The following is a 230,686-nucleotide window of genomic DNA, read 5'->3' on the forward strand; positions in this document are numbered from 1 at the left end:
CGCTCAGGCGTTTGCAATGGCCCTAATATGGCACCCTTCATGGGCCAGCCGGCAATCGTCCATTTAAAACGTTCATTAACCGGTTTTTTCTTGTCGGCTTCTATTAAGCGGGTGGCATTGTCCATCATATCTTCACGGTATTTTTTAAATACGGCACTTGCAGGCATGGTATAACCCAGATCGCAATGTGTTTTAAACACTACCCAGATATCGGTTACTACAGGCGCTTTTTTTCCGGGAAGCAAATTTGATACCGGTTGCGGAAGCGGTATAGGTGAGACGGTTTTGTTATAGTTTTGAGAAAATGCGGGTAAAGCCGCTGTTAAGAGCAAGGCAGCAACAGCGCATTTAATAACCAGCTTAGCCATGGCATTCTCATGCCCCAACTCCGCAGATTGCATATAATTACGAAAATGCGCTACCTGTTTTTCTATATAGGCAGTTGCAGCAGTCATCTTTTTTGTAGTCATAAATTTTCTTTAACGAATGTTTTATAATAATGGGTTTATTTCAATTTTAAACTGACCTTTCAATTCTTTTGTACCCTTTGTCCAAAAAATATTGAAAATGCTTATGAATGCAGACTACTGGTAGCCTAGTATTCACAAAGAGATTATCTTCAACAAACAAGGGACCTGATTGTAAACCGGTCATTATATATTTATTTTTTTACTGCCGATCATTTAGATACCTGTTAGGAGATAAAAATATATTCTAGATTATAAAGCATATAGGGTTCACTCCCTAGTAATGTGCACAAAAAACTGATTCACAATTTTAAAGCTAGAAATGTTGAATAAATGAGTAACACCCAGGCTTAATGCCCAGGTGTTTAAAATACTAATTATTAAATGTTTTAAAATTTATATCCCAAGGTTTCAAGCAAACCTCGACGAAAATTATTTAAGCTCAATAATCTCTTCAATAACCCGGGCGCCTGTTCCACCAATACCATACCTTATTTTAAGGATTTTGGTAGCCGGATCATAGGTGTTGTTACAAGCTGTAGAATTTACCCAAATAGGTGTAGCGGTGTCATAAGGTGCTGGCAAGCCCGAACTATACATCACAAACGGCCCATTTGGAGACCCTGTAGCTGCGGATATGGTTACCGTATTATCAGCGTTTATAACAATTAAGGCTTTGGTGCCGTCCGTTAAATCACCTACAGGGATAATTATACCGCCAGTTATGCCATTTGTACCATTTGGAACGTAAGTTTTATTAAGACCAATTACTTTCTTAGTGGAAGTAGAATAAAAGTAACCTGACATAGCAGCAGGGTAATAGCTCCCCTTAGTTAAATCTACCGGGCTTGGGGCCGCCGATACCACATCGTAAGCAGTAGCTTCTGGCGCATAGATAGAACGATAGGTAATTGCCGTTCCTAGTTTATAGTTGGACAATGTGGTTATTGATTGCGAGGGAGCAAGGCTGGTCGTATCCGCTCCTTTTAAATTAATATATTTCAATTCAATAAACTGCTCGGTTGATAAAGCAGGGCCCCAGGTAATTACAGCCTTATTTAAAGCACTAAAATTAAGTGTGGCTATCGATCTGTTAACCCTTGGTGCTGTGCTCAGATAATTGTCGCCAAACATCGTTCCAGATACATTAGTTACTATAGATTTGTTGCCTTTATTGTTATAGGTGTATACCTCGAAATTATTCTGGCCTTCGTTTAAATGATCGGTAATAAACACATTTACAATATCCCCATTACTTCTTACCACCGGGGTTTCCAAAGAATCGGCCCTACTGTTCCAATAGGTTTTTATTTTTGTTATGGCAGGGTCTGGGCCCAATGCCACCCGTAACAGCACCCGCTTATATCCCGCCTGGGCAAGCACTACGGTTGGCTTTCCAGGATAGCTAATTTCCCCATTCTTTGTAAATTCTTTAAACGCATCTTCTTTTGAACAAGATAGTATACATAACCCTGTTATAAGGAGAAAAGGATAAATCAAATATTTTATTTTTTCCATGACTTAATTCATTAATTAATTATAATTCTATTAATTCGGGTTACCCCACAAGGCCAGCTCATAAAAACAGCAATAGGTTCCGTTAGACCAATTGGCTAAGGTTCTAAACCTAATGTAGCGCACTTTTGGTGCATCTAAGGGTATCAAAACGGTTTCGCCTGCTTTGGCTGCATCACTGTCTGCCGTACTTAATTGCCCAATTGGTAAGCCCGAAGGCTTAATTTGCTCATAATCAACTAACTTAGTCCAACCATCATAACTTCCGTCTGGATTTGGCGCATTCGAACCCCATATCTCAATTTTTCTTGGCGCGTGTATTGCATAATACCCTCCTCCATCTGGTCTCATCCACCAGGCCAGGCGGCTTAATTTAGCGGTTACACCCATATCAAAAGTAAACTGTTGAGGCATTCTTGCCGCATCGTTGCTATGGTACCATCCGCCGGTCACACTCCCATCAAAAACACCATTTAGCGTTCCGCTGTAGGCTAAACCTGGATCTGAAGGCCAGGCCAATCCTTTCATTTTTGTTCGGTCTAACCTTTCTTCGTATATAGGGGTAAGGGTTGTTTTTAAGGTATCAGAAATATTGCCCCACCTGTCTCGCACGTAAATACCGAACTTTGTTTCCTCTGCTTTCAGGTCTCTTGTATAAAACACACCTTTCTTTAAGGTCGTATAATTGGTGTTAACGGGCGCATATTCGCCCAGTTTATTAGGGGCGATCACCACAATGGCCACATCAGCCTCGGTAGCGTTTTCAAAACTCACATCAATACCGCCAAAATTCGAGATTACACCCAGGCTATTACGGATTATTTTATAAGGTGGCATTAATGGATTAACGGTAATTGATGTCGGTTGAGATGTATTTCCGCCTTTGTCTATCGCATATAACTTTACTTCATACGGGTCGGTGTCTGCAAAGCCAACAACAGTTATCGTGTTGTTGTAGTAACTTACCTTGGTCTCTCTTTCAATACCTTGTTTGGTTTTATACACTGCTTTTACATACAGTACATCAGGGTCTGAAGGCAGAATGTACTTTATGGTGGCTGCCCCACTAAGGTTGGTTACGGTTAGTCCTGTTACCGGGCCGGGTGCAACCCCGTCATTTACCGAGGTGGCTATTTCTGATTCTTTACAGGCTTGTGTAGCAAGTACAACTAACATCCCCAGGCAGAATCTATTTATTAATCTTTTCATTTTACTTAAGTTTAATATGTTTAAATAATCCATGAATTATAAAAATTACCAGCCCAGATTTTGCACTAATTTTGGGTTCACCTGTAAATTATTTTCTCTTATTGGCCAAAAATAATCTCTTGGGCTAACAAAGGTTTGATTAAATAACAATACCCTGGTATTATATTCCTGAGCATTTTTATTAAGATCAGCCAAACTAGTGGTAGCGCCTCCTTCTACGCTAACATTCCAGCCATATACTGGTGCATTCAGCGCGCTACCCGCTTTCTTCCACCTTCTCAAATCCCAGAAACGACTGCCTTCAAATGCCAGTTCGATCGCACGTTCTTGCTGTATGATCTCTCTTAAGCCAGCTTGATTGGTATATTTACCTGGGTTTGTAGAGAAATTGGTCCATGAAGTTTCTACCGTTGGCAAACTTGCACGGTCTCTAATCTTGTTAAGATAGATTAATGGAGTTGCCAGATCGCCCGTTTCGTTTAAGGCCTCCGCATAGAGCAGGTAAAGATCCGCAAGCCTCATTATCGGCCATGGATAATTTTCTGTGGTGACCCCTCCGGTAGCACCAATTACCAAATTCATATTGATTAGCTTTTTGGTATAGTAACCGCTTATTGAATAGATTATATTTTGTTTCTTTCCTGAAATTGCATTTGTTTTGGCATAAATCGGTATCGGTGGTTTTTGATTACTTTGCATATACATTTTTGCACCATCAAACATCACGTCGGCATAAAAACGAGGCTCTCTGTTAAAATGTAATCCTACCGTTAGATAACCGTTCACCATCGCCGAATCCTGAGTGGTAACGGCCTTCAGCGTATAACGATTATCATAATCCCAGGTGCGGTCTTCGTTAATCGGCACACCATTTTTGGTATAAAACATTTCTGCCATTTTTAGTGTAGGCGCCAATTGCCCACTTAAACCATTATCGAACTGAGGGGCTACAAATAAGTTTGGACAGGCGTTCATTTGAATCTCACGGGTACTCCCCACAACATTACTAAATAACAATTCCTTGTTCCATTTTTCGCACACCGCATTCCTAATGCTCATTTCAATTCTTGTGGCTTTATCTGCTACTTGAAGACCGGTAGGTACAAATTGGTATAAAGCCACTCCCGAAGCTTCTGCAGCATCGATGGCCGCCTTACAGGCATTCGCAGCCCGCTGCCATTTTTTTGCATCATAAGTAGGGTTAAACAAGGCTTGCCCGTCCTTATTTCTTAAACCGCTGAAATCTGGATTTCCATTAAATAACGGACTGGCAGCTGTTACCAGCAACCGGGCTTTAATGGCCAGGGCAGCAGGTTTGGTAATCCTTCCCATTTCGGTAGCTGCTGCCTGAATCTTATCTGGCAATCCTACTCCTGCCCCTCCCGATGTGGCCTCATCCAATAAATTTGAAATGTAATTGACTACAGAATCCACCGGTTGGCGGCTTACTCTTACCTCCTCCACATTTGCGTCGATTGCTATATTTTTATCAACGATGGGAATTGGCCCATACATTCTAAGCAAGTACCAATGCAGATACGCTTTGAGAAACTTTACCTCAGCAATCCAGCGTTCTTTTTCATAAGGCGCTAAATCGATTGGCTTATCAACATTTTCTAAGAAAATATTACAGTTACGAATGCCTAACCATAGCGATTTTCCTCCACCAGATCCGTCCCAATAATTCATGGACGGGCTGATCTTACTTTGCAGGCCCTTTGAAATATTAAACGGTTCAAGCGTAGTGATCTGAGCGAAAGGAGCAGTAATCGGATTAATCCAAAACTCGTCACCTGTATTCATACCAGGATTAGTATTTATACTTGCTTCATTTGGCAAAGCACTGTAGCAGGTAAACAGAAATTTTTCTGCCTCACTCCGGTTTACAAAAGCATTATCCAGGGTAGGTAAATTGTCTGGCACAATGTCCAGAAAGCCTTTTTTACAGGATGGCATAACGAGCGTTAGTACCATGGCCGATAAAATAAAATATGTATTTTTAAATAGTTTCATATCTTCTTCTTAAAAAATTTAGAAATTAACGTTAATTCCAAAATTGTAAACCTTTTGAAGCGGATAACCTAATCCGTTACCTCCTTGTTCAGGATCCCACATTTTGAAACTGCTCTTAACAAATAGATTTGTACCATTGGCATAAATCCTCACAGAACCGATACCTAATCTCTCAATTGTTTTCCCTGAAAGATTATAACCCAGTTCTACCGATTTAACCCTTAAAAATGAGCCGTTTCGCATCCACCAGTTAGATTTTTGTGTATTGTTTGGGTTAACAGAAGAACTTAAACGTGGCCAGAATGCCTGCATATTTCTGTTGTCTTCAGACCAATAGCTATCAGCAATACTTTTTAAAAGCCCATTCTGAAGATTCGCAACGCCTCCTCCGTCAGGTGCGTGTATTGCAAACGGTGTAATTTTGACAGGGTCAATCCAAAATGAAGAGCGGGTAGAGCCTTGGAAGAATACACCGATATCGAATTTTTTATAACCACCGGCTAGCTGAAAACCATATATAATCTCAGGAGATGTCGGCAAACCTAAAGGAACTATATCTAGTCCGCTAATGACGCCATCACCGTTCACATCTCTATATTTGATATCACCACCCCTAACAGGCTCATTACCAAAAGATTGCAACGGAGAGTTTCTTACCTCTTCGTCATCAACAAATAACCTTTCAGCTATATATCCATAATTCTGTCCAAGTGAGTTACCAACTTTAGAGAGGTAGGTTAAAGCACCGTAATCAGGTTCTTCATTAACCAGCAATTTACTGGTGGCATAGGTAAAGGTTCCCCTCGCCTGAAGCGAAAATGCTCCAAAAGTCTTATTGTAATCCATTGAAACATCAATACCTTCTGATTCGGCCTCGCCTACGTTGGTCTGTACACCGGCAGCAAGCCCCATGGTTGTTGGAATGCTGCTCCTGGCCATTAAAATATTGCTTCGGTGTGACTTGTAAGCCTCAATAACAAAATTTAAGCTGTTAAACAAACTCAAATCCAGCCCTAAATTCAGGGTTCTTGATTCTTCCCAAGTAATATTATCATTTGGATACCTACTGATCGCAACACCAGGTCTGGAATATGCGCCATCAGTACCAAAGCTTACTGGAATACCACTATTTAAGTTCACATTAGCCAAATAGAAGAAACGATCTTCTGCCCTTCCAATCGCGTCGTTACCAACCATACCATAAGTAGCCCTAAGTTTTAGGTTAGAAATGGCAGCCCGTAGCGGCTCAAAAAACTTCTCATTAGATGCGACCCAGGCTACACCAACCGAAGGGAAAAAACCATATCGGTTTTTTTCAGCAAAACGTTCAGAGCCATTAGAGGCAAAGTTTGCTTCAAAAAGGTACCTGGTGTCATAACCATAGGTAACCTTACCCGCAAGACTTTGGTTCCTGGCAGGAAGAGCAGCCTGAAGGTCGTTGGCGTTAGCTGTTACATAGTTGCTCAGCGTGGTAATCAGGGATCCGCCTACCGAATGTTTTTCCTTAAAGGTCCTATTGTAGTTTACTACAGCCTCCATATAGGTTTTCGTGTTCGCGGTACGCGTACCCGGCACATAATTTAGGTATTCGGTAGGTCCATTTAGTTCATTTAACAAGCTGATGTTATAATTTTGTCCACTGGCATCTGTTGGCGTTGCGCCATAATAGTATGGATTAAACCTCCTGCTAAAATCGAAATAAGAATACCTTTGGGTATAGCCCATCACTCTGGCGGTAAGACCTGGAGTAATAAATTTAAAATCCTGCTTTACTTCCAATTGTACATTTAAAGTTGAAGTATTGTATTGCTGGAAACCCGAAACCATATTGGCATAGGGATTAAGATAGAAAGTATTCAGACTATTACCAATCAAGGCATTTCCGAACAATGGATGTTTCTCAAATGGCGATGCCGATGCTGGGTAAACAGCCGGAAACAATACCGGATTGGACGAGATGGCTTGACCAAAAATACCGCCTCCACCACCTATCGGCCCTTGATAATCGTCAAAAGTACCAGAAGTTCTTATCGTCCCATCAGTGGTTGGTGTTAATTTAACAGTCACGTTTGAACGTACCTGGGTGGTCTTTAATGAGATATTGTTACCGTATTCATTGAGTGCTTCGGTTTTTAACACCCCGTTATCGATATTATGCGTAGCGGCAATGTAATACTGGGCAGCCTTACCCCCTCCGGTCATATTAAAGTTAAAACGCTGATTCATCGTATAGTCCTTTATCAAAGCATCCATCCAATCGTTATTTGGATATAAGTACGGGTTCATGCCCGCAGCTGTACGATCTATCTTGGTTTTAGAATACGGTTCCGGACTGGATTTGAAGCCAGGCAGGGTTCGGGTTAATACCGCCTCGTTTGCTAACTTCATATAGGTAATGTTGTCTGCAAGTTTGAAATTCTGCGTATTACCGGAAATAGAATTTTCCGCCCTGAAAGAAAATTTTGTTTTGCCGTCAATACCGGATTTGGTCGAAATCAGGATCACCCCATTTGCGGCCCTGGAACCATATAATGCTGCAGCAGATGCATCTTTTAACACCGAAAAGCCTGCAATATCATCTGGCTGCATCCTTGCCAGGTCAGTAGGCGTAGACTCCATTCCATCGATCAGGATAAGCGGGTCAATCTTACCTGATCCAAAAGAGGCAACCCCGCGGATGAAGAACTGCGCATTATCGGCGCCCGGCTCTCCACTCCTCTGGTAGGCAATTACTCCCGGCAGTTTGCCCGCTAACATAGTGGTCAGGTTACTAGTGGGCCCTTTTAATTCTTTAGGGTTAATAGTGGTAACAGAACCCACAAGGGTCCCCTTCTTTTGTGTTCCGAAGGCCACAACAGCAACCTCATCCAGGGAGTTGTCATCTTCTTCCAGCTCTACATTAATGGTCTTGCGGCCTGCAATATTTATTTCTTTTTTCTTATACCCGACAAATGAAAAAACGAGGGTTCCTCCTCCACTGGTTAATTTAACAGTATATTTTCCTTCTTTATCGGTAACACTGCCATTAGTGCTTCCCTTTACCGTGACGCTTACTCCGGGCAATGGGCCACCTTTTACATCGGTTACCTGACCGGTGACCGAGTTGTTTGATTGAGCGACTGATTCAAAAGCCGTAGCCATTAACAGGAGCAGATAGCAGAGGTATTTCATGCTTCCCCATGTAAAAATTCTTCGATACATAATAGTTTTAGTTTGATATTCGGTTTGTTTGGTCAAATAGCAATCAGATAATCCTAACCAATTGTAATTTGTACATACATATATACATGAAATATTTTAAAAATCATCTTTTTTATTTTTTTTTCAAATAACAAAAGCACTATAAAATAGGTAATTACAACAAAAATGTCTGACGAAAAAGACAATAAATGTTCGTACATTATTTAACCCTAAAAGAATAAATCTAAAAAGCACATCACTAAATGCTTTTACCTAGAACAATTGAAGGAAACCTGTGAAAATTACAGAAGAAAAAAATAGAAAATTAAGTTCAGACAAGACTGGCTATAAACGGCAAAACCAGATTACCAATTTTTCAATTCCAAAAAAATACACAAAAACACAAAAGGTTTGAATAAATTAAATACCTGAGTTCGATTATTAAATCTCACTTTGTGACGTTTTAATCAAGTTTTCTGTTAAGGCGGTCGTCACCCTGAATTTATTTCAGGGTCTTTCACGCTAAAAAGATGCTGAAATAAATTCAGCAGGACGATAAAGCGGGATTAGACGTACATAAGATGTGATTTTCAGCAAATAATTATCGAACTCAGGTTAAATGGTATTTCGATGTACTCTAAAGCATTGTTACATCGTAAATAATCACTTTTTTTGTTGCTTTCTATCTGCAAAACCCAATCATTTCGCCTGTTTAAGTAATGTGAGTTCGGTTTAAGCAGAAGTTCTGCACTATTTGTTCCAAACTTAATGTTAAGCGTAGTTTTTCTAGGGAAGAATGCATAAGCTGACTTAAAGAGAAACCGCCAGCAGCATACTCATTGGCATACCAGCTGATAACACCCGATTTCCAGGGGGACTGGCCAGGTGCTTCAAACGATTCCTGATAGACGAGCTGATTTTCCTATCGGGTTTAGTACCTCCACATCTTCGAACCGGCTTTTTTTAAAATATTGGGGCAGATGAAAATTGGGATCAGCGTTATGAATTTCGCTCCAGGCCAGGTAATGAGGCTCTGGTAAATCATCACCGCACTTGAAAAAATTGAGATAGCAATCCATCCCTTCAAAATCTTCTATTACATGAAATTCAAATACTGTGGCCGGAATGGCTATGGTGAGTTCCCATTCAAATAACTGGTCGTTGTGGTTAAATTTCACCTCAGTCTGGGTACTGATTAGGGCCAGTAACTGTGGATCGAGAAAATGCCTACCTATTTTACTGGCACCATACTGTCCCAGCACGGTACCCGTGCAATTAAACTCCAGGTTATAGTAATCCGGAACGTCACCAAAACCGATAAAAAATTCTACACAACTATCTTTATACACGGGTTCGTTAATCTGGCTATAAAGGGCGGCTATATGTTTTTCTCTTACATAATACTTTAGAAAAATCCTGTCACGACTATGCCCGATAGCAAAACGTACCAAGGGAGGTTCTGCCACATCCCGCCAAAGCGAATACCGGATGGCCTCTTTAATAAGCGCATCCAAACTTTTGCCAATTAAAGAAAGTTCCTCAATCCCGGGTGTATAGGCTATTAAAGGGATGATTAGGTTATCTGTTATGCTCACCTTGCGTATAGTTATTTACCGAATTTCTGTCTTTCAGGTTGAACGCGCTGTCTGGCAGTTTGCACCTGGTTAATCTGCTTAAGCCTATTAAAGGCAAACCTGATTAACAATACCATCATGGCATAAAAGAATGCTAAGCTTGGTTCATTATCGAATGTGTTGTTCAGGAAAAGAAATGCCGATCCACCGATCCCGCACATCCAAAAAAGAATAAAATTTCTCATATCTACACTTGGTTTAAATTTGGTTTTACTGTAATTTTTAAATAGACTACTGTCATCAAATTTAAGTAGCGAACCAGGCTATTAAGGGGTAAAGATCAGTTTATATAGGGGGGAAGAATTGTCTAAACAGCAGCAATTATTGCTTGCACATTTTGAAATAGGGGCAGGGCAATAAATGACGATACTACTATTTTCTTCATTTGGCTGTTAAACTATTTCTCCTTTAATAAAAAACTAGCCGGCGCATAAGCACCTAAATTAAATGATAATTTATTATCCAGGATAGAAATTGGCTGTCCCTTGTTTTCTCCTCTCAGATTAACCGGTTGCGCAAGCGTATACTTAGCGTCTTTAGGCAGGGTAACTTCAAGTTTACCCGTTGTCCCCCCCTGCTCCCAAACACGTAAAATTGTGCCTTCCCCATCTGGATTAGCACCAAATGCGGAAACAGCCACGCCTTTGCGTGAAAGCGATATACCACTTTGTGTAACCGGTAACTTACCTGTTTTTAGCTTTGAAAGCCCCACCTGCAATGGCACTTGTTTCTCTACAGCAGGCGTATAAAGCGAACTTTCACTATTGAAATTGGTAAATGACCATAAACGTACACGGACACTCATTCGCTGTCCATTACCAATCCATGCTGGGAAATTTGTACGCCAATGGTTGTTATAAAGATTGATATAGGCATACGGTTTTTTTGCTTCATATCGTTTATCAAATTTATATTCACCAGGTTCGCCCAAACTTACCAAAGGTGCATCTGGCGAGCTAATGCCTACACCATTTCCAGTTGCACTATCATAAATAGCTACACCATTATTAACCCACCAAAGGTGATAATTCGCATTGTCTATCGTCATATCCTTAACCGGATCTACATCTGCACCTAAACGGCCCAGACGAAACTTAGGGTTATCTACTTTAAAAGGAAGACACATCCATGCGGTTTCTGGCCATGAATCAGGTTGTTTCTGCCAACTCAATTCCAAATCGGCTGTCGGGGTATATCCAGAAAGGATTAACGAGATAGAAACTTTTTGAGACTGACCAGGCCCGGATATAGTTCCCATTAGCACGGCTTTTACATCAATTGCCGATTGCTCTACCGTTAAAGTCATATCTGCTGGAAGTGCCGAACTATAAACCGCATCTTTTGGCATATCATACGCAACAAAAGTAAACCGGTGTGCCATATATTTTGGATACAGCGATTTGTCGATCCAATTAGACAACTCTTGATACCCAAATCTTTCGTAAAAATATTGACCAAAACCCTGAGGGGCATCGACATCAACGAGTTCTCTCCCTGATCTTTTGTCAATTAAACTGGTAATTCTACCTCTCTTTGCGTCGATAACCGCTTTAAAGAAAGGACTTTCGATAAGGCCCGATTTTAGGTCGGTCGACATTTTTGGACCCTCAACTTTTTCGTTGGAAACGATGTATGTACGGTAACCCATCGGCGGGATATCCTTTACCACTAAACGGGACATGGGGGCTCCATCTTCGATGGCCGGATATTCGTGGTTAACCAAAATAGCTGAGCCTCCATCAAGGGGTTTCAAGGAAACAAAATTATTCCCAAATATTAACCGCGTATCAACTTCGATTTCGCCATCACGTTTCCAGGGCAATGGGTTATAAACCACTAAACGATTTTCAGTAGTTTTAACATTGTCGGCCAGTGATTGCACGACATCACGATAAGGCTGAACTACTAATCGCTCAACATTGTCAATATAATTTGCTTTATCTTTCCACGAATCTTCCATCAATTTGAATTGAGGTGGCAAGCCCTGAGCCCATAAATCGTCCCATGCTTTTCCGTAAGGTGTTTTAATATAGTGCTGATTAGCTAAGCCCCATGTATGTTCGCTATACATTAAGCTCTGCTCATACGCTTCAGCAAGCTTATCTTTTTGACTTGGAATGTGGATACCCCAAATTCTTCCGAGTGTAGAAAGCTCATCCAGTGCTTGAATGGATGGCCTTACATTTTGGGCAAGTTTTGTAGCCTCAGGCATGCCCATTGTACCATGAATCCACACATCTCCCATATCACTACGCACAACAGGCAGTTTGCTTAAATCTTCTTTCAATATCGTTGTTGCAAAGTCATCCATTGTTCCAACTTTTGCATTTATTCCCTGCGCTTTAAAATAAGCCAGGTCTTTCGCAATCGTTTCTGGAGCTGGTGGTCCTTGATTGTCGCCGGTCATACTAATATACATCCATGTTTTATGAGGCCAGTTGGCAGGAGGGAGCATATCTGTTCCGTATCCATTATTATAGAGTGTCAGCAGTCGAGATTTATCAGGCCCTTCCCACCAAAAGAAAAGTGGTAGTCCATAATCGATATTTACAGCTGGTCCGCCCATATGATAAAATTTAACACCAGCATTGGTAAGCAACGTTGGAATAAACCAAGAATAGCCCGGTACATCGCTCATTTTAGCACTGATAGAAAGTGGACGCTTATACTTGCGTGCTAAATTTGAAGAGATAGAAAGCCCTCGAACCAAATCTTCTGGAGCCGAACTTTCTATATGCATTGAAAAAGGAAGTGCATGAACAGCTAGGTTACCATCAGCAATTGCTTTCTCAATTTTCGCCTTGCGATCTGGGGCTTGCCCATCCCAAAGAATTTGTTTCATTGGCCAGCCCGAAACCGTCCAAACAAACTGTTTATCTTTAGGTTGCATCCTATTTTTATCGATGGCATCAAGTACTTTATCGGCCATTGAAGTACGATAGTCATGTACAACCTGTTGCACGGTTTCGGAATAACCTATATCAAAATGTGTTTTATAAACAATGATAACGTTTTCGATTACTGGCTTTTTGAGGTTTATTTTTCCAATTTCAATTCTCTTTTTCTTTTCAGTATCCGGAAGCGTTGATTTCGGATCGTAATTCTGGGCTTTTGCACCAAGCACTCCTGCTAAAGAAAAAAAGAGTAGTGTAAGGGATTTCTTAAATCGTATCATCTGTATAATCTATTTTAACGGTAATGAAGCTATCATGCGTTGTAATGAAGTTCATCCATACAAACCGGCTACGCCATTGCACGTACTTTCTATCTGCTGATGTTGCAGGAATTTGTAGCAGCAAATTTGGACCGATTGCCTGATCAAGTCTTTCTGCTATTACCAATTATCTTTTATAAGTTATTTTTTCGCGCTCATTTTACCCCATGAAGCATTGGGTTTGGCTCCTAACCATAATTCTAGCACCCCTCCCTTGGCAAAATCAGCATGGGAAAAAGTAAAGGCATCGTGTTTTTTTCCGTTCAGGGAAGCTTTTTTTATGTAGTAATTCTCTTTTGAATTGTTATTCGTTTTAATAATGAATTCCTTTCCTGGATAGTAATTAGGATTGAGCTTAATGGTCACTTCATCAAATACCGGACTTGTAATATCATATACCGGATCAATTGAACAAGTTCCGTTAATATTAAATAAGCCGATGGCCATTAAGACACTAACTCCTCCCATTTGCCCCTGATCTTCGTCATGCCCGCCATATCCCTTATCAGGGGTAACGCCACCATAGGCCTGCTCACTTACTTTCCGTACCCAATACTGGCTCAAATCCGGGCGGCCTGCATAATTAAAGACATGTGCGTTCGAACAACCCGGTTGATTGGCATAACTTACATATCCTGCCCCGTATCCAAATACGAAATCCTGACTTTGTGCTTTTTCGAATGCAAAGTTCAACTTTTTACATAACGTATCCACTCCTCCCATCAACTTTGCCAATTGATCAATTCCATGAGAAACAGACCACGTTGCCTGCCAGGCATTGGCCTCAACCCAACCTTTTCCGCTTAAAGGGTCTCGATGTGTCCACTCTCCTTCTTTATTTTTCGGAAAGATCAGTTTTTGCGCAGGGTCGAAAAGTTTTGTCCAGCCCTGAGAACGGTTGAAGAAATAATTATAATCTTTCTCATTCCCCATTTTTTTTGCCATCTGTGCCAAAGCCCAATCCTGAAAAGTTATTTCAAGCGTAATTCCGGCATTTGATGGGTAATATCCGTTCTTGATGTAAAAATCCATTTCTTTATCACCCCCCATCATTCCTCCTATTTCGTGATTTTGTTTCATCATTTGATAAGCCGTTAAAGGACTTTTCTTTGTTAAAATACCTTTCTGATAGGCAGAGGTGATCAGGTTTGTTGCCGGACACCCTGTCATAATATAGGAATAGCCTCCTGCATTCGGCCCCCGTGGAAGTAACCTACCGTTTTCGGCATATTGCACCAAACATGCAGAAAAGTCATCGGCTACTTCTGGCCAGGCTAATCCCCACAATACATTCAAATTCCATTGCGTTAACCAAAATGCATCAGAATTGTACATATGAAACTTCACTTTACCATCCTTATCTTTTGGCAATGCCCGTACTTTAAAATTCAAATTCACCGTAGCATTTCCTACTCGTTGCCCCTCTGTATTATCAGGATAATCACCTGATACATCATCCAGCTTATGACGGCCGAGCAAGGCATGCCACAGGTCTGTGTATAATTTTGTTTTTTGATTAGCACTACCGCCTTTTACAGCAATCCGCCCTAACATTTCGTTCCACTCCTTTTGAGAATTTTCACGAAGTTTATCAAAACTCCAATGGTTGCTTTCTGATGTTAAATTCTTCCGTGCATTTTCAATACTTGTATAAGAAACCGCAACTTTTAACTGAATAGATTCTCCGGCTTTTACATTATACTGAGCGGATACTCCAGTAGTAGCTGCATCAAAATAGCTCATTCCACTATTTCGAGCTGTTTTTTCCGGACTACCTTTCAATGTTCTTATATCTGATAATTCATGCTTTCCATCCCAGCTGTTTAGCTTTGCAAACGGTTTTTCGAAGTCTATTGCAAAATAAATCCGAACGTTTTCTGGTCCTCCCCACAACCTTCCAGTTGTATTAACCGAGCCTTCGATACGAGTATTGCTTATTTTTTCTACCCGTGCATCAGTCATTGTCGTTTCGCCCAAATAGCCACCCAAGTTCACTAAAATATTGGTTAGCTCATCTTTTGTATACGTATAACGATAAAAACTTACCCTGTCGCCCGCCGTTTGCTCTACCCACATATCGTAATCATCGAGATATAGACGATGATAACCTGGCTGAACGATTTCACTTTCATGAGAAAACTTTGATTTCCAGCCTTGCTCTCCTTTATTGGGGGCAATTGTACCTGTTGTTGGCATCAGCGTAATCCCAGAAAGCATCCAGCAATGAATTTGAGGAAATCCCAGTATTTCTGTTGAATTGTAATTATACCCGCCACCAAATTGATTTTTATTGCGGGTTAATGGTGCCGCACTGATCATCCCAAAGGGCTGGCTTCCCGTTACAAAGTAAAAATAACGTCCTCTAGTGGTCTCAATATAGGGATCAACCCAAGAAACTGGATCGGCACACTGTACTTTGGAAGGAAAAACCTCAATCTCCGACAAGCCTAAATGAGCTCCATCGCCATCTGTTGTTTCAAAACGTACCCAACTGATTGTTCGCTCGGTAAAATCAATTACCTTCGGTGCACCATTATTCGCTAATGCAAAAACAGGTATCCTGGTTCCGTCACTAAAAATTAAAATACCCCCACCAGTATGCGCAGCCAGTGTTGCCCGATCATACAGAATAATTTTGTTGATGACCTGTGGTCTTTCCCAATCCAATTGTATCCAGGGATAATCAATACCTCCCCAAAATACCACCTCGCTTTTTGATGCCCATTCACCAACACCGTCGGTCCTAATAATTCCATCAATAACATTAGTTGCCCTGTTCTTTGTATCAAGTTCAGAGGAAGCAGTCACTTTTGCCTTGCTCGCAATACTCCCTGGCCCTGCATACATTGATAGCGCACAAAGCATCAGTAAACAAAATGTGCCAATCTGTATTTTTTTCATAACGGTATTTTCTTGAGTCATTACATCAAAATAAAACTCACCGGTGCATATGCATTCAGTGAAAAAGTCAATTTATTGTTAGAAATAGTAAATTGTTTCCCTGTTACCTCACCTCGAAGGTTAACTGTGATTGCTTTAGTATAAACTGTTCCTTTAGGTAATGTAACCGTGACATTTCCTGAAACACCTCCTTGCTCCCACAAACGCAGCAGGGTTGACTTTGAATTGGTTTTATCTGATGCAAAAACAGGATTATCAGGACTATCATGGCGAAAGGCAGTAACCTGTATCCCCTTTCTTGAAATAGAAACCCCGGCTTGTTCAATAGGAAGATTACCTGCCTTACCTTCGGCTTCAGCGATCAATAAAGGAGTACGGGCCTCGAGAGAGGGTGTAACCAAGCCCGATTCTACCGTACTGTTTTTATCAAACGTCCAAATTCTAACTTTTGAACTCCAAGTCCCAGGATACCAATAACGATAATTTGTATTCCATTGATTATTGTAAAGATTAAGATAGATGATCGGTCTTTTAGGCACAAAATCTAATGAAAACTGCCAGATCCCTGGTCTGTCCAAACTCACAAGGGAATGATCAAAAGGCGAAAAAGCAATACCGGATCCATCTTTATCAGTCATCGTAACTCCGGTTCCCACAGCATATATATCTTTATCAGATCCTTCTATAATATCTTTGGAAGGATCCATCATCCCCAGAGAACGGCCTACCGTAAATTTAGGCGAATTGACTTTAAATGGAAAACAGAACCAGTCTGCTTCTGGCCAATTATCTTTTGCTTTGTCCTTGATGGTAATTTCCATATCTAAAAATGGCCTGTCGTCTTGCAGGCTTACCCTTAAAGAAGAAGCAGGAAAATGATTCGCTGTATCTGCTGGCATGTCTATGATGGCAATTTGCTGATAGCCATCTCGAGTAATTTTTAAGTTGCCATTTTTGGATAATGCCGCCCGGTATGGAACCTCTTTTTCAGAAATCATTCCCGGCTTGTACAAGCCAGGATGCTTCCATACCCCTTTTGTATTGAAAATATCCACTGCTCGACCCTGTTGATAGTCGATTACATACTTTTCGGTTTGTTCTAAAGTAAAACGCTCATTCATATACTGACCAAGGCCTTGTTCGGCCATACTGTCCACCCATTCTCTTCCTGTGCGTTTGTCAATCAATGAGGAAATAATACCACGGGCAGGATCAAATTTAACCGTAAAGTACTTATTTTCTATTGAATTGCTACTTGAGCTCGTTAAAGTGTTTCCTATCAAATCTTTTTCTGTAAAGGTTTTATAACCACTAGCTGGGATATCCTTAGCATAGAGAAATTGGTGTCTGTCCCCTAATTCCACCCATTCAGATCTGCTATATGGAAGCGGATTATACACTACAAAACGTTTGCCTTCTAGATTTACACTTTTAGCAAGAACAGTCAGATTCGTTGCCAACAAGGGTTTTATAATATTCTCGGTTGCGCGGATATAATCGGTCTTGTCTTCCCACGATGCTTCCAGATTTTTATACTTTTCGGGTGACAGTGCTTTAAATGCTTTCCCATATTTATCGACGGAAGCCGAGCCACCCCAGGTATGTTCGGCATAAAGCAAAACATTTTCATAGGCTTTCGAAATATCCTTGGTGATATCCGCAACCGCTATATTCCAATTTTTGAGTTGCGTATTTAGCCCTTCCAGCGCCGGAATAAATGGGTTAATATTTCGGGAAATTTTCATTCCACCAGGGTCGCTCATATTGCCGTGTATCCATGTATCAGGAGCTTCGGCTTTTATGACAGGCAATTTAGGATTTGTAGGTAAAATGGCATCCGCAAAATCTTCCAAGCGTCCAACCCTTACCTTTACTCCTGGCATCTTTTTGGCCGCTTCATCAAATAATGCTTTTACTTCGCTGGCCTTAGGAGGGCCAGAATTGTCCATGGTAACAAAAATAGCAGGCCATACTTTATAAGGCCAGTCAGCAGGAGGAATCAAGTTCCTACCAACTCCCTTATCGCCAATAGACCATTGTACAGGCCAACCTAACCCTGTTGTTGTTCCGTAATCAGGTGTATAATATGTCAAAATACGGCTTCCATCGGGGCCTTCCCACCAAAAAAGGGAAGGATATTTCACACCACCACTAGGCCAATTACCGCCTATGTGCATAAATTTCACGCCTCCTTTTGCCAGTCCGGTAGCCAAAACGCCTGCCTGAGAAGGCACATCAGTCATTTTTGCGCCTCGGGGTAACGGTAGACCGTATTTTCTGGAAACGAAGGATGAAGGTTCAAAAGCTCTTGCAACATCTTCAGGGAATAGAATTTGCGACTGTACGGAGAAAGGCATCGCGTGGCTTACAAAACGTCCGGTTTTAAAAGCTTCTTCCAGTCGCTTACGGCGTTCGGGAGTTTGACCAGGCCAATCTTCGAGTACCTTAGCCATTACCCAGGCGGGTGCCGTCCATGCAAATTGTTGCTCTTTTGGTAAATCCTTGGTTTTATCCATTAAATCCAAGGCTTTGTCTATCATATCTGTACGGTAATACTGTACAATATCTTTTACCCGATGGGTATAACCAATATCAAAATGCGTTTTGAATATGACAATGATCTCTTTGACCTTCGGATTTATATAAGTGGCATCTGGTTGCTTACTCTGTCCAAAAACCGTTGTGCTGATAAACAAAAAGAAAATTAATTTTAGCTCTTTCATAATGCTATTTTAGATTGTTACAAGTTTTTCAGTAAGGCTTATAAATGATTAAGGATGACAAATATGTTGTATTGTATAAACATATAGCTAAAATAGCATTTTTACAAATCAATTACCTTCTATGAAGGCATATTATGTATCTACATGAAACAATATCAGATATTGCTTCATACCCGCTGAAGATCTATTTTGAAAAATTTGAATACAATTGCCAAAATATGTCCATATAAATTAACTTATGTGCAAAAATGCTTAACATTGCGAATAATATTTAGATAATGAAGTACGCTATAGATCATAATAGCCTGATCCCATTACATGCGCAGGCAGAAATGCTGCTGAGAAAACTGACCGAGGAGGAAGAATACAAAAATGGAAAAACCCTGCCCAATGAAATTGAACTGGCGAAAATGCTTGCAATTTCACGAAGTACACTCAGACAGGCAATAGGGAAACTGGTCTTTGAGGGGATTTTGGTACGAAAAAAAAGAATGGGTACTAAAGTTGCAAATTCTATTGTTAGCTCCAAATCAAATAACTGGTTAAGCTTCTCACAGGAAATGGCGTTAAGGGGAATTCCCATCCGGAATTTTGAACTTCACATTACCTGGACTAACCCTGATGAGGTGATAGCCAACTTTTTCGACATCAAAACCGATCAGAAAGTATTAAAAATGGAAAAGGTCCGCGGAAGGCCGGAAGAACCTTTTGTATATTTCGTATCTTATTTTCATCCCCGCGTCGGATTAACTGGCGACGAGGACTTTAAAGCCCCCCTTTATGAAATGCTGGAAAAAGATCACCTGATAGTTGCTACGCTTTCTAAAGAGGAGATCAGTGCGAGATCTGCTGATGCATTTATTGCTCAAAAGTTAAAAGTAGCCATTGGTAGCCCTATTCTTTCCCGTAAAAGATTTGTATTTGATCAGGGAGGAAGGCCCATTGAATATAATATAGGTCATTATAAGGCCGATAGTTTTGTTTATACCACAGAAAGCTCACGATAACAAACTGAGATAATCCACTTAAAAACATAGAGCGGATTCACTGTTAAACCCGCTCTATGTAATCTTTGTACCATTAGCCTAAATCCAGACAATTATCGGTTTAGATTGCTTTACCCAGCATATTGTTTTTAGAGTTGTTGCTGCTAGGGTTAAGCGCAAGAATCATTGGTGCTCTACCAGTTTCCTTAACTCGGTACCGGCAAGCAAAAATGCACCTACCCCATAAACGGCAGTCATGTTTTCGGTTACTTTCTGTGGATCGCCACCTACAGGCTGCACCCATCCCAGCTTGCCGTTTGGAAACACTGATTTCACCATTGAGTGCCAACCTTTTTCAACTATCGGTTGATATTTAACCTTATCCAAATAACCATGATTGATACCCCATGCCAAAGCGTAGGTATAAAAGCCCGTACAACTCATTTCAGGGCTTGGGTAACTGTCCGGATCCAATAAGCTGGCATGCCAAAAACCTTTTTCATCCTGCAGGACAGCTATTTTTTCTGCCATTTCTACGAATAATTTTTCATAGAACTTCTTGTTTTTGAAATCGGCCGGAAGCTCCTGGATAATGATGGGCAAGCCAGCCAGAACCCAACCGTTTCCCCGGCCCCAAAATACCGGCTGACCGTTTTTTTCTTTCTTTTTAAAATAGGAATCGTCCCTGAAAAACAAATGATTTTCTTTGCTGTAGAGATACTTATAGCTAAGCCGGTACTCCTTGTCCATAAATTTAAGGTATTCTTCTTTGCCGGTAATATTTGCCATTTTTGCCCATACGGTCGGCCCCATAAACAGGGCGTCACACCAGCTCCATCGCTCAGTACCATAATTGCCCGGTTCGAAAGTATATTTCAGATTCCGCTTTGAAGGATGTTTCAAAATGAAATCGAAATAACGTCCCATTGGAGTGTACATTTTTTTATCTTTATAAATACGGAACATTTCGGTATACATCATACCAACCGCATAATCGTCAGCGTGGTAGCGCAGACTCAGGTCCGCTTCCAGTTTTTGTGTCCATTTTAATTTCGTACCTACCGATTTAAGCCAGTTAAAACATGCTGTATCATTTGTTGATTTCGCATATTCAACCATCCCGGCATAAAGCGCACCAAATGTCCAATCGGCAGCTTCCCTTCCCTGGGTTTCTTTCATCTGCCAATGCGCAACACGGGTCATTATTTCATTGATGGACTGTTTTGTTAAGTCTGGAGAAGGTTGTTCGACTTCCCCGTTAATCGCCTGTGGATCTAAAAACTGGCACCAGGCATTACCGTTTAAATGAGCCGCACTGAAATCCAGTGGTTTGCGGGCAAACGCATTTGTCACCGCGAACAAAGCAAAAATTATTAAGGCATTTTTTTTCATCAGCATTTATTTTTTTTAAATATTTTTTATTTTTTCCTCAAGCAACTAATAATCAACTATTTAAGTTCATATAATTACCACCCTGTTCATTGGCTGAAGACCGATCGCGATCACCCACTTTTCATCCTTTCCTGTATTCAGCCAGCATCTGTGCAAAAAGAGGACTATTTTGCCTGCACAGCTATTGTTAGCTGACGATCAGATATCAGTTCGCCATTTTTCCATTCATGTTCTTTATCGATCGAGTTTAACACCAGCATGTCTGTGAAACGTGAACGTTCGACCTGTTTTGCTCCTTTATAGGAGATAACCGCTGGTCTGTCCATTTCAAAAAGCATATTATCTACTGAAGCTGCTGCTGCACTGAGTGAATATTCTAAACCGCTAGCTGCTTTGGCTACAAAAGACTTATCTCCGATCCTAAGATTTCTTTTCCCTGTTTCGTACACCCAGTTGGTATTATTTAAAATGCCAAAACTCAATGTCTCAATAGCACTTGTATTACACGGCTTTAGTGCAGTAAGCACTTCCTTTATTGTAAGGCTTCCATTGGCATTTGTTTCGCAGCTAATATCACTTTGGATCAGATCACCGTGGCGCAGTACCATTTTTACCGAAAAACCATTTTTGTTCGGCTTCACCTCTATTTGCTTTAAAGTAACTGCCAGTGTAGAATCTTTATCTTTCGAATTTTTTACAACTACTCTGCCTATGCCATTTCTCTGGTCTGGAGAAATAACATGGTCTTTAGCCATTGGCATCATCTGTATCATAATCATTTCGCCCCACGAAACGGTCTGAATGGATTTACTGTCCCGACGTAGAATTATTTTTCCATCCTGAAGATAATTTATCCCGGCGACAGGAGTCGTTTCAACCAGCTCTTTTTTTGCAAAATGCAGAACAAGCCACGCCTGTGTCAGCCAATATCCCAGATGTGGTTGTGAAGATGGAAAAAAATTCTCTCCAGGTGCATAAATCGCTCCATCTGGATTCCGGGCCTGCATTTTTTCTGCAGTGGCAATACCATCATGCAGGTGGTACAATGCCTCAGGGTCGTTAAAACGGGCCACAGCAGTTGCATGACAAGTTATCCAGTCTGCATTTCTAAAAAGTGCCCAGTCCTGACCATTGGGGTAGCAATAACCACCATCAGGTAACAAAAATCTTTTCTGCATATCGTAAACATGATTAAGATTGTACAAAAATGCTTCATATGTTTTTCGTCCGGTCAAAAGGAAATCCAGATCATTGCCAGCATTCATAATCCAGGCGCCCATATAATCGGGGTGAACAATATCATGGTTCTCCAGGCTGAAATCATTGTAAATATTGGCCCCTGTAAATTGCTGAGAAATGGGAATATTGTCGACAAGATTTGCCGAAGCAGCATCAGATTGCCGCAAATATGATGAAAGGCTCCACTTTTTCACAGCCGATTCCCATTGCAGGCGGCGCGGATCATCGGGCATCAATAAAATTGCTGCTGAAAGCACCTGGCTATTCCATGCATTTTCTTCGGATTTGCTATCTAATTTGATCTGGTGCGGCGGGACTGTTTTCTCTATTCTATCCGCTTCATGTGCCACGACGCGGCAGACTCCTTTCTTTATATCCACAGGGAGCCCACTCCAGCTCCACCATGCCGCATTGCCCAATGTAGCTGCCCAATGTGCCGATTGCCATGCATCGCCCCATGATTTCCCGTCATCTGTTTTAAGATCACCAGTAAGATGTGTCCGCGCTAGGTAGCGGAGCAGAGGGATCAGTTCTTTGGACAGTAGCAGCTCCCGGGAAGTCCCCACCACTTTTGCATCAAAATCACCAAACCTGTAAAGAAATGCCAGGTCGGCAGCAAAAGTAGTATTAGGCCTGATGTGATGTTCTCCTGATCCACTTTTTGTAATCAGTAACATGGATGGATCATTTTTCCATGGATAAAGCAATCCCCGTAAATGATGGGCCTGTCCTTCAATTAATCTGTATATCCGTTCCTGTTCTTTTCTATATAGTTTGCTATCGGGAAGCTTGATGCTCATTGCACTTTGATCATTTTCATTTACCCCGCCATTCTGCTGTATATTCTGGCTTTGTACGTGAGATATGGAGATAAAACCTAAAAAGATTATGAGGACAAATAACTTAGTCCCAGATTGGATTTTATCTAAAATTATCCTGAAAAAAGTTGCAGGTGTAAACTTGATTTTGTGCATTTTAATAATATTATTGTTTTGTAAAAGTTGAATCATTTATAATATTTATATTTATTAGGTCCTTCGAACTGGTTATCTGTAAAAAACAATGAGATTTGTTAAAAACATTTGAGCATTACCATATATCTTCTCCTTTCTATTTTAAATCCTTTTTTGGAAAATTGCAGAATGCAGCATAGCTCAGTTTAGATTACAGGACTTTATATCGTAATAACCCAAATATAATAATTATGTACATACATATATCCAAACATTATCAACAAGCCTTCAATACTGGTGGTCGGCAACTTTAAAACGTCATCCAGGTTTAGGTGATAAATACCGAAATGCCACCAAACCGTATCAATATCCGCATTGCCTTTTTAACTTAATAATAAGGTATACAGTCATAAACTATGGAAACAGCAGTCGTTCAGGAAACTTGCAGATGTACTCACTCTGGTTATTGAGATCGAAGCTATCTTGATCGGAAAAAAGATATCCGGGCCTCTCTGTCCTTGGCCTTCATATTATTTCAGTTTAATATTCAGCAAGATTCAGATTGGTCTATTACCAGGATATGCTTAATTTTGAATAATGACCAATCAAGAAATAAATTATTATAGAATTGAAAAAGCTATTGGTTATTTAACTGAAAATTTTAGAGAGCAGCCTAGCCTGGAAGAAATTGCAGAGAAAGTGAATATGAGCCCCTTTCACTTTCAACGAATTTTTACGGATTGGGTAGGCATTAGCCCAAAGAAATTCATACAGCATCTTACTTTAGACTATCTCCGCAATAAGATAAGTGAAACCGAAAACATGATTGATGCAGCCGACCTTGCCGGTTTATCAAGCCAATCAAGGGTACATGATTTATTTATAAGCATAGAAGGTGTTAGCCCTCAACAATACAAAACATCTGGCAAAGGACTGGAGATTTTCTATGGCTATCATGCCTCACCATTCGGTCTATGCTTTATTGCGGTTTCAGAAAAAGGAATCTGTACATTAAAATTTATTGATGAAGAAAAAAGCAGAAATGAATTTGAATTATTTTCACAGCAATGGCAGTTTGCTTCTTTGATACACAGGCCAGATTACACCCAGGAATACATCAGGAAAATATTTCAACCAGACAAGACAAATCCAGAAAAACTTAATTTACTGACACAGGGAACTGATTTTCAGATAAAAGTTTGGGAAGCATTACTTAAGATACCGTTTGGCGCTGTAAGCTCATTTCAACAAATTGCTCAAATAATAGAGCAACCAAACGCCACCCGGTCGGTGGCTTCAGCTATTGGGAAAAATTCTATTCTTTATCTGATTCCCTGCCACCGCATTATTTCTAAAAATGGCACGATGGGGAATTATCACTATGGCAAAGTCCGTAAACAAATCATGATCGGATGGGAAATGAGCAAAACTCAACCTTAGCAGCGACTGGATGAACTCCGCAAGATTCGGATTGCTAAAGCCTGCGAATGAATCTACATTTATGCTTATAAAATTAAGTTTATGCAAGCACTTATTGTAATTGATGCCCAAAACGAATTTTCTCAAGATGGTAAAAGACCTGTACCAAACCATTTGACCGCCATCGATGTAATCAGTAAAAGAGTTGAAGAGGCTAGGCTGGAAAACCGTCCTATTGCCTGGGTAAGGCATTTTAACAAACCTACAGAATCACCTGCCTTTATGCATGGTACATGGGGGAGCGAATATGTTTCGGGATTTGGCCCCAAGGAAGGATTCGGCATTGAGACAGAATTTAAAAAAAATGTTTATGGTGCCTTCACAGGAACCGATATTGGAGCGTGGCTGAAAAGAATTGGTACGACTGAGGTATTGATTGTTGGTTTTTATACGCACGGCTGTGTTGCCACCACTGCCCGGGAAGCTATTATGGCTGACCTTGATGTTTCACTTGACCCTAATGCGACAGGCGCCTGCGATATAGCCAATGAAATACTTGGAACACTTTCGGCAGATGAAGTTCGCCGTTCTGCTTTATTGCACCTGTCAAGCATGGGTGCCTCAATAACCCCATTGTAACATCTTTTTGAAGATGATAAATAAAATATAAAATGAAACGAAGGGAATTATTAAAATATACGGCATCAGCTATTTCATTAACTGCTTTGCCTGTCATATTAAAATCACAGCAGAATGATAGAGAAAATAAATCACTGCAAAACCATGATGTTATGAAAATACAACGGCTTGCCTGGGCAGGCATTAAGATTGAGCTCGGTGAAACTACTTTATATATTGATGCTACTTCTTATGAGGAGCAAAAGGACATGAAATTAACTGCCGAAACTGAATACAAGCATGCCCTTATCACACATCACCATCCTGACCATTATGACCCTACTGCACTTAAAACAGTTTTTGATAAAAGGAGCCGTTTATATTGTTATGAGGATGTATTACCCTGGCTGGACACAAGAGATTTGCGAATCCAACCTGTAAAATTATATCAGCCAATAGATGTTTCGAGATGGACGGGAGATTTGGTGGCCATACCTGTACCTGCGGTAGATGGTTTTGGTCATCCTCAGGTATCCTGGATAGTGCAGGGAGGTGGAAAAAAAATAATTCATTGCGGGGATACATTATGGCATGGCTACTGGCGGGATATTGCAATTGCATACGGACCTTTTGATATTGCTTTTATGCCTATAAATGCGGCTCGTTTAACCCAGGGAAAAGTGGAAGATACCGGGATACCTGCGGTGATGAACCCCGAGCAGGCTGTTGTAGCTTCAAAGCTTTTAAATGCAAAATCGGTTTGCCCGATACATTACGGTCGTCCTTCAGAAAATTATTTTGAAACACCTGATCCTGAAAAAAATTTTTTGCGCTTCGCAAAGGAAAGAAATGCTAAACCACTTTTATTGAGTGAGGGAAAATATATAATTTTATCTTAACCACTAACTCCGTCCTCTAGTTGTCCAATTAGTTTTTATCGCGGAAAGGAATTGATGGCTACCATCAATAACATCCGAATATACAACCTGCAGGCGGCATTGATCTATAGTACCGAAGGGATGTACCGAGCAAACCCACATTGCTACAATGAGGCAAGCGGGATATGACATCAGGGAAGATGACCCCTTTCAGGAAAAATTACAAATAGCGATCAGCCCACGTGAACGCCCCGCTTTGTCAATCGCATAATCCTTATTAAGATGCAAAATTTTAAAGCGAGCAGACCTATATGTGCGGTAAAAAAAGTAATGGTAATGGATATCGCTATCTTGTAGCAGGTTTTTCTCCAACAGCTACAAGCATTTCGCAAGGACCTATAAAGCCATTTTCTGTTTCAAACTCCCGAAGTGCATCTTCGATTTCTTCCCAAACAGCCGCTTTCGCGGGATCTGATAAACCATTCATCATCTGATGCAAAGCGCCAAATGATTCTTTTTCAAACTGCAAGCACTCTTTTGCCGTTTGAAAAAGCAAAGGAGCATCAACAAGTTCAGTTATTACATTTTTGAAACCTGCCTGTAAAAATGCTTTTTCAATAACACCATCAGCGCCTAAACTAAAGGGCCCTGGCTGACCAGGTAATGGAGGTGGCAGCTTGGCACGGTTACGGATGATAGATACAGGAAGCGAGAAGAATTTATTTCGCTCAGGAGTTGAGTAAACAATAGCAGCCATTTTTCCACCAGGTTTCAGCACCCGCAACATTTCGTTCAGCGCTTTTTGCTGATCTGGAAAATAAATAAGTCCGACTCTTGAAATCACCGCATCAAATGTTTCATCTTCAAGGGTGAGGTTTTCACCATCCATTACTTTTGTTTCTATGTTATTTATTCCGGCCTGCTGAGCCATTTGTTTCGCAAAACTCAGAATATTGGAAGAAATATCAGTAGCTAAAACATACCCTGTAACACCAACTTTTTTTGCTGTGGTAATGGATTGTTCCCCTGCACCGGCAGCAATATCAAGCACATATTGACCACTGGTGATGTCCGCCATTTCTAACATTCTCTCGGTTGTTTTACCAAGCCATTTGTTTAACGTAGGACTCCAGCGGTACCAGGCCTCTGCTGTTTCCTGCCATTGGTGGCAAGTCGTTCTTTTGTACTGGATAGGGTCAAATTGAGGATTAGATGAATCCATAAATTTAATTTTTTAGAAGTGAAGATCTAAACAGCATCGAAATTGCCACCAATCTTGGGCTTTGTGCTCGTCCTGAAATCAGCCAAGCACTTCATTAAAGATAATTACAGGAGTCTTTATCCTTCAATTATGTATTTTTATTGAAATGTTATGTTAAATATACGCGTTTTATCACTTAATAATCAGGATCATTTTCGGATATAAGGAAAGCTTTAAATAAATATGGGTTTCTACCCTGTAGCTTTTTATCTCAATATTCAATAGTGTGCCAACCTGCCCCTTTTCATCCTCTATTAACTGGCCCTCAACCAAACTCATCAGCTCAATAAGCGGTGTATCCCTGGTGACCCGCGTTCCACACAGACCGTTCGTGGGCACTGTGTCTTCTACTACTACTTTTTTATTGGTTTTTCTTTTTTTTGGCGTGCTTATCATGAGTTTGTTAGTTGTTTTACCTGTAAGCATTTCACATTATTTCTCTTTACTCTTAAATAGCGTTATTCCTTTCACAAATTCTACAATAACAGGCGCTGGAATTGTTAAACTGCTTGTACGGCTTAACCTGGCGATGTTAATGCCATAGAAGTTGCCCTTTGCATCAAATAAGGGGCCTCCGCACTCAGATGGCTTTAGCTTTCCATCATGTACCAATACTTCCTTAAAGTTATCTCGCCGCTCACTTTTACCATCTGTAAATTTGTCTTCCTGAGCACTCGTTTTTACATTACGGGGGCTAAGCATAAAACTCTGAGTATATAAAACAGCTGACTTTTTAGCATATTGAAGGGTAACTGTATCATTTGTTTTGTATTTCGACAATTCATCTGGAATATCATCAATTGTCAATACTGGACGGTTATTGATCTTCTTCAACACATCCATAGCAGCAATATCATTCGCTTTTATATTTTTCTTTTCGTTCGCTAAAGGATATAAACCGGTTACAACAATGACACGGTCGTCAGTCCTGTAGTTAACCCCAACACCTAAATAAGAAGCCGCCGATTTTGGCACCCGCACCTTAACATTCCCAAGCACACTTATCTCACCTGCGACATGCGGTTTTGGTGAAATTAAAATACTACCGAGTTTATCAAATGCATAATCAATTTGTAAATTGATTAAACTTACCCCACCGGCAATTTCTTGAGGGATTTGAAGAAGCACCAAGTCATTTGCGTCATCGCGGCTCAATACCTGAGCTGCTACCATATTGCCATCGGCCATTTCAACCTTCGGGTTTGGCCCTACCATGGAGCATTTGCTAATAAAAAAGCTTTTTCCTTTTAGATCTGACTCAGCTACAATCCCTTTTAAATTTACCAGGGTGCCCAGAATGCTAATATTAAACGATGAATCTTTAACGGTAAATACGTTTTTTAAAGCTGAAAGCGACGGCTCAATGCTCGAAATAAGCTGTTCCATTTCTGGAATTGGCTCCACCTGATCTACTTTTTTATCAACCTTAAATTTATCTTCCGGTATAAACGCAGTATGAACCGCTGGTGTTTTTAAGGCGGTCCAGTATTTCCTGAAATGATCTACCGGAACTTCTAAATTTACATCTATATTTAGACTTATCCGACTGTGGATGCCGATCACCCTTCCTTTTAGGTCAAAAAGAGGACCTCCCGAATCGCCCGGTTCCATTAAGCAGGTAGATCGCATAAATCCTGTTTCGTGCTTCAGCTCTGCAACCTGGCCAAGTCTAACGGTTGGTTTTGTAACCGTTATTAAACTGCCGGGATAGGCAATACTGATACAAGGCATATTGGGCTCCAGTATCGATGACCAACCCATTTTAGCGAAGGGCCATTTACCCTTTTCGGTAATCACGATCATAGCTGCATCGATGGAATGAATAACCCCTAAACCTTTCGCTTTAAACGCACGGCCATCTGGAAAAGTAACCAGATACAAGGCATTTGGCGTAACAGCATGGGCAGCGGTGAGGATATGTCCGTCGGCATCTACTACCACGCCGCTAAAATACCCGCCGACTTTCCGGTTAGCTGAATCGACGTTGGCAATCTGAACGGACGCAGCGTAAGCCTTTTGGATGCCTGATTTAACTTCGCCCTCCAATTGCCCGATATTGAAATTATTATTTTGCGCAAAGGCTGGCCTGATCGAATACAGGCATATTAAAAATATAATTAACTTCTTCATTTTATTTACTTATTTCAGCGAGCAACAATTTTTTCAATGCCGGATTATTTGGAAGCGGGGCTTCAGTGGTCACTACATTTCCCTGGCGATCAAAAATCAGGTAACGCGGCATTACTTTAATTTTATAGTCTTTAGCCAATACATTATTCGCTCCGCCGACAAATAATTGAATTCCCCCCATCTTTCTTTCCTTAATTAACTTTAACCAGGTAGCTTTTCCTTTTGGGCCATCCTGTGCAACACCGATAAAAACAATATCTTTTTGATCATGAAGTTCTGCTTCTAATTTATTCAGGGCTGGAACCAGGGCTAAACAAGGTCCACAAAAGGTTGCCCAAACATCAATTAAAACTACTTTTCCTTTAAAATCGCTCAGCGAAACCATCTTTCCATCTTGATCAGGAAAGCTAAAATTGGCAGCTTTCCGACCAGGCGTAGCATTATACAGTTTAGTTCCCAAGGCATCGACTTTGGTTTTTAAACTTGGGTAATGAAAGTATTTCCCATACTTATTTACCATTTCCTCGAATTGCGCGTAGGTTTTAACCTTAGTACTCTTCAGATTAAAAATATAAGTCCCTTTTTGACGGTCGGTAGAAAGAAAATCAGTACCATCTTCGGTTTTATTTACACCCGCTGCGTAATCGGCATATAAGCTGATCAATGCTTTACCGTTAGGATAGAAAAACACATCATCGTTTTTAAATTTATCTTTAACAAGAAGGACTTTACTATATTCCGACTGGCTTTCAGCTGCAGGCTCTATATTTTTTTTGATCTGATTGAGTCTGTAGAAATCCAGTTCATAATCAACAACCTGCTTCATCAACAGGTTAAATCTGGTATTCCTCGTGCGGATATTGGTTTGAAATTCGGCTGCTTTGCCTTTAATAAGATTAAAAAAAAGTGGCTTGCTTTTAAGTTCATCCGCAATTGAATTCCATCCCGCTAAGACAGTGTTTTCATCGGTTTGTTGACCAATAAATTCTATTTTTCGATTATTGATCGATACCTGCGCTTTATCTCCTTTTTTCAGGTACAAAGGAAATTGTCCGGCCAGAGCAGTAAATCCACCGACCATATAAAAACCATCATAGGAAGGGTCGAAGGAAAAGATAAAAGCCCCATCTTCTGCTAATTTAACCGATTTAACAAGTTTGGTTTCTCCGTCTTCTATTTGGAAGAGATACACAACCTTGTTGAGATTAGGTTTAAGCACACCTGTTATTTCAGTCGTTTGAGCAAAGGTAAAGGTGTTTAATACCATCAATACTACAATTGTAAATAGCTGTTTCATATTATAACTGGATTAATGTTTTTTTGGCTTCGGACGGGAGGAGAAACCAGAAATTTTAGGCTCGTTATTTTTCATTTTCTGCATCATAATTTCTGCAGCTTTCAAGTATTCATCATTACTGCTTTTCATTTCCGCTATCAGTTTCGATTGCTGCTCAATGGCGGCCTCTTTTTCACCAAAATAATAAGCCGCTAAATTCATTTTGCTTTTAACCGCTACCGAATTACTGCTCAATATCATTGCTTTTTTAAGTAAGCTTGTGGCTAACTCTTTATCTATAACATCCTTAGAGAGCTTGGATAAAGTAACCGCATAATTTGAGCAATAGTCAGAAATTCTGATTGAATCAATAGGAACTACAGGTTCAGGCGCATTTTTGTCATTTATTATGGTTTCACTTCCTATGGAAGAAGTTTTATTTGCGGGCAATAAAAATTGTGTGATATAGGTCCGTGAAGCCTTTAAAAGCTGAACGGTATCAGCATTTAAACTGTATAATCTGATTTTATATTCCAGGACTTTTTTGTTGCCCCTATCACCGATTTCAACAGTTTTAAGATTTTCGAAAAGCTTGTTCAATCCGGCTTCTTTTGCAGAAACCGATTGTTTGCTCCCAATAATATCTTCGGCCCTGCTTTTCGTTTCTTCACGAATTACCCGATAAAAAGAAGCTGCTGCAATACCATCATTTTTACATAAAACAGCATCAATGCGCTTATAATTGTTGATCATATAATGATACAGAACTGAATCAGCGCCATTGGTGAAATTAGATCCCATGAAAAATAGTTGAGCTGTAGAGGGTGTTGTGGTTACAAATTTTTCAATATATCGGCTTATTGCTGCACCAGTCCATTTTCCTGAAGCTTTTAAGCGCTTAATATAAGTTTGAGCAAAAAGTTCGTCATAATTACCGGCTTTATATTTAGCTTCCAATTCGTCTAAACTTATTTCTTTTTTTCCTGCATACTTCGCAAGCATTTTATCGGCCAAGTCTTTAAAGTCTGCAGCGGGCATCGAACTTTTAGATCGATCTACTAAGGTTTCATCATTTGGATTAATGAACAAATAAGTGGGGTAAGAATGTACTTCGTATTTCTTTGCCAGGGCAATGCCTTCGCCTTTTTCTGCATCGATTTTTACATTTACGAAACCTTTGTTGTACTTCGCCCCTATTTCGGATCTTGTGAATACCTGTGCAGCCATCACTCTACATGGACCGCACCAACTGGTGTACACATCCACAAAAATAGGCCTGTTTAGTTCTTTTGCCTTTTTTACTGCCTCTTTCCAGGATGTGTGTTCAAACTCAATTCCTTGCGAAAAAACGTTCAGGGTACTGAATAAGAGGAAACCGCTTAATAAAATCTTTTTCATTGGAATATAATTTGTCTTTTAAAGGTTATGAAGCTATCATGAGCGTATTCATTGCTGTTTGTGAGCGTTTGCTCATGATGGTTTCATTAGAATATATTTGTGCTTTAATGGTTAGATAGAAGAAAAATAACCACATCAAACCGTAAACATTATTGTTTTATCTTGGAAGATTGTCAATCCGTTTTTGCCAGTTCTTTTTCAATCAATTCTTTCAATTTTGGATCAGAAGGACGAGGCGAATCTGTTGATACTACATTTCCTTTTTTATCAAATACCATAAACCTTGGGATAACTGAAATAGCATAGTCTTTGGTTATTTTAGTCCAGCCACCGGCAAACAATTGTAGGCCATTCAAATCCAGCTCTTTCAGCGCGGTCAGCCATTTTTGTTTATCTTTCGGATAATCAACTGAAACCGATATAAAGGCTACATCTTTGCCTTTATACGCCTCCTCCATCTTTTTTAGGTAAGGAATCTGCTGTTTGCAGGGTGCACACCAGGTGGCCCATACATCAACTATCACTACCTTCCCTTTAAAATCATTTAGCGAAATCATTTTCCCCTTTTGATCAGGGTAAGTGAAATTGATACCGGGTTTAGGTCCGATTACACTGTTGTAAAGTTTTGTCCCCAGTTCTTCTACAACTGATTTCTGGTAAGTCGTTTGAAAGTACTTTCCATACTTATCCATAAACTCCTGGTAAGCGCTATAGTTGGCAGGCATTTTACCCTTACTTAGCATATAAGCGCCTTTGATCGCGTCGTTATCAAGGGTCATCATTCTTTGATCTATTGTTCCGCGGCTTAATATGGCAGAATTGGCATAAGTTTCCTTATTACCTGACATCGCAAAGTTGACATACATATCGATATAACGCTGACCATTAAGCATTCCCAATACAGCATCAGTTTTAAACTTTTTGGGTTCTATTATCCTATTGTAATAAGGCGGCAACTGTTCTTTTTTAATGAATGTGCCCCCTCTAGGGATAGCCAGAAAATTTAAAGCATATAAATCTAAACCGTATCCAATAATCTGTTTCATCGAAGCGTTGAATACTGTATTGGGCGTATGGATCGTTTTTTTAAATATTTCCGCTTGGGCAACCAGTTTTGTCAAGGCAGGAAAGAATTCATCATACATCTGCATCGAATGGAAGGAATTATACCTGATAGAATCCGTCATCTTGGCCCATTTGTATAAAACGGTATTCTCAGGGCTTTGCTTACCAATAAAATCAATAGTTCTATTATTGATGGCAACTTCTGTCTTATCTCCCTTTTTTAAATAAACCGGAAACTTTCCCCTGATAAATTCCCCCCAGCCAATTGCATAAAAACCTTCTTTAGCAGGATTGAACATGAAACCAAAAGAGCCATCTTTGGCCAAACTGGTTTTTGTAATTTCTCTGGTCTCCCCATCATTGATTTCGTAAAGGGTAATATCTTTATCGTTAAAACCTTCTGATTTCACTGTCCCCCAGATCTGGGTCATTTGTGCTGAACAGCAAAGGCTCAACATTAAGCCACTTAGGGCAAGCATCAATTTTTTCATAGCTTTATTTAGCTTTTGCCAATTCGGTTTCAAGCAATGCTTTTAGTTTTGGCTCAGAAGGGCGGGGTGAATTAGGATTGATTAATTTTCCTTCCCGATCAATCACGATAAAGCGCGGAATGGTTGTAATCTTATAGAAATCGGTAACTTTATTAACAAAACCGCCTGCATATAACTGCACCCCTGAAAGCTTCATATCGCTAACCATTTTCAGCCATTTTTCTTTGTCTTTCTGCTCATCGGTAGAAATGCTCACAAAAACTACATCTTTACCATGTAGTTCTGCATCCAGTTTCTTTAAGAAAGGAATCTCTGCTTTACAAGGCGCACACCAGGTTGCCCAGATGTCTAACACAACCACTTTGCCTTTAAAATCACTCAATGAAACCATTTTACCGCTCTGATCCTCGAAAGTAAAATCAACGGCTTTACCTCCTGCGGTAGTGATGTACAATTTAGCCCCCAATGCATCAACTCTAGATTTTAGGCTTGGCGACTGAAAATATTGGCCAAAGCTTTTAACCAGACCTTCATACTGCGGGTAGGATTGTATGAAAGGGGTCTGCTTAAACAAGATATATACCCCTTTTTGCCTATCGGTAGTAAAGAATTTTAATCTATTGTCGATATTCGTATTCCTGCCGCCTGCCCAATCAGCATATTCATTTATTAATAGCTCACCAAACAAATACGATAAGACATCGTCATTTTTGAATTTATTTTCCGCTAGGATCGAGTTATAATAAGGTACATAATCTTCTTTCTTTGCTTGAAATCCTGTTTTACGTGGAGTACGGACAAAGTGCATGGCATAATAATCTAAATCGAAATAGGTCACTGCGGTCATCAAGCGGTTAAAAACTTCATTCTTGGTTTTAATCGTCTTTCTAAATTCATCGGCCTGGGCGGCAACTTTGGTTAATTCAGGAAAAAAATCCTGATAGGTACTTAATGGCGGCTCCATAAAATAAACAGATTTTACCTTTAGCTCCTGTGTTAAGGTATTCCATGATGAAAGAATGGTGTTTTCAGGCGTTTGTTTCCCTACAAACATCATTCTTCTTTTATCAATTGCAATCTCAGCCTTATCGCCTTTTTTCACATATATCGGAAAAAGAGACCCTTTTTCCATTTTTGAATAACCTACGGTATAAAAGCCCTCATTGGTGGGCGTAAACAGAAACCCGAATGAACCATCTTCGCCCAGTTGAGTGCCGGCTAATAATTCGGGCTTCCCATCTACAATACTATAAAGATAGATATCCTTTTGGGTGCCATTTTTCATCACGCCACGGATTTCGCTCATCTGCGCAAACGAAACCTTTGCTAAAAGCAGGGCGGCAATTATTAATAATTTTTTCATCAGTTATTTTTGCTTAGTAATTCATTCAGATAAACCTTCAGAACAGGGTTAGATGGGCGTTGACAGCATTTGGCATTTAGCATCCTACCCTCTTTATCAATGATGACAAAACGGGGAATGCCGGTTCTGCCAATTTTATTAAAGAAAGGATTTGCGGCAAGACCACCGTTCATCCATAATTGATTTCCGGTTAAGTTTCTTTTTTTGATAAAATCTTGCCAGTAGGCTTCTTTAATATCTCCATTTAACGAGATGAAGGCAATATCCTTTCCTACCATTTCATGTTCTAATTTTTTAAGAAAGGGCATTTCTGCTACGCAGGGATGGCACCAGGTGCTCCAGATATCGATTAAAATATATTTGCCTTTATAATCAGAGATTTTAGCTACCGAACCATCTGGTTTTTGGAAGGTATAGGCGCTAAAATCGGTCCCAGGTAAGGCGTCATTATAGCGCGTTACGGTTGCAGCTTTGCTGGTAATTGCATTGATTTTTCCAAGATTGGAGGGATCTTTAACCAGCCCCATCGATTCCTTAGCCAAGTCCTTTATTTTAAAAATATCATCTTCTAAAAAGGCATATTCCAACAACTTAACAATATAAGTTTCTTTTAATTTTTGATTACTAATGGTATTTGCAAAATCGGCAATCCAGGTATTTGAATTACGCACCTGTAGTTTGCCTGTTTCCATTTTAGCATACATGATCTCATTAATTGTTTTAAACCAATTGTAGTAAGTCACAATTTCTGGTAATAAGCTGATGTCCAGATCAACGAAGTTGATTTTGTTAATGAGGTCTGTTTCTCCCGAAACCTTTGCTTCCATATAAGGCGCGCAGACTTTATCGAGGTATTCGCCTTGTGCATAGCCCAATAAAACAGCTTTGTTTAGTTTTACCTCTTCGTTATTTGAGGTTTTTATGGCATTTACCCGGTTGGTATAAACTTCTGTAGCGCTGTACTGTTTATTCTTGTAATCATACTTTCGGGTAAGCTCAAAGAGAAACTGGTTTAAGCTGCTTCCTTTTCCAGAGAATACCACATTTTTATCCTTTACCGAAATCAAGATGTCATCTCCAGGTTTCAAGAAGGCATTAAAACCCTGTACAATTGGATCGGTTGTGGTTAAAATACAGAATTCGGGTTTTGTAAGGGTCGTTTCCATGCTGAAACGACCGTTAGTATAATTTGCTCTTCCTTTTTGGATCATGCCAAAATCTTCGATAAAAAGGCTCGCGCCTCCCCTCAGTCCCGACATCTCCCCCTTCACCACTGTTTTTACCCCTTCATCGGCCAAAATGGGCAATGAACTTCCCAGTCCGCAAATTAATGCGGCATATAAAATCAATTTTTTCATCTGCTTTTGCTGTTTATCTTTCTCTGTAATGCAAGCTTTGTACCTTGCCGAAACCGGTAAATGTATAGTTTGGTTCTTTTGTTAACCCGGCGCCACCATTTTGGATAGAAAACTTCTCCAATTTTCCGTTAACACCCTCGGGAAGTGCCGGATCATAGCTACACACCACCAGTTTGTCTGTTTCGGTGATCGGATAATTGGCACCGGTCAAATGATAAATCTGAAATTTCAGAACGCTGATTTTTGCAGCACCATAATCATACACTTCAGTACATAAAGGTGTTGCCGGAGAAGTATCATACAGATACAGTTTTCCGCCAACACTGTAAAAAAGGTAGCCTGTTTGATTGCTGACAGCGAAGTTTTCTGCCTTATCGAAATCTTTGCCTACAATTTCCTGATAGTAAAGTTGCTTGGCGGTATGTGCCTCAAAACGGGCCAGGTAATATTTAGCGGTAAGGGGATCTTTTAATATCACATTTACCTGGTTGTTTTTTGCCAAGGTCATGTATATTAAATCTTTTCCTGTATTGGCATAAGAGAATAAAAGCGGCTGGCTTACACTTCCATTAGGCTCGGGAACGGCCAACAGTTTGGAATCGTTTACACTTAAATGTCTTCTAAACCTTTTATGTTGAACATCATAAAAGTAGTTGTACTGAGAAATCGCTGGTGTTACAAAATTTTCGTTTCCGCCAATAAAAGGGGCTACTTTGTATGGCCCGTCAGTAGCGTCAAAATTAAGTGTTTGACTGTATTTATTAGCTGGTGCCTGAGAAGTATAATAAACATCGCCGGTTGATGAAATCATGTAACAGCCGTTAATGGATGGTCCATTTACACGTTTTATCAAGTCAATACTGAAATTTGATGGCAAAGGCGTCAACACTTCATACTTTACATTATAGTTAGGCTGCCAAGCAAAAGTTTCGGGGTTTACCCGGTCTACGCTCTGATCAGTTCCAAAGTAGATGGCATAAGGCAAATTAATCCCAACGCCAAGGAGCGCCCCACAGTTGTAACTGTAAACGACTTTTGGCTTGCCCTTTAATTCAAGGCCAGTGTTTGCTTTTGTCAATAAATCAGTTACTACGATGAATTCTCCACCTCGCTGTCTGGCAAGCATATCTACCCTTGCCTTACCATTCACATCGGTCATTAACAACCAGCCTTCATTGTATACATTCCTGATTTCTAGCGAAAAACTCTTTCTAAACACCACTCCTGTAACATTATCCGTAATTTTATAATAGGCACTATAAGTACCTGCCTTTTCACTTATAAACACATCCAGGTCTTTTGTTTTGGCCAATGTTTTTACCGTTGCGTCTATTACATATACCCATTCGTATGAATAACGATTTGGATCAGTAACAGCAGCATCCTGGGTAAACTCAATCTTAGGATTAATGGTTAATTGTGTAAGCGTTAGGACCGAAATTTTCCCATCTAATTCTGAGCTAAATTTAACCTCATTAATTTCATGGTAATCATAATTGCCTATATCCTTTTTACAAGAATAGGTCAACAAAGTAAAAGCCGCCAATAAGCAGGCGTATACATATTTTTTCATCAGTATATAATTATTAATTTATTGCTCATTGTTTTCGATGGCATTAATGAGCTCGCAAAAGCTCGGTTTATTTTTAACGGTGATGAAGCTATCATGGGCTTATTATTTGCGTTTTGTAGCGTTTGCCCATGATGGTTTTATCATAACAATCTTCATTTATTAGAAAACAAACAATTAGTTAGAACCTGGCCCCATAGTCATTGGCAGTCCATTTTCATCTAAAACGGTCTGACCTATACTGGCTAACCGGTCTAGTTCACGTTTTACTACTTTGCCATAGGAATTAAGCTCCCCAGTGTTACGGGCAGTCTCCATATAGTCAGCCGGTATGCCTAGAAGATCACTTACGAAAAACATTTTTGTCCGTGTCCATGTGCCAAAGGCATTGGTAAGCCAGTATTTAGGTTGTTTTACCACATCGTCGAATCTAATTTTATATCTGATGGTACTGATTGGCTTCCCCCCAACTAATCTGGTTTTCCAGCTAATGCCAAAGTTCTCCGTCGGCAACAGATCGAGAACAAGAACATAACTCTTGCTTTTCATATCGGGCGTACGGATCAATTTTACCTTGATGGTATCTCTAATGGCGTTCTTTTTGATGACAACCTTTTCAGGTAATGCCTGATAATGGATTCCCGCGATAGCTGTTGACGACTCATTAACGACAACCTTATATTGCCTTTCATGGTCTGCGGCTAGACCTGTAATTGCAACCACCACGTCTTTTACGGTGTCGGGTTTGGTTACATAAGTAAACGATACATAAGAAGAATCGACATTTGGTGCATATGTTCTTCCGGCATCAAAGAAATAAACGTCAACTTTTTCATTATCAAAGTTTATTAGCCCTTTCTCACATGAGACCAATGAAACAGCCATTAGTAATATAGCGATTTTATAAATAAGTTTATTCATGATTTTTTTGATTAACGGTTTGAAATTTCAGTGGTTGGAATTGGCACAACATATTCGGCAGCGGTCATTGAGAAGGGACTATCAGTATCACTTACCTTGTTACCATTAGGAATAGTAGCTACCTTATTCCGCTTATAATAGTAGAATAACTGGCCTTCACCAAAAAACTCCTTTTGATACTCCTTCAATATTTCTGTCGGAGTAGCAGTAACCGGGAAAGCTACGGTATTAATACCTCTATTTGACCGGACTGCGGTTAAATAACTGCTTGCGATAGTCATGTTCGGTTCACATTCTGCTGCGATATAATACATCTCGCTCAATTTTAACAAAGGGATCGTATTTCTAAAGGGTTTGGTTTTGTCTTCCACATCAGCATACTTTAAAAATGTTTTGTATGTTTTACTTGCCGGCGCATCCCAAAACTGGAAAGAGAACCTATAATCGGCGGTAAGTTCTGGACTAAACAGTGCGGTTAAACGTTCGTCTTTTGGTGCCAGAATACTATTATCGGCTAAACCAGCACTAAAAATCTTCAGTTGACCATTCCCCTCCTTATAAAGATCAGGGTTATAGGCCCCAAGAATCATTTCACTAGAAAAAATCTTATCGGGACTACCTTTTTCGTTCAGGATATTAATTTTATCTACCCAAGGAAATTTATTCGAGTTGATAAGCACCAATGCACAGGCCAAAGCCTCAGCCTTATTGCCTCTGTATAGATTTGCCCTTGCCTGTAAAGCCTTTACCGAATAATAGGTAAACTTATACTTTTTGTCTTGATTCATTGTCTTATCGTTGGAGAGCAAACTTTCGGCCTTACTTAAATCAGCCATAATGTGATCCATTATTCTATTGGCTGGAAAGAAAGGAGCTACGGTGATTTCTCCCGATGTAGCGTAGGGGATCATTTGAATAGCAGAACTGGCAGAATCGGCAGAGTTATACATAGGGCCAAATAAACGAAGCATATCAAAATGCAACATCGCCCTTATGGCCAATGCTTCGCCACGATAGGTAGAATCTGTTCTTGCATCTAGTACACCAGGATATTTTGTCAGATTGGCCATGAACCTGTTCACATTAAAAATAGCACTATAGGCATTGGTCCAGATTTCAGCCATTTTAGTGCTTACCGCACCACTAGCATAAGCATATACCGCATACTGGTTATAAATATTAACACCAGTTCCGTTTGCAGGAATCATATTATAACGCTGCGCCAATAGGTCTGGAATGGTTAATGTTAGGTTTTCGCCATATAAGGTATTTCCTCCCAGTTTTACATAAGTACCATTTAAATAGGCCTTTATATTTTTAGCTGAAGTGAAAACCTGTTCTTCAAGAAGTTTGTCTTCAGGCTGTATCTCTAAATATTTCTTACAAGAAGAGATCGCAACTATGGCGCAAATTAAGATGATGATGTTTCTGTAATTTTTTTTCATTATTCCTATAAATTAGAATGAAGCCCTTAAACTAAATGACACGGAACGTGCAAATGGATATTCAATCCCCCGCTCGCGTTTAACTGTTGAGAAGCGGAAAATATCATTTGTATAAGCAGATAAATTTAGGTTTGTCATACCCATATTTTTCATCCATTTGGCATTTAAAAAGCTATAGTTCACATTAATTGATTCAAGTGAAAGTGAGTTTTCTTTCTGAAGAAAGCGGCTTGACATCTCGGTTGACCTTACATTCGGATCGCCCATATAGATGTTCTTGAATTGGGTAATGTCGCCAGGTTTTTTCCACCTATCGTACAAGGCACGCCTATCCTGGTTGTTCACAATATCATTGAAATCGATATTTTCAACTTTTTCAAGCAGTGCTGAATTGAAAACATTGGCACCTAATTTATAACGCATTGTTAGCTGCACGGATAGATTTTTATAGGTAAAATTGTTTGAGATAACACCTTCTAATATTGGTCTGGAACTGCCCACTTTAGTATTAAGCCCAAGTGTATAATCTGTCGTACTCCCTCCATCAGCTGTTAAATACATTTCACGGCCAGTAGCGGGGTCAATACCTAAAGAGATAACGGTAAATAAATCATTAGGGCTGGCTCCATCCTGGAAACGGGTTAAAGTTTTATCGCTTACTACCCTTTTTAGCTCCCCAGGCGCCGCTGGTGCCGCCTCCGCTATCATTTTGTCATTCATTTTCTTTAATGCATCGCCAAAACCAACATATACACTATTGGTTCTTGCTCCTGTTACACCAACCCGCCAAATAATACGGCCTGCACGATTATTGATCACCGCATAATTCAACCTAAATTCAGTTCCCAAGGTCTTTAATTTACCTACATTCATCGAATAACTGGCAACACCTGAAGATGTAGGATAATCTACAGGAACAATCATATTGTTTGTAACCTTAGAATAAGAAGTTAAAGAACCTGTAAGACGATCCTCAAAGAAACCAAAATCGATACCGCTACTTATTTGGGTAGTTTTTGATGGCAATAGATCTGGATTACCCAATGTAAGCATACTGATACCCAATCCAGCTTGGTTATAGGCCCTTAAATACTGATAAATTGTATTATTAGGCGCGGCTCCCATGGTCTGGTTTCCGGTTACACCTATATTGCTGTAAAGCTTTAAACGGCTCACTACATCTAGTTTTTTCAAGAAAGTTTCGCGATGCGCATTCCAGCCAATACCAGCAGACCAATAAGGACTCCAAGGATCATTTTTACCAAAAGAGGATGAACCATCTAAACGATACGAAGCGTCGAATAGATAACGTGAGGCATAAGAATAGTTAACAGATCCGGTTGCGTTTACACTTCGGAAAGCAGAACTGGATGCACTTGGCATTCCATTGAGTTCATACCCATAGGCAAATCTTAAAACAGGATCTGTTTGTGTAGGGAATCCCTGAGCAACAAAATTTTCGAAACTGGAATAGTTATGGCTAAACTGCCCTCTTAAATTGGCTGTAACTGAATGTTTACCTCCAAATACATTACCGTAGGTTAATAAGGCGTTTGTACTATAGCTAAAGTTATTAGATTTGCTATTGGAATATTTACCACGCAGAACAGGTGCTAACGCCGCATAATCTGTATGATCGGGTGAGGTAAATATATCAAGTTCGGAAACACCTTTCGATATGGAGAAACCTCCGTTCAACCTAAATTTCGGAAGGATATCATATTGTACTGATAAATTGTTTGTTAAATTCATTCCCGTTCCTTCGTTTTTAAAAGGCAATGAAGCGTTGTAAAGTGGATTTGGAACCGTTATCGCTTTAGTGGTAAAAACTGTTGAAAAAGTTGTTGCGTTATCTAAACTGGGATTAGTGGTATTTTTCTCATAATAAGGGTTCGCATTTACAAAATTAGAAAAGTTACCATAAGGAGATTCTGTACTATTATTTCCGTTTATAGAGAATGAGTTGTTAATGTTGACCTTCGATTTTCGATAGTTCAAATTGATGTTACTTCCCCATGTATTACGGGTAGAACCTTTCATTACCCCAGGATTAATTTTATAATTGAAACTCACCCCGTAGCGGAAAGCCTCATCGCCACCACTTGCATTAATGGAATGGTTTTGGCTTACAATATTACGGAGCGGCTCAGATAACCAATAGGTGTCTACACCCCTTGCGATAGCAGCTTTGTGCACATTGTATACCGAATCTAAGGTAAGCTGTTGTTTAACATCATCAATATTATATCTTCCAGAAAGTTTTTCAAATTCCAATTTCTCTGCAGCATTCATCATATTATAAACGGTGAGATCAGGTCCTTCAACCCTTAAATCACTGTTATATGAAAAGCGCAATTTACCCGGTACCGGTTTAATGGTTTCTATTACGATTACACCATTAGCTGCTTTTGACCCATACAAAGCTGTGGAAGCCGCATCCTTAAGAATAATTACGGAGGCCACGCGGTTCATGTCCAAATCGATAATCGTACTCAAAGTGGTTTCAAAACCATCTAGAATAAAGAGTGGCTGGTTTGGATCGGTACCAAATTGATCTTTTAACGAAAGCTCAGAAACGGTGGTTTTACCCCGAAGTTCAAGTGTAGGCAGCACATTGGGGTTAGAACCTTTTAATTCATTATCAAGTACAATAAAAGAGGGGTCTAAAGCCTTCAAACTCGCAATGATATTATTGTTTCCGATTGCCTTTAGCTCCGCACCGGTAAAGGTAGCAGTTGCACCCGTAAAACTTTCTTTGTTCCTGTTTATACCAGTACCTGTAACCACTACCTGGTCTAGCCTTTCAACAGATGATTTAAGTTGTACATTTAAAATATTCTTATCTGGAACCCGTAATGTTTTTGATTCTAAGCCGATAAAAGAAAAAATAAGTTCGTCTGCATTATCGTTGATCGAAATCGCATATTTCCCATCCTTATCTGTCCTTACAATTAAACCTGTCTTCTTGCTCCTGATGGTAACACCAGGTAAAGGACCACCGTTCTCGTCGGTTACAGTACCTGTAATTACACGCAGCAGATTTGCAAAGCCATAGTTTTGTGCCGGTTTAGCTTTTACTATAATGGTTTTATTCTCAATTTCATATAAAAGTGGCTGGTTCTCGAAAGCTTTATTCAATGCTTCAATTAATGGAACATTCGTCAGGTTTAAGTTTACCGGCGCTACATTTTCCAGCATGCGGTCGCTATAAATAAAATCATAACCGGTTTGCTTACGGATTTCTTTAAATATGGCCACCAATTTGACATTCTTCTCCTTCAGGGTAACGTTCTGGGCATAAGTGCCTGCGCTTACCTGCAAAAATGTAGCTGTTAATAACACAATGATTAGTTTCATTACGAGCAAAATTTGGGCAATACGAGCTGGTGGCCTGTATAGCCTTTTAAAGTAAAAATTCATACATTTGAATGAGTTTAATACGAGTATGCCGATTGTCTAGTTAGGAATTGGGCATGCTCAGGGTTTCATTAATAATTGTTTTGCAATTCCCGATTTATTCGGGTCTGATGAATAGCATTAAACCATAGCCAAGAGTGGTTGCACACTCTTGGCTTATTTTTTAAGCTATGCTTTTGTAAAAGTTAAGGAAAAGCTTTCATTACGGTTGGTTTGGTTAGTAAATTAATCGGTTAGTTTGGTTTGTTGATATTTTTATTATTGGTTATTCTTTACTTTGATTTTTGATCCGCTGATTTCGAATTCGATTTCCCCGGTTGATTCTAAATTTTTAAGGATTTCTTTGATATTTTTCGACCTTGACATCTGACCGCTAAAGGTCAATCCAGCATTTACATCTTTTTCATAAACTACGTCTACATTATACCATCGGCCTACCCTGTTCATGATCTGCTTTAAACTCTCCTGCTGAAATATAAAATCCCCGTTTTTCCAATCCATCACTGCCTCTACGTCTTTCTCTACCACATTTATTCCTTTCTCAGTTAATATGGCCTGCTCTCCCGGTTTAATCTTAACTTCAGCCTTTACTCCATTTTTAGCATAATCAGAGGTTACGATTACGCTTCCCTCTAGTAAGGTTGTTTTAATCGCACCCTCATCTTCATAGCTATTAATATTAAAATGTGTACCCAGCACTTTTACTTCCTGTCCTTCATTGATAACCTTAAATGGATGTATTTTATCTTTGGTTACTTCAAAATAGGCCTCTCCTTTTAGTTCAACTTTACGATCTTCCATAGAGGCAAATGACAATGGGAATTTTAATGAGGAAGCTGCATTAAGCCAAACTTTGGTACCATCAGGCAGGATAATCTGGTATTGCCCACCCCTTGGGGTCTCCACTAAATTATAGGAGACTAACTTGGCTGTTTTTTCTACATCATTCAATACCTTATACAACAATTGGCCATCAGCCGATTTTGTAATCTGAATTCCAGCCTGTTTCAACAAAGCACCATTCCCTACCTCATTTAAATTAACTTTTTTTCCATCGGCCAAAGTCAGGATTGCATTATTTTTGCCAGGTAGAATAACAGCCTGCTGATGCTGATCTTCCATTTTTGTTTTAATCGCGAAAAAATAAACGCTGAAGCCAGCAACAATTAAAAGAACGGCGGCAGATAAATATTTCCATAATGGAAACACGCGGATATTTTTTTGTTGATCATCAACCTTATTGATGAGTGACTGGTATATTTCGTTTTGAACAGCTACTTTCTCACCCATAAGATTAGCATCCCATGTTGTATGTCTTTGAAGAAGTAAGTCATAAACTTCATCAAAAGCTTTTATTTCCTCTTCACTGGCAGTTCCCTCCTGGCATTTCCTTGCCAATTCTTTAAATTCACTATCAGTTATTATGTTTTTCATATAGGTATGTCTAAATGAAAAGCCCTAACCCCTAAAAGAATTTAAAAAAAAATTAAAATGAAGGGCTTAAGCGGTTTTAAACGGGGATGAAGCTGGAATATAGGATGCTCCTTTATGTAGATATTTTGCTTATACGCCTTTGACGTGGCCTGTATTTTAGGTTTCGCGTTTTAAAAAGTATGGTGGAACGAAAACATCACCAACAGAAAAAGTACTTCTCCCATCACTGCCCGTAAATGTTTTAATGCGATCGACATCTGGGCTTCGACAGTTTTTACGCTGATGCCCATTCTCTCGGCAATTTCTTTATTACTCAAAAATTCCTTTCTACTGAACAGAAAAACCTCCTGACAGCGCTTTGGGAGTGAAGCAATCCCTTTTTCGAGCAATTTTTCGACATCTTGTTTATTCAGGTTATCTTTCTGTAAGGCAAAGCCAGCCAATTTTTCCAATTCGCCATCTTCGATAAATACCTTCCGGTTATTTGCCGACTTTATATAAGTGAGTACTTTATAGCGGACAGCGGTAAACAGGTAAGATTTTAGTGAATCAATTTTCACTTCATCTCTTCTGATCCATAATTGCAATAGAACATCTTGCACAATATCCTTACACGGTTCGGGATCTTTTAATACACTAAATGCTGCAAGGTATAGTTGTTCCCAATAGTTGTTATATATCAGTTGAAGGCCTCTTCTATCATCTGTCTTTAATAAAGAAATTAACTCTTCATCTGCTAATATTACTTGGGTAAACATTTTCTCTTTTGCATAAGGATTATATAAATTTATAAAAAAAACCGACACCATACAATAAATTGAAAAACCGATAGCCTTATTCAATTACCCAAAAATCTTTCTTTAAGACTTTATTCTCAGACGAATTTTCGACCAAAGACTACATTTTATCTTCTCCCGGTATTAATGTTACCCTTTCAAAACGGCGCAAAACAGATCCGTAAGTGCTAAGGCTACTCAACAGGTCTTTTAGGTAAAGCTGTATCACCTCATCTCTTTTACTTTTCCTGCATTTTTTAGGCTTACCGAAACCCTCATTTATCACCATTTTGTATTTTGCCATATCGGTGCTTAATCCGTTAAATTCAAAAAAGATATAACTCAGTTATCTCATCGAATTAGCTAGGGTTTTAATGCTCTAAAAATAATGGTCTCTCCTCCCTTTGCCTTTAAATCAAATGAGAGAACAGTTGACGAATCTACCTTCATTTTCCTGATCTGGATTTTTGTGGCTGTTTGGAGTGAAGCATCATCAGTATAAATAGTAGCCTCGTACTTTGTCTTTTTTTCTAAAAAATTAAGCGGTAAAGTGAAGTTCCTCGATTTGTCGGTCATTGTACCCAGATACCAATCGTTTCCATTTTTTCTGGCCATAGTACCATATTCTCCTATCTTCCCATCTAGTACCCTGGTATCATCCCATATGGTTGGCAAAGCATCATAAAAACTAAGATCAGGTATTTCATCTATTACAGAAGCTGCTGATCCTGCCCCTCCTTTAGCTCTCGGCGAATCGGCAGGACGGTCGTACCAATAAACGAATTGCCATGGGCTATATAAACAGATTGCTTTGGCCATTTGCGATGCATGTGAGCCCATTTGATCTACCCTTGGTGCGAAATAACAATTTGTAGCATCAGCAGCGCCAGCCAGCATCCTAGTAAACATGGTGCTTAATGCCTGTTTGCTGTCAGGGCTTTCTTCATCGCCACGCACGCCCTCCTGGGTCATTAAATTAGGATAGGTTCTTGAATATCCAGTTGGGCGATAATCATCATGGATATCCAGCATCAGTTTATGATCTCCTGCTTTTCTTATGGCCTGGTGCAACCAGGTAATATTCTGCTGCGAATTTACATTCACAAAGCCATATTTCAATCCTGCCACCCCCCACGATTTATATAATGGAAGGATAGTATCGATCTGTTTTGTTAATGCCCTTTGATTCACATAGAGGATCACACCAACGCCTTTACTTTTTCCATAAGCAATGATTTCCTGAAGATCCAATGGGCCTGGAGACCTTGAGGCATCTACGTTTACGGCTAGTGCACTGGCTGCATTATCATACTCATGGCCATACCAGCCTGCATCGAATTCTATGTACTGGAGATGATGTTTGGCAGCAAAATCAATAGAAGCCTTACCACCAACCGTTGTTAAAGTTACCTCGCGGATTACCTTTCCAGGTTTTATCCAAGATACATCTTTCAATGGCGTGGGTTTATTCAAGTTTAATATGAAATAGTTATTCTCCAATAGCTCCCCGGCTGATTCTGCGATCATCACGTAGCGCCACGGCGTTGAAAAACTACTGTTAAAAACCGATTTTCCTCTCAGCGCAGCCGTTATCAATAAGCTGTCTTTTGGGGACCGGTCAAATTTCATCTGAGCAAAATTGGTTAAGGCAGCTTCGCCAAGCGCCACCAAGCAGTTTGGATTAACTTCGATTACATAAGGCCGCTCAGAACCATTCGGTGTTTTACTCACAGTCCCTTTAATATAACTTGCCTGCGATTCCCTTGCAATCCAGGACGGATGGTCCTGAGTAAACCGGAAACCTGTAAGCTCACGGCTAATGGTTACTTGCTTCTTCGTATCTATATTATATTGAAAGGCTACACCTTCATTGTATACTCGAAAATCCATCGAAAAAGAACGAAAGGGCTTTGTGTTCTCTTTAAACTGGACGGTTATTCCTCTGTAGTGGTCAGCATATATATTCTTCTCTCCATAAACTGGTTTCCAGGTACCTTTTACCAATTTTTGTCTAACCGAAACAATTTCCAGACCACCTGACAAAGGATCTCCTCCTTCAAATTCAAGCCCAAGAGGTGATGCAGCGATTACAACATTCCCCTTAAACATAACCGTATAATTTAACGCAGATTTATTCTGCATTTCTGTACTGAGGGTTAGGACTATTTTATTGTCGGGACTCGACATCTTAACTTCTTTTGCCTGTACAAACTGGCTAAGGGCTATAAAAAAAAGTATTACAAGAAACTTATTCATTGTTTATTTTGTCAGTGCTATAGTATAAATATTTGATCTGTATTCGCGGACCAACAGCGAAATTGAAGCCTCAATGTCTCATGCTTGCTTATTCAAACAGCGGAATTTTCTGATTGATTGGGATGATCTTCATTACAATAATGATATTTGGTCGGCTCAATGATAACAAATCTGCAGATAATTTTGATAAAAATGCGATAAATAAAAATCAACCGATACCCTTAAACTTGGTTGGGGCTTTCTTAAATACCCTTGAATTAATAATGTATCATGTTACTGAAATTTGATTTTCTCCGTTTCATTCTATAAATTGAGGCGGAATCTTATCCAAGCTCCATTAACCGTTATGAAAAGATATCTTTTTATTGTCCTTTTAGCAATCTCTTTTTCTGTACAGGCACAGTCTAATACCGCCAATTACAAATACATCATTGTGCCCGAGAAATTTAGTTTTCTCAAACAGATTAATCAATATGGTTTAAATACACTAACAAAAGCTTTTTTTGAGGAGAAAGGTTTTACTGTGTATTTTGATAATTCGGAAATACCAGAAGAAATTGCAACAGATAGATGCAAGGCCCTGGTGGTAGAAGTGCAGGAAAACAATAGTATGTTCGTTACCAATCTTACTCTTTTACTTAAAGATTGTAAGGGTGCTATAGTGATAAAAAGCAAGGCAGGTAAAAGCAGAGAGAAAGAATATGAAACTTCTTACAATATGGCATTGAAAGATGCATTTACATCCTTTAACGATTTTAAGTATGTAGCAGGCAGCCCAACAGCGGTTACCAGTCCAACACCTGCCCCTGCAAATGTGGCGCCTAAAACAGCATCTGCGCCAGTTAGTCAGCCGATTGCCGTTAAAACAGAGCAACAAGAGGGGCTATTGTATGCGCAGCCTATAAGCAATGGTTACCAACTGATAGATGCAAGCCCTAAAATTGTAATGACCTTACTCAAAACCTCTGTAGAGGACTGTTACATTTCCAGCAGTGGAACCGGGAATGGCATAGTTTTAAAAAAGAATGGAACCTGGTTCTTCGAGTACTACAAAAACAATGTTCTTGTTTCTGAAAAACTATCGATTAAATTTTAGCCATTATAGTGAAACCCAACGGGCAGATGCTTCACATTCTGCCCATTTAAACCCAAGTTCTGAGCTTGGCATTATTGATTTAGCACATCTTTCTGGATTATTGAGGTAGGTCAATTTTTTTCAGGCAGGTATTAACTCCGCCAGTCTATCTGTTTAGCGTATTACAGGCTCGTAGCTGGTTAACCAGCGCTAATTTTTCTTTTATTTTTCAACCTTACGGTCATTCTCATGGCCTCAATTTACTGGAACTTACCGCAAAAGATTTAACAGGCGTTTAAAGCAAATGTTCAGCTATTGTTAATTCTAAGCCAACAAGATTAAGATCGTGCATAGAATTAAGCGATAGGTATGGAAGTATTCGTAAAAATGAACTCTTTTTCGCCCGATTTTTAAACCCGTTCGTCGAGAATTAAGCTGTGTTGGTATAATTGAGGGTTTTCTACTGCAACGTTTTGGCCATCGTGGTGTCTTATCTACAAAACAATCACAAAATATTAATTAAAAATATAAATAACGGCATTATGAAAACCTCAATCAAAACCCTAACAAAATCAGTATTAGCAGCTATCGTTTTAACTTCTGCTATTTTCTCAACAAGTGTAATGGCAGGCGAGAAACAGCCAATCAAAATATCGGCACCTAAAAACATCAGCCAGGTTATTGTAAGTGGCAATGTAGAAATTACGTTGATACAAGGAGAAAAAGAAAGTGTGAGCTACAATGATGATAACACTGGTAAAGTAAAAGTGATCCAAGACGGATATGCACTAAAAATCAGTTCAGTAGATAGAAATACGGCTAAGATTACAGTTTATGTAAAAAATATTTCCAGAGTACAGGCTTCTGAAAATGCCGTAGTAAAAACAGCTGGCAAATTGGATACTAAATATCTTCAGTTATTCTTAAAAGGAAATGCGGTTGCAGAAATCGATTCGGATACAGAAAGTTTATATACTGTAATTGAAGGCCGTGCAGATTTAAAATTAAGTGGCGCTACAGGAGAACATACTTTAGTAATGGGAAGCACACCAAAATTGAATCTAGATAGATTTGCAGCAATGAAAACACAAATGAGCTCACCAGTAACCGGTACAGAACAAACTGCCTCATTAGCAAAATAATAAATAAAAATTTAACATTCGAAGAGCGATGAAATCTATTCATCGCTCTTTTTTGTTTACACACCACTTACGCTTAAGCCGTAACCTCTTTTTTTGGCACCAGGCATTGTAATTAACCTAATAAGATGCAAACAGGCCAAATAGGAAAGGGCATTTTCTATTCTTGCTTTTTTGGTAAACTGATCATTTCCTTTAGATTTGCTAAATCGTTTTACTGTTATAGGCAGGATTAAAAAGATTTACATCATTAATGATACAGTCGGCAACTCGTCAGCGTTAAATATCGTTTTTGAAAAATGTTATGTTTGCCACACCTAATCGAAATTCTTGAAATGAAAAAATATACATATTGTTTATTGAGCGCAATATTTTTGCTAATAGCTTGTATCAATTTCGCACATGCACAAGCTAAAAAACAACCCGTAGACTATGTTAACCCATACATTGGTAACATTAGCCATTTACTTGTACCCACTTATCCTACTATTCATTTACCTAACAGCTTATTGCGGGTTTATCCGGAGCGTGATAATTTTACCAGTAATACTATAGATGGTTTGCCTGTTGTGGTTACCAGCCACCGGGGCAGCTCGGCCTTTAATTTGAGTCCCTTTCAGGGCGACCTCAAAAATGTGGGTAACGTAATTTCTTATGGCTACGACAATGAGGTGATTAAACCTTATTATTATGAGGTTGACCTCGATGATTTTGGGATAAATGTACAATTTGCGCCGTCGCACCAATCGGGGATATATGCGCTCAACTTTTCGCAAACAAATGCTCCGGCTTACCTGGTTTTAAACACCAGAAACGGAGCGCTGAAGGTGAGCCAAAATGTTGTAAGTGGTTTTCAGAAACTAGACAATAATACCAAGGTTTACCTCTACTTCGAAACTGATTTAACACCCCTTGAATCAGGCAAGCATCATGGAACTAAAATTGATTCCAGGGAACAGTCTGCTTCCGGCCGTGATGCTTATCTTGTTTTAAAATTTCCTGCTCAAACCAGGCAGATTAAAGCACGTTATGGCATATCATTTATCAGTGAAGAACAGGCAAAACAAAATCTCCGTCGAGAAATCAAGGATTATAACCTGAACCAGGTGGCGCAGACAGGAAAGAATATCTGGAATGCCACACTTGGAAAGATCATGGTAACAGGCACCGATGAAACAGCCAAAACCATATTTTACACATCCCTTTATCGCACTTACGAAAGAATGATCAGCTTATCTGAAGATGGAAAGTATTTTAGTGCCTTCGACGGAAAAGTGCACAATGATAATGGTATGCCATTTTTTACCGACGACTGGATTTGGGATACCTACCGGGCAACACATCCACTCCGTGTGATTATTGAGCCAAAAATGGAAGGCGATATGATTAATTCTTACCTGCGAATGGCACAACAGATGAAAGACCATTGGATGCCAACTTTTCCGGAGGTAACTGGTGATAGCCGGAGGATGAACAGCAATCATGGCGCGGCCACCGTAATTGATGCTTATAACAAGGGTTTGAGAAATTTTAATCTTGATGAAGCTTATCAGTATTGTAAAGCAGCCATTACCGAAAAAACCCTGGCCCCGTGGTCTTCAAAAAAAGCAGGTGTTTTAGATCAATTTTTTAAAGATAAGGGCTATTTCCCTGCTTTACCTGAAGGTGAAAAAGAAACCGCAGCAGAAGTCCATGGTTTTGAAAAACGCCAACCGATAGCCGTTACCCTGGGTACGGTTTATGATGAATGGTGCCTGGGCAATATTGCTCAGCAATTAGGTAAAACCGATGAAGCAAAATACTTTTTAGATAAAAGTAGCAGCTACCATACGGTGTTTAATCCGGACACCCGATTTTTTCATCCGAAAGATGTGGAAGGTAAATTTATTAAACCGCTGGATTACCGCTTTTCGGGCGGACTTGGTGCCAGAGAAACTTACGATGAAAACAATGGCTGGCTTTACCGATGGGATGTGTTGCACAACCTGGGCGATTTGGTAAATATGATTGGCGGCAAACAGGCTTTTGTTGACGAACTGGAGAAAATGTATAATACACCGCTTGGGAAAAGCAGATTTGATTTTTATTCGCAGTTGCCTGATCATACGGGTAATGTTGGGCAGTTTTCTATGGGTAATGAACCTGCCATGCACATTCCTTACTTATACAATTATGCGGGACAGCCCTGGCGCACGCAAAAAAGGGTAAGGAGTTTATTAAGTCAATGGTTCCGTAATGATTTAATGGGTATTCCTGGCGATGAAGATGGCGGTGGCCTTACTTCTTTTGTAGTATTTTCGCAGATGGGTTTTTACCCGATAACCCCAGGCTTGCCCATGTATGTAATTGGCAGCCCCACTTTTGCCAATGTAAAACTTGACCTGGGAAATGGCAAAAAGTTTGAGTTAAACTGTATAAACTATTCTCCTGAAAATAAATACATCCAATCGGCTAAACTGAACGGGCAAGTATGGAATAAATCGTGGTTTGCTCACGAGGATTTAATGAAAGGGGGCAAATTGGAGTTGGTAATGGGCAAACGTCCGAATAAACTATGGGCAGCGGATGAAGCGTCACTTCCCCCTTCATTTAAAATGCCTGCGAAATAAAATGACTGGAGATTTTGGGAGATTAATATTGTTTTCAGGTATTATCTCCCCAGCATACCATTAGTTATTGCTGGAACTAAATGATAGGTGATTTACACCCATCATGATAAAAAATGCTGTACCAATTCTTCCCACTCCTGGTCTAATGATAATTGTGGCCTTTTCTCTCCGGCTTTAGCATACCAATAATCGGCATTCCAAATATCGCCTTCTTTGCGGTGCAGGTAGGCGTGGATGCGGGCAGAGGCAACATCGCCTAAATGGTCGACCTGGTTATGGGCCGTATGCCAATCTCCTTTTGCATCATACCAGAGTGCGCGCAATTGAACTGATATGTTACTATCAGGCCTATCTTCTTTTAATGACATTCTAAATTCAGCTATATTCTTCATTAACTTCTGATTCTATTTTAACGATTATACAAAATAATCGTTAAACAGTATGATTGCCGCCTGATAAAAAAAATTATTTCGATTAATATTTTCGTTGCTTTCCACATCTTTTAATACCAACACAAAACGCTAGACCACAAATACCTATAGTTAATTACTCCTTTACGATATTTGTTTTAGCCGCCCAATTTTTGTACCCTGGCGCCTTAGCATAAAAACCATCACCTGAAAAACTTGTTGTAAAACTGGGCATCGTTATTAATAGCCCCTTTAAAAAAAGCAATTATGGATTCAGGAACTATTTTATACAGCAATTTAGAAGAGCTCTCAAAAAGTAGTTATCAATTAACAGACGGCGAGGCAGACATTAAAGGTTGGCCAGTAAGAAATGAAGCTGGCGATTCGGTTGGAAAGGTGCGCGACCTCCTATTTGATCCCGAGCAAAATGCGATACGCTATGTTATTGTGGAGCTTGTCGATATGGGCGAAGATTTGGAGGAAAAGGCCGTGCTGATACCCATCTGGCTCGCAAATTTAGGCGAAGATAAAAAAGAAGTTATTTTACCCGATATCCACCAGGATCAGTTTAGGGCAATGCCGAGATATATTATTGGTGAGGTTACCCCTGAATTGGAGAACCAGATCCGAAGCATAATTGGAAGTCCGGCGGCGTTGCGGATGGAAGATGAAATTGTAGAGATTGACCGTGCAAACTTTTATCGTCACCATCATTTCGATAAGAATAGTTTTCCGGAGCACAATCCCCGCAATCAGGATTCCGACCCGTTAATTTAATGGATACGTTAAATTTGTAAATGATGTATATGCCTCGCTAGTATAGTTTATATTCAAAAAACGAGGTTGTATCATAAGGCGATTTCACCTCAGATGATGTATGTTGTCCAAAGGACTCCTACGGAGAGCTTATCGCAACACCTTAAGACCCTTCGACAAGCTACCATTCACAGACTCCAATGGAATGATCGTCATCTCGACCGAAGCACTGCGGAGTGTTCCAAAGGAACTCCTTCGGAGGAGAGATCTTTGAACTATGTTATTGAAATCAAATTTAAAGATCTCTTCCCGAATCTTCGGGATCGAGATGACGATACTTCTAATCAGCTCACCTCTTTAAAATTCTTCTGTCATTAATATTGATTTTTATAAAATAAATTATTCCTATCAACAACAAATTCCAAAAGAAGGTCGTCATTGCGAGGAGGAACGACGAAGCAATCTTTCATGCTAGTGATCCTTTCGATAAAGATTGCTTCGTCGGCAAAAAAGCCTTCTCGCAATGACGATTTCCCATCGTTTATCGTCCTTAAAATACCATGTCGTTTATATTGATTTTATACAATAAATTAACCCTACCATTGACAGATCCCATAAGAAAGGTCGTCATTGCGAAGTATTAAAAGCATATACATAATCCTGTAGTGCTTGTGTTCTGATTAAAAAATCAATCCTAATTCCTATTTTTGAAAACCTATATTCCCATAACGGATAATATTCAATACTGCCTAAGCTCAATGATAACACGAAATTCTTTTTACCCAGCCATACGGAACTTAATATCTCTACTCCTTATCTTATTTTTTTCTGGCCATGTGTTTGCGCAGAAAGATAAGCCTGTAGATAAGGGGCAGGATGTATCTATTCTTTCAGATTCTGCTACATTGACCAAAGGCGATTATCTTGCGCACCTGGAAAAAGTATTTGAAACCGTAAATAAAGTTCCGGTTACCGTTGGCTCCTTTAAGAAACTTAAACCCATAGAAGCACATTTAACGCAGGATGAAGCTGCACTGGCATTGCTTAAAAGCAGGTTAACCCAAAGCGACAGATCCCCTAACCTGCAAAACCTGCAGATGGATCAAACCCTGCTGGAAGAACTACAGAGCAATAATAAAGATTGTTTGTCAGACCTTGATGAATATGAAAAGGAGTTGCGGGCTTTAAAAACAGAGATTCTTAACCTGCGTAAAGATACCGTACTGATTAAAGTATTTACGGTACCTGCCATACAGGTTATGTTTAAAGAGCAGTTTGCAGAGTTAAAGAAGAAACGTATAGTGATGGATAGTCTACTGAAAACGACTACTTTATCAATCAACAACCTGCAGGCCAGAACCTCTTCTAACCTCATCAATATTAAAGAGTTGATGTACCTTACCGATAGTCAGCTCGATGCTGTAAGCATTAAAGCTTTTGGTAAAGAGCGCCGTTATTTGTGGGAAACAGTAAACAGACGGGCCAATAAAAGCATGGGCTTCCGAAGGTTTATTAAAGGAGAACAAGAAATATCGGGCTATTATTTTGTGTACACCAGAAGCAGCCGATTGTTATTACTTTTTACCTGTACCATATTCTTCTTTTGGGTATTTTTCAATTTTAGAAGCGTAAAACAGCGGGGGCGTTTAGAAACCCTTGATGGTTTTTCACTTGTTAGTCCGCAGCCTTATTTAATTACTTTTATCATGCTCTTTGCACTGGCCCCTATATTCGATCTGAGGGCGCCTGCACTTTACATAGAAGCTGTAGAGATTATACTGGCCATTTTGCTTACTGTATTTTTCCGTAAAAAGCTAGGCTCAAAGTTATTTTACTATTGGTGCATATTTGTGGTACTTCTTCTTGCTCCGGTTTTTTTACGCCTTTTGGGTATGCCACCAAGATACCAGCGCTGGCTGCTGCTGTTTTTAACCATCAGCTCCGTTGCCTATGGCATTATGGTATGGAAAATGCTTGATGAGAAAACCAAAAGATACAGAATGATCCTCACTACGGGTTTTATTTACGTTGGCTTTGCCATCATTGCCACCTTTTGTAATCTATTTGGCCGCTTTACCCTCACGCAGATTTTTTATTCTACTGGGGTAAGCTCGCTCTTAAATGCCATATCGCTAACCATCCTGGCGAAAGTATTGGTGGAGGCCTTTTTGTTGCAGATGAAAAGCAGCAGGATCCGTAAAGGATTTCCAGAGTATTTTGATTGGCAGCCCGTAATTACCGGACTTAAAAGGCTAACCGGCATTGGTGCTACCATTATCTGGTTTATAATATTTACCACCAACCTGAATATTTTTAACGGACTATACGAATTGGTAATGGAAATCCTCACGGAAAAAAGAACCATAGGCAACTTCTCTTTTACCTTTGGCGGCATCGTATTGTTTTTGGGCATTATCTGGGTTGCCAACTTTTTGCAGAAATACATTGCTTATTTCTTTGGCGATACAGGCGATGACAGTTTTGATGATAACAAAGGAGAGCGTTCGAAATTACTCGTAACCCGTTTGGTGTTATTAATTGGGGGCTTTTTAATCGCTGTTGCTGCCTCCGGACTGCCAATTGATAAAATCACGGTTATTCTTGGTGCATTGGGTGTTGGAATTGGGTTGGGCTTACAGAATATTGTAAGCAATTTTGTATCGGGGATTATCCTAATTTTTGATAAAACCATCCGAATTGGCGACATTGTGGAGCTGAGCAATAAAAAAGGAAGAGTAAAGGAAATCGGCGTACGCTCCAGTACCTTACTTAGCGACGAAGGCGCCGAAATTATTATCCCTAACGGTTCTATTTTATCGAACAACATCATCAACTGGACGCTGAGTAACAACCAGATGCGGGTAGATATTTCTTTATTGATTGCAAAGCCCTTTAATTCTACTGAAGTGGTAAACCTGATCAGGGAAATTATTATAGAGAACAGCAATGTTTTTATCAGCAAAGAACCTATTATTATGATCAGCCCGGTGAGTAAGCTGAACAGTACCATCAATATTTATTTCTGGTGCAAGGATATTTCTAAAGCCGACTTAACCAGAAGCATGATCAATGCACAGATATTTGAGGCATTTGAACAGAAGAACATCGAAATTTTATAATTGCAGATAACATGAGCAAATTTATCCTTTCTGAAATCAATATTTATCCTATCAAATCTCTGGGCGGTATCCGGCTTGAAAAAGCACATCTTGAAGAAAAAGGCCTGCAATATGACAGAAGATGGATGCTTGTTGATGCGGAAGGTATATTTATTACCCAACGGAAACATTTTGAACTGGCAATGCTTCAGGTGAATATTGGGGATGGTAAATTAACTGTTTCCCATAAAACATTACCTGAGCAAAACATATCATTTTCTTTGGATGAAGATACCGGAGAACAGTTATCTGTTGTAATATGGAACGATACCGCCACTGCACTTGAAATAAATAAAACAGTAAGCGATTGGTTCTCCAATTTCCTAAAATTTAAGGTTAGATTGGTAAAAATGCCTTTAACCGAAAAAAGATTGGTCGATCGGGATTATGCTTCGAATGATGAAGTGGTTAGTTTTGCCGATGGTTATCCCTGCCTGCTTATCGGCCAATCGTCGCTCAATGGGCTTAATGAAAAGCTCGCCGATCCAATACGAATGGACCGTTTCCGCCCAAATTTTGTTTTTACGGGCGGGGAGCCACATATTGAAGATAGTTTTAAAACCTTTCACATTGGTGATGTATTGTTTTCGGCCGTAAAACCATGTGCCAGATGCGTGCTCATTACCATCGATCAGCAAACTGGTGAAAAAGGGCAGGAACCATTAAGAACATTGGCCAGCTACCGTACGGTAGGTAAAAAAATCATGTTTGGCCAGAATCTGCTTCATCAGCAATCGGGAATTATCTGTGTCGGCGATGAGCTAAAGGTTGTAGACTGGAAAGGGAAAAACTAACTTCCTATAAAGGCCTATAGCATACAAACTGGATCCAGTTAATAAACCTATACATTCATCAACTGGATCAATTTTAATACTTTAATTCAAAGGATGAAAAAGAGGCCCTTTGCGCTGGATTTCCTTTAAAATGAAGACCAATACGAGGGCTCCTATCCCATTGTGGCAAAAAATTACCAGTAACCTTTTCTTTTGAGGGAAGGTTTTGCCATTCCTGATCTCCTTGCTTAAAAAACACCAGCAGGCCTGAATCTGCCATGGCCTTCATTTTAAGTTCTACCTGGCCTCTTGCTGATATCTTTGTTTTCGAGAGCACAGTTCTGCCCTTATTGTCTACCTTCCAAAATTCTACTTCATCTCCAATTACCCCCACGCCTACAGCAGCATTGGCATCGCCATAATACACCAGGCCCTTTAAGGCATCGTTTGTGTTGTTAACTGTTGCTGTAACTTCAAAAACACCTGATACCGGTCTAACGGTTAATGCGATTCCGCTTAAATTATCTTTTTTAATATTGCCCGATAAATGGATCTGACTATTTAGCTGTGAAATTTTCGGAGAGGAGTTCCTAAAATCCCATTGCCATTTTTTATCTATATCGGGCTTGGTAAAGGTAATTTTCAGATCATTATTAATGTTTGGTCCACTTTGCGCTTTGAGTGCCGGCCATGCGTTGTTTTGTGGCCACACCAGTTGCGCCAGCATGCCCTGCCTGCCGCTAAAAACATTGGTGTTTTTATTATAAGCGTGATAGAGGTAATAACATTTTTCATCTGCTGTTTTTACGAAAGTACCGTGCCCAGAACATTTCCAGTACGCATTCTCTGCCAATAAGGGGTTGGCCTCATAAAGCGCATATGGTCCGGCAAATAATTTTGATCTCGCTACCCTAACATTATAATCACACTGCGCGCCGCAGCAGTTTCCGGAAGAATAAAAAAGATAGTAATATCCATCTTTTTTCAGGATACTCTGCCCCTCCAGACCAATGCGTTGTTCATCTTTAAGCAGGGAAAAAGGTTCTCCCTCAATGTGAAGACCATCCTGCGAAAGTTTATAGGCCAAAATTTCAATTGGCCGCTTATCAAGGCCATATGCTTTAAAGGTAATGTATCTTGTAGCACCATCGAGATAAACAAATGCATCGATCGACTCTTTACCGTAATCGATTATTACGCCTTTATCTACAAAGCCCCGGTCTGGAAATTTAGAAGTTGCCACGCCAATGCACGAAACGTTGTCGCTTTTTCGCCTTGCGGTATAATAGATGAAATAGGTTTTGTCATGATAGTCATATTCCGGTGCCCAGAACGAACCCGAAGTCCATTGGGGTGCATGCTCAAAAACATACCCAGTCTGCTTCCAATCGAGTAGATTTTTAGAAGTATAGATAGGGAAATGTGGTGCCCATTCGGAAGAAGTACCGATGACATAATACTGGTTATTGGCCCTGATGATGGATGGATCGGCAAAATCTCCGGCAATTACCGGCTCTATAGCAACCTGTGCAGATAAAAGATTCGCAATCAGGAGCAGTTTAACTGTTATCACTAACATGAGGTATTTTATAGACTTCATTTTATTATTTCGTTTTTTTTGCTAAAAGCCAGTTGTTGGCGTGATTTCAAAATTGTTATATCACTAAAGGGACAATTACCTGAGTTTAACTTCTTTTTTGATATTTATGCTTTCACTTATAATCCGTACCGGACCTAAAAGTCCAGATTCCAATAAAGGTGAATCTGAACTGTATTGCTTAGATGTGGTAAAGGTAAATCTGCCACTGGTTCGTGGCTTGCCGTTTAACAACCATTGCGGCCATTTACCATCGGCAATCCCATCATCGGGTTTTGCTTCATCGCCGATCAGCCGGTTAGCCCAAAGGTTGGCAATTTCTATAAGGAGTTCGTTTTTCCCTGGTTTAACCTGAGCGGAAATATCGATTTTCCAAGGCGGTGTCCATAACACCCCAACCACTTTTCCATTAAGGCTTACACGGGCAAGGTTTTTCACCTTTCCAAGCTCCAGATAGGTTTTTCCTTTAAGCTTACCTGCTTTAAAATCAAAAGATTTTTGGTAGGCTGCAATCCCTGAATAATATTTGATGCCTTCAAGTTTGTTTTTAGACCAATCAGATAAGGAATCAAAAGCCACTTTTTTGGGCCCTCCCCATTTCGGGTCAAAACTCACTTCCCATGGTCCTTTTAGGGTAAGCAATTCCTGTCGCTGTGTTTCACGCAAACCAGCTACCTGCGTAATGCGATTTTCCTTCGAAAACACCACAAAGCAGCTCTGATAAGGCGCCAATGCTATTGGGATCATCGTTTTTTTATTAGCAACAGTGAAATCGTTTACCTGTTTAATCTTAGCGGTAACCGCATCCCAAATCTCCGGAGCACCTTTTACCGACCTGAAAGCAGCTTTAAAACTGATAGCGCTATCGCTGGTATTAGAAAGGAAATAAATATCCCAATTCTCATTGGTACGATGGGTATATCTTACAGGCGCCGTTGTAACGAAATCCTCTTCCAATGGTAATGTATGTAGTACCTCAGCTGTCTGTCTGTAATGAGGATAAAGATGGTCCTGTTGTTTACGTAACGCTTCTCCCCAGATGATTGTTCCTTTACCGTAACGTTTTGTCTCCTGCGTTTTCGGCAATTGCCCCTGCCCCCATATTTCGCGGACGATCTTTTCAATCTGCTGATCACAACCTGGATAGCCCATCAAACTAGGAGAACGCTTTGGTGGGTTACCGATAACGGTTGCGCCTTTGCCGATCAGTGATGAAATCTTGGTAAGCAGCTCAGGTGTCATGGTTTCACTTTCGGGAAGTACCATTATGCGGTATCTGGCACCGCTTGGAAATACAATATAGCGGTTTTCTACATTCGCTTCCATAAGCTGTGCAGGTGCGCATCCATCAAAATTATAACCTCTGCGGTCGGCCAGGGTATCGCCTCTCAACGCTGAAGAAGGGGGGACAAAAACATGCGGTGAACCTTCTGGAGTTAGATAAAGAATATCGGCAACCGTTCTTCCTTGCTGCAACAGGTATTGGCATCTGCTTACATAGGCATGATAAGCATCTACCATGGGCCACCAGGTCTGGTTTCTGTCCCAGTGTACACCATATGGCCCCATCGTTGCCCCAGGTTTGAGCGAATCTGGCAAAAACTGATTCTGAAAGGTGTGGTATACAAAGCGGTTCACCCCGGCCGCAAATGCCCAGTCTCCCTGGTTTTTCATGCTGGTTGGATGTTGTTTCCAACCTTCATTATCCTGAGCGGTAAAAGCTTCAGCCGGAATAAGCGAACGGCCCATCACATGACCTATCGAAGTGGCCTCAATAACGCTATAAGTAGAATTGAATCCAAATCCTTTACTCCAGAATTCGGCCATGGGTACATCTGCCACCGCGCCAAGCCGAAGATCGGCGGTTGGGTTCATATCATAAGGCTCGATGGAAAGGGATAAGCCATAACGGTGCGCATAGGCTTTTACCTGTTCTGCATGGTTTTTCAGGATAAGTTCCTGAGCAGTCTCTCTCAGGTCCCATAAAAAACGTTCGCTCTCTTGCAAACTACCTACAATGTGCCCTGAATAGACAGGAAAATACTTTAGCGGATCATAGCCCCTGCTTTTGATAAAAGCTAGTCTAAAACTGCCTGTCCAGTTCTGTGCGCCCATTTCCCAGCTGTCCATGTGTAATCGCTTAAGCCCACCCGTAATATCTTTCCTGGTTTTGTTTATACTACCCAACAGTTTACCCACATAGGTATCCAAATGATGGTTTAATGCAAGGGTATCGAATTTATCAGATTCAAAGCCCAGGCCAGGAACAGGTGCCGGCCTGGTAATTGCCCCGTTATTGCAGGCCCCAAAGCGCATAACCGTCCATTTGCCGGCAGGTGGGGTCCAGTTCAGCGCACCATCTGAAGACATTTTGGAAGTGAGGTCTAAAATAGCTGATTTTTCTATGCCTTTGCTCTTTCCTGCCTGCCCGGCAAATGGGGAGGAAAGATATGGTTTTACCGTTCCAGAACTATAAGGCGCACGGTAGTAAAGGGCCTTTTCATCAATATCTGCTATTTTGGTTGTGTGTTCTTCAAAAGGAAAAGCCAGCACAACTACATCTTTATAATAAGCCATCCACTCCTTTTTAAAATCCACGGTGAGATTGTCTTCACCGAAAAATGGCCTTTTTGGTATAGGAACAGGTAGCATGATCTTGCCTTTATCTGCCGATGAAACCACTACCTGACTGGAAACAAGGTGCTGCATAGATTCCTCAGCTTTTACCCAAGGCCCACCACTTCCTGTCCATCCCGGCCCTATGCCTAAAGTAATCTCGATGTCAAGCCGTCTGGCTTCTCTTTCTGCATGTGCAAAAAGACTGATCCACTGTTTGCTTAAAAAATCTACTTTGCCGCGGGGTATGCCCACATTAACTTCGAGAAAAACCAGGTTACCGATACCGGCTTTTTTCATGGATTCGAGATCTTTGCTTATCGATTCTTTAGATAGGTTCCCATCCATAAAATACCAGTATACCCCAGGTTTATAGCTATCCTTTGGAAGGAGGAAGTTAGTCTTCATTTTACTTATACCCTGTTTTGGCACATCGATCTGCGATTTCACAACGTTGGTCGCAAAAAAGCATAAAATCAGATAAATATATTTATTTCTCAAAAATGCCATGGTGTTTGAATAGTTGAGCGCTTTCATTTTCTGGTATATTATATATTTGGTTAAAATCGGCTCACTATGATGTAAAACTACTTCATTAAGCAATCTGTAAGTAAATCGTTTTATTAACAAATATATCATAATTCAGATCAGCTGTTTTTACCGAAATGCATTTTATTTTTCTTTATTTGATAAATATTTTTGCCTAAGCGGCAGGAGCAGATTAATCTATTGAACCGGAGAAGATATAGGTGAGCATACCCGGAACATTTGCATGTGTATTTTGATAATCGCTTTGCGCAATTTCAAACCCCATTTTTTCAAGTAGTTTTACAGAAGGCGGGTTATCGCTGGATGGGCAAGCAATAATGGTTTTAATGCCCATTACCTCAAATGCATACCTGAGTATACAGGTAATAATCTCTACCATGATACCTTTACCCTGAAACTCAGGAAGCAACTCATATCCTAGTTCCACGGTCTCATTCTGAATATCAAAATTCCAGAGGCAGGCTGCTCCTATCATTGCGGCATCACCCTTATAAGAAGCAACCCAGTATATAGATTCATCATTATTGATCAGGTTGTCAATTTTATTGATGTATGCAACGGCTTCGTTAATATGAAGAAAGGGCGCCTTACCTGTTAAGGCAGCCACTTCAACATCCGAACGCAATTGATAAATTACCGGAGCATCTTCCAGCGAAAGTCTGCGAAGGACCAATCTGTCGGTTTCGAGTACAGGGAAAGTGGAAAAATCGAGTTGTTTCATCTGGTTAACTTAAGGAAGAATTGCTGCAGTCAAGATTATTATCTAGCGGAAGATAACGATTTTTCCATATGAATTAAAGTTTCTCGATCAGTACAAGGCGAATATAACCAATTACCACTTAAAGGTACTTGCTGGCAGGGAGCATCGACGCCGACTCACGGAAGAAAGCCCCAAAGCAGGGCCTGGCTTTACCTTTTAGGTAACCAAAAGGTAAAGAAAAGGTAACCAAAGGGTTAACCTGGGGTTAACTTGGTATAGAGAAAGGGTAAACAACAGGTACAGAAGGGGTAAATAAAATTTGCGTTTTTTTTGATTGTCCTATACAAAGTACCCTTGCGTTGCGGACAAAAAAAAACTCATTTACAATAATAAAATCATTGAAGTTGTATCATAAAAATAGAATTGTCATCCTGTCCAAAGGACTCCTACGGAGAGAGTAATTTATTTTATAAAAATCAAAATGGATGACAGAAGCTTTTTTTTTGTAGTGGTATGCTACGAAGAATAGTCATTGCGAGAAGGCTCTTTCAGCCGACGAAGCAATCTTACAACGATCGCTACTAGCGTGCGCATTAAGATTGCTTCGTTCCTCGCAATGACGACCTTTCTTAACAGATCTGTCAATGGTATTCTGTCTAATCTACAGATACAATTGCAGCGCACCTTTTTATGCTGAGCATACGAAAAGCGATAACCCTACTGCTATTGCTTTACCGATACATTTATCTGATAAAGCTTATCGTGCAAAGCTTTCATCTGTGCTTCAGAAAACTTGATATCTTTTCTATCATAGGTCATCAAGCCGTTGGTTTCTACTTCAACATCGGTAGTTTGAGTATACACTCCGGCAGAAAGCCCTAATGGGATTAATTCTGCTAAACGTTTCGTAAACTGCGCGTATTTATTAAACAAATCGATTTTGTTTTTAAAACTCTGATAGCCCCAGTTATTTTTCTGTTGCCACACGTGGCCATCAATAGGCAGGCCAAGCCCACCAAACTCGCCCAGTACAAGGGCATAGTCTTTTCCAAAATAATCAGGACTAGGCATAGCCGGATGTGGGTAATTGTGCAGGTCGATAATATCGCCAACCGGATAAAAATTACCTCCACTGGCCGTATTCACTAATCTTGAAGGATCTTTCTCTTTTGTCCATTTGGCAATTTCTACTGTTTTAAACTGCCCCCAGGCCTCATTGAAAGGTGTCCATACTACAATAGAAGGCACATTATAAAGTGCATCGATAATGGCATTCCACTCTTTTTTGTAATATCCTTCAGATTCGGCACTTCTGTTTTTATCCGATCCATGGTCTAAAATACCTGGGCGGTTTTCCCAGCCGTTACCCAGGTCGCCGCTTGGCATATCCTGCCAAACCAGCATACCTGCTTTATCGCAGTAGTAATACCAACGTGCGGGCTCTACTTTAATGTGTTTTCTGATCATATTAAAACCCATTTCTTTGGTTTTATCTATATCGAACTTTAAAGCGGCATTTGTTGGTGCAGTGTAAAGCCCATCTGGCCACCAACCCTGATCTAAGGGACCATACTGGAAAACAAATTCGTTGTTTAAGAGCATGCGCTGAATACCGTTCTGATCTTTGCCGATTGAGGTTTTGCGCATGGCAAAATAACTTTTCACCTCATCTACCTTTTTATTTTTAGAGATCAGCTCAACTTTCAGGTCGTATAAAAATGGATTTTTAGTATTCCAAAGTTTAGGGTTCGCAATTTTTAAACTGATTGCGCCAGTGCCATCAGTGGTCTGTTCAGCCACTTTGGTTGTACCATCCCATGCCGAAACCTTAACCTGATCTCCTGCAGCGGCACCTGTTAAAAATGGGCTAACCGTTACGGTTTGCTGATCGATATCAGGCGTTATTTTAATATGATCGATATGTATTTTGTTTACCGCCTCGATCCACACTGTTTGCCAGATACCGGTTACCGGGGTATACCAGATGCCCTCCGGTTTTTTTACCTGTTTTCCCCTTGGTTGAGGGCCTTCATCCGTCGGGTCCCAAACTTCTACGGTTAAAGTCTGGTTTCCACTCTTGTTTAAAAACGGCGTAATATTAAAACTGAAAGGATCGAAACCGCCTTCATGTTTACCTACCTCTTTACCGTTGATACTCACCGTACTTCTCCAGTCAACAGCACCGAAATGAAGCAAAATTTCTTTGCCTTTCATGCTTGCAGGCACAGTAAAGCTGGTTTTGTACCACAGCAAGCTATCTTTACCTACTGTTTTGCCAACACCCGAAAGGGAAGATTCTACCGCAAAAGGCACAAGGATTTTACCCTGATTAATTGCCGGCTGTTGTGATTTTGCAGAAATGGCATAATCCCAAAGTCCGTTGAGGTTTTTCCAGTTACCAGTACGCTCAAACTGGGGCCGCGGATATTCCGGTAATACATTTTTAGGATTGACTTCCTGGGCCCATGGTGAAGAGATTTTCCCTTTTACCATCGACCACGATTTGTCCTGCTGCTGCGCAGAAAGGGAAAGTGAGAGTCCCAGCAGCGAGAAAAGGATAGATACTTTTTTGTTCATTGGTTTAAATTTGTGTGTTAAAGTTGGGTTTGGCAACGCTATTGAGTTAAGTATTAACTAATGTCAGTCTGTCCAAAGGACTCCTTCGGAGAGCTTATCATCCTTCAACCCGGCTATCAAGGACATATTCTAAAAATCGGCGTCATCTCGACCGGAGCAACGCGTAGTGGAGAGATCTTTGGACTAGATTAAAAGATCTCTCCACTACGGTCGAGATGACGATCGATTGTAAACCTGTCATCCATCTCCTTTTTTTTGGCTAAATACTAACTTCTATCAATGAAAGAAGAATATGGTTTATTTGTTGTTAAGTTTTTTAATCAGGTTAACTTCATCCAGGCGGTACGGGGTACCATCGGGCTGAAAGATTTCGTGAAACCACTCAATCGGATCAGATCCATCGGCAAGCGGGGTATCCCATGCATATTTGGTGTTGGTTTTACCCGCAGCAAAACCCCAGTTAATGGCGCCTACATTTTCGTTTTTTAGCATCGGCAAAATGTTAGCGAAACGGCTATTGCGTGATCTCGCCATATATTCGGTACAGATTAATGGACGACCGCTGGCTTTTAACAGATCGATGGTTCTTTGGTGCCAGTCTGGTGCCTCATAGTTATGGTAGGTTACAATATCTGAGTTGGCCAGCTGTATTTCGTTAAGCTTTTCGAAACCCCAGCTCCACAATCCGATAGAAATCGGCTGATCGGGATTAACCGACCTTGCCCAGTTAATGGTTTTGGTTAACAAAGGTATGGTGGCTTCTAACTTTCCGCTATTTCCGGGTTCATTGTACAAATCCCATAACAGAATCCTTTTATCATGTGCAAAATAGGTAAGTACATCCTTTACATATTTTTCGAGTTCAGGGAAATTGGCTTCTTCTTTAAAAGCAGGATCGCCGGGATCTTGCAACCAGCCCGAATTGTGAATACCCGTTTTAGGCTCTGGCTGTTTACCAATGGCCGAAGTTTTATTCCAGCAATCGTCGAAAAAAACAAACATAGGTTTAATACCATGTTTTTGGGTAATGGTTAAAAATTTGTCCATTCTCTTTTTAAAACCTTCAGGATCCTGACTCCAGGCTTTACTGAATAAGAATACGCGCAGCGTGTTAAAACCGATTCCTTCGGCCCAGCCCAGTTCTTTATCGATCAGATCGGGTGAAAAAGTATCGGCCTGCCACATTTCCAGCTGGTTAATTGCATTGGAAGGAATGTAGTTGGCACCTGTTAACCATTTATGTTCTTTGTACCAGGCATTGGCTTTTTCTATCGACCAAACCTTTGCAGGTTCAGCACTTTTTTTTGTTTTTTGTGCAAAACCCAAGCTAATGTTAAAGCTCAAGACAGCAAGTAGCGCGTAGTTTTTTAAGTTCATATCGGTATATCTGATTTAATTTTTATTACGGTTAGCTGGTGATGTTATACTCAATCCGGCTTTTACAGGAGTTCCAAAATTTGGTGTACCATCGGCATTCCAGCTAAATTTTTGGGCCCGGGGCGATCGGAAACCTCCACAGCCCTGGCCCGGTTTATCATTGGCGTGATATAGGATCCAATCTTCTTTTCCATCCGGCGAAGAAAAAAATGAATTATGGCCCGACGCATAAACGCCATCTTTTGGCGATTGCTGAAAAACAGGCTGACCGGATTTTGTCCAGGAAGCAGGTTCGAGCAGATTGCTTCTAGCCGAAGCTGAAAGCATACCCAAAGCATAAAAATCTGTCCAACAGCCACTGGCCGAATAAATGATAAATATTTTATCACCATGCGGCAAAAACTGAGGCCCTTCGTTTACATCCACGTGCGCTCCTCCGCCAAGGTCTCCGATTTTTTCCCAGCTAAATTTGGGTGTAGAAATCTTCACCCGTTTACCCTCTACTGTCCAGGGGTTTTTAAGTTTGGCGATGAAAATTTCCTGCCTGCCATTTTCATCTCCCTCCCATCCAGACCAGATCATATACAATTGGCCTTTAAAATCGATCACATCTCCATCAATGGCCCATTTATCAGTCGGATCGGTAATTTTGCCTTTAAATACCCACTCGCCTTTCATCGGATCGGCAGAAGCATTTTCCAAAACGTACATGCGGTGGTTTTCGTTTCTCCCATCATCGGCTGCAAAATAAGCATACCATTTGCCCCTTAAAAACATCACTTCTGGGGCCCAGATTTCTTTACTGTACATGGTTCCTGCAGGCGCGCGCCAAATGGTTTTCCGCTCCGCATCTCTTAAACCATCCAGGGTTTTGGTTTTCCAAAGATCTACACGGTTTCCTGTAGTATGGGTATAGTAATAATAACCATCTTTATAAAAGCTATATGGATCGGCACCCGATGGCAATAAAGGATTGGTAAATGTTTGTGCATGTAAACCTGTTACGTGTAACAGGCACAATGCGACAAACAGATATCTTATTTTCAAAGCATTCATTTTTAAATTCTTACGTCTTTTATATTTTTTGATCTGCGGCATTCCTTAATCTTTAAAAAAAGCGATTTCTTTTCTTAAATAGGCCTATTTTTATCTCAATATTTCTACAAATGCAATCAATTAATCTTTGCTGCGCTTTGCATTAAAAACCGAAAACTTTCGGGATAGATCTGCATGCGAAAACCTCCATTTTTCTCTTTTATAAAGGCAGCTTTGATTATAGCCGTAGCTCTTGGCGATACTTTATGATCTGAATGATGGGTATGAAAAACATATTGTAATGCTCCGCTTTTATCTATAAAGAAATCGCCATGCCCGGTGCCGTTTATTTTCAATACCTTTTTACTGATAATCGGGTTGCCCTGATACTTTATCCATGGTCCGGTAGCTGAGGTTGAGGTAGCATAACCCACTGCATAATCAGGATTTCTGAAATCATTAGCCGAATAAAAAAGATAGTAAAGATTTTCCTTTTTGATTACCGTTGGCCCTTCGGTTACCGGCCAATCGGTTTTCGCTGTATTTTCCCAGGGTGCTGTTCCTGATAAACAAAATTTTGTTGTTTCAGGGATTACATCAGAAAAATCATCTTTCAGTTGTGTTACAAAAATCCTGTTACCGTGATCGAGTTTTACATGGTAGAGGTAGTTTTTTCCATCTGTATCGGTAAATACAAAAGGGTCGATCTGCTTGCCCGTGCCTGAAATTGCTTTTAATTCTTCCTGGACAAAAGGCCCTGCCGGACTATTACTATGCGCAAAGGCAATCTGCTCATCGGCAGTATAAGCCATAAAATATGTTTTGCCTCTTTTAAATACCTGAGGCGCCCMAAAACCCTTGCTCCCAAAGGCATCGCCCTTTTTTAATGCAAATCCTTTATTTTTTCCGGTCGGTTTGGTCCAGTTTTTAAGGTCGCTGGATGAATAAACCAGAAAGCCTTCATCGCTACTTGTGCCATATAAATAATATACACCGCCATCCAAAAAAATCGTTGGATCGGCCAGATAAAGGGTGTCATTCAATGCCTTTTTGTACGGATTGGCAAATGCTTGCTGGTCCATAAAAAATACTGACACGCTTAAAAAAAAGGCAAAAAGATATTTCATTTAATATGATTTGCTAAGGGTAAGATAATGATTCTTTATAATGTGTAAAAGCATGCATGTCATCCTCAGGGTTAATTTATTGCGTAAAAGACAGGGGCTTTTTTTTTGCAGCGATAAGGCTGCGAGGAATCGTCATTGCGAGAAGGCTTTTTCAGCCGACGAAGCAATCTTACAACGATCGCTACTAGCGTGCGCATTAAGATTGCTTCGTTCCTCGCAATGACGACCTTTCTATAGGATCTGTCAATGATAGCTTATCGAAGGATTGGCTTAAATATATTTATTAAAGCGTTTCGACAAGCTCTCCGTAGGAGTCCTTTGGACAACGTGACAAGTTCCATTTAGATTTTCCTTCTAAAACACCTTCCTTGGTTAAAAACTTATTTTGGTTACAGGTGTAAAAACCAGGTCATCTACTCCTGCAATTTTGACCCCTATCCTGGCAAAAACATAATTTTGTGTCGGTACAATCGTAGGGATATTTACACTCATATTTAAGTTATTCAGGTCGGCAAGAGCTGCACCCGTAAGTTGTTGTGTCGCAATGTTATTGCCCCCATCTACAAACTGTGTTTTGTTGATATACAGCGATACACTTTCTATATCTTTTGCATTGGCATCGGTAATGATTTTTTCCAGTTTGCAGAATCCGTTCACTTTTCCAGATGCAGCTGTTAAACTAGCGCCGCGGATCATGTAGTAAGGCATTACTTCTATATCCATCACTTTGTTACCGCTAATGTTTACCGCGATGGTATCTTGTTTACCGGCTGCATTCTTTTTCCACAAAAACGGCCCCTGGTTTGGTGAGAAAACCAGTTTATAGTTGCCATCAAATAACTTAGCCGAAAAATTACCGTCCTGGTTAACGTTTACATTTAATGCGGAGTAATTGCCAAAACCAGATTGCCAAAGTTCGAAATTTACCTGGCCGTACTGCACATTGATTGCTTCGCCCTTATATACGATCCTTCCTGTAAAATCGGCTGCGGGCGCCTCGTAATTATCTTTTTTACAAGAGGAAAACAACACGGCTATAATTGCCCCTATGATGAAATAAAGTCTATTTTTCATGTCTGTATCTGATTATTGATTAGGGTTTCTGATAATTTTCGGGTTGCCGTTAAGTACATCCTGCCCGATTGAAGAGTAATAATTGCCGATACGGAAGCGGTGTGCTGCAGTTACACGGCTGGGTTTAATCACCTTAAAAATATACTTTAAATGATTTGCATTGCCCGGATTATAGTATTTATAGGGCCACAAACCAAACACTTGTGTGCTGGTACGTGTTGCGCTACCGATATTGCTGGCATTGGTAAAATCAGCAACCGACATATTGTTGCCGTTCCATACCTTATCGGCCAGTCTCCAACGTTTCATATCCCAAAGCTGATGTCCTTCAAAGGCGAATTCTACTTTACGTTCGTGTACAATACGGTCGAAAGTAATATCGGCCGGACTTAGTGCTGTGGTTAATCCTGCACGGTCTCTTACCGGTTTAATATAATTGGCTGCAGTAGCTGCATCGCCCAATTCAAAAGCAGCTTCGGCAGCATTTAACAATACCTCGGCATAACGGTAACGCACCCACCAGACATCACTTCGGGTACCAATCTGACCTGAACCTGTAGCAGGATCTAAATATTTACGCACGTAAAATCCTGATTGTGCGCTGAATTCAAGCCCATCAACAGGACCATCACCACCCACTACCTGCACCGAACCTGGGTTACCGGGAAGTACATTGCTTTTACTTTGCGCAAAATTGTCGCCCGTTACAATTGTACCATTTGCCAATTGATAGCCCGCCCATATATCAACTGTTTTACCTTTAAACTGTGTTCCCGGGAGAATTACAGTGCCGGCTAAACGTGCATCGCGGCCAGCAAAAATATCGGTGATATTGGTGTAATAAACCGGATTTCCGCTGCCATCAACAGCAGCCAAAGAGGCATAAGTATTATCTAGCTTTTCGAAAGACTGCACCAGATTTAACGAAGGGTTTAACCTTCCTCCCTGTGCTTCTTCGGCAGAAGAGCGCGGTTGGTTATCGATTGTAAAACCATGAACTTTATTGGTTTTCAATTTAAAATCTTTAGCAAATATTACTTCCGGATTGCTGCCTTTATCGGTAAAAAGGGCTGCAAAATTATCAGACAGATTTGGGTTCTTTTTGTAAAGCGAATATTTACCGCCATCGATAATTTCTTTTGCGGCATTTAAGGCTTTGGTAAAATAACCATTGGCCATTGCAGCAGGAATGCCAATCTCTCCACCTGGAAGGGTTAATTGGGCATTGCTATATTTGGCAATTGAACCTGCATAAAGTGCAGCTCTCGATTCCATGGCCAAGGCCGCAGCTTTTGTAGCCCTGCTTTGTATGGTTGCATTATCTGGAAGTATGGTTTTAACGGCTTCCAGTTCAGCAATCACAAAATCGTAAATTTCAGATTCCTTTGCCCTTGGATATTGCAGGTAACTTGGATCTCCGCTATAATCATAAGCCAGGGGAACAGTAATCAGCGGAACGCCGCCCATTCTTTTTACCATCTCGAAATAAACACCGGCCCTGATAAAACGCGCTTCAGCTAAAAAACGATCGCGGTCTTCAGCCTTTAAAGCGGTAGCTTCCTGCCCACGTTTAATAAACAGATTCAGGTCGTTTACAAGTCTGTAAACGCCTATATCCCAGTATCTCCATGCATCGTATCCATATTCCAGGTTCTGGTGGCGACCATAATCGCCGCCTGCTGAAGCAAAACCCTCATCAAAATCGGCAAATAACCACCATGATTCGATACGTTGAAAATCAGGGAAACGATCGTACAGATCGCCAACCACAGTAAGTACCAGGTTAGGGTCTTTCCACACGGCATCAATCGGCAGGGTACTGGTAGGTTGCTTATCCAAAAATTCGGAATCTTTTTTACACGACTGCGCAAAACTTAAACATGCAATGGCAGCAAATGCGTATATATATTTTTTCATTTGATTAGTCTTTTTCATGTTACAGCGTTAGTTTAAGGCCTATATTAAAGAACTTGTTCTGTGGATATTGCAATCCATTATCGTCTGCAATTTCAGGATCTACACCATAATCTTTCAGGTTATCGATAGAGAACAGGTTGTACCCGTTTACATATACCCTTGCATTCTGGATTTTGATTTTTTCTGCCCATCTTTTTGGAATGGTGTATCCGATTTCGAGTGTACGGGCACGCAGATAACGTACGTTGTGCAACCAGAAAGTTGAGTTTCTGGTGTTGTTACTATGATCGCGGTCATTAAAACGGATTGCAGGATATTTACCGGCCACCCATGGGCTGTTCAGGTCGTAAAGATTAGTATGGTGCCAACTGTCATCAGCAAAATTCTGTAGCAAAGCACCTCCGTTCTGGAATGCCCAGCGCTGCTCCCAGTTCTGGTTCCAGGAATACATGGCGCCACCAGAAAAATCGGCGGTAAAATCGAAGTTTTTATAAGAACCGCCAATGGTGAAACCAAAGCCGACGTTCGGCTGTCCCGTTGTGGTATAACCAATGGGTCTTTCATCTAAACCATCAATAATACCATCGCCATTCTGATCTTTGTAAATTAAATCGCCGGGCAATAAAGAGCGGTTGCCTTTTCCATCGATGTTAACTTTGTAATTATTGATTTCATCGATACTCTGGAACTGACCGGTTACTTCATAACCCCAAAATATATCGGCATATCTATCGGTACCATTACTTCTGTAATTCTCCCATGAGTTGCCAAAACGTGGTTTATATCTTTCTAAAAGTTTCTTTCTGCTAATGGAAATGTTTCCGCCGACATTGTAGTTAAACTCGCCGATTTTATCTCTGTAGTTTAAAGAGAATTCACCTCCAAACTGTGCATCGCTCTCCAGGTTTTCAACATTTAAAGGATACCCCAGTTCAATCGGAACAATCACGTCGTTTTTAATGGCGGGTAAACCAGAGCGTTTTCTATAAAAATAGTCTGCTGTTCCTGAAAGTTTACTGCCGAACATCGTAAAATCAAGGCCGATGTCGGTAATTTTGCTTTTAAACCAGCTTAGGTTATTGATAATCGGCCCCTTATCTCTTGAAGTAGTAATGTTTTTCCCATCCAATATCACGCTGCCCTGATTGTAGTTATAACCCGGGATATAAGCGAAAGGATCGATACCCACATCATCATCCCCTAATACCCCATAAGAAGCACGAAGTTTCAAATCGTTTAAGATATTGCTTTCTCCCAAGAGCGATTTCATAAATTTTTCTTGTGTAATTCTCCATCCAATTGATGCCGAAGGGAAATAACCAACACGTCTATCTGGAGCAAATTTCCAAGAGGCGTCTCTACGACCGGAAAGCTCGAGGTAATATTTATTGTCGTAGTTGTAATTTAACCTACCCACATAACCGATACGGGCCTGCTCTTCCTGTATATCAGCAAAATCCTGCCCATCCATATCGGCAAACTGCAGCACAGGTAAAATATTAGTTTGTGGTACAGCATGCTGAAAGGTATAAGTTCTAAAACGATCCAAGCGCTCGGCTACCAATACCCCACCAACGGTATGTTTGCCAAAAGTGCGGTTATAATTGGCCTGAAGCTGATAGGTATTGGTGTATACTTTTTCATTTCTGCGCTCTCTGTATGGGTTTGAACTGCCTACTTTTTGTTCGTAAATGCCCGTTTCCGGATGGTAGGTATATACATTATAGGTATACTCATGTCCATTAATTACGTTATCGGCAATGTAATAAGAATATAAACCTTTTATTTCCAAACCCTTTATAGGCGTTTCATAAGAGGCTGATAAATTGGTCTGTAAAACCCTCCAGTCTGATTTCCAATAACCGCTTAAAGCTTTACTCTGAACAGCGAACTGCTCGGTATTGTGCCCGATATCGTTCGGATAATTCGGATTGCCATTGGCGTAAGCCTGCTCAGTAGGTCTGTTTCTCAACAAGGCAAAACGGGCAGCCCAGTAATCATCTCCTCCCGGTACACCTGGTTGATCGCGGCTTTCGATACGGCCATTGATGAGCATACCCACCTTAAAACGATCGGTGATTTTAGCCTCAATATTACTCTGGATATTGGTCCGGTTGAAATCGAATTCCCTTGCTGTTCCATATACGCCCTTCTGATCTAAACGGGTAGCAGAAAAGTAATAGTTTACCCGGTCACTTCCACCCGAAGCGCTTAGGTTTACTGAAGTTTGGGGTGCGTTAGGTGCAATGATAATGTCTTTCCAGTTCTGGCTTTGATAGCCATACTCTGTACCCGCTTTCCATTTATCCAGTTCGGCCTGGGTAATACTGGTTGCGCCGTTCTGGTTCATTTCTGCAGTAGCCTGTCCCACTTTCCATTGGTAAGCATTGGTCGTTTCCGGGAAACGTACCCAGTTCTGCCAGCCTGTGTAAGCATCAACGCTAAAAGTATTGCGGGTACTGTTTTTTCCCCTTTTTGTGGTTACCAAAATTACACCATTTGATGCCCTACTACCATAAATAGCAGCCGACGCATCTTTAAGCACACTGATGCTTTCGATATCATTAGGCGAAATATTATTGAACTGGCCAGCATCCTGTTGAATACCATCGATAACATAAAGTGGATTACCCATATTACGGATCTGGATATTGGCGCTCGCACCAGGTCTTCCGTCAGGCATCCTGAAAGATACACCTGGTAGCTTTCCGGCCAAGCCTGTACTCACGGTAGAACCGCCATGCACTTTTTCGAGATCTTTGCTGCTGATTGATGAAATGGCGCCCGTAATGGCTTCCTTTTTTTGTGTGTTGTAGCCCACCACAATAACCTCTGACAGATCGTTGTTAGATGGCTTAAGGCTAACATTAATTTGCGTACGGCCAGCCAATGCTACTTCCTGATTGGCATAGCCCACATAAATAAAGATCAGGGTAGCATTTTTATCGCTTACCTGAATTTTGAATTTTCCATTGCCATCGGTAGTTACCCCCGTGTTGGTACCTTTAACTTTAATACTGGCGCCAACAACCGTTTCGCCCTTTTCGTCGGTTACTGTTCCGGCAACAGATGTTTGCTCCTGGGCACTGAGCTGAAAGGAAAGTAAGATTAAGGTGATGGAAGTAAAAATAGCGGAGAGGACTTTACGTTTCAAAAACATTTTTTGAAGCGGATACCAATCCAGGCAGACAAAGCCACCATAAGAGAATAAACTTCTTTTCATATTAGGTTAGGGATTTGGTTAGTTATAGAAGTAAATGGATTTAGTTCTATTTAATTCTTATCCAAAGATTCGGTTTTTAGCTTTTCAGAGGGATACGCATTTGTATCAATCTTTCTTCATTTTGTCTCGATTTGTATTGAAGGAGTCTGTTTAGCCACGGAAACTCAGAAACACTGAAAATGCCGCTCAATGCGTCATCCTGAGGTTTAATTTATTTTATAAAAATCACTAAAGATAACATAGAAGTTCAAGGAGATAGCTCTCTCAGCTTTCGTCATTTCGAGCGAAGTGCAACGCAGTCGAGAACCCGAAGGCTCAGCGAAGCTAAATCTACCTAGATAGATCTCTCCATTTCGCTGCACTCCAGTCGAGATGACGATGTTTTTTATTAAAGTCTATCAATGGTAGTTCAGCTCAGGATCTTAAGCAACAGTTTTTTTTGGAAACGATGGGGCGGGCACATTTCGGTTAAGGAAGCCCTGCTATCACTCCAAGTCCTCTCCCGATAGAAAAAATCGGGATCCGGGCTTTACGTTTTATCAGGTTTATTTAACGCAGGCCTTTAGTGCTATTGAAATCAGACTTTGCAGATTTTATACGCTGGGTTTTGCGTTAGGGATTGTAAGGGTTCAGTACCGATCCTTCATCGGTACCGGAGCGAAGCGCAGCCCTGCAAAGCCCGACCTTTGCGCAGCTTAGGTAACGCCCGGATTAGTCTGCAATTGGCAGTTTACAGTTTTCAAGTCTATAAAAAGCGTACACTCAGATTAGTCTGCAATTGGCAGTTTACAGTTTTCAGGTCTATAAAAACTGAGTTTCTTAAATCTTTAAGGTTCTCCCAAATAAAAATGGAATCTGTCTCAATCTTTCTACTTATCCGCTCAAATTCAATTTAGCCTGAAAGCAAAGCATTTCTTTAATATATTTGATGCTGCTGACCAAGATATCTTGAAAAAACTCTTCATCCTTTTATGTCTTTTGTTTTCGGTCCACCTGCTGTGGGGGCAACCTTATTATTTCAGGCATTACCAGGTAGAAAACGGACTTTCTAATAATACCGCCTTTTGCAGTGTGCAGGATGGAAACGGTTTTATGTGGTTTGGCACGAAAGATGGCTTAAACCGGTTTGATGGTTATTCTTTTAAAACCTATCGCCACGACCCAGACCAGGCTGGCAGTTTAGGCAACGATTTAATCTATGCACTTCACCACGACCGGGAGCAAACACTTTGGGTAGGTACCAACAGCGGCGTGTACCAATACAATCCGGCAAAAGAAAGCTTCAGCATCATCAAAGAAACCAAAGGGATGCGGATTATAGATCTGGCCAGCGATCAGCGTGGAAATTTATGGATCTTGTCTTCATTCAAAATATACCTCTATCAAAAGCGCAGTAAGAAAGTACAGGCTTTTACCCATAATGCACCTTTTGATGCCTCACTGGTAACGGTTTTAAAAGATGGCAGCGTATGGATCAGTACCGGAAAGGGGACGCTGGAAAAATACAATCCAAAAGCGAATAATTTTCAGCGTTTTAACATCAACGGTAAAAATGCAAAAATAGAATACGGCTGGGTATCCAGAATTGCGGAAACCGAAAATGGCAATTTATTGGTCGGCACCACCAATCAGGGGGTCAAGCTCTTTAATCCGGTAACCTTGGCATCAAAAAATATACTGCGGTTAAACGACGACCAAACACCAATTTTTGTACGGGATATCAAAAAAACAGGGCCTCATGAGTTTTGGATTGCCACCGAATCGGGCATTTACATTTACAATGACGAAAACGGAGCGATTATCCATATTAAAAAACAGTACAATAACGATTATTCTTTAAGCGATAATGCCGTTTACACCATCTGTCTTGACCGCGAAGGAGGCGTTTGGGCGGGCACCTATTTTGGCGGTGTAAACTACTATTCGAGCCATACTTCCCTGTTTACCAAATACTTTCCGCAAAAAGGTACAAACTCGATCAGTGGAAGTGACGTAAGGGAAATTACCAGGGATGGTAACGGAAATTTCTGGATCGGTACGGAAGATGCGGGGCTGAACAAACTTGACGTAAAAACAGGAATATTTAAACACTTTTTGCCCGATGGAAAACCCGGAAGCATTGCCTATTCCAATATCCACGGTTTATTGGTTGATGGTGACAAGCTCTGGGTTGGCACTTTCGAACATGGACTGGATGTTTTAGACCTGAAAACAGAAAAGGTAATTAAACACTACCAGGCAGGTGTTGGAAATGCCTTACGCACCAACTTTATTGTTACTTTTTGTAAAACACGGTCTGGCGAAATTTTAGTTGGGACCATTAATGGGATTTACCGCTATAACCGCAAGCGCGATGATTTTGAGCCTATCGCCGGCCTTCCCTTTATTTTTTACTATTCGATTATTGAAGACAGCAAGGGCAATATCTGGGCGGGCAGTTTTAATGATGGTTTATTTCAGTTTAACTTATCCAAATCAGGCTATGTGAACTACCGAAATAGCCCGACAGATGCGAAAAGTTTAAGTCATAACACCGTAAATAGTGTTTTTGAAGATAGTAAACAACAGATTTGGGTAACCACAGACGGTGGTGGACTTTGCAGGTTTGATCAGAAAACACATCAGTTTAAGCGTTATGGTATAAAAAATGGTTTTCCCAGTAATTACCTTTTCCGCATTGAAGAAGATGCCGCAAATAAGTTTTGGATTAGCAGTACCAGGGGCCTTATCCATTTTGACCCCTCCACGGGTTTAAACAAAACCTATACTAAAGCCAACGGATTGCTTACCGATCAGTTCAACTACAGTTCTGCCTATCAGGATGAGGATGGCCGAACCTATTTTGGGAGCGTAAAGGGGCTGGTCAGCTTCAATCCGGCCAACTTAAAAGCAACATCATACGAAACTCCAGTATTTTTAACCGGATTTCAGATCAACAGCTTAGAAATGGGTTTAAATGGGGCAGATTCTGTTTCTGATCAATCGATCGTTTATGCCGATACCATCGAACTTAACTACAACCAATCTTCTTTTAGTATCGATTTTGCGGCATTAAGCTATCTCTCACCCGAAATGACGGAATATGCCTATAAAATGACAGGGCTTTATAAAAACTGGGAATATTTAAAAACCAACAGGAAGGTTTATTTTACAAAACTTGCTCCTGGGAATTATATTTTTGAAGTGAAAGCATTGGTTGAAGGAAGTAGTACCTGGAGCACCAAAAATGCGAAGTTACTGATCAAAATCCGTCCTCCTTTTTACCTCAGCCCCGTGGCGTATCTGTTTTATCTGATCGCGGCAGGTGGAATTATCTTCTTTCTGGTACGAAGCTATCACCGAAAAATCGCATTAAAAAACAGCAGGCGGATGGAAGTTTTTGAGCATGAAAAACAAAAAGAAGTGTATCAGGCGAAAATCGAATTCTTTACCAATGTTGCCCACGAAATCAGAACACCCCTTACACTGATTATCGGACCGATGGAGAAACTGATTAAACAGGCTGATGCCGTACCCGCGATAGAAAAGAATTTACGGATTATGGAGCGAAACACCGATAGGCTGCTCAAATTGACCAATCAGTTACTGGATTTCAGAAAAACCGAAACCAGCGAATTTTCATTAAATTTCGTAAAAGCCGATATTTCAGAAATCCTGAAAGACGTATTTCTTCAGTTTCAACCTGCTGCAGAACAGCATGAGATGAAGTATAACCTTCATTTACCTGAGAAAAAGCTCCTTGCCTATATCGACGTAGAGGCCTTTTACAAAATGATCAGCAATTTGGTAGACAATGCCATTAAGTACGGAAAAACCATGGTACAGATCAACTTATCATTGCAGGAAGGCGATAAGTTTGCTGTGATGGTAAAAAACGATGGACATCGCATCCCAATTGAAATTAAGGACAAGATATTTGAACCTTTTTTTAGGGGCAAAGAAACAGAAATTAAGGCAGGAACCGGAATAGGTTTATCGATTTCAAAATCGCTTGCTCAACTGCATAGCGGGGAGCTTTATTTAGATTTTAATGACCATGATTTTAATATATTTGTGTTGGAATTGCCTATCCATCAACTTATAGAATTTAACCTGAACGGAAAATGGAAGAAATTGTAGGCAAGCTGACCATAAAAGATACTGAAGATATGGAAAGATCTGTGGTGTTGCTGGTTGATGATAATGAAGATATCCTTGATTTCATTTCAGATGATCTGGAAGAAAAATACGATGTACTACAGGCCAGAAACGGTATAGAAGCATTAGAAATATTACAGCGTCAAATTGTTCAGCTCATCATTAGCGATGTAATGATGCCCGAAATGGACGGTTTTGAATTTTGTGCGAAAGTAAAATCTACCTTAGAATTCAGCCATATCCCCGTTATCCTGCTTACCGCAAAAAATTCATTGCAATCTAAAATTGAAGGTTTAGAACTGGGTGCCGATGCCTATGTGGAAAAGCCATTTTCTCCCGAGTTTTTACAGGTACAGATTTCTAGCCTGATTAAAAACAGGAACAAAATCAAAGCATATTTCGCGAGCTCTCCCCTGCTCCACCTTAAAAGTATTGCATATTCAAAGGCAGACGAACTGTTTTTAGAAAAATTACAGGATACCATTAACAAGAATATCAGCAATCAGGACCTGGACGTCGAACATCTGGCAGAAAAGATGAATATGAGCCGGCCAACCTTATACCGGAAAATTAAATCCATTTCTAACCTTAGCCCCAATGAACTGATTAATTTGGCAAGGCTAAAAAAAGCGGCCGAGCTTTTAAATGAAGGGGTACTGAAAATTTACGAAATCTCAGAAATGGTTGGTTATAGCTCTCAATCGCACTTTGGCAGAAACTTTGCCAAACAGTTCGGCATGTCGCCAACCGACTATGTAAACAGTAAAACTGTGGATAAAAAAAAGCCTTAAAATCAAATAGTTAAGCATTGTTATTTTCTTAATTTTTCCGTAAATTGTCATAACCAAAATATAGAAGTTATGAACATGCTTAAGAAAATCCAGATCTGGGGCGATCACCATCACCCAAAGTGGTTAGACTATTTTAGAATCTTATTAGGCCTTATTTTAATTTGGAAGGGTATTGATTTTTACATCAATATGCCAGCCTTTAGTAATTTAATGAGGGGCGCTTTCTTAGGCACGGCTGTGAGCATTAGCCTACTGGCACACCTGATTATTATGTTACACCTAATTGGGGGCTTAGCCATCACCCTGGGCACACATACCCGTGTATTCTGCCTGGTTAATTTACCAATATTGATCGGGGCAGTATTCTTTGTAAATATTTCTGGTGGAATTTTTAAACCCTATTCAGAATTTTGGTTTTCGGTCTCCGTATTAATCGGACTCGTTTGTTTTGCAATTGAGGGAAATGGTGTTTTATCGGTAGACCGGGAAAAAATTTATCCTAAAGAGGCGCTTTAGTTTAAACCTAAAGCCTGAAATTGTAGCTAAAATGGCCATTATTGGCCCTTTATTTGTTTTTTTGAAAGTTTTTATGCGAGCTAACTAAATGATTAGCAACGCTTAAAATATTTATGCAAATATTTGATTCGAAATCATTTGCAGATTTGCTTCAAGTTCGTACTTTTGCAGCGGAGAGTTGGCAGAGTGGTCGATTGCGGCAGTCTTGAAAACTGTTGACTTGTTAAAGGGTCCGCGGGTTCGAATCCCCCACTCTCCGCTGAAATGGTTTCAAAAACCAAGAAAAGCCTGCAAATCGTATGATAGCAGGCTTTTTTCATTTCCGGGACCCCACAAAACATGCATAAATTCGCATAGTTCTGGTGAGTGATTCGGTGAGTAAAATGAAAAATTGAAATGACTCACCGAATTTGATATAAGACACTGAACATCAACATGTTCAGAGAGTATACATCTTGACTTTTGGACACTTCAAAGCTAAATTTGTTAACCATTAATGTGAGACATTATGAAAACCAATTTCAGCTTGCTCTTCTATTTGAAGAAGTCAAAAAATTATCAGAATGGCCCTGTAGCCATTTACATGAGGATTACCGTTGATGGTAAAAGATCCGAAATCACGACAGGACGGTCCTGTGAACCAGAGAAATGGATCGTTGCCTCCGGTCGGGCCAATGGAAAAAAAGAGGATTCAAAGTCCTTGAACGCCTACTTAGCAGACCTACAAATGAAGGTTTATGAGGCGCACCGCCAGCTTACCCAACGAGACGAAATGATTACGGCGGACGCCATCCGCGACAGATTCCAGGGAAAAGAAGAGAAACAGACTACACTGATCGGGGTATTCCAGGAGCATAACCGTAAAGTGGAGATTCTGGTGGGAACCGAATATACCAAGGGAACGGCTCAAAGATACCGCACTTCCCTGAAACACACTGAAGATTTTTTACAGTGGAAATATTCTGTAAATGATATAGATCTTAAAAGGGTAAACCATGAGTTTATAACCGAGTATGATTTTTATTTGCGTTCCGTCCGAAAATGCAACAACAACTCCGCGGTAAAATACATGAAGAATTTCGGCAAGATCATCAGGATATGCCTTGCCAATGAATGGATGTCACTTAATCCTTTTTTGAATTATAAGAACAAAGTTAAGCCAGTGGAGAGGATATGCCTGAATGAGGAGGAAATGGCCCGGATTGCCCGTAAGCCCATGCTAAGTGAGCGGTTGGAACAGGTCAGGGATATATTTCTTTTCTGCTGTTTTACCGGACTGTCTTACATCGACGTAAAGCAATTGAGAGAAACAGACATTGTACCAGGCATAGACGGTGAAAAATGGATTTCGATCAAAAGACAGAAAACCAATGTGCCCTCGCGCATACCATTACTGCCAATGGCCACATCATTGATTGAGCGTTACAAGGACCACATGACCCGCAATATTACAGGCATGATATTCCCGGTCTGCAGTAACCAAAAGATGAACAGTTACCTCAAGGAGATTTCAGATGTTTGCGGAATCAAGAAACAGATCACTTTCCATATTGCCAGACATACTTTCGCAACAACCGTTACGATGTTAAAGGGAGTGCCGATAGAGAGCGTATCCAAGATGCTCGGACATACCAATATCCGAACTACTCAGCATTATGCCAAGATCCTAGACATCAAAGTGGGGGCAGATATGGCCAAATTAAAAGCGGAGAGCAATTATGAGCCTATCAACTTCAACCATAAGATTGCACGAACCAAATCGCTTGGCCATGAAAGATAAGGGTAATGTGATCAATATAGCTGATGATCTAATTCTCAACAGGATCTACATTATCAGGGGGCAGAAGGTTATGCTGGATGAAGACCTGGCAGAACTCTATATGGTAACAACAGGAAACTTGAATAAGGCAGTAGCCAGGAACATAAATAGGTTTCCGGAGGATTTTATGTTCAGGCTGAATGATGATGAATTCAAGAACTTGCTCTTCCAAAATGGAAGAGCAAGCTGGGGAGGAAGGCGCCAGGCACCAAATGTTTTTACGGAGGCAGGTGTGGCAATGCTTTCAGGTATCCTTTCCAGTAACCAGGCCATTAATGTAAACATCCAGATCATGCGAATTTTCACCAAAATGCGACTATTGCTTTCTGACAATATGGAGTTCCGCATAGAGCTTGAAAAAATCAAGAAAAAGCTAACCAATCAGGATAAAAACATGGAAATTGTATTTCGCTACCTTGATGAATTGCTTGAGAATAAAGGAAATCCCAATCCCCCAAGAAAGCGAATTGGGTTTAAACCAGATGATCTTTAAGTCATTTCTTCCAAGGATTCAAGGTGCTATAGCGGCACCTTGAATTTTTAAGTAAAAATAAAATGTTCAATTTTGGCAAAAAAACCTAAAGTTATTAAACGTTACGCTTGGGGGCAATGACAATACGATACCCAGGAAATTATTGCGTATATGCGAGAAGCGGGAACAGCTAGGGTTTTGAGCATTGGGGTTCCGCAGGCCGCAATGCGTGGTGGGGATCTTTAACTACAACAAAATGGTGCCGGGTTTTTATATTCAACTAAAACACAGAAAGATCTAATCTGAAATTACTTTATAATTTCCATGGTATGCCTCTTTATCTGCCCAGTCCCTTATTTCTTTCATTCCCTAAATCGCGGTTTCTATCCTGCTCTTTCTGAATCTGGTTCTGAAGGTCAATCTGATGTTTTCGCTCTATAGCTTCAGGGATCTTCAATACCCACTCAGGCAGTTTTTCAATGGCAGCAGAAATAATCCCTTTTTTTATGGTCATCAGCGAGTTCATCTTAAAAGGCTCATTATGGCCAATTGTACTTTCAAGTATGTCAACGGAATCAAACTGGTCGTAAAACTTCGTTAAATTTTTAAGTCCACCGATAAAATTTTTATTTACATTGTCAACATCCACAAAGTGTCCCCCGGCCCTGACCCTCATATCTACCCTGTTGATTGAAGCCTCCACAGATGGCAGCCCAATAAAGATCATCCTTACCTCATACCCAGCATCCTTAAACTGTCTAACACTATCCATTACCCCCTCTGTCCTAAAATTGGTTTCAAAAGCAAAGTCCTTTCTCCCCGCAATCGCATTATCCTTTCTTTTTTGGAAAACAATCCCATTTGCAGCCTCGTACAGTGTACCATTATCTGTCGTCGGGTATTGGTGTTTTAGGATAGCCATTTCTTTATCCCCATCAAATATATCTGTTCCAGGTGAAACAAATGTACCAGATAGGGTCGATTTGCCGGCTCCATTGGGGCCGCTCAAAACATAAAGCTGTAAAGGCTTCATTTAACTTAATGTTTTTATAAGGCTAATTTTTCCAGACCGGGCATCGACACTTACCAGTTCCGTTCTATCGGCATACTCATTTATGAAGAGATTAGGGGCTGTGCAAAGCTCATTCTGATAAGTCCTAAACGATCCCCTTACAAGGTTCTCCTTTTCTACCTCACGCAATTTACTCTCCAGAAATTCTGATTTTTCCGTTAAGGACCGCTCATGAAATGGGATAAACGTTAGTTTGTCCATAAGTTTATAAAAAGGACTTTTAGGGTCTACTGCAGATTTCAGCTTTGGCCAGTCGCTCAGAAGAACAACGACACCTTGTGGTATTTCTACCGCATCTACATAGATGCTGAGTGCCAGGGGCTGATAATCATGTTCTCTCAAATTTACTGATTTTTTCATTTGCTATCAAGTTTAAGTTACACGTTTGAATGTTTATAGAAATAGTATGCGAGCCAGGCGGTAAATACTAAGCAGATCACCAGAACCGTGAACGCAATAATGACACGCCTGGTCAGTTTCGCAAAGTGGTGATGGTTCTGCACATGGATCGTGTAAGGTATCCTTGAAACGAGATCTTTGATCATACGGAAAGTTTCGTCCATGTTCTTTTGATGACTGCTGTTAAGAAACCTATCTACACTTTTCTTCACTTCACGCAGATCAGATGTATAGTCTGGTACCTTTAACATGGGATACTCCAGGCCCTTGGTTTCAAGTATCTTCAGTTTCTCCTCTAATGTTCGCTGCCTTTGGTAAAGGCTAGCGATCTGTTCTTTTTCTGATAACATATTTTAAGGTTTTAATATCGAAAATCTTATCTGATGGACTGCCCTTGGCTGTGTCCTCTTTTTTTCTTCTTGCGCTTGGGCTCCTGGGTATTAGCAGGGACTATAGGCCCATAATTAGGTTCGAGCATGATGTCAAGAAAACTGCCAACTGTCGAGCCTATTTTTTCAAGCATTTCTGAACTTGTCTGGAACAGCCCCTTTGAGACATCAACTGCGAGTTCTAAAATGATCCCTTTTTGTGACTGATCAAGTTTAACTCCCTGATCTAAAGTATCCAGCTGTTTTCTTTGCTCAATTGTACCGTTACTCTTGATGTTCGAATAGGCCAAGGCATCCCTTAGTTCACGATTGAAGTTAAATTGCCGGTCGAAAAGAGTTTCTCCGCACTGCTTGAAAGCCAGGCGGTCAAACTGTCCCATTTTTTTTGAATGCTCGATATTCTTACCCCGAGAGGTATTCATCGGACTTAATTTGATTTTATTGGTAAGATCCTTTCTGCTTACGATCACCTGTATATGCTGCTGGTCTCCCTGCTTCAATTCTCCACGTTTTTTCAGTCCCTGCTTCACCTCTCTGTCATTATGGGTGTAATATCTATGGTTTTCCACCTTCGCGAACCAGACCAGATCCCTGCTGCTGTTAACTCCCGCCCTGTTGAAGTTTCTTGCATATTCATCCATAACCTTAACAGTAAATTCTTTCAGTCTCAAGGGCATTTGTTGCTCCCCATAGCTTTCCTTCAGGTGCCTGAGTTCTTTTTGGCTGGGACTGATATTGATCAGGAAAAATTTAGCATCATCTTTTCCGAGTTTCCCAATATTGCCATCAATGGCGGTACGAACCTCATACGGCTCATATACCTGATCTTGATGATTGAACCATCTTTCTGGTTCTTGCATAGGATTTAACCTATTTTCCTTTTCGAGATAGTTCACCAATTGTCCACTACTGCCCTTATTGTCCGCAGTTTTGCTGTCAGTTATATTGATATACATATTACAATAACATTATCTGGTTCCTTGTAGCAGCCAGCAACTGCAACTTATCTTTCTTTGATCCAATGGCAGGAAGATTGTCCCTGGCAATAGCGTATCCATCAAGGATATTCAGAAAGAGCTGCTTGAAGCTTTGCTTATCCTGTAGCTTTGCAAAAATCAATTTATAGTCTTTTTCAAGCTGATATAAAAACTGGGTCTGTTTTTCCATCAACACGGGCACCATTTCGTTTTGTTTTAAGAGTCCGTTAAAGCCTATGATCAACCTTTTTTGTGCTTCAGACAACTGCGCAACCTCTCGCCTGGTCGGAATAAGCAGATCATTTTCCTGGGTCTTGATAAATCCGATATAGTCTTTGTGGTTACGGACCATGGTAGTTTTTAGCAGATCATCATTGATGTCCAGCGGGTCTTTTTTCGTCCTGTAGAAATACTCCGTCATCTGAAGGAAAACCAGTCGCTTTGATCTCCCCAGTTTTAGGGCTATCTTATCTAACTTAATACCTTCCGCCTCTGAATATTTAATCGATCTTAATACTTCATTCTTCATCCATTTTTTGTTTTTAAAAGAATATTAATGGTATATATCTCAATATATAAATAGCTATGTGTATGGCTATCTTGTTTATCAGATCTCTATATATCCAACTATATTGCACTCTCGCGAGGGTGCCGAAAACCTAACTTATTGCGTCTTATTGAGATCAAAGCACCCCTGGAGGGTGCTTGAAACCCCAATAGCGATAGCTTGGGGCGAGAAAGGTAGGGCTCTGCCCAACCTCGGCTCGCTCCTTTTTCTGAAAACGAAAAAGGACCTTTCTGCATGGCGTACAACCTTTCCACCGCCTCATAGAAAAATAGAGCCATGAACACAAGATGAAAAATATCCGATCCCAGTTGTCATGATGGCGGTACAACTATTTCGCTAAATTGTTAACTATGCCAGCGGAGCTGGGTTAAAACTAACCTGACTGGCAATAGCTGTATTATAGCTTGGCCTGTAATCGATCCAGCCTTGCTCGACTAGCTGCTTTAAGCACTTATGATAAGTGTTAAAAGAACGGATTGCAGACAACCTCATCAGTTCCCTTCGGGTTACCCTAAAAGAAACTTTATGACCTTGCATTTGACAGCATATTACCAAAGCTGTAAAAAGACTGATGTGGCTTGGCAGGATATTTCTTTTGGTTCCAGCTAATTTTAGAAAATCGCGTTGGATCTTAGAAGTATCGATCATATGTCTCCCCCTTGTCCCATCAGTTTTGTGATGTCGGCATAAGCATAATAGAATATGCTTCCAACCTTTTTGAACGGCAGAGTTCCATTGACACGGAGATTTTGGAGCGTACCTGGAGAGATGTTCAATAGTTGCCGGACCTCCGCACTACGCAACCATTTTCTCTGATCAGAAATGGTCGATCCACCAACATTCATTTTTTTGAGTTCATCGAAAAGCTCTGTTTTGAACTTCTGAAGATCTGCTTCCGTTAAGATTTCTAACTGCATAAATGGCCTCTTTTTTAATTAATCTTTAGCAAAGATCTGAAGGAGAAGAGGCAATACAATGACCAGTGCACTGCTCTGGTCATGTTTAAAATATATACAGGAGACTGGTTTCCTCTATTTTTTTCCTATTATCTCAAATAGCTGTTGATCTGGATAAATAGAAGTTCCTTTCGATGGGATATCCCCCTCTTTTTCTACGAAATAGTTTCTAGCGGTTTCTAACGGAATATCCTTTTCACCGTGGCTAAAATATTTCGCGATCATTTTTGCGTATGTTATTTTGTGGTCGCACCTGAGCAGAAGTCTATCAGACGGCAGTCTCAGATTGCGCATCTGCTGAAAAAGATCGATCAAAGTTGGCAGATGATCATCTTCAATGCTGATTTTTTGCTTCACTTCATACTGAGTTAGTTCAACTATCTTTTGCTTTAATTTCTCAATCTCATTGATATATTGCTGAATAATCTGGTTTTTTTCTTCAATAACAAGCGGTGCTGGCCTGGCATTCCATCTATCGATTCCTATTAAAAACTTTTGAAATTGTTTTAATTTCTCAATTCTAATTGAATTTTGCTCGTGGTCACTGCCATGAGGATTCTTGTTCCGAAAGTGTTTGATTCTGGTTTCTATGAGTTCCCACAACTCTTTGAAAAATTCTTCTTCAGCGGCAATGTTATTTTCTAATGTATGTTTGAGGTGGTAAGCGTAATATTCTCCATACTTTTCGATTTCTAATCTATAAAATTTTAATAGAAAGTGGCTATCGGCATTTCGTCTCCACGGACCGAAAAGATTACCGATGTCGTAAGTATGAGGGAAAAAGTCAAACAGTTTACGTGCTTTAAAAAAATCAGCTTTCATACATATTATTAATAAAGTAATTGCTAAGACTTTAGATAAATTTAAATTAAAAAAATCACATACACGAGTTTTTGCTACTGAGAGAGGCTTTTTGTTTGCTTCGCATTCACCGTTAATAATCACTAGTATTAAATTCTCAATCACTAATTTTAGAAATGCTGCAAAATGCGTAATCTCTTATTAAAAATGGATGTTATCTACACCGTTAAATGACAGCAGTAAAAAAAAGAGGTGAGTTTTCGGTACTAAAACCATGGAGGAGTATTCAAAAAAAATGATTTCTAAATAATTACACCACTAGGTTCGACGCCCTTTCGGTCCAAAGCAGGACCGGTTCATAAAAAAAGCGCATCAATCCCGATAGCGCTATTTTAGATAAAAAGTGCAGACCAAAAGGCTTGCTACGCAAAAATAGAAATTAACGTATGATTACAAAACTCCTATTAAAGAAGTTATATCTTCCAGTTCCAAAAAATGATTTTTAGGGAGCAATCTTCTTAATTTAGAGCAATTTATTGGGATCATATAAAAAAACATCTTTTTCGATACCATTAAATGTTTTTTTTTTGCAACAGGGATAGCAGCGGATACCGGCCCCTGCTTAAGGCTTGCAGGCGTATGAGCGGATAGCCCGGCAGTTGCCCAGACAATATAAAAAGTTAACATCAAAATTAAATCAAGCTGGCATAACCAGAAAACATATACAGTTGCCTGGCTCTCTTGCCGTATATGATGAATATAAAAATCCACCTACAAAAAAGCCACCGGTCTATACCAGTGGCCTTATATCCCAAAACAGTCTCCTGTTTATTTTGCGCTGTTCTTTTTCTCTGTAACCTCAGCCCTGATCTCCTGAGCAAGGTTTTTAAGGTCCTGCATACCTTTGCGTACACGTGTACCGGCTGCAGCGTTTCCACCATCATAAAATTTTGCTACATCAGCTTCAACCGAAGCGATCACTTCCTTTACCTGTTTGAATTTGTCCATAACTGTTTTTTAAAGGGCCAAATGGCCCCGGCTATTTAATTATATTATTTTAGGAAACCGTATTCCAGCCCCAAAACTAAACATTTATGCAGGAAAGCGAAAAAGAACCAGCCAGATTTAACATTTCCGTACCGGGAGAAGAGCGATGCCCTCGGATAACTGCTTTTAACTACGAATTTTCGCTTATGGAAGCTTGTTTTGTCTTTTAAACATAAAAAGAAAAACCGCCCTGAGAACCTTTGCAAATCCCTTCATGATTTCCTCAACCGTCCAGTATCTCTGCCCCTCACCAGACAATATCCAGATCCCCTTTAAACCGAAAGGCTTAGTGGTCACCGCAAAAATCCTGAGCGGCTCGCCATCTGAACCCCTGCACGGGACTATCTCATCAATATCAAACCCAATACCAGAGGGCCATGGATCGGATACTCCCCAAGAGGCAGCATTTGAATCTTCCGGGTTGAATGTAAGTGTATATCCTTTTGCTTTTAAGCGCTCTATCACTTCATCGATATCGTTCTCTTCCATTAAAATGTGCTGATTACTTTAATATAGCGGGCTGACCTATATTTTCCGGAAAGCCAATGGTACGATTGTACCCTTTCCCACGATCACCTGCCCGATAATAAAAATGAGAAGGCATCATCATCCCACCCGGTATTTTTTTTGATGCCAGGTAGCAATGTTGAAAATTCCTCCAAGTGCAATCAACAGTCCGCCACAAAATTCCGGCCATGCAAATGAATGCATCCCATTGATATTGATTGTCCATGGATGTGAATCTGCCGCGTTCACCGAATTGAGATGGCCTGTGGTTAAAAAGGCGACAACCAGCACAATTATGCCAGCAACCATCATACAATAACTTGCTTTTTTCATGATAATAAATTTTAATAACAGAAAATGTGTTAAGGCCTCCTATCGGCCATCATCCTTTTGCCCCTGACAATAATTTTCTTTGCCTGCCTGTCCAGCGATAGGTTTCTCCCGGTCCTGCTTTCACTTTCGTGATTGACATGATACGCCTTAACAACGTCCCTATAACTTAACAGACCTTCAAAAGCCCCTCCTTCCCTGCTATTGAACACCATCAAAAAGTCATGCTGGTTTTGGGACATAATAGCTAATGCCTTTTTCAAAGGGTCGTTATTTTTAATATGGGCATTTACAGGCTTTATTATTGACAGTATTTCTTTTTCGGTATCTGCCGAAGGCTGAAAAAGATCCAATATTGAAACAACACCCAGGCAGTCTCCGGTTGGTTCCTTCACGGCATACTGATTTTCCATAGGAGGATTTTCTCCAAAATACCTTCTCACTTCGGCAATGGTATTATACGGGCTTATAAAGACAGGATTCCGGTCCATGACCTCTGAGACACGGAGTTTCAACAACAGATCGGGTTCATAACTATCAGGTGTATGCACACCCCTGCGAGCAATTTTTTCGGTCATGATCGTATTTTTCATAAAAAACACCGAAATGAGATAGGCCCCAGAACAGGCCCCCAGAAGCGGAAGAAGTCCGTTGATCTGGTGGGTAGACTCCAACGCAAAAAGGATGCTTGTCAGATATGCCCTGGAAGCACCTGCAAACATTGCCGACATCCCAACCAGTGCCGACATCGGTATGCTGATATCCAGACCGGGAAATAAGTTATGCAATAGATACCCCAAAGCAGCGCCGCTTGCCCCACCAATGGTCATCAAAGGTGCAAGCGTTCCGCCCGAAGTCCCACTGCCAAGAGCTATGGCCCATGAAATAAATTTAAACAGGCATAATGAAAGGATGACCGAAATGGAAAGCTGTCCGCTTAGCAGCGAGATAATATTATCATAGCCCACTCCGAGTGTTCGCGGTGCAAAGTAACCGACCGTACCGACTGCCAGCCCCCCGATAGCGGGCCACCACATCCAGTGGACCGGGATTTTCTCAAAAGCATCTTCAATAAAATACACAATTTTGGTCAGCCCGAGTGATGCAAAACCGACGAGGATCCCAATAAAACTATATATGCCCAATGCGGCATTCGAGGGTACCAAAAGTGCCGGCATGGGAAATACGGGGCCTGCTTCAAAAAGAAGATGATGTCCGGCTGCGCCGGTAATACACGCAAGGGCTACGGGAATGATAGATCTGGCGGAAAACTCAAACAGCAACAGTTCTATTGCGAGAAAGACTGCCGCCAATGGAGTACCGAATATAGCGGACATTCCGGCTGTAGCCCCAGCTGCAAGGATAATTTTACGTTCATTGGAACTCACCGTAAATAGCTGTCCCAGGGTTGAACCTAAGGCACCACCAGTTGCAATAATAGGTCCTTCAGCACCGAAAGGGCCACCTGTACCTATCGCAATGGCAGAAGAAACAGGTTTTAAAATTGCAATCGCAGGCTTTATCCTGCTCTGATTGGTCAAAACCTGCTCCATTGCTTCCGGAATCCCATGCCCCCTGATCGCTTTGGAACCATAAAGGGCCATCAGCCCAACTATAACCGAGCCTATTACAGGCACAACAATTACCCATAAACCCAAATGATTGCTTGCAGGACTATGGAAATCAAATCCAAACTGCTGATAGAAAGATATGTTTGTAACCAGGTTGATCAGTGACACCAGAACCTTTGCGATTAGGGAAATTACTATAGCAACCCCTACAGACAATATAGAAATAAACAAAAGACGCTCTTTCGAACTTTTCTCTTTGTTCCTGCCCATTTTAAACCTTCCAAAAACGCCAAGCGATGGCGATATCGGGATTATATTTTTTCTACTGTTCATTTTACTCTTAGAATGCACCAAAAGTAAAATAAAAAAAACACAAATAAAAATTAAATATATTTTAAACAATATAAAAAAGCGTATAATACAATTGAATACTGAAAATAATATTTTTTAAACAATATTAGTCAAATCATCTTTGCAATTAAATATAAGTTGTATTTTTGCCTGTGAAATATCTGTTTAATGAAAGAATGCAATAACCTGTGCGATGTAAAAAGCTGTTTTCTATGCAGCCGTGTGATACCGGATTGGCTTCCCGCGGTGTCACAGAGGAAAAAGAATTTCCAGTTAAAAAAGGGCGACCAGTTATTTACGGAAGCAGAAGCTGTAAGCGGCATTTTTTTCGTTTTTTCGGGAACAGTCAAAGTCCATAAAAAGTGGGACAATGAAAAGGAACTCATTATAAGGTTTGCAAAACCGGGCGATGTGATAGGACACCTCGGACTGGGAAAAAATCCTGTTTACCCTGTTTCGGCCACAGCACTTGAACAGGCAAGTGTCTGCTTTATCGATCTTGAGTTTTTCAGGTCTTGTTTGACGGTAAATCCCGGACTTACCTATCAGATGATGGATTTTTTTGCTTCCGAGCTCCAGGAGTCGCACGAACGGATGCGCAATCTCGCTCATATGTCGGTAAAGGCAAGGATCGCCAATGCCCTGCTTTCCCTAAAGGCACAATTTGGGGCTGATGCCAATGGAGCGATAGATCTTAATATCTCACGTCAGGACATCGCCTCCTATTCGGGAACTACCTACGAAACCCTTTTTAAGGTTTTCACAGAATTCACCAAAACAGGAAAGCTTGGCGCGAACGGCAAAAGAATCAATGTTTTGGACACACCGTTTCTACAGATGGTTGTAACAGATGACAACAAAAAGGGTTGATGTTTACCGTAACCGATTTTTGATAGAAACCGAATATTTTAAAAAATGTTTTCTTAAAAAAACAACCAATCAGGCAAACCTAGCCATACAATTTAAAGCATAAATGCCAGAATTAAGATCATCGGGTCTATCATAGTTTCTTTCCCTTTTTTCTCCAAGTTCCTGTTGTTATTCAATGCCACTAACCACGGTTTAAAACTTTATTGTTTGGAATGCATTTCTGCATCATCTGATTCCCACTTATGTTCATTAAGTAAATACAGGATTTCATCTGCCTTCCTGTCCAGATTGGATACCGGAATTTTTGCAGAAGTGCCGTCCTTTAACGATAGGGTGATGTAATTTTTATATATGCTCCCGGCATTATCACGTCCAACTTCTTCTATGCTAAATGCAAAGCCCTCTATGTTTTCCCAGTTGTAAAAATCACGGTCTTTAACGGTCAGCCCGTTTTCAGTAAAAGTAAGATGGGGGCTTTTTTGATGAGCTCGCGAAGTGCATATATAAAAAGCTATGCAGGGAATATGCCAACAACAGCAATGATGCCTACAGCTACGATTGTACAAACAAATACAAAAAAGGTCTGTCAATCTCTGAACAGCGAGATTGACAGGCTTAAACATATAAATACTTTACATCATCTCCTCGTCCCTAAAGCTAAAATGTCCATAGGGCGAAACAATCAGGTGACCATGAACGGTTGTTATCTCTTTTTTCTTTTTAACCACAATAAAGCACCGCTGATGGAAAGAAAGCCGGGAGTTAGTCCAAAGACCACATAAACCCACTTCAAAACATCACCGCCAAATGCACCTACATGAAGTTGATAGGCCATATATTCAAACCGTTCTTCCAGCCCCTGTTCATCAATGATTGTATAGTGTTTAATTGTTCCCGTACCGGAATCAAAAGCAATACTGCTGGCCTTGCCCTGAAGCAATAAATTGCTAGTTTGAGGCATCTTTCCCTTAATTAATATGTCTACACCCTTTACGGTAGGAATGTTAACAGCAATTGGCTGAAAACCTGGAATACTTTTACAGGCCAGGGTGACCAGGCGATCGATATTGGCAGGAACTTCGTAGTTTGCCTGCTGTTTGGGCAAAACCCACATCGATGGCTTAAAGTATTCCCTCAACATCCAAAAGCCGGTAAAAAAAAGAATAATATTGAAGAGCAGTGCCCAAACTCCGATAATGCGGTGCAGGGAGGAAAGTCCGGTCCTCCAGCTTTTAAAGTTAAGACCTGCCCTAAACCGAAGGGCCTGCCAAAAATGCTTTCGATAAACAACAACCCCAGTGATCAATGACAATAGCATCACCAGGCCAATAATAGCGGTAAGAAACATACCCGGTATACCCAGTTGCAGAGAGTAATGAAAGGTATAGATCCAGCGCAGAAAAGAGGGAGCCATCTCTTGATAGCCCCCTTCTCTGAGTATTTTCCCGTTATATGGATTTACAAAAACGAAATAAAGGTAGTTATCCCTCAGATTTTGTTGCCGCTTATAAAGCATAAACTCATAACTATCATACCTGTCCCTGGGAAAATCGTGCAGAACCAGTTTTTTAAGGTTTGGATGCGTATGTAATACCAAACGGTAAATTTCATCTGCGGGAACTTTTTTCTCTGCCGGAACAAGGTTATGCAGTTCAGGATTAAAGTACCGGTCAAGCTCATGCCTGAAAACGAGCAACGAGCCGCTAAGTCCATAAAGCAGAAAAAATATACCGGCAGCAAGTCCTGCCCAGCCGTGAATCTTGAAAGATAATTTGGTCAATCGTTTTTTCCAGTCCATCACCATCGCCAATTAAAATTTATAGCCTACGTTTAACCTGAACTCACGTGGTGGGTAGGGAACATAGGCATAGGTACCAATTGTAGCAGATGACGGCGTAATCCATGCACTTCCGTAATTAAACCTGTTGAATATATTATTCACAATTCCATTTACAGAAAAGCGGGCATTCGACCAGCCAATTCCGCCATCCACACGAAAAACAGGTGCAAGCTCCAGCTTTTGAAGTTCGTATCGGCCAGCTCTCCCTACCTGCAACTGATATCCAGCTGATACCGTTAAACCCTTTATTTGATGAAATGGCAAAAGATAATTCAACCAGGTGTTCTGAATATGTTTAACCCGAAAAGGTGTAACCAATCCTATCCGGGCCACATTGGCATCCCTGGAAATATGGCTATCTGTGTAGGCATAGTTGATTACCGTATTGAGGCCTTTTAAAATTTCTCCTTTCAGATCAAACTCGATCCCCTTGGAAAGGGTCTGCCCCAACTGAGTCTGGATATTGGTGGAAGGATCGCTTACCTTTACATTATCCCTGATAATTCTGTAAACCGAGATTGTGGTATTCCATTTCCCATCCATCCAGTCTTTCTTAAGCCCAGCCTCTATGTTTTCGCCCTTTAGGGGCTTAAATGCCTCACCATTTGTGGTATTAATTCCGCTTTGTGGCGTAAAGGTCTGATCAAAAAGTGCGTATACGGAAAAATCCGGCATCAGCGAATAGCTCAATCCCAACTTTGGCGTAAAAGCTGTATTTTTGGTCTCGCCCAAACTGGTTTTGGTAGGGCTCTTTTGAACGCCTGTCTCACTAAAGGTCAGTCTGGCGGCTACTGTCACGCGCAACCTATTTTCAAACATTGCAAGTTCATCCTGTACATACGCAGCCTGATACGAGATGGACTGCTGATCAGTCGCGATCTCTGATAATGCGCCCGTTCTAACGTTGGCATCAAAGTCAATGCCATATACAGGATGATAAGCATCCAGTGGATAAAGGGTCTGGTTGGCTGTGGGATCACCTGATCCGGAATAGGAAATAAACCTTTTACGGTTGATGTCGATACCACCCAAAAACTGGTGGCGGACCGCACCTGTATTAAATTCGCCGTTGATATAGGGCTGGATTGCAAGCGCATCTGTATTCAAACGCTCATAGGTTGCCCTGCGCATGATCAGATTAGGCTGGGCCGCATTGTAGCGTGAAACAAAGAAATAAGTTCCTTCCAGGTGGTCACGTGCATATGCGGCATTTATTGTAAGGTGCCAGTTTTGGCTAAACGAATTATGATAACTTAAAAAACCGTTGTGCTCAACAGATTTAAATGGTGCCTTATTGGGGTCGTTTATGGTAAAGTCACTGGGCAAGCTCACAAATCCATCGGGCGCAAATACTGTCGAAAAATACTGTTGAAAGCGCTGGGTCTGGAATAGATACTCTGCAGAAACATAGGAGTGATCATTTATATTATATCTGATTACCGGATCCACCACAAGTTTATCGTTGAAATTATACTTCTGGAACGATTCAGACTTTTGCCCGGCAGCATTTAGCCGGTACTGCCATTTATCGGTTCTATCCAGATTGCCGTCCAGATCTGCCGTAACCCTATAAAGGTTAAAACTCCCCGTTGTGAAGCTAATCTGATTGGTATTGCTCCCCATAGGCTGTTTAGTGAGCACATTGTAAGAACCCGCCGGGTCAAAAAGCCCATTGATATAACTTGAGGGGCCTTTTATAAATTCTACACGGCCGATAATGGCGGCATCCTCGGCGCTGGGGCCAGCGTAAATCATCGAAAGATCCAGCCCATTGCGCATCGGGGTTATCTGCGCTCCACGCATAAAAACAGAAGCGTTATACATGTCTGCATTGTTGTTACGAATGGTACCACTAACATTCCGCGTTACGCTTTCGTTAACATTGATAGATTGCTGGTCGGCAATAATACTCTGATCAATCTCCTGAATATTCTGTGGAAGCTGGAGCAGTGGCGTATTAAGTTTCAAAGCAGCTGAAGATTTGTTCAGGTTATACCTGCGGTAATAGCGGGAACTTATTTTTACCTCGTTCAGTTTCTTTGCCGAGGTATCTCCTGTGATTTTAACCAGATCCTTTTGGGGTTTCGTTTTATCCTGGGCCAAAACTCCGGCCGAAAACATAAGTAAACAAAGGCCCGTTAATAGTATGTTTTTCATTTAAATTCTTTTTATGGCTGTAAACTGCGCATCAACAAAAGAGTATCATCTTTCTAATCCGGCAGGTCGCCAATTTATCTCTTGCTTGTTTTATACAAGATCTTTTAGGGTCGTTTAGGTAAACAGGGCCGCTAGCGTTTTTATAATATTTTTTTTAACGCAATTTTGTAGGAAAGCTCGTACATCCCGCGCAAATCTTTTACAATATGCTTTACGCGCTATGCAAAAAGCACAGCAAAGAACATTAGGCCCTGACCAGTAAAAGATTAATTAATAATTGTTGTGTTTATTGCTTCGACTATCTCCGGCGATATCGGCTGTCCAGATAATGATCAGCATCGACCATTACCCTTTTATAGCGACGGTCAATTTTATAGATCTTATCCAGCTCAGTTTTAAAATACCGAACAGATTCAGCTGCATCCTTGCCTGATACATCAGGTTCAAAGTGCTCCATCCATTCCTCCATCTCATGGTTCGCCTTCTCGATATTTACCATTATGGACAGGACCTTAACAGTATCCTTATCACCGATATTTCTATATACCGAATCCAGGGACTTGTACAGTCCATGAGCCAGATCTGCATCCCGCATTACCTTGTCATGAACACTGACCACTTTTGATCGGATTTCCCTATAGTTTTCCTGATTTTTACAGGAAAAAACAAAGACTGTTACCAATAAAATTGCAGGACAAATAACCAAAGATCTCATTTTGAGAAGTCATAAAATAAGCTATACACAAAATTATTTTGGTATCGTCCAAAAAATAGCGGTTTATCTTCCCGGAAGTAGAAAGAGTACCCATGGAGTGGACAATACCCGGATAAGTTTAGACAGACTACAACTTATCGGTATTTAGCAGTTCCACTTTGGTGGTTGGAATATAGTGTAAGTACAGCTAATAGGCCGATCAATCCTAAGAGGGTGATAATTAACAATATTTTTGGGAAAAATAAGAGATAAAAAAATTGGTTGAGTTGGAAGACCCAGAGGATAGGCACTACGCTGATTTTGGCGGTCCTGTTTTTTTTCTTTTTCCTCTGCCTGTTTTAGTTTCTTCATTAGATAACACTTGCCATTGCAGTGCATCCAGGGCCTGTTCTTATTTTCACACAATTTGGCAGCAATCTCCTTTTTATTCACTTCAAATCCGGCGTAAACCAAGTAAACGGCAAAATTTGATCCGATAAGCGCTACCAACAATAATATGACTAAAGACCTTTTAAACATTTCTGTCACAAAGATAGGAGTATAATTTAAAGTGGTTTGGTCAAAATGTTAAAGTTTAGCACATCAAACCTGTGGAAGTGTCATGGATAGGTAAAATGACAGTGATACTCCCAAGTATACATGCCTAAGCGTTCCTCACAATATATTTACCTTAAACCCCCATTTGGGTTTGATACAGCATATACGGTTCGCTGTAATTTCTGCCGACAGGGAGTTTATGGTGATTTAATTGGCAGAAAACATACATGATTAAGGTTGTGCCCCCCGGCTATACACTTAGAACCTTCCCGAAAGCATCAGTCCGGTGCTACCAGGTTGATGGAAGGGCATTAAAGTGAAATTGCCTTCTTTCTTTGTGGTGAACAGGCCTTTCATATAGGGATAAATCAGGTAAGCGATTTTTGTGGAAGCAATACCGAAACCGGCACCGGCCACCACATCGCTAAACCAATGTTTATTGTTGTACATCCTTAGTGTTCCTGTGGCCGTGGCCACAAAATATCCTGCGTAACCGATCCATGGATCTACATCCTTATATTCCTGATGGAGAAATTCTGCTGCCATAAAAGCTGAGGCCGTATGCCCTGAGGGAAAAGAATTTGTACCCGATCCGTCAGGCCGCATTCTGCCCACACCCTGCTTTACAAAATGGGTAGAAACGCCCATAATGGCAGCAGAGGTAACATATAACATGGAGGCATCGAACAGATTGTGTTTTCCTTTTACCCCCGATAGGTTAAGTGCATAAACCGCAGCGGCTGGGGCTAACTGTAAATAATCATCTACATGGGCGGCGAAAAGCGGGTGATCTTCCTGTAATTCAGCCTTGGTGCTCACATCAAGCTGTTTGAGTGCACCATGGTCGTAAACCGCAGCAAAACCATAACCGATCAATACTGCAGGTGCAATAAAGGTAATTGGCCTGAATTTCATCTTCGGCACAGGATTTCCGGCATACCATCTTCCTGCCGTATCGGCCGGAAGGATTGCAGTAGAATCGATAACCTGTGCAGAACAAATAGATATTGTAGTGATAAAAAGTAAGATAGAAAGACGTATTCTGCACATGATCTAGTTTTTAACGGTATTCCCGTTTACATCGAACAAAAGATCTTTACCTTTTACCTCAGCCTCATAATGTATTGTTCCATCGGCTTTTGTAATTTTTGCGGCTTCGGCAATCTTCTTGCCTTTTAGTTTGGCAAGTACGGTTACCGGCAGTTCTGAAGGTTTGATTGTGCTTTCTGTTTCCAGCAGAGTACCGCCCGGTGTATAAACTTCAGAAGTCTCTTTTCCATTGAGGATAAAACCAGCCTCATAATTAGCCTGCTCCATTTCCCATTTTACGTTAGCAGCAGGGTGTGATTTTTTAAAAGCAGCACTAACGGCAGCAGGTACTTTCAGAGCATTGATTTTTTGGGCCTGTGATGAGAAAACTGTTCCTCCCACTAGCAATATAATTACTAAAATCTGTTTCATAGTTTTAATTTTTAATCAAAACTATTCGGCAACTTTGTAGGAATTCTGTAGTTATCTGCCTTAGCCTAAATAAATTGAAAAAAAATGCATGTTTTCGATATGACTGTATTCAATATTGAATCCGTAAAGGTTACAGATCTGTTTGCTGATGGCCAGCCCCAATCCCATTCCCTCAGATTCTGTCGATTTTGAAAAACGGTCGAACATGCGGTTATGGATATTTAAGGTTTTTCCGGTATTTGAAATGGTAAGTTTTTCACTGGTCAATTCAAGCGATATCCTGCCATCGTTTATATTATGCCTTACGGCATTGCTGAAAAGGTTGTTTAAAAGGATATCTGCCAGATAGCGGCTCATGGTTACTTTCCGTTCCGATAGTTTTATTTCTACATTTAATCCGTCCCGTCCAAAAAGTTCCTGAAACTGACGGATTTTTGCTTCGATCATTTCTTTTAAGTCTATTTCCTCGGTATCCGATATCAGGTTGTTTTCGATCTTGGCCAACAGCAAAAGCGATTGATGTAACCTCGAAAGTCTACCTGTGGCTTGATAGATATCTTCCAGTAATGCACCCTGTTGTTCGGTAAAAGACTCTGTTTGCAGGAGCGAATCGAGCTTGGAATTGATCACAGCCAAAGGTGTCATCATTTCGTGCGAAGCATTATCGGTAAAACTTTTCAGTTCTTTATAATCCTGCTTTACTTTCTCGGCCATTGCATTTACCGATTTATTAAGTTCGTTAAACTCATCAATCCGCGTGGGCTCTTCTTTGATGTTATCCATGCGGGTTACCTCAAAAGCCTTCATCCGGTTAAGCACTACATAAAAGGGTTTCCAAAGCCTGTTTAGTACAAAACGGTTAATCAGCAATAGCGAAAAGAGCAGTAACATGGTAATGCCCAGGGTGATCAACAGGATAATCCTTACGAGGTCTTCCGATTCAACACGCGATTTCGTTATGGTAACCACTATTGTTTTTCCATTAAGGTTAACGGTGGTTACCAGACTTCTACCCGGCTCCTGTTCTTTCTCTTTAGGATTTAAGTAAGTGGTATAACTGAATTCGCGTACATCCGTGGTGTCGCCCTTTGGGCTGCTGTAAGAAATCTGCTGATCGAGGTAGGTTGCTGGCAGTGGAAGTTTTTTGTAGGTGTGGGTATATTGCCTGATCTCGTTTTCTTCAACGGCAAGGTCTTTATCAAGTTTGTTTGTCAGAATGAGGTGGATAACCAGGTAATAGATAATCCCGGTAATAATCAGCACGATGATGGAGGTGATGATGTTTACCCTGTTGTAACGGGTGGAGAGTTTCATTGGCTGCTGAATTTATAGCCGATACCATAAACAGAGCGCAGATGGTCTTTTGAACCAGCCTCGCTGAGCTTCTTTTTTAAATTTTTAACGTGAGTATAAATGAAGTCAAAATCATTTGAAAGATCCATTTCATCGCCCCAAAGATGTTCGGCCATTGCGTTTTTGGTTACCACCTTATTCTTGTTGGACAGGAAATACACTAATAGATCGAACTCTTTTTTAGTCAATACAACAGGATGTTCATTTACGGTAGTTTTCATCGCGGCAACATCAACCTTGATCTCATCAAAAATAATCAGGTTGGTTCCTTCAAAGTTTTTTCTCCTCACAATCGCACTTACCCTTGCTTTTAGCTCCGATAGGTGGAATGGCTTTACCAGGTAATCATCTGCACCAAGATCAAGCCCGGCCAAACGGTCATCAAGCGAATGCCTTGCCGAAATAATCAGTACGCCGTCTTTTTTGTTCATGCTTTTCAATCGGGTCAACAGCTCCAGCCCTTCTCCGTCCGGCAGCCCGAGGTCTAACAAAATACAATCGTAATGATATAGTGCTATCTTTTCGGATGCTGTAACGAAGTCGGTTGCAAGCTCACAGATGTTGCCCTCGCCTGTAAAATAGGCAAGGATACTCTCATAGAGTGCCTGTTCATCTTCGATGATCAAAATTTTCATGGTGTAAATTATTAAATTATGCCGGGATTTAAAGTGAAGCTAACCAGCGATGGGTACAAATCCGTATTTTCAACAATTATATATTAACCAATCCGGCCTATCAGTTTTTTTATGTTCAGCATTTTCTTTTCCTGTAATATCTTTTTGCCATAAGCAGTAAAATACTCATGCCGACTGAGCATTTCCAGGTTCAATGTATCCCATGCCAGATCGGTATAAACCAATCCGAGGTTTTCTTCCCATTCACGTTTTAGTCTATCGGCATAGTCCTGATAATCATTTAGCGAAAAATGGTAGAAATCTGCATCACAAATAACCATTTCCAGTTCGTTTTTGGGGTATTGTGGAAACCGGGTAGCCATAATGCATCCGCGCACCAGTTCTGTTCTTTCTCTCGCAAAGCCATTTTCTAAAAGAAATTCTGCAGCAATCTCTGCGCTGGCTTCTTCGTGCCCGACGTATTTTTCGGTATAGCCAAGATCGTGCAAAAACGCCGCAAGAATCACCACCAAACGGTCGGATTTTGAAAGTCCCATGTGGCGGCTTATTAACTGTACACCTTCAACCACCAGTAAGGTATGCTCAAGATTATGGAAATACATTCTTTGCGAAAGCCTGTTCTTCAACTGGTCTTCAACAAATAATTTTACCTTGGTTAATAACTGATCGGCTTTTTTATCCATCTAGATTAAATTAATCCGGCGCAATGATAAAACTCAATTCTGGAGAAAATCTGTAGTGCACATAATTATACTTTGTGCTTACAAATGTTTTTGTACTTCCTAATTGCCTCACAATAACTATGCGATTCAATACAATTTTACTACTGAATTAATGGTTAAATTCCTTTTTACTCCTTAAATTGCTTTAACCTAAAATCTTTAATATGTGGAAATATTATGCAATCTTATCTGCTTTTTTCGCCGCAGCTACTGCAATCCTTGCTAAAATCGGGATCAAAGGCGTCAATGGAAATCTGGCAACGGCGATCCGCACCATTGTTATTCTTTTCATTGCCTGGGGTATCGTGCTGGCCACCGGTGAAATTTCGCAGCTTAAAACACTGAGCAAAAATAACCTGATCTTTTTGGGCCTCTCGGGTGTTGCAACAGGGCTTTCGTGGATTTTTTATTTTAAGGCACTCGAAACCGGAAATGTTTCGAAAGTTGCCCCGATTGATAAACTAAGTGTAGCTATAGCCATGGGGCTTGCTTTTCTGATCCTCAAAGAACCCATTGAGGTAAAAACACTCATTGGCGGTCTTATGATTGTGGCTGGGAGTCTAGTGATCCTGTTATAAACCGGAACAGATCAGATCGATAGTAGTTTTCAGAAGTTCAGATTGTCTTCAGAATTGCTTTATAATTTGCCTTTCGGAAAACTTATAAATTATGAAAAACTACATACGGATATTGAGGCTTTTTTGCCTTGCGCTATTTCTTTGCCCAGAGGATGCAGAAGGACAGGAAAAGCCGATAACCCTTTCAGGACAGATCAGGGATGCAAAAAATAAGAATACACTGCCTTTCGGAAATATACAGTTAAAAAAAGGAACCGATACAAAATTTATTTTGGGTACGGTAAGCAACGAACAGGGCCGGTTTACCCTTAAAGATGTGCCTTCGGGAGAATATATTCTTGAAGTAAGCATGGTGGGCTACCAACGCATCAGCAAAACCTTCAGCGTTGGCATACTAAGCCCTTTTTTAGATCTTGGGAATTTCGATCTTATAGAAGATCCCCAGACCCTGCAAACCATTGAGATAAAGGGAACATCCACATCTGAAGGGATATCCAACAAAATGGATAAAAAAAGCTACGACATTACAAAAAATACAAGCCAATTGGGTGGGTCGGTACTTCAGGCCATGCAGAATCTTCCAGGCGTAACCATTCAGGATGGTAAAGTGCAATTGAGGGGGAATGATAAGGTTGCAGTACTCATTGATGGAAAACAGAATGCCATCACAGGTTTTGGTAGCCAGACCGGGCTTGATAATATCCCGGCATCATCCATAGAGCGGATTGAGATTATAGCAAACCCTTCTTCTAAATTCGATGCCAGCGGAAATGCAGGCATTATCAATATTATATACAAGAAAAACAATCAGGAAGGCTTAAATGGCAAAGTGGGTTTTAACAGCGGTCTTGGATCACTCTGGCTCAGAAAAGAAAACCTACCGGGGATATCGCCGCAGTACCAGGCCACTCCAAAACTTAATCCATCGCTTTCGTTAAACTATAAAAAAAACAAAACCAATATCTTTTTACAGGCGGATTATCTGTACACCCAAACACTGAACAAAAACGAATTTTCTCAGCGCATCTTTGATAGTGGCATGGTACTGAACCAACAGGTAAAAAGAAACCGGACAACGACCTTTACAACCGTAAAAACCGGAGTGGATTATAATCCTGACGAACACAATAGCCTTACGGTATCTGCGTTTTTCAACAGGGAAAAAATCATCGACCTAGGTGATATCCCCTATTTTAATGGAGATTATACGGTACGGAACCGGTTGTGGCAATTTGTAGAGGACGAAGTAAAATATACGGCCACCGGTTCTGCTGTATACCAGCATAAATTTGCCCAGCCAGGACATACCTTAACTACAGGATTTAATTATACCTGGCACAGGGAAGACGAAAAATACAATTTCACTAACATCCTGCCCACTTTTAGCGGCGAAGATGCCTTTAAACTTTTGTCGGACGAACATGTTTCTGATCTTACCATTGATTATGTAAAACCCATGAAACATGGCCGGATTGAAGCCGGACTTAAGTACCGTTATCGGAACATCCCGACCAATATGCAGTTCTTTGCTGGGCTTAATTCGCCCATTGATGTGAACGCTGGAGGCTGGGCAGACTATAGTGAACATATTCCGGCAGTTTATGGAAACTATATTTATGAAACGCCCAAAATCGAACTTGAAGCCGGCCTGAGAATGGAGTATGCCAATATTTACTATGATGTAAACCCCGACCACAATACGTACAAAAGCGACGGTTATGATTACCTCCGCCCTTTTCCAAATCTTCGCTTTGCTTACAAAATCAATACGGACAACAGGATCACTTTCTTTTACAACCAGCGTGTAGACCGTCCAAACGAAGTGGATATCCGTATTTTCCCAAAATATGATGAACCAGAACTGCTCAAGGTAGGTAACCCTACCTTACGCCCACAGTTTACCACTTCGCTGGAACTCGGTTATAAATACAATTGGGACAAAGGTTATCTGTATGGATCAGCTTTTCATAAAATTATTTCGGGCACCATTACCAGGATTGCCACACAGGTTCCTGGAAATACCATCTTGTATAATATTTTCCAGAATGCCGGAAAAAGCTACAATTCGGGAGGGGAACTGCTTTGGCAACAACAGCTCAAGGCCTGGTTTTCCTTCAACCTGAGTGGGACGGTATACCAGAATACCATTGATGCATTTAGCGTAGAAAACAGATACCCCGTACCCACTCAATATAGCATGACCAAGGAATCCTTAGTATCCGGGAATGTGAAATTCAATGCCCAGTTTAAGTTAAAAGGCGATACCGATATCCAACTTTCTATGGCCTACCTGGCGCCGGACATTATTCCCCAGGGAAAAATCGGCTCAAGGTTCTCAACAGATCTTGGAATTAAAAAGCAGATCCAGAAAGGAAAAGGTGAACTGTTTTTAAACGGCAACGACATTTTTAATACGCTGAAAATCAAAAAAGAGATTACTGGCAACGGATTCAGGCTAAACAGTACCGATTATTATGAAACCCAGGTATTCAGGATGGGTTACAGTTATAAGTTTTAATCTAATTCTGGAATATCGAATATCAGTGTTATGGTATGCGATATTCCAGAAATACAAACCCTCGGGCGGTTTATTATCTTTCCCCGTTTTCTTCGATAATCCGCAAGGACTTCCCATTGAGCGTTACGGTTGCTTCATTGGAAAGATGATATTCACTTTTGGTGATCTTCGGATCCAGTAGCTCAAGTTTTCCTGACCCGGGAATTTTGAATACTGCGTTGCCAAAAGTTCCAGAATGCAACTGTAGGGATGAAACACCTTTTCCATGCGCACCGATCAATGCGTTCAGACTACCAACAGAGATACTATCCAGAACAGCGGAGGAAGAAATACCCAGATCGACATCCATTGAATCCTGTCTAAATCCACTGATACCTATTTGACCGAAAAGCCGTGCATGCTCCCATTTCTCACCGGTTCTAAAATACGGCTTTGTGCTGATCCGCTCAAGATTGTCAAGAACAATGACCAGATCATCGTTATAGACCATAAAATCTGCCCGCTTAGCCTCATCGCTCAGGTCGATCTTTAAACTACCTTGCTCAACACTCCAGATCACCTTATCCTTGGCGCGCGCACTTAGGTAAATGCCGCTATTTTTCCCCTGACGGATATAACATGTAATTTTATTCGAGCAGTCGAGTTCAATCTTTGAAACCTTGTTTATCTGATTATAGCTAAGCCCATAAAATGGATTTTTATAATCCCCGTTTCGGTATGAAGCTTTTAAGGTAAAATTATATACAGTTAGCGAGATCAGTATGATAGCTATAGCCGAAATGATCATAATATTGCTGTTTTTCATATTTGTTTGGATTGGTTCATGGTTTTCTTATAGGATTCGAACTGTGCGCCGATCTCCTCAATGGTAATCCCCAGCAGGTACATATTCTTGAGCAGTTCCGGCAGGTCCTGTCCCATGAAACGTTCCTTACTGAAGCTCCTTATTTTTTCAATGGCATCACTATGGATGAAGAAACCGATCCCTCTTTTATTTGAGATCACCTCTCTTGACTGCAGTATCTCATAGGCCCTCACCACCGTATGGGGGTTTACCTGAAGATCAGATGCCAGTTCCCTAACTGAAGGGATCTTCTGTTCCGGCAGCCATTTGCCCAGCATGATATGCTCGGTAACGAAATTTGCCACCTGGGAATAAATTGCTTCGTTTTCTCTAAACTCCATATTATACCTGCTTCTCCTTCAATCTAAAATAGCTTCCCAACCACAACAGGCCACAGACCAATACGAGTGAAGCAAACACCACAGCATCGCCCAAATGATCTCTCCTGATAAACCAAAAATGGCCCGCTTCAGTGATTCCGACCGAACTGAACGGGATACCCTTGTCTACCTTGAAACCAAAAATCCAGTTTAACAGCATGGTATTAAAAACACTCAGAAACAGGATAAATAAGAAAAAAAGAAAAGCAGTTTTGATAAAATGGAGCCTTTCAAAGTATATTGCCCCGATAAAACAGATCGCCTGAAGAACGGCAAACTGTGGAAATGCAATCCAGAACGGATCGTCGGTTGAAAATATATTCACCATATTGTTCTTATCTGAAATACCGACATTGCCCGCATATAGCACAATATAATCTACGGCGTAAAAGCAGCCGACATACACCAGCTGAAAAACAACAAAAGAATAAAGCCAGGCGACCAGATATTTCTCCAGATGAGATACGGGAAGGGTTAGAATGGGTATGGCCTTCTTTCTGCTACCAAGATCTGCAAAGATCATACTGGTAAATATCGTTCCAGAAAAGATCATGATGTTAAGAAAAATAATGCCCTGTTGAAATACACCTATATGGCCATCGCTGGTATAAGTAATAAAACTAAGGATGAGGGTGAGTACCCCGATCAGAACCCCTATTGACATCAGGTAGGTCTTGTAATTTTCGGCACTATGTTTTTTGAAAAGTGCGATAAACCGCTTCCAATTAAATATATCGTTCATATCCTGTTATTTTAAATGTTGTAAAATTAAATTTTCTCCATTAACAACCGCATTAAATAGCAGTTCCATATCCACCTTACCATACTGCTCATCGGTGTTGATACTGATGGTATTGGTACCGATCATATTATCTTCAGCGTAGAGTATCCTATCTGGGTTTGCCCTTCCGGCCGAACTAAAGAGCAAACGCTCCCCGATTACATCTAAAGGAAGGTTTACTACGATCTCTTTATTATGGAGCACAAGAAGGGTATCGATCAGACTGTCCAGATCCCTCACCTGATGAGTCGAGATAATGATGCACCGCTCATCAGAGAGTGCTGAGGAAATAACCTTTCTGAACTGGACCTTTGAGGGAATATCAAGTCCATTGGTCGGCTCATCCATGATCAAAAGAGATGTATTTGTTGCCAGGCCAAAAGAAATCATCATTTTTTTCTGTTGTCCAAAAGAAAGCTTGCTTAGGTTCTCCTCTCTGTCTACATCAAACTCCGACAGCAGTTTATAAAAATACGTACGATCAAAGGCCGGATAAAAGTGTGCCGTCCGGGCAACAAAAGACTCCGTACTTAGCGATGGCATGTGTACCTCTTCTGGAATAAAAAAAAGCCCCTGAAGAAAAGAAGGCTGGCGCCTGGCTGCAATTTTACCGTTGACCATACATTTCCCCTCAAAAGGAAAGGCAAGCCCCGCTATATTTTTGAGCAATGTAGATTTTCCAGCACCATTTTTTCCCAAAAGCCCATAGATGTGCCCTTTTTCAAGTTTCAGGTTCAATTTTTTAAGTAATGTGGATTTTTTAGAATATCCAAAACTCAGGTCAATGATCTCTATCATAATGAAGATATTTTTAGTATATCACTGTATCACTTATGTAACACACTACAAAAGTAAATTTAAATCCGGTATTTCAAAATATTTTATTCAATTTTTTATGTTTAGCGGCCAGGGCTAATTAAGCGCATTCAATTCCCTTACCTACTCTTAACTAAAACTATTCCTTGCAACCCGCAATTGAAAACAACATTCACTATTTACTTTCATGGTTACCAGCAGGATAACCCAATTCTTAAAGTTTAGTATAAAAATAATTTCACATACATTGAACTTCTACGTATATTTGAAAAAACATTTTTATGCTATCAAAGGAGCTAACTGCAGCATCATCTATCCCCATAATCCTTTCAACCCTTATTGAAGGCGAGAGTTATGGCTATGAGATCATCAAAAAAATAAAAGAGGCCTCAAACGGAAAGGTCCTATATTCCGATGGAACCCTATATCCGGTACTGAGAAAGCTGGAGGACAAAGAGCTCATCCGATCGGAATGGCGGATTGCCGAAAATCAAAAGAGACGACGGTATTATACCATTACAGATAAAGGAATAACACAGCTGAAGGAAGAAAAACTGAGCTGGGAATTTATGAACGGACTTTTAAATACATTATGGGCACCACTTCCGCTTACCTCAGTTTAAAGATTGCTGAATGGCAATCAAATCTTATCAAGACATCACTTACCCCCGACGATAGGGAAGAACTAACTAACCATCTTGATGATGTGATAACAGAGCTCACCGAACTGGGACTGAGCGATGAAGAAGTGTGGGCAGTTGCCGTAAAACGTCTCGGATCGGTTTCAGCGATTGAGTCTGAATTTGAAAAGGTCAATCCGGACATGCCGTTCAGAAAAAATGGGCTTCTGATGGTATACGGAGCCGTCATTATGCTCTTTCTGCAATCTTTTTTTATTATAGTTCCTGCATTTATCTTTAGAGCCAATCAAGAAAAAAATACGGATCAGCTCTTTCTTGGCATCAGACTGTGGCCCATGGTTTTTAATATACTGATCATAGTCCTGATCAGCATTATACTTATCTTTATTTTTAAAGGAAAGGTTTTGGCAAGGGCCTTAAGCAAACTTACAGGTAAGCTAAATATATTATCTGCATTTATCTCTGTAGTGGTAATTGTTGCTTCTGCCTTTTTTACTATTCAGCTCATCGGATTAAGCAAAACAGATAAGCTCCATTCGGTAGCACCAAAATTTAAAATGCTTACCCAGTTGTTCTATCTGGGGCTGATTGGCCTCATCGGGTATTTTCTTTTGATCGGAAACAACAGAAATGTACGTACCCTATTATCTTTTAACAGGAAGTTACACTGGAAAGTTTCATTGCTGCTCGGTGGGATTACCTGCCTTGCTGTTATCTTTAGCTACACCTACCGCCTGGCTTATCTCCCGTTGATTATCGGATGCCCCTTATTTGCCGTTCTTGGATGGATGGTGAGTTTTTCTGAGAAAAAAGGTATAAACCTGTTTTGCTGCCAGCTGTTTTTAATGCTGTTCCTGTTCTCTGAACTTAGTGGCCGTTACAGTGAAATGTTTACCAAATACTACTTCGTTATACTCGTTTTCTTGCTGATGGGCGCATTTTATCAAAAAGCATTTGGTTACTTGTCCAGGTTATTTAGCAATGTCTGAAAGTAATAAACTTCGTAAATGGTTTCTTAGGTCAAAAAATCAAGATAGCGGTGACCATGGTGAAATGTCTTTTTTTGCTCACCTGGATGTACTCCGTAAACATCTGATCAGATCGGCCCTTGTGATAGCTTTAACAACAATCTGGGCCTTTTGTTATTATGATTTCGTTTTCGACAAGATAATCCTAGGCCCAAAAAAGGCTGATTTCCCAACCTACAGGATAATGTGCTGGATCAGTGACCGTTTTAACTTAGGTACCAGCTATTGCCTTAAAGAGATCAGCTTCAAGATCATCAATACCGAAATGGCCGGACAGTTCAATCTTCAGCTCAATTCATCGGTTATTGTCGGGATTATATTGGGTTTTCCTTATCTTTTGTTCGAGCTATGGCTCTTTATCAAACCGGCCCTACATTTAAGAGAGAGAAAAGCAGCAAGAGGTTTTGTTTTTTATGCTACCCTGCTTTTTCTTCTGGGCATTTTGTTTGGCTACTACATTATTGCTCCTTACTCGATACGTTTTCTTGTGGGCTTCCATGTGAGCGAAGTAATCGAAAACCAGATCACCATCGATTCCTATCTGTCATCAATTGTTACCCTTACTCTTGGAACGGGAATTATTTTTGAAATGCCCATCGTTGTATTAATTCTTTCAGGATTGGGCCTGCTAACACCTAAACTGATGCGAAGTTCCAGAAGGTACGCGGTTGTAATCATGTTGATTATTGCAGCGGTAGTTACCCCTACCCCTGATATACAGACCATGCTGATTGTATTCTTGCCGTTGATGATACTTTATGAGATCAGTATCATGGTAGCGGTACGGGTTGAACGGAAAAACATGCAGGCTCAGGGATAGGCATTACTACCAACCTCGTATTTACCTGTCTCACTATTGGCGGACCTGTAATTATGCTATTACAATGAATATTGGCTCAGCAAGAAAATGGATTCTTCAGTTTTGCAACAGAATCTACGGTGATATTTGTGTTATATTATAATTCATATTCATGCGATACCTTTTAACTGTACTTTTCCTTATAACTTTATCTAATACCTTATTTGCACAAACCAATCCCGGAAAGGGAAAAATTTCCGGAACAGTTATCGATGCCACTACAAAAGAGCCAATTGATTTTGCGACCGTCACCATTTTCAAAACAGGAACAAAAACTGTGGTCAACGGCATCAGTTCTAATGCTCAGGGAAACTTTACGGTTTCTGGTCTTGCAAACGGTGTATATAAAGTTGCTGTAGATTTTATAGGTTACAAAGAAAAAATCTTCGATCCGGTAACCATCAGTGCAACATCATCCAATATTCATCTTGGTACTACTTTATTGGTTTCTACGGTAGATCAGTTGCAATCTGTAACGGTTACAGCCAAAACGCCCATTATAGAGAACAAGATCGACAAAACCGTTTACAATACCGCTAACGATCTTACCGCACAGAACGGTGTGGCTTTGGATGTGTTAAAAAAAGTTCCGATGGTAAGTGTTGATATCGATGGAAATGTGGAACTGCAGGGAAGTGGAAGCGTCCGTTTTTTAATCAATGGCAAGCCCTCCAGTATTTTTGGTGCCAGCCTTGCTGATGCGCTGCAGTCGATTCCCGCCAGTCAGATCAAAAGTGTAGAAGTGATTACCAGTCCGGGTGCGAAATATGATGCCAGTGGCACAGGGGGGATCATCAATATCGTATTAAAAGATAATAAATTCCAGGGCATGAACGGAAGTGTCAATGTTTCTGCCGGAACAAGATTGGAAAACGGATCGGTAAACCTGAATGTAAAAAAAGGAAATTTTGGTGTTGGTGTTTTCTTTAGTGGGAACAAACAGTTCAACACGGTTACAAAAAGTTCACTTGACCGCCTTTCCTATAATAATACCAGAGATACGATTAACAGGTTTTTTCAGGACGGAAGCAACCCTACCAAAAGAGGGAGCTACCAGACTGGCATCAATCTGAACTGGAGCATTACACCTAAGGATGAAGTCACAGCTACCTTTGGTTACAATCATTTCAATAATAACGGAAGTGGGGTTACCAACCAAAACCAACAATACCTGCTTGCCTCATCTGGGCTTTTGTTATCCAATATCCAGAGCACCAGAAATTCGGTCAGTAATTTTAACGCCAACTCAACCGATATTAGTTTAGCCTACAAAAAAAGTTTCAAAAAAGGAGGTCATGAACTGGATTTTCTCTATAATTCGAGTTTTGGAAACAACACCGTTCGTACTTCACAAACCTCTGCCTACCTGAACGGCAATTATCCAACAACCGGATTACAGAGCTCGAACCCTGGTAAAGAAAATGAGACCGAACTTTCTGTTAACTACACTTTGCCTGTAAGCAAAAAACTCACAATTGAAAGCGGAGTAAAAATGAATATAGACGACCTGAACAATAATGTGGTTACGGATACTTTAACCACAAACGGATCGTATATTAACAATGCCAACCAAACCTATGGCTTTAATTATAAGAGGAATGTATATTCGGCCTACCTATCGGCTTCTTTTTCACTTTTTAAAGATTTTATTACGGGCAAGACGGGACTTAGGTATGAACGTACTGGAAAAGTAGCAGATTTCTCCGGTGCAGAAATAGCCGGATACAATACTTTTGCCCCATCTTTTACCCTTCAGCATAAACTCGATGATTCGCAATCTATCAAACTCTCTTATACCTATAGAATCGAAAGACCAGATTATGGTGACCTCAACCCATTTTACAATATCAGCGATCCGCATAATATGAGTACCGGAAATCCACTGTTGAAGCCTGAAATCGGCAATAACTTTGAATTGGGTTACAGCAAAAACTTTAAAAACGGAGCAAACATTTATTTTGCTGGATATTTCAGGAGAAATACCGATGATATGCAGCAGCTTACCACCTATTATGACGTATTGACCATCAATGATATCGATTATTCTGCTGTTTCACTTACCCAAAGATTCAATCTGGGCACGCAGACAAGCATTGGCGCGAGTTTATTTGCTTCGGTACCTATAACCAAAAAATTGAACCTGCGCACCAACATACAGGCAGGCAACAGAGACAATGTATCGCCTGGCCTGGCAAGTGTTAGTGCATTTGCCTACAGAACCAACCTAAATGCAAGTTATGAGCTTCGCAATAATCTTTTGGCAGAAGTTTTTGGAAATTATAATTCATCACAAAAAAACTTAAGGAGTACAAGACCCTCAGTATTCAACTATAGTATCGCGATAAGAAAACAGTTTCTCAACAAAAATGCGAGTATCGGTTTAACAGGAGTAAATCCTTTCAACCGGAATCTCACGCAGAGACAGACCAGCTTTGGCCCAAATTTCGATCAGACAAGCCTTAGGTTTGTTCCTGTACGGTCCTTTGGGTTAACATTATCCTATAAATTTGGCAAGCTACAGTTTAAAAAAGATTCGAAAGAAGACAATGGGCCGCAGCTGCCCGATGTTGGCGGGGGAAAATAGTTTTAAGGCCGTAGTCTCCCAAAAAAGCAGCTAACTATTTGAGAAAAAATACAAAAAGGAAAAAATACTGATTAGCAGAGAACCGTTGGCATAGGGCTTTGTTTAAACGGTTCTCCGGCTTTCGCTCTTAATTGCTAGGTGCTTAAGGAATTGTAATTGTCTCAAGTTCTACAACATGTGCACTAAAAAAGCCAAGTGCTCCACCACTGACATTACTTACCAGATTGGCGGGAGCTGCCCGGTCGGCAGAACTGCTGGCATTGAAAAGGCTAAATAAATAGGTGTATACCGGAGCCTCAACGCCATGCATTTCTACAGTAAGCCTGTCACCCTTAACAAGTCCTTACTATGATCTTTTCCTTACTATGATCTTTTGTCCTGTTTTAAAAGACAAGGTATTCGTTGATCTCCTTATCGGAAGTAAACTCATCACTGAAAACCTCAATTTCACTATATTGATTGTGATTATGACTCGTCGTATATTTACTTGTCGTTTGGTGGCAGATATTATCAATCGTATCATCAAACCTTCGAACTGAACTCCACAGATTTTCACCAAAAGCAACGAAGAACCTCAAAAGTAGCCTACCCATTTCGGGTCAAATGGTCATAACTTGATTGCCTCCTAATTTGTGGAAGACAGAGACATATTAAGTTTATGGTCGGGGGCCTTGCCAAAGTGGCTAGTGTACCATTCAATCAGTTTAGGAGATTTAAACTGGTTATTTCCATTTATTCCTCTAATAAAACGTTTGGCAGATTTAGTTCCATTTTCCCCTTCCATGGCTTGATAAAGAACATAATCCACAATAATTTTATCATCTGGCTTGGGGCCTTTGTAAGCCAAAATTGCTCCATCCTTCCCGATGATGAACGGTGCCGGATCGCCGATCGCCAAAATTTTATGGAATTTGGCAGACGAAACATCAGCACCTAATTTATTGGTTGATGAGGTATCTGAACCTACATATAGACTGGCAAAAATTACGTCGGAATATTTAGCAAAGCGTTCCTTTAGCAACCGGTATGATTTTTCCTGCTGAACTGAGAGTTTCTTATTTCCCCAAACATATAGATAGACCGTTTTTCCCCTGTATAAGCTGCCAAATGAGTGATTACTTCCATCAGCATCCACAATTTGTATATCAGAAATATAAGTATCGGTATAATCATTATAGTCTTTAACCAAAAGTTTGGCGATTCCTTTCACCATCATTGTGCAGGAACTACCAAGGACACAAAGGGCAATAATAAACAAGTAAGTATATTTCTTCATCTTCTTTAAAGCTTGTTTGACGCTGGTAACGTGTATTTGAATTAGTTTATATAGGAGAGACGACAAGAATTGATCGAAGGTTGCATCAACATTCTAAAATATTTTTATCAATGACTATTAGAAACGGTGCGAGACTTATTTTGAAATCTTCAACTCTGATTTACGCTTCAAATCATCAACAAAAAAGTTCGTTAAAGATCTCGTTAAGAGCACCAAAAATTTAACATGTGATATATTTAATAAACTATTCAATGTATGTTTTTAAACGAAAACGATTAGAGCAGATAATATTGATTAAAAAAAATCTGATTTTGAAAACGTCTTTTAAAATGTATGATAATTTAATACCTTTTAAACAAAAAATTTGCAAGAAAAATAGAGGTGAGTTTTTGGCGACCTAATGCCAAATACGATTTTAACTTCCTTAAAAACAAATAATTAAAACCAAAGGTCCTACACCCTTTCATTCCACCCTAAATTTAATAAAGGAATCTTGTCCTTCGCAACAGGGATAGCAGCGGATACCGGCCTGTGGTTAAGGCCTGAAGGCGTATGAGCGGATAGCCCGGCAGTTGCCAAAAAAAATATAAAGCGGCTATCAAAATTAGACAACCGGGCATAAAACAAAAAACTTCGACACTTGCCCAGGTCTACGCACATATATTTGAATGACTGTATGCCAAACGAAAAGCCACTGATCTATACCAGTGGCTTTATTTCCCAAAACAGTCTCCTGTTTATTTTGCGCTGTTCTTTTTCTCCGTAACCTCAGCCCTGATCTCTTGGGCAAGGTTTTTAAGGTCTTGCATTGCTTTACGTACACGTGTACCGGCTGCTGCATTTCCACCATCATAAAATTTCGTCACATCAGCCTCAACTGAAGCGATTACTTCCTGTACCTGTTTGAATTTGTCCATAACTGTTTTTTAAGGGGCCAAAGGGCCCGGATATAATTATTTTGTCCTTGGAAACCGTGTTCCAGCCCCAAAACTAAACATTTAAGCGGGAAAGCAAAAAAAAGAACTATTGAAAACCAAGATGCCCGGCTTCACTGCTTACCCCTATCGCATTGGCTCTCCACAGGATAAAGCCCAGCCTGCCGCAGCATTCCGCAACAAAATACTCGATATCCGCAGGTACATCATTCACGATACGGTAGCGGATTTTGTATTTCGGGTTATAGCTGATATAGACAACCAGATCATCGTCTGAAAATCCCCTGCCTGACAAAGGCTTGAAATGGGCTTCCTGTAATTCCTTTGCGGTCCGGACCAAACGGTCGTTCATTACTTTGGCCAATGCTTTTTCAGGCTTAAAATCTGTCTCTAAAATAGCCAGTACGGTTACGGTCATCAGGCAAAAATAGACAGATTAGGCACATTGACAAATGCTTTAGGATAAGCAACTGAAAATCAGGCAAAATATTTTTTCAGACCAAATTTATAGTGCGCAAAAGTCAGTCTTAAGGCAATAACCAGCTTTATACACAGTTGTAAAAGGAATAACCAGGCAGTTTACATTGATCAGTTTTTCTAATTTCAGGTTGACTATTTACCTGAATACCATCTGTTTTATCTTCCTGCTATAAAGAACTTTCTTCCACTTGTTCCTGCTTGTCCAAAAGAGCAGACTTTATCAAAGTAAAAGCATAGTCCCCGGCTTCGGCAACGAAATTCATACTTTCCTTTAAGCCTGGATATTTCAGGGAAAATGGCCACTCGTTCCGTTTTTAAAGTGAGGCCACATTTCGCTTCAAACTGGTTCATCATCACTTTTGGTGAAGAATTATGTATGATGGCGAATCTGAAAATCAGGAATTTCTGCCTACTTTCAATACCGAACATAAAAGCTCTTAAAAACAAAAATCATTTTTTTTATACTTTATATTGATATATCAATTATGTTTGCATCAACATAATTGATATGAATAACAAAAACCCAACAGCAACAGTACTTTATTTGATTGAACAAGCAATTAAGGAGTATAGAAAAATTTCACAAAGGAATATCTCAAAAATTGTAAAAGATATTACAGTAGATCAATGCCTAGTCTTAATAATCCTTAACAAGAATGACAAAATTTCTCAAAATGAATTGGCAAATCTTGTTTTTAAGGATAATGCATCCATCACGAGAATGATAGAATTAATGGTTAAAAAAGATTATCTAAATAGAACTATTCATAAAGGAGATAGAAGGAAATTTAATCTTGAAATAACCGAAAAAGGAAAAAAAACGCTAGAATTAATAAACCCAATTGCAAAACTGAATAGAGAAACGGCACTAAATGGTTTGTCGTTGGAAGAGATTAATTTACTCGAAAAAATATTAAATAAAATAATTACTAATTGTAAAATCTAAGAAATGAAAAAAGTATTTAATCTATTGTTAATCTACGTTGTAATCTGCTTCAACTCAAAAGCGAATGCCCAGGATTTTACGGAAAGTAATAAACAAATATTGGAAATAGCAGATAAAATTAATAAATATTACATTTTTGAAGATGTTGCAAATCAACTTTCTAAAAAATTAAAATCGGAAATAGATCTTAAAACTTTTGACAATCTTTCTGATGCAGAATTTGCAAAATCTCTTTCAAAATATTTAACAAGAAACGGTAATGATCTGCATTTCAATTTATTATACCGTCCGGGTAAAGAGGAAGAAAAAGCAGTCAATGAAAAGGAATTGCTAAAAAAATACGATGCTATTAACAAACAGTGGAATTATGGTTTTGATAAAGTGATGAGATTAGACGGAAATATCGGTTATATTGAATATACCGGATTTCCCGAAGGAAATAAATCTGCTCAACAAATTTTAGATGCTACAATGAATTTTGTTTCAAATACAAATGCTTTGATTATAGATTTAAGGAACAACCGGGGCGGTGATGGCAAAATGGTAAGGCTATTTTTAAGTTATTTTTTTAATGAAAGAATTAAATTGAGTGAGATTTACACCAGATATAATAATAAAACCGAAGAGAAGTACACCTATAAAAAAGTAAATGGCAAAAAGTATTTAGATAAACCTGTATACCTCATTGTAAACAATAATACCATTTCTGCCGCTGAAGCATTAGCATATAATTTACAGCAAAATAAAATTGCAAAGGTAATTGGAGACAAAACCTATGGAGCAGCAAATCCTGTAAAAGTATTTTTTATTGGCAAAAAATATCAGTTGTTCATCCCGATATCAGTTGAAAAAAATGCAGTCACAGAAACGAATTGGGAGCATACAGGTATTAATGTTGATGAAAAAGTAAATTCTGAAAAAGCATTGATAAAAGCGCAAATTATAGCACTTGAAAATCTGTTTAAATCAAACACAAAAACAGAATTAACGGAAAATGAAATTAAAGAAAAGATTTTGAAATTAGAAAAACAATTGTAGGCATTTTTTTTTATTGCTAACCAGGGTTTGGCAAAATGGGGACAGAATTACTAATCTGAAGCCCATGACCGCAAAATTCAAACAATCTTCTAATTTCCTGAAATTCTGGTAGGCACAGTAAAACATCGCCAAAAAAATCCTCGTTAAAGTGAATAACAAATATTTCAACAGCATCACTGCCGCCGCTCTTTAAGTGCTTTTTTGAAAATTGCCAAAAATGAGGTAAATCGCTTCCCAACAAAACTATATCGCCATCCTTAAAGGGCTTTACGCTATCACCAACAAACTGAGTACCATTGCCGCGCTTGAAATAAACCAACTCCAATTCACGACGGTAATGCCAATGGTTATTAATATCCGGCAGGGTATCTAATCTAGCACTAAAAGAATGGAATAGCCCATTTGACAAATTTAAAACCTTCGGCTTCACTAATTGTAATCGTTTAAATTTATAGCTGTAACAATTGGTCGTAACTGAGCGATCCAAATTGAGTTAAGCTTAAACCTTTAAAGCACATCAAATTGTTTATCGATGGGATGACGATCCGATGTCCATTAAAAAACGCCATCCCCGAAGGAATGACGCTAATCTTACTAACCAATAGTATTTTGTTTTGCCTGAATGCACAAAATTTAAACATAATAGTTAATAACCAGGGTTTTGGGTTAAATTTTTATTCAGATCCCTTTCTGACTGCGGAATTGGCCAGAGTTCGTTTTTGCCCACTATAAAACTGCGTTTTTTGAAAATATAGTATCCATTTGCGTTTACGGGATAATCTTTATAATTGGCAGGATCGTTGGTGAGTTTCATACCAGTAAACTGCTGATTGTTCTCTGAACCGATTATGCCCCATCTCAAACAGTCAAAATACCTGATCCCTTCAAATGCAAATTCTACACGGCGTTCTCTGCGGAGGATTGTTCTGAGTGCTGTTGGATCTAAGGTAGTTATTGCTGGCATTGCCACGGCTGCCCTTCCCCTTACTTTATTTATTGTTGCATCCAATAACGCCTGATCTACACCACTGCCAGACTCTAGCTTTGCCTCTAAATAGCCAAGCAATACTTCTGCATATCTGATCAAAGGAAAGTTGTTTCCCGTATTATTGGTAGTTGCCACAGCAGGATCATCTTCAAGAAATTTATAGATCGCATAACCGCTCCAAACACCAGGATACTGGTTCAGGCGATCCGGAAGCGTCGTACCTGGTTTAGCAGAGTAAACTTTTCCACGAAAACTCGTACGGTCAGAGATCATAATATTGAAATCCATCCTCGGATCACGGTTGTTATATGGATTGTTTTTATCAAACAAAGGAGATTCTGCTATCGTTTTCCCGTCCTTACACTCATATGCTTCCACAAGTTCGTTAAAGGGTGAATACTGATGCCATCCTCCCCAGGTTTCGGGCGTAAGGTATTGCAACAATGCATGATTGTAAGTATCCCTAATGTACTGCATTGACATGATGATCTCACGACTGGTTTCCCCTGCATTTAAGAAAAGTTCTCGGTATCTGGGATCGATAGTATAATAATTATAATCGACGATGGTTTTATAAGTAGTGGCTGCATCTGCCCACTTTTTCTGAGCGAGCTGTAAACGGCCCAGAATGGCCAGTGCCGATGCAGATGTCATGTGCCCCAATCGATCTGCACTTACAGATACAGGAAGTGCAGCGGCCGCAGCCTTAAGTTCACTTTCGCAAAATGCCCAAACCTCTGCTTTAGGTGTGCGGAATACAGCATTAGCTTCGTCTACCGTCAACAGTTTTTGTACAAGGGGAACATCGCCAAAATATAAAGCCAGATTGAAATAATTGTATGCCCTGATTGTTTTCACCTCTCCGATCATCACTGCTTTTTGCGCAGCATCCATGCTCACCAGGCCAATATTGGCCAAAAAATTGTTGCACCTTCCAATCTGAGCATAGGCCTGAGCATAATATGACCCCACAAATCCATAGGTTGAATTTAAGGTTCCATTGGTGAAATTATCAGGAATTGATTCCTTTTCTGATCCATTACCGGCCATCAGATCGAGGTTGACCATCGATGTTGCCGCCCAAAAATTATAACCGGTAAAACCTGCCCCACTGTCATAAACCCCGTTCAGCGCAAGTGTTGCGTCACCGGCTGTTTTCCAGAAGGTAGCATCAGAAATTGATGAAAGCGGCTGGGTATCTAAAAGGTCTTTCTTACATCCCGCAATCATAGTGAGGAAGGTGCATCCCACCACAACTGTTAATTTATATCTAAAATTTTTCATTTTGTTTTATTTAATGATCCTAACTACATCAGATTACAATTTCACATTTATACCGAAGGTATAAATGGCAGAGAGTGGGTAGAAGTTTGGGTTGTCTCCAGAACCCTGTCCATTTTCAGGGTCCCATCCTTCGTAAAAATCATTTAGCGTGAAAAGATTTTGTCCGCCTGCAAAGATCCTCACCTTCTCCAGACTTATTTTTTTAGTCAAATTAGATGGCAAGGTATACCCGATCTGGGCATTTTTCAATCTTAGGAAGGTTCCTGATCTGTTCCAGTAAGAGTTTCTTTGCAAATTGGCGCTGCCCTGGCTCAAATTGGTAATGCGTGGATAAAGTGCATTTCTATCAGGATTTTGTGTGGTCCATGCATTTTCATATTGCCATTGCTGAACATTCCCTCCGTTATATAATGCGTAGGCCTGATAAGAACCCATCTGTACCGTATACCCTCCAAGCCCGGAAAATAAAGCTGAAAAATCAAACCCTTTGTATGCGGCAGTTAAGTTTAGTCCATAAGAAGCTTTTGGATTGGTATTCCCCAAAATCTGTCTGTCATAAGTGGCATCTACCTTCCCATCCGGAACACCATTTGGTCCGCTGATGTCCTTAAATCTGATGTTACCAGGGACACCGCCATTTGGCTGTGTTGGGTAACTTGCAACATCCGCAGCATCAACAAAAAGACCATCGGCCACAAATCCATAAATCGGGTTTAATGGTTGGCCCAAAAAGAAATTAGGGATTACGTTTTGAATATTGCCCGCTATTTTGATTACCTTTTGATTATTATATGAGAAATTTGGTGATACACCGAAGTTCACCTGACCTATTTTGGTATTGTAGGTTAAACTAACCTCAATACCTCTATTTTGGATTGAACCCGCATTCTGCGTTGGTGCGCTTAAGCCAAGTGTAGAAGATACCGGAACCTGGTATAAAATATCTTTAGCTGTCCTATCATAAATATCTACTGTACCACTAAGCGCATTCTTGAACAAAGTGAAATCAAGGCCAAGATTGGCAGTGGTTGTTGTTTCCCATTTGATATCCTGATTGGCAGCTGCAGTCACCGCAGCACCAGGGGCAATTACCCCTCCGAAATTATACCTTACATTGGTGCTGATATTATATTGATATGGATAATTGGAAATATTGGCATTACCCAATGAACCATAGGAAGCCCTGATTTTCAGCTCATTGATCCAGCTAATATTATCCTTAATGAATGATTCTTCAGAAAGTCTCCAGCCTGCAGAAACCGCAGGGAAAACCCCATATCTATTTTTAGGTGCAAATCTTGAAGATCCGTCATAGCGCACATTGGCCTCAAAAAGATATTTGCCGCCGTAATCGTAGTTAAAGCGGGCGAAGAAAGACCTGAAAGCGTATTCATTCGCAGATCCGGCGTTTTGCATATTTGTCGTTGCGCCAGCGTCGAGCTGATACAACAGGTTGTTCGGAAACTTGTCGCGATAGGCACTTGTAAAATTATCACGGTGTGCCTCTTGCTGGTAACCACCTAAGATGGAGAAGTTGTTTTTGCCAAAACTTTTAACATATTTTAAAAGTAAATTGAGCGTAACTTCATTTCCATCGGTATTACCTATCCCCAAGCTATTTGGGCCCACATAAGTTGTCTTATCAATGTTTATATCTGCTACGTAGGTGGTATTTACACTCGTGTAATAGTGATAACCGGCAGTTCCACTTAAGTTCAATCCCGGGATAATGTCCCATGCGAGTGTGGTATTGCCATAGAAGTTTTTAGCACGTAAGTTATTGAAACCTTCACTGGCGAGCCATGCTTCGGGGGCGAAGAAATCCTGACGGCCGTAGGTGCCATCTGATTTCAATCCTGCAATGGTATTGGGCTCACGCACCGAAAATCCAATTATCCCACCTATTCCGGCTGAATTGGATTGCGGCTGGGTTTGCAATTGAGAAAAACCGAGTATACTGGTTTTAAGATTCAGATTATCTTTGATACGGGTATCAATATTGGCCTGGATATCGTATCTTTTGTTGTTGGTTTCTGCCGTTAACCCATTATGATCACGGTAGCTTCCGGACAGGTAATAAACGTTATTGCCTTCACCGCCAGAAACACTGGCATTATGATACTGCTGAAATCCGGAACCCGTATTCAACAGATCTTTTAAATGGGAAACGTTGGGAAAGTTATCCGGATCGGCTCCGCTTTTATACTTCGCTACCACATCGGCACTTGCTCCGGTTAGTTCCGCATAAGTCCATGAGTCGACAAATTGCGGTAAACTCGTTATTTTCTCCCAGCCGAAATAGTTGTTATAACTGATAACGGTTTTCCCCTTTTGTCCACGTTTTGTTGTGACCAATATAACGCCATTAGCTGCCCTGTTACCATAAATTGCTGCTGAGGCCGCATCTTTCAGTACGGTCATACTGGCAATATTGTCCGGCGCCACATCATCCAGTGACCCTGCAATTCCATCAATCAATATTAGAGGGCTACTGCCTGCATTGAACGTCCCTACACCTCTAATGATTACCCTTGCCCCGTCACTGCCCGGGCGGCCTCCACCCTGTTGTACCTGAACCCCAGGTGACAAACCCGATAAAGCCTGTGATGCCTGGGTAATGGGTCTATTATCAAGATCTTTCGAGGAAACAGTGCTAACCGAACCGGTCAGGTTTACTTTCTTCTGTGTGCCATAACCGACAATAACAACCTCATCAAGTTTTTTATTGTCATCTGCCAATTGAACATCGATCCGTGTCTGTTGCCCTATAACAATTTCTTTACTTGTGAAGCCTATGAAGCTAAATACCAGCGTTCCTTTCCCGTCGGGGGTGCTTAGCGAATAATTTCCCTGTGAATCCGTCTGCGTTGCTTTTCCGGATTCTTTATGCTTTACTACCACTCCTGGTATTGCTTTGCCAGTAAGATCGGTAACTTTACCCGTTACTGTAACTTCAGTTTTTGTTTGTTTAGGATTGGCAACATTTGGCGCATCGTTAGCAATATTAATATTTAAATTGTTATAAAGACTTGTGTTTGTGCTTGCTACCCCTTTGGCAAAAGGAGTGGCTGAAAGTATTGAACTGAAAGTTAACAGTGTTAACAATCTGCGCCATTTTTCTGGCGACTTTGGAATCATTTCCATATTTGGTCAGTTGGTTGTTATTATTGAAAATCAGGCAAGGATGTTTTTCAATTACCTGCTTGTTGTGGGCTAAACAAATGATATCAGCCATTATAAAAAGGCTGGTCAAATAGCTTAAGATTAAGTTCGTTTTCTTTTCATAGGCATATCATGATTTACTGGCAGTTTTCCTACAACATGAATATTTTATAGAGGAGAAGAATATCGAGATCTTTCAGGCCAGAAAAAACCTTCCTTACTTATAGTCGACACTTTTATCATGCTTCAAATATTTGGTTGTACATTCTTCAGATCGGACAAAGAATATAGTTCAAATATAAAAGGCGCAACAGTGGTGGGGTTTATTGTAATCAGACATCTTTTTATATTTTTCCGACTTTTCGCATTAAACCACGGCTGATAATTTTTCCCAAAAAACAAACAAGTTGATTTGCCCCTCTATTTTTATGGGACTAGGCTGATGATGGTATGGACAGTTATTTGGTTTTAAACGCTATAAATCAGCAGAATCCTCAAACTGCCAATAAACGAGATCAATTAACAAGCGCAGGTTAATGACTTCTAAAGGATCGCAAAACGCTGAAAGTATTTAACGTGCTTAGTTATGCAGACTCCATTAGACCGGAACACAATTACCAATATACCCTTTTGATTTACAAATACTTACAAAACAACCACATTAACAAACTGATTTATAAATAATTGAGTATTGGAAAAAAGTAATGATTGTGCCTAACAGGCTACCCCGCAAAGCAGAAATCCAAACCATTAACATGGCTTGGATTTCTATTTATTACAGTAAAGGATGTTGCTTGATATCGGATGTATTGTTTCCGAGCTAATCAGTCCTTATATAACCGCACTTTACTGAACCTTACACTGCTCTGATTTTTGACTACCATGGTAGAAACAAATCCTAATGTAATCTCCTGGGTCTGTGTCAATGAGAAAGGAACGGCAAAATCTTTTCCATTCTGCGAATTATCCAAAAATTTAAAACTTCCCATGGCCTGTGAAATGTCGGGCACATCGGGCAGTGTTTGGCCCAGGTTTACAGCGGCGTAAGTAGCCTCTAGTGGATTGGCAATTTCAGACACTGTTACCACATAGCGATATTTCCCTGGTGGGAGTGTAATAGTTTGATAGATTTTTCCATTTGTAATTTGGGGTGTACCCCAATACTCAAAAGCAATAAAACCACCCCCATTATATGAATCCCACCCACCTACGGCGCCATTGGACATGTTTCTAGCGGCGGCATTAGTAGTCCAATCTGCAACTAAGCCCCACCTTCCATCTCTTTTACTTTGAAGAAATGGTGCTCCCGGGTTTTTTAAATAAAACTCTGTTATTTTCCGGGATGCAGAAGCGCTATAAAATGTATCAATGGCCAAGGAATCTGGTAAAAAAAGAGTCCGGTACTGGATATCTGTACTAGGATTTTGATCGGTCAAGGTCGTCTGTATTGCGTCTTTGGCTATCCTTTTAATCGTTACTTTTCCGTTTATGTTGGTATAGGTAACTTCTGCACCTATCGATCCTGCATCTGAAGCGCGCCAGTTGAGATATGTTGTTCCATTGGATGGCTGATAAACAATATTTTCCAATATACGGTTCAACAACGATTTCTCAAAAACATCGCCATAAGCGGCACCTTGCTTCAAGGCTGCGACGGATTTATTTCCGCCTTTATCGTAGGTTAACACCTCAAATGAATAATTGCCTTCCGGAAGTGGCGACACCATTGCTTTTATGGTATCTATTCCTTTTCCCCTGGTGATGGAAACATCCTGATGATTTGCCTTGTTGTTCCAGTATATAGTCGCTTTTACGATATTTGGATCGGAGATAAGCAGGAACCTGACCAATGCCCTGTTGCGTCCCGGCTGGATCCTTAATGAATCGGCTTTACCTGGGTAGACAATAACTTTGCCATCGGTGAATTTTTTGTAATCATCCATTTTGCTGCAAGAAACCATTAATAAGGCAACTGCAATAACTGAATAAGCAATAATATGTTTCATACTATATAATTTAATAAAGATCATTTGTCGTTTCCATAAAAAGTCATCTCTGAAACGTGAGCTGCCTGTCCCCCTGGTCCTATCCAAGTTTCCAATACCTTAATTCGGATATATCTTACAGGGGGTGCATCCAAAGGAACATTGGTCTCTTCACCGCGTGCAGCAGCAGCTACATCCTCATTGGAGTTGGAACCGATCGGCTGAGCAGAAGGCTTAATAGAAACACATGATGCCAATTTGGTCCAATTGGTATAACTGCCATCGCTGGCCGGATTGGTCGAACCCCAAATTTCATATCTTTTGGGATTTCCATGGTTATAAATCCATATACCCTGTCTTTGCCAAAGCGTAAAACGGCTTATCTTCGCGGTCACACCAAGATCGAAAGTAACCTGGCATGGCATACCGACATCTGTGGTATGCCACATATTTCCCTCTGCCGATATTACATTGTTCCATAGGTTACTGATAGGCAGGCTCCAGCCAACCGGAGCGTCTGTAGGCAGGGTAAGCACCTTAAATTTGCTTTTGTCGAGCTGTTTTTCAAAAATCGGCGTTAGGGTTGCTTTTGCCGTATCGGTGCGGTTGTCCCATCTGTCTCTGATATAAACCCCGAAAACTGTTTCTTTAGAGGGAAAGCCCCTCGAGGAGAAAAGACCGTTTTTAGATTTGGTATAGATGGTTTCTCTTGTTGCAAAATTGCCTAAAGAATCTTTATAAGTTACCACTACTGCAATATTGGCCTCCGTGGGATTGGCAAAGCTTATATTGATGCCACCAAAATCGGTAACCAAAGCCAGGCTTCTGCGAACGGCGAAGATGGGCGGCTCAAGCGCTTTTACTTTAATGGTTACCGGTGCCGACCTGTTTTCGGATTTGTCTACGGCATAAAGGTTAAGACTGTAAGATGCAGTATCGGCGAAACCATCAACAGTTAAGGCATTGATGTAAGAAGATGCTTTAACGCTGATTACCTTACCGTATTTATTTGTATATTCTGCCACCACATACATCAGGTCTGCATCTGAGGGCAGATTATAGGAAACCTTAACTGCGCCTGCCATGCGTTCCGAAACGGGATTTGAAATCGGAGGCGGTGCTACTGTATCTTTTTCCAAAGGTGCCAGTATATCTTCTTTGCAGCCAAGTATCATCACACAAAAAAGTGTGGCCAATACATACCATTTATTATTTTTCATCACATTCAATTATTAAATTATCCTATAATTAATTACCAACCAGGGTTTTGAACCAGATTGGGGTTGACAATCGTATTGTATTCTTTTATTGGCCACAAATAATCACGGGGCGCTACAAACTTCTGGTTGAAGAGCAGTTTTGGCCTATAATACCCAGTAGCATCGGTCTGCTCAATGTCCCATCCATAAACTGGAGTATTGAGCGTTGCTGAAGCTTCTTTCCACCGTCTTAGATCCCAGAACCTACTCCCTTCGAATGCCATTTCAATTCCACGTTCCTGATGGATTATCTGTCTTAGCCCTGCCTGATCTTTATATTTGCCAGGGTTATTGGAATAAGTATCCCAGGATAGCTGAACGGTTTGCAGACCTGCTCTTTCCCTAACCAGATTGAGGTATTGATAAACCGGTTCCGAAGGGCCGTTTGCCTCGTTCAATGCTTCGGCATACAACAGATACAGATCGGCTAAACGCATCAAAGGCCAAGGATATTCTTCCTGGGTATAACTCAGACCATCCTGTATCACAAACTTCCAGTTGACGAGCTTTTTGGTAAAGTATCCTGTAATTGAATAGCCAAATGCTGCACGCCTTGATTGCCCCTGCCCTGATTTAGCCTGTACCGGCCAGGTTTTATTCTGCATATACCATAAAGAGCCGTCGAAGGCCAAATCTGCGTAAAACCGGGGTTCTCTGTCGAAATGTAGTGCAGAGGTGGTGTAGCCATCCTGCAGATAATCCCCATTTAAAGAAGAGGCAGTTTTTAGACTGTATCTGTCAGAAAAGTTCCAATTTTTATCCTCCGCAATAGGCACTCCGTTTTTGGTATAAAACAGTTCGGCCATGCGTATTGTCGGCGCCAGTTGTCCCAATAAACTCTCATTGCCCGATCTAGCAGCATCGAGCCTTGGTATCGACTGAAGCTGTATCCCCGATCCTGTTCCATTTGTAAAACCCCAGATCAATTCCTGGTTCCAAGGCTCACAGACACTGTTTCTAATATCCATCTCCTTCTTGAGCTTATCGGATATGCTGGTTAATGCAGAATTGAATTTATACAAACGGATCCCTGCAAGCTCACAAAGATCAATGGCCTGTTTACAGGCATCCGCAGCTTTTTTCCATTTCGCGACACTATAAGTTGAGTTTACCAGCGCTGTCCCATCAGCGTTCTTTAATCCGTTATAATCCGAATTTCCATTAAACTGCGGACTTGCGGCCAATGTTAATACCCTTGCTTTTATGGATATGGCAATCGGGCGGGTAATGTGACCTAGTTCAGAAGAGCGGTTTTGAATGGTAATGGGCAACTTGGCAGCAGCGGTATCCATTAATCCTGCGATATAGTCAAATACCTTATCAACCGGCTCACGTTTTATCCTTACCTCCTCGGTTGTTGCGGTAATGGGCAGGTTTTTATCGATGATTGGAATCGGCCCATACATCCTGAGCAAATAAAAATGATAGTAAGCTTTCAAAAACTGCACCTCGCCTGTCCATATATTTTTTTGTGATGGATCCAGGTCTGGCACTTTGTCTACATTATCAAGGAAAATATTGCAGTCACGCAATGCTTTGTAGATGGCTTTACCATCCTGCTCACCGTCCCAGTAATTGAGCAAAGGCGATGTAAGGGACTGATTGCCCCTGGCGATCTGCTGAGGGTAAGACGGGAGCCGGCTTAGCGAAGTAATAGGCCAATAAGTCCAGAACTCATCACTGGCCAGCATTGCCGGATTCTGACTGACATTGCTTTCCTGGGGCAGGTAAGAGTAACAGGTAAACAGGTATTTTTCAGCTTCATTCCGATTGGTGAATGCGTTTTCTATTGTTGCGATATTATCCGGAACGATATCCAGATAATCTTTTTTGCAGGAGATTATCAAGGTTAAGATAACTGCTGCCAAAAATATGCTTGTCTTTTTCATAATTAAAATCCTATTTGTATACCCACATTATAAACTCTCTGTACCGGGTAACCTAAGCCGTTGCCACCCATTTCAATGTCCCATAACTTAAAACCACTAAGAATCAATAAGTTAGTTCCGCTCACATAAAAGCGTGCATTGCTTAGCTTAACCCTGTTGATTATTTTTTTTGGGATTGAATAACCTACTTCAGCGGATTTCAACCGTAAAAATGAACCGTTGCGCATAAACCAGGTATTTGTCTGTACGTTGTTATTGTTCTGACTGTCGCTCAACCGGGGCCAAAGCGCATAGAGGTTCTGGTTGTCTTCAGACCAATGATCGTCTGCATAGGCTTTGATCAATGCATTTTGTGTCCCCCCCAATGATTCACCGGGATAGTTGTAAGGAACAAATGGTGCTGTGGCCCTGGTGTCGATCCAGAATGAGGAACGGGCAGACCCCTGGAAAAACACCGACAGATCAAAGTTTTTATATCCTGAAGAGAAGCCAAAACCGTAAATGATCTCCGGAACGGTAGGCAGGCCGATAGGTACCCGGTCGAGGTTGGTAATCTGACCATCTCCGTTTACATCCCGGTATTTGATATCGCCCGCTGCATATTCGCCGAAGGTCTGTTTTGGAGAATTGGCCACATCATATTGATCGATAAATAACCGTTCTGCAATTAAGCCATAATTCTGATTAAGCGACTGCCCGATCCTGGAAAGATAACTTTCTTTGTACTGAGGTTCCTCAAACTGTAAAAATTCACTGTGTGCATAGGTGAAGTTCCCATGCAGACGCAGCCATAAAGATGTATTGAAATTTTTGTTATAATCGGCTGAGATATCTATTCCATTCGCTTTAGCCTTTCCTGTATTAGCTTTGATGGCTGCCGCAAGCCCCATTGTACTTGGGATAGCGGCACGTTCCATTAGAATATTATCCCTGGTTTCAGAGAAAAGATCAACCTGCAAATTGAAATCGTTAAACAGGGTCAGCTCTGTACCAAAATTGAATTTCTTTGCCCTTTCCCATGTAATAAAAGCATTATCGTAACGATTGACAGTTATTCCCGGCCTATAATAGGCAAATTGTTCACCAAACCTGGCACCCTTGCCTCCATCGGACAAGTTAACTTCTGAAAGATAAAAGAAACGGTCTTCCGGTGATCCGATAGCATCATTCCCAACAATTCCATAGGTTGCTTTTAACCTTAGTTTACTGACGATAGTGCTGATCGGTTTCCAGAATTTCTCATTGGATACCTGCCATCCAAGCCCTATCGCGGGAAAAAAACCATACCTTTCAGTTTTGAAAAAACGCTCAGATCCATTATAGCCAAAGCTGAGTTCGGCGAGGTAACGGTTGTTATAGCCATAAGTAAAACGTCCAGACACCCCCTGATTACGGTATGGCAAAGATTTTTGCAGAGTACCGCTGTTTGCAAAGAGCTGTTGCCTTCTTTGATATACCAGTAGGGCCGTTATATCATTTACTTTCGAAATCTGCTTCACATAATTTACCGCAGCCTCCATGTAGGTTGTCGTATTGATATCCTTTGCACCTTCGTTGTAATTCAGGTATTCGGTCGCCGAACCCTCATTCAGCAGGGTTAAACCATAAGTATCCTGCAGGCTATTGTAGCCACTGGCCGAATAATAAAAAGGGTTGTAATTCCGGCTGACATCGAAATAAGAATACCGGGAGGTATTGAACATGCCCCTCGCCGAAAGGCCCTGCGTGATGAATGACAGATCCTGTTTCACCTCAAACTGTGCGTTCATCAGCGATCTTGAGTAATCGCGGTAACCTTTCACCAGATCTGCATAAGGATTGATCAGCAGTCCGTTACTTGAATTTCCGAATAAAATGTGGTTTGTTTTTGGCATTTGGCCTGCCGGATAATATGCAGGGAACAAAACGGGATTGCTCCTCATAATTTTGGTATACAACCCGCTTCCACCGTCTATCGGCCCTGTATAGTCATCAAAACTTCCGGCTAAACGCACAATGACTTCTGTGGTTTTCGTCATATTGATATTGATGTTCGAGCGTAACTGATAGGATTTAAGGCTGATATTGCTGTTAAAGTTATTACGTTCATCAACTTTAAGAAGACCGTTGTCATTGTTGTAGGTACCTGCTATGTAATAACGGGCTACCTTACCGCCACCATTGGTACTAAAATTCATACGCTGATTGTTCGTACGGTTTTTAAGTAACATTGTCCGCCAGTCATTTGAAGGGTAAATATTAGGATTGGCACCCAATGCGGTCTGATCGATCTTGTTTTGGGCATATGGAAGTATGCCTAAGGGATTGCGGGTAACAACAGCCTCATTTGCAAGTTTCATATAGGTTATGGGATCTGCAAACTCCAGGTTTCTTGTATTTTCAGATGTAGAATTTTCAAACCTGACCTGGATTTTTGCTTTCCCTTCCTCACCTGTTTTTGTCACAATCAGGATGACACCATTTGCGCCCCTAGCGCCATAAAGGGAAGTAGCTGTAGCGTCTTTCATGATGGAAAAACTGGCAATGTCATCTGGCTGCATTCTGGCCAGATCGGTTGAGGTAACCTCAATTCCGTCTATTAGTATAAGCGGGTCTTTTTTATACCCAAAAGTTGTTACCCCGCGGATAAAGAAGGATGCATTGTCCTGTCCAGGCTCTCCACTGCGCTGATAGGCAATAACTCCCGCCAGTTTACCTGCCAATGCAGTCGTCAGGTTACTGGATGGAACTTTGAGGTCTTTTGGGTTGATGGTGGTAATCGCACTGATCATGCTGGACTTCTTTTGCGTACCAAAAGCGACTACGGCTACCTCATCAAGATCATTCAGGGACTCCATCACTACATTTATTGTACTTTCGCCCTTAATTTCCACTTCTTTGGTCTTATATCCGACCATACTGAAAACCAGGGTACCATTTGCGGGAACCTTTAGGCTAAATTTCCCATCGTTATCTGCCTGTACCCCTATTTTGGCAAATTTCAGCGTAACGGTTGCACCTGGAAGCGGTCCCTGAGCATCTTTTATGGTTCCTTTGACTACAATCTCATCCCGTAAAAAATAAATATCGGAAAAGGGAGTGTGACCGGTAGTTTTGGAGCGGGCGGTCTCTGGACTGGATAAGCCCAAAATCAAAAAAGGTATGCAGAACAGATTGACTCTGGTTCTCTTCTTCGATCCCAGAAAAGGCGTTGTTCGTCGCTTCATAGCAACATACTTCATTAAAGCATTCACGTTCATTTAGTTTATATTTGGTTAATCGGTTGGTTTTTTAATAAGTGGAATACGCCAAATAGCCTGTTCAATGCCCAACTACCAGCAGTATTCTTTAAATTGGGAATGATCGGTAAAATTCCTTTCCCAAGGGCCCGACAGCTGATTGCAAGATGAAACGGCGCGCCTATTCTTTCCTTGATCACTTTAAATTCCCCATCTAATACTCCTGTGGTTGCATTTACCTGCTTACCAGTGCTGAAAGCGCTATAAACCATAATTTTGTCTTAAGCAGAACCTTTAATTCGTTATAGTCGCTTTTCATTTGAAGTGCCTAAAAAAGAGTCAAAGCAGTTCCTTATACCCCGACATACAGGGTTCAAACAGAAAAACGAAATGGTTGTAATGGCCTACCTTAAGTTGCAGACGGGGCTGGTAATAGTTTTCTCATAATTGTCGCGTTAGTTGGTACTTTTATATCCATCTGGCTGACCATGACCTTCATCAGATCACTCAAAAATCCGCAGTGGGTATTAAAAAATTAATTGTGTAATGGCAAAACCTGTTGCCTTTAATATTTGGTTATACATCCATAACAGCCGGTTAATGATGTGATCAAATATAAAATCTAATCAGGCGATATGATTTATTGTAAACAGACTTCTTTTTATACTTTTCCGATTTTTGATGTGCTGTTCAATGAAAATTAAATGATGTTCAGCATGAAATTGATGTGCATTAATCCCATGGGATCAATCAATAAAATTCAATGTCTTATTCTGCGTTTTGTAAGCGCCTGGTGTTAGTCCGGTAAGCTTCTTAAAAACCCTGGAGAAATAATGGACATTTTCAAATCCAGTTAATTCGGCAATTTCATCTTGTTGTTTTTTACTGGTAATAATGAGGTACTGGGCCCGTTCTATTCTTTTTTGCAAGATATAGTTCACGGGGCTTTGACCTGTGTAGCGGTGAAAGAGCCTTGAAAAATAATCTGTATTTAAATTTGCCCGGTCCGCAAGATGACTTACTTTAAGCGGTGTCCGCAGATTGATCTGTATATAACCAATGGCATCCATCACTGCAGAGGGCTTGGCAATAATCTTGTCTTTATGAAATATTTCCGGTTTTAAGAATCTGGATATCAACTGAAAAATAATCCCCTGTGTTTCATATTGCACAGCAATACTCTGAAGGTTATTCAGCTCGGTGTATTCCTTGTAATAAATATCTTTTTCATACACCATTGGATCGTTGGACCTGTTGATCCCTCTGCCCGGATTAATAGCGATGAGTCGCTTAAAATTGGCGATATCGTTAGTGTTTGCCTCAATCTGCAGACTTTCCATGCAATTGGAAAACAGCGATATCCCGTCTGCCGAATCTTCAAAGAACTGAACAAAATACTGGCTTAAAAAGTGTTCGCAATAGAGGTTACAGAGCGTAAAACTGGGAATGAGGTAGAGATTACCGGGAATTAGGCTAAGTGAACCGTTCGGACCGGATATTACACCTTCGCCTTCATCGATATAATACAGTCTATAATACGGGCTGATTACATTTCTGAAGTTCCACTTATTTCCGAGTTTTACGTAGTCGACGTTCAGCAGCCGAAAAGAATGCCTGATGAGCCGTTTATTCATTGTCATATTGCCTTCTTTAATTATTGATAATTTGATAATCGGTTTTTAATAATTTCTGCCATCCACTCATTATCGCGGATTTGCTGTCAGAAAGTATAATCATACCAACCTTTAAAAGCAGGAGTCCCGTGATAGAAAGGAAACGACAGTTCAATGATCAGTATTGATAATGTTCACTAAATTCAGCCTATTTCAAACTAGAAAGGGGGGGCTAACAGGTAAAATTGGAGGGGCAAACGGAGGGGGTGTCTTTTGGATTGACAAATAAGGGACAATATGCGTCAGACTTGGCTAACCTTACCGTTGAAAAAAAGTTAATATAGGGAGAGCGGCTTAACAGTGTACCGTTATATTTTTTTACGCTTAAGATCCTGGTTGACTGAAACGGTCTTTGAAAAGACTCTTCTATATTTTTTGATGTATTCCGAGGGGTTCATCAGGAATACTTTTTTGAATTGTTCTCTAAAGTATTTTATATCATTCATTCCAACGCTGTACATGGTTTGCCTAATGGTATTTTCGGTGCTAATAAAAATTTCGGCGGCTTTGCGCAAACGTATGAAACGTATGAAACTATTGGATGAATGTCCGGAAATGGATTTGATCCGTTTATATAGATTCTCTCTGGACATTCCCAATTCTTCGGCTAATGTTTTGATATTAAAATCAGGGTCATCAATATGCCGCTCAACAATACTGATACAGTTCTTTAAAAAGTCTTTATATTCTGCGGATATTTTTAAGCTGTTGGGATTCAGCGTGATTTCACTATAAAAATAGTTCTGCAGGCTGTTTTTGCTTCTGAGGATACCCGCGATCCTGGCCATTAACAGATTCTTATCGAATGGCTTACTGATGAAATCATCCGCACCGCTTTCAATACCTTTTAATTTGACTTCTTCAGAAGTATTCGCGGTGAGTAGTACGATGGGAATATGGCAGATAGATTCGTCTTCTTTTACTTTCTGGCAAAGTTCAATCCCCCCGATCCCATTCATCATTACATCACTGATTACCACATCAGGGAGAAGCTCACGTATAATCGATAAGCCACTTTCTCCATTCCAGGCCTGTAGAATGTGATATTCCTTAGCAAAAATTTGACGGAGGTAACTGGCAATCTCTTCATTATCATCGATAATAAGAATAGATTTTCTTTCTTCGGAAACAAAATCGTTAAGCAACAGTTCATCATGCTGCTCAACGGCAATTTCCAGTCCATGCTGATCAAGCGCTTTAAAAAATCCCGGATCTTGCTCGACATCGGTATCAATCGTAGAAGAACTGATATAATTTCCGCCTTTTAAGATCTGGACATGGAAGGTTGTTCCGGAATGTGCATCACTAAGGCAGTTTATCTTTCCCCCATGCAGTTCTACAAAGGTTTTAACCAAATAAAGTCCTATTCCAAAACCACCTCCAAACGACCTGTTTTTTGCAGGTTCCTGATAAAATCTGTTAAAAATCTTTTCCTGTGCTTCAGGGCTGATGCCACATCCCGAATCTTTCACCTCTATAGTAACATCAGCATCATTTTCCTTTATGTCTATCCCTATCTTTCCACCCTCTGGCGTAAACTTAAAGGCATTTGAGAGTAAATTAAAGATCACAATCTCAAGCTTTTCCCTATCGGCAATAATTTGAATGGCCGCTGAAGAGCTATGAAAGGAATAATCGATCCTATTTGATTTTGCCTGATGATCAAAACATAGATAAACCTCTTTCACCAGTTCAACAATATTAACTCCTGATGTTTTTAAGGTATCTCCCTGCGCATCCACCTTACTGTAGCGTAGCAATTGATCGACAAGGCCTAACAGACGCTTAGCATTCCTGTAGATAATATTCATGTTGCGGGTATCCAGGTACCTGCCATCCTGATGGAGAAGATCCTTTACGGGGTTGATGATCAGTGTGAGGGGAGTTCTGAATTCATGCGAAATGTTTGTAAAGAATGTCGATCTCTTTTCATTGAGCTCCTTTTCCTTTTCACTTTCGAGATGGGCAATCTTTATCTCATATCTCAGTTTTTCCTGTTTTCTCCGGTAAGAAATATAAATCCCGGCCCCTAGAAGAATCAGCATAGTATAAATCACATAAGCCCACCATGTCAGATACCATGGAGATCTGATCCTTATAATCAAAGTTGTTGCTTCGTTGTTCCAGGCCCTGTCACTGTTGGTCGCCTTTACTTCAAAACGATAGACTCCGGGGTTCAGATTTGTATAAGTAGCATTACGCTGATTGCCTACCTCATTCCATTTTTTATCGAAGCCCACTAACCGGTAAGCATATTCTATTTTCATCGGATCGGCATAATTTAGTGCAACAAATTCCAACGAAAAAACACTTTGATCATACTCAAGGACAATTTCTTTTGCAGTATTGATGTTTTCCTTTAAGGGACCTGTTTGCTTTGGCAGCACGGATTTGCTAAATACCATAAAATCGGTAATATAAACTTTGGGACTGCCCTCATTTAAGGTAACCTGTTTAGGGTGAAAAGCAATATAACCTTTGCTTCCGGCAACAAAAATAGAATCGCCGTTACGCCCAAGAATAGCATTTACCGAAAACCCGTCAGCCTCATCAAAATTCCTAACCTTACTGGTCGCTGGAACCAAGCTGGATATACCGTTCTCGGTTATCAGCCAAATGGTTCCCTGGCTATCTTCAATGATATCTTTGAAGATATTACTGGAAAAGCCTTCCCTTTTCGAATAGCCCTGAAACTGCTTTGTGCGTGGATTGTACATATTTAATCCATCAGGAGTACAGATCCAAATATTCTTTTTAGTGTCAAGGAAAATTTTATTTATAACATTGCTGCTTAATCCATTATCAGTCGTGACCTGCGTGAAGCTACCAGTTTTTCTATCGAATATATTTACCCCTCCACCATAAGTCCCTACCCAAATCCTACCATCAGAAGCTTTGCAGAGCACATAAGCGTGATTATTATTTATTGAAAGCGCATTTTGAGGCTGGTTATAGAAATGCTGGTATTTGTTTTTATTCCGGTCAAAAATCTTTATTCCTGCATCAGTCGCCAGAACATATACGCCTTTATCAAGCTCTAAAATACTCCTGAAAACATCTTCGTTAAATAGATTACCGATTGAAGAGTGATGATAGTGGTGGGTGAAGACAGCTTTACGCTCATCGTAGCTATCAAAACCGTTCTCTGTTAATATCCAGAGAATCCCATTGGTGTCGAAATAAAGGTCACTTATGTTATTACTTGTAAGACTGTTAGCTGCTTGGCTCTTTGTAAACAGCTGTGTTTTTCCAGATTTTCTTTCAACTTTAAAAAGGCCATTATCAGTGCCGAACCAAATTGATGAATCTCCTACAAGCATACTGCTGATACCCCTGTTTCCAAACGGCAGTGGCTTAATTTTTAAATTATAACGCTGATGATCTATTTTGTACAGTCCGTTTACTGCATTTATCCACACGATACCGTTCACGTCTTTATACGACTCACCGTTGGCATAGTTTTTTATGCTACCGATCTTTTCCCACTTTTTTGACAGTATACCATAGCGATAAAAACCGTTGCTACCCCCAATGAGCAGCGATCTGTCATCCAAGGGCATAATACTGAAGACGGAATATGTTTCATTTTCCGGATGCTGAATCTTAGAGAATTTACTGCTTTTTACGTCGAAACTAAAAAGACCGTTCCAATAGGTTCCAACCCATATACTTCCATTTGAAGCGTAACTGAGGGACCAAATGTCATTTGGATTTTTCTCTCCATTGACGTGATATTGACGGAAGCTGGTAAAGAGCCTGCTTTTTTTATCAAATTTGTTAAGCCCCCCGCTCCAATTCCCCAGCCATAAATTGTTGCCGTCATCCTGGATGATCGCGTTAACAGATTTGCCTACCATACTGCCTGGTCTTGTGGGATGTGGCTTATAAATGCGAAATTGTTGCCGATCGGGTATATACTGATTAAATCCATCATCGGTACCAATCCAAACGGTTTCTTCCCTATCACACAAAATAGACCATACCTTATTATTGCTTAAAGAGCCTGGCTTTTTTTCGTTGTGGAAAAATCTTTTGAAAGTTTCAGAAAGCGGATCGAACAGATTGAGCCCGTCCATTGTTGCCACCCATATCCGGCCCTGACGGTCCAAACAGAGTGCGTTGATATAATTGTTTGTAATGGAGGTGCTATCACCTATTTTCTTTGAAAACACCTTAAAATTAAAGCCATCGAAACGGCACAGACCATTTTCGGTTCCAACCCATATAAACCCCTTTTTATCCTGGAGTGTAGCAGTAGTGCTCTTTGAGGGAAGCCCATCGGCTATCGTATAGTTTTTGGTAGTTAACCATCGTTTGCTGACGGATTCGTCATTTATAGACTGGGCAAAAGCAGCATGAAAGCTAATTATGATCAGACAAAATGAAAAAAACATTCTGATGGCAATCATCATAATATACTTGGTTTGGTGGGTAAACTTAGTACATTAAAGGCGGATATCATACAGGGCGATAAAAATTCACGTGTCTAAGATTATCTAAACGGGCTCATTTTTGTAATCAGACCAAGATGTCTTTTGATCCCATTTAAGATTTCTCATTTCAAAAGCTACACCAGCATAAGGTGCAGTACACCATCAAGAAGGTCTTTTTCTAGCGGTTAGCGGGAAGAGTCATAGCGCTGCTTTCATTAATGGCTGGTCGTTTACTTAATTTGTTTTGCGCAATCCAATTCGAATATTTTTTCCATAAGTACCCACTTCACTCCTTCGTCGGCAAAGGGCAAAGGTTGCTGAAACTTCCACATGAGTTTTTCCCATTGCTGGACCTTTTCATTTTTCTCATCCATCTGCGCCTTATGTGAGAAACTGAACTTTTCGGTGGTTTCCATCGACATAAATAGCCGATTTGAAACCCTATAGATTTCCATTTTTAAAATTCCGGAATCAATAATGCTAGCCGTTATTTCCGGCCAGCCATGTTTATGGTAGTCTTCGTATTCGGCAATGAGCGCAGCGTCATCAATCAGATCAAGCGCAAGGGCGTATTTTTTCATATTTAAAGGTGTATTTGAAAGTAATTTGGCTTGCAATTGAGACGCTGATGGGCAGAATAGATTTTTCTAAACCTTGGCATTTATTGTAAGTATTCAAGCCAACAATGGGGTAAAGTAAGCTGACCGATGTAAATCTCCGGTTATGTAAACACTACTGATACAACCCACCCATGCCTGAGGCTTTTATCAATCTCTTAAAACCGGAGAACAATACCATTAAACAATTCTTAGTGGATTGGCATAAGCAGCCGATGGCATAACATCAGGAAAGTAAACTTTAAGGCCATCTGCATTTCTTTCAAATTTCAGTTCCTGGCCTGTTGCAACAAGCTGTACACTGTTTATTTTTTGGGGATAAGATGAACTATCTACCGCTAAACTTGTAATAAGCACAGATCCGTCAGTTGGCCAGGCCATCACAGTAGCGAAAAGCGCGTTTCCCTTTGTGGTGAAGCGTATGTCCTGCTGACTAAAAGGCTTTCCTTTGCCTTCATTAAATCCCTGTGCAGTTAATGCAGCGGCCTGGTTCTGTGCCGGTCCTTCTCCAAATATCTTCCACGGCCGCGTTCCATAGATACTGTCTCCATTTGCGTTCATCCAGATACCGATTTCTTCAACAATTTTGCGTTCCAGTTCATCAATTGTGCCATCACCCCGAACAGGAATATTCAACATCAGGTTTCCATTCTTACTCACCACATCAACCAGGGTATGGATAATCGTTTTTGGGGTTTTATAAGCCTTCCTGTCGTATATCCCCCTATCGTAGTGCCAGTCGCCGATGCAGGTGTCAGTTTGCCATGGCAGAGGCTCTATACTATTGCTCTGCCCGCGTTCAATATCCCATACCATTGCTTTCCGCTGCTCTTGGGTGAGGATCTTACCGGTGATAACTGCGGTTAGTTTACCATTGTCCTTAATGCTTTTATTGTACATATGAGCAGCAATTTTCAAACCGGCATCACTAATGGGCCACATTGGAAATTGCGAATCATCAAAATAAATCATATCAGGGCGGTATTTATCGATCAGGTCGATTGTCCGGTTAAAGAATTTATCGATGTATGCTTTGCTAGGTGGAGTTACGCCATTACCCCAATGCCATTGTTTATGGATCATGCCATCATCTTCGCTGTTTTTACTGAGCTCATGATTCTGGGCGTAAAGTTCCTGTGGATCAAGTCCATCCCACCATTTGCCTTTTCCATCTTTTTTGGTAAGGGTTCCATCATAGGGTACTCCTGCCAACGGGCCCGTTTTATCGGCTCGCTGAGCAGTTTCAAACCAGCTCCAGGTATGTGCTGCATGGACACTTACAGCAAAAGGAAGCCCATGTTTTTTTGCGGCGGCGGCCCAGCCGCCGATGATATCCTTTTTAGGTCCTTGTTTTACCGAATTCCAATTTTTCTGATATTTACTATCGTATAAGTCTAAATTGTCGTGATGATTGGCGAGTGCCATGAAATATTTTGCCCCTGCGCTTTTGTATAGGGAAACCAATGCTTCCGGATCCCATTTTTCTGCCTTCCAGATATTGATTACATCTTTGAATCCAAATTTAGACGGATGCCCATATTTCTCGACATGGTATTTATATTTCCAGTTGCCCTCCATGTACATGTTCCTTGCATACCAGTCTCCTGCTTCCGGCTGGCATTGTGGTCCCCAATGAGCCCACATTCCAAATTTTGCGTCTCTAAACCACTCAGGCGTCTGATAGTTGGAGAGCGACTCCCAAGTTGGAGAAAATGGTCCAGCTAAGATTTTTTCAACAAATTCTTTTGCGGCATCCCTGTTTATTGCCAGGGCAGAAAGTTTACTGGAAAGCAATATTGCAGGCAAACCTAGGCTAAGGCTTTGGATAAGTTTTCTACGGTTCATATACATTTGGTCAGCATGATCTAATACAAAAACAAATTTATCGATGTGATCAGGTACATTTTTATAAAAAAATGACTTTTTTTTATAAAAATCCGACTTTTCGAACATCCTTCACTTACCCAAATCGCCATGATTTTTACTCAGGCAACAATCCTATAAGCCTTCTTAACAATCCATATGATCGAGCGAACTCTATTTCGATAACTTGCCTGACTTATCCAAAACCGTCTACAGAACTCGCTCGCTTTGGTGGCCAATGATCTTTCCTTCAGCATTACACCAAATTCTCCAGACCGAATTCGATTAATTTATCAAGAACCGGAAGGGTTTTCTTTCCTAGGTCGGTCAGCCTGTATTCAACTTTTGGAGGGATTTCAGGGTAAGCCTTTCTACTGACGAGTTTATTTTTGACCAGCATCGTTAACTCCTGTATGAGCATTTTCTCACTGATATCCGGAATTGCCTTTTTCAGCTGACCGTACCTTATCACATTATCATTGATCTGAAAAATTATCATCAGTGTCCATTTGCCTCCTAAAAGCCCTAATGATGCTTTAACGGGACATCMTTTGTCGCAAGGAATAATTTTTTGTGCTTTTTCTTCCATTGATAATCAATAATTCTAACCAAAAGGTATGTGCCCAACCTTTTGGTAAGTACTTGTACAAAGGTATGTAAATATTGAATTTTGCTCTAGTTAACCTTAAATAAAAAAAATGAAAATATTAGTATTTGGAGCCACAGGCTCCCAACAATTCAATATCATACCTGAGGCAATAAAGAAAAACGCAAAGGTATTTGCTGTAACAAGTAATGAAAAAGGTGCTACCAAGTTAAAGGATGCTGGTGCGGCTCCCTTGTTTGGAAACATGGGCGACGCTGCGCAAATGCTAGAGGTCACAAAAGATATTGATGCAATTGCCTTTATGATTCCAGTTTCGTTGCCCAACCCTCTTGACGGATTCCAATTTTCAAAAAATGTTATCGACGCGGCCAAAGCGAACGGTGTTAAAAAAGTTGTTTGGAATACCAGCGGTTGGCTGCCGGACCAAAAGACAGGTATGCCCACGGATGATGTAAAACTGGATGTCAAGGATTATCTTTTGGAAAGCGGGTTGCAGTACGTAATAATCGAACCCACCATTTACATGGAAAATATGATGGGCGCTTTCTGTGCACCTTTTGTTTCCGAAAAGAAAAAACTTGCCTATCCAACTCCTGAGCCTATGCCAATCGGTTGGATTGCCTCTAGGGACGTGAGTGCGCTAGTCGTTGAAGCTATCTACAGCGCCGATCTGACTGCGGATACTTTTCAGGTAAGCGGGCTTGAAAATCTTAAGGGAGATGAGCTTGCGGAACGCTTTTCTCAAGGTGTTAGTGAGAAGATAGATTACTACACACAGCCTGCTGAAGAGTTTAAAGGAATTTTAGCGCCATTTGTTGGTGATGCTGCAGCTGACGCGGTAGCTTCATATTACAGAGTCCTTCAGGAAAGCAATAAATATCCCCTGAAATTCAATTCTGAAATGGATAAAATATTGCAGAAGCTGCCTGTAAAGATGACATCGTTGGCCCAGTGGGCTAAAATAAACAAGGATTTTTTTATTAATAAATGTTAATATTATATGGATGCAAAAGATATTGTAGCATCATACTTTGATGCATTGGCAAAAGGCGAAATGGAGCGGGCACTTTCGTTTTTTGCCCTTGAGGCCCAATGGGACCAACCGGGCAGAAACAAATTTGCAGGAATTAAAAACAACTTGGGTGAAATTATTAAAATGTTTGAAGGCATTATGAGTGATAAATGATGGAAAATGCCGGTCTGGTAGCAGTTCCAGTTTGGTTTAGCGCCCAAAAGGAAGGCAAAACGATGAACCTTGGAGGTTTAGACCTATTTGAAATCAAAGAGGACAAGATTATCCACGTGTGGACGTTTTCAGCAGACCAGCCGGTTGACGACGAGTTTTGGGGAGAATAGCCTTTCGAATAGAACGGAGCTGACTGGAATCTTTAAGCTATGCGGCTCCGTTTAAATATTATTGTTTTAAATGAAAATTTTTCCGGCTATAAATTCTGAAGTTGTCATGCCAGTCTGAACTTTAAAAAACCTCATCAGATTGTTTGGCTCAGAGAAATTTAGATCATATGCAATTTCATTGATGGTCCTATTAGAGTGAAGGATCTGGTCCTGTATCTCAAATAACAACCGCTGTTTTAACAGCTGGCTTGCTGTTATCTGAAACTGAGCTTTTACGGCTTTATTAAGTGAAATCCTACTGACACCAAGCATCTCCGTGTAGTCTCCGATCCGCTGTTTTTCCTTAAAATGAAGTTCGATCAGGTTCTTAAACAAAAAAGGGATCTGTGTATTTCCATCAACATTTAAAGGCAGTCTGTATTGGCTGGCATATTGACGGTTCAACGATTGTAAAAGATAATATGTCAAAGATCGGATGATGTGCGAACTATCAAATTTACTGTCAATAAGCTCCGTTTTTATTTCGGCCAAAAACTTACAGTATTTTCGAAGATCCTCATGATCAATTGTAATGGTTAATGGGAAGCTGAGCTGGTAAAAATACAGCAGACGATAGGTAAACAGCTTATCTGCGAAAAAGTCGTTAAGGAATTCCTCCTGAAATATTAATGTCGTAACTTCCAGACGCTCGACATCGAGCTGCCAGTTACGCTTTTGATAGGGTGAAATGAATATGATTGAATTATCTGATATGTTTATTTGCTTCTCATTAAGCGAGACAATTCCCGATGCTTTTTTAAAAAATAGAATTTCAAAGTAATCAGTATTAAATGTTGCCTGAAGGCTATAGTCAATATCCTTTTCTGTTAATACATTCAGTAGAAAATGTACACCGCACTCGCCTTTATGGAATTTTATTGTTTTCAATTTTTTCGATCCGGTTAAAATTACTAAAATTCCTGTAACCTTTTCATCTGAACGTTTTCTCGTGTATAAGACTGGTTTCAAATAGCTCAGCTTAGTGCTCATAAAACCATTCTATCATTACTGCTGATCAATGGTTATCAAAACGCCACTTTTTAAACATGGTTTGATATCCCATAACCGACGCCTTCTATCGACCTTTGTTGCCATAGATAGAAGAATCCAAAAAAGTAAAGTTTAAGTCATGAAAAAATTATTAGTAACAGCTGTCTTGTCATTGACAGCGATAGCCTCGTTTGGACAGAAAGTGTCCGGATCAAAATCCAGCCTTCAGCTTGTAAGGAATGCTACATTGATCATTCACTATGGTGGCCACAAGATTCTGGTTGACCCCATGCTCTCTGCCAAAGGTGCAATCGAGTCATGGGCCGGTATTGCAAGAAATCCTACAGTGGATATACGGATGCCAATGCAACAAATTACAGACAATGTCGATTTAGTATTGGTCTCCCATACGCATGCTGATCACTTTGATGATGCTGCAAATAATATTTTGAAAAAATCTATAAAGATTATCAATCAGCCGGCAGATAAGGTATTCTTCAGTTCGAAAGGCTACATCAATGCCGAGACCCTTGAAAACCAGACAAAGTGGGATAATATCAGTATAGAGCGGATAAATGGGGAACATGGATCAGGCAAAGTATTGGAGATGATGGGCAAAACCTCTGGTTTTGTATTAAGTGCCAAAAATGAACCGACGATTTATATCATGGGCGATGCGATATGGACCGACCGTATCAAAGAAAATATCAAAAGGATCAAACCTGATATTATTGTGGTCAACTCAGGTGGTGCCCAGATCAAAGGCTTTGAAAATGTGCCGATTATTATGGACGAAAAGCAAGTTATGCAACTTATATCTGCGAGCGGAAAAGCAAAAATAATTGCAGTGCATATGGATGCGCTTGACCACTGCCGTACCACAAGACTCACATTGAGCGAGGAAGCAAAGAAAAACAGTGTCGGTGAGAACAAACTTGTGATCCTTAAGGATACAGAGATTTTCACCCTGGGCAAATAAATCAGAAAACGAAAATACCCGCCCAAAAAAAGTATTTGACTCACTTTGGCGGGTATTTTTATGCAAAAATAATCAACTGCATTTACCCCGGGCGTGGCCAAAGGCAATTTTCGGGCAAAGGATCTGCTTTTTTGAAACGGATTATACTAGCGTAGTTGTTTGCGATAGCGGATTATCATAAGTTTTCCAATCCGAATGCTGCAAGTTTGTCAATAATAGGAAATGTATCCAGGCCAAGCTTGGTTAAACTATATTCAACTCTTGGAGGGATTTCTGGAAACGATTTTTTGGTCACAAATTTATGCTCTACCAAAAAATTCAACTCTTGAATCAGCATTTTTTCGCTTATACCAGGAATAGCTCTTTTAAGTTCACCGTATCTTATTACGCGTTCGTTTATTTGAAATACTATTAACAGTCTCCATTTACCACTCAATATAATCAACGACTTCCTTACCGGGCAGTTTTCATCTGACTGTAAAATAATTTTCTGATTTTTTTCCATTGACACCCAGTGTTTCTAACCATTTAGTAAGTACCTAACCATTTGGTATGTACTTGTACGAAGGTAGTCGTTAACCTACCTTCGTACAAGTAATTTTTAAAATATAAACCTATGTCACAGGAAGAAACAAACAAACAGCTGGCTATTACCGCTTATCAAAGAATTTTTGGCGACTTGGATGCCACAGGAGTAGATCAATACATGAGCAGCACTTTCATTCAGCATAACCCCACAACACCCGATGGGCCTGAGGGCGTGAAAGCGCTTCTTCAAATGCTTATTTCACAAGGTGTTCCCAAACAAAAAATCATGTTCAAACATGTTGTTGCGGAAGGTGATACTGTTTTTCTTCATTCCCGTTATGAAATGGCAGGAAAAGAATGGAGATTTATCGACATTTATCGAATAGAAGATGGGAAATTAGCTGAACATTGGGATGCAATGATGCCGATGCCTGATGAACGTGGCAATAACAACTCTATGTTCTAAATTAATTGTACCGTAAATAATCAGAAAGATCGCAATTTGTCATCTAACCAGCTCTGATTAAATCAAAGCTGAGCACTACCATCAAGCATTAAAGTAACTAATTTATATTACTAAGAAAACCCATATAATTTCAAAAGACTCTCAGGTTTTATTCGATATTGCCTCTCAACCTTTTTAGTTTTATTAAATCACAATGAGGCTGGGGTTATTTCTAATCATCACAGGCATATTTGTTGGGCTTCACAGAAATTGCTCTAATTTGGAGCTTGGAGCATGGAGGCAAGCCTTCTTGCGTTTTTGATGACGGTAGGTACATTATTCTTTCTGATCACCACTCCTGAAAGTTGGATACCAGAATAAATGATCTGAACTGGGGTTTTCCGTATCTATCCGGTCGCGGAAGATTGGTCCTTAAAGACATTGTAATACTTGGTGAGGCAATAGTCCAAATGAGGGAGTCGGCAAGACTTTATTTGTCACGCAGATAGGCATTATATCAATCATTGTTAGATCAATCATCCCAAAAAGCTTGACTTTATTAAAACCTATTCCGCGGAAAACCTAGAGGAGGTACTACTATTGGCATGCAGGAGCTTAGTATTTACCTATTATTGAAACGCAACTTCCAGATACTGAGAAATCAAACACTCTTTAAAAAGTTTGCACTTTTGAGAAAAAAAATTACATTCGCAAAAGTAATTATAGTGGAAGTCCCTGAAATGCTGGCTTTTTGAAGGCTTATAAAGTTTACCGGCAATTAATTTTTTCCAATAGAATTTATCTGAATTGTAGTATCAAACTATGCCTCTAAACAGAAACCTGACCGATGATGAGTTATCCAAACTTTTAAGATTGGGGCAAGAATCTGCATTTATAGAAATTTATACCAGGTACTGGAAAAAAATATACTTCGCGGCCAAAAGCCGCATCAACGATGCGTATGCGTGTGAGGAAATCGTTCAGGAAATTTTCTGTAACCTATGGCGTAATCGTGAACACTTTGAAATTATTAAGGGCTTCGACAACTATTTTTCGGTGGCAGTCAAAAATCAGGTAATCAATTTTCTGGCAAAAAAGGCGAAGATTCTCCGGTACGAGGAAACGGCTAAAAAGACCCATTCTGAAGCGGATTACAGCACCCTGCAGCAGATCAGTTATTCTGAACTGCAACTCCATATCCAGAAGGCATTAAGTGTGCTCCCTAGTAGATCAGCTATTATTTTTAATTTAAAATATGTCAGCGGCTACTCTCAAAAAAATATAGCGCAGGAACTATCGATATCCGAAAAAACAGTTGAAGCCCACCTTGCCAGGGCGAGGAAAACAATAAAAGAATCTATTTCTATCCTTCTGTTCGCGCTTTTGTTCTTTTCGATAAAAAATTAATCTTTTAAATAGGGATTTTCCTTCCAGCGCTGTCTGTATATAAAACGGGCTTGATGAATAGTGATAAAAATATCGAACGGATGATGGAACTTGCCAAAAAATGGCAGGAAAATACGATAAGTCTGGCCGAACGGGAAGAATTTGATCGATGGTACAATTCATCGCATAAGAACCTGGAAAAAGATAAGGGCGCTGATGAATATGGGTTAGAACAAAGAATGTTGGATTCTATCCTCAAGGAAATCACTCCTAATGTCGTCAAACGACCATCCTATGGCAGAATAGCATTATTTTCCGCGGCGGCCGTTATTACCGTTCTTATATGTCTTGGCCTTCTTTCAAAGATATACCTGACCCCAAAAGTGGCTGCACCCGTTCAGTCAGCAATACAATATGATGCGCTACCGGGATCGAATAGGGCGACATTAACCCTTGATAACGGCGAGAAAATCGACCTTGCCCATGCCCGCAATGGCGACCTCAAGACCGACATTTCAACAAAGGTCAGCAAAATTTCGGGAAACAGGTTGGTCTACAGCCAACTGAGCCGCCCTGGTTCAACTGACCATTCTCAGCCGGTCTATCATACGCTTAGCACGCCACGCTCGGGTATGTTCCAGTTAACACTCTCTGATGGCACACACGTTTGGCTGAATTCTGGCTCTGTTATCCGCTTCCCGAAGGTTTTCGAAAATAAGGAGCGTGTAGTCTATCTTACAGGAGAAGCTTATTTTGAAGTTACCAAAAACCGTCATAAACCGTTTTTGGTCGTTACACCTAAACAAACCGTAGAAGTGCTCGGAACCCATTTCAATGTGAGTGCATATGAGGACGAAACCGTAACCAAGACTACCCTGCTTGAGGGAAAGGTGAAGGTAGCCAGCACTAACAGTAATGGGTTTAAAGTAATCCATCCCAATGAGCAGGCACTCTCCCAGGCAAATGGAATCCAGATTATAAAGGTCAATGCCTCCGACGTCGTGGGCTGGAAAAACGGGTACTTCATTTTCAACCGCACCGATCTTAGGTCGTTGCTTAGACAGTTTTCAAGATGGTATGATGTCGATATCGTTTATAAAGGTGAAGTGCCAAATGATTTCTTCCAGGGACAGATCCGCCGGGATATCAAGCTTAACCAGGCACTCAAAATCCTGGCTTTTGGCGATATACATTTCAAACTTGAAAACAGAAAGCTTATTGTATTACCCTAAATAAATAATGTAAAACCCTTAATAAATGACTATGACGAATCAAATACACTATTAATCAGGGCCAAAATGCCGAAAGTGCTGCAAACACTTCCGGCTTTGATCGAGCCAGCCAACAAATGCATTTTTCAACTAACCAAATCAAACCAAAATTATGAAATTAAATTCATGTGCGGAAACGCCATCCACATGGACGGTCATGGCCATACGATTTTCGATAACAAAATCAGCCATTTTCCTACTTCTTAGTACATGCCTATTGTTATCGGTAAAAGGGTATGCTCAAAATGTGAGCATATCTAAAAAAAACACACCGTTATCCCAGGTCTTCGATGAGCTGCGCAAACAGACCGGCTATACCTTTTTTTACAAAGATGCTTCTGTAAAAGACCTCAGGGTTTCTGTTTCGATAAAAGACGTCCAGCTGGACAAAGCGCTGAACATCATTCTTGAAAACCAGCCCCTTGTTTTCAGCATTATCGATAAAACGGTAGTGCTTAAGCGTAAAACCGAAAACCCTAAAACTATACCCAGTGCCGTATCTCCCGTCCAAGTTAAGGGGAAGGTCGTCGATGAAACCGGTGGGCCTATCGTCGGCGCTACAGTAAGCATTAAAGGCACTAAGAACATATCAGTAACCGATGCATCCGGAAACTTTGCCATCACGGCGCCCGAAAATGCCGTTTTAGTTGTAAGCTACCTTGGCTACCAAACCCAAGAATATCAAAATTTGGAGGGAAACGCAAATGTCATCAACATGGTTCCGACACCAAAAAATCTGGATGAGGTGGTCGTTGTTGGATATGGAACCCAAAAAAAATCAGATGTCACCGGATCGATTGTCAGGGCAGATCTGGAGTCTTTCCGGACTTCCCCAAATTCAAATATTGCCCAGCTCCTACAGGGCGCTGTTCCTGGTTTGAATGTTGGGCCGGTAACCTCTGCCGGGCAGACCCCAAGCATACAAGTCAGGGGACAATCTACACTAAGTGGCTCTCAAGGCGTTCTGATCGTTTTAGATGGTATCGTTTATGCTGGCGATCTCTCCAGGATCAACCCCAATGATATAGCATCTGTCGATGTATTAAAGGATGCAAGCAGTAAGGCAATATATGGTGCCACCGCTGCAAATGGAGTGCTTTTGATCACTACAAAAAAGGGGAAAATCGGTAGCAAGCCGATCATCAATTTTTCTTCATCTTATGCTACACAGAATCCTGCAAATATCCTACATCCCCTTAACAGGGAACAATTCATCCAGAAGGTCAGGGACATCAATTGGCGCACGGCATATCTGGCTCCTGAGTATACAACCCCTAATCCTGCCTTTAATGTTCGCTCCGCACTCGACCCCACACAACAGGCTGGTTATGATAATGGTACTGATTTTGACTGGTATGGTTCCGCTACGAATTCCGGATTTTTATATGACCAGCAGGTAAGCATCAGCAATGCAACCGAAAAGACCAACTTTTTCTTATCAGGTGGATATACCAAGCAGAAAGGGTTTATCATCAATAATCAGTTCAATAGGAAATCGGTAAGATTGAATCTGGAAACAAAGGTATTTGATTGGTTAACAGTCGGTACAAATGCATTCGCCTCCTTCGCTGATTATTCCGGTCTATCGCCAAATTTGAGGGATATCATGCTTTACAGTCCATTGAACACACCCTATGATGCAGCTGGAAATATCATACTCACCCCAAATGCCTCCATCAACAATCCTTTCCTGGCTACTTTGGGAAACAATTATGACCGCAGGAACAATCTTTCGGGCAATTTCTATGGCATTCTGAATCTACCGTTCATTCCGGGACTTTCCTACCGTATAAACTATGGTAACAATTATTTCTGGAACCAAAACTACTCCGCTAATCAGTATGCTGCAAATTTTACGGGAGCAGCATCCAAGACAAATGATAATACCTATGACAGTACGCTGGATCACATCCTCACCTACAAGAGAACTTTAAATAATATCCATTCCCTTGACCTCACCATGGTGTATGGATCCAGATCAACAGGTTACCAGACCACCAATGCCAATGGTACCGGATATAACAATATTGTTTTAGGCTATAACAAACTCGACCAGGCAACAATACAAAAGATATCCTCGGGCGCTTACAGCGAAACATACAATTACCAAACGGCGCGCCTGAGCTATGGCTTCCGCCAGAAATACATTCTCACCTCAACGGTTAGACGAGATGGCTTTTCGGGCTTTGCCTCCAACAACAAATGGGGCATATTCCCGTCAGCAGCATTTGCATGGGTGGCAAGCAATGAATCATTTATGCGCTTTAGCTGGCTGGACAACTTAAAAATGAGAATAGGCTATGGCGCCAATGGGAATCTTACCAACCGTTATGCTTCGCTGGCAACAGTTGGCCAGGGTGCCGCTTATGTATTTGGTGATGGTGGAACGACCTTGTTTGGCCAGGTTGTAAATTCGATGGGAAACAACGACCTTTCTTGGGAGAAAACGGTCGGGATAAATACAGGACTGGACTTTTCTATACTGAAAGGAAGAATTTCTGGCAGTGTAGATTATTATAACACCATTACAAGCAACCTGCTATATAACATCAATATCCCGGAAATAACAGGCTTTTCATCTATACCAAGTAACGTAGGCAAAATCAGGAACTCTGGGACAGAAATAAATGTGAACACCGTTAACTTAAAGCTAGAGAACTTTCAATGGAACTCTGTTATAAACTTTGCCACCAATAAAAACCGGATAAAAGAGCTCCTTGGTACCGGTGACCTTGTTGCAAGCAATCTTTTTGTTGACCGTTCAATAGGTACGATTTATAACTATCAGACTAATGGATTATGGCAGTTAGGGGAAACACCACCTTCGGGTTATGCTGTTGGAAGCAATAAGCTGGTAGACCTCAATGGTGACGGAAAGATAGACGCCAATGACCGGACATTCCTTGGATATACGGAACCTGCTTACAGGGTGAGTTTCGGAAATACTTTCAGTTACAAGAATATTTCTCTTTTTGTCTTTCTGAATGCTGTGCAAGGTGGAAAAAATGGTTACATGAATGTAAACAATCCATGGACTGATTTAGGGATCCAACAGGGCGATAATGCGATCAGAAACAACTGGTTCAAGGAAATAGACTACTGGACACCATCAAACCCCGGTGCACAGTACAGGATTACGGGCAGTGTACCTGCAGTAGATCCACAGCTTTATCAGCAACGAAATTTCGTCAGGCTACAGGAAGTATCATTAAGGTACAATTTTGACGGCCGGATCACTAAAAAGCTAGGACTGAACAGTCTACAGGTTTTCGTAAGCGGAAAAAATCTTGCCCTATGGACTAAATGGCATGGGTGGGATCCGGAGACGCTACAGGGCCTGGCTTATGGGGCTAGTCCGATTATAAGGGGATATTCTGCTGGTTTAAATGTTACGTTCTAATTCGATGGTTATGAAAAATTCACTAAAAATATTTGTTTTAATTATATTCTTGACGGCCGGTTCTTGCAAAAGAGCGTTTTTGGATGAAAAGCCCCTGGACTTCACAAGTACTACAAACTCCTTCAATACCCTTAAGGATTTTAATGCTTCAATCTACAACATATACAACATTGTGCGTACCGAGTTTTATACCTCGGATGAGAATAACCCTTTTGATTATATCTATGGCCTTGACCTGGTGTATGACGGACAGCCAAGTGGTCCACAACGTTTTAGTAACTACACCACCTCCACGAACCCTACCAGTACTTATCTGGTAAGCCACTGGAGCCGTTTATACAAAATAATTTCAGAAAGCAACACCATTCTGGATAAGTTAGGTTCATCTCAGGTAGTGGGTAATGATATAACTTTCGTTCAGGCCAATGCCAGGTTCTTCAGGGGATTTGCCTACCGCACGCTTGCCTATCTCTATGGCGGGGTGCCCATCGAATTGCACCAGGTGACAAGCCCGAAGACCGATTATGTACGGGCCAGCCGCGAGGAAGTGCTAAAACAATCTATTGAAGACCTGAAGTTTGCCGCTGGCAATCTTCCCGGCATCACAACTGTGCAGGAGGGACAAATCAGTAATGTTGCTGCGCAGCACTTACTGGCAGAGGTTTATCTTGCTGCCGGTCAGTTCAATGATGCGGTATCAACTGCTTCCCTTGTTATTAACAACAGTAACATGGCCTTGATGAAAACCAGGTTTGGCTCCCAGGCTACAGACCCAGGAGACGTTTATTGGGATCTATTCAGGCCGAAAAACCAGAACAGGACAAGTGGAAACAAAGAATCCATCTGGGTAATCCAATTTGAAAATGATATTCCCGGGGGCTCTTCCACTGCAACGGATATTGCAGGCAGTTACAGATTAGAAAGACAGATTGCACCCTTGATCAGGGACGTCACACTTAGCAATGGTACAAAGCCATTTCTATGGCCAGTATCAGATTATACCGGCGGGCGCGGAATCGGTTGGGCAATATCCACAACCTATTTCTCAAATACAATATGGGCAAGTGACTTTAACAATGATATGCGCAACTCAAATTTTAATTTTGTTAGAACGTACGTTTATAACGATCCAGGTAAGACGGCCTATTTTGGCAAAACGGTCTCAACCGAAGCGCCTCCTACCGGGGTTACCGTTCCTAGCAGAGCTTTCTACGCTTACCAATCAAAATGCACCACTCCCGGAAAGCATCCCGATGGGCTTTTTTCAAATAAGGCTACCCTATTACTGAGCCCCGCAGCAGGTGGCACTTACACAGATCAATATATGTTCCGACTGGCAGAAACCTATCTTATACGCGCTGAGGCATACCTGGGCACTAAGGATAAAACTAAAGCCGCTGAGGATATTAACGCGATACGTTCTCGTGCAAATGCCAGCCCTGTGTTGGAGGGCAATGTTACCATCAATTATATCCTGGATGAAAGGATGAGAGAACTAGGGATTGAAGAGAAACGCAGGCTGACGCTGTCGCGACTTAATATGGTCTATGAACGTACCGTAAATATTGCCAAAAATCCATTAGCTGCCAACATTCAGCCATTCAATAACCTTTGGCCTATTCCCCAGCGGGAGATCGAACGTAATAAGGATGCAATCCTAACACAAAACCCGGGCTACTAACCATGTTCAGAACAAAAATCATATATTATCTACTACTGTGCCTGTTTGCATTTTGCAAACAGGCTTACAGCCAGACCGGGCATGCCCCATTGACGTATATTATGGATATGGTGCATAACAATCCGGGTGAAGAACCGTATAAGACCAAGTATAATGACCCCTTGTTTATGAAAGCAAACGGTTTCAATGGAATGGTAACCCATTGGTTTGTAAACTGTGCCATCACTTATGATGATTATCAGAAGGGGCTACTGCCTCTAGGAGGGCAGGAAAGAAAGTGGATCACAGCTAAAGCTGCCGAGATAGACCGTAAGTTACAGGCTTGCAAGAAAGCAGGGATCCAGGTTTATCCTTTTACGGATTTCATTGTATTTCCAAAATCGGTTTGGGACCGGTTTGGAAAAGAAATCAGGGGGCCCGGGACAGTAGAAGGTACAGGAGGAATGGCTGAACGTTCTGCAAAACCAGATATGCAGAGCAGGCGGACCCAGGAACTTTTGCGTGCTCAGATAGACGGAATTTTCAAGAGGTTCCCTGACCTAGGAGGGCTCACCCTTCGCTTTGGCGAGACTTATTTACAGGATACTCCTTATCATATGGGCGGTGGCCCCATCAGAAACGGTAAGGAAGGCATTGATGACCAGATCACGATGCTGAATTTACTTCGTGAGGAGGTATGCGAAAAACGGAACAAAAAACTTTTCTACCGCACCTGGGACTTTGGATATAACTTTCATACCAACCCGGAATACTATCTGGCAGTAACCAACCAAGTAAAGCCCCATCCAAACCTTATTTTTGTGATCAAATATCAACAGGATGACTTCCATAGGATGACGCCTTTCAATCCGACGATAGGAATAGGAAATCATCAACAGATTGTAGAAGCACAGTCCAGGATGGAAGCTTATGGAAAGGGTGCACATCCTTATTATACAGCCAAAGGCGTTATTGATGGCTGGCCTGAAACAAAATACGAGATCGCCTTTGGTAGCCATAAATTTACAGGCAGAGAAAACGATCGGTCTAAGCCTAGAGGTATCAGGGACATGTTGGGCAACGGACTGCTCAGTGGGGTGCTCACCTGGTCTAATGGTGGAGGTTGGGACGGTCCTTACACTAAAAGCGAAATCTGGACGGATTTGAACACTTACGTGGTTTCTCAATGGGCGCTACATCCCGATAAAACGGAGGAAGCAATTTTTAACGAATTTTCCGAAAAACTGGGCCTTCGAGGTTATCAAGCAGATCTGTTCCGACAACTGAACCTACTCACTATTGAAGGAGTGCGCAAGGGCCAGCTCAACAGCTATGCCTCCAACCAGGTTTGGTGGAGCCGTGACCAGTATTTTTCTGCTAAAGCTAATGAGGAGGTCATTGCAGAGATCATCGAAAAACATAAAGAACCAGAAGTACTTTGGGAAAAATCAGAAGCATCTGCCATCTGGAGGCAGATTGAAAGCTTATCCAATCAAATAACCTTTCCAAATGCAGAAAATCAGGAAGCAGTTCGTGTCTCTTGTACCTATGGACGGATAAAATTTGAGGTAATAGAAGAAATGTGGCGCCTCATGCTGGAAGCCCACAAATTGAAAGCCAAGGGAAAAATGGATAATGATGCAATCCATAGATCGATAAAGCACTATGATTCGCTCTGGGCAGAATGGAAAAATTTAAAAAGTAAAAGCAAGTATTGTGCAACACTATATACGGACCTTGCTTTCAGGAACCAAAGGAAAGGTAGTATAGGTGAATTGGTTGACAAATTGAGAAAACTCAGCCAATTGCCTTTCCGACACCAATAATCAATAGATGAGCGGTAATTCCTGAGCCAGGCGGCCGTTATCGTTTTCTAGCTTAAAGTCCTGAAATCGAAGTCAAGATTCAAAAATCTAGATAAGCCCCGAGGTACGCCTCGGGGCTTATGAATATTCCCGTATTTATAAAGTAAACGAACTTAGATTATTTAGCGTTTTTTGCCGGGAAGGTTCTGCATCGTTTCTTTTAAAAATTCTACTTTTCCTGTATGAACATCGTAAACAGCTCCTACAATTAAAATTTCTCCTTTTGAATATTTGCTGTGCAGTATAGGATCTAAATCCCTTAATACATTTACCTGATCGATCACATTTTGCCTCACGGCATTATTCAACGGGTTTCCAGCCATTTTCGCGGTTTTTGCCACAGCCGGTTTAATTTCATTTATCAAGGTAACTATATGGCCTGGAACATTTTCCGGCCGTTCTACTGCAGCAGCTACTGCGCCACATTCTGAATGGCCCAAAACCACAATTAAGCGGGTATACAATTTAAGTACCGCATACTCCATGCTGCCGTAAGATGCTGCTGATGAAACCTGTCCGGCAGTTCTTATGATAAAAAGATCACCTAGCCCCTGATCAAAAACCACTTCGCTGGGAACCCGCGAATCAGAACAGCCTACAATGGTTGCAAAAGGTTTTTGTCCAAAGCCCAATTTTTTAATAGTTTCTGCACTTTGCCTAGGGCGGGTAGATCTGTTCTCGACGAATCTTTTGTTTCCTCCCATTAGTTTTTTTATTGCAAGGAGTGGATTTTTGAATGCAGAATCACGGTCGACCAGGTAATGGTCATTGTCCCATTTTATGGTATCAGTCTTTGATCGCTTTTCATTTACGGGCGTGGCTGATTTGACATTCTGGGCAGATGCAGAATTCTGCAGGTAAAATAATGTAGTCAATCCCAATAGGATTGTTTTCAGGCTTAAAATCGTGTTTTTCATTTAAAGTAATAAGTTATTTTTTTACGTCTGGTGGTTAAACCGACAGCATACATGCTTAACAGCCGTTATCTATCAGTTAGACTTGAGTCTTTTGACGCAACAATGTTACATTAAATCTATGGTTTTAGCTAATACACAATTGTTGCTTAAGAATAGGATCAGTAGAAAGAATTTGACCAACTATAGGCAAATAAAGTTGGCCTCCCAAGAGCTATTCTTCTGGCAACACACACTAAATAAAAGCTCTATGAATTTGGATGTGCTAAAAGAGGGCATTCAATAGAAATGCCCTCTTTAAAGTGCGGCTTAGTAAAATTGCGCACCACATTATTTTCCCCAGAACGTGTTTTCAAGTTCCTGATCATCAGAAAACAACCATACATTTATGATCTTACCATCTTTTACCTCAAATAGGTCTACGCCTGTCATATCCATAGTCCGATCTTCGATGGTACCGGTGAAGTTAACAGGTAAGGCTGCCATATTGCCATTTACCATCAAGTTCCCGATCGGTTTTAGGGCAAAGGTACCTTGGGTAGCATCCATCATTCCACCCACCATTTTGCCGATTTCCTCGGTACCAGTCTTTAGCCCAGCAAATTGATGCGATCCTGGCTGGTGCCACTGTGCATCTGTGCTAAAGTATGAAAATGCAACACCTATATCGCCTTTACCTAAGGCTTCCAAATAAGCAGTAATAATTTCTTTCGGCATCATAATATTTAAGTTTTTTTTTTGTAAAGTAAGGCTATATATTACTATTGAACAAGTACTTACTGGTTAGTTCGGTACTTACCTGAAGGTTAGATTTACTGGTAATCAGATCAAAAAAAATAGAAATAATTATGCAGTTGAATACAAACTGCTGGCTAAGGAAACTAACCTGTGCTACGCAATTTGAGTAACTTCAAAATCCAATGATTGACTATACGGATTAATAACAATGTTTAAACGGCTCACCTCAGCATCGATCTATCATCTGAACACCTTTATTATCGACCATTAAATATCAATTAAATCTTCTTTTGCTATTCTGGCCTCCAACCTTATTTCGGTGCTTTTTCAAAGTTTACTACCGCTTCACAATGCGCATAGAGAGGCGAAAATTCGCCGCTTGACTTTACGCGCAATAAACGATACATTAAACGCTTGGGGCTTCGTCTATAACGGCCTTTCCAGGAGTACTAACCTTAAAACATTATAAACCTAATTGTCAAAATGTTGGTGTTATTAATGCACTGCAAAATCGAAAGGCTGCCATGTAACCAATCAATAGTTAGTTTCCCCATAGTGCCAAAATTCCAGTTTAGAAACTCTGACTTAGTTTAGTTTGTTGGATTTATCCATTGTTCCAAGTTCCAATGATTTTTAAATGTTTAACCATTTTTCTATCTTTAATTGAGAATTTGCATTCAAAAATATAGAGGTGAGTATTTGGTACCTTAAACAAAAAAAAGATACACAATAAATTGATTTACAAACAGATAAAGGGACAGGTTCGACTCCCTTCGGTTCCATCGAAAAAAGGGTTACTAGAATGTATAACCAGTAGCCATGTGTGGTGTTATTGACATCACTGATTAAGCCTACTTTTAATTTAATTATAAAATTTCTATCTTTACTTAATAGCATTTGCAGTTAAGAAAATTCAGGTGAGTGATTCGGTGAGTCAGTTATCAGAGGAGTCTTTTAAACCACATAGAGCGGAATTTTAAGCTGGGGTTCAGTTCCCCCACTCTCCGCCAAAATGGTTTCAAAAACCAACAAAAGCCTGCAGATCGTATGATAGCAGGCTTTTTGCATTTTAAGGAGTTACAATTTTCGCACGAATTCCGATCTTATAGCTGAGTGATTCGGTGAATAAGAAGATGAATAGTTATCTAAAAGTATTAAAGCAACTGAGATCAGTACGGGTTTGCTAGCTGGATTTTGAAGTTTTCGATTTTTGTATTCAATTCAGTCAATGATTCCTGATTTATAACACCATTATGGACATCAAAATTTTCATAAAACTTCGGCAATGAAAAGACTTCTTTAATATCAGCTCCAAATTGTGGAAAAAACTTCGACGCTTCTGCCATTACATTTCCACCGCCAAACCCACCCGGAGAAGTAGTCATCAGAAACATCGGTTTGTTTTGAAAAACTTTTACATTAATCCGGGAAGCCCAGTCGAAAGTATTTTTGAATGCTGCACTATAAGAGCGATTGTTTTCTGCTAGTGAACATATGATAATATCACAATCCTCAATATTCTTTAAAAATAGGTGTGCCGCTGCCGGGAATCCATTTTTTTCCAGATCTACAGAAAAAACAGGCATTGCATAATCGTTAAGGTCAATCAAATTAATTTCATTCCCTTCAAAACTTTTCAATACAAATTTTACCAGTTGTTTGTTAATAGAGGTAGAAGAATTACTTCCTGCAAATGCGAAAATTTTCATTTTTATATATTTATTACGTTATGAGATTTTGAAAATAATCAGCTTTTGTGCCAATTGTGTCTAGCGTTTCGCCACTTGGTGATGGCATTTAGCGGCTGTTATTTCAATACGCTCTTAAGTTCCACAACATCAAAGTTATCATTGTTTTCTAAAAAATGTTTTAATACCGGAATGTGTCCTTGCCCAAAAATTAAAATAACATATTTGTCTGAAGGTTCAACTTGATTTATAATATTTGAATAAATAGCAAGATTTCTTAAATACCAATCTGATACATATTCTGCTCCTGCAAAATTTTTACCTGCTCCAATCTTTGCCATAAATTTTAGATAAAGTGATAAATTTTTTTTTAATTCTTCGGGTTTATTTATGTGTTTTAAAACTTCGTTTATTGTGCCTTTTTTCAATTGATTATCATAATCATTTTTCATTAAATTTGCCTTGGTCCCTAAATCTTTTAGCAAAAAAAGTTGTTTATTTTCTTTTGCGGTCGCAGCCATTAAGCTATCGTGTGACATTCCATAAAATTTGTCAATACAATTTATATGATTTAATTTTAATTTTTTAGCTAGCCTAAAGCCAATTTGTTCTCTTTCTGAAACGGTAAGTTTATAATGATCTGTTAAATATAAATTATACAAACTGTCGTTAGAACGTTGATTTTCAACTGATCTTTCAATCATTACTTTAGTTGCTTTTGTTTGAGATAGAGCATTAGTTAAGTCTTCTAATTCACTTTGTCGCTTAGCACTAAGAAAATCGTCCGTTTTTAATTCAAATTGATCTGTATGTGGGGTTTCAAAATGAACAGTTCCAATTAATAAAATTTTTGTTTTCTGAGCCTGTCCGAATGCTGTAAGCCCAAAAGTTAAAGCAAAAATTAACGTTATTATTTTCATATATTTTGTTTTGATTGTTACTTTTTTGTTTCTGCGGTATTAATAGCCGCCAACTTAGTTATTCCAGCCATAAAATGGCATCAGTAAAACTTTTTAAGGATACTTTGAACTATAAGTTACTTTTTTGAAGCTAAAAATAGAGATATTTTTAGCTAAATTCGTTGCATAAGATGAAAAGTTAAAAACCCGTCTAGCGCAAGTCTTAGCGCCCACGGCCTTAGCAAAAGCCTGACTTGGGATTTCGTTAAATCAATACATTAATCTCTAAAAAAAATCTCAGCTAGATAAATATAGTGAATGCACAAGTCATCCACCCAGCTGCCTCCCACTAAGACTCGCGCTAGTAAGGGTAACCACCCTAAAAAATTATCTGGTAGAGTAATCTTAGAATGCTCTACTAGATAATATAATCTGAAAAAAAAATCTAAAACGTCGATTACAGATCAGAAACAGGAAATCCTTTAGCTAATTCCTTCTTGCCCTTTCTTATAATCTTCAATTCGCTTCTTATTCTTGTAAATTTCCCTGATTATTCTGAAAAGTTCCCGTAGATGTTGTAGTGGGTAATCCGATTCCCCGCCAGAGAAAAATAAAAAGCCTTAAATCGTAAGACTTGAGGCTTTTCTCGTTTCAAGGGATGGCATTTTGCCCAAATCCCAGATCAATCCCAAAATCCCTAGTTAAATTACTATGATAACACATAAACCAGATATTTTTTTTGTAAATTTAAGTATTGGAATTTCAGCTGCAGCTATTCTGAATTTTCTCCCCGGTTTCTAGTGCTTCCCCTGCAGCCACAAACCATAAATCTCCCTATTTAACTGAATTTTTAAACAATTTAAAAACTATTATCATGCCTAAGTATGTAATTGAAAGGGAAATTCCTGGAGTAGGAAAATCAACCGCGGAACAATTAAAAGAAATTGCAAAAGCATCTAACGAGGTGTTAAGCAAAATGGGGCCACAAATACAATGGGTAAACAGCTATGTGACAGACAATAAGATCTATTGCATTTACAATGCTCCAAATGAACAAATGGTCTTGGAACATGCTAAACAAGGTGGATTCCCAGCAAATTCAATAAGTAAGGTTTCAGCCCTTATGGATCCGATAACGGCGGAATAGAATATTATTATTTTCTGTAAATACACATTCTAGCGCAAGTCTTAGTGCTCCAGCCTGAGCAAAAGCCTGACTTGCGCTTTGATGCAATCACTTAGAAAAAGCATCTAACTAAAGCAGTTAAAGAGCCGGTCTACGACGAAATATTTCATGATATTTTTAGTTTATTTAAAGCTTAATTTTAAAAGCTGATTAAATACCCGCTTGTATTCTATACTAAATCTACTTTATCCTTCAATCTCATCTTCTTTAGGTGGTCTTACAAAATCTAAAAATTCTCTATCTATAACCCCAAAAGACTTAAAATTCACTTTTGCCTCTCGCAAAGAAATTGAATTCGGTCCTCCATCATCATCAATATGCTCCTCCTGATAAAAATCTTTATGCCAAAAACAAACTGGGCAGATCGTTGAAATCGCATCCTTTTCGATCGTAAAAAAACCACAACAAGCACATTTAATTTTATTTTCTGTATCCATTATTTATTTCCATGTATGAACTTGTCGTTGGCAATTAACAGCAAACCAGTTAGCTACTTGCCTGAACTTAAAGGTAGCAACAAATCTATTTATTCCCCACACGTCCATAGGCGCACGCAAGCAAGGAAATGGCGAATTCCGATCAATAAGTAATACCTCCTAATCTTGAGATAGACGAAAAAGAACCGCCTATTTCGAAATGAGTTCGGCACTGCTCATGGTCTTAATAATAAATCTATTGGTCAACTCCTTTTCTTCAGGAAACTGACAATCAAATTTTATGGTATGTTTTCCAGGTTTCAGGCTTGGAATAGCTTGTTTTAAGCTAATTTCTTTAACAAAACCACCTTTTTTGTTGTACATTTTAATGCTGGTTCCATCACAAACCACAGAATTTCCGGCTTCATATTCGCCAGGTAGTTCCAACTTGAAATAACCATCAATTTCAATCCATGGGTTACTGATGCTTCCCTCTTTACCCATAAAGGTTAAGGTAAAATTTAAGGGTTGCTCCGCTTCTTTGTTTGTAAATTCCCACTTAGAAAAAGTAGGCTCTCCTGGTTGAAGATCCTTTTTCTCATGCTCAAATTTGTATTTCTTGAACGGGTAGAGTTTCCAGTTTTCGTTTGTTTTTTCGAGATGAAAATCGTTCTCCGGATTTTTCAACCGGGTAATCTGATCGGCAGAGAAAATTTTCGATCTGTAGGCTTCCTGCCAAAGCTTAACTAAAGCAAGTAACTTACCAGTATTCGGATTTTTCTGAAGATTTTTATATCGTGCTACCAATGCAAAGCCTGCGTTGTAACCCGCAGCCCTGGCCATCATCCATTCAATATCTTCTTCGGTAGTGGTAGCGGAAAGTAAAAACCATCCCAACATATTGGGCATATAATTACGTTCGAGAAACGGTTGGTTTTCTAAACGATAATCGCCCTGAGATTCGCGGAATCCGCCATACCAGGGCTCTCCCCAGTTCCAGTAATGGCAAAGGTGCCAGTAGTAGTGATAGGAACGGCTGGTTCCGTTTACCAGGGTATGTTTGGTATCCTTAATTACCTTATCCGCAAAAATCTGCATACCATAATCGCCTTCACCTGCGGATAAACAACCTTCATGTCCATCAAAATCCATATGCGAAACACCAGTCTCATTAAAGAAACGCCCCAAATTTCCGGCTATTTCCTGTTGCAGTTCAAAATTGGGAAACAAGGTATTATAGGGATAATCGAACAGCATACCTGCCATTTCACCTTTCGGGTGATCAGATGCTTTCGTGCCGTACATTCCCCGCTGGCAATCCAATAATTTATAGGGCGCTTCTGCCGAAACTTCTCTAAAACGGATAATTTCGTCTCCAATTTTTACCGCATGTAACGTACTGGATTTAATATTTTTAAAATACTGGTCGGAAACAACAGGTATTTCGGTGGCGGTTGCGCTTACATTTTCTGTCAACACTGATGAGCCTGTCATCGAAAGGCGCTGGTCAGGAACTGGTGATACATAAGGATCGTTGGTATTGATAAAGGTACTTAAAGTGTGTACCCCAATGCGGATGCCTTTTTTACCTGCTTTATCTACACAGGTTTTCATTCCGGCAATTCCATTTGGAAAAGCAATTGGGTCCAAAATAAAATGCCCCCAGGATTTGAAGGGCCCTTCATGGTATAATGAAACCAGTCCTGCTTGCTGCGTATAATCTAACATGGCATCGACAGTTTTTTCATCAAAATCAGAAATCAGGTAAGCCCTCCCAGTTTCAGGCGATTGCTTGAACCAAACGCCGTTAATAAGTGCGTGTGGAAGGCCTTCTGCCAGTTCGATTGCTCCTATGCGGGATAAAACCTCAGGCTCAGTGCATCCAAAAAGTGCAATTTTGCTGCCTAGTGTTGTCTCGTTCGGAATCGCTTTTACAGGCATTTCCGGGCGCCCCCAAACGGTTAGCTTTCTATCTTTCGAACGATCTAAACTAAAGGCCTGCAGGCTGCTGCCATAAGGTTGTGGAATTGCCGTAGAACCACGCGATTCGTTAGCACCTTCTGAGCTATTTAAAACACCACCAACAGTTTTAGGGTTTAAAGCCTGGATACCAATGGCATATTCCCCATCGCGCACCACACCAACAACTTCGCCAATTGTTTTGTTGATAACAGTTGGATACGGTCCCCAGATTACCGCATTTACCTTGTCTTTCAGATCAATTTTGATCAGTTCGAAAGTTAAATGTGTTTTCTTTTGAAGCACTTTTAACTGTACCGTGATTTTTACCGGCTGATAAACCAAAGAAAGAATCCCTGATTTTAAAGTGGCCTCGTTGGGCTGATACCAATCGTTACCTACCCGGATCTGTAATAAAGAAGCCTTCTCTCCCATTGCCAGGTAATTTTTTCCAGAAATAGGGTTCGAAAGGGCTATTAACTGTCCTTTTGGAGACAGATTGAGATTCAAACCTTCGCTTTTTAAACTGATTTGCTGCGCCGAAGCACTCAAAAATTGAATAAAAAAGATTAAGGCGATAACGGTTCTTCTTTTCATTTGTTCAGTATTAATTTAATGTATGATATAACCGATTTACCGGCCCAACAAAAATTCAGAAACACCCATCGCTGCTAAAGTCACTTTGGCAACAGCTGGTTTGTTTTCGCCAGATTTTAGCTCAGTGATGGATTTTGCTTGCAATGCTTTCCACACAAATTGTGTTTGTTGTACAGACTGTTCGGGATTAAACAAACGCACCACAAAAGTTCCATCGGTATTGGGTGTAATGCTGGTCACTACAATTTTCGGATTGCTTAATTCAAAAAGTGTTGCAGGGAGTGTTTGTTCCTTTTTAACTGGCAATGCAATTAAGGGCTGTGTAAACTCGGTTGCTGCTTTTTCCATTTCAACATCGTTCACCATATTGTGTGGGCGCAAAGCATATTTAAAATGAACCTCACCTTCCTGATCGGCCTTGTAATTGGTATGCCAATAATTGTTCATCACATAACTGAACCAGGTTGAAGTTGGTTGTCCCTCTTTTTTCCATTCTTTATGTTTTGGTGGCATGGTCTGTCGCTCATCAATCATATTTCCTGGTTCTATCAGCGGCATTTCAAGCAGCATCCATTGCAGTCCTTTATCAGCCTTTGATACATCCACCCATCTCCTACCATATAAATAATCCATATTGGAGCCTGGCAACTGATCTTTTAAATAACGCATGCTGCCATAACCGGCATCGATAGTAGTCTCGCTTAAAGAAGCATCAAAGGGATAACCGAAGTGAACTGCTTCTTTCGATCGCACCGATTTTTTATCTAAAATATTCTCGATCAATAGCGCATCGCTCTCAGCATATAGAGACAATATTCTTTCCAGTTTATTGGCGCCTGGTGCATCTGAAACAATCGACACCTTGGTAACAACAGGCCCGTTCTCAATTACTTTTACCTTCACATCCCCATTGCTTACAGCCTCTCGCGGATCCATACCCGGAACATACCAATAGCTATTTAGGCCCTGATTGTTAAAACCACCCGCATAATTGAAATTAGTTTGTGTTTTTAATCCTGTAATACTTCCGTTTACTTTATCCCAGGTGAATCCGATTTTGCCGTTCGAAATCGAATTTTCAGCGACAGCAAACTGGCTTGCTGAAGTACTTGGTGCATCATCAGAAATTTCATAGGTTGCAGTACCTAAAGCAGCTACATCGGCCATAAACACATAATTTCCGTTACTTAGTTTTTGCAATGGCTTTTTGTTGCCAGCTGCATCTTTCACCGATCGCCCTGCTACAGTTCCCGATAATACGACCGGTCCGGTCCGTTTCCAGGATGAGGTATTAAATACCGCAATTTTTTTAGACTGTGGATCGCTTAATGGCTGCAGTAAATTTTCTTCCAAAGTATTGATCTGTGTATCTCCATCGAGCATAAATTGTTTTTTAATACGCCACTGTTCAGTAACAAAGGGCACATCAGGTTCGGTGATGCTGTTGTGCGCACCCCAGGTATGCTCATGGAACATGATAATGTTCGTCCAGGCCTTGTAAAATTTTTGTGCATCATACTGCTTAGGATTCAGCATCGAATAGAGTGTTGTTAATTGCTGCAGACGCAAACTATTGATCCTGTTTTTCCCCTCTTCAAAAGCGGTAGAAACAGCCCCATCTTCCCAGTACGGACTAATATCTCCTTTAACAGTCGGTATCTGTCCTCCGTATCGTTTATCAAAAGTTTCAAAAAGCTTGTCGGTTGTATTGAGTACAATTTTTGGGGAAGCATATTTCTCATTCCATTGTTTTACAAAGTCCGAAATCCCGGTATCAATGGGTCCATTATCTGCCACAATATTGTATCTCCATTGTACCATTTCGTATGGATAGTTCTTGGCTGCAAGTTCTTTTAAATAAGCGGCTATTTTTTTTGGTCCACGATCAAATACACCACCTATTGATGTTCCATGCCAAGAGGAATATCCTTTAGCGCCGGTCCAGAACAATACTTTTTCTTCTCCTGAGGGCGATGTCCACCATACAGGTTTATCGCCCCAGGCTTTCACAAAATATCCGGCCCTATCTCCCAGATAAGGGTGGTCTTCTCCCATAAAATTTGGCCCGCTCGAAAAATATTTTACGCCTCCCTTAGATAAAGCGGTTACGGTTGACCAGGCAAAGCCCGGAATATCCGAAATCATGGCGCTGTTGATTTTAAAGCCAAATTCTTTTCTGAGTTGAGCCGCATAATCTGTATAATGAAACATTTCTTCAGGCTGGCTTAAACCCGTAAGGATATTGGCATACAAGGCCGATAAACAGATGCTACCCTCTTTTACCGCTTTAATAAATTTTTCTTTTTGAGTTGGCGAAGCCTGTTTCATGTAATTTTCAACTGCCCATAATGATTCTATATTCCATTTAAATTTTGCTTCAACAGGATAATCTTTGGTTTTTTCGATCATCTCCAAAGCGTCGTCGATATTTTTAAGGTGGATTTTTAAAACCTCGGGCTGAAGATGGGAATATCCAATATCGGTATGGGAATGATGTATAAAATTTAACTCACGGTAAACAACCGATTTTATTGCTATAAACTTATTAACCAGTGTTTTCCCTGCCGAAATTGCTAAAATCTGCACGCTATCATCTTTTTTTACGGCATTTACGGGTATATCAAAATTGTTTACACCATCTTTTATCATAAAAGAATAAGATTCACTATTATTCACTTTAACCTTAAGCTGCTCCTCTTTTCCAAAGTGCAAAGCGGTTAATACAATAGGCTGTTTTCCGTTTTTCAATAGAAATGGCATCGGATTGATGTCTACTTTTTCTTCAAAAGAAAATTTGAAGGTCATATACCAATCGTTGCTATTCTGCGCCTGGCCAACCACTTTAAGCCGAACTGCTTGCCCTGGTTTTACCTTACTCTTTGGCAAGCGCAGGAAAGCCAGTCCGTGGGCATCATTGGCACCATCTCTTTTAGTTTGCTGAAAAACCAGCGCAGAACCATCAGCTGTTTTAAAAATCCAGTCAGGTGTTTTATTCCCTGGTATTGTGGTAAAGGTTAACAGTTTTTCATCGTTTACATATAAATCAAAATTGCGGTTACCGCTGCTGGTCGCAGTAGAATGTGCGGCAACCCAACTGAAATAAACATAATCTGCTTTGCTGTTTTGAGGAACTTTAGCCGTTTCCCATTCGATGGTTTTCTTACCATCTGTTACCCGCGTTAACAAAGCTGTTGTGGCATAATCTGGAAAGGCCGAAAAGTAAGTGATGTTTTCGCCACTTATTTCTTTTGCAAAACCATTAACCCAATTTATTTTTCCAAAATAAGGAACAGCAGTCTGCGATTGTGCTTGAATGCAATTTATTAGCAGAACAGCAATTATTACTATTTTTTTCATCTATATAAAATTTGTTTTTATTGGTGATGAAACTGTTATGATTTTATTCATCTCCATTTATGCTTTGGAAAAATCATGATGGCTTCATATAATTTAAAAACTCGGTTTTAGTGCTTTTTAAATTTATTCTATTTTTTTATCAACTACCGCTTTCAGTTTGACATCCCCTCTTCCCATTAAATCACCCTGCAAAAGGTTTTGTTAAAATGTACAAGAGGTAACTTAATTTTTGGGTTAACATTGGTTTTAATCATCATCTTTTTTATTACTTAATCTTACAAATGCCGCACGACGTGGGCTGGGGCAAGCAATTTTGTCTCCTTTAATGGCATACCAAAGTAACTCGGTAAACTCCAAATCGGGCACGGCATCAACCTTCGAAAAATCATAAGTGTCTGATTTTTGCTGCCATTTGTTCATTACCAAATTCACTTCTTTTAAGTCAATATTTGAAGGCACCGATTTAAAAGAGGTAAAATCAGGAATTGCAGTAAAACTGTTCCACAATGGAGTTGATCCGGCGTCATGTTGAGACAAAGGCGCTAAGCCCAGAATCAGTTCTATCGTACGCAGAAAGGAAGTAGAGGAATACATCGTGTGATCGATAAAATTTCTTTTCACATATGGTCCTGCCAAAAATGCCGTACTGCGGTGTGCATCGACGTGATCAGTACCGCTTTGCGCATCATCTTCGACAATCAGAACCAGGCATTCATTCCAAATTGGACTTTTACTCAAATATTCCACTAGAAGACCAGTAGCCAAATCATTATCGGCAACATGTGCATTCGGTGTTGGCCGTCCTTTCCTCAAACCCTCTGTATGGTCATTTGGGAAACGAATGGTGTTGAAACGTGGCACTTGTTTAATCGCAACCAATGAATCGAAATCTTTTTTCCATTGCTCAAAACGGTTTACGTCTTTTTCCGCCAATTCGTCCCAAGAATTGAAAGTCTTGCAATAGTTGTTTTGCAAGACCGGAAGCGTAGGCTTTTTGTCCAGCATAAATTCACCATAGTTCCTGAAACTTACATTAGCACGTTTACAGGCATCCCAAATGAATCCAGCCTTGTTATTGGCTATTGCTCTCCGGCCTTCTCCCGGATAGTCCCAGGCACGACTATAACAGGTTGGCCATATTTTTTCAAGATAATCGGTTGCATAAGCTCCCAATGTCCAGTTATGTCCATCGGCACTGACTTCAGCATCGACATAAAAATTATCAAGAAGCACAAAATCTTTCGCTAATTTGTGTTGGTTGGGTGTTATTTTTTCACCGAACATCACCAGAGACGGATCCCCATTCCCTTCTTTCACATCACCCATTACTTGATCGTAGGTGCGATTCTCTTTCACAACATAGAACACGTACTTAATAGGGCTTGGATCACCTACTTTCATCGGGACTGGATTTCCAACGTCATTATGCGCTTTCAATTCTTTTTCTTTTGAATACGGCGAATTTTCATAGACCATTTTCGTGTAGGCAGCCAGTAAATCTATCGAAGGCTTATCGATAATACTCAGCGTTCCCTGAAACAGCTCTCCAATAGAATGTACTGATTTTGGTTTTGAAGTATCTTCTGCTCTATATTTTAAATCATACCCTTTCATATATGGCGTTGGTGCCTGAAGATTGGTCATTGGTACAAAGCCTTTTCCGTTGGTCACCAATATTTTTTGATCAACCAGCTTCACATTAGTTGGATACCAGCCTGTTGGAATAAACCCAAGTGATTTACTTTCTCCCGGCTCAGAAACGTCAAAAACAGCCAGGCAGTTATTGTCGGCATTGGCAATGTAAAGCTGCTTTCCATCCTTGCTCAGTGCAAGCCCATTAGTGGTTGAACCCGCTGGTGCATTTGGAAACAATGCCGCATTAAGTGTCTCAATTACCTTTCGGCTCTTTCTATCAATCACAGAAACGGAATTATCATCGGAATTGGCCACAAAAAGGAAAGCGCCTTTTTTTGAAAGCAGAATTTCGTTTGGATGGCTTCCAACAGCAATTGAGGCGGCAAACTCTTCTTTGATGGTATCAAAAACCAATAATTTTCCACACCCCCAACAACTCACATAGAGTTCTTTTGCATCCGGGCTTAAAACACAAGTGTAACCTTCACCCTTCAATGGAAGTTGTTTTTTTATCTTTTTGGTCTCAAGATCAATCACATAAAGTGAATTATTCTCTTTGGTAACCACATAAAGCAATCGTTTTTTCTCATCGATATCGATTCCAGCTGGCGAAATACGTGTAGGCCATTTTTTGCCCAAAATGATCGTGTCGGCCAGTTTGAGTTTGTCATTAACTATCTTGTACTGCAGAATGACGTTGTCATTTCCACCTGAAACATATAACTTTTTATCGTTTTCGCTAAACTTCAACCCATACCAGCTTGACGGAACAATAACACTATCCAATTGGCGTTCCGCTTTTGGGTCAATCAATTGAATATATTGTTTTCCTAAACCGTTATTGGTAATAGCAATCAGCTTTCCAGATTTGCTGACCGCAATATTCAATGGTAAATCGCCCAATGGTAGGGATCGCCCCACATTGGTAATTCCCCAACCATTGGGCAGTAAAATACTCTTTGAAACAGTTTGTTCAGCGTTTTGTGCCTTCAAATTCAGTGTAAAAAAAACAGGAATTAGAATCGCCAGAAAAATTCGCTTGATGGGTTTATCCATTTCGTTGTTTTTATCTATAATAAAATAAATGAAGCAGGCTGATTGGCATTCAGCTTAACTTCGAACGTATTGTTCCTGATTGGAATTTCCTTTCCTATTTTTTCTCCCCTTAAATTACAGGGTTGTGCCAGTTTATATTTGCTGTTGAGCGGTAGGCTAACGGTACAGGCACCTGCTTTACCATTTTGTTCCCATAAACGGATTACATCACCTTCACCATCCCTGTTTTTTCCAAAGAAGGTCACTAAAATTCCTTTTTCCGATACTGAAATCCCTTTTGAACTACTTGTTTGATTTCCTGCATCACCGCCTGTATAGCCTACCATTAATGGATTTCTGAATTCTTCAGAAGGGATAACGATAGAATTCCCATCAGCATAGCGATCGATGCTCCAGATATAAAATTTAGCACTCCACGAACCTTCCACCCATTCAGTAAAATTCGTACTCCACTGATTGTTGTACAGATTGAAGAATACATTTCCTTCTTTTGGAACAAAATCGGTTGAATATTTCCATAACCCCGGACGGTCCAGACTTACACCTGGTACATCAGGAGAAGTAAGTCCAAACCCTTGACTGTTTTTATCTAAAACGGCTACTCCTGTATTGATAAAACCATAATCTAAATTCGTACCCTTTACAAAATCGGTTGTTGGATCTATTACCGCACCGAGCCTGCCCAGTTTAAACTTTGGTTTTTCGATATTGAAAGGAAAACTAATCCAACCGCCTTCAGGCCAGGCCTCTGCCGGTTTACCATTGATGCTCCAGATCACCTCTACAACGGGTTTATTTTCATACAAGGTAAAAACCATCGTATAATTGTGATTCAGATCGGCATCCCCTTTGAAAGTCACTGTAGCGGTAACCGATAAGGCATCTTTCGAAAATTTGATCGCTGCATTTTTACCAGATGTTTTTTTGTACGGCGTATTATCAAGATTGATCCGGCCCAATTCAGAATATGCCCAGTTCCAACCTGCCTTAATATAATCTTTAGCATACTTGTCGGTTTGAACTTTTGAAAAATGTTCGTTCATGTACTGTCCGAATTTGTATTCCGAATTCTCATTAACCATCTCTTTCTTCGATTTTTTGTCAATCAACGATTTGATCGTACCACTTTGTTTGTCGAAGGTGATTTTAAAAAATTCGTTCTCCATCATTGCGTTTTCCGTATCCAGTGAAAGATTCGATTTTGGAATTACTGCTTCCTCATCAGATGAAACGAAAGTACTGTAACCCATCGCCGGGATACGATTGGCCTGGAACTGAAGAATATTTTTATTTCTGACAATCGGAACCAGCTCCCCTGTAGCTACATTTTTCAACGTCTTTTTGAAATTTGTGCCAGTTTGAAGGGTTACTAAATCATTACGTTCCCATGGAAGTGGGTTGTAAACCACGATACGGTTTCCTGCTACATTTACAGCAGCAGCCAAACGCTTCATCTCTCTGTTAAAAGTTGGAAGAATTAGTTTTTCTGAACCAGTAATATAATTCCCTTTCTCTTTCCAGGAATACTCAATTGCGTCATAGTATCCTTTTGCGCGTAGTTTTTCAAACTCATTGCCATAGGCCCAATAACCAGAATTGCCGTGGCTCATTGCCAAACCCCAGGTATGTTCATCAAAAAGGTTAATATTCTCTAATGACTGATCAACGATTGTATTGATGGGTTCTTCTGGTTTTCTTCCCCAGATAGCAGAAAGGGTACTGAATGCTTCCAGATTTAAAGTCGATTTGCTCAGGGCCCTACTCGATTTCATTTCACGCGGCATCGACATATAACCATGAATCCAGGTATCAGGCATGTCGCCTCTTACGGTAATCAGCTTTGGTTTTTCTTTGGCAATTGTGGTGTAAAAATCGGCCATACTGCCTACGCGCACTTTTGCACCCGGATTTAGTTTTTCAATATTGGCTACTGCTTCCCTAAATTCTTTGTAAGTTGGCGCGCCGCTGTTGTCATTAGTCTGAACGATAGCCAACCAGGTTTTATGCGTCCAGTCTTTTGGAGGCGCAGGACTTGTTCCGTAATATTCACCATAGTAAAAAGTCATCAACTTTGATTTGTCGGGACCTTCCCACCAGAACAATAAGGGAACTTCTGGTGATCTTGATGCGGGATTGCAGCCAATATGCAGAAATTTAACTCCTGCATTATTCAACAGGGTAGGCATAATCCAGGAATGGCTTGGCACATCTGACATTTTCGCATCTATTGGTAGCGGCAAACCTGCTTCTTTGCTTATTTTTGAAGCATATCCCAACGATTGTACCAGCGGTTCTAAATCACTAGATTCGGTTTCCATAGAAAAAGGCAGGGCATGAACAAAAAAGCGCCCATCTTTTATGGCTTTTTCAACTCTTGTTTTAACATCAGGTGTTGCTTTTGCAAGGATTTCTTTCATCGGCCAGCCTGAAATCGTCCATTTAAATTGTTGGTCTTTTGGCAAATCTTTTGACTGATCAACGGTATTCAAAGCACTTGTGATCATCGAATTAGCGTAATTGTAGCGAACGTTGTCTGACCAATCGGTATAACCAATATCAAAATGTGTTTTAAATACAACAATTACTTCTTTTACGCTAGTGTTTGTTTGCCCAACCACGCAAGTACTTACAAGTAAAAGCATGAATAAAGCAAAAACGAAATGTTTCATTTTTTTTATGATTTGGTTAGAAATTTCATTTTTAAGGGGACAGGAATCGCTCGAATTATTTACTATTACAAATCGTACAACTTCTTATAATCGACTTTAGGGATTGTTTTTCCGAAAGCATCTAATTCCTTATCTCCATCAAATAAAAGGGGAAAAAACTTCCCATCAAGCTGTTGATCCTGAGGCATTGGAGGAAAGCTGCTTAGGGCTTCTTGTCTATGATAGCCCGCCGTGTTTCCAAGCGTATGGTAACTCATTGTATTTAGGACTGTTGCCCTTCTCGGCCGGTCGGAAGTATTGGCATAAGAGCCATGCATGGTAAGCGGATGATGAAAACTGGCAAAACCTTTTGGCAGTTCGTTAGGTACCCGCTTTTCAAAGGCCTCCAATTGTTCTTGATTTAATATTTCTCTTACGGCATCCATATCTCCGGTTAACCCGGTAATAGGAAGTAAACCCCAGTTGTGGCTTCCCGGAACAAAGTAGAGGCAACCGTTTTCGGTATTGGCATCATCCAATCCGATCCAACAGGTGAGGTGGTGCATGGGTTTGGTAAATGTCCAGTAGGAAAAATCCTGGTGCCATGCCACTACCCCGCCGTGTTTAGCAGGCTTGCAGAACAGCTGGTCGTGAAAAATCCTAAAAGACTGACCCAACAATTGGTAAGCTGCCATGCGAAATGCAGGCGCCCATAACAAATCATGAAATCCTGATGTTAAACGCCAGGCACCGATTGCATGAAAGAGTACTTTGTTAGGGTCTTCGGATTCATTGCTTTCATAGTGGTAAAATAGTTTTTTATTTTCTTCGCTTAATGATTGTAATTTTACAAGTTCTGCATTGAGCAGATCTACCTGTTCTTCAGATAGAATTTTAATCCCTTTAACAAAACCATCCTTTTTAAAAGAAGCAATCTGTTCTTCGGTTAACATGTATTGTTCCCACTCCTTTGCCGTCTGTGGCTGGACAAACATGGTACTGATCGGATGGCTATAATCGGCTAAATCTTCAGAAAAAATTAAATTTCCCATAATCGTTGTTTTTAAAGCTTTATAAAAAAGTTATTATTTGATTTAAAACATCTTCTTTTAGTAGACATGATGTCTCAGCTTTTTTTGTTTTTATACTTATATATCGGCCTGCTTTTATTTCAGTATAAAGCTGGCAGGAGCATATCTGTTCAATGGAAAAGTGAGTTTGCTATTGGAAACGGAAAGTTGTTTTCCTTTTACTTCACCACGAAGATTTACCGGCGTGGCTTTAGTATAAGCTGATCCTTTGGGCAAAGTGACGGTAACATTTCCCGAAAGGCCTCCCTGCTCCCACAGCCGCAAAACAGTTCCGTTTCCATCGGGATTTTCGCCAAAAGCAGTTACCAGCACACTACCACGTGAAATAGCCAAGCCATCCTTTTTCCCCGCCAATTTCCCTGCTTCTCCTTCAGCAATTCCTGTCAACAATGGCAAACGGGCTTCCCATGAGTTTTGAACCAGGTTTGGTACCGTTGAGGTCTGCTTATCAACTGCCCATATACGAACTTTTTCACTCCATGTACCCTCTTGCCATAATGGAAAATTGGTATTCCACATGTTATTGTAAACATTGACAAATACCGATGGTATTTTAGGTTCATGATCTAAAGAAAACTTCCATAAACCTGGTTCTCCCAGGCTAATCAATGGAGAATCCATTGGAGATAGCGCAACCCCAGATTTATCTGATGCAGTAATTGAAACACCGGAATTTACGGCCATCAAATATTTGTTGGTTCCCTGAATAATGTCTGTGGCAGGATTTACCGGGCCACCCAAACGACCAACTGTAAAGGTAGGCTGCTTAACCGCGAATGGGAAACAAAGCCAGCCTCCTTCTGGCTGTTTATCAGGTGTTTTACCATCAACAAACCATTCTACATCTACGTAAGCCGAATTACGTGGAAAAGTAAATGTTAAGGTATAATGTTTAGCAAAACCTTTAGGATCAACAGCAGTTAAAGTTGCAACATCTTCAATATCTGAATGAGACACAGAAATTTTCCAATCATTTGGTGTAAAAGTTAAATAGGGCGCTTTTTCAGCATTGATCATTCCAGGTTTACCGAGATCATTTAAGCCCCAACCGTCTTTTACCCTGCTGTAGGCATTAAACCATTGATCTACTTCCTTTGTACTGAAGCGTTCATGCAGAAACTGACCGATGGCATATTTTGATGATTGATCAACTAATTCTCGGCCTGTCTTTTTTTCTATCAATGAAGCTATCCCACCCCTGTTTAAGTCGAAAATAATCTTAAAATAAGGTGTACTAAACGAAGATTGCGTATCACTTGTAAGGGTTAATTCTTTTAAATCATTTTGAGCATAAGAAACATAACCAGAGGCTTCTATTTCTTTAACATAAAAAGATTTGCCCTTTTCCCATGGGTTTTCAATGATCGCTGATCTTTTCCAGGGTAAGGGATTATAAACGACTAAACGTTTTCCAGCTACATTTACCGACTTTGCAAGCAGATTAAGGTGAGCTTTTAATTCATCCCCTACAATTTTGTTTGTATTCAGGATATACTCACGTTTTTTGTCGTACGAATTCAACCATTTTCTTTTACTTCCTAGTTTTGTATTTCTCGAATCGCTATTTTTTAGTTTCGAATAATCGCCATTTTCGGGAATAGGTTCTGCTTCAGCTTCTGCCAACCATTTTTTCCAATCATCACCATAACTGTAACGCGGGCCATACTCTGCATTCATACCCCATGTATGTTCGGCATACAACAGGCTTTGTTCGTAAGATTTTGCAAGTTTTCCGGAAATAGATCCACTTGCTATACCCCAAATTCCCATTTGTGTATGTAGTCCATCGAGCACTGATTCTAATGGACGTATATTTCGTGCAATCTTTGTTTCCTGCGGATTTGAAAGTAATCCCTGAATCCAGGTATCTGGCGTATCGCCTTTAACCGTAGGCAGCTTGGGGTTTTCAGCCAAAACTGCTTTTGCAAAATCGTCAAGGGTTCCGAAATGGATTCTCACTCCCGGCATCTCCTTTTTTGCATAGGTTAACAATTTATCAATTTCTTTCTCAGAGGGTGGCCCGTGGTTATCTCCGGTCATTTGCATGGCCAGATAATTCCTGCTTGGCCAATTTTTGGTGGGTTTAATATCAGAACCGTACAAAGCCGTGTAGTTACACAATATCTTCGAGCCATCGGCACCTTCCCACCAGAAAAGCTCAGGAAATCTTGGGTACTGGCTTGCCGGATTACAGCCTAATTGCAAGAATTTTATGCCTGCATGATTCAGTAAAGTAGGCAATACCCAGGAATGGCTTGGCACATCAGTCATTTTCGCGCTGATGGTTAGTGGAAGTCCGTAAGTTCTGTTAATTTGTGATGAATAACCAAGTCCGCGGACCAGATCTTCATAATCCAATGATTCGGTATGGGTGGTAAATGGAAGTCCGTGTACCACAATTGTCCCATCTTTGATCGCTTTTCCTATCCTTGCTTTACGATCAGCATCTTGCAAAGGGCCCAATATCTGAGCCTGTAATGGCCAGCCAGGAACCGTCCATGCAAATTGCTTTTCTTTGGGCTGGGTTGTGTTTTTTTCTATTACACCTAAAGCTTTATCCATCATCTCTTCCCGGTAACGTTTAAAAACATTTTCGGGCAGATCAGTGAAGCCTAAATCAAAGTGGGTTTTAAATACCACCCACACATCCGTTACCTTCGAAATTTCCTGATTATTTTTCTTCTGATCTTGAGCAACTGCGATTGTTGTGAATAACATCACAACAAAAAGCATCTGTATTTTTTGTTTCATAAAAGCTTAACTGTTATATCAAACACATTTTATAATTTAAGAACATGCCCTTCTTATTTACAATATCTCTCTTTCAGTAACTGCATCATATACAAATTGATATCCCACTGATTGGCTACTGGCATATTGGTTGTGGGTAAATGCACCATATATGGAGCAGGACCAAATTCAGTGGTAATTGTTAACACCTCCTGTTTACCATCCTGATATGCTTTTACAATGGCATCCCACCAGTTCAAATGAACATTCAATTCGGTTGTAAACTCTGGCAAGCGCGGATCTATTACCTGTGCACTCTGCGAATGGCCTACTCTTGAATGGAGATGCTCTACCTGTTTACATGCCAGTGCAAGCGCCTCCTGCTGATCTTCCAATAAACTTTCGGCTACATTACACCAATGAGAAAAATCGGCTGTTATTTTTAAATCCGGAAGTCTTTTTAAAAAATCATGTGTTACATGTGCTGCAAACAATGCTTTGTTACGGTGCGTTTCATGGCAAATCGTAATTCCGGTTTCCTGGGTAATTGCATTGGCAATAGCAAACAGTTCGGCATTCTGCTCAAAACTGAAATAATCTTTCCCCGTTTGTGTATTTATTTTTACTGGTTTTACCGAAGCATAAAAGCGTAAATATTTTGTATAACTCGCTTTATGTGCTTCAAAATCCTTTTCGAAAGATTGGTAATATTGCGCAATCAAAAACAGACTATGTTTTTTCAGTGCAGTTATCATTATACTTTGCTCATCTGAATTTTCAGAAACAGGAGCCTCAACACCATCGTATCCTGCCGCTTTTACCTTTCGGCAAAACTCATCCCAATTGATATTTTCGGAACCCCAGCGTGGGTAATAGAATTGTACTTTCATGATCTATTTTATTTCTGAATTCCAGGCTTTTTCAATTTCTTCCAGGCTTTTGCCTTTGGTTTCAAACAATTTCTTCTTGGCATACAAAAAGGAAAGGATACAGAAGAAAGAGAAGATAAAAAAGGTGGTTGCGATACCCAACCCATCTCTCATAATGGGGAATAACATGTTTACAACCCAATCTGAAACCCACATGGTCATAATACACATCGACAAAGCTGTTCCTCTGATGTGGGTGGGGAATATTTCTGTGGAGATGACAAATTTTAATGGCCCTAGCGAGAATGCAAAGAATAGTAGAAACAGAATAATACTAAATAACATGAACCACCCGGTGATATTCATTAAAAAGCAAACCCCTGTTAAAGCCAAAGCCCCTGCTGCACACAATGAGCCGATGATATATAAGGGTCTGCGTCCCCAGGTATCTACTTTTGAAATGGCGATAAATGTAAAAAGCACATTGGCCGATCCCAAAATTACCTGATAAAATAAGGCATCGCTGGTAACAATACCTGCTGATTTTAAAATGGTAGGACCATAAAAAATCACCCCGTTAATTCCGCTGAACTGCGATAAGGCTGTAAGAATGGTTGCCAGTGCCAACAGTTTACTTAAGGGCAAACGCATCAATTCTTTATAACCGCCAGATTTTTGACTGGCCATTTCTTTAATGGAATCGAGTTCTAAACGACCTGTTTCGCTTCCGTTTATTTTAATTAGGGTGTTTAAAGCCTCTTCATTTCTGCCGTATTGTACCAGCCAGCGCGGGCTTTCGGGCACGATTAACAACAACAAACAAAATGCTGCTGCCGGAATAACCCCAACGATAAACATTCCGCGCCAAACGTTTTCAACAAATAACCAGTGCAGCACGCCCTCGCCGGCACCTGCATTGGCTGTGGCGTAACGTTGCAAAAATAAATTACTGATGTAAGCCGCTAAAATTCCTATGGTAATGGCCAGCTGATAAAAAACGACTAAACGACCTCTTTTTTGCGAAGGTGCTACTTCAGAAATATAAAGTGGAGATACATTAGAGGCCACACCAACTCCCATACCGGCCAAAACGCGGAAGAAAATTAATACAGGATAGGCTTCTGAAAATGCGAAACCAATGGCACTGATTAAAAATAATATGGCGGAGACAAACAATACCTTTCTTCTCCCAACTTTATCGCTGAGGTAACCCGAAAAGGATACTCCGACAATACAGCCCAGCAAAGCGCATGACACAAACAGTCCCTCCTGTGCGGATGACAATCCATACTGCGACTTTAAAGGCTCGATAATACCGCTGACGACGGCCATATCAAAACCGAATAAAAAACCTCCTAATGCTGCAATAAGCGTTATCAGGAAGATAAAATAATTTGTTTCTTGTTTTCTCATAATGTTTGGTTATTTGGCTGTTTTTATTTAGTTATTTGGTTAGGTTCAACAACAATCTTCTTTTACATAGGCAACTACCAAAAAGGCTTTTTGCGTTCCTGAGTACCGAACAGTATATTCTGTTACTGCTGCAGGTATTACAAATGTTTCAGCATAACTGAACTGACTGGTTTTATCACCGACAATCACCGCTATCGATTCACCTTCAACCAGCATGCAGATGTGGCATTGTCCATTTGTGGCAATAACTGTTTCTCCAACAAACTCATATCGGTCTACCGCGTAAAAATGCTCCTTATGTGTTGAAAGTGATACTTTCCTTCCTCCATTCCATTCGGTTGATACCTGTTGTTTAGAAATTAGCTCTTGCGGAACGTAATCGCCCTTTCGATCGAAATAAAGATTCTTAAAAGCGTGTTCTATATTAATGGGTCTAGGTTTACCGTTTAAGCCCAATCGCAACCAATCGTACATTTTGAAAGTGAAAATGTATGGCGTACTGCTGATCTCCAGCACCATATTATTCTTTCCAGATGCATGGACCGTTCCATTTGGAATGAGAAACAGATCGTGTTTTTGTGCATTAAATTTCTGCACGTATTTTTCGGCATCCATTTTAATGCCCTGGTTTTGTGCATCCAGTAAAGCAGTTTTAAACTCTTCAGGATTAATATCTTCCTGAAAACCCAGATAAACTTCGGCGTCGGGTTCACAATCGAGAATGTAATAGGTTTCATCCTGTGTAAAATTTTCACCAAAATTCTCTTTGATATAGGCCGTACGCGGATGGCATTGAATCGAAAGATTTCCGCCATCATAGGTATCTAGAAAATCAAAACGGATCGGGAATTCAGTTCCAAACCTTGGGGCTGCTTTTCCTAAAAGTTTCGTATTATTATAAAACAACAGAAAATCGAATGAGACTTCGAGTAGATAGTGATTACCTTCGATAACAATTCCATTTTCGGGAGTGATCAGTTCAAAAGACCAGGCGTAGTTTATTTCTTCCTGATTAAGTCCTTTGATATGCTTTTTCATCCAGTTCCCGCCCCAAATGCCCGCTTCAAACCAAGGCCTTGCGCGAAGCGGCTGTTCGAGCATTTTGTGCAAAGTATTCCTAAAATCATCACCATGCATCCATGTAATTTCAGTCGTGCGCTGTTCATCAACAATTATATCCATTTTGGAAAGCAACTGCTGTTTATGTTTGTTCAACACAGGCCAATCCACAAAATATGCCCGTTTATACATCTGGGTATTATCAGCGCGATCTGTACAGCCGATATTTTTCGCCACACCGGCCCTCATCCTATATTGAATTTCATTTTTGGGCAGGTCTACATATAACAATGGCCCTTTCCAATTGGCCAGTCCGGCGCCCGTTCCATAGAGAATGCACAGATCAACAGATGGATCGGGCTGTAACATCTTCAATTTTTGCACATCAAAAAAATCAGACAGACCGCCCTGGTATTTATCTCCAAAAACCGGATCGGCACCATTTAAATTGGCACTCACCATCGCTTCGATCTCCTGAGTAGGTTTGAGGCAAGAATTGATATCGTACCAGAATACTTTTCTGTTTTTCGAAAGCAAACATGCATGTAACTGTGTCCTGAAATCCTCCCATAAAACGCCTTCAAAACCATCAATGATGATCGTTTTCTCCTGATCTATTTTATCGGCCAGCGTATCAAAACCAGCGTAAACCTGAGCGTCTGAATGAAATGATGGAAAAACATTATAACCCGGACCGTTAGCTACAATAGCACTTAAGGGTAAAACGGGTTGACTTGTTTCTCTTTTTAATTTCTGATCAGTATCCATGTAAATATTTGTTTTTTTGCCCGCAATAACCGCGGCTCCCCTTAAGATGCATTCTTCGGTATCACCGCAGAAAGTAATTTTTATTGTTTTATTCAGGTGTTTTAAGCTTTCTTTCAGTGGCGTAACAAACAGTGAACTGGCTTTTGCAATGTTGCCGCCAATAACCAGTTCATCACATCCGAACCGCGCTAACCAGGTCTGTAAAAAAGCGCCGAGGTTGGTGCCGAATCGCTCGAAAATAGAACGTGAAAGATCTGTGTTCATTAATGCTATATCTTTTACAGATGCTGCCTGTTTACCACATAATGTTTTGTATTCATTTAAAAACCAGCGCACCGAAAAATAATCATCGGCTTTGGCATCGAGAAAAGGCTCATCGTAAAAAGCGCCCGAAACCGGTAATGAGGGATCGCTAGTAAGCAAGGCTCCATTTTCCATAAAGGCAGAGCCAAAACCAGTTCCCAGTGTTAAAAAAACTGTCTTTTTACTATTCAGTTGGTAGCGGTTATAGGTCCCCTCAGCAAAACAATGTGCATCGTTTGAAAAAACAAACGGCGTATTGCTTAGGCCGGTAAAATCTGCCAGGGCCTGCTGCAAATGAATTCCGAATGTCTGTTCAAATTTTCCACCTACACCTGCTATGGTACTAACACCTTTCTCATAATCAAAAGGTCCGGGAAAAGCAATTCCAACAGCATCGGGCGTAATTCCTTCTTCCAGCACTTCTCTAATCCCATTACCAATAGTGGCTACAATATTAAAACCTGTATCCAAAGCATCGAGATCCTTTCTTACCAGCCGCAAAGATGCCAGCAATGGGTTATTTACATCTATCGCACTTACCGTGACGTGACTTCCTCCTACGTCGATCCCAATTTTTTTATTGTTTGCCATTTTACACCGAACGCTTAATCTCAATACTATAAGTAAACCAATCGTTGCGGTAATAGCAGATATTGTACTCTATGGGTTTTCTGCCTGCATCGAGCACCAATCTTTTTCTTTCCAACACAGGTAACCCTTTTTTTATTCCAAGCAAACCGGCTATTTCTTCTGTAGCTGCTATCGCTTTTATTTCTTCCTGTGAGTACATTGGAACAATATTGTGGTCCATATCCAGCAAATCGTATAAAGGCTTTTTAAAGTCTTCATCTTTAGAAAGCCCGATACGGGGATGAAAATATGATTCGAAACAGACCATGGGACCATCATCAATACTGCGGATACGTTTAAGGCAGATTACATCGGTATCGACCTCTATCTGCAGATATTTTGATACTTCTTCGCTAGCCTTTTTTTTCTGCACATCGAGTACGAGATTTTTAAAAATCAATCCCATATCTTCCATTTCATGCGTAAAACTCATCCAGTTGGTGAGGTTAGTGGTTATTTTTCCTTGCGTAACCCTTGTTCCAACTCTCTTTTTCCGCTCCAGTAAACCTTCGTTTACCAGATTATTAATGGCCTGCCGAAGTGTATTTCTCGATATTCCCCATCGCATGGCCAAATCCGTTTCTTTTGGAAATAGTTCTCCATTAGCAAACTCAGGAAGCTGAATTAATTTTCTCAATTGCTCCTCTGCCTGAAAATGCAGGGGTATTTTACTATCATGATCCAACTGAGATATTTTGTTCATATGTTCATACATATTACAAAATTATAATATTTCACCATATTTCAATAAAAAAAATTAAACTACTTAAAATATTTTTTTCATTGGCTTTGAATATGATAAGCAAGCCTTATGGCACATTAATGGAATAGAAAGAAGCTCCTTCAGGAAAATCTTTACGAAGCTTCTATCCTGAATACTTTATAACCTGAGTTCGATTATTAAATTGTAAAAATAACTATCAGACAAGGTTTATTCCTAATCTTATCGTCATGCTGAACTTGTTTCAGCATCTTTTTTGGCAGGAAAGACCCTGAAATAAATTCAGGGTGACGACCGACTTAACAGAAAACTTGATTAAAACGTTACAAAGTGAGATTTAATAATCGAACTCAGGTTTATAATACCTGTAATTGTATCACTTCGTTTATTTTAGTCTTGAACGAGATCTTATCCCCTTGCAAGCGCTCCGATTTTTTTCCGTTTCTGATCACGAGTACTTTCCTGTTTGGCCATGGGTTGACCAATACACAGGTTTTCCCTTTTTCACTAACGATGTTAACATTGGAAATGGTTTCATTTTTGCGATTAGCAGAAACCAGAAAAGCGCCCCACGTCCTGATATTCTCGAAACTCGCATTCTGGCCTTTTGGTAAACCATTGAATAAACGGATTACATTGCCTGCACTCATGCAAAGCATTTCGTTAAGCGCATTGGCCACGGTACAGCTGTTTTCAATCCCGTGTGGATTATTTAACTGGAAACCGTTGGGATAAGTATGCTGCGCATATTTGTGCAATTCATTTAAAACAACAACAGGATCGTATCCGATCCGGATTGCCGCCATAAAAAAACTACTGCTGGTATTCATATCCTGCCAGCGTTTCATCTCATCAATGGTATTGTTGGCAACAGTTAGCATTTCAGGGTTGCTATCCAGATTAATCGCATTTGAGGGATAAATATGCTGTATACCCAAGCCGTTGTCAGGCCACCAGTCTACTCCCTGCTCTGTATAACGGAATACTTTTTTGCCGTTGCGCAACTGTGTAGGGAAGTCGCTCAGCCGTGCTAAAATATCCTTCCATTTTTCATGCCTGCCTGCGTCTATTTTTAATGAAGTACTTAAATCCATAATCAGCTCAAACGCATTTCGAACGAGTCCTAACGACAAAATCGGGTTTTTATCATGTCCTGATCCTTCATGGATGGCATCGCCATAAATAACATACCTGCCATTTTCAAGTTTCAGGTAATCCTCCCAAAAATCTACAATGGCTAGTGCATATGGATATATTTTTTTACCGTATTTTTCATCATAGGTGCAGCGCCATTGTTGTGCCATGTTAAGCAGTCCATAGGCCGCGTTTGAACGTTGACCAAAAAACAGTCCGCCTTGCTCAATATCTCCATGCTGCAGGTAACCTTTTGAAGGAAAATCTTTGGTAACTTCAATGCCCAGTGGTCCGATACCGACGGGAAACAAAATCCCGCGGGCGTTACTGATATTTTTTGCATACCATTTCCCTCTGGCTATAAAATCAATAAGCGGTGCATCATGCGGCTCGCCCTGCGCCAAACGGTTGGCTGAATACAGTGCATAAAAAGGAGCCTGAAAATTATAATTTAAATGATAATCGCCGTTCCATCTAGGTTTATCTGTGGTGGTGAAACCGAATATCCCTGGCGGGAATGTCAGGTCCCGGCTGCAGGCAGCCATGGTATACAAACCCTGATGATAAGCTTTCATCAATACAGTATCTTCAACGGTGATATTTGATTTTTCCCAATAGCGCTCCCACCATGTATTGTGTTTATCCCATACCGATTTAACCGAGTTTTCATCCAGTTTAGTTATCCTGTTCAGAACATCACCTAAAGGGTGCTGTTTTTTAAATCTGCTTTCAATAGCAAGTGCTACTATTATTTTCTGTCCTGGCTGCAAGAGGATAATACTATCCCTGTGATTGATTGTTTTTAAGGCCACAGACACTTCGGTCTTAATATCAACGCTATCTTTAAATGAGCGTGTAAGCCAATAAACATTGTTGGTTTCGCCTGTTTTCAGTTTTGCTTGAGGGTTTTCAGGAGCATTCAGGCGAACAGATACCTTAGCTGGTTCTTCAGATGTACTTAATTCTATAAAGATCAGATTTTCGGTTGCCGATACCCACGACCGTGCTGTTAAGCTTTGCTTGTCTTTTTTTAACAAACAGGAAGTAACGCCGTTTTTGAGCGACTGTCCTGCTGAAAAGTTATCATCCGTAAAACCTTCGGTTTTAATATCCAGAAAACCAATCACACGTGGCCCTGAAAGTCCATCGCCTTTTGATTTTAAACGCCAGAAATCGTTCTTTGAAAGGTAATACCTTAAACGGCCCTCTTTAAAACCAACGCTCATCGTTACATCACCGTTACCCATTAGCGGTGCATCGATTGAAACATCACTAGGTGTACGGCCAGGTGGTTTTGTCCAAATGTTCTGAGACCACGCGCTCAGGGAGCATATTATTAATAAAAAAACAGGGCTTAATACCTTCATTATTCAATTTATTTACCCAAAGCTACTGTTATTTGGTCATTGCTTTTCATCATCATTCCAGACTGGACACCCTGCATTCACTAACTTACTATTTGATAATGAGAATTGTTTTGGGGCAAGAGGAAAGTTTGAGGTAAATATGCTTTTCAGTTAAATGACTTACAATCTCTACATTCAGGAGAATTGCAGACATACCGCTTTCATCTAATACCAGTTGTCCTTCTGTTAAGGATTCAAATTCGTCGATCGACAAATCCCTATTGATCCTTATTCCCGAAGACATAACATTTTCTTCTATTTTCTCGTCGGGCTTATATATATATCTTGCTCTTTTCATCATTAGGGGGTTAAGTAAAGGAAGAAGTAGACGTTCCCTGAAGTTCGGTAAGCTTATTTATCAGTTAACAAAATGTAAGCAGGACGTATTCATCCTGCCGCATTTGCCAAAACGGCCACCGGGATGGTTTATTTATTTTTCCTTAAAGTTGCTACAAAGAACCAGTACTGAAGATAAACCAACTCTTAAAACCTCCGGCTTTTATCTCTGACCAGAGCTAACTCATATTGTGGTAAACCCATATACATAGCACCCAGCGCTTCTAAATATATTTTCAACAATTTTCCCATAAGTTATTCATTTGAATTTCAATTTCAATGGTCTTTTCTCCGATGGCTAAACCTCAGAAGAATAACCTGGTGCAACTACCTTTAATTTGATTATTTGTGATGTTTTTTTTGCATTTGCTTATTTTCGTGAATAAATTAGGTTATATTTATATAGACCAAACGCCCTCGGTCAACCAAAAAACAACTAACCAGCATGCAGTATATTTATGAGAACTTCACCTTTCCACCCGATCAATCCTTTACGGTACGTTCGGAAATACTGGAAATAAAAAAATATGCCTCATTAAAATCACATGTTAATTTTGAAATCGCCCTGATTGAAAATTGCTGTGGAAAACGTTTTGTAGGCGACAATATTGAAGACTTTAGTGGAACAGAACTCGTTCTTTTGGGAAGTTATCTGCCACATTGCTGGCAATATTATAGTACCATTAATCCTAATGCTGAACCCAAGGTGATTGTTTTGCATTTTTTCCCTGATTTTCTGGGAAAGGAGCTATTAACCAAGCCCGAGGCAGCCGGTTTGAACGAACTTTTCAAAAATGCGGCAAAAGGCATTTTATTTACCGGAGCAACGATTGGGAGAGTCAAAACAATCCTGAACCAAATGTTATCTGAAACAGGCCTTTACCGTGCGGGCTTAATGCTGCAGCTTTTAGATGTGCTTGCTGGATCTGACTCCTATAAAACACTCTCTTCGCCTTCATTTAGTATTGTCGAAACTTCGAACGAGGCAAACAAAATTAACCGTGTATTCGATTATATATTTAAAAATTTTAAACAAGACATATCATTGAACGATGTGGCCGATATTGTACCCATGTCTACAGGTGCCTTCTGCAGGTTCTTTAAACAAAAAACCAACCGCACCCTAGTAGAGTTTATTAAAGAAATAAGGGTTGGGCACGCAGCCAAATTGTTAATGGAAGGCAATTATAATGTAACGGAAACCTGTTATCAAAGTGGTTATAATAACATTTCCAATTTCAACAAACATTTTAAGGATGTAAAAGGCTTATCGCCAAGGGAATTTATCAAACAGTATAAAATCAGCGCTTAATTTATTAACCTGAACTCAATTAATAACATGCCCTTTAAATACTTCTGTAGATATTTTCAACTCACTGCCGTCACCCTGACCTGTAGCGCAGCGGAAAGCTACGCAGTAAACCGAGCCTTAAGCGAGCTCACCCAAGGTAATTTATTTCAGGGTCTATCTAGCAGGAAGGATGAGGTTGTATCATAAATATAGATTTGTCATCCTGAGCTTGTCGAAGGACCTGTTAAATACGCTTTAAAGTGTTTCGACAAGCTCAACATGACAACGTCTGAGGCGAAATCGCCTTTATGATACAACATCATGACGATCGCGTTAGGGAAATGAATCCAAAAATTGATCACAATGTGTAAATATAATCGAACTAAGGTTATTAGTTGCTGAACTTATAAAAAGGAATAACCTCAACCCATTTCTGCCCTGGTGAAGTGCCGTTAACGCCCTTCTGATAGTTATTCATTAATTTATTCCATTCAGCACAGCGGGGACTAAAAGATTCAGACAACTGGCTCATTTTATTTAGATCGGCACCTTTTGGAAAGGTAACCCGCATCACAATAAGGTCGTTAAAACGGTATAGGCTAATGCTTTTAAATCCAGCTTTTTTAAATCCCCCCTCTACCTCCGGCCATATATTCTTGTGGTATTTCAAATATTCCTGCAGTTTTTTTTGATTATCAACCGTGTTCACCACAAATACTTTTTCGGCATATTCAACCTCTTTACCTTCATGACCCGGATAAGAGCAGCCTAAAAAGGCACATCCAAAAATTACGTATATAAGCAGAAGGAATACATTTTTCATTTTGATTTAGTTGAAAAGTAAATAAATAAAAATCATGATCACCGCCAGGCAGAGCCACCTTAACCATATTGGTTTTGAGCTGTCGGCTACCTGAGTTTTAGTTTCGAGAAGTGATGGCTGCACCTGTACCACCGGTGGTTTTGTAATTAATGTTAACACTACAATGGCAACACTTAACGCCATAAATATATAAAATGATAATAGCAAAAAATGTGGCCAATAGCCTTTGTATGGATAATTTAATACGTGACAGGTACCTAGCACTAAACAGAGGAAACCTCCGCCATAAAGCACCGTTTCTACTGAAATGCTGTTTACACGCTTCCAGATGATTCCGGCCAGAAAAACTACTGCCAATGGTGGCGAAAGGATGGAAACAAGGCCCTGGCTTAATTCGAAAAAGTTTTTGCCCGAATAAGAAAAAAGCATTGCAATACCAACCCCGGCAATTGCAGCCACAATGGTAATCCATTTGCCCATTTTTATCTGTTGTTTCTGAGTAAGTGGTTTAAACTGCGGAACAACATCCAAAGTAAAAACGGTACAGAAGGCATTTAAACTCGAAGATACCGTATCTATCAAGGCTGCAATCAATGCGGCAATGCTTAAGCCGAGCAGACCATGCGGCATCAGCCTTTTAATCATGGTAATATAAGCCGTATCAGGCTGTGCCGTATCTTTAAATAAAACATAACACATTACACCTGGAAGTATAAATATGATTGGCATTATTATTTTAAGCGTGCCAATAAACAAAGCTCCGTATTGTCCTTCTTTTAAATTTTTCGCGGCCAACATCTTTTGCACAATAGTCTGATCTGCACACCAATAGTAAATTGCAACAACCGGATAACCTAAAACAATCGACACCCATGAGTATTCCGGGTGTGATGCCGGCAGAAAAAGTTTCCAATAAGATTCTGGTGTCTGGTTAACCAAAGCATCTATGCTTCCAATTTTCTGAAAGCCCAAAAAGGTAAGTACGATAGAGGATATAATAATAATGATAGATTGAAAAATACCTGTACGTACCACAGCCTTCAAACCACCAATAGCGGTAAAACTTGTTGCCACAAATGCAATTATGATAATTGCGGTAAATAACGAACAATCAAACACCCCTGAAATGAGCAGGCCTCCGGCATAAAGGGCGCTTCCAAGCCATACCACCAATATCGAAATCAGGCTGTAGATGACCAGAAAATTATAAGACCGGTTACCGAAACGGATCTTTAAAAACTGTGGGATAGTTGATATTTTGGCTTTAAGGTAATAGGGCAGAAAAACCATGGATAATAACATTAAAAATATCCAGGCCAATAATTCGAAATTACTGCCCACAATGCCATGTGAAAAACCAATGCCAGCAAAACCGATCAACATCATCGGGCCGGCATTTGCACTAAACATAGAAAAGCCGATCTGCCACCATTTCAGGCTTCGTCCTCCTAAAAAAATATCCTCATCATTTTTTTCCTTTTTACTAAAACGGAAGCCAACAAAGAACAAGACAAGGGCGTAAAGGCCCAAAATTAAATAATCTATATAGTTGAATGATAAACTCACTTCTGGTTCTTTTTTTACATGGATACTACGGGGGCATATTTCGGAACATCTTGTTGTTCCCATAACTGCTCCCGGATGATCTTATTTTCTTTTTTACAATATTCCCAATCAATCCTTACGGGCAGTCCTTCTATTTCAGGGAGAAAAAATCTGCCGTTCTTCCATTGCGGTTTAACCAGAAAATATTTTTCCAGTCCGTACATAATAGCATACAGGTATTCGATCATGGCATTGTTGTTCGCGGTGGTCATTAAGAAGGTTGAATACAGCGAATATCCTCCTGAAGAAAACTGTAGTTTTTCCGTTTCGCAAAGATCTCTTATTTCTAACCATTCTTTAATACCTCCCAACTGCGTGGGAACAGGCTGCAAATGTTTCACTCCGCTATTTACCAGTGTCCTGAAAATTTTCGAGGTTCTTTCTGATTCCCCATAAGCTATGGTAAGAGCGGTTTTACCACAGAGCAACTCAATCTGATCGTAAGCGGCCGAATGGATCGGTTCTTCCAGCCAATGAATATTTTCTTCTCCAACAGCATCGATAAATGTAAATACCTGGCCACAAGACCAAATCTGATTGGCATCTACAGCAAGCTTAATTTTAGGCCCAAGGAGGTTTTTTACAAATTTTACCCGTTCTATATCTTCATTCAACTTCTTCCCAAAATCCTTTCCCACCTTCATTTTGTAACAATCAACCCCCGCATCTATAAATAGGCCAGCTTCTGTTTCTAATTCTTTCAGGCTATAATTTGTTCCGCCACCGCTTCCATACATTTTCACATCGCTGCGAAGAGCTCCTATGTATTGATGTAAGGGAACTTTTTTGCGTCTGGCAGCTAAATCGTACAATGCCATATCAATTTGGCCGAGTAAGGCCGAGGCGGCTCCCTTAAATCCTTCATTCCGGATAGACCAGTATAATTTTGGATAGAATTCCTGATAAGGCATACCTTTACTATGGAATAATATGGGAAACAGGCATGTCTCCAGTATATTGGTATAGCTGTTGTATATGGGCGCCTCTCCAATATTTCCGTCTGCATCCTCAATGGTAATAATGGATATCGAATAGTGCGGGAAGGGGCCCATAGTAGCATCCTGAAACGGAGTTATGGCCTTAACCTTTTCTAAAACCCTTATCCGAATCTTTTTTATATCAAAAATCTCGTTGTCTATATTATACATCTATCGTTGATTTAGCGTTTTAAGTACCTCAGCATATACTTCTGGAGACAATCGACCTTTCTCTATTGCCTTAATTGTATCTGTTAACTGTTTTTTATCTGTTGCGCCCATAACCACTTTAAACTCCCCATCAATTGTAAAAAGAAATCGGTGGGCCAATTCATGGAGCGGCATATGGTACTTCTCGGCAATTGTATTTATCTTTTTAGCCTGTGCTACACTATCCAAATCAAGCCAATACGGTGAAGAGGCTGTAAATTCAGAAAATTTAGCCCCGAGCAGCCCCATATTCAAAGGGCTTGCCGCATAATATGCCTTATTGTTTTGGGCGCAAAAAGGAATGATCGTATCCAAAGCTTCAATTTTGCAGGCATTAAGCTGGTTAAAGCCCATAATTACCTCGAAGAGATCTGATTGAAGATAGGGTTCTAGCCATTGCGGCGGATTTCCACCTAAGCCAATTTTTTTTGCATAACCCATATGCTTAAAGTATTCCAATTGCTTTAAAACTTCTTCTATATCGGACTGAATAATAGCATCTGGATCATGAAGAAAAAGAATATCGATAGTAGGGATTCCAAGTGTTTCTAAGCTATTTTCTACACTTCTCAACATCCCTTCAGGGCTAAAATCATAGTCACCATCGTCAACAGCATAACATTTCTTACGCCCAACTTTGGTGCTGATCTGTGGGCGCTTACCTTCCCATAGGCGGAGCACCTGCCCCAATATATCTTCAGCATCGCCATATGCCGGTGCCGTATCTATGGCTTGAATGCCTTGTTCGAGTGCTGAAAAAATGGTTACAGCCGATTCCTCAGGTCGAATCTTCCCCCAGATCCCGCCCAAGGCAGCAGTTCCCAAAATTACATTGTCTATTACTGAGCCTGTCATTATTTAATTTATTGACGATAATATGTTACCTATAAAACTGTAATGCCGTTTGAAGGGCTAATTTTTACCTGAATGGTTTCGCCTGCTTTAACCTTAACTTTAGGCCAGCCTAAAAATGCGGTATAGCCCATCGGCTTTAATTTCTCTTTTTCTGTTTCTGCCATAACCGATACATCGGCGTCATATTGGGTAGAATTTTGGAGCTTTAAAATCATCCCGGAACCATCACCAGACAGGAGCTGGGCATTAACATGATCAAAAACGTACAATTTCTTCGTATCCACATTCAGATAAATTCCCGGTATTTCGAGGGCCATCAGCATACCATTTGTTTCGGTCCAGGAATTACGTGTTTGTATAAAGTTACCAATACTACCCTTTCCTTCCGCATCGCTCAATTGAATCCTTTCCATGGAAGAACCGATCAGGTAATTGGTTGTGATATGTCCGGGCATATTTATTGCCTCGGCGTGGGCATGCTGAATATCCCTGATCAGGTCGGCATACAGCACATTTCCTGTTGCCCTGAATAACTTGAAGATATAATCGCCAGAGGCTGTACAGATGCCTGGGGCTGCATGTTTGTTTTGAATACTTGCCCAAATGGCACCAGCCATATTACTCTTTAAACCTCCTATCGCACTTTTTGGTGGAAAAACCGGATCGTAAGAAAATACCCATGATGCTCCTAGTGCCGCCTGAACCTCTGCCCGGTCCAACCATTCCTTTTGTCCGGTATAATAGTACAGGGCCATTAATGATTCTAAAAACCCAAATGTAGATTCAGCATCTGCATCCTGTGATATGTCGCCGCAATGACCACCGGTTAATCCCTGTTTTTCTATATCTCTTTTGTAATAAAATTTTGCAGCATTGGCGGCAACCTCCATCCATTCTTTTTCCTTAAAATAATCGGAGGCCATAGCTAAACCTGCAGGCACGATTGCTCCTCCAGTTGAATTATATACAGCAATTTCTCCGGTTTCGGGAACAATGTACTGCCCAAATTCACCATCCTTTTTCCAGGTACGGACAAAAGCAGCAGCCAGCTTTCTTGCGGCGTTTTCCCATTCAGGCTTAATGCTGGTGCCATAACCCTGTGCCTTTAACAATAACAAGTGTTTGGTTAGCCAGAGCAGTGCATCTGCATTCTTTCGCACCATAGCTTGTACAGGTTTAAAGTTTGGCGACATTTTTTCAGGGATAAGCTCACCTGTTGCCTTGATCCCTCCAAAAAAGTATCCGCTTTTCCCCTGGAGTTTAGTTACCACAAAATCCAGTTCGGCCATCACTCTTTCGCGTTCCTTTTTATCATTCAAAGCCAGCATGGGATAGGTATTCATCATTCCGCTCACCCAACCCAGCTGAAAATTTTTATTATTTTCTGGCAGATAATAAGAGCCCGCTTCTACCTGCACAAAATTGCCCTTGCATATATTGGTAGCCATTTCAAAAGTTTTGCTCATGGGCAATAAATTGCGCGGATGATTTAAGCCTGAAAGGCTTTTACGCACTTTCATAAATTTCTTTAAGAGTGCCGGGATATTTTCGGCATTAAATACATACACCCTGAACTTCAGTTCCACTTCATCGCCTTGTTTCCAGTCTGGAGCAAGATCTCCGCTTAGATGAAAATCGCCAAATCCCGCGGCCATTTTGCGCATAGCAGGAGCAGAAACGCTGAACGAGCAGCTATCTTTTTTTGCAGTTTCACTAATCGTTAAGCCGTTGGCACCCAATTTTGTCAACTGCTCGGTAAGCACAATAAAACCTTTCTTCTCTAAAGTTGAATAAAAACACATGGCTGGAGTAGCCACATTACCACTCTGTAGCTCAATAAGTGATGCTTTTCCATCTTCAATAGAAAGCCTTGGATTATTGGAAATGGTAAGCGGTACCTTGGGGTTGTAATACATATCCTTTGGATAATCTGGATTATAACCATTACCAATTGATCTATATCGGTTGCCATTGTATACCGCAGCCGGAACAAGTACATAATTTTTCGGGTTCCACTTGCTAAAATCGAATGAAACAGCAACCGCGGTAGATTTTGCTAAACCGCTATTCAAGCGGAAGGTGGCAACCGTTTCTATAACATCCCGTTGCTTGGGAGAGCTTGTTGTTTTTAACTGTAAAACCCAGCTGCCTGTTTTAGTTTGAAGGAGATTTTTATGAAAAATATGTTCGCTTAATAAATCAGTCCCATTAAATTCTTTCACTGATACTTTTAAAGAACCATTTAAATTCTTCAACAATTGATTAACCGGTTGTTGAGCAATAGAAGGAATACTAAGGCTTAGCGTTAACAAACCGATCGACCATACTTTTAAGTTCTTCATGCTCATAATTAATTTCGTCCCTGTAAAGGTTCAATTTTGGCCAAATCTAAACTACCCTTAACTTAACTAATACCTATGTTTTTTTCGCAACGGCCTATTAAAAGCAAACGCTCAAAACTGTGCTACCAAAAACATCAATCTTTAAACAATTGATCATGATGGCAGCACAGTTCTTCGGCTTTAAATAAAAAAGTAAATCTTCTTAAGTGTTAAAGTCTACATCGTTATTGGATAAAAAATCCTTTTACTGTTGCAGTTCTACAAATCTGATGGTTTGTAATAATTGCCCGTTTTGATAGGAAGCATATTTTGCGCAATCATTGCCAGGTACACATTTCCCGTTGCCACAACTGCCCCCCTGTTATCTGAAGTTGGATAAGTCATGCTTGAATCGTGGGAGAAGCCAACCATATGGCCAATTTCGTGTATTGATTCGTAACAGATATTTCTGGTCGTATATTTTTGCAACAAGTACTCGGCCAAACCAAAAGTGCTACCGCCTCCGAGGCCCGAAACGTTCACCACAACGCCACAATTCATTGTAGAGATATTGAGGATATTGTTAAAAGCCTGTTGTTTCTGCTCAGTTGTCATTAAAACTTTATTATTATCCGTAATTGGCTCAGCCAAAAATACTTTCTGGGTTGTGTCCGCTTGGAGCATATAAGCCAAGTTAATCAGCAAACCAGTGAACCTCCTTACGTCTTTTGCATTAATGTTCTCCTTCCAGTTATTCGTGGGGTCGTCATTAACATCAAAATCTTCGAACTTAATTTTCCATTTCAGTTTAGCCAGCGATTTAAGCTTTTTGATCAGTTCTGTATCTCCTGTGAAATCAAAGGATACCTTTTCGGCTGGAATACCTGTAGTTTTATATTGTGCTAAATCTACTTCCTGTCCTTCAACATTCAAAAATTTGGTACTCCCTTCTATAAAAGAATATTTAATCTCCTTGATAGCATGTGCCCTGATCTTTCCGATCTTGAAAAGCCTGATCGGTTTTGCCTGTCCTTCTACAGTCATCAATATAGTGGCATCAGTAATATCAACCGGCGCAAAATTAGCCACCTCTATTGTGGTTGCATTTATGGCTTTCACGCGCAAAACTTTGCCAATTTCATACCGCCTTGCTTCTGAGGTAAGCTGTGCCATAGATTCTCCGTCTGTAAACATCAAACCGGAATTGCTATCGCTGTCAAAATTATATACGGTAGTTGTGGTTGCTGGCGTGGGAACTTCAGGCTCTGTTTTGCTCTTCTTGCAGCTAACAAATAAAATAATCAAAAATGGAAGAATAAGTTTTTTCATGGGTAGGGTTTTTAGGTTAAATGTTAATCATTAGGCTAAATTTTTGTTAAAAATATTTCACCACGATAAAGATTCAATGATATCAAAAACTAAACTACCTCAAATTTAACTAATACCTATGCTTTTTTGATCGTGGAGGCTGGACGCTATAAACCTAACGGGATATTCTATCTGAACAGGCTACTCTTTAGGTTCCTGATGAAATGGCCGGGACATCGCATCACTATCAGGAAATAGATTTGACAAAAATCATAGACAAAGTTACTGGTATCAAAAAAACAGTAGTATTGGTGAAGATAACAGTAGTTAAACCAAAAGACCAATGCTATTTTGGCGTCATAATCAAACGGGCACATTATAAATAAGAGCAGAACATAATCTTAGGTTACGGGATAACAAAAGAAAGATCTTTGTATTCCATAATGAATCATTAGCATACGTACAAAATAAGCCAGCACTTTAGCTCATTTATTCTTTTAAAATCATCATCTATCTGGTACTTTCGCAACCCCTATACGTCTTTAATCGACCAAGTTTTAAATATTGAGCCATTGAAAGAAAAATTATCTGAATTATTAGGGTATCTGACCATCCCTTTGTTTATCGACAAGACCGCAAATGAGTAAAGTATTTTTCTTCGTTTTCTTCCAGTTCCCTATCGCTTAAGATAATGAAATTATATGATGACATTATTTTAATTGAGCTTTTAAAATGCGGTAATATGTCCGCATTCGACGAGCTCTATTGCAGATATTGGGAAATGTTATATGATATTGCTTATAAAAAACTAAAAGACCAAGAAGACGCCAAAGATATCGTTCATGATATTTTCTTACAGCTTTGGAATAACCGGACTTCGCTAAATATTTACAGTTCATTTTCAGGTTTTCTGTTTATCACCTTAAAAAACAAAATCATCGATAAACAGCGGTTAACCGCAAACCGGTTAAATAGGATTAATGAAATTGCCAAGGCATCAACGGTATACCAGGACACTGTTTATGATCAGGTGTATTACAACGAGCTCAATAGTTTTTTAAACGAGCAGGTAGATCAGCTACCAGAAAAAATGAAAGAAATTTACCGTTTGAGCCGCGAAGAAAATCTCTCTATTGAGGAAATTTCAGGGCGCTTATCAATTTCTTCGCAAACGGTTAAAAATCAACTAAGTACAGCACTTAAGCGCCTGCGCCAAAAAATAAGCCAGCACCTTTGTTCATTTCTATTTTAAAAAAATTAAACATACCTCTGGTACTTTGTAAACATCAGTTCGTCTTTAGGCTATCATCTTAAAAAATTATGCCGTTGAAAGAAGAATTTTACAAAAGATTTAAAATATCTGAGCACCCGTCGTCCATCGATAATGAGCAAGAACGCGAAGAGATCAGGCACGAGATTTATCAACGGTTACAACAAAGCATTGATAGGCAGGAAGCGAGCGACAGGAAACATACCATCAGGCTATGGGCGGTTAGATATAAAGCTGCAGCTATTTTAGTGGGTGTATGTACGCTTTTATTCGTCGGTTACAACTATTACGCCAAAGAGAATGGAAAAACCGAATACATCACCGTACAGGCACAGAAAGGACAGGTTTTAGAGGTTTTACTTCCCGATCATAGTACAGTAACGCTTAATGCGGCCAGTACTATCCGATATCCTGCTAAATTCATCAACAGCCGCAATGTTTATCTGGAAGAAGGGGAAGCATATTTTGATGTTGCGCACGATGCATCCAAACCATTTGTTGTACATACAGGAGGCATTAGCACCAAAGTATTGGGAACGGCGTTCAATATCAAATCGTATAAAGAACTGCCAAACATTACCGTAACGGTAACCAGGGGAAAGGTACAGGTAAACGAAAGCTCAAAGGCACTAAACACGCTTAGGCCCGATGAACAGTTAACTTTTAACCGAAGCACCCATAAGGCTATCACACAGAAAGTAAAATCGGCCAATACCGTTACCTGGACGCATGGCGATTTTAATCTGGATGGTGTTTATTTCAAAGAAATAATGCTGGCCATAGAAAACCGGTTCAGCATAAAGGCAATTTACGATCCCAAAGTATTCAGCAACTGCGAGAACAGTATCAGGTTTACCAAAAAACAAAGCTTAACGGATGTACTGCAGGTTTTAAAAACCATCCAACCTATCCATTATACAATTAAAAAGGACTCGGTGTTTATCTCCGGAAAACCTTGCTATTAAAGAGAAATCAACCCCTAAATAATTATAATACATGAAGCAAAAATTACAAACACTAACGCGGAGGCTAGCAAAACTAGGGATAGTTGCGCTATTGTCCACCGTTTCACTGGGCAGCTGGGCGCTTAACAAGTTCCAGGATATCCGTACCGTTAAGGTAACCATCAGTTTTAATGGAGAAACACTCGAAAAAGCATTCGGACGGTTAAGCAATATTTCAAAAATGCCGTTTAATTACAACCACAACGAGCTCCGCAAAATTTCTACAAAACAATTAAATTTTAAAAACGAAGCACTTCCAGCCGTTTTAAATGCCATTTTAAACGGAACCCAGTTTCAGTATAAAGAAGGAGAATCGGGTGTTATTATTTTTAAAACCAACGAAAAGTCAGATCTGCGCATCAATAGCGCCGCTAATGCTCCAGATCCAATTACCATAAAAGGTATAGTAGCCGATAATAACGGACCAATTCCGGGTGTATCGGTAATTCTAAAAAGTACCGGTAAAGGAACCAGTACTGCCGCCGATGGCTCTTTTAGCATTAAAGCAGAAAAAGGAGAAACATTGGTATTCTCTACTTTGGGCTACAAAACTAAAGAAGTTACCGTAACCGATCAAACCAACCTTAATGTACTATTAGAAATTTCGGTAAACAACCTCGACGAGGTGGTAGTTGTTGGTTATGGGCAGCAAAAGAAAATTAATTTAACCGGGGCAATTGGTACCGTTTCTGCAAAAGATTTGGAAAATAGGCCCGTTACCAGTGTTACCAACGCCATCCAGGGCAAGGTTGCAGGGGTAAGTATTACCACCGGCAATGGACAACCAGGTAGGGATGGGGGTACAATCAGAATTAGGGGTATTGGATCCGGATTGGGATCAGGTGGCGCGAGCGCCGGTCCTGCTATTATTGTAGACGGCGTACCAGGCGCTATGGGGGATGTAAACCCGAATGATATTGAAAGTATTTCAGTACTTAAAGACGCTGCTTCTGCGGCTATTTATGGCGCCAGGGCTTCGAATGGTGTAATTTTAATTACCACCAAAAAAGGAAAACAAGGCAGCTTGCAAATGCGTTACGATATGTATGCCGGGCCACAGCAGGTTACCAAAACACCAGATTTTTTACCGGCATGGCAACAGGCACAGTTATATAACGAGGCGAGGGTGAACGAAGGTGCCGCTCCCAGATGGACTGATAACGATATACAGCTGTTTAAAGATGGTAGCGATAAAACAGGTGCGCATCCAGATACTGATTGGTCATCGTTAATATTTTCGGAAACAGGATGGCAACAAAACCATAACGTGAGTATTAATGGTGGCGATGAAAAATCAAAATACATGGTTTCGCTGGGCTATTTTGATCAAAAAGGAAATGTAAAGAAAACAAGATATCAGAAATACAATGCCTTATTTAACGTTAGTTCGCAGTTAACTGAAAAATTAGGCTTAAGTGCAAAATTAGGCTTCTTATATGCTCCTTTTTCTGAGCCGGTAAGTACTTACGCCACAAGTTTTTCGCAAATTATCCGCATGGCAAACCGTATTTCTAATACTGTACCTGCCAGATGGGAAAATGGAGCTTTAGGTTATGTATCTGATGGTAGTCCCCTGGCCTGGTTAGAGTCTCCATCAAGCAACCAATGGCAGAATTATACCGTTACCGGTAACGTAGCGGGAGATTGGGCTCCATTAAAAGGTCTACACTTCAAACCTTCTTTTGGTTATAGATTAGGCTTAGGTCAGCAGCAGCAGTATGTTTCAGAAATACAGTATTATAAAGGTGGCCCAGCGGGTACGCCGTTAGCGCCAACCAAGCTTGAAGGGCCAAACAATTTAACCAATGCTACCGATAGGACAACCTATACGCTTGTGCAGGCCGTGGCAGATTACGAAAAAAATATTGACAAACATAACTTCAAAATTTTGGTTGGAGCTTCACAAGAGCATTCCATATATAACACTTTTTCTGCCCAGCGCCAGAATTTCCTGAACAATGAGCTAACCCAGATCAATGCAGCGCCGGCTCTTGGCCAGTCTACATCAGGATATGCCAATGATTGGGCGCTGCAATCTGCATTTGCCAGATTTAACTATAATTTTAACGAAAAATACCTGCTAGAAGGTAATTTCCGTTTTGATGGATCTTCGCGTTTTGCCGAAGGTCACAGATGGGGTAAATTTCCGGCAGTTTCTGCAGGTTGGGTAATATCAAAAGAAGATTTTTTTGCTGGTGCACTAAATACGGTAAATTCATTAAAATTACGTGGTTCATGGGGCAAGCTGGGTAACCAGCAGATTGCCAATAACTATGCCTATTTCGAATCTATTGCGGGCGGACAAACCTACTCGTTTAATCAGGTACTGGTAACCGGCCTATCACCAAATGCGGGTGCAAACCCTCTGTTACAATGGGAAAAAACCCAATCAATGGGTGCTGGTATCGATGCTACATTCTTAAATAACAAGCTGGATATTTCAGTGGACTATTTCGAAAGAAAAACATCAAATCCGTTAATGCGGACCCAGGCTAGCGCTACCTATGCCTTTACCGCTCCATATGTAAATGTTGATGGTGAGATGACCAATAAAGGTATAGAGTTCAGTGCAGGGTACAAGGATAAAGCCGGAGAATTTAATTATAGCCTTAATGGTAATATTTCTTTTATTGAAAATAAAGTAACCAAGTTAACAGGAGGTAAAGTAATTAACGATAATACCTTCTATGATGTGGGTACCTCTTTTTATTCGCTGTATGGCTATGAGGCTTTAGGTATTTATAAAACGCAGGCCGATGTAACCGGAACAGCTGTATTAAACAATAAGGTGGCTGCAGGCGATATACAATATAAAGACCAGAATAACGATGGCAAAATAGATGCTAATGATAAAGTTGATTTGGGTAGTTTTTATCCAAAAATCAATTATGGCCTTACTTTCTCTTCCAGCTATAAAAGTTTCGAACTATCCTTATTCTTCCAGGGCGCTGCCGCTGTAAAAGCCATGGGCGGTAACCTTATCGGACAAGTTGGACCAGATGTGCAAAAACCTACAAGTGTATTTTTGGACAGATGGACACCAACCAATACCAATGCCGATTTCCCAAGGTTATGGTACAGCTATAAACAGAACGATCCGACTGGTACGCCTTCGTCTTTCTGGGTTAAAGATGCTTCTTACCTGCGCCTTAAAAACGTAACATTAGCCTATACGCTTCCAAAAAATGTGGTTAAAACATTAGGCTTAAACAATGTTAAAGTTTATTACAGCGGTCAAAACCTGTTAACCTTTACCAAATACTACAAATGGATAGATCCTGAACTAGGAGCAGCCAGTAGCTCAAGCACAGCATCCGGATCAGCAGGAAGCGTTTATAACTACCCACAAGTATTGGTAAATACATTTGGCCTTAATGTAACATTTTAAAAAACAAACAGATGAAAAAGAAATTAATCTATATACTTCTCTCTACAGCTGTAATTACGGGCTGTAAGAAAGACATACTAAATACCAAACCATTAGATCAATACAGCAATAGTACCTTATGGGCATCAAAAGCGGATGCCAATGCGGCACTAACCGGATGTTATAGCGGCTGGGAATCGGGCGATAATGTAATATACGACGATTGTATATCTGACAACGGCATTGACCAGTTTCCATGGGAAGGTTATGAAACCTTTGCCTCAGGACTGGCTACCGCTACTGACCCAGGGGTAAACAAATACTCTTATACAACTATTCAACGATGTAACTGGTTTTTGGATAATGTGGATAAAGTTCCCTCGGCATCACTCGACAATACGTTAAAAACCAGAATGAAAAGTGAAGCCAGGTTTTTAAGGGCTTATAAATATGCCATCTTAAGCCAGGTTTATGGCGATGTCCCATTTCCACTGCACAACCTTTCGACCGATGAGGCCAATAAGCTGCAACGTACACCGAAAGCTCAGGTTGTTGATTTTATTCTTCAGGAACTCGCCAGTATTGCACCTTCATTGCCTGTTAGTTATTCGGGCAGTGATATAGGCCGCATTACACGTGGTGCAGCACTCGCTCTGAAAGCAAGGACAGAGCTGTTCAATGCAAAATATACCGATTGTATTGCCACAGCCCAGCAGCTGATGACTGCACCCTTCAATTATACACTGTTTCCTGATTACGAAGGATTGTTTCGTCCACAGAATAGCAATAACGCAGAGGTAATCTTAGATGTACAGTATCTACAGAACGACAATGCTGAGTGGGTACTTGGCGCTGCACTTCCCAATTCTTCTGGTGGATGGAGCTCAATGGCACCAACACAGGCACTGGTAGATGCATACGAAACCACAAACGGAAAAACGATCCAGCAAGACGGCACATATAATGCAGTTCAACCTTATACAAACAGAGATCCACGTTTAGATGCAACTGTTATCCGCCCAGGATTATCGTATATGGGTTCTTACTTCGATCCTATAAGTGCATCTTCTAGCGATCTTGTGGGTAACAACAATGCCTCTCCAACCGGATATAACTTTAAAAAGTACCTTGCTAATATTGACGATTATAACAATACCGCCTATGGAACTGATGTGTGGAATACCGGAGGAAGTATTATTGTTATCCGCTACGCAGAAATTTTACTGACCTATGCAGAGGCAAAAATTGAAGCCAACCAGATTGATGCTTCGGTTTATAATGCCATTAACCTGGTAAGGCAACGCCCTACGGTAAATATGCCTGCGGTAACTTCAGCGATGTATCCTGACCAGACTTCATTACGGGCACTTATCCGCCGCGAAAGAAGGGCCGAACTGGCAGGCGAAGGTTTACGTTGGTATGATATACAACGTTGGAAAATTGGTGCAGATGTATTAAATGGAGATGTAAAGGGCTGTTTAAAGGGATCGGTAAACCCCGCCAACGGTGCCTTGACTTTAACCCCAAATTCAAATTTTGTAGCAGGATCGAGAACATTCGACCCTAAAAACTACCTGTGGCCTATTCCACAGAAAGAATTTGACATTAACCATTCATTGAAACAGAATCCAGGATACTAAAAGCCGTTAATCAATGGCTTATATTTTATAAATTAGTGATAAAGGGGTAATTTATTTACCCCTTTATCTTTATATCCTAACCAAAAAGCCGATACATTTATAAGGGCAGCATCTTTTAGCCCATAAATTTTAAATGATGAAAAAAATAACCCTGATTTTACATTTCGCATTTTTATTATATTCTTCACATCTGTTGGCACAATCTCCTGCAAAACCTATATGGACAGCGGATAACGGCAACGGAACCTATAAAAACCCTATACTTTGGGGTGATTGGCCCGATCCTGACCTGATTAGGGTTGATGACGAATTCTATTTCGTATCTACCAGCATGCACTACGTACCGGGATGTCCGGTATTAAAATCTAAAGATCTGGTGAACTGGGAAATGGCCGGTTATGCCCTTGAGCGTTATGATGAAGATCCACGGTATGACCTGAAAGGCGGCGACAGGTATTTAAGGGGTTCGTGGGCAGCTACGATCAGACACCGAAACGGTCTTTTTTATGTCGGCTTCTGCACACCCAATTGGGGCAAGGAAAAGGGTAATTTTTCGATGTGTACCGCAAAAGATATCAAAGGTCCATGGACGAGAACAATCTTTCCTGAATACCTGTATGATCCAGGTTTGTTTTTCGATGATGACGGCAAAGTGTATGTTGCGCATGGACAGCAGAAACTCTACATTACAGAATTAAATGCCGATGCTTTATCGGTAAAAACCCCTCAAAAGGAAATTTATAATAATCCCCAATACCCTTATCTGGAAGGCTCCCACATGTACAAATTTAAGGGAAAGTATTATATCCTGGGATCTACCGGCGGCACAAAAGGCCGACAGGTTTGCCTGAGATCAGACAATATCTATGGCCCTTACGAATCTAAAGTAGTCATTAATGACGATCATACCTATCCTGGTAACGGACTGCATCAGGGTGGAATGGTCCAGCTCAAAGATGGTTCGTGGTGGTTTATCATTATGCAGGACCGTGGCCCTATCGGGCGTACACCCAACCTGGAGCCTGTTAACTGGGTAGATGGCTGGCCTATGCTCGGCAAAGACGGCAAAGGTGTTTTGGTATATCAGAAACCTGATGTCAAAAAAAAATATCCGGTTACTACGGTTGCAGCATCAGATGAGTTCAGTTCCGCTACACTGGGGCTACAATGGCAATGGAACCATAATCCTGACAACAAAAAATGGTCGCTGAAAGAAAGAAAGGGTTATTTACGCCTGCGCGCCACCGAAGCATCAGCGCTGACCACAGCCCGTAACACGCTCACCCAAAGGGTGCAGGGCCCCCTATCAGCGGGAACGGTTGAAATGGATGTTTCCCAGTTAAAAGATGGAAATATTGCCGGTTTCGGCATCTTTCAATCGCCTTATGCCTATATCGCTGTTAGAAAGGACGGGAATCAAAAAACACTTATCATGGTGAACAATGGAAAAGTAATAGATAGCATTAAAAACTTTAGCCAGAACAAACTCTGGATAAGGGCAAACTTAACACATATCGATTTTACAGCAACATTTTCATATAGCACAGACGGTCAAAAATTTATTTCTTTCGGCAATCAGCTAAAGATGGCCCTTGGATATGACTGGACAGCAAACCGCTTTGCGCTGCTTACTTACAGTACAAAAAAGGAAGAAGGTGGCTATGCCGATTTTAACTGGTTCCATTTTAAAGGAGAGAACCAGCCTTATGCGAAAAACAATGAGGGTGATTAAAAAACGGTCAATAAAACTTTGGTTCAGTCGTTGCAGGAAGTCTTATCATTATAAAAATGAAAATTAACATTAAAATATCCGTTTCCATTATAGTTCTAATCTGTTTTTGCTATACCTCCGCGCAGGCTCGGGTTCATTCTGATCCTCGTAAAAACCATCGATCTGATCACCAAACGGTGTCTTATAATGGTAGTTCCTTAAAAATAAACGACAAAGAGATCTTTATATATAGCGCTGCATTCCATTATTTCAGGTGCCCAAAAGCATTGTGGAAAGACCGGTTTCAAAAAATAAAGGCTGCCGGTTTTAACACCGTAGAAACCTATATACCATGGAACTGGCACGAACGGAACATGCCAAAAGATATTCAGGATCAGTCACAGTTTGATTTTTCAGACCTGCAGGAGTGGCTGCATATGGCGCAGAGAGAATTTGGCCTTTACACGATTGTGCGCCCCGGACCCTTCATTTGTGCGGAATGGGCCGGCGGGGGATATCCAAGGTGGCTGGCCAAATTCCGTCCTAATATAGATGGATTTTGGTTAAGGAGTAATGATACTGAGCATGTAAAATGGTGTATGCATTGGTATCAGGCAGTAGGTAAGATCATCGCAAAAGAGCAAATTACCCGAAAAACTGATCAAGAAAAAGGCATTATCATGGTCCAGATCGAAAATGAATACGATTCCCATGAAACCACTAACAAAAAAGCTTTTTTACAGTCTTTATATCAAGGGGTAAAAAACGCAGGTGTTAAGGTACCCATTTTTAGCTGCCTTACCTCCGAGTGCCGGGGAAGCAAAGATAGCGTGCTTTCAAATGTTTTTGATTGTGACAACTACTATGTGGATTTAAACGATGCCATTAGCTGCGCTAAACGGATGGAAGATCTAAAACATAGACAGCCCAACGCGCCGGGCTTCGTTACTGAACTGCAGGGCGGATGGTTTTCTACTGTGACTGGCAGGCTGAGCGAAGAGCATGAATCAAACGATAAACATTTTTATGCGGTGGGCATGATGTCGATTTTGGGAGGCGCCACCGGATTGAATTATTATATGATCTATGGTGGCACAAATTTCGCTGGCTGGGGGGCAAGGGGGCAAACAACCAGTTATGATTACAATGCGGCAATCAAAGAAGATGGCAGCTTATCAAAAAAATATTATGCGGCCCAAAATATTGGTGATTTCATCAAAAAATATCAACAGCAGCTCATCCATTCTAAAGGTGGCGTCTGCACATTTGAAAAAGCCCCAGCTGAATTAGTTGGGGGAATGCGCATTGCCCAGGATGGGACCAGGTTTGTTTTTCTGCACAATAGCACTGCAAAAAAACAGATTCATGGAACAGCCTTAATCAAACCAGGGGCAAATGCATCGGCCTCGGCGCCTATTTACAATGTAAACCAAAACGAAGAAAAAGTTTTAATCAAAGTAAATACCGTTAAAAAAAGTGATTTAGCTGCCGAACCAGCGTTTGAAATCGTCTATGATTTAGATTCCTTGGAAACAAAAGTATTGGTCATTCCACCCGGAGTCATTGCCAAGCAGGGTATTTGGTGGGGTTTACAAAACAACAAAAAGGAAGCAAAAGAAACCAAAACCAGTCTATCAATTAAAGCGGTGAAGGTGCACAATGAAGATTTCAAAGCCAAATGGCAGTCACTTTCCTCAAACCGCTCCTTGCCGGAATTAGGCGTTAACGATTGCCGCTATGTACTCTACCGTGCAAATGACAAACTAACCCAAAAACAGGCAGACCAGTTTTCTAAATTAATGTTCAATACATTTTCCAGAGACATTTTAAACCTGCAGGTAAACGGCAAAATAGCGCCGCGCTTATACCCTACTGATAAATATGCAGCCAGTGTGAGCAGAAATGTAAACAAATCTTTCCAAAGAATAAAAGAGAACGACTACGATAATATCTTCAATGTTGCAGGCTTGTTGCATCCGGGAGAAAATGAGCTTATCGTGGTATATGAAAATATTGGCCATGAGCACGGTTATTATCCAATGGAAGAGTTGTGTGGTATACGCAATGCTGGTTATAGCGATACAGTTAACAATATACAAAAGGCCATTAGTTGGCAGATAGCTACCGATTTAGCTGGCATTAAAAATCATTTTATTTCACCCGGTTATAATGACCGTTCCTGGGAAGAGATAAAATTAGATACCACATTTAAAGTTGCCCGAAAAGGAAATAACATACAACCAAAAGGAAAACAAAATGCTTTATTTACCTGGTACAGAACTGAATTTGAACTTTCTAAATCCCTTAACAGGGAGGCTTTGTCCCGTTTATTGATCAATGCCTCTGGCAATGGCTTTATTTACCTTAACGGGCACAATATAGGCCGTTATTGGGAGGCTGGTCCGCAACGTGAATTTTATTTACCAGAGTGCTGGCTCCATCTTGGAAAAAACAAAAAAAATGTGATCACCCTGGGCTTACAACAAACCATCAACGGGGCGGAAATCAGGGGAATGACCATTTCACAATATTAAAAAAGATTTATGAACAATATAAAAGGCAAAGTACAGACCCTATTCCTGTCCACTGTTTTATTGGTGGCATCCTTAGCCACCCTGGGACAACAGACTGCTCCAAAGCTTAAACCTGCCAGCAAAAATGCTGATATCCCCTTCCCCAAAAAGACGGAAATTTACCATCAGGGCTGGGTAGACTTTAATAAAAATAACAAAAAAGACCTGTATGAAGATCCGTCCCAACCGATACAAAAACGGATCACCAATTTACTTTCTCAAATGACATTGGAAGAAAAATCGTGTCAATTAGCCACCTATTATGGCCATGGAAAGGTATTAACCGACAGCCTGCCAACAGGAAAATGGACCAGCATGATCTTTAAGGATGGTATTGCAAATATTGATGAACATATTAATAATACCCCAAGGATAAAAGAAAACGAAACTCCTTTTAATAATGCGGTGGCCATTAACGAAACACAGCGTTTTTTCGTTGAATATACCCGTTTGGGTATTCCGGTTGATTTCACAAATGAAGGCATTAGGGGCCTAACCGCAAGACATGCCACAAGTTTCCCCTCGATGAATGCATTAGGCTGTACCTGGGATAAGGAGCTCGGTTTTGAAATGGGTAGAGTAGAGGGTAAAGAAGCACGGGTATTGGGGTATACGAATGTTTATGCACCAATTTTGGATGTAACAAGAGATCAGCGCTGGGGAAGATGGGAAGGTTCCCTGGGTGAAGACCCTTACCTGGTGGCACGTATGGGCGTAGCTATGGCGAAGGGAATCCAATCAGAACATGTCGTATCTACGCCTAAACATTATGTTGGCTACGGCGATACCAAAGCCGCCCGCCAGTGGGATTCCCGTACCGATCCACATATTACGCCATCTGAAATGTATTATATTCATGAATATCCCTTTCGAAAAGTTTTCAAAGAGGCCGGTTCACTTGGGGTTATGAGTTCTTACAACGATTACAATGGGATTCCAATGGCTGGAAATTATTATTATCTTACTACCAAACTCCGAAAAGAAATGGGCTTTAAGGGTTATGTGGTCTCAGATAGTTATTCAATTGAACGGCTTTCGGATATCCATCATGTAGCCGCTGATCACAAAGAAGCCTGTTTAATGGCGCTGAAAGCCGGACTAAATGTAAGAACAGACTTCAATGACCCAACTGAATACATTCAAAACGTCAGGGCTTTAGTTAAAGAGGGAAAGATTCCTATCCAGCGGATTAATGAGCTTGTAGAAAATGTGCTGTATGTAAAGTTTTGGCTGGGCCTGTTCGATAACCCTTATACCGGCCAGCCCGAGGCAGCACAAAAAACGATTTCAAGCGAAGAACACCTCAAAGCTGCCTTAAGAGCGTCCAGAGAATGCTTGGTATTGTTGAAGAATCAAAACGATTTGCTCCCTTTAAAAGGGAATTTCCAAAAAATTGCAGTTATTGGCCCAAATGCCAACAAAAACAACTACGTGCCGACACATTATGGGCCTATGGACTTTGCTGCATTTACCAGCGTATACGATGGCTTGAAAAATGTTTACAAGGGCGAGAATGTCGTGATTAACTATGCAAAAGGAATCGAGCTGGTTAATAAAGGGTGGCCTGAAAGCGAACTGATTCCCGATACCCTGACTACCGATGAAAACACATCTATTAAAGAAGCTGTTGAGCTGGCTTTGAAATCCGATGTAACGGTACTGGTGCTGGGCGATGGAACAAGTACATCTGGTGAAAGCCGTACACGGAGCAGTTTGGATTTACCCGGACACCAAGAGAGGCTGCTAGAGGCGCTGCAAAAAACAGGTAAACCGATCGTTCTGGTATTAATCTGGGGACGACCAGCCTCCATCAACTATGCCCAAAAATACTGTCAAGCGATACTGAGCGCACCTTACCCTGGTGCGCAGGGTGGGCAGGCCATTGCCGAGGCATTAAAAGGCGAGTATAATCCGGGTGGTAAATTAAATGGAACCTGGGTGAAATCCGTAGGACAGCTTCCTTTCAACATTCCGGCAAAACCAAATGCCAATTGGGAGCCAATGAACAATTATTCAGTGGCCAACAAAGGGCTTTTATACTGTTTTGGGTATGGATTATCTTACACCAAGTTTGCCTATGACAGTCTTTCAGTTGATAGTATTGAGAGTAAAACCGGAAAGGTCAGTATCCGTTGTAAAATAACCAATACCGGTAATTTAGCCGGTGATGAAGTCGTACAGTTATACATCAATGATGTGGTGAGTTCTACCACAACCTACGAGAAACAATTGCGTGGCTTCGAACGTATCCCGCTGTTAGCTAAAGAATCGAAATGGGTAACGTTCCAAATAGTTCCCGATGATCTGACGCTGATCAATGTCGACAATAAAGTAGTATTGGAACCTGGGGAATTTAAGGCAATGATAGGTGCATCTTATGATGATATCCGGTTACAAAAAAGCTTTTTTGTAAGCGGAAACTCACCAAAAAAACAGGTACCGGTGAAGAAAACCCCAATTAAGAAATCAAAAATGATGCGCGATACCGATGAGGTAAAATGATCCGATTACCACTACAAAACGATAAAAAAGTAATTTACAAGATGAACATATCTCCACCAGTGATACCATTCCCCTACCATGAAAATTAACTTCAGATTATTTGCCTTCTTTTTATCTGTATTATTTACCTCCTATGGTTTTAGTCAAACCCCTGCTGCCTCTCCCAGGCTCAGTTTAAATTTTAATACCAACTGGGCATTTTTCCGGGGTGATGCACCTGGAGCAGAGGCCATAAAATACAACGATGAAAATTGGACCGCTGTAAGTATTCCACATACCATGCGCCTTGAGCCAAAGCATAATGGAGGCAATAATAACTATACCGGTATTGGCTGGTACCGCCGGTATTTCAAAATCGATAAAGCCAGCTTAGGGAAACGTATTACCTTAAATTTCGACGGGGTACAGAAAAACTGTGCGGTATTTTTAAACGGCGAAAAGCTGAAGGAGCATTTTGGTGGTTATCTGGCTTTTAATGTAGATATAAGCGATAAAGTAAGATATGGAACCAATAATGTACTGGCGGTACGTGTATCGAACCAGGATGATCCTTTAACCCCACCGGGAAAGGCGCAGGCTAAAATGGATTTCCTCTATTACGGTGGCATTTATCGCAGTGTAACGCTCCAGTTCAGTAATAAAATACATATATCAGATGCATTAGAGGCCAAGAAAATAGCGGGCGGTGGTTTATTTGTTTCCTTTCCAAAGGTAGATAAACAAAAGGCTGAGGTGAGCATCAAAACTCATGTGGTTAACCGCAGCAATAGCACCGCTAACCTTAAAGTGCTTACCATTATACAGGATAAAAACGGGCAAAAAATAGCCACTGTAAGTTCAGAAAGTTTATTAGCAGGCCATTCTGATCAGGAGTATGTACAAAAGCTTACGGTTTTAAAACCTAAACTATGGCATCCTGATCATCCTCACTTATATCAACTATTATCAAAAATATATGATGGTAAAACGCTAGTTGATCTAAAAGTTACCTCCATCGGCATTAGAACGATTTCTTTTGCTTCGGCGAATGGGAAAGCCGATGGTTTTTATCTAAATGGCGAAAAACTTTACCTACGTGGGGCCAATCGCCACCAAAGCTACCAGAACATCGGTGATGCCGCTTCTGAATCTATGCAGTGGCGTGATGCGATACAGCTCAAAAAAGGAGGGTTTAATTCAGTCAGGGCATCACATTACCCACAGTCTCCGGTATTTTTAGATGCATGCGATCAATTGGGCCTATTGGTAATCGAATGCGAACCAGGCTGGCAGTTCTTTAATAAAGATTCGGTATTTATCCAGCGAAGCTATGAGCAGGTACGGGAAATGATCAGACGGGACCGTAACCGGCCGTCGGTATTTTTGTGGGAAACATCGCTCAACGAATCACCAACACCCGATTATTGGGCAAAAGAAGTAGTGCGCATCGCTCACGAGGAAATGCCAAATAACCAGATGTTCACTGCCGATGATTTCTTTGCTAAAGGAAAAAAATATTACGATGTAAGTTATAAGGTAATCAACGAAGACGGCACCGACCCAATGCCTTCAATGCCATCGCTCACACGCGAATGGGGCGACACCTGGATTGCCGACCCCAAGAAGGAAAACGGCTTAAGGGCATCGCGGATGTACACCGCAAAAGGACTGATTGCCCAGTGTACACTGAGGCAGAATGCACTGAACGGAACGATGCTCGAAGAAGAAGGTGGTTATTGGGACCATGCCAAGTTAGACGCCAATAAGCGGATGGGAGGATATTTTCTCTGGAGCTTTAACGATTATACCCGGGGATCGGACCCACTTACCGCATTCAGCGGCGTGGTGGATATCGACCGCTATGAAAAGTTTGGTTACTACCAGTTAAAAGCGATGCAAGATGCCCGAAATCCGGTATATGGCCCAAATATTTTTATTGCCAGTTATAATAATAACCCCAGTATTGATTCTAATCTGATTATTTTTTCAAATTGCGATAAGGTAAGGCTTTACCGTAACAACCGCTTATTGGGTGAAATATCAAGGGCGCAAAATGCAAAAACATCGCCATTTGTTGCCGCTAAAGGCGGTAGCCCGTACTTTGAGTTTAAAACGAATGCTTATGAGCCAGGTATACTAAGGGCCGAAGGGATATTAGATGGTAAAATAACCTGTTCGCATGTGGTCAGAACTCCAGAACAGCCCGACCATTTAGAAATCGAAGTTGCTGACCGTGGGATCAGTCCTATAGCCGATGGCTCAGATATGATCCCAATTTACATTAAAGTGTGTGATCGGAATGGAACAGTGATCAGTAACAAAGAACAGCTACAGACTTACCCGATCAACTTAAGTGTTTCAGGAAAAGGGACATTGATAGGCGCAAATAAGACACGCTTAAAAATCTCCGATCAACAAACTGAAGGAGGTATCGGTTATGGCATCATCCGCACCAGCGAAAACGCAGGTAATATCAATATAACCGCTTCCTCACCTGGCCTTAAACCTGCAACCAAAACAGTAGTTGCTGTGCCTTACAAAGGAATTTACGCAGCTGATGGTGACCACATAAAATGGAAAAGTGAAGCAGAAACTGCCGATACGGTTACCGCAGACATAAAATCTGATCAATTGCCTCCAATCATTAAGCTAATGCCAAATATGTTCGGTTTTCATGAAGAGATAGGTACCTCGGAATTTGAGAAATTAATTGACGGTGATCCGAGAACAATCTGGACAGCATCAAGAGAGCTACTTCCCTTAACCATAAATATCGACCTGGGAAAATCTGTTACAGTGAAAGGCAACCGCATTATTTGGGGCAAAGACAGCGATTGGTATAACTATTCGCTTCAGTGTTCTGCTGATGGGATAAAATGGATTGATTTAATTACTCTGAGAAAAGTATCAGGACAGGATTATGCGCCCGTGTTTTTTGAAGGCAAAAATATCAGATACCTAAAAATTCAAATATCAGACGTTCAGCCTGAAAAAAGTAAAGTGGCTATCGGCGATCTTACCTTATATGGCTTTTAAGCTATGATAAAATTATTGCTTAAAGTTCTGCCGGCAGGACTTTAAGCAATAAATCCTATAAACTAAAAACAGCGGTTTATTTGAGTATAAAAACTCACCAAAACTAACCGCTACACCGATTAATCCTTCAAATCCACCAATTATCGGATTTTAAAGGTGGCCTTTCTTTACATTTCTCCTCAAAAAAATATTTTTTATCATTCCCTGCGTTCTGTCGCAACTCATCCTGCTTTTTGTCGTCTTTTAGCCATTCTATTTCTAGCCGGTAAGATAGTTTTGTAGAAAAAAGATACAAGATGTTTTCAAATACCTTTAAGGCGATGGCAGGCATACTAGTTTCGATTAGCTGCATGACCTACATACAATCGTGTCAAAAAGATAGTTTTTTGATCACCCTATCCAATAACATTTCGTTTAAGGAAAAATTATCGGAGTACCATATCTTTCAGGGGAAACCTTCAGAGCTGGTTCCAGAATCAACATTTAAAGTTTATGAACTTTCAACAGCCCTGTTTACAGATTATGCCGAAAAGCAGCGCCTCATTCAGTTACCTAAGGGTACAAAGTTGAGTCCTGCTGGCGATGGTTTGCCGAATTTTCCGGATGGGACAATCTTGGTAAAAACCTTTTATTATTACAAAAACAAGCAAAACCCTTTATTGGGAAAGAAAATCATAGAAACAAGGTTATTGATTAAACATCAAGATGTATGGAATGTAGCAACCTACAAATGGGATGATGGCCAGAATGATGCAATACTGATTACAACAGGTGCCGCAGAAAACATCACCTGGATAGACGAGCAGGGCATTACTAAAACTGTTAATTACCATATACCCAATAATACCGAATGTAACACCTGCCACCAATCGGCTGATATAAGCACACCTATTGGCCTAAAAATCCGCAATTTAAACAGAACGGTAACCAGAAACGGAGCTCCGATCAATCAGTTAACCCACTTGCAAAATGAGGGCTTGTTCGCAAATATTAACCCGTCATCATTTGGCCGTTTACCCAATTGGGAAGACCCAAGCCATACACTCGAAGAACGGGCCAGGGCTTACCTGGATGTTAACTGTGCCCATTGTCATAACGATGGCGGTAGTTGTAAAAGAATTGTGTTCAGACCAGCTTATGAAACACCATTTGATGAAACCTTTTTAAGAAACTATAAAAAGTCGATCATCATTGATATGGAGAAGAAGAGCATGCCAAAACTTGGAACAACGATTACACACACCGAAGGAATCGAATTATTGAAAGCATATCTCTCCACACTTTAAATCAAATTTTATGAACTATCGCAAGGCCATAGGCTGTATCAGCATACTTTCCGGCATTTTATCCGTAGCCTGTTTATGGATAGGGGCCATAGCAGTCAATTATAATTTCGAAGCATTTTCCGACCCAAAACTCATTCTGCAATATGCAGATCAGTTTAAAGCCGCTTATTGGTTTAATATTTTGGATATGTTCGGTTATTACCTCTTGTTGCTCCCGCTTGTTTTTTATCTCGATCAGCAATACAGATTCCGTACACCTTGGCTTTCACTCTTTACAAATAGCGGCCTGTGTTATGTGCTGATAGGTGCAATTGGTGCCGTTACGCTTGCTGTAGCCTGGCCACCGTTGATGCACGATTTTCTAAATGCTTCGGGCGATGAATCCAAAATTATTACCCTTGTCATTTCTGTTTTAACCACCATTGTAACCAAAGGGCTTTGGAATATACTGGAGGCCTTGTTTGCCTCTGTTTGGTTTATCGGGATAGGAAGGCTTTTATACGATGATCAAAAAGTGATCGGAATCATTGCTGTGGTTACCGGAATAGCAACACTGATAGATGCTATGGGAAATGTTTTCGAGCTAAAAGTACTGGCTGAGATTGGTCTAAATATTTATTTGCTTGGTTCAATTCTATTTGTACTCGGATTTGGGTACCAGCTTATCAAAAAAACAGGAACTCATGATATTGATCTGGAACGATAAATCATGATACGGATTATTAATGCTTAACTAAATATAAAAATATGGATAATACAACTTTAGTACTGGGTGGCACTGGTAAAACAGGCCGAAGAGTGATTGATAGACTTGCAAAGCTAGGCATTCCTATTAGAACTGGTTCAAGAAATATAGCACCCTTTTTTGATTGGTATAAAGAAGAAACCTGGGATGCTGCGCTATCAGGAATTGAAAAAGTATATATCACTTTTCAACCCGACATAGCTATTCCACAGGCACAACAGATTATACAATCATTTGTTCAAAAAGCTAAATATGCCGGAGTTCAAAAACTAGTCCTGCTATCGGGAAGGGGAGAACATGAAGCAGAATTATGTGAAAATTTGGTTATAAAATCGGGGCTAGATTGGACAATTGTAAGGGCAAGTTGGTTTATGCAGAACTTTAGTGAAGGCTTCTTGCTCGATTCGATATTAGCTAGCGAAATGATACTGCCAAAAATAAATGCCGATGAGCCTTTTGTAGATGCAGATGATATTGCCGATGTTGTTGTGGAAGCTTTAATGGATGATGCTCATTCGCATCAAATCTACTCGTTAACTGGCCCTACATTATTATCATTTGAAAAAGCTGTCTCTCTTATCGCCACCGCTATAAAAAAAGAAATCCAATATGCTGAAATCAGCATACACGATTATACAGATATGCTTAGAAGCTATGAACTATCGGAAGAGTTTATCTCGTTAATAAGCTATTTGTTTACCCAAGTGTTAGATGGTAGAAATGAGTTTATAACAAATGATGTTGAAACCGTTTTAAAGAGAAAACCAACATCGTTTCAAGAATACATTAATAAAACAATAAAAACAGGAATATGGAACCAACCATAAATGTATCAACAATGCAATGGGTGCAGATAGCTACAGTGTTATTAACTGGATTACTGGCTGGGCTTTTTTATGGCTATGATTGTTCGGTAATTAAAGGCTTAGGCAACCTCTCGGATAAAGCATATTTGCAATCGTTTCAATCCATTAGCAAGGAAATTATTAACCCTTATTTCTTTTTGAGCTTTATTGGAAGCATGATTGTATTGCCAATAAGTTGCTGGCTTTGTTATAAACATAATGATACCCTTTCTTTTTACTTTCTGCTGGTGGCTTTGCTTGTATATGCAATTGGCGTATTCGGCGTTACTGCATTCGGTAATGTGCCGCTCAATGAAATGCTCGAAAAAATTGATATTACAAACACGTCATCAGAAAACCTGAAAATTACAAGAGATATATTTGAAACCAACTGGAACAATCTCCATCATATTCGTACATATGCCTCAATACTTTCGTTCTTATTAAGCATAATAGCCTGTATAAAAACAACTTAATTCGGTTCTTTTGATACTTAAATTACACGACAACCTTTTGTAAGGTACTATTTTATCATTCGCAGATCTGAATAAAATTATTTCAGAAATCCAGCATACAAGAAAATTAATATCGTATTCTCTCCCTTTTTTGTCGTATTAAATACCAGATCGGGATGAACAGTCCTTTTAAATTTGATTAAATTAATCGATGTACCATGCGTAAACTTAAATTACAAATGCAACTGTCTCTTGATGGTTATTGTGCTGGCCCAAACCAAGAAATGGATTGGATGATTTGGGATTTTGATCAGCAATTAAAAAAGCATTTAAATGAATTAGCTGCCCCTGTTGATTGTATTTTGTTGGGAAGAAAATTGGCAGAGGGCTTTATTCCAACTTGGAAAGAACGGCTAGCTGACCCTGCAGGAGAAGATCCAGTGTTCGTAAAAAAAATGAACGATACGCACAAGGTTATTTTCTCAAATACGCTTACAAAATCAGTTTGGGAGAATACAACTCTTGCAACTAAAGATCTTAAAACTGAAATCAACAACTTGAAACAACAAGATGGCGGCGACATAATTATGTATGGGGGGCATAATTTTGCATCGAATGTGATTAGCGAAAATCTTATTGATGAGTATAACCTCTACATCCATCCAATTGCCATTGGAAATGGTTTGGCGCCGTTTCACAATAGAACGAGTTTAGAGCTCGTCCAATCGAAAACCTTTGCTTGTGGAATTACATTTATTCAATACAAATCAAAAGCAGTATAAGGTATGAAAGCTAAATTCAAAGTAGTGGTAAAAACCATCTTAACTGCTGTTTGTCTTTTCATTACAACGATAATAATGGCTCAACAATCTGTTTTACAAAAGCCCGATACAGCAGGCTATGCACCTGTAAACGGATTGAAAATGTATTATGAAGTTTATGGACAGGGTAAACCAATTGTTTTAATACATGGAGCCTATCAAACCATTGGCCTTTGCTGGAGTAGCTTAATTCCTGACTTATCAAAAACAAGGAAAGTGATTGCTGTAGAAATACAAGGTCACGGACATACAAAGGATATTGAAAGACCCTTTTCGTATAAATTATTGGCAAGTGATGTAATTGAGTTATTGCACTATTTAAAGATTGACAAAGCCGACATGATGGGCTTTAGCGTAGGCGGAACAGTAGCCATGCAGGTTGCTATACAGCAGCCTCAGTTAGTAAATAAACTAGTGATACTTTCTACTCCCTATCAATACACAGGATGGTTACCTGAAATGCGAACAATGCTAAAATCGTTGAAGCCTGATTTTTTGGACCAAACACCCTACAAAGCGGCACATGAAAGTAGCTATGCTAATGAACAAAAATGGCATGGCTTTGTAAGCAAATTTATAAAATTCGACACTGAAGACTTTGATTTGGGCGATGAAAATCTGAAAAATATTAAAGCACAAACACTGTTTGTATTTGGAGATAATGATGGTGTTGACTTAGTTCATAAAGCAAAGTTATATCAACTATGTGGTGGTAATGTATTCGCTGATATGGAAGGATTTCCAAAATCGCAATTGGCTATTCTACCAAACACAAGCCATGTGGGATTAATTATGCGAGCCCAAAAAATTGTCGAATTGGTTCAACCTTTTCTGAAATAAGGATTATGTTGAAAACAAATTTATACTGATGAAAACCTAAAATCACTTAAATATAAAAATCATGAAATCAATCTTTCCAGTAATGCTGAGTGCCTTATTGATGTTTTCAATCGGCTGCCAATCACAATCAAAAAAAAATGAAATGCTTGAAGAAGCAAAAGTTGCCATTGCAAAGAGCAACGCGATTTATCGTAGCTTATTCCTTAAAAATGACGGATCCATCTTAACCTGTTATGCAGAGGATGCGTGTATTATGCCTCCAAATTCTAAAACGATATGCGGTAAAGAAGAAATGGACAAATTTTTTAAGCATGCCTATGCGGCAGGAGTTCGCGGTGGCAGATTTATCCAAACGGAAATTCATAGTAGTGGCGAAGGCTATATTACAGAAGTAGGGCGTTTGGAGGCTCAGGATGGAAATGATAAAGTTATAGATGATGGAAAATATCTGGTACTTTGGAAAAAAACAAAAGATGGCTGGAAAATGTATCGAGATATGTTTAGTAGCAATCATTAGGTAAAATGTATAATGTTATTTTATAGTCTACATGATTAAATTAGTTCATTATGATATTCAATATCTTGATGAGTTTGTTAAATTTAAGAACAACCCAAGCATATTGAACAATAAATTAGATATGCCCTCTAATTCTTATACCAGAAATGATGGAATAGAATTGTTTCAAAAAAACCTAGATAAAATAACCGCCGAGAGGTTTCTTGTTTTTTATAATGGGAATTTTTGCGGGGATATTGGTATTACCCCAAAAGAGAATGTTTATAGATTTAATGCTAGAATTGGTTACTGGGTTGCCGAACCATTTTGGGGTAAGGGAATTACAACTGAAGCTATTAAATTGATGACCGATTATGCTTTTAAAACTTTTGATATCACAAGGATAGAAGCTGGCGTTTTTGAATATAATAAGGCATCTATGAAGGTATTAGAGAAGAATGGATATGCACTAGAATGCATTCATAAAAAGTCTGTTATTAAAAATAATAACGTGTATGACGAATATATTTGGGTTAAATTTAAAGCGTAATTTTGCTTTTGTAATCTGCAGGTGTGTTTCCACTCCATTGTTTAAAGGCTTTTCTGAAAGTGCTCGGATCGGTATAACCAAGCTTATAGGCAATTTCCGAAATAGACAGTTCATTATGTTTCAACAAAGCAGCTGCAAGCTCATACTTTACCAGATCACTGAGTGTTCTATAAGTTGTATTCTCGTCTTGTAATTTTCTTTGTAAAGTTCGGGGGGTAATATTTAAAAAGACAGCTATGTTTTCTAATTGAGGGAAGTCAAATTGATAATTATTCAAAATGGCTTCCTTTACTTTTGCACTAAACCTTACTCCTTCTGCTGCTTGTCTTAACCTTTCGTGGAGCATGTTTTCGATAACAGCATTTAGTTTTGGGTTATATCCCAAAATAGGAATTTCTAAATCTGCTTTGTTAAATACAATACAATTACAGGGCTGATTAAAACCTGGCCTGCATTTAAAGATCCTTTCATGTTCGGTAGTATCAGAAACTTTTGGGTATCTGTAAAATACCTTTACCGGGTATACCGTTTGGCCAGAAAGTACTTTTATGAAATTAAGGGTTGCCGCAAATGGGATATCTACACCATGCCTTGCCGTTTCCGGATCTATATCATTCCATAATTGAACAGGTTCATAATGAAGATGAATTTCATTATTCTTTTCTTCAAGGGCAAAATCATACAATGCTGTAAACGTCCGGGTAAAGTACACTGTTTTTTTGAAGGCAGAGAGTACATCCCTATCGCTTTGCTGTAAATGACCGGCCTGACCTATAATGGGAGGTGTTGCCTTTTCTCCTAAGTGGAGTCCCAGATTTTTGTCGGCAGAAATTTGAAGCATAGCATCCATAATGGCAATGTTTGCTTCAAGCGAAACTTTCATTTCTATCTTGCTCAGATCATCCCGATTAATGTTACCTGCACTACAAATGGTATTTACTTCTGCATCATTCCTTGCACTAAGTAATATTAAATTTCGCATTACCGGCATGGCAACCCAAAAAGTATTTATAGATGTACCATTTTGCTTGTAAAACCCTTCCATACTATTTAATCATCGTTCAATTATATAAATTTATGGCAATAAATACCCCACTCAGGTGCTTTTACATTATAGTATGGTAATAGACCATTCTTTTATTCTTATGCTATTAGCCCTTGGAGGAATCAATTCCGCAATAAACAAATATAAAAAATGTAACGGCTAAAGCGCAGCAACTATTGGCGATAAATGCCTGTATTTCTTCATTTTTTTGGCTATTTTCGCTAACCTAGCCTAAGATAACATGACGAAATTTTTTACATTATCTATTTTTCTGTTAAATGCTGCTGTATCTATTTACACTTTTGGACAGGACAGCACAACATTAAAATCAGACAGCCTAAAGAATGGAAAGCTAGAAAACGAATTCAATAAAGTAAATCAACTCTCTGCGGAGCGGCTTTCTGATTCACTTAAGCGAGCAGAACTAGAACAACGTGTAAGCGCACTGGGAACAACAGACAAATTGCAACGGGAAAGTTTAATGGCTGAATTAAAATCACTCAAAAAAAGAGATTCCATTCATCGTTTCCGTCAGATAAGTCAGATAGATTCTTTACGCAAGATTATCAAAGGTGTACCAGTTGTATTTAATGGCGATACACTCTATTTTATTTATGCCAAGCTGGGCAGTTTTAGTGCCACCGACAGGACAAAAGCTGTGGCTGACAGACTAGAAAGAGTTGGCGATGGCGCGAATTTTTCATCCGATTCACTTAAGCTTATCCCTGCCGAACAAACTACCGATTTGCTCTATGGTAACACCTTATTGCTTTCTATAACTGATCAGGATGCATTATGGGCCAGAAGCGACCGCGAGGTTTACACTTCAGAAATCAAAAAGCGAGTAGTAGCTGCTCTCGATAAATACGTTCACGATACCAGTTGGCAGGTATTATTGAGGGAAATTTTATTGACAATATTGGTTATTGCAGTGGTAATTGGTTTAATCTATCTTATTAACAGGCTCTTCAGAAAAATATCAACCAAATTTTTCTCTGCAGAAGGACGTTTTAAAGATGGTATAAAAATCAAAAACTATGAGTTATTAGATGTAAACCGTCAACTGGCTATAATTACGATACTCTTGAAAATCATTCGTTATGGGATTATTCTGGCAGTAATTTATCTGGCCTTTCCTGTGCTGTTTGGAATTTTCCCCTTTACGCGCGATCTCTCTGTTAACCTGTTGAATTATATCCTCAGTCCACTTAAAAGAATTGGCATTGCGGTATGGAACTATATTCCCAACCTGATGACTATACTGGTTCTTCTGGTGGTATTCAGATATGTGATCCGCTTTGTTAGGTTTATCAAAATGGAGATCGAACGGGGCAAACTCAATATACCAGGTTTTTATAAAGATTGGGCCAATCCTACCTATCAGATTATCCGTGTGTTAATTCTGGCTTTTATGCTTATTGTCATTTTTCCTTATCTCCCGGGATCTGATTCGGGTGTTTTTAAAGGGGTTTCGGTTTTCATGGGTGTTCTTTTTACTTTCGGATCAGCAGGTGCGCTTGGCAATGTTGTTGCTGGCCTGGTACTCACCTATATGCGGGCTTTTAGGATAGGCGATCGGGTAAAGATTGGAGAAGTTACAGGAGATATTATTGAAAAAACATTACTGGTTACCAGGGTACGCACTATTCAGAATGAGGTGGTTTCTATCCCGAACTCGACCGTGATGAATAACCATACGGTAAATTTTAGTATTGAAGCGCTTGAAAAGGGGCTCATCATCCATACCACAGTAACTATTGGTTATGATGTGCTCTGGAGGCAAGTGCACGAACTGCTCATTAATGCAGCCTTAGCAACAGAACTTGTTGATGCTGAACCGAAGCCATATGTGCTCCAAACCAGCCTTGACGATTATTATGTAAGCTATAGATTAAATGCCTTTACTAAATCGCCAAACCGGCAGGCCGTAATCTATTCTGCTTTGCATGCAAACATACAGGATCAGTTTAACCAGGCCGGAGTAGAAATTATGTCACCACATTATAAAGCGCTCAGAGATGGAAATGCCACCACCATTCCAGCAGATTACTTACCAAAAGATTATCAGGCACCATTATTTAGGACAGAAAATACCAATAACCCCAACGCACTACCAAAGAAATAAAACTTTATTGCCTCCGGGTATAATATATTATCGCCACAAAAAAAGTCCTATTATTTTGGCTTTTTTTGTTTACACTATAGCCAAAGCCCTCCTCATTTCCGAAAAGCAGACTTCTCACTTTGTTCTTAAAAAATTAAGAAATCGATAAAAAAGAAGAAGAAAAACAATTATTGGGATCAATATCGGCGTATCGGCATTTTTTTTGTAGCGAAACAAGTATGAAAAGGAATGATATAATCAGTGCGCTCTTAGGTATGTTGATTATGGCCATCACTTATTGGCTGCTGTTTTACAAGTTTTCTTCTCCTAAAGAGCGTAAAGAAATTAGAATATCCTCCTCAACACCACGATTAAAAAACTTAGAATAATTACTCCACACTGCTGTTTATTTAACAGCGTCTTTAATTTCATTTTAGACATGAATGGCTTTTTTTACAAAAACTATAAATTCTATAGTTTTTGTAGTCTTTTTGATAATTTTTTATATATTTGTCAAAATGATGTTAATTATATTAACGATAAATTAAATTACAATGCACCATTTACAATTTGTTTCCATGCGAATGTGCCTTTCCTGTTGTTGCTAATACAGCAGCGCTCCTCACCCCCATTCTTTTTTAAATAATTACTGGCCTAAGGCTAACTGCAGAAGTGTATCTTTTCTAAACAGCGTACAAAATGAGATAGTGTCTATCATAAAAAACAAAACCGACAGGGAAGCCCTGCCGGATATTATTCGATAACCAGCGTAACGCCAATCACTTCTGGTTATCAAGTGTTTTACTAACAATTCAAATCATTAAATAAAACTGTATAAATATATGGAAAAATCTATCCATAGAAAAAAAATAGCCACCAGGCTGATGGTATTTCTTGCAATTGCCATCTTTACCAAAAATGCAAGCGCACAGCAAAGTACCCCAATCATTAACTCAACGTTAATAGGATCAGTAAAAGATTCGATAACGAAACAGCCTATCGGCAATGTGGTTTTGGCCATAAAAGGAACTACACATGCCGTAACCAGCGCAGCCGATGGAAGCTTTTCGTTCCGTACCGGACAAAAATTCCCTTATACCCTCATAGTAAGTTTTATTGGTTATCAAACCAAAGAGATTGTGGTTGATGGAAGCCCGATTACCATTCTATTGGCAGAAAAAGCAAGTAGCCTGAACGATGTTGTTGTAATGGGGTATGGCAGCCAGAAAAAAAGCGACGTTACCGGATCGGTAGGCTCGGTTTCCAAAAACCTGTTGGCACAACCCGCTGCAAGTTTCGATAATATGCTACAAGGCGGTGTTTCTGGTATCGGCGTAACACAAAACTCGGGGCAACCGGGCGGTACAGCCACGGTGAGGATCAGGGGCGGTAATTCCATCTCATTTGGTAATGCGCCGCTCTACGTTATAGATGGTTTTATTGTATACAACAACAACGACAATGCTAACGTTGGTTCCATTGGCACCAGTTCAAACGCACTCTCCACCATTAATCCAAGCGATATCGAATCGGTAGAAGTACTAAAAGATGCATCAGCAACAGCCATTTACGGATCGAGAGGAGCCAATGGGGTAATTATCATCACCACAAAAAAAGGGAAAAAAGGTGTAAACAACGTAAATTATAATGCCTATTACGGTACGCAAACCGTAGCAAGAAAGCTCAATTTACTAAATGGAGCACAATGGGCAACCTTAATAAACGATGTAAATACAAGTGATGGTGTGCCGAAAACTTATAACGATGCACAAATAGCTACGTTTGGTTCAGGATCAGATTGGCAAGGTTCGGCTTTAAGTAACGCACCAATCTTTAATCAAGAGCTTTCTGTTTCAGGGGGAGATGAAAAATCGAGGTATTTAATTTCGGGCAATTACTTTAATCAGGACGGTGTAATATCAAATTCAGGATATAAAAGATATTCAGCAAGGATTAATTACGAGAAAGACATTTCAGAAAAATTTAAAGTTACAGTCAATTTTTTCGGCAGCAGATCTATAGAGAACAAGCTACCGGGCAGTGCATACAACAGCATTAACTTTAGCAATGCCTATGCAAGCTTAATCCTCACCAGCCCTATTGCCACAATTAAAAATGCCGACGGCAGCTATAATATCAGTAATCCACTAAATGCAGTGCCAACTAATCCCTTACAGGATATAGTGACCACTACAAACCAAAATACCCTCAACCGGATATTGGGCAACATTGCAGCCGAATATAAAATTTTAAAAGATCTAACACTTAAAGTTACGGCAGGGGTCGATATCCTGAACACCAATCAGCAATATTATGCCCCTTCTTTTACAGCCTCACCGGCAGGAGGATCTACAGGTTATGCTACCAAAGGCTATGCTGCCCTGGGCTCGGGCAATGCATTAAGCTGGCTGAACGAAAATACCCTTACCTATAACCATACTTTCGGAGATAAACACTTCCTCAATGCACTTGTGGGTTATTCTACGCAGTACGAAAATGGTAAATCTTTTACCACATCAGCGCAACAGTTTCCCAACGATTTAACCACGTTTGATAATTTATCTTATGCTGGTATTGCCAACCTGCCCAACTCAGCTGCCCACAGTTCGAGCCTTAACTCGGTTCTTGCACGTATTAACTATTCTTACCTGCACCGCTACAATATTACCTTATCCGAAAGGGCCGATGGTTCTTCCAAACTTGGTAAAGAAAATAAATGGGGATTCTTTTCTTCTGTAGGTGTTTCGTGGAATGTTAACGACGAAGAATTTTTTAAACCGCTCCAAAATATAGTTAACAGCCTGAAAATTCGCTTAAGTGCAGGCCAAACAGGCAATTCGGAAATACCGCCATACAGTTCGCTCTCTTCATTGTCGCCAACCAACTATTACCTTGGCGGGAAACTGGTTACTGGCATATCGCCCATACAAATTGCCAATCCGGACCTGAAATGGGAAACCACTACTCAGTATAATGCAGGTTTAGATTTGGGCTTTGTAAACAACCGGATAACCATTGCCTTTGATGCTTATTACAAAAAAACAACCGATTTATTGCTTAATGTGCCGCTCCCATTATACACCGGCTATGCAAGCGCGCTAAAAAATATCGGGAGTGTATCTAACCGTGGTATTGAGTTTTCTGTGAATAGCGAAAATATAAAAACACCCGCTTTTAACTGGAAAAGCACATTGATTTTTAGTGCCAATCGCAACAAGGTGCTAAGCCTGGGAGAAAATGTAAAAAGCTTTTTCCCCGTTGCGCCAACAGGACAGGTGTCGCCCGTAATTGTACAGGTTGGCTTGCCGGTTGGTACTTTTTGGGGTTATAATACGAACGGACTTTTAAAAACGGCCGATCTTACTAATGGCACACCACTGTTGGGAGGTGTACCGCAGCAGGCTGGCGATACAAAATATGTAGATAGCAACCAGGATGGTATTATTACCACTGCCGATAAACATAACCTGGGTAGTGCACAGCCAAAGTTTACAGGCAGTTTAAACAATACTTTTAATTACAAGGGAATAGATCTGTCGATATTTTTCCAGGGTTCTTATGGCAACAAGGTATTTAACTTGCTTCAGCAAAGTTTAGAGCGCCCTACCCTTACCCAAAACGCATCGGCAACATTGTTAGACCGTTGGACACCACAACACCAGGATGCGACTGTTGCACGCGCCACCAACTCGCCGGTACCACAGGTAACCGACCGCCTAATTGAAGATGCCTCATACCTAAAGCTTAAAAACGTTTCATTGGGCTACACCTTTAAAACAGAATGGGCAAATAAAATCAAGTTTAAAAATTTAAGATTTTATGTGTCCGTTCAAAATCTGTTCACCGTTACAAAATACACTGGCCTGGATCCTGAGGTAAATTTTTACGACAATGACAATACCAAACAGGGAATCGATTTTGGAACATACCCGGCCACCAGAACCTTTTTGGCTGGCTTATCCATTACTTTATAAAATTAATATACAGATGAAAAAAACAATCACCCATCCTATAATCTGGTTATTAACAATCATAATATTTACGGCTACAGCCTGCAAAAAACTCGAAGAAAACCCGAGTTCAGTTATTGTAAGTTCGCAGTTTTTTAAAACACAATCGGATGCGATTTCTTCAGTTAATGCCGTTTATAGTTCTTTAAACAGCGACCCGAACGGCGATTTCCCTTTATATGGCCGCCAATTAAACCTATTGGTAGAAAATGCAAGCGATAACCAGATTTTTAGTCCGAGCAATACCAACCCTGATGTGCGGGCTTTAGGTGTATCAACGTATATCCCTTCTAACAGCCGGATACAGAAAGTATGGCAACAATTGTACTTCGGCATCAATAAGGCCAATATTGCGATTGATAATATATCCAATGTTTCTGCGGATACCGTTTTAAAAAACAGGCTGGTGCGCGAAGCCAAATTTATAAGGGGCCTGCTGTACTTTAACCTGGTGAGGTTATATGGCGATGTACCATTGGTACTGCACGAGCCTAAAAGTGTAAATATTGAAGATTTATTGGTTAAAAGAAGTGCTACTGCAGCAGTTTACCAGCAGATTATTGCCGATTTAACAGATGCCACCAGTTTGCCAAAAAATTATGGCACAGCCGATTTAGGCAGAGCAACATCGGGCGCAGCCCACTCACTGCTGGCAAAGGTATATGTTACGCAGCAATTATGGCCCAAAGCCCTTACCGAACTCAATACCATAATAAACGGTGGTTACGGTTATGCACTGTTTCCTAATTATAAAGATGTTTTTCAAAAAGCAACCAAGAACGGCATCGAGCATATTTTTTCTGTACAGTTTGAAAGTAATCTGGGGGCAAAAAATGTTGTACAAAATCTCAGTCAGAGTTTTACTTCATTTAATACAGGAACTTTCCCCATTGATGTACCTGCCAACAAAAGTGTTTACGAACTTTTTTCTCCTATAGATACCAGACGCGAAACCACTTTTTATGATTCTGTTTACAATGCGGCAACAGGCAAGTATGTGGTTTTTAAAAATGCCTATACGCCATATTTCAACAAATTTGTTGATTATACCTTAAGCCCCTTAAATACCCAGGCACAGAGCGGGGTAAACTATCCTGTAATCAGGTATGCAGATATATTGCTGCTTTACGCAGAAGTGGTAAACAACATCAGCGGGCCAAGCACCGAGGCTTACAATGCCATTAACAAAGTAAGGGCAAGGGCAAAAATTGCAGATTTAACGCCTGGTTTATCTGCAGATGCATTTAAAGACTCTGTTTTCTTAGAGCGTAGAAAAGAATTTATCCAGGAAGGCCATCGCTGGTTCGATCTGGTAAGGCAGGGTGGTAATATTTATGTAGATGCCCTCAAAAAAATTCCCGAAAAATTGGCTGTTTCCTCAAAAAACATCCTGTTTCCTATCCCTCAAACCGAAAGAGAACTCAATACGCTACTCACACAAAATCCGGGATATAATTAATTATTAATTTAAAAAGAAAGAAAAAAATGACAGCATCAGACTTTAGCATCTTAGGGAAAAAGATATTGGTGGGCATTATTGTAACGCTGATCCCCTTTATCATCATTTTTGGTGGCCTTTACCTTACCCAGCGATTACTTGGCAACAAGCCAGCACCACAAACCATTAACAAAAACTAAAATCCTATGAACCATGAAAATCGAAGAAAAAACCCGGCAAAAAATCATTAGAAATGCGGTATTAAGCCTCTTTATCTATGTATTGCCTATTGTGTTAATGTTCGTTACGTTTTACATTACCGGCGACAGGCCCTGGCTAAAACAACAGCACAAAGCTGAAAAAACTAAATCTGTAAACCCTAAAAATTCATCAAGCAATGGAACCAGTGATTAATTTTATCAAAAACATAATCGAAAACCTAAATGGTTTCGGTTTTCCTTTTTTAGTATTCTTTATTGGCGTACTCGAATTCTCTTTTGGCTTATATAAAGGTAAGTGGCCAAAAAACGAACGTTTTGTTGATATCGCCTGCTTTACCCTGCCAAGATTGGTGATCAGGCCAATTGTGGCCTACTATGGCCTAAAATTTTTACCATCCGTACTGCCTGGTTTAAAGAATACCTTTGAGTGGGTCCCTTTCTTTTGGGGTTGCATCATTATTGCCATTGCCGATGATCTTACCCAGTATTGGTACCACAGGCTGCACCATGAAATTCCGTGGTTATGGCGTTTTCACCGTACCCACCATTCTGCATCGTATATGGGCATGGCCATGGCCAGCAGGCAGAATGCCATTTATACCCTGTTTTTTTCACAAACCTACTTAACCACAGCCCTGGTATATTTAGGACTTGGCATACCTGCCATTGTGGTAAGAGGAATTAAAGGTACCATTACCACCCTGGCTCACTCGAGCATTCCGTGGGATAAACCTTTTTACAAATACAAAATACTGCACCCACTGGCCTGGGTACTCGAAAGAACAATTTCTACACCAGCTACCCACCATGCGCACCATGCGGCCACAACAGATGATGGCGTGGGTTACTACAAGGGCAACTTTGGCAATATGTTTTTCTTATGGGACATTATTTTTGGAACAGCTTTAATTACGCGCAAATACCCTAAGGCTTATGGCATTTCGCATTACGAAGGCGACCAATGGTATGCACAATTGTTATGGCCTATTTTTAAATCGAAAGTTGCCGGTAGTGAGTTGGCTAAAAATGGCCCTGTTGTAAGAGTAGATGAATTTTTACCTGCTAATCACACGGAAAAGAGAGATGAAGATACTTTTGAAGAAGAAGAATTTTATTACCAGCCTAAACCTACATTGGTAAAGAACTAATTTTAAAGGTCGGAATTTTTAATTCCGACCTTTAAAATTAGGATTATGTTTTAACCAACATTTTGCAAAAACAAGTTCAAATCCTCTTCTTTCCCTAAACCTAACTTTTGTTTAATCCGGTAGCGGCTCATGCGCACACTTTTGGCTTCGATATGCATCAGCTGGGCAATTTTTTTGGTATCCATCTTCAAGTGCAGATAAGCGCAGAGTTTTAGATCGAGTGGGGTGAGTTTTTGTTGTGCCCTTTGATTTAACAGCGAGAAAAATTCTGGATGTACCTGTTGGATCTGAAATTTTGCTTCCTCAAAATCGTTATCCAAAAGCAGTTCTTCATTCCAGATTTTATTAATATTCAGTTGATCGTTGGCACTGAGCTTTTCTTTGATCTGAAAAAGCATCTCTTTTTTATGTTCCAATTGTAACTGATTGGCCATTACTTCTTTCTGTAATTGTTGTTGCTGGCTTTCCAATAACAGTTGCTCTACCTTTAACCTTGCCTGCTCTTCCTTTTCCAGCCTCATCTGCAGTTCAGCATCCTGCTTTTCCAGATGCAGCTGTTTTTCACGCTGCAGTGAATACCTAAGCCTGAAATGATAGGAACGGAACATAAATATCAGGCCAAGCAAAGAAGCGATCGCAATACCAATGTATAGATACTTTTGCTGTTGCGCATATTTTTCACTTTGCTTTAACAGCTTCACCTCATTGTTTTTTTTTTCAGTTTCGTATTGTACTTCTAGTTTTTGGGCATTCAAAGCCTGCTTCTGATCAAAGAGTTTACTGTTGTATGCTGTTGCTTTTTTCTGAAACTCAAGTGCCTTTGTGTAATTGCCATTTTGCTCATAAAAGCTGGATAATGCCGTTACAATATTGATCAGTGTATAATAATATGGCGCCTGCTGGTCTTTCATCATACTATAGGCCTCTTGTAAATACCCTTCAGTCATGGCTGTATTTTTATCTCTTTTGGCGTATTCGCTCAAAATTCCCAAACTACTCGCCCTAACCTCTTCCCCATTCAGCACTCCTCTCATTACGTCGTTGGCCATATTTGCGTACCGAATGGCATTTGCTTTCGCAGCCTGATCTGTATCAGGGAAGTATTTCAAATAATAATCTGCACTATTGATGCAAGCCATAGCGTATGTTTTTCTGGCAACGTATTGAGGGTACTGTTTAAAAAGATCTTGCACTTTATCTAAGTAGTAAATAATGCTATCCCGCTGTAATTCTCTTTTGGTTGCTACAAAATTGTAATCGGCAGCTACCGACAGTGCAATATAACAGTTACTCAATAGGTTATAGTCGGTAGTTTTAAGTGCACTTTCAGTAGCCTTTTGAGCGTATCTATTTACATTTTTTACGCCGTCCCACCTCGTATTCAGTGCATATAACTGGTAATATATTTTAGCAGTAAGATAAGGATCGTATTTTTTCTCCAACATTTTAAGCCCCATCTGGCAATACTTAGTTACCAGTTCGTTATTGTCGATAGCATTGTAAAATAAAGCCTGCGCATAATAAGCATAAGCTAAGGCAATAGGCTGTTGTGCCTTTTGCCCAATAGCTAAAGTGGTATCGCTTGTTTTTTTCAACAAAGCAAACTGCTTCATATTTGCATAAACATTAGTCAGCATGGCATATGCTTTTGTGGCTTCGGTAGCGTTTTTGAGTTTTATGGCCAAACTTACACTTTGTTGCGCCTTTACAATTGCGGCTGCATAGTTTGCATTAACCCTATATCTTTCTGCCAACTGCGTAAGCAGGGCTGGTTTATCCTTCTCACTTAAATGATCGAGCGCTGTACTATCCAATAAGCTTTGCGCCTGGGCCGTATAACAACCTATAACTATCCCAATCAAGAGTAATATGTTTTTAAAAACCAGATGCTTCATATCGTAAAATTAGTATAAAGATTGGAGCTTGGGTAAAATTGTAGACAAAAGCTGAAAACAACTAAAAAACATAAAACACTAACCAACAACAACTTAAGAATACCTGTAGATGTATTGTAGACGTTTTTAAAAAATACAGTAGATGTTCTGTAGGCGGCAAGTTCTTTTAAAGAGCGATGATTAACTCCAAATTTGAACTAAATAATTTTTCAATCTAAAAAAACAGAAATCATGGACAACAAAACCCTTTCAATCATTTCTTACATCACCCTTATCGGTTGGTTAGTAGCTTATTTTATGGGAAAAGATAAAGCTGACAATTTGCTTAAATATCACTTAAGACAGTCGTTAGGCCTCGCCATTGTGAGTATCATTTTCAACATAGCGTTTACCATCATTGCCCTTGTAGTGCCCAGTTTATCTTTTTTGGGGTTTGTTGGTTATGCATTTATCATTCTTTGGGTTATGGGGATTATCAATGCGGCTAATGGTGCACTAAAACCCGTTCCACTTATTGGTAAATGGTTCGAAGACAAGTCTTCATTTGTTGGTAAATACTAAAAAGAAGTTTATGCGCCTCAACATCAAAAATGTCATGCTAATGGTGATGGTCTCGACCATCACTGCATGCAACCTTAGGGTAAATACCCCCGAAGAATATTTTGACCAGGCAGCCTTAAACGCCAATGATATATCACGTTTTGGCACTTACTATTTTGAAGGCTATCAGGAATATCTTAAAAAGGTATCTGGTCCCGGTAAAGTTACCAATTGCGAAGAATACATGAAAAATTCGATTGCCAGGGCCGAAAAGAACTTGGAGAAAGTAAAGAAACTGCAGCCAACTCCAGAAACAAAACCTATGCTGGATGCTTCAATAATACTGCACAACTATGTTTTAACAAGTTACAAGGAAGAGCATCTCAAAATAGCCAAAATGATAGATAAACATGG

Annotated in this window: 169 protein-coding genes and 1 tRNA gene (1 of these 170 cut by a window edge); 63 read left to right on the forward strand and 107 right to left on the reverse strand. The window is 40.3% G+C overall.

Annotation, left to right across the window (positions count from 1 at the left end; genetic code table 11):
* The 10 genes from AC1DNH_RS08255 to AC1DNH_RS08300 form a co-directional block, all read right to left on the reverse strand.
* A partial coding sequence (locus AC1DNH_RS08255; protein WP_477625301.1) for a hypothetical protein occupies positions 1-470 on the reverse strand: 470 nt, incomplete at its 3' end.
* Between the two features lie 429 nt (positions 471-899).
* Positions 900-1,985, reverse strand: coding sequence for a DUF4998 domain-containing protein (locus AC1DNH_RS08260; protein WP_477607758.1), 1,086 nt, complete (start codon positions 1,983-1,985; stop codon positions 900-902).
* 30 nt (positions 1,986-2,015) lie between these two features.
* Positions 2,016-3,191, reverse strand: a complete 1,176-nt coding sequence (locus tag AC1DNH_RS08265) for a DUF5000 domain-containing lipoprotein (protein WP_477607756.1) — start codon at positions 3,189-3,191, stop codon at positions 2,016-2,018.
* A gap of 45 nt (positions 3,192-3,236) precedes the next feature.
* Complete coding sequence (locus AC1DNH_RS08270) at positions 3,237-5,204, reverse strand: RagB/SusD family nutrient uptake outer membrane protein (RefSeq protein WP_477582784.1); 1,968 nt, start codon at positions 5,202-5,204, stop codon at positions 3,237-3,239.
* Positions 5,205-5,222: 18 nt separating this feature from the next.
* Complete coding sequence (locus AC1DNH_RS08275) at positions 5,223-8,405, reverse strand: SusC/RagA family TonB-linked outer membrane protein (protein ID WP_477582782.1); 3,183 nt, start codon at positions 8,403-8,405, stop codon at positions 5,223-5,225.
* Positions 8,406-9,274: 869 nt separating this feature from the next.
* Positions 9,275-9,979 carry a carbohydrate-binding family 9-like protein gene (locus AC1DNH_RS08280; protein WP_477580320.1) on the reverse strand — a complete coding sequence of 235 codons (705 nt, stop codon included), beginning with the start codon at positions 9,977-9,979 and terminating at the stop codon, positions 9,275-9,277.
* An 11-nt stretch (positions 9,980-9,990) separates the two neighbouring features.
* A complete protein-coding gene (locus AC1DNH_RS08285; protein WP_477580322.1) occupies positions 9,991-10,203 on the reverse strand; it encodes a hypothetical protein in 213 nt (70 codons plus the stop codon).
* Positions 10,204-10,415: 212 nt separating this feature from the next.
* The gene (locus AC1DNH_RS08290) at positions 10,416-13,193 is read right to left on the reverse strand and encodes a glycoside hydrolase family 38 N-terminal domain-containing protein (protein ID WP_477607750.1); all 2,778 of its coding nucleotides are present in this window, start codon (positions 13,191-13,193) and stop codon (positions 10,416-10,418) included.
* Between the two features lie 180 nt (positions 13,194-13,373).
* The gene (locus tag AC1DNH_RS08295) at positions 13,374-16,133 is read right to left on the reverse strand and encodes a GH92 family glycosyl hydrolase (RefSeq protein ID WP_477580326.1); all 2,760 of its coding nucleotides are present in this window, start codon (positions 16,131-16,133) and stop codon (positions 13,374-13,376) included.
* Positions 16,134-16,153: 20 nt separating this feature from the next.
* Positions 16,154-18,829 (reverse strand): glycoside hydrolase family 38 N-terminal domain-containing protein, encoded by a 2,676-nt coding sequence (locus AC1DNH_RS08300; RefSeq protein WP_477625302.1) that lies wholly within the window; start codon positions 18,827-18,829, stop codon positions 16,154-16,156.
* 305 nt (positions 18,830-19,134) lie between these two features.
* Here AC1DNH_RS08300 and AC1DNH_RS08305 point away from each other — a divergent pair, with 305 nt between their 5' ends.
* Positions 19,135-19,863 carry a GntR family transcriptional regulator gene (locus AC1DNH_RS08305; RefSeq protein ID WP_477580330.1) on the forward strand — a complete coding sequence of 243 codons (729 nt, stop codon included), beginning with the start codon at positions 19,135-19,137 and terminating at the stop codon, positions 19,861-19,863.
* 162 nt (positions 19,864-20,025) lie between these two features.
* Here AC1DNH_RS08305 and AC1DNH_RS08310 read toward each other — a convergent pair whose 3' ends face one another.
* Positions 20,026-21,234 carry a glycoside hydrolase family 88/105 protein gene (locus AC1DNH_RS08310; protein WP_477625303.1) on the reverse strand — a complete coding sequence of 403 codons (1,209 nt, stop codon included), beginning with the start codon at positions 21,232-21,234 and terminating at the stop codon, positions 20,026-20,028.
* 164 nt (positions 21,235-21,398) lie between these two features.
* The gene (locus AC1DNH_RS08315; protein WP_477625304.1) at positions 21,399-23,483 is read right to left on the reverse strand and encodes a hypothetical protein; all 2,085 of its coding nucleotides are present in this window, start codon (positions 23,481-23,483) and stop codon (positions 21,399-21,401) included.
* 540 nt (positions 23,484-24,023) lie between these two features.
* On the opposite strand from AC1DNH_RS08315, the gene AC1DNH_RS08320 reads away from it, so the two are divergent.
* From AC1DNH_RS08320 to AC1DNH_RS08330, 3 genes are all read left to right on the forward strand, one after another.
* Positions 24,024-24,866, forward strand: a complete 843-nt coding sequence (locus tag AC1DNH_RS08320; protein ID WP_477580335.1) for a methylated-DNA--[protein]-cysteine S-methyltransferase — start codon at positions 24,024-24,026, stop codon at positions 24,864-24,866.
* Positions 24,867-24,947: 81 nt separating this feature from the next.
* Positions 24,948-25,484 carry a cysteine hydrolase family protein gene (locus AC1DNH_RS08325; RefSeq protein WP_477580337.1) on the forward strand — a complete coding sequence of 179 codons (537 nt, stop codon included), beginning with the start codon at positions 24,948-24,950 and terminating at the stop codon, positions 25,482-25,484.
* Positions 25,485-25,516: 32 nt separating this feature from the next.
* Complete coding sequence (locus AC1DNH_RS08330; RefSeq protein ID WP_477580338.1) at positions 25,517-26,362, forward strand: MBL fold metallo-hydrolase; 846 nt, start codon at positions 25,517-25,519, stop codon at positions 26,360-26,362.
* A gap of 325 nt (positions 26,363-26,687) precedes the next feature.
* Here AC1DNH_RS08330 and AC1DNH_RS08335 read toward each other — a convergent pair whose 3' ends face one another.
* From AC1DNH_RS08335 to AC1DNH_RS08410, 16 genes are all read right to left on the reverse strand, one after another.
* The gene (locus AC1DNH_RS08335) at positions 26,688-27,563 is read right to left on the reverse strand and encodes a class I SAM-dependent methyltransferase (RefSeq protein WP_477580339.1); all 876 of its coding nucleotides are present in this window, start codon (positions 27,561-27,563) and stop codon (positions 26,688-26,690) included.
* A gap of 171 nt (positions 27,564-27,734) precedes the next feature.
* A complete protein-coding gene (locus tag AC1DNH_RS08340) occupies positions 27,735-27,998 on the reverse strand; it encodes a hypothetical protein (RefSeq protein WP_477580340.1) in 264 nt (87 codons plus the stop codon).
* Between the two features lie 36 nt (positions 27,999-28,034).
* Positions 28,035-29,732: a S1 family peptidase gene (locus AC1DNH_RS08345; RefSeq protein WP_477608415.1), complete on the reverse strand. Its 1,698-nt coding sequence runs from the start codon at positions 29,730-29,732 to the stop codon at positions 28,035-28,037.
* A gap of 1 nt (position 29,733) precedes the next feature.
* On the reverse strand, positions 29,734-31,029 hold the full coding sequence (locus AC1DNH_RS08350; RefSeq protein ID WP_477608417.1) for a TlpA family protein disulfide reductase: 1,296 nt from the start codon (positions 31,027-31,029) through the stop codon (positions 29,734-29,736).
* A 12-nt stretch (positions 31,030-31,041) separates the two neighbouring features.
* Positions 31,042-32,406 carry a thioredoxin family protein gene (locus tag AC1DNH_RS08355; RefSeq protein WP_477585041.1) on the reverse strand — a complete coding sequence of 455 codons (1,365 nt, stop codon included), beginning with the start codon at positions 32,404-32,406 and terminating at the stop codon, positions 31,042-31,044.
* Between the two features lie 173 nt (positions 32,407-32,579).
* On the reverse strand, positions 32,580-33,962 hold the full coding sequence (locus tag AC1DNH_RS08360; RefSeq protein ID WP_477625305.1) for a TlpA family protein disulfide reductase: 1,383 nt from the start codon (positions 33,960-33,962) through the stop codon (positions 32,580-32,582).
* Between the two features lie 4 nt (positions 33,963-33,966).
* The gene (locus AC1DNH_RS08365; protein WP_477579055.1) at positions 33,967-35,325 is read right to left on the reverse strand and encodes a TlpA family protein disulfide reductase; all 1,359 of its coding nucleotides are present in this window, start codon (positions 35,323-35,325) and stop codon (positions 33,967-33,969) included.
* Positions 35,325-36,683, reverse strand: a complete 1,359-nt coding sequence (locus AC1DNH_RS08370; protein ID WP_477625306.1) for a TlpA family protein disulfide reductase — start codon at positions 36,681-36,683, stop codon at positions 35,325-35,327. The genes AC1DNH_RS08365 and AC1DNH_RS08370 overlap by 1 nt, the downstream gene beginning before the upstream one ends.
* 13 nt (positions 36,684-36,696) lie before the next feature.
* Positions 36,697-38,256, reverse strand: coding sequence for a PKD-like family lipoprotein (locus AC1DNH_RS08375; RefSeq protein WP_477579061.1), 1,560 nt, complete (start codon positions 38,254-38,256; stop codon positions 36,697-36,699).
* A gap of 174 nt (positions 38,257-38,430) precedes the next feature.
* Complete coding sequence (locus tag AC1DNH_RS08380) at positions 38,431-39,174, reverse strand: DUF4843 domain-containing protein (protein WP_477579063.1); 744 nt, start codon at positions 39,172-39,174, stop codon at positions 38,431-38,433.
* Positions 39,175-39,185: 11 nt separating this feature from the next.
* A complete protein-coding gene (locus AC1DNH_RS08385) occupies positions 39,186-40,619 on the reverse strand; it encodes a RagB/SusD family nutrient uptake outer membrane protein (protein ID WP_477625307.1) in 1,434 nt (477 codons plus the stop codon).
* 12 nt (positions 40,620-40,631) lie between these two features.
* On the reverse strand, positions 40,632-43,976 hold the full coding sequence (locus AC1DNH_RS08390) for a SusC/RagA family TonB-linked outer membrane protein (protein ID WP_477579067.1): 3,345 nt from the start codon (positions 43,974-43,976) through the stop codon (positions 40,632-40,634).
* A gap of 318 nt (positions 43,977-44,294) precedes the next feature.
* Complete coding sequence (locus AC1DNH_RS08395; RefSeq protein WP_477579069.1) at positions 44,295-45,470, reverse strand: FecR family protein; 1,176 nt, start codon at positions 45,468-45,470, stop codon at positions 44,295-44,297.
* Between the two features lie 170 nt (positions 45,471-45,640).
* A complete protein-coding gene (locus tag AC1DNH_RS08400; protein ID WP_477579071.1) occupies positions 45,641-46,228 on the reverse strand; it encodes an RNA polymerase sigma-70 factor in 588 nt (195 codons plus the stop codon).
* A gap of 139 nt (positions 46,229-46,367) precedes the next feature.
* Positions 46,368-46,550: a fibronectin type III-like domain-contianing protein gene (locus tag AC1DNH_RS08405; RefSeq protein ID WP_477579073.1), complete on the reverse strand. Its 183-nt coding sequence runs from the start codon at positions 46,548-46,550 to the stop codon at positions 46,368-46,370.
* Positions 46,551-46,609: 59 nt separating this feature from the next.
* A complete protein-coding gene (locus AC1DNH_RS08410; RefSeq protein ID WP_477579075.1) occupies positions 46,610-48,502 on the reverse strand; it encodes a glycoside hydrolase family 97 protein in 1,893 nt (630 codons plus the stop codon).
* Positions 48,503-48,848: 346 nt separating this feature from the next.
* Between AC1DNH_RS08410 and AC1DNH_RS08415 the strand changes: the two genes are divergently transcribed.
* From AC1DNH_RS08415 to AC1DNH_RS08425, 3 genes are all read left to right on the forward strand, one after another.
* Complete coding sequence (locus tag AC1DNH_RS08415) at positions 48,849-49,598, forward strand: hypothetical protein (protein ID WP_477579076.1); 750 nt, start codon at positions 48,849-48,851, stop codon at positions 49,596-49,598.
* 521 nt (positions 49,599-50,119) lie between these two features.
* Positions 50,120-50,719 carry a GIN domain-containing protein gene (locus AC1DNH_RS08420; RefSeq protein ID WP_477609540.1) on the forward strand — a complete coding sequence of 200 codons (600 nt, stop codon included), beginning with the start codon at positions 50,120-50,122 and terminating at the stop codon, positions 50,717-50,719.
* Positions 50,720-51,051: 332 nt separating this feature from the next.
* Positions 51,052-53,325 (forward strand): GH92 family glycosyl hydrolase, encoded by a 2,274-nt coding sequence (locus AC1DNH_RS08425; RefSeq protein ID WP_477584675.1) that lies wholly within the window; start codon positions 51,052-51,054, stop codon positions 53,323-53,325.
* Positions 53,326-53,426: 101 nt separating this feature from the next.
* Here AC1DNH_RS08425 and AC1DNH_RS08430 read toward each other — a convergent pair whose 3' ends face one another.
* Positions 53,427-53,717, reverse strand: a complete 291-nt coding sequence (locus AC1DNH_RS08430; protein WP_477584676.1) for a hypothetical protein — start codon at positions 53,715-53,717, stop codon at positions 53,427-53,429.
* Between the two features lie 285 nt (positions 53,718-54,002).
* Between AC1DNH_RS08430 and AC1DNH_RS08435 the strand changes: the two genes are divergently transcribed.
* The 3 genes from AC1DNH_RS08435 to AC1DNH_RS08445 all read left to right on the forward strand — a co-directional run bounded on the left by AC1DNH_RS08435 (position 54,003) and on the right by AC1DNH_RS08445 (position 58,443).
* Entirely contained in the window at positions 54,003-54,512 is a 510-nt protein-coding gene (locus AC1DNH_RS08435; RefSeq protein ID WP_477584677.1) for a PRC-barrel domain-containing protein, read from the forward strand.
* 737 nt (positions 54,513-55,249) lie between these two features.
* Positions 55,250-57,610, forward strand: a complete 2,361-nt coding sequence (locus tag AC1DNH_RS08440; protein ID WP_477581946.1) for a mechanosensitive ion channel domain-containing protein — start codon at positions 55,250-55,252, stop codon at positions 57,608-57,610.
* Positions 57,611-57,621: 11 nt separating this feature from the next.
* Positions 57,622-58,443, forward strand: coding sequence for an MOSC domain-containing protein (locus AC1DNH_RS08445; protein WP_477581948.1), 822 nt, complete (start codon positions 57,622-57,624; stop codon positions 58,441-58,443).
* A 73-nt stretch (positions 58,444-58,516) separates the two neighbouring features.
* Here AC1DNH_RS08445 and AC1DNH_RS08450 read toward each other — a convergent pair whose 3' ends face one another.
* The 10 genes from AC1DNH_RS08450 to AC1DNH_RS08495 all read right to left on the reverse strand — a co-directional run bounded on the left by AC1DNH_RS08450 (position 58,517) and on the right by AC1DNH_RS08495 (position 76,214).
* A complete protein-coding gene (locus AC1DNH_RS08450; protein WP_477610519.1) occupies positions 58,517-60,022 on the reverse strand; it encodes a glycoside hydrolase family 43 protein in 1,506 nt (501 codons plus the stop codon).
* Positions 60,023-60,097: 75 nt separating this feature from the next.
* On the reverse strand, positions 60,098-63,172 hold the full coding sequence (locus AC1DNH_RS08455) for a glycosyl hydrolase (protein ID WP_477625308.1): 3,075 nt from the start codon (positions 63,170-63,172) through the stop codon (positions 60,098-60,100).
* Between the two features lie 184 nt (positions 63,173-63,356).
* On the reverse strand, positions 63,357-63,905 hold the full coding sequence (locus tag AC1DNH_RS08460) for a GNAT family N-acetyltransferase (protein ID WP_477580395.1): 549 nt from the start codon (positions 63,903-63,905) through the stop codon (positions 63,357-63,359).
* A gap of 702 nt (positions 63,906-64,607) precedes the next feature.
* Positions 64,608-66,461, reverse strand: coding sequence for a glycoside hydrolase family 2 protein (locus AC1DNH_RS08465; protein ID WP_477580393.1), 1,854 nt, complete (start codon positions 66,459-66,461; stop codon positions 64,608-64,610).
* Between the two features lie 297 nt (positions 66,462-66,758).
* On the reverse strand, positions 66,759-67,838 hold the full coding sequence (locus tag AC1DNH_RS08470) for a glycoside hydrolase 5 family protein (RefSeq protein WP_477580391.1): 1,080 nt from the start codon (positions 67,836-67,838) through the stop codon (positions 66,759-66,761).
* 15 nt (positions 67,839-67,853) lie between these two features.
* Positions 67,854-68,894 carry a glycoside hydrolase family 43 protein gene (locus tag AC1DNH_RS08475; RefSeq protein ID WP_477625354.1) on the reverse strand — a complete coding sequence of 347 codons (1,041 nt, stop codon included), beginning with the start codon at positions 68,892-68,894 and terminating at the stop codon, positions 67,854-67,856.
* Between the two features lie 116 nt (positions 68,895-69,010).
* Positions 69,011-70,000: a glycoside hydrolase family 43 protein gene (locus AC1DNH_RS08480; protein WP_477625309.1), complete on the reverse strand. Its 990-nt coding sequence runs from the start codon at positions 69,998-70,000 to the stop codon at positions 69,011-69,013.
* A 372-nt stretch (positions 70,001-70,372) separates the two neighbouring features.
* Entirely contained in the window at positions 70,373-71,074 is a 702-nt protein-coding gene (locus tag AC1DNH_RS08485) for a DUF3823 domain-containing protein (RefSeq protein ID WP_477580383.1), read from the reverse strand.
* A gap of 12 nt (positions 71,075-71,086) precedes the next feature.
* Positions 71,087-72,991 carry a RagB/SusD family nutrient uptake outer membrane protein gene (locus AC1DNH_RS08490; protein WP_477607882.1) on the reverse strand — a complete coding sequence of 635 codons (1,905 nt, stop codon included), beginning with the start codon at positions 72,989-72,991 and terminating at the stop codon, positions 71,087-71,089.
* Positions 72,992-73,010: 19 nt separating this feature from the next.
* Positions 73,011-76,214 (reverse strand): SusC/RagA family TonB-linked outer membrane protein, encoded by a 3,204-nt coding sequence (locus AC1DNH_RS08495; RefSeq protein ID WP_477625310.1) that lies wholly within the window; start codon positions 76,212-76,214, stop codon positions 73,011-73,013.
* A gap of 948 nt (positions 76,215-77,162) precedes the next feature.
* On the opposite strand from AC1DNH_RS08495, the gene AC1DNH_RS08500 reads away from it, so the two are divergent.
* The 6 genes from AC1DNH_RS08500 (at position 77,163) to AC1DNH_RS08525 (ending at position 83,970) form a co-directional block, all read left to right on the forward strand.
* Positions 77,163-80,333, forward strand: coding sequence for a ligand-binding sensor domain-containing protein (locus AC1DNH_RS08500; protein WP_477625311.1), 3,171 nt, complete (start codon positions 77,163-77,165; stop codon positions 80,331-80,333).
* Positions 80,318-81,142: a response regulator transcription factor gene (locus AC1DNH_RS08505; RefSeq protein ID WP_477586188.1), complete on the forward strand. Its 825-nt coding sequence runs from the start codon at positions 80,318-80,320 to the stop codon at positions 81,140-81,142. The genes AC1DNH_RS08500 and AC1DNH_RS08505 overlap by 16 nt, the downstream gene beginning before the upstream one ends.
* Before the next feature lie 69 nt (positions 81,143-81,211).
* Positions 81,212-81,658 (forward strand): DoxX family protein, encoded by a 447-nt coding sequence (locus AC1DNH_RS08510; protein ID WP_215132325.1) that lies wholly within the window; start codon positions 81,212-81,214, stop codon positions 81,656-81,658.
* 172 nt (positions 81,659-81,830) lie between these two features.
* Positions 81,831-81,917: transfer RNA gene (locus AC1DNH_RS08515), tRNA-Ser, on the forward strand.
* Positions 81,918-82,166: 249 nt separating this feature from the next.
* Complete coding sequence (locus tag AC1DNH_RS08520) at positions 82,167-83,438, forward strand: site-specific integrase (protein WP_477578143.1); 1,272 nt, start codon at positions 82,167-82,169, stop codon at positions 83,436-83,438.
* On the forward strand, positions 83,428-83,970 hold the full coding sequence (locus AC1DNH_RS08525) for an ORF6N domain-containing protein (protein ID WP_477578141.1): 543 nt from the start codon (positions 83,428-83,430) through the stop codon (positions 83,968-83,970). Before AC1DNH_RS08520 ends, AC1DNH_RS08525 begins: the two co-directional genes overlap by 11 nt.
* A 316-nt stretch (positions 83,971-84,286) precedes the next feature.
* On the opposite strand, the gene AC1DNH_RS08530 is transcribed toward AC1DNH_RS08525, so the two are convergent.
* The 13 genes from AC1DNH_RS08530 to AC1DNH_RS08590 all read right to left on the reverse strand — a co-directional run bounded on the left by AC1DNH_RS08530 (position 84,287) and on the right by AC1DNH_RS08590 (position 92,968).
* Positions 84,287-84,982, reverse strand: coding sequence for an ATPase (locus AC1DNH_RS08530; RefSeq protein ID WP_476767464.1), 696 nt, complete (start codon positions 84,980-84,982; stop codon positions 84,287-84,289).
* A complete protein-coding gene (locus tag AC1DNH_RS08535; RefSeq protein WP_477578139.1) occupies positions 84,983-85,381 on the reverse strand; it encodes a hypothetical protein in 399 nt (132 codons plus the stop codon).
* A gap of 17 nt (positions 85,382-85,398) precedes the next feature.
* Positions 85,399-85,770, reverse strand: coding sequence for a hypothetical protein (locus AC1DNH_RS08540; protein ID WP_477578138.1), 372 nt, complete (start codon positions 85,768-85,770; stop codon positions 85,399-85,401).
* Between the two features lie 26 nt (positions 85,771-85,796).
* Entirely contained in the window at positions 85,797-86,765 is a 969-nt protein-coding gene (locus tag AC1DNH_RS08545) for a DUF5712 family protein (protein ID WP_477578136.1), read from the reverse strand.
* A gap of 1 nt (position 86,766) precedes the next feature.
* Positions 86,767-87,315: a BfmA/BtgA family mobilization protein gene (locus AC1DNH_RS08550; protein ID WP_477578134.1), complete on the reverse strand. Its 549-nt coding sequence runs from the start codon at positions 87,313-87,315 to the stop codon at positions 86,767-86,769.
* 387 nt (positions 87,316-87,702) lie between these two features.
* Positions 87,703-88,002: a hypothetical protein gene (locus AC1DNH_RS08555; RefSeq protein ID WP_477578132.1), complete on the reverse strand. Its 300-nt coding sequence runs from the start codon at positions 88,000-88,002 to the stop codon at positions 87,703-87,705.
* Complete coding sequence (locus AC1DNH_RS08560) at positions 87,999-88,271, reverse strand: helix-turn-helix domain-containing protein (RefSeq protein ID WP_477578130.1); 273 nt, start codon at positions 88,269-88,271, stop codon at positions 87,999-88,001. Before AC1DNH_RS08560 ends, AC1DNH_RS08555 begins: the two co-directional genes overlap by 4 nt.
* A gap of 114 nt (positions 88,272-88,385) precedes the next feature.
* On the reverse strand, positions 88,386-89,276 hold the full coding sequence (locus tag AC1DNH_RS08565) for a hypothetical protein (protein ID WP_477578128.1): 891 nt from the start codon (positions 89,274-89,276) through the stop codon (positions 88,386-88,388).
* 285 nt (positions 89,277-89,561) lie between these two features.
* The gene (locus AC1DNH_RS08570; protein ID WP_157258299.1) at positions 89,562-89,798 is read right to left on the reverse strand and encodes a hypothetical protein; all 237 of its coding nucleotides are present in this window, start codon (positions 89,796-89,798) and stop codon (positions 89,562-89,564) included.
* A gap of 141 nt (positions 89,799-89,939) precedes the next feature.
* Positions 89,940-90,119: a histone H1 gene (locus tag AC1DNH_RS08575; protein ID WP_057935000.1), complete on the reverse strand. Its 180-nt coding sequence runs from the start codon at positions 90,117-90,119 to the stop codon at positions 89,940-89,942.
* A gap of 183 nt (positions 90,120-90,302) precedes the next feature.
* Positions 90,303-90,647 (reverse strand): hypothetical protein, encoded by a 345-nt coding sequence (locus AC1DNH_RS08580; protein WP_057935001.1) that lies wholly within the window; start codon positions 90,645-90,647, stop codon positions 90,303-90,305.
* A 117-nt stretch (positions 90,648-90,764) separates the two neighbouring features.
* The gene (locus tag AC1DNH_RS08585) at positions 90,765-90,998 is read right to left on the reverse strand and encodes a hypothetical protein (RefSeq protein WP_057935002.1); all 234 of its coding nucleotides are present in this window, start codon (positions 90,996-90,998) and stop codon (positions 90,765-90,767) included.
* Positions 90,999-91,027: 29 nt separating this feature from the next.
* Positions 91,028-92,968 (reverse strand): chloride channel protein, encoded by a 1,941-nt coding sequence (locus tag AC1DNH_RS08590; RefSeq protein ID WP_477625312.1) that lies wholly within the window; start codon positions 92,966-92,968, stop codon positions 91,028-91,030.
* Between the two features lie 117 nt (positions 92,969-93,085).
* On the opposite strand from AC1DNH_RS08590, the gene AC1DNH_RS08595 reads away from it, so the two are divergent.
* On the forward strand, positions 93,086-93,787 hold the full coding sequence (locus AC1DNH_RS08595; protein ID WP_057935003.1) for a Crp/Fnr family transcriptional regulator: 702 nt from the start codon (positions 93,086-93,088) through the stop codon (positions 93,785-93,787).
* A gap of 703 nt (positions 93,788-94,490) precedes the next feature.
* Here the strand turns inward: AC1DNH_RS08595 and AC1DNH_RS08600 are convergent.
* The 8 genes from AC1DNH_RS08600 to AC1DNH_RS08635 all read right to left on the reverse strand — a co-directional run bounded on the left by AC1DNH_RS08600 (position 94,491) and on the right by AC1DNH_RS08635 (position 103,168).
* On the reverse strand, positions 94,491-95,585 hold the full coding sequence (locus AC1DNH_RS08600; RefSeq protein WP_477578125.1) for a PepSY-associated TM helix domain-containing protein: 1,095 nt from the start codon (positions 95,583-95,585) through the stop codon (positions 94,491-94,493).
* A 12-nt stretch (positions 95,586-95,597) separates the two neighbouring features.
* Positions 95,598-97,784, reverse strand: coding sequence for a TonB-dependent siderophore receptor (locus tag AC1DNH_RS08605; RefSeq protein ID WP_477607456.1), 2,187 nt, complete (start codon positions 97,782-97,784; stop codon positions 95,598-95,600).
* Positions 97,785-98,082: 298 nt separating this feature from the next.
* Positions 98,083-98,499 (reverse strand): hypothetical protein, encoded by a 417-nt coding sequence (locus tag AC1DNH_RS08610; RefSeq protein WP_057935007.1) that lies wholly within the window; start codon positions 98,497-98,499, stop codon positions 98,083-98,085.
* Between the two features lie 795 nt (positions 98,500-99,294).
* A complete protein-coding gene (locus AC1DNH_RS08615; RefSeq protein WP_057935009.1) occupies positions 99,295-100,086 on the reverse strand; it encodes a phosphatase PAP2 family protein in 792 nt (263 codons plus the stop codon).
* A gap of 3 nt (positions 100,087-100,089) precedes the next feature.
* On the reverse strand, positions 100,090-100,497 hold the full coding sequence (locus AC1DNH_RS08620) for a hypothetical protein (protein ID WP_057935010.1): 408 nt from the start codon (positions 100,495-100,497) through the stop codon (positions 100,090-100,092).
* 60 nt (positions 100,498-100,557) lie between these two features.
* Positions 100,558-101,811 carry a sensor histidine kinase gene (locus tag AC1DNH_RS08625; RefSeq protein WP_057935011.1) on the reverse strand — a complete coding sequence of 418 codons (1,254 nt, stop codon included), beginning with the start codon at positions 101,809-101,811 and terminating at the stop codon, positions 100,558-100,560.
* On the reverse strand, positions 101,808-102,485 hold the full coding sequence (locus tag AC1DNH_RS08630; protein ID WP_057935012.1) for a response regulator transcription factor: 678 nt from the start codon (positions 102,483-102,485) through the stop codon (positions 101,808-101,810). Before AC1DNH_RS08630 ends, AC1DNH_RS08625 begins: the two co-directional genes overlap by 4 nt.
* A gap of 83 nt (positions 102,486-102,568) precedes the next feature.
* Entirely contained in the window at positions 102,569-103,168 is a 600-nt protein-coding gene (locus AC1DNH_RS08635) for an HD domain-containing protein (RefSeq protein WP_477578119.1), read from the reverse strand.
* A 203-nt stretch (positions 103,169-103,371) separates the two neighbouring features.
* On the opposite strand from AC1DNH_RS08635, the gene AC1DNH_RS08640 reads away from it, so the two are divergent.
* Both AC1DNH_RS08640 and AC1DNH_RS08645 read left to right on the forward strand, forming a co-directional pair.
* On the forward strand, positions 103,372-103,785 hold the full coding sequence (locus tag AC1DNH_RS08640; protein ID WP_057935014.1) for an EamA family transporter: 414 nt from the start codon (positions 103,372-103,374) through the stop codon (positions 103,783-103,785).
* A 91-nt stretch (positions 103,786-103,876) separates the two neighbouring features.
* Positions 103,877-106,303 (forward strand): TonB-dependent receptor, encoded by a 2,427-nt coding sequence (locus tag AC1DNH_RS08645; protein WP_477578117.1) that lies wholly within the window; start codon positions 103,877-103,879, stop codon positions 106,301-106,303.
* 73 nt (positions 106,304-106,376) lie between these two features.
* Here the strand turns inward: AC1DNH_RS08645 and AC1DNH_RS08650 are convergent, their stop codons facing one another.
* From AC1DNH_RS08650 to AC1DNH_RS08665, 4 genes are read right to left on the reverse strand one after another with little or no spacing between them, the layout of a single operon-like run.
* Entirely contained in the window at positions 106,377-107,108 is a 732-nt protein-coding gene (locus tag AC1DNH_RS08650; RefSeq protein WP_057935016.1) for a GIN domain-containing protein, read from the reverse strand.
* Positions 107,105-107,488, reverse strand: coding sequence for a GntR family transcriptional regulator (locus tag AC1DNH_RS08655; protein ID WP_057935017.1), 384 nt, complete (start codon positions 107,486-107,488; stop codon positions 107,105-107,107). The genes AC1DNH_RS08650 and AC1DNH_RS08655 overlap by 4 nt, the downstream gene beginning before the upstream one ends.
* A 1-nt stretch (position 107,489) precedes the next feature.
* Positions 107,490-108,269, reverse strand: coding sequence for a hypothetical protein (locus tag AC1DNH_RS08660; protein ID WP_057935018.1), 780 nt, complete (start codon positions 108,267-108,269; stop codon positions 107,490-107,492).
* Between the two features lie 6 nt (positions 108,270-108,275).
* Entirely contained in the window at positions 108,276-109,106 is an 831-nt protein-coding gene (locus tag AC1DNH_RS08665; protein ID WP_057935019.1) for an ATP-binding cassette domain-containing protein, read from the reverse strand.
* A 299-nt stretch (positions 109,107-109,405) separates the two neighbouring features.
* Here AC1DNH_RS08665 and AC1DNH_RS08670 point away from each other — a divergent pair, with 299 nt between their 5' ends.
* From AC1DNH_RS08670 to AC1DNH_RS08685, 4 genes are all read left to right on the forward strand, one after another.
* Positions 109,406-109,747 (forward strand): PadR family transcriptional regulator, encoded by a 342-nt coding sequence (locus tag AC1DNH_RS08670; protein WP_057935020.1) that lies wholly within the window; start codon positions 109,406-109,408, stop codon positions 109,745-109,747.
* Positions 109,717-110,754: a permease prefix domain 1-containing protein gene (locus tag AC1DNH_RS08675; protein WP_057935021.1), complete on the forward strand. Its 1,038-nt coding sequence runs from the start codon at positions 109,717-109,719 to the stop codon at positions 110,752-110,754. Before AC1DNH_RS08670 ends, AC1DNH_RS08675 begins: the two co-directional genes overlap by 31 nt.
* A 64-nt stretch (positions 110,755-110,818) precedes the next feature.
* On the forward strand, positions 110,819-111,613 hold the full coding sequence (gene tatC, locus AC1DNH_RS08680) for a twin-arginine translocase subunit TatC (RefSeq protein ID WP_245224610.1): 795 nt from the start codon (positions 110,819-110,821) through the stop codon (positions 111,611-111,613).
* Positions 111,614-111,764: 151 nt separating this feature from the next.
* Positions 111,765-114,236, forward strand: a complete 2,472-nt coding sequence (locus AC1DNH_RS08685) for a TonB-dependent receptor domain-containing protein (RefSeq protein ID WP_057935023.1) — start codon at positions 111,765-111,767, stop codon at positions 114,234-114,236.
* Positions 114,237-114,378: 142 nt separating this feature from the next.
* Here AC1DNH_RS08685 and AC1DNH_RS08690 read toward each other — a convergent pair whose 3' ends face one another.
* The 4 genes from AC1DNH_RS08690 to AC1DNH_RS08705 all read right to left on the reverse strand — a co-directional run bounded on the left by AC1DNH_RS08690 (position 114,379) and on the right by AC1DNH_RS08705 (position 116,865).
* Entirely contained in the window at positions 114,379-114,546 is a 168-nt protein-coding gene (locus AC1DNH_RS08690; protein WP_157258301.1) for a hypothetical protein, read from the reverse strand.
* 315 nt (positions 114,547-114,861) lie between these two features.
* A complete protein-coding gene (locus AC1DNH_RS08695; RefSeq protein ID WP_157258303.1) occupies positions 114,862-115,512 on the reverse strand; it encodes a hypothetical protein in 651 nt (216 codons plus the stop codon).
* A gap of 737 nt (positions 115,513-116,249) precedes the next feature.
* Complete coding sequence (locus tag AC1DNH_RS08700) at positions 116,250-116,429, reverse strand: hypothetical protein (RefSeq protein WP_057935026.1); 180 nt, start codon at positions 116,427-116,429, stop codon at positions 116,250-116,252.
* A gap of 106 nt (positions 116,430-116,535) precedes the next feature.
* Positions 116,536-116,865 carry a hypothetical protein gene (locus tag AC1DNH_RS08705; protein ID WP_057935027.1) on the reverse strand — a complete coding sequence of 110 codons (330 nt, stop codon included), beginning with the start codon at positions 116,863-116,865 and terminating at the stop codon, positions 116,536-116,538.
* Between the two features lie 570 nt (positions 116,866-117,435).
* On the opposite strand from AC1DNH_RS08705, the gene AC1DNH_RS08710 reads away from it, so the two are divergent.
* Positions 117,436-117,873 carry a MarR family winged helix-turn-helix transcriptional regulator gene (locus AC1DNH_RS08710; protein ID WP_477584047.1) on the forward strand — a complete coding sequence of 146 codons (438 nt, stop codon included), beginning with the start codon at positions 117,436-117,438 and terminating at the stop codon, positions 117,871-117,873.
* A 3-nt stretch (positions 117,874-117,876) separates the two neighbouring features.
* On the forward strand, positions 117,877-118,911 hold the full coding sequence (locus AC1DNH_RS08715) for a S41 family peptidase (RefSeq protein ID WP_477625313.1): 1,035 nt from the start codon (positions 117,877-117,879) through the stop codon (positions 118,909-118,911).
* 16 nt (positions 118,912-118,927) lie between these two features.
* Here the strand turns inward: AC1DNH_RS08715 and AC1DNH_RS08720 are convergent, their stop codons facing one another.
* The 12 genes from AC1DNH_RS08720 to AC1DNH_RS08775 form a co-directional block, all read right to left on the reverse strand.
* Positions 118,928-119,341: an AraC family ligand binding domain-containing protein gene (locus AC1DNH_RS08720; RefSeq protein ID WP_167346252.1), complete on the reverse strand. Its 414-nt coding sequence runs from the start codon at positions 119,339-119,341 to the stop codon at positions 118,928-118,930.
* A gap of 216 nt (positions 119,342-119,557) precedes the next feature.
* Complete coding sequence (locus AC1DNH_RS08725; protein WP_057935256.1) at positions 119,558-121,183, reverse strand: RagB/SusD family nutrient uptake outer membrane protein; 1,626 nt, start codon at positions 121,181-121,183, stop codon at positions 119,558-119,560.
* A 33-nt stretch (positions 121,184-121,216) separates the two neighbouring features.
* Positions 121,217-124,327 carry a SusC/RagA family TonB-linked outer membrane protein gene (locus AC1DNH_RS08730; RefSeq protein WP_477625314.1) on the reverse strand — a complete coding sequence of 1,037 codons (3,111 nt, stop codon included), beginning with the start codon at positions 124,325-124,327 and terminating at the stop codon, positions 121,217-121,219.
* A gap of 842 nt (positions 124,328-125,169) precedes the next feature.
* Entirely contained in the window at positions 125,170-126,351 is a 1,182-nt protein-coding gene (locus tag AC1DNH_RS08735) for a DUF4998 domain-containing protein (RefSeq protein ID WP_167346251.1), read from the reverse strand.
* 20 nt (positions 126,352-126,371) lie between these two features.
* Positions 126,372-127,550, reverse strand: a complete 1,179-nt coding sequence (locus AC1DNH_RS08740) for a DUF5000 domain-containing lipoprotein (protein WP_477609834.1) — start codon at positions 127,548-127,550, stop codon at positions 126,372-126,374.
* A 32-nt stretch (positions 127,551-127,582) separates the two neighbouring features.
* Entirely contained in the window at positions 127,583-129,478 is a 1,896-nt protein-coding gene (locus AC1DNH_RS08745; protein ID WP_057935173.1) for a RagB/SusD family nutrient uptake outer membrane protein, read from the reverse strand.
* A gap of 2 nt (positions 129,479-129,480) precedes the next feature.
* The gene (locus tag AC1DNH_RS08750) at positions 129,481-132,684 is read right to left on the reverse strand and encodes a SusC/RagA family TonB-linked outer membrane protein (RefSeq protein WP_477625315.1); all 3,204 of its coding nucleotides are present in this window, start codon (positions 132,682-132,684) and stop codon (positions 129,481-129,483) included.
* A 758-nt stretch (positions 132,685-133,442) separates the two neighbouring features.
* Positions 133,443-134,330 (reverse strand): helix-turn-helix domain-containing protein, encoded by an 888-nt coding sequence (locus AC1DNH_RS08755; protein WP_057935175.1) that lies wholly within the window; start codon positions 134,328-134,330, stop codon positions 133,443-133,445.
* A gap of 347 nt (positions 134,331-134,677) precedes the next feature.
* Positions 134,678-138,781 carry a hybrid sensor histidine kinase/response regulator gene (locus tag AC1DNH_RS08760; RefSeq protein WP_477625316.1) on the reverse strand — a complete coding sequence of 1,368 codons (4,104 nt, stop codon included), beginning with the start codon at positions 138,779-138,781 and terminating at the stop codon, positions 134,678-134,680.
* Between the two features lie 251 nt (positions 138,782-139,032).
* Positions 139,033-139,383 (reverse strand): L-rhamnose mutarotase, encoded by a 351-nt coding sequence (locus AC1DNH_RS08765; protein ID WP_057935177.1) that lies wholly within the window; start codon positions 139,381-139,383, stop codon positions 139,033-139,035.
* A gap of 216 nt (positions 139,384-139,599) precedes the next feature.
* Positions 139,600-141,264: an alpha-L-fucosidase gene (locus AC1DNH_RS08770; RefSeq protein WP_057934940.1), complete on the reverse strand. Its 1,665-nt coding sequence runs from the start codon at positions 141,262-141,264 to the stop codon at positions 139,600-139,602.
* A gap of 274 nt (positions 141,265-141,538) precedes the next feature.
* Positions 141,539-141,871, reverse strand: coding sequence for a winged helix-turn-helix transcriptional regulator (locus AC1DNH_RS08775; RefSeq protein ID WP_477625317.1), 333 nt, complete (start codon positions 141,869-141,871; stop codon positions 141,539-141,541).
* 109 nt (positions 141,872-141,980) lie between these two features.
* On the opposite strand from AC1DNH_RS08775, the gene AC1DNH_RS08780 reads away from it, so the two are divergent.
* The 3 genes from AC1DNH_RS08780 to AC1DNH_RS08790 are packed head-to-tail and all read left to right on the forward strand — an operon-like array spanning position 141,981 to position 143,245.
* On the forward strand, positions 141,981-142,883 hold the full coding sequence (locus tag AC1DNH_RS08780; protein WP_057934935.1) for an SDR family oxidoreductase: 903 nt from the start codon (positions 141,981-141,983) through the stop codon (positions 142,881-142,883).
* 6 nt (positions 142,884-142,889) lie between these two features.
* Positions 142,890-143,075, forward strand: a complete 186-nt coding sequence (locus tag AC1DNH_RS08785) for a nuclear transport factor 2-like protein (protein ID WP_057934934.1) — start codon at positions 142,890-142,892, stop codon at positions 143,073-143,075.
* Positions 143,075-143,245 (forward strand): hypothetical protein, encoded by a 171-nt coding sequence (locus tag AC1DNH_RS08790; protein WP_477585245.1) that lies wholly within the window; start codon positions 143,075-143,077, stop codon positions 143,243-143,245. The genes AC1DNH_RS08785 and AC1DNH_RS08790 overlap by 1 nt, the downstream gene beginning before the upstream one ends.
* Positions 143,246-143,311: 66 nt before the next feature.
* Here AC1DNH_RS08790 and AC1DNH_RS08795 read toward each other — a convergent pair whose 3' ends face one another.
* The gene (locus AC1DNH_RS08795; protein ID WP_245224606.1) at positions 143,312-144,253 is read right to left on the reverse strand and encodes an AraC family transcriptional regulator; all 942 of its coding nucleotides are present in this window, start codon (positions 144,251-144,253) and stop codon (positions 143,312-143,314) included.
* Between the two features lie 160 nt (positions 144,254-144,413).
* Here AC1DNH_RS08795 and AC1DNH_RS08800 point away from each other — a divergent pair, with 160 nt between their 5' ends.
* On the forward strand, positions 144,414-145,253 hold the full coding sequence (locus AC1DNH_RS08800) for an MBL fold metallo-hydrolase (RefSeq protein WP_057934933.1): 840 nt from the start codon (positions 144,414-144,416) through the stop codon (positions 145,251-145,253).
* 175 nt (positions 145,254-145,428) lie between these two features.
* On the opposite strand, the gene AC1DNH_RS08805 is transcribed toward AC1DNH_RS08800, so the two are convergent.
* Positions 145,429-145,758 carry a winged helix-turn-helix transcriptional regulator gene (locus AC1DNH_RS08805; protein WP_057934932.1) on the reverse strand — a complete coding sequence of 110 codons (330 nt, stop codon included), beginning with the start codon at positions 145,756-145,758 and terminating at the stop codon, positions 145,429-145,431.
* A 111-nt stretch (positions 145,759-145,869) separates the two neighbouring features.
* On the opposite strand from AC1DNH_RS08805, the gene AC1DNH_RS08810 reads away from it, so the two are divergent.
* The 8 genes from AC1DNH_RS08810 (at position 145,870) to AC1DNH_RS08845 (ending at position 155,769) form a co-directional block, all read left to right on the forward strand.
* Entirely contained in the window at positions 145,870-146,247 is a 378-nt protein-coding gene (locus AC1DNH_RS08810) for a nuclear transport factor 2 family protein (protein ID WP_057934931.1), read from the forward strand.
* A 344-nt stretch (positions 146,248-146,591) separates the two neighbouring features.
* On the forward strand, positions 146,592-146,735 hold the full coding sequence (locus tag AC1DNH_RS08815; RefSeq protein ID WP_083505527.1) for a DUF417 family protein: 144 nt from the start codon (positions 146,592-146,594) through the stop codon (positions 146,733-146,735).
* A 313-nt stretch (positions 146,736-147,048) separates the two neighbouring features.
* Positions 147,049-147,633 (forward strand): RNA polymerase sigma factor, encoded by a 585-nt coding sequence (locus AC1DNH_RS08820; RefSeq protein WP_057934930.1) that lies wholly within the window; start codon positions 147,049-147,051, stop codon positions 147,631-147,633.
* A gap of 53 nt (positions 147,634-147,686) precedes the next feature.
* Positions 147,687-148,844 carry a FecR family protein gene (locus tag AC1DNH_RS08825; protein ID WP_057934929.1) on the forward strand — a complete coding sequence of 386 codons (1,158 nt, stop codon included), beginning with the start codon at positions 147,687-147,689 and terminating at the stop codon, positions 148,842-148,844.
* A gap of 66 nt (positions 148,845-148,910) precedes the next feature.
* Positions 148,911-149,090, forward strand: a complete 180-nt coding sequence (locus tag AC1DNH_RS08830) for a hypothetical protein (RefSeq protein WP_057934928.1) — start codon at positions 148,911-148,913, stop codon at positions 149,088-149,090.
* A gap of 40 nt (positions 149,091-149,130) precedes the next feature.
* Complete coding sequence (locus AC1DNH_RS08835; RefSeq protein ID WP_167346242.1) at positions 149,131-152,283, forward strand: SusC/RagA family TonB-linked outer membrane protein; 3,153 nt, start codon at positions 149,131-149,133, stop codon at positions 152,281-152,283.
* A 10-nt stretch (positions 152,284-152,293) separates the two neighbouring features.
* The gene (locus AC1DNH_RS08840) at positions 152,294-153,964 is read left to right on the forward strand and encodes a RagB/SusD family nutrient uptake outer membrane protein (RefSeq protein ID WP_057934938.1); all 1,671 of its coding nucleotides are present in this window, start codon (positions 152,294-152,296) and stop codon (positions 153,962-153,964) included.
* Positions 153,965-153,966: 2 nt separating this feature from the next.
* Complete coding sequence (locus AC1DNH_RS08845; protein ID WP_157258289.1) at positions 153,967-155,769, forward strand: hypothetical protein; 1,803 nt, start codon at positions 153,967-153,969, stop codon at positions 155,767-155,769.
* A 161-nt stretch (positions 155,770-155,930) separates the two neighbouring features.
* Here the strand turns inward: AC1DNH_RS08845 and AC1DNH_RS08850 are convergent, their stop codons facing one another.
* The 4 genes from AC1DNH_RS08850 to AC1DNH_RS08865 form a co-directional block, all read right to left on the reverse strand.
* The gene (locus tag AC1DNH_RS08850) at positions 155,931-156,725 is read right to left on the reverse strand and encodes a carbonic anhydrase (protein ID WP_209435063.1); all 795 of its coding nucleotides are present in this window, start codon (positions 156,723-156,725) and stop codon (positions 155,931-155,933) included.
* Between the two features lie 327 nt (positions 156,726-157,052).
* Positions 157,053-157,442, reverse strand: a complete 390-nt coding sequence (locus AC1DNH_RS08855; protein ID WP_057934925.1) for a nuclear transport factor 2 family protein — start codon at positions 157,440-157,442, stop codon at positions 157,053-157,055.
* Between the two features lie 1,187 nt (positions 157,443-158,629).
* Positions 158,630-159,169: an NADPH-dependent FMN reductase gene (locus tag AC1DNH_RS08860; RefSeq protein ID WP_477579728.1), complete on the reverse strand. Its 540-nt coding sequence runs from the start codon at positions 159,167-159,169 to the stop codon at positions 158,630-158,632.
* A 98-nt stretch (positions 159,170-159,267) separates the two neighbouring features.
* Positions 159,268-160,068 carry a DUF5694 domain-containing protein gene (locus AC1DNH_RS08865; RefSeq protein ID WP_477579730.1) on the reverse strand — a complete coding sequence of 267 codons (801 nt, stop codon included), beginning with the start codon at positions 160,066-160,068 and terminating at the stop codon, positions 159,268-159,270.
* An 853-nt stretch (positions 160,069-160,921) separates the two neighbouring features.
* Between AC1DNH_RS08865 and AC1DNH_RS08870 the strand changes: the two genes are divergently transcribed.
* A complete protein-coding gene (locus AC1DNH_RS08870; protein ID WP_215132317.1) occupies positions 160,922-161,194 on the forward strand; it encodes a DUF4242 domain-containing protein in 273 nt (90 codons plus the stop codon).
* Positions 161,195-161,418: 224 nt separating this feature from the next.
* Here the strand turns inward: AC1DNH_RS08870 and AC1DNH_RS08875 are convergent, their stop codons facing one another.
* The 13 genes from AC1DNH_RS08875 to AC1DNH_RS08935 all read right to left on the reverse strand — a co-directional run bounded on the left by AC1DNH_RS08875 (position 161,419) and on the right by AC1DNH_RS08935 (position 185,323).
* Entirely contained in the window at positions 161,419-161,670 is a 252-nt protein-coding gene (locus AC1DNH_RS08875) for a CPCC family cysteine-rich protein (protein ID WP_477579732.1), read from the reverse strand.
* A 189-nt stretch (positions 161,671-161,859) separates the two neighbouring features.
* On the reverse strand, positions 161,860-164,205 hold the full coding sequence (locus AC1DNH_RS08880) for a hypothetical protein (protein WP_477579734.1): 2,346 nt from the start codon (positions 164,203-164,205) through the stop codon (positions 161,860-161,862).
* Positions 164,206-164,241: 36 nt separating this feature from the next.
* On the reverse strand, positions 164,242-167,562 hold the full coding sequence (locus AC1DNH_RS08885) for a glycoside hydrolase family 38 N-terminal domain-containing protein (RefSeq protein ID WP_477579735.1): 3,321 nt from the start codon (positions 167,560-167,562) through the stop codon (positions 164,242-164,244).
* 246 nt (positions 167,563-167,808) lie between these two features.
* The gene (locus tag AC1DNH_RS08890) at positions 167,809-170,253 is read right to left on the reverse strand and encodes a bifunctional YncE family protein/alkaline phosphatase family protein (RefSeq protein WP_477625318.1); all 2,445 of its coding nucleotides are present in this window, start codon (positions 170,251-170,253) and stop codon (positions 167,809-167,811) included.
* Between the two features lie 14 nt (positions 170,254-170,267).
* Positions 170,268-172,922 carry a glycoside hydrolase family 38 N-terminal domain-containing protein gene (locus tag AC1DNH_RS08895; protein ID WP_477609020.1) on the reverse strand — a complete coding sequence of 885 codons (2,655 nt, stop codon included), beginning with the start codon at positions 172,920-172,922 and terminating at the stop codon, positions 170,268-170,270.
* Between the two features lie 65 nt (positions 172,923-172,987).
* Positions 172,988-173,953 (reverse strand): phytanoyl-CoA dioxygenase family protein, encoded by a 966-nt coding sequence (locus AC1DNH_RS08900; RefSeq protein WP_477580823.1) that lies wholly within the window; start codon positions 173,951-173,953, stop codon positions 172,988-172,990.
* Positions 173,954-174,067: 114 nt separating this feature from the next.
* The gene (locus tag AC1DNH_RS08905; RefSeq protein WP_477580821.1) at positions 174,068-176,743 is read right to left on the reverse strand and encodes a glycoside hydrolase family 38 N-terminal domain-containing protein; all 2,676 of its coding nucleotides are present in this window, start codon (positions 176,741-176,743) and stop codon (positions 174,068-174,070) included.
* A 53-nt stretch (positions 176,744-176,796) separates the two neighbouring features.
* Positions 176,797-177,612: a sugar phosphate isomerase/epimerase family protein gene (locus tag AC1DNH_RS08910; RefSeq protein ID WP_477580819.1), complete on the reverse strand. Its 816-nt coding sequence runs from the start codon at positions 177,610-177,612 to the stop codon at positions 176,797-176,799.
* Positions 177,613-177,615: 3 nt separating this feature from the next.
* Positions 177,616-179,004 carry a sugar porter family MFS transporter gene (locus tag AC1DNH_RS08915; RefSeq protein ID WP_477580817.1) on the reverse strand — a complete coding sequence of 463 codons (1,389 nt, stop codon included), beginning with the start codon at positions 179,002-179,004 and terminating at the stop codon, positions 177,616-177,618.
* Positions 179,005-179,049: 45 nt separating this feature from the next.
* On the reverse strand, positions 179,050-181,725 hold the full coding sequence (locus AC1DNH_RS08920; RefSeq protein WP_477610215.1) for an ROK family protein: 2,676 nt from the start codon (positions 181,723-181,725) through the stop codon (positions 179,050-179,052).
* A 1-nt stretch (position 181,726) separates the two neighbouring features.
* A complete protein-coding gene (locus AC1DNH_RS08925; protein ID WP_477610217.1) occupies positions 181,727-182,467 on the reverse strand; it encodes a GntR family transcriptional regulator in 741 nt (246 codons plus the stop codon).
* Between the two features lie 374 nt (positions 182,468-182,841).
* Positions 182,842-184,986 carry a glycosyl hydrolase family 95 catalytic domain-containing protein gene (locus AC1DNH_RS08930; protein WP_477625319.1) on the reverse strand — a complete coding sequence of 715 codons (2,145 nt, stop codon included), beginning with the start codon at positions 184,984-184,986 and terminating at the stop codon, positions 182,842-182,844.
* Positions 184,987-185,074: 88 nt separating this feature from the next.
* Complete coding sequence (locus AC1DNH_RS08935) at positions 185,075-185,323, reverse strand: hypothetical protein (protein ID WP_477582661.1); 249 nt, start codon at positions 185,321-185,323, stop codon at positions 185,075-185,077.
* Positions 185,324-185,806: 483 nt separating this feature from the next.
* Between AC1DNH_RS08935 and AC1DNH_RS08940 the strand changes: the two genes are divergently transcribed.
* Positions 185,807-186,673: an AraC family transcriptional regulator gene (locus tag AC1DNH_RS08940; RefSeq protein ID WP_477582663.1), complete on the forward strand. Its 867-nt coding sequence runs from the start codon at positions 185,807-185,809 to the stop codon at positions 186,671-186,673.
* Between the two features lie 370 nt (positions 186,674-187,043).
* On the opposite strand, the gene AC1DNH_RS08945 is transcribed toward AC1DNH_RS08940, so the two are convergent.
* The 6 genes from AC1DNH_RS08945 to AC1DNH_RS08970 form a co-directional block, all read right to left on the reverse strand.
* The gene (locus AC1DNH_RS08945) at positions 187,044-187,475 is read right to left on the reverse strand and encodes an L-rhamnose mutarotase (RefSeq protein WP_477582665.1); all 432 of its coding nucleotides are present in this window, start codon (positions 187,473-187,475) and stop codon (positions 187,044-187,046) included.
* A gap of 6 nt (positions 187,476-187,481) precedes the next feature.
* Positions 187,482-189,041 (reverse strand): sodium:solute symporter family transporter, encoded by a 1,560-nt coding sequence (locus AC1DNH_RS08950; RefSeq protein WP_477625320.1) that lies wholly within the window; start codon positions 189,039-189,041, stop codon positions 187,482-187,484.
* 14 nt (positions 189,042-189,055) lie between these two features.
* The gene (locus AC1DNH_RS08955; RefSeq protein ID WP_477582669.1) at positions 189,056-190,228 is read right to left on the reverse strand and encodes an enolase C-terminal domain-like protein; all 1,173 of its coding nucleotides are present in this window, start codon (positions 190,226-190,228) and stop codon (positions 189,056-189,058) included.
* Positions 190,229-191,122, reverse strand: coding sequence for an aldo/keto reductase (locus tag AC1DNH_RS08960; RefSeq protein WP_477607931.1), 894 nt, complete (start codon positions 191,120-191,122; stop codon positions 190,229-190,231).
* Positions 191,123-191,151: 29 nt separating this feature from the next.
* Complete coding sequence (locus AC1DNH_RS08965; RefSeq protein WP_477607933.1) at positions 191,152-193,464, reverse strand: hypothetical protein; 2,313 nt, start codon at positions 193,462-193,464, stop codon at positions 191,152-191,154.
* A 258-nt stretch (positions 193,465-193,722) separates the two neighbouring features.
* Complete coding sequence (locus AC1DNH_RS08970; protein ID WP_477585644.1) at positions 193,723-194,772, reverse strand: hypothetical protein; 1,050 nt, start codon at positions 194,770-194,772, stop codon at positions 193,723-193,725.
* Between the two features lie 670 nt (positions 194,773-195,442).
* Between AC1DNH_RS08970 and AC1DNH_RS08975 the strand changes: the two genes are divergently transcribed.
* The 16 genes from AC1DNH_RS08975 (at position 195,443) to AC1DNH_RS09050 (ending at position 217,871) form a co-directional block, all read left to right on the forward strand.
* On the forward strand, positions 195,443-196,003 hold the full coding sequence (locus AC1DNH_RS08975; RefSeq protein WP_477607935.1) for an RNA polymerase sigma factor: 561 nt from the start codon (positions 195,443-195,445) through the stop codon (positions 196,001-196,003).
* Between the two features lie 68 nt (positions 196,004-196,071).
* Positions 196,072-196,986 (forward strand): FecR family protein, encoded by a 915-nt coding sequence (locus AC1DNH_RS08980; protein ID WP_477625321.1) that lies wholly within the window; start codon positions 196,072-196,074, stop codon positions 196,984-196,986.
* Positions 196,987-197,017: 31 nt separating this feature from the next.
* Positions 197,018-200,413, forward strand: a complete 3,396-nt coding sequence (locus AC1DNH_RS08985; RefSeq protein ID WP_477581119.1) for a TonB-dependent receptor — start codon at positions 197,018-197,020, stop codon at positions 200,411-200,413.
* An 11-nt stretch (positions 200,414-200,424) separates the two neighbouring features.
* Positions 200,425-202,032, forward strand: coding sequence for a RagB/SusD family nutrient uptake outer membrane protein (locus AC1DNH_RS08990; protein ID WP_477581121.1), 1,608 nt, complete (start codon positions 200,425-200,427; stop codon positions 202,030-202,032).
* Positions 202,033-202,168: 136 nt separating this feature from the next.
* Positions 202,169-203,764 carry a glycoside hydrolase family 43 protein gene (locus tag AC1DNH_RS08995; RefSeq protein WP_477581123.1) on the forward strand — a complete coding sequence of 532 codons (1,596 nt, stop codon included), beginning with the start codon at positions 202,169-202,171 and terminating at the stop codon, positions 203,762-203,764.
* A gap of 56 nt (positions 203,765-203,820) precedes the next feature.
* Entirely contained in the window at positions 203,821-206,277 is a 2,457-nt protein-coding gene (locus AC1DNH_RS09000; protein WP_477625322.1) for a glycoside hydrolase family 35 protein, read from the forward strand.
* Positions 206,278-206,286: 9 nt separating this feature from the next.
* On the forward strand, positions 206,287-208,818 hold the full coding sequence (locus AC1DNH_RS09005) for a glycoside hydrolase family 3 N-terminal domain-containing protein (RefSeq protein WP_477610281.1): 2,532 nt from the start codon (positions 206,287-206,289) through the stop codon (positions 208,816-208,818).
* A gap of 78 nt (positions 208,819-208,896) precedes the next feature.
* Positions 208,897-211,833 (forward strand): glycoside hydrolase family 2 TIM barrel-domain containing protein, encoded by a 2,937-nt coding sequence (locus AC1DNH_RS09010; RefSeq protein ID WP_477625323.1) that lies wholly within the window; start codon positions 208,897-208,899, stop codon positions 211,831-211,833.
* A 320-nt stretch (positions 211,834-212,153) separates the two neighbouring features.
* Positions 212,154-213,119 (forward strand): hypothetical protein, encoded by a 966-nt coding sequence (locus tag AC1DNH_RS09015; protein WP_477583524.1) that lies wholly within the window; start codon positions 212,154-212,156, stop codon positions 213,117-213,119.
* 10 nt (positions 213,120-213,129) lie between these two features.
* Positions 213,130-213,825: a hypothetical protein gene (locus tag AC1DNH_RS09020; RefSeq protein ID WP_477583526.1), complete on the forward strand. Its 696-nt coding sequence runs from the start codon at positions 213,130-213,132 to the stop codon at positions 213,823-213,825.
* A gap of 41 nt (positions 213,826-213,866) precedes the next feature.
* A complete protein-coding gene (locus tag AC1DNH_RS09025) occupies positions 213,867-214,691 on the forward strand; it encodes an NAD(P)H-binding protein (protein ID WP_477583528.1) in 825 nt (274 codons plus the stop codon).
* A complete protein-coding gene (locus AC1DNH_RS09030) occupies positions 214,676-215,185 on the forward strand; it encodes an anthrone oxygenase family protein (protein ID WP_477583530.1) in 510 nt (169 codons plus the stop codon). Before AC1DNH_RS09025 ends, AC1DNH_RS09030 begins: the two co-directional genes overlap by 16 nt.
* Positions 215,186-215,382: 197 nt before the next feature.
* Positions 215,383-215,946, forward strand: a complete 564-nt coding sequence (locus tag AC1DNH_RS09035; RefSeq protein WP_477625324.1) for a dihydrofolate reductase family protein — start codon at positions 215,383-215,385, stop codon at positions 215,944-215,946.
* A 3-nt stretch (positions 215,947-215,949) separates the two neighbouring features.
* The gene (locus tag AC1DNH_RS09040; protein ID WP_477583533.1) at positions 215,950-216,825 is read left to right on the forward strand and encodes an alpha/beta fold hydrolase; all 876 of its coding nucleotides are present in this window, start codon (positions 215,950-215,952) and stop codon (positions 216,823-216,825) included.
* A gap of 61 nt (positions 216,826-216,886) precedes the next feature.
* Positions 216,887-217,342 carry a YybH family protein gene (locus AC1DNH_RS09045; protein WP_036669483.1) on the forward strand — a complete coding sequence of 152 codons (456 nt, stop codon included), beginning with the start codon at positions 216,887-216,889 and terminating at the stop codon, positions 217,340-217,342.
* 31 nt (positions 217,343-217,373) lie between these two features.
* The gene (locus AC1DNH_RS09050) at positions 217,374-217,871 is read left to right on the forward strand and encodes a GNAT family N-acetyltransferase (RefSeq protein ID WP_477611094.1); all 498 of its coding nucleotides are present in this window, start codon (positions 217,374-217,376) and stop codon (positions 217,869-217,871) included.
* Here the strand turns inward: AC1DNH_RS09050 and AC1DNH_RS09055 are convergent.
* On the reverse strand, positions 217,861-218,916 hold the full coding sequence (locus AC1DNH_RS09055; RefSeq protein ID WP_477625325.1) for an AraC family transcriptional regulator: 1,056 nt from the start codon (positions 218,914-218,916) through the stop codon (positions 217,861-217,863). The two genes, AC1DNH_RS09050 and AC1DNH_RS09055, sit on opposite strands and share 11 nt — an antisense overlap.
* Before the next feature lie 241 nt (positions 218,917-219,157).
* On the opposite strand from AC1DNH_RS09055, the gene AC1DNH_RS09060 reads away from it, so the two are divergent.
* From AC1DNH_RS09060 to AC1DNH_RS09085, 6 genes are all read left to right on the forward strand, one after another.
* Complete coding sequence (locus AC1DNH_RS09060; RefSeq protein ID WP_477625326.1) at positions 219,158-221,041, forward strand: mechanosensitive ion channel family protein; 1,884 nt, start codon at positions 219,158-219,160, stop codon at positions 221,039-221,041.
* Between the two features lie 821 nt (positions 221,042-221,862).
* Positions 221,863-224,994, forward strand: coding sequence for a SusC/RagA family TonB-linked outer membrane protein (locus tag AC1DNH_RS09065; RefSeq protein WP_477581624.1), 3,132 nt, complete (start codon positions 221,863-221,865; stop codon positions 224,992-224,994).
* A 13-nt stretch (positions 224,995-225,007) separates the two neighbouring features.
* The gene (locus tag AC1DNH_RS09070; protein ID WP_477581623.1) at positions 225,008-226,489 is read left to right on the forward strand and encodes a RagB/SusD family nutrient uptake outer membrane protein; all 1,482 of its coding nucleotides are present in this window, start codon (positions 225,008-225,010) and stop codon (positions 226,487-226,489) included.
* A 26-nt stretch (positions 226,490-226,515) separates the two neighbouring features.
* A complete protein-coding gene (locus AC1DNH_RS09075) occupies positions 226,516-226,668 on the forward strand; it encodes a hypothetical protein (RefSeq protein ID WP_477581621.1) in 153 nt (50 codons plus the stop codon).
* Positions 226,669-226,681: 13 nt separating this feature from the next.
* Entirely contained in the window at positions 226,682-226,882 is a 201-nt protein-coding gene (locus tag AC1DNH_RS09080; RefSeq protein ID WP_477581620.1) for a hypothetical protein, read from the forward strand.
* Entirely contained in the window at positions 226,866-227,837 is a 972-nt protein-coding gene (locus AC1DNH_RS09085; RefSeq protein WP_477581619.1) for a sterol desaturase family protein, read from the forward strand. The genes AC1DNH_RS09080 and AC1DNH_RS09085 overlap by 17 nt, the downstream gene beginning before the upstream one ends.
* A 50-nt stretch (positions 227,838-227,887) precedes the next feature.
* Here AC1DNH_RS09085 and AC1DNH_RS09090 read toward each other — a convergent pair whose 3' ends face one another.
* A complete protein-coding gene (locus tag AC1DNH_RS09090) occupies positions 227,888-229,732 on the reverse strand; it encodes a hypothetical protein (RefSeq protein WP_477625327.1) in 1,845 nt (614 codons plus the stop codon).
* Positions 229,733-229,963: 231 nt separating this feature from the next.
* Between AC1DNH_RS09090 and AC1DNH_RS09095 the strand changes: the two genes are divergently transcribed.
* Both AC1DNH_RS09095 and AC1DNH_RS09100 read left to right on the forward strand, forming a co-directional pair.
* On the forward strand, positions 229,964-230,293 hold the full coding sequence (locus tag AC1DNH_RS09095; protein ID WP_477581611.1) for a DUF4870 domain-containing protein: 330 nt from the start codon (positions 229,964-229,966) through the stop codon (positions 230,291-230,293).
* A gap of 10 nt (positions 230,294-230,303) precedes the next feature.
* On the forward strand, positions 230,304-230,686 hold the 5' portion of the coding sequence (locus AC1DNH_RS09100; RefSeq protein ID WP_477607430.1) for a hypothetical protein. 145 nt of this gene lie beyond the right edge of the window; 383 of the gene's 528 nt are visible here — the first part of the coding sequence; the start codon lies at positions 230,304-230,306; its stop codon lies off the right edge, out of view.

This window comes from Pedobacter sp. 01N310, assembly GCF_056399805.1.

What these genes read in the sequence shown, in the direction of transcription:
- AC1DNH_RS08260 (WP_477607758.1), bottom strand. Translation starts at nt 1,985, where the DNA reads ATGGAAAAAATAAAATATTTGATTTATCCTTTTCTCCTTATAACAGGG.
- AC1DNH_RS08265 (WP_477607756.1), bottom strand. Translation starts at nt 3,191, where the DNA reads ATGAAAAGATTAATAAATAGATTCTGCCTGGGGATGTTAGTTGTACTT.
- AC1DNH_RS08270 (WP_477582784.1), bottom strand. Translation starts at nt 5,204, where the DNA reads ATGAAACTATTTAAAAATACATATTTTATTTTATCGGCCATGGTACTA.
- AC1DNH_RS08275 (WP_477582782.1), bottom strand. Translation starts at nt 8,405, where the DNA reads ATGTATCGAAGAATTTTTACATGGGGAAGCATGAAATACCTCTGCTAT.
- AC1DNH_RS08285 (WP_477580322.1), bottom strand. Translation starts at nt 10,203, where the DNA reads ATGAGAAATTTTATTCTTTTTTGGATGTGCGGGATCGGTGGATCGGCA.
- AC1DNH_RS08290 (WP_477607750.1), bottom strand. Translation starts at nt 13,193, where the DNA reads ATGATACGATTTAAGAAATCCCTTACACTACTCTTTTTTTCTTTAGCA.
- AC1DNH_RS08295 (WP_477580326.1), bottom strand. Translation starts at nt 16,133, where the DNA reads ATGAAAAAAATACAGATTGGCACATTTTGTTTACTGATGCTTTGTGCG.
- AC1DNH_RS08305 (WP_477580330.1), top strand. Translation starts at nt 19,135, where the DNA reads ATGAAGTACGCTATAGATCATAATAGCCTGATCCCATTACATGCGCAG.
- AC1DNH_RS08310 (WP_477625303.1), bottom strand. Translation starts at nt 21,234, where the DNA reads ATGAAAAAAAATGCCTTAATAATTTTTGCTTTGTTCGCGGTGACAAAT.
- AC1DNH_RS08315 (WP_477625304.1), bottom strand. Translation starts at nt 23,483, where the DNA reads ATGATTCAACTTTTACAAAACAATAATATTATTAAAATGCACAAAATC.
- AC1DNH_RS08320 (WP_477580335.1), top strand. Translation starts at nt 24,024, where the DNA reads ATGACCAATCAAGAAATAAATTATTATAGAATTGAAAAAGCTATTGGT.
- AC1DNH_RS08325 (WP_477580337.1), top strand. Translation starts at nt 24,948, where the DNA reads ATGCAAGCACTTATTGTAATTGATGCCCAAAACGAATTTTCTCAAGAT.
- AC1DNH_RS08330 (WP_477580338.1), top strand. Translation starts at nt 25,517, where the DNA reads ATGAAACGAAGGGAATTATTAAAATATACGGCATCAGCTATTTCATTA.
- AC1DNH_RS08335 (WP_477580339.1), bottom strand. Translation starts at nt 27,563, where the DNA reads ATGGATTCATCTAATCCTCAATTTGACCCTATCCAGTACAAAAGAACG.
- AC1DNH_RS08340 (WP_477580340.1), bottom strand. Translation starts at nt 27,998, where the DNA reads ATGATAAGCACGCCAAAAAAAAGAAAAACCAATAAAAAAGTAGTAGTA.
- AC1DNH_RS08345 (WP_477608415.1), bottom strand. Translation starts at nt 29,732, where the DNA reads ATGAAGAAGTTAATTATATTTTTAATATGCCTGTATTCGATCAGGCCA.
- AC1DNH_RS08350 (WP_477608417.1), bottom strand. Translation starts at nt 31,029, where the DNA reads ATGAAACAGCTATTTACAATTGTAGTATTGATGGTATTAAACACCTTT.
- AC1DNH_RS08355 (WP_477585041.1), bottom strand. Translation starts at nt 32,406, where the DNA reads ATGAAAAAGATTTTATTAAGCGGTTTCCTCTTATTCAGTACCCTGAAC.
- AC1DNH_RS08360 (WP_477625305.1), bottom strand. Translation starts at nt 33,962, where the DNA reads ATGAAAAAATTGATGCTTGCCCTAAGTGGCTTAATGTTGAGCCTTTGC.
- AC1DNH_RS08365 (WP_477579055.1), bottom strand. Translation starts at nt 35,325, where the DNA reads ATGAAAAAATTATTAATAATTGCCGCCCTGCTTTTAGCAAAGGTTTCG.
- AC1DNH_RS08370 (WP_477625306.1), bottom strand. Translation starts at nt 36,683, where the DNA reads ATGAAAAAATTGATTTTATATGCCGCATTAATTTGCGGACTGGGAAGT.
- AC1DNH_RS08375 (WP_477579061.1), bottom strand. Translation starts at nt 38,256, where the DNA reads ATGAAAAAATATGTATACGCCTGCTTATTGGCGGCTTTTACTTTGTTG.
- AC1DNH_RS08380 (WP_477579063.1), bottom strand. Translation starts at nt 39,174, where the DNA reads ATGAATAAACTTATTTATAAAATCGCTATATTACTAATGGCTGTTTCA.
- AC1DNH_RS08385 (WP_477625307.1), bottom strand. Translation starts at nt 40,619, where the DNA reads ATGAAAAAAAATTACAGAAACATCATCATCTTAATTTGCGCCATAGTT.
- AC1DNH_RS08390 (WP_477579067.1), bottom strand. Translation starts at nt 43,976, where the DNA reads ATGAAACTAATCATTGTGTTATTAACAGCTACATTTTTGCAGGTAAGC.
- AC1DNH_RS08395 (WP_477579069.1), bottom strand. Translation starts at nt 45,470, where the DNA reads ATGAAAAACATAATAACTGATAGTGAATTTAAAGAATTGGCAAGGAAA.
- AC1DNH_RS08400 (WP_477579071.1), bottom strand. Translation starts at nt 46,228, where the DNA reads ATGTTTACCCAAGTAATATTAGCAGATGAAGAGTTAATTTCTTTATTA.
- AC1DNH_RS08405 (WP_477579073.1), bottom strand. Translation starts at nt 46,550, where the DNA reads ATGGCAAAATACAAAATGGTGATAAATGAGGGTTTCGGTAAGCCTAAA.
- AC1DNH_RS08410 (WP_477579075.1), bottom strand. Translation starts at nt 48,502, where the DNA reads ATGAATAAGTTTCTTGTAATACTTTTTTTTATAGCCCTTAGCCAGTTT.
- AC1DNH_RS08415 (WP_477579076.1), top strand. Translation starts at nt 48,849, where the DNA reads ATGAAAAGATATCTTTTTATTGTCCTTTTAGCAATCTCTTTTTCTGTA.
- AC1DNH_RS08420 (WP_477609540.1), top strand. Translation starts at nt 50,120, where the DNA reads ATGAAAACCTCAATCAAAACCCTAACAAAATCAGTATTAGCAGCTATC.
- AC1DNH_RS08425 (WP_477584675.1), top strand. Translation starts at nt 51,052, where the DNA reads ATGAAAAAATATACATATTGTTTATTGAGCGCAATATTTTTGCTAATA.
- AC1DNH_RS08430 (WP_477584676.1), bottom strand. Translation starts at nt 53,717, where the DNA reads ATGAAGAATATAGCTGAATTTAGAATGTCATTAAAAGAAGATAGGCCT.
- AC1DNH_RS08435 (WP_477584677.1), top strand. Translation starts at nt 54,003, where the DNA reads ATGGATTCAGGAACTATTTTATACAGCAATTTAGAAGAGCTCTCAAAA.
- AC1DNH_RS08440 (WP_477581946.1), top strand. Translation starts at nt 55,250, where the DNA reads ATGATAACACGAAATTCTTTTTACCCAGCCATACGGAACTTAATATCT.
- AC1DNH_RS08445 (WP_477581948.1), top strand. Translation starts at nt 57,622, where the DNA reads ATGAGCAAATTTATCCTTTCTGAAATCAATATTTATCCTATCAAATCT.
- AC1DNH_RS08450 (WP_477610519.1), bottom strand. Translation starts at nt 60,022, where the DNA reads ATGAAGTCTATAAAATACCTCATGTTAGTGATAACAGTTAAACTGCTC.
- AC1DNH_RS08455 (WP_477625308.1), bottom strand. Translation starts at nt 63,172, where the DNA reads ATGAAAGCGCTCAACTATTCAAACACCATGGCATTTTTGAGAAATAAA.
- AC1DNH_RS08460 (WP_477580395.1), bottom strand. Translation starts at nt 63,905, where the DNA reads ATGAAACAACTCGATTTTTCCACTTTCCCTGTACTCGAAACCGACAGA.
- AC1DNH_RS08465 (WP_477580393.1), bottom strand. Translation starts at nt 66,461, where the DNA reads ATGAACAAAAAAGTATCTATCCTTTTCTCGCTGCTGGGACTCTCACTT.
- AC1DNH_RS08470 (WP_477580391.1), bottom strand. Translation starts at nt 67,838, where the DNA reads ATGAACTTAAAAAACTACGCGCTACTTGCTGTCTTGAGCTTTAACATT.
- AC1DNH_RS08475 (WP_477625354.1), bottom strand. Translation starts at nt 68,894, where the DNA reads ATGAATGCTTTGAAAATAAGATATCTGTTTGTCGCATTGTGCCTGTTA.
- AC1DNH_RS08485 (WP_477580383.1), bottom strand. Translation starts at nt 71,074, where the DNA reads ATGAAAAATAGACTTTATTTCATCATAGGGGCAATTATAGCCGTGTTG.
- AC1DNH_RS08490 (WP_477607882.1), bottom strand. Translation starts at nt 72,991, where the DNA reads ATGAAAAAATATATATACGCATTTGCTGCCATTGCATGTTTAAGTTTT.
- AC1DNH_RS08495 (WP_477625310.1), bottom strand. Translation starts at nt 76,214, where the DNA reads ATGAAAAGAAGTTTATTCTCTTATGGTGGCTTTGTCTGCCTGGATTGG.
- AC1DNH_RS08505 (WP_477586188.1), top strand. Translation starts at nt 80,318, where the DNA reads ATGGAAGAAATTGTAGGCAAGCTGACCATAAAAGATACTGAAGATATG.
- AC1DNH_RS08510 (WP_215132325.1), top strand. Translation starts at nt 81,212, where the DNA reads ATGAACATGCTTAAGAAAATCCAGATCTGGGGCGATCACCATCACCCA.
- AC1DNH_RS08520 (WP_477578143.1), top strand. Translation starts at nt 82,167, where the DNA reads ATGAAAACCAATTTCAGCTTGCTCTTCTATTTGAAGAAGTCAAAAAAT.
- AC1DNH_RS08525 (WP_477578141.1), top strand. Translation starts at nt 83,428, where the DNA reads ATGAAAGATAAGGGTAATGTGATCAATATAGCTGATGATCTAATTCTC.
- AC1DNH_RS08530 (WP_476767464.1), bottom strand. Translation starts at nt 84,982, where the DNA reads ATGAAGCCTTTACAGCTTTATGTTTTGAGCGGCCCCAATGGAGCCGGC.
- AC1DNH_RS08535 (WP_477578139.1), bottom strand. Translation starts at nt 85,381, where the DNA reads ATGAAAAAATCAGTAAATTTGAGAGAACATGATTATCAGCCCCTGGCA.
- AC1DNH_RS08540 (WP_477578138.1), bottom strand. Translation starts at nt 85,770, where the DNA reads ATGTTATCAGAAAAAGAACAGATCGCTAGCCTTTACCAAAGGCAGCGA.
- AC1DNH_RS08545 (WP_477578136.1), bottom strand. Translation starts at nt 86,765, where the DNA reads ATGTATATCAATATAACTGACAGCAAAACTGCGGACAATAAGGGCAGT.
- AC1DNH_RS08550 (WP_477578134.1), bottom strand. Translation starts at nt 87,315, where the DNA reads ATGAAGAATGAAGTATTAAGATCGATTAAATATTCAGAGGCGGAAGGT.
- AC1DNH_RS08555 (WP_477578132.1), bottom strand. Translation starts at nt 88,002, where the DNA reads ATGATCGATACTTCTAAGATCCAACGCGATTTTCTAAAATTAGCTGGA.
- AC1DNH_RS08560 (WP_477578130.1), bottom strand. Translation starts at nt 88,271, where the DNA reads ATGCAGTTAGAAATCTTAACGGAAGCAGATCTTCAGAAGTTCAAAACA.
- AC1DNH_RS08570 (WP_157258299.1), bottom strand. Translation starts at nt 89,798, where the DNA reads ATGTTAACTTTTTATATTGTCTGGGCAACTGCCGGGCTATCCGCTCAT.
- AC1DNH_RS08575 (WP_057935000.1), bottom strand. Translation starts at nt 90,119, where the DNA reads ATGGACAAATTCAAACAGGTAAAGGAAGTGATCGCTTCGGTTGAAGCT.
- AC1DNH_RS08580 (WP_057935001.1), bottom strand. Translation starts at nt 90,647, where the DNA reads ATGGAAGAGAACGATATCGATGAAGTGATAGAGCGCTTAAAAGCAAAA.
- AC1DNH_RS08585 (WP_057935002.1), bottom strand. Translation starts at nt 90,998, where the DNA reads ATGAAAAAAGCAAGTTATTGTATGATGGTTGCTGGCATAATTGTGCTG.
- AC1DNH_RS08595 (WP_057935003.1), top strand. Translation starts at nt 93,086, where the DNA reads ATGAAAGAATGCAATAACCTGTGCGATGTAAAAAGCTGTTTTCTATGC.
- AC1DNH_RS08600 (WP_477578125.1), bottom strand. Translation starts at nt 95,585, where the DNA reads ATGGACTGGAAAAAACGATTGACCAAATTATCTTTCAAGATTCACGGC.
- AC1DNH_RS08605 (WP_477607456.1), bottom strand. Translation starts at nt 97,784, where the DNA reads ATGAAAAACATACTATTAACGGGCCTTTGTTTACTTATGTTTTCGGCC.
- AC1DNH_RS08610 (WP_057935007.1), bottom strand. Translation starts at nt 98,499, where the DNA reads ATGAGATCTTTGGTTATTTGTCCTGCAATTTTATTGGTAACAGTCTTT.
- AC1DNH_RS08615 (WP_057935009.1), bottom strand. Translation starts at nt 100,086, where the DNA reads ATGTGCAGAATACGTCTTTCTATCTTACTTTTTATCACTACAATATCT.
- AC1DNH_RS08620 (WP_057935010.1), bottom strand. Translation starts at nt 100,497, where the DNA reads ATGAAACAGATTTTAGTAATTATATTGCTAGTGGGAGGAACAGTTTTC.
- AC1DNH_RS08625 (WP_057935011.1), bottom strand. Translation starts at nt 101,811, where the DNA reads ATGAAACTCTCCACCCGTTACAACAGGGTAAACATCATCACCTCCATC.
- AC1DNH_RS08630 (WP_057935012.1), bottom strand. Translation starts at nt 102,485, where the DNA reads ATGAAAATTTTGATCATCGAAGATGAACAGGCACTCTATGAGAGTATC.
- AC1DNH_RS08635 (WP_477578119.1), bottom strand. Translation starts at nt 103,168, where the DNA reads ATGGATAAAAAAGCCGATCAGTTATTAACCAAGGTAAAATTATTTGTT.
- AC1DNH_RS08640 (WP_057935014.1), top strand. Translation starts at nt 103,372, where the DNA reads ATGTGGAAATATTATGCAATCTTATCTGCTTTTTTCGCCGCAGCTACT.
- AC1DNH_RS08645 (WP_477578117.1), top strand. Translation starts at nt 103,877, where the DNA reads ATGAAAAACTACATACGGATATTGAGGCTTTTTTGCCTTGCGCTATTT.
- AC1DNH_RS08650 (WP_057935016.1), bottom strand. Translation starts at nt 107,108, where the DNA reads ATGAAAAACAGCAATATTATGATCATTTCGGCTATAGCTATCATACTG.
- AC1DNH_RS08655 (WP_057935017.1), bottom strand. Translation starts at nt 107,488, where the DNA reads ATGGAGTTTAGAGAAAACGAAGCAATTTATTCCCAGGTGGCAAATTTC.
- AC1DNH_RS08660 (WP_057935018.1), bottom strand. Translation starts at nt 108,269, where the DNA reads ATGAACGATATATTTAATTGGAAGCGGTTTATCGCACTTTTCAAAAAA.
- AC1DNH_RS08665 (WP_057935019.1), bottom strand. Translation starts at nt 109,106, where the DNA reads ATGATAGAGATCATTGACCTGAGTTTTGGATATTCTAAAAAATCCACA.
- AC1DNH_RS08670 (WP_057935020.1), top strand. Translation starts at nt 109,406, where the DNA reads ATGCTATCAAAGGAGCTAACTGCAGCATCATCTATCCCCATAATCCTT.
- AC1DNH_RS08675 (WP_057935021.1), top strand. Translation starts at nt 109,717, where the DNA reads ATGGGCACCACTTCCGCTTACCTCAGTTTAAAGATTGCTGAATGGCAA.
- tatC (WP_245224610.1), top strand. Translation starts at nt 110,819, where the DNA reads ATGTCTTTTTTTGCTCACCTGGATGTACTCCGTAAACATCTGATCAGA.
- AC1DNH_RS08685 (WP_057935023.1), top strand. Translation starts at nt 111,765, where the DNA reads ATGCGATACCTTTTAACTGTACTTTTCCTTATAACTTTATCTAATACC.
- AC1DNH_RS08690 (WP_157258301.1), bottom strand. Translation starts at nt 114,546, where the DNA reads ATGCATGGCGTTGAGGCTCCGGTATACACCTATTTATTTAGCCTTTTC.
- AC1DNH_RS08695 (WP_157258303.1), bottom strand. Translation starts at nt 115,512, where the DNA reads ATGAAGAAATATACTTACTTGTTTATTATTGCCCTTTGTGTCCTTGGT.
- AC1DNH_RS08700 (WP_057935026.1), bottom strand. Translation starts at nt 116,429, where the DNA reads ATGGACAAATTCAAACAGGTACAGGAAGTAATCGCTTCAGTTGAGGCT.
- AC1DNH_RS08705 (WP_057935027.1), bottom strand. Translation starts at nt 116,865, where the DNA reads ATGACCGTAACCGTACTGGCTATTTTAGAGACAGATTTTAAGCCTGAA.
- AC1DNH_RS08710 (WP_477584047.1), top strand. Translation starts at nt 117,436, where the DNA reads ATGAATAACAAAAACCCAACAGCAACAGTACTTTATTTGATTGAACAA.
- AC1DNH_RS08715 (WP_477625313.1), top strand. Translation starts at nt 117,877, where the DNA reads ATGAAAAAAGTATTTAATCTATTGTTAATCTACGTTGTAATCTGCTTC.
- AC1DNH_RS08725 (WP_057935256.1), bottom strand. Translation starts at nt 121,183, where the DNA reads ATGAAAAATTTTAGATATAAATTAACAGTTGTGGTGGGATGCACCTTC.
- AC1DNH_RS08730 (WP_477625314.1), bottom strand. Translation starts at nt 124,327, where the DNA reads ATGGAAATGATTCCAAAGTCGCCAGAAAAATGGCGCAGATTGTTAACA.
- AC1DNH_RS08735 (WP_167346251.1), bottom strand. Translation starts at nt 126,351, where the DNA reads ATGAAACATATTATTGCTTATTCAGTTATTGCAGTTGCCTTATTAATG.
- AC1DNH_RS08740 (WP_477609834.1), bottom strand. Translation starts at nt 127,550, where the DNA reads ATGAAAAATAATAAATGGTATGTATTGGCCACACTTTTTTGTGTGATG.
- AC1DNH_RS08745 (WP_057935173.1), bottom strand. Translation starts at nt 129,478, where the DNA reads ATGAAAAAGACAAGCATATTTTTGGCAGCAGTTATCTTAACCTTGATA.
- AC1DNH_RS08750 (WP_477625315.1), bottom strand. Translation starts at nt 132,684, where the DNA reads ATGAAGCGACGAACAACGCCTTTTCTGGGATCGAAGAAGAGAACCAGA.
- AC1DNH_RS08755 (WP_057935175.1), bottom strand. Translation starts at nt 134,330, where the DNA reads ATGAATAAACGGCTCATCAGGCATTCTTTTCGGCTGCTGAACGTCGAC.
- AC1DNH_RS08760 (WP_477625316.1), bottom strand. Translation starts at nt 138,781, where the DNA reads ATGATGATTGCCATCAGAATGTTTTTTTCATTTTGTCTGATCATAATT.
- AC1DNH_RS08765 (WP_057935177.1), bottom strand. Translation starts at nt 139,383, where the DNA reads ATGAAAAAATACGCCCTTGCGCTTGATCTGATTGATGACGCTGCGCTC.
- AC1DNH_RS08770 (WP_057934940.1), bottom strand. Translation starts at nt 141,264, where the DNA reads ATGAACCGTAGAAAACTTATCCAAAGCCTTAGCCTAGGTTTGCCTGCA.
- AC1DNH_RS08780 (WP_057934935.1), top strand. Translation starts at nt 141,981, where the DNA reads ATGAAAATATTAGTATTTGGAGCCACAGGCTCCCAACAATTCAATATC.
- AC1DNH_RS08785 (WP_057934934.1), top strand. Translation starts at nt 142,890, where the DNA reads ATGGATGCAAAAGATATTGTAGCATCATACTTTGATGCATTGGCAAAA.
- AC1DNH_RS08790 (WP_477585245.1), top strand. Translation starts at nt 143,075, where the DNA reads ATGGAAAATGCCGGTCTGGTAGCAGTTCCAGTTTGGTTTAGCGCCCAA.
- AC1DNH_RS08800 (WP_057934933.1), top strand. Translation starts at nt 144,414, where the DNA reads ATGAAAAAATTATTAGTAACAGCTGTCTTGTCATTGACAGCGATAGCC.
- AC1DNH_RS08805 (WP_057934932.1), bottom strand. Translation starts at nt 145,758, where the DNA reads ATGGAAAAAAATCAGAAAATTATTTTACAGTCAGATGAAAACTGCCCG.
- AC1DNH_RS08810 (WP_057934931.1), top strand. Translation starts at nt 145,870, where the DNA reads ATGTCACAGGAAGAAACAAACAAACAGCTGGCTATTACCGCTTATCAA.
- AC1DNH_RS08820 (WP_057934930.1), top strand. Translation starts at nt 147,049, where the DNA reads ATGCCTCTAAACAGAAACCTGACCGATGATGAGTTATCCAAACTTTTA.
- AC1DNH_RS08825 (WP_057934929.1), top strand. Translation starts at nt 147,687, where the DNA reads ATGAATAGTGATAAAAATATCGAACGGATGATGGAACTTGCCAAAAAA.
- AC1DNH_RS08830 (WP_057934928.1), top strand. Translation starts at nt 148,911, where the DNA reads ATGCCGAAAGTGCTGCAAACACTTCCGGCTTTGATCGAGCCAGCCAAC.
- AC1DNH_RS08840 (WP_057934938.1), top strand. Translation starts at nt 152,294, where the DNA reads ATGAAAAATTCACTAAAAATATTTGTTTTAATTATATTCTTGACGGCC.
- AC1DNH_RS08845 (WP_157258289.1), top strand. Translation starts at nt 153,967, where the DNA reads ATGTTCAGAACAAAAATCATATATTATCTACTACTGTGCCTGTTTGCA.
- AC1DNH_RS08850 (WP_209435063.1), bottom strand. Translation starts at nt 156,725, where the DNA reads ATGAAAAACACGATTTTAAGCCTGAAAACAATCCTATTGGGATTGACT.
- AC1DNH_RS08855 (WP_057934925.1), bottom strand. Translation starts at nt 157,442, where the DNA reads ATGATGCCGAAAGAAATTATTACTGCTTATTTGGAAGCCTTAGGTAAA.
- AC1DNH_RS08860 (WP_477579728.1), bottom strand. Translation starts at nt 159,169, where the DNA reads ATGAAAATTTTCGCATTTGCAGGAAGTAATTCTTCTACCTCTATTAAC.
- AC1DNH_RS08865 (WP_477579730.1), bottom strand. Translation starts at nt 160,068, where the DNA reads ATGAAAATAATAACGTTAATTTTTGCTTTAACTTTTGGGCTTACAGCA.
- AC1DNH_RS08870 (WP_215132317.1), top strand. Translation starts at nt 160,922, where the DNA reads ATGCCTAAGTATGTAATTGAAAGGGAAATTCCTGGAGTAGGAAAATCA.
- AC1DNH_RS08875 (WP_477579732.1), bottom strand. Translation starts at nt 161,670, where the DNA reads ATGGATACAGAAAATAAAATTAAATGTGCTTGTTGTGGTTTTTTTACG.
- AC1DNH_RS08880 (WP_477579734.1), bottom strand. Translation starts at nt 164,205, where the DNA reads ATGAAAAGAAGAACCGTTATCGCCTTAATCTTTTTTATTCAATTTTTG.
- AC1DNH_RS08885 (WP_477579735.1), bottom strand. Translation starts at nt 167,562, where the DNA reads ATGAAAAAAATAGTAATAATTGCTGTTCTGCTAATAAATTGCATTCAA.
- AC1DNH_RS08890 (WP_477625318.1), bottom strand. Translation starts at nt 170,253, where the DNA reads ATGGATAAACCCATCAAGCGAATTTTTCTGGCGATTCTAATTCCTGTT.
- AC1DNH_RS08895 (WP_477609020.1), bottom strand. Translation starts at nt 172,922, where the DNA reads ATGAAACATTTCGTTTTTGCTTTATTCATGCTTTTACTTGTAAGTACT.
- AC1DNH_RS08900 (WP_477580823.1), bottom strand. Translation starts at nt 173,953, where the DNA reads ATGGGAAATTTAATTTTTTCTGAAGATTTAGCCGATTATAGCCATCCG.
- AC1DNH_RS08905 (WP_477580821.1), bottom strand. Translation starts at nt 176,743, where the DNA reads ATGAAACAAAAAATACAGATGCTTTTTGTTGTGATGTTATTCACAACA.
- AC1DNH_RS08910 (WP_477580819.1), bottom strand. Translation starts at nt 177,612, where the DNA reads ATGAAAGTACAATTCTATTACCCACGCTGGGGTTCCGAAAATATCAAT.
- AC1DNH_RS08915 (WP_477580817.1), bottom strand. Translation starts at nt 179,004, where the DNA reads ATGAGAAAACAAGAAACAAATTATTTTATCTTCCTGATAACGCTTATT.
- AC1DNH_RS08920 (WP_477610215.1), bottom strand. Translation starts at nt 181,725, where the DNA reads ATGGCAAACAATAAAAAAATTGGGATCGACGTAGGAGGAAGTCACGTC.
- AC1DNH_RS08925 (WP_477610217.1), bottom strand. Translation starts at nt 182,467, where the DNA reads ATGAACAAAATATCTCAGTTGGATCATGATAGTAAAATACCCCTGCAT.
- AC1DNH_RS08930 (WP_477625319.1), bottom strand. Translation starts at nt 184,986, where the DNA reads ATGAAGGTATTAAGCCCTGTTTTTTTATTAATAATATGCTCCCTGAGC.
- AC1DNH_RS08935 (WP_477582661.1), bottom strand. Translation starts at nt 185,323, where the DNA reads ATGAAAAGAGCAAGATATATATATAAGCCCGACGAGAAAATAGAAGAA.
- AC1DNH_RS08940 (WP_477582663.1), top strand. Translation starts at nt 185,807, where the DNA reads ATGCAGTATATTTATGAGAACTTCACCTTTCCACCCGATCAATCCTTT.
- AC1DNH_RS08945 (WP_477582665.1), bottom strand. Translation starts at nt 187,475, where the DNA reads ATGAAAAATGTATTCCTTCTGCTTATATACGTAATTTTTGGATGTGCC.
- AC1DNH_RS08955 (WP_477582669.1), bottom strand. Translation starts at nt 190,228, where the DNA reads ATGTATAATATAGACAACGAGATTTTTGATATAAAAAAGATTCGGATA.
- AC1DNH_RS08960 (WP_477607931.1), bottom strand. Translation starts at nt 191,122, where the DNA reads ATGACAGGCTCAGTAATAGACAATGTAATTTTGGGAACTGCTGCCTTG.
- AC1DNH_RS08965 (WP_477607933.1), bottom strand. Translation starts at nt 193,464, where the DNA reads ATGAAGAACTTAAAAGTATGGTCGATCGGTTTGTTAACGCTAAGCCTT.
- AC1DNH_RS08970 (WP_477585644.1), bottom strand. Translation starts at nt 194,772, where the DNA reads ATGAAAAAACTTATTCTTCCATTTTTGATTATTTTATTTGTTAGCTGC.
- AC1DNH_RS08975 (WP_477607935.1), top strand. Translation starts at nt 195,443, where the DNA reads ATGAAATTATATGATGACATTATTTTAATTGAGCTTTTAAAATGCGGT.
- AC1DNH_RS08980 (WP_477625321.1), top strand. Translation starts at nt 196,072, where the DNA reads ATGCCGTTGAAAGAAGAATTTTACAAAAGATTTAAAATATCTGAGCAC.
- AC1DNH_RS08985 (WP_477581119.1), top strand. Translation starts at nt 197,018, where the DNA reads ATGAAGCAAAAATTACAAACACTAACGCGGAGGCTAGCAAAACTAGGG.
- AC1DNH_RS08990 (WP_477581121.1), top strand. Translation starts at nt 200,425, where the DNA reads ATGAAAAAGAAATTAATCTATATACTTCTCTCTACAGCTGTAATTACG.
- AC1DNH_RS08995 (WP_477581123.1), top strand. Translation starts at nt 202,169, where the DNA reads ATGAAAAAAATAACCCTGATTTTACATTTCGCATTTTTATTATATTCT.
- AC1DNH_RS09000 (WP_477625322.1), top strand. Translation starts at nt 203,821, where the DNA reads ATGAAAATTAACATTAAAATATCCGTTTCCATTATAGTTCTAATCTGT.
- AC1DNH_RS09005 (WP_477610281.1), top strand. Translation starts at nt 206,287, where the DNA reads ATGAACAATATAAAAGGCAAAGTACAGACCCTATTCCTGTCCACTGTT.
- AC1DNH_RS09010 (WP_477625323.1), top strand. Translation starts at nt 208,897, where the DNA reads ATGAAAATTAACTTCAGATTATTTGCCTTCTTTTTATCTGTATTATTT.
- AC1DNH_RS09015 (WP_477583524.1), top strand. Translation starts at nt 212,154, where the DNA reads ATGGCAGGCATACTAGTTTCGATTAGCTGCATGACCTACATACAATCG.
- AC1DNH_RS09020 (WP_477583526.1), top strand. Translation starts at nt 213,130, where the DNA reads ATGAACTATCGCAAGGCCATAGGCTGTATCAGCATACTTTCCGGCATT.
- AC1DNH_RS09025 (WP_477583528.1), top strand. Translation starts at nt 213,867, where the DNA reads ATGGATAATACAACTTTAGTACTGGGTGGCACTGGTAAAACAGGCCGA.
- AC1DNH_RS09030 (WP_477583530.1), top strand. Translation starts at nt 214,676, where the DNA reads ATGGAACCAACCATAAATGTATCAACAATGCAATGGGTGCAGATAGCT.
- AC1DNH_RS09035 (WP_477625324.1), top strand. Translation starts at nt 215,383, where the DNA reads ATGCGTAAACTTAAATTACAAATGCAACTGTCTCTTGATGGTTATTGT.
- AC1DNH_RS09040 (WP_477583533.1), top strand. Translation starts at nt 215,950, where the DNA reads ATGAAAGCTAAATTCAAAGTAGTGGTAAAAACCATCTTAACTGCTGTT.
- AC1DNH_RS09045 (WP_036669483.1), top strand. Translation starts at nt 216,887, where the DNA reads ATGAAATCAATCTTTCCAGTAATGCTGAGTGCCTTATTGATGTTTTCA.
- AC1DNH_RS09050 (WP_477611094.1), top strand. Translation starts at nt 217,374, where the DNA reads ATGATTAAATTAGTTCATTATGATATTCAATATCTTGATGAGTTTGTT.
- AC1DNH_RS09055 (WP_477625325.1), bottom strand. Translation starts at nt 218,916, where the DNA reads ATGGAAGGGTTTTACAAGCAAAATGGTACATCTATAAATACTTTTTGG.
- AC1DNH_RS09060 (WP_477625326.1), top strand. Translation starts at nt 219,158, where the DNA reads ATGACGAAATTTTTTACATTATCTATTTTTCTGTTAAATGCTGCTGTA.
- AC1DNH_RS09065 (WP_477581624.1), top strand. Translation starts at nt 221,863, where the DNA reads ATGGAAAAATCTATCCATAGAAAAAAAATAGCCACCAGGCTGATGGTA.
- AC1DNH_RS09070 (WP_477581623.1), top strand. Translation starts at nt 225,008, where the DNA reads ATGAAAAAAACAATCACCCATCCTATAATCTGGTTATTAACAATCATA.
- AC1DNH_RS09075 (WP_477581621.1), top strand. Translation starts at nt 226,516, where the DNA reads ATGACAGCATCAGACTTTAGCATCTTAGGGAAAAAGATATTGGTGGGC.
- AC1DNH_RS09080 (WP_477581620.1), top strand. Translation starts at nt 226,682, where the DNA reads ATGAAAATCGAAGAAAAAACCCGGCAAAAAATCATTAGAAATGCGGTA.
- AC1DNH_RS09085 (WP_477581619.1), top strand. Translation starts at nt 226,866, where the DNA reads ATGGAACCAGTGATTAATTTTATCAAAAACATAATCGAAAACCTAAAT.
- AC1DNH_RS09090 (WP_477625327.1), bottom strand. Translation starts at nt 229,732, where the DNA reads ATGAAGCATCTGGTTTTTAAAAACATATTACTCTTGATTGGGATAGTT.
- AC1DNH_RS09095 (WP_477581611.1), top strand. Translation starts at nt 229,964, where the DNA reads ATGGACAACAAAACCCTTTCAATCATTTCTTACATCACCCTTATCGGT.